Annotated in this window: 198 protein-coding genes, 9 tRNA genes, 3 rRNA genes, 4 pseudogenes and 1 riboswitch (2 of these 215 running past the window's edge); of the genes and pseudogenes, 88 read left to right on the forward strand and 126 right to left on the reverse strand. The window is 45.8% G+C overall.

All coding sequences use genetic code 11. The features are described 5' to 3' along the window. The 3 genes from yncE to gltP form a co-directional block, all read right to left on the reverse strand. On the reverse strand, nucleotides 1–570 hold the 5' portion of the coding sequence (yncE, locus tag QJR74_RS12835) for a 7-bladed beta-propeller protein YncE (protein ID WP_441007613.1). Its footprint begins 474 nt before the window's first position; the window shows 570 of its 1044 coding nt (coding positions 1–570); its start codon is at nucleotides 568–570; the stop codon falls past the left edge of the window. Between the two features lie 109 nt (nucleotides 571–679). Continuing rightward, entirely contained in the window at nucleotides 680–1591 is a 912-nt protein-coding gene (gene murQ / locus QJR74_RS12840) for an N-acetylmuramic acid 6-phosphate etherase (protein ID WP_304372207.1), read from the reverse strand. A 92-nt stretch (nucleotides 1592–1683) separates the two neighbouring features. Then, nucleotides 1684–2988, reverse strand: coding sequence for a glutamate/aspartate:proton symporter GltP (gene gltP / locus QJR74_RS12845; RefSeq protein WP_304372208.1), 1305 nt, complete (start codon nucleotides 2986–2988; stop codon nucleotides 1684–1686). A 491-nt stretch (nucleotides 2989–3479) separates the two neighbouring features. Here gltP and acs point away from each other — a divergent pair, with 491 nt between their 5' ends. Next, nucleotides 3480–5435: an acetate--CoA ligase gene (gene acs / locus QJR74_RS12850; protein ID WP_304372209.1), complete on the forward strand. Its 1956-nt coding sequence runs from the start codon at nucleotides 3480–3482 to the stop codon at nucleotides 5433–5435. A 36-nt stretch (nucleotides 5436–5471) separates the two neighbouring features. On the opposite strand, the gene QJR74_RS12855 is transcribed toward acs, so the two are convergent. The 4 genes from QJR74_RS12855 to soxR all read right to left on the reverse strand — a co-directional run bounded on the left by QJR74_RS12855 (nucleotide 5472) and on the right by soxR (nucleotide 9027). Continuing rightward, complete coding sequence (locus QJR74_RS12855) at nucleotides 5472–6158, reverse strand: LrgB family protein (protein ID WP_304372210.1); 687 nt, start codon at nucleotides 6156–6158, stop codon at nucleotides 5472–5474. Then, nucleotides 6151–6585: a CidA/LrgA family protein gene (locus QJR74_RS12860; protein WP_304372211.1), complete on the reverse strand. Its 435-nt coding sequence runs from the start codon at nucleotides 6583–6585 to the stop codon at nucleotides 6151–6153. Before QJR74_RS12860 ends, QJR74_RS12855 begins: the two co-directional genes overlap by 8 nt. Before the next feature lie 124 nt (nucleotides 6586–6709). Continuing rightward, complete coding sequence (locus QJR74_RS12865) at nucleotides 6710–8359, reverse strand: Na+/H+ antiporter (RefSeq protein ID WP_304372212.1); 1650 nt, start codon at nucleotides 8357–8359, stop codon at nucleotides 6710–6712. Between the two features lie 146 nt (nucleotides 8360–8505). Continuing rightward, nucleotides 8506–9027, reverse strand: a complete 522-nt coding sequence (gene soxR / locus QJR74_RS12870; RefSeq protein WP_304372213.1) for a redox-sensitive transcriptional activator SoxR — start codon at nucleotides 9025–9027, stop codon at nucleotides 8506–8508. Between the two features lie 95 nt (nucleotides 9028–9122). Between soxR and soxS the strand changes: the two genes are divergently transcribed. Further along, nucleotides 9123–9488, forward strand: coding sequence for a superoxide response transcriptional regulator SoxS (gene soxS / locus QJR74_RS12875; RefSeq protein ID WP_304372214.1), 366 nt, complete (start codon nucleotides 9123–9125; stop codon nucleotides 9486–9488). A 198-nt stretch (nucleotides 9489–9686) separates the two neighbouring features. After that, complete coding sequence (locus tag QJR74_RS12880) at nucleotides 9687–9974, forward strand: YjcB family protein (RefSeq protein WP_304372215.1); 288 nt, start codon at nucleotides 9687–9689, stop codon at nucleotides 9972–9974. A gap of 497 nt (nucleotides 9975–10471) precedes the next feature. On the opposite strand, the gene QJR74_RS12885 is transcribed toward QJR74_RS12880, so the two are convergent. Further along, the gene (locus QJR74_RS12885) at nucleotides 10472–12847 is read right to left on the reverse strand and encodes a glucose/quinate/shikimate family membrane-bound PQQ-dependent dehydrogenase (protein WP_304372216.1); all 2376 of its coding nucleotides are present in this window, start codon (nucleotides 12845–12847) and stop codon (nucleotides 10472–10474) included. A gap of 321 nt (nucleotides 12848–13168) precedes the next feature. Between QJR74_RS12885 and QJR74_RS12890 the strand changes: the two genes are divergently transcribed. After that, nucleotides 13169–14191 (forward strand): alpha/beta hydrolase, encoded by a 1023-nt coding sequence (locus QJR74_RS12890; protein WP_304372217.1) that lies wholly within the window; start codon nucleotides 13169–13171, stop codon nucleotides 14189–14191. A 14-nt stretch (nucleotides 14192–14205) separates the two neighbouring features. Here the strand turns inward: QJR74_RS12890 and QJR74_RS12895 are convergent, their stop codons facing one another. Next, on the reverse strand, nucleotides 14206–14631 hold the full coding sequence (locus QJR74_RS12895; RefSeq protein ID WP_304372218.1) for a GFA family protein: 426 nt from the start codon (nucleotides 14629–14631) through the stop codon (nucleotides 14206–14208). A gap of 179 nt (nucleotides 14632–14810) precedes the next feature. Here QJR74_RS12895 and yddG point away from each other — a divergent pair, with 179 nt between their 5' ends. After that, complete coding sequence (yddG, locus tag QJR74_RS12900; RefSeq protein WP_304372219.1) at nucleotides 14811–15695, forward strand: aromatic amino acid DMT transporter YddG; 885 nt, start codon at nucleotides 14811–14813, stop codon at nucleotides 15693–15695. A gap of 89 nt (nucleotides 15696–15784) precedes the next feature. Here yddG and QJR74_RS12905 read toward each other — a convergent pair whose 3' ends face one another. From QJR74_RS12905 to rfbB, 8 genes and pseudogenes are all read right to left on the reverse strand, one after another. Then, entirely contained in the window at nucleotides 15785–16600 is an 816-nt protein-coding gene (locus tag QJR74_RS12905; RefSeq protein WP_304372220.1) for a glycosyltransferase, read from the reverse strand. Nucleotides 16601–16734: 134 nt separating this feature from the next. Next, nucleotides 16735–20334 carry a GT99 family glycosyltransferase N-terminal domain-containing protein gene (locus QJR74_RS12910; protein WP_304372221.1) on the reverse strand — a complete coding sequence of 1200 codons (3600 nt, stop codon included), beginning with the start codon at nucleotides 20332–20334 and terminating at the stop codon, nucleotides 16735–16737. Beyond that, nucleotides 20331–21656, reverse strand: coding sequence for an ABC transporter ATP-binding protein (locus QJR74_RS12915; RefSeq protein ID WP_304372222.1), 1326 nt, complete (start codon nucleotides 21654–21656; stop codon nucleotides 20331–20333). Before QJR74_RS12915 ends, QJR74_RS12910 begins: the two co-directional genes overlap by 4 nt. Beyond that, nucleotides 21646–22479 carry an ABC transporter permease gene (locus QJR74_RS12920; RefSeq protein WP_304372223.1) on the reverse strand — a complete coding sequence of 278 codons (834 nt, stop codon included), beginning with the start codon at nucleotides 22477–22479 and terminating at the stop codon, nucleotides 21646–21648. The genes QJR74_RS12915 and QJR74_RS12920 overlap by 11 nt, the downstream gene beginning before the upstream one ends. Before the next feature lie 110 nt (nucleotides 22480–22589). Beyond that, nucleotides 22590–23105: pseudogene (rfbC, locus tag QJR74_RS15250) on the reverse strand (dTDP-4-dehydrorhamnose 3,5-epimerase). 23 nt (nucleotides 23106–23128) lie between these two features. Continuing rightward, nucleotides 23129–24010 (reverse strand): glucose-1-phosphate thymidylyltransferase RfbA, encoded by an 882-nt coding sequence (rfbA, locus tag QJR74_RS12930; RefSeq protein WP_304374046.1) that lies wholly within the window; start codon nucleotides 24008–24010, stop codon nucleotides 23129–23131. 28 nt (nucleotides 24011–24038) lie between these two features. Further along, nucleotides 24039–24910: pseudogene (gene rfbD, locus QJR74_RS12935) on the reverse strand (dTDP-4-dehydrorhamnose reductase). Between the two features lie 3 nt (nucleotides 24911–24913). Then, nucleotides 24914–25969 (reverse strand): annotated as a pseudogene (rfbB, locus tag QJR74_RS12940) (dTDP-glucose 4,6-dehydratase). A 1438-nt stretch (nucleotides 25970–27407) separates the two neighbouring features. Here rfbB and QJR74_RS12945 point away from each other — a divergent pair. Beyond that, nucleotides 27408–27743: a DUF1294 domain-containing protein gene (locus tag QJR74_RS12945; protein WP_304372224.1), complete on the forward strand. Its 336-nt coding sequence runs from the start codon at nucleotides 27408–27410 to the stop codon at nucleotides 27741–27743. 47 nt (nucleotides 27744–27790) lie between these two features. Here the strand turns inward: QJR74_RS12945 and QJR74_RS12950 are convergent, their stop codons facing one another. Then, complete coding sequence (locus tag QJR74_RS12950; protein WP_304372225.1) at nucleotides 27791–29110, reverse strand: gluconate:H+ symporter; 1320 nt, start codon at nucleotides 29108–29110, stop codon at nucleotides 27791–27793. An 88-nt stretch (nucleotides 29111–29198) separates the two neighbouring features. Next, nucleotides 29199–30227 carry an L-idonate 5-dehydrogenase gene (idnD, locus tag QJR74_RS12955; protein ID WP_304372226.1) on the reverse strand — a complete coding sequence of 343 codons (1029 nt, stop codon included), beginning with the start codon at nucleotides 30225–30227 and terminating at the stop codon, nucleotides 29199–29201. Nucleotides 30228–30492: 265 nt separating this feature from the next. Here idnD and QJR74_RS12960 point away from each other — a divergent pair, with 265 nt between their 5' ends. Next, nucleotides 30493–32016: a BCCT family transporter gene (locus QJR74_RS12960; RefSeq protein ID WP_304374047.1), complete on the forward strand. Its 1524-nt coding sequence runs from the start codon at nucleotides 30493–30495 to the stop codon at nucleotides 32014–32016. A gap of 41 nt (nucleotides 32017–32057) precedes the next feature. Here the strand turns inward: QJR74_RS12960 and QJR74_RS12965 are convergent, their stop codons facing one another. From QJR74_RS12965 to QJR74_RS12975, 3 genes are all read right to left on the reverse strand, one after another. After that, a complete protein-coding gene (locus QJR74_RS12965; protein ID WP_304372227.1) occupies nucleotides 32058–32402 on the reverse strand; it encodes a YnfA family protein in 345 nt (114 codons plus the stop codon). 113 nt (nucleotides 32403–32515) lie between these two features. Then, nucleotides 32516–32980, reverse strand: coding sequence for a nuclear transport factor 2 family protein (locus QJR74_RS12970; RefSeq protein ID WP_304372228.1), 465 nt, complete (start codon nucleotides 32978–32980; stop codon nucleotides 32516–32518). 15 nt (nucleotides 32981–32995) lie between these two features. Continuing rightward, complete coding sequence (locus tag QJR74_RS12975) at nucleotides 32996–33607, reverse strand: NAD(P)-dependent oxidoreductase (protein WP_304372229.1); 612 nt, start codon at nucleotides 33605–33607, stop codon at nucleotides 32996–32998. A gap of 148 nt (nucleotides 33608–33755) precedes the next feature. Between QJR74_RS12975 and QJR74_RS12980 the strand changes: the two genes are divergently transcribed. Next, nucleotides 33756–34133 carry a winged helix-turn-helix transcriptional regulator gene (locus QJR74_RS12980; protein ID WP_304372230.1) on the forward strand — a complete coding sequence of 126 codons (378 nt, stop codon included), beginning with the start codon at nucleotides 33756–33758 and terminating at the stop codon, nucleotides 34131–34133. Here the strand turns inward: QJR74_RS12980 and QJR74_RS12985 are convergent. Then, on the reverse strand, nucleotides 34113–34847 hold the full coding sequence (locus tag QJR74_RS12985) for a GNAT family N-acetyltransferase (RefSeq protein ID WP_304372231.1): 735 nt from the start codon (nucleotides 34845–34847) through the stop codon (nucleotides 34113–34115). The genes QJR74_RS12980 and QJR74_RS12985 overlap by 21 nt on opposite strands. A gap of 730 nt (nucleotides 34848–35577) precedes the next feature. On the opposite strand from QJR74_RS12985, the gene QJR74_RS12990 reads away from it, so the two are divergent. The 6 genes from QJR74_RS12990 (at nucleotide 35578) to QJR74_RS13015 (ending at nucleotide 39770) form a co-directional block, all read left to right on the forward strand. Beyond that, nucleotides 35578–36558, forward strand: coding sequence for a DUF1852 domain-containing protein (locus QJR74_RS12990; protein ID WP_304372232.1), 981 nt, complete (start codon nucleotides 35578–35580; stop codon nucleotides 36556–36558). A gap of 27 nt (nucleotides 36559–36585) precedes the next feature. Next, on the forward strand, nucleotides 36586–37617 hold the full coding sequence (locus QJR74_RS12995) for a methionine synthase (protein WP_048913674.1): 1032 nt from the start codon (nucleotides 36586–36588) through the stop codon (nucleotides 37615–37617). Between the two features lie 183 nt (nucleotides 37618–37800). After that, nucleotides 37801–38232 (forward strand): hypothetical protein, encoded by a 432-nt coding sequence (locus QJR74_RS13000; RefSeq protein WP_304372233.1) that lies wholly within the window; start codon nucleotides 37801–37803, stop codon nucleotides 38230–38232. A gap of 13 nt (nucleotides 38233–38245) precedes the next feature. Next, a complete protein-coding gene (locus QJR74_RS13005; RefSeq protein WP_304372234.1) occupies nucleotides 38246–38797 on the forward strand; it encodes a hypothetical protein in 552 nt (183 codons plus the stop codon). A gap of 176 nt (nucleotides 38798–38973) precedes the next feature. After that, complete coding sequence (locus QJR74_RS13010; protein WP_304372235.1) at nucleotides 38974–39339, forward strand: tlde1 domain-containing protein; 366 nt, start codon at nucleotides 38974–38976, stop codon at nucleotides 39337–39339. Then, nucleotides 39339–39770, forward strand: a complete 432-nt coding sequence (locus tag QJR74_RS13015) for a Shiga toxin A subunit (protein ID WP_304372236.1) — start codon at nucleotides 39339–39341, stop codon at nucleotides 39768–39770. Before QJR74_RS13010 ends, QJR74_RS13015 begins: the two co-directional genes overlap by 1 nt. A gap of 348 nt (nucleotides 39771–40118) precedes the next feature. On the opposite strand, the gene QJR74_RS13020 is transcribed toward QJR74_RS13015, so the two are convergent. Continuing rightward, a complete protein-coding gene (locus QJR74_RS13020) occupies nucleotides 40119–40247 on the reverse strand; it encodes a DUF1493 family protein (RefSeq protein WP_304374048.1) in 129 nt (42 codons plus the stop codon). Between the two features lie 268 nt (nucleotides 40248–40515). Continuing rightward, nucleotides 40516–40601, reverse strand: a tRNA-Leu gene (locus QJR74_RS13025). Nucleotides 40602–40847: 246 nt separating this feature from the next. Between QJR74_RS13025 and QJR74_RS13030 the strand changes: the two genes are divergently transcribed. From QJR74_RS13030 to QJR74_RS13045, 4 genes are all read left to right on the forward strand, one after another. Next, complete coding sequence (locus QJR74_RS13030) at nucleotides 40848–41396, forward strand: DUF2501 domain-containing protein (RefSeq protein ID WP_304372237.1); 549 nt, start codon at nucleotides 40848–40850, stop codon at nucleotides 41394–41396. 130 nt (nucleotides 41397–41526) lie between these two features. Next, on the forward strand, nucleotides 41527–42204 hold the full coding sequence (locus QJR74_RS13035) for a MarC family NAAT transporter (protein WP_304372238.1): 678 nt from the start codon (nucleotides 41527–41529) through the stop codon (nucleotides 42202–42204). Between the two features lie 86 nt (nucleotides 42205–42290). Beyond that, nucleotides 42291–43790 (forward strand): helicase HerA-like C-terminal domain-containing protein, encoded by a 1500-nt coding sequence (locus QJR74_RS13040; protein ID WP_304374049.1) that lies wholly within the window; start codon nucleotides 42291–42293, stop codon nucleotides 43788–43790. Nucleotides 43791–43846: 56 nt separating this feature from the next. After that, nucleotides 43847–45121, forward strand: a complete 1275-nt coding sequence (locus QJR74_RS13045) for a DUF445 domain-containing protein (RefSeq protein ID WP_304372239.1) — start codon at nucleotides 43847–43849, stop codon at nucleotides 45119–45121. 46 nt (nucleotides 45122–45167) lie between these two features. Here the strand turns inward: QJR74_RS13045 and lptG are convergent, their stop codons facing one another. Together lptG and lptF are read right to left on the reverse strand one after the other, a co-directional pair. After that, the gene (gene lptG, locus QJR74_RS13050; protein WP_304372240.1) at nucleotides 45168–46244 is read right to left on the reverse strand and encodes an LPS export ABC transporter permease LptG; all 1077 of its coding nucleotides are present in this window, start codon (nucleotides 46242–46244) and stop codon (nucleotides 45168–45170) included. Next, entirely contained in the window at nucleotides 46244–47344 is a 1101-nt protein-coding gene (gene lptF, locus QJR74_RS13055; protein WP_304372241.1) for an LPS export ABC transporter permease LptF, read from the reverse strand. Before lptF ends, lptG begins: the two co-directional genes overlap by 1 nt. Nucleotides 47345–47607: 263 nt before the next feature. Here lptF and pepA point away from each other — a divergent pair, with 263 nt between their 5' ends. The 9 genes from pepA (at nucleotide 47608) to QJR74_RS13100 (ending at nucleotide 58430) form a co-directional block, all read left to right on the forward strand. After that, entirely contained in the window at nucleotides 47608–49119 is a 1512-nt protein-coding gene (gene pepA, locus QJR74_RS13060; RefSeq protein ID WP_304372242.1) for a leucyl aminopeptidase, read from the forward strand. Nucleotides 49120–49186: 67 nt separating this feature from the next. Continuing rightward, nucleotides 49187–49636 carry a DNA polymerase III subunit chi gene (locus tag QJR74_RS13065; protein WP_304372243.1) on the forward strand — a complete coding sequence of 150 codons (450 nt, stop codon included), beginning with the start codon at nucleotides 49187–49189 and terminating at the stop codon, nucleotides 49634–49636. Between the two features lie 5 nt (nucleotides 49637–49641). Continuing rightward, nucleotides 49642–52497, forward strand: coding sequence for a valine--tRNA ligase (locus tag QJR74_RS13070; protein ID WP_304372244.1), 2856 nt, complete (start codon nucleotides 49642–49644; stop codon nucleotides 52495–52497). A 77-nt stretch (nucleotides 52498–52574) separates the two neighbouring features. Further along, nucleotides 52575–53426: a MurR/RpiR family transcriptional regulator gene (locus QJR74_RS13075; protein ID WP_304372245.1), complete on the forward strand. Its 852-nt coding sequence runs from the start codon at nucleotides 52575–52577 to the stop codon at nucleotides 53424–53426. A gap of 119 nt (nucleotides 53427–53545) precedes the next feature. Continuing rightward, nucleotides 53546–54886: an aspartate aminotransferase family protein gene (locus QJR74_RS13080; RefSeq protein WP_304372246.1), complete on the forward strand. Its 1341-nt coding sequence runs from the start codon at nucleotides 53546–53548 to the stop codon at nucleotides 54884–54886. A gap of 275 nt (nucleotides 54887–55161) precedes the next feature. After that, a complete protein-coding gene (gene glnH, locus QJR74_RS13085) occupies nucleotides 55162–55914 on the forward strand; it encodes a glutamine ABC transporter substrate-binding protein GlnH (RefSeq protein WP_304372247.1) in 753 nt (250 codons plus the stop codon). 57 nt (nucleotides 55915–55971) lie between these two features. Then, nucleotides 55972–56628: a glutamine ABC transporter permease GlnP gene (gene glnP / locus QJR74_RS13090; RefSeq protein ID WP_250332549.1), complete on the forward strand. Its 657-nt coding sequence runs from the start codon at nucleotides 55972–55974 to the stop codon at nucleotides 56626–56628. A 2-nt stretch (nucleotides 56629–56630) separates the two neighbouring features. Then, a complete protein-coding gene (glnQ, locus tag QJR74_RS13095) occupies nucleotides 56631–57356 on the forward strand; it encodes a glutamine ABC transporter ATP-binding protein GlnQ (protein ID WP_304374050.1) in 726 nt (241 codons plus the stop codon). A gap of 12 nt (nucleotides 57357–57368) precedes the next feature. Further along, complete coding sequence (locus QJR74_RS13100) at nucleotides 57369–58430, forward strand: C45 family autoproteolytic acyltransferase/hydolase (RefSeq protein WP_304372248.1); 1062 nt, start codon at nucleotides 57369–57371, stop codon at nucleotides 58428–58430. Here QJR74_RS13100 and miaE read toward each other — a convergent pair. Together miaE and rraB are read right to left on the reverse strand one after the other, a co-directional pair. After that, nucleotides 58378–59139 (reverse strand): tRNA isopentenyl-2-thiomethyl-A-37 hydroxylase MiaE, encoded by a 762-nt coding sequence (gene miaE / locus QJR74_RS13105; protein WP_304372249.1) that lies wholly within the window; start codon nucleotides 59137–59139, stop codon nucleotides 58378–58380. The genes QJR74_RS13100 and miaE overlap by 53 nt on opposite strands. 54 nt (nucleotides 59140–59193) lie before the next feature. Then, nucleotides 59194–59607: a ribonuclease E inhibitor RraB gene (gene rraB, locus QJR74_RS13110; protein WP_304372250.1), complete on the reverse strand. Its 414-nt coding sequence runs from the start codon at nucleotides 59605–59607 to the stop codon at nucleotides 59194–59196. A 155-nt stretch (nucleotides 59608–59762) separates the two neighbouring features. On the opposite strand from rraB, the gene argF reads away from it, so the two are divergent. The 4 genes from argF (at nucleotide 59763) to QJR74_RS13130 (ending at nucleotide 63033) form a co-directional block, all read left to right on the forward strand. Further along, nucleotides 59763–60773, forward strand: a complete 1011-nt coding sequence (argF, locus tag QJR74_RS13115; protein ID WP_304372251.1) for an ornithine carbamoyltransferase — start codon at nucleotides 59763–59765, stop codon at nucleotides 60771–60773. A 410-nt stretch (nucleotides 60774–61183) separates the two neighbouring features. Further along, nucleotides 61184–62128 (forward strand): aspartate carbamoyltransferase, encoded by a 945-nt coding sequence (gene pyrB, locus QJR74_RS13120; protein WP_304372252.1) that lies wholly within the window; start codon nucleotides 61184–61186, stop codon nucleotides 62126–62128. Next, complete coding sequence (gene pyrI, locus QJR74_RS13125) at nucleotides 62125–62586, forward strand: aspartate carbamoyltransferase regulatory subunit (RefSeq protein ID WP_441007614.1); 462 nt, start codon at nucleotides 62125–62127, stop codon at nucleotides 62584–62586. The genes pyrB and pyrI overlap by 4 nt, the downstream gene beginning before the upstream one ends. Before the next feature lie 60 nt (nucleotides 62587–62646). Then, complete coding sequence (locus QJR74_RS13130) at nucleotides 62647–63033, forward strand: RidA family protein (protein WP_304372253.1); 387 nt, start codon at nucleotides 62647–62649, stop codon at nucleotides 63031–63033. A 22-nt stretch (nucleotides 63034–63055) separates the two neighbouring features. Here the strand turns inward: QJR74_RS13130 and QJR74_RS13135 are convergent, their stop codons facing one another. Next, nucleotides 63056–63481, reverse strand: a complete 426-nt coding sequence (locus QJR74_RS13135; protein WP_304372254.1) for a YhbP family protein — start codon at nucleotides 63479–63481, stop codon at nucleotides 63056–63058. Between the two features lie 15 nt (nucleotides 63482–63496). Here QJR74_RS13135 and QJR74_RS13140 point away from each other — a divergent pair, with 15 nt between their 5' ends. Further along, nucleotides 63497–63817 carry a GIY-YIG nuclease family protein gene (locus QJR74_RS13140; RefSeq protein WP_304372255.1) on the forward strand — a complete coding sequence of 107 codons (321 nt, stop codon included), beginning with the start codon at nucleotides 63497–63499 and terminating at the stop codon, nucleotides 63815–63817. On the opposite strand, the gene QJR74_RS13145 is transcribed toward QJR74_RS13140, so the two are convergent. After that, nucleotides 63783–64289 (reverse strand): GNAT family N-acetyltransferase, encoded by a 507-nt coding sequence (locus QJR74_RS13145; RefSeq protein WP_304372256.1) that lies wholly within the window; start codon nucleotides 64287–64289, stop codon nucleotides 63783–63785. The two genes, QJR74_RS13140 and QJR74_RS13145, sit on opposite strands and share 35 nt — an antisense overlap. Nucleotides 64290–64546: 257 nt before the next feature. Here QJR74_RS13145 and QJR74_RS13150 point away from each other — a divergent pair, with 257 nt between their 5' ends. After that, nucleotides 64547–65572, forward strand: coding sequence for a luciferase-like monooxygenase (locus tag QJR74_RS13150; protein ID WP_304372257.1), 1026 nt, complete (start codon nucleotides 64547–64549; stop codon nucleotides 65570–65572). Nucleotides 65573–65617: 45 nt separating this feature from the next. Here the strand turns inward: QJR74_RS13150 and QJR74_RS13155 are convergent, their stop codons facing one another. From QJR74_RS13155 to rlmE, 17 genes are all read right to left on the reverse strand, one after another. Then, a complete protein-coding gene (locus QJR74_RS13155) occupies nucleotides 65618–67456 on the reverse strand; it encodes a DEAD/DEAH family ATP-dependent RNA helicase (protein WP_143596881.1) in 1839 nt (612 codons plus the stop codon). A gap of 16 nt (nucleotides 67457–67472) precedes the next feature. Next, the gene (yrbN, locus tag QJR74_RS15230; protein WP_157725418.1) at nucleotides 67473–67529 is read right to left on the reverse strand and encodes a protein YrbN; all 57 of its coding nucleotides are present in this window, start codon (nucleotides 67527–67529) and stop codon (nucleotides 67473–67475) included. A gap of 102 nt (nucleotides 67530–67631) precedes the next feature. Beyond that, on the reverse strand, nucleotides 67632–68516 hold the full coding sequence (gene nlpI, locus QJR74_RS13160) for a lipoprotein NlpI (RefSeq protein ID WP_304372258.1): 885 nt from the start codon (nucleotides 68514–68516) through the stop codon (nucleotides 67632–67634). A 115-nt stretch (nucleotides 68517–68631) separates the two neighbouring features. Continuing rightward, nucleotides 68632–70770 (reverse strand): polyribonucleotide nucleotidyltransferase, encoded by a 2139-nt coding sequence (gene pnp, locus QJR74_RS13165; RefSeq protein ID WP_304374052.1) that lies wholly within the window; start codon nucleotides 70768–70770, stop codon nucleotides 68632–68634. 301 nt (nucleotides 70771–71071) lie between these two features. Continuing rightward, nucleotides 71072–71341: a 30S ribosomal protein S15 gene (rpsO, locus tag QJR74_RS13170; protein ID WP_048911407.1), complete on the reverse strand. Its 270-nt coding sequence runs from the start codon at nucleotides 71339–71341 to the stop codon at nucleotides 71072–71074. A 106-nt stretch (nucleotides 71342–71447) separates the two neighbouring features. Continuing rightward, nucleotides 71448–72392: a tRNA pseudouridine(55) synthase TruB gene (truB, locus tag QJR74_RS13175; protein WP_304372259.1), complete on the reverse strand. Its 945-nt coding sequence runs from the start codon at nucleotides 72390–72392 to the stop codon at nucleotides 71448–71450. Next, complete coding sequence (rbfA, locus tag QJR74_RS13180) at nucleotides 72392–72796, reverse strand: 30S ribosome-binding factor RbfA (protein ID WP_048911405.1); 405 nt, start codon at nucleotides 72794–72796, stop codon at nucleotides 72392–72394. The genes truB and rbfA overlap by 1 nt, the downstream gene beginning before the upstream one ends. Before the next feature lie 66 nt (nucleotides 72797–72862). Further along, nucleotides 72863–75541 carry a translation initiation factor IF-2 gene (infB, locus tag QJR74_RS13185; protein WP_304372260.1) on the reverse strand — a complete coding sequence of 893 codons (2679 nt, stop codon included), beginning with the start codon at nucleotides 75539–75541 and terminating at the stop codon, nucleotides 72863–72865. Nucleotides 75542–75559: 18 nt separating this feature from the next. Further along, nucleotides 75560–77047, reverse strand: a complete 1488-nt coding sequence (gene nusA / locus QJR74_RS13190) for a transcription termination factor NusA (protein ID WP_304372261.1) — start codon at nucleotides 77045–77047, stop codon at nucleotides 75560–75562. Nucleotides 77048–77071: 24 nt separating this feature from the next. Beyond that, the gene (gene rimP / locus QJR74_RS13195; RefSeq protein WP_304372262.1) at nucleotides 77072–77524 is read right to left on the reverse strand and encodes a ribosome maturation factor RimP; all 453 of its coding nucleotides are present in this window, start codon (nucleotides 77522–77524) and stop codon (nucleotides 77072–77074) included. A gap of 195 nt (nucleotides 77525–77719) precedes the next feature. Beyond that, nucleotides 77720–77796 (reverse strand) — tRNA-Met (locus QJR74_RS13200). 527 nt (nucleotides 77797–78323) lie between these two features. Then, nucleotides 78324–78411: transfer RNA gene (locus QJR74_RS13205), tRNA-Leu, on the reverse strand. A 27-nt stretch (nucleotides 78412–78438) separates the two neighbouring features. Beyond that, entirely contained in the window at nucleotides 78439–78774 is a 336-nt protein-coding gene (gene secG, locus QJR74_RS13210) for a preprotein translocase subunit SecG (RefSeq protein ID WP_304372263.1), read from the reverse strand. A gap of 249 nt (nucleotides 78775–79023) precedes the next feature. Then, nucleotides 79024–80358, reverse strand: coding sequence for a phosphoglucosamine mutase (gene glmM, locus QJR74_RS13215; RefSeq protein ID WP_304372264.1), 1335 nt, complete (start codon nucleotides 80356–80358; stop codon nucleotides 79024–79026). A 3-nt stretch (nucleotides 80359–80361) separates the two neighbouring features. Next, nucleotides 80362–81195: a dihydropteroate synthase gene (gene folP, locus QJR74_RS13220; RefSeq protein WP_304372265.1), complete on the reverse strand. Its 834-nt coding sequence runs from the start codon at nucleotides 81193–81195 to the stop codon at nucleotides 80362–80364. A 106-nt stretch (nucleotides 81196–81301) separates the two neighbouring features. Continuing rightward, nucleotides 81302–83212: an ATP-dependent zinc metalloprotease FtsH gene (gene ftsH / locus QJR74_RS13225; protein ID WP_099822914.1), complete on the reverse strand. Its 1911-nt coding sequence runs from the start codon at nucleotides 83210–83212 to the stop codon at nucleotides 81302–81304. A 56-nt stretch (nucleotides 83213–83268) separates the two neighbouring features. After that, nucleotides 83269–83898, reverse strand: a complete 630-nt coding sequence (gene rlmE / locus QJR74_RS13230) for a 23S rRNA (uridine(2552)-2'-O)-methyltransferase RlmE (RefSeq protein WP_304372266.1) — start codon at nucleotides 83896–83898, stop codon at nucleotides 83269–83271. A gap of 125 nt (nucleotides 83899–84023) precedes the next feature. On the opposite strand from rlmE, the gene yhbY reads away from it, so the two are divergent. Further along, a complete protein-coding gene (yhbY, locus tag QJR74_RS13235) occupies nucleotides 84024–84317 on the forward strand; it encodes a ribosome assembly RNA-binding protein YhbY (protein ID WP_062812063.1) in 294 nt (97 codons plus the stop codon). Nucleotides 84318–84472: 155 nt separating this feature from the next. On the opposite strand, the gene greA is transcribed toward yhbY, so the two are convergent. Continuing rightward, entirely contained in the window at nucleotides 84473–84949 is a 477-nt protein-coding gene (greA, locus tag QJR74_RS13240) for a transcription elongation factor GreA (RefSeq protein WP_048911392.1), read from the reverse strand. Nucleotides 84950–85188: 239 nt separating this feature from the next. Here greA and dacB point away from each other — a divergent pair, with 239 nt between their 5' ends. Continuing rightward, complete coding sequence (gene dacB, locus QJR74_RS13245; protein ID WP_304372267.1) at nucleotides 85189–86622, forward strand: serine-type D-Ala-D-Ala carboxypeptidase; 1434 nt, start codon at nucleotides 85189–85191, stop codon at nucleotides 86620–86622. A gap of 31 nt (nucleotides 86623–86653) precedes the next feature. On the opposite strand, the gene QJR74_RS13250 is transcribed toward dacB, so the two are convergent. Beyond that, on the reverse strand, nucleotides 86654–88987 hold the full coding sequence (locus tag QJR74_RS13250) for a TonB-dependent siderophore receptor (RefSeq protein ID WP_304372268.1): 2334 nt from the start codon (nucleotides 88985–88987) through the stop codon (nucleotides 86654–86656). A gap of 221 nt (nucleotides 88988–89208) precedes the next feature. On the opposite strand from QJR74_RS13250, the gene fes reads away from it, so the two are divergent. Both fes and QJR74_RS13260 read left to right on the forward strand, forming a co-directional pair. Then, entirely contained in the window at nucleotides 89209–90429 is a 1221-nt protein-coding gene (gene fes / locus QJR74_RS13255) for an enterochelin esterase (RefSeq protein ID WP_304372269.1), read from the forward strand. Between the two features lie 4 nt (nucleotides 90430–90433). Then, on the forward strand, nucleotides 90434–94399 hold the full coding sequence (locus tag QJR74_RS13260; RefSeq protein ID WP_441007659.1) for an amino acid adenylation domain-containing protein: 3966 nt from the start codon (nucleotides 90434–90436) through the stop codon (nucleotides 94397–94399). A 22-nt stretch (nucleotides 94400–94421) separates the two neighbouring features. On the opposite strand, the gene QJR74_RS13265 is transcribed toward QJR74_RS13260, so the two are convergent. The 4 genes from QJR74_RS13265 to fepB form a co-directional block, all read right to left on the reverse strand. After that, nucleotides 94422–95213 carry an ABC transporter ATP-binding protein gene (locus tag QJR74_RS13265; protein WP_304372271.1) on the reverse strand — a complete coding sequence of 264 codons (792 nt, stop codon included), beginning with the start codon at nucleotides 95211–95213 and terminating at the stop codon, nucleotides 94422–94424. Beyond that, nucleotides 95210–96193: a FecCD family ABC transporter permease gene (locus QJR74_RS13270; protein ID WP_304372272.1), complete on the reverse strand. Its 984-nt coding sequence runs from the start codon at nucleotides 96191–96193 to the stop codon at nucleotides 95210–95212. The genes QJR74_RS13265 and QJR74_RS13270 overlap by 4 nt, the downstream gene beginning before the upstream one ends. Beyond that, nucleotides 96193–97131, reverse strand: a complete 939-nt coding sequence (locus QJR74_RS13275; RefSeq protein WP_304372273.1) for an iron chelate uptake ABC transporter family permease subunit — start codon at nucleotides 97129–97131, stop codon at nucleotides 96193–96195. The genes QJR74_RS13270 and QJR74_RS13275 overlap by 1 nt, the downstream gene beginning before the upstream one ends. An 82-nt stretch (nucleotides 97132–97213) precedes the next feature. Continuing rightward, nucleotides 97214–98176, reverse strand: coding sequence for a Fe2+-enterobactin ABC transporter substrate-binding protein (gene fepB / locus QJR74_RS13280; protein WP_441007615.1), 963 nt, complete (start codon nucleotides 98174–98176; stop codon nucleotides 97214–97216). 162 nt (nucleotides 98177–98338) lie between these two features. Between fepB and QJR74_RS13285 the strand changes: the two genes are divergently transcribed. Genes QJR74_RS13285 through QJR74_RS13305 form a run of 5 tightly spaced genes read left to right on the forward strand, consistent with a single transcriptional unit; the run spans nucleotide 98339 to nucleotide 103232 of the window. Then, on the forward strand, nucleotides 98339–99529 hold the full coding sequence (locus tag QJR74_RS13285) for an isochorismate synthase (RefSeq protein WP_304372274.1): 1191 nt from the start codon (nucleotides 98339–98341) through the stop codon (nucleotides 99527–99529). A gap of 16 nt (nucleotides 99530–99545) precedes the next feature. After that, nucleotides 99546–101165 (forward strand): (2,3-dihydroxybenzoyl)adenylate synthase, encoded by a 1620-nt coding sequence (locus QJR74_RS13290; RefSeq protein WP_304372275.1) that lies wholly within the window; start codon nucleotides 99546–99548, stop codon nucleotides 101163–101165. Between the two features lie 36 nt (nucleotides 101166–101201). Beyond that, nucleotides 101202–102050, forward strand: coding sequence for an isochorismatase family protein (locus QJR74_RS13295; RefSeq protein WP_304372276.1), 849 nt, complete (start codon nucleotides 101202–101204; stop codon nucleotides 102048–102050). Nucleotides 102051–102056: 6 nt separating this feature from the next. Beyond that, nucleotides 102057–102809: a 2,3-dihydro-2,3-dihydroxybenzoate dehydrogenase gene (gene dhbA, locus QJR74_RS13300; protein WP_441007616.1), complete on the forward strand. Its 753-nt coding sequence runs from the start codon at nucleotides 102057–102059 to the stop codon at nucleotides 102807–102809. Nucleotides 102810–102812: 3 nt separating this feature from the next. Further along, nucleotides 102813–103232: a hotdog fold thioesterase gene (locus QJR74_RS13305; RefSeq protein WP_304372277.1), complete on the forward strand. Its 420-nt coding sequence runs from the start codon at nucleotides 102813–102815 to the stop codon at nucleotides 103230–103232. Between the two features lie 35 nt (nucleotides 103233–103267). Here the strand turns inward: QJR74_RS13305 and cgtA are convergent, their stop codons facing one another. From cgtA to rplU, 3 genes are all read right to left on the reverse strand, one after another. Next, nucleotides 103268–104443 carry an Obg family GTPase CgtA gene (cgtA, locus tag QJR74_RS13310; protein ID WP_304372278.1) on the reverse strand — a complete coding sequence of 392 codons (1176 nt, stop codon included), beginning with the start codon at nucleotides 104441–104443 and terminating at the stop codon, nucleotides 103268–103270. 240 nt (nucleotides 104444–104683) lie between these two features. Then, the gene (rpmA, locus tag QJR74_RS13315; protein WP_048911377.1) at nucleotides 104684–104941 is read right to left on the reverse strand and encodes a 50S ribosomal protein L27; all 258 of its coding nucleotides are present in this window, start codon (nucleotides 104939–104941) and stop codon (nucleotides 104684–104686) included. A 15-nt stretch (nucleotides 104942–104956) separates the two neighbouring features. Beyond that, entirely contained in the window at nucleotides 104957–105268 is a 312-nt protein-coding gene (gene rplU / locus QJR74_RS13320; protein ID WP_029686306.1) for a 50S ribosomal protein L21, read from the reverse strand. Between the two features lie 330 nt (nucleotides 105269–105598). Between rplU and ispB the strand changes: the two genes are divergently transcribed. Beyond that, on the forward strand, nucleotides 105599–106570 hold the full coding sequence (gene ispB, locus QJR74_RS13325) for an octaprenyl diphosphate synthase (protein ID WP_304372279.1): 972 nt from the start codon (nucleotides 105599–105601) through the stop codon (nucleotides 106568–106570). A 19-nt stretch (nucleotides 106571–106589) separates the two neighbouring features. On the opposite strand, the gene QJR74_RS13330 is transcribed toward ispB, so the two are convergent. Beyond that, nucleotides 106590–107198: a fumarylacetoacetate hydrolase family protein gene (locus QJR74_RS13330; RefSeq protein ID WP_304372280.1), complete on the reverse strand. Its 609-nt coding sequence runs from the start codon at nucleotides 107196–107198 to the stop codon at nucleotides 106590–106592. Nucleotides 107199–107496: 298 nt separating this feature from the next. Between QJR74_RS13330 and QJR74_RS13335 the strand changes: the two genes are divergently transcribed. Beyond that, the gene (locus QJR74_RS13335) at nucleotides 107497–107808 is read left to right on the forward strand and encodes a helix-turn-helix domain-containing protein (protein WP_304372281.1); all 312 of its coding nucleotides are present in this window, start codon (nucleotides 107497–107499) and stop codon (nucleotides 107806–107808) included. A 70-nt stretch (nucleotides 107809–107878) separates the two neighbouring features. Here QJR74_RS13335 and murA read toward each other — a convergent pair whose 3' ends face one another. From murA to mlaF, 7 genes are all read right to left on the reverse strand, one after another. Continuing rightward, the gene (murA, locus tag QJR74_RS13340; RefSeq protein WP_304372282.1) at nucleotides 107879–109147 is read right to left on the reverse strand and encodes a UDP-N-acetylglucosamine 1-carboxyvinyltransferase; all 1269 of its coding nucleotides are present in this window, start codon (nucleotides 109145–109147) and stop codon (nucleotides 107879–107881) included. A 68-nt stretch (nucleotides 109148–109215) separates the two neighbouring features. Next, a complete protein-coding gene (gene ibaG, locus QJR74_RS13345; RefSeq protein WP_304372283.1) occupies nucleotides 109216–109470 on the reverse strand; it encodes a BolA family iron metabolism protein IbaG in 255 nt (84 codons plus the stop codon). A gap of 100 nt (nucleotides 109471–109570) precedes the next feature. Then, nucleotides 109571–109870 carry a lipid asymmetry maintenance protein MlaB gene (gene mlaB, locus QJR74_RS13350; RefSeq protein WP_304372284.1) on the reverse strand — a complete coding sequence of 100 codons (300 nt, stop codon included), beginning with the start codon at nucleotides 109868–109870 and terminating at the stop codon, nucleotides 109571–109573. After that, nucleotides 109867–110532: a phospholipid-binding protein MlaC gene (gene mlaC, locus QJR74_RS13355; RefSeq protein ID WP_304372285.1), complete on the reverse strand. Its 666-nt coding sequence runs from the start codon at nucleotides 110530–110532 to the stop codon at nucleotides 109867–109869. The genes mlaB and mlaC overlap by 4 nt, the downstream gene beginning before the upstream one ends. Before the next feature lie 11 nt (nucleotides 110533–110543). Then, entirely contained in the window at nucleotides 110544–111080 is a 537-nt protein-coding gene (mlaD, locus tag QJR74_RS13360) for an outer membrane lipid asymmetry maintenance protein MlaD (protein ID WP_304372286.1), read from the reverse strand. A 4-nt stretch (nucleotides 111081–111084) separates the two neighbouring features. Beyond that, on the reverse strand, nucleotides 111085–111867 hold the full coding sequence (gene mlaE / locus QJR74_RS13365; protein WP_304372287.1) for a lipid asymmetry maintenance ABC transporter permease subunit MlaE: 783 nt from the start codon (nucleotides 111865–111867) through the stop codon (nucleotides 111085–111087). A 3-nt stretch (nucleotides 111868–111870) separates the two neighbouring features. After that, nucleotides 111871–112686, reverse strand: a complete 816-nt coding sequence (gene mlaF / locus QJR74_RS13370; protein WP_304372288.1) for a phospholipid ABC transporter ATP-binding protein MlaF — start codon at nucleotides 112684–112686, stop codon at nucleotides 111871–111873. A gap of 204 nt (nucleotides 112687–112890) precedes the next feature. Between mlaF and QJR74_RS13375 the strand changes: the two genes are divergently transcribed. From QJR74_RS13375 to npr, 10 genes are all read left to right on the forward strand, one after another. Then, complete coding sequence (locus tag QJR74_RS13375; RefSeq protein ID WP_304372289.1) at nucleotides 112891–113874, forward strand: calcium/sodium antiporter; 984 nt, start codon at nucleotides 112891–112893, stop codon at nucleotides 113872–113874. A 10-nt stretch (nucleotides 113875–113884) separates the two neighbouring features. Beyond that, nucleotides 113885–114871, forward strand: a complete 987-nt coding sequence (gene kdsD / locus QJR74_RS13380) for an arabinose-5-phosphate isomerase KdsD (RefSeq protein ID WP_304372290.1) — start codon at nucleotides 113885–113887, stop codon at nucleotides 114869–114871. A 17-nt stretch (nucleotides 114872–114888) separates the two neighbouring features. Then, a complete protein-coding gene (kdsC, locus tag QJR74_RS13385) occupies nucleotides 114889–115452 on the forward strand; it encodes a 3-deoxy-manno-octulosonate-8-phosphatase KdsC (protein WP_304372291.1) in 564 nt (187 codons plus the stop codon). After that, nucleotides 115449–116012, forward strand: coding sequence for an LPS export ABC transporter periplasmic protein LptC (gene lptC / locus QJR74_RS13390; RefSeq protein WP_304372292.1), 564 nt, complete (start codon nucleotides 115449–115451; stop codon nucleotides 116010–116012). Before kdsC ends, lptC begins: the two co-directional genes overlap by 4 nt. After that, nucleotides 115996–116547: a lipopolysaccharide ABC transporter substrate-binding protein LptA gene (gene lptA, locus QJR74_RS13395; RefSeq protein ID WP_062812235.1), complete on the forward strand. Its 552-nt coding sequence runs from the start codon at nucleotides 115996–115998 to the stop codon at nucleotides 116545–116547. The genes lptC and lptA overlap by 17 nt, the downstream gene beginning before the upstream one ends. A gap of 5 nt (nucleotides 116548–116552) precedes the next feature. Then, nucleotides 116553–117278, forward strand: a complete 726-nt coding sequence (gene lptB, locus QJR74_RS13400; protein WP_304372293.1) for an LPS export ABC transporter ATP-binding protein — start codon at nucleotides 116553–116555, stop codon at nucleotides 117276–117278. 43 nt (nucleotides 117279–117321) lie between these two features. Further along, complete coding sequence (rpoN, locus tag QJR74_RS13405; protein WP_304374055.1) at nucleotides 117322–118755, forward strand: RNA polymerase factor sigma-54; 1434 nt, start codon at nucleotides 117322–117324, stop codon at nucleotides 118753–118755. A 161-nt stretch (nucleotides 118756–118916) separates the two neighbouring features. Then, nucleotides 118917–119399: a PTS IIA-like nitrogen regulatory protein PtsN gene (ptsN, locus tag QJR74_RS13410; RefSeq protein WP_304372294.1), complete on the forward strand. Its 483-nt coding sequence runs from the start codon at nucleotides 118917–118919 to the stop codon at nucleotides 119397–119399. 49 nt (nucleotides 119400–119448) lie between these two features. Further along, nucleotides 119449–120309: an RNase adapter RapZ gene (gene rapZ, locus QJR74_RS13415; RefSeq protein WP_304372295.1), complete on the forward strand. Its 861-nt coding sequence runs from the start codon at nucleotides 119449–119451 to the stop codon at nucleotides 120307–120309. Further along, complete coding sequence (npr, locus tag QJR74_RS13420) at nucleotides 120299–120571, forward strand: PTS phosphocarrier protein NPr (protein ID WP_304372296.1); 273 nt, start codon at nucleotides 120299–120301, stop codon at nucleotides 120569–120571. The genes rapZ and npr overlap by 11 nt, the downstream gene beginning before the upstream one ends. Before the next feature lie 4 nt (nucleotides 120572–120575). Here npr and mtgA read toward each other — a convergent pair whose 3' ends face one another. Both mtgA and arcB read right to left on the reverse strand, forming a co-directional pair. Continuing rightward, nucleotides 120576–121298 carry a monofunctional biosynthetic peptidoglycan transglycosylase gene (gene mtgA, locus QJR74_RS13425; protein ID WP_304372297.1) on the reverse strand — a complete coding sequence of 241 codons (723 nt, stop codon included), beginning with the start codon at nucleotides 121296–121298 and terminating at the stop codon, nucleotides 120576–120578. Nucleotides 121299–122021: 723 nt separating this feature from the next. After that, nucleotides 122022–124349, reverse strand: coding sequence for an aerobic respiration two-component sensor histidine kinase ArcB (gene arcB, locus QJR74_RS13430; RefSeq protein ID WP_304372298.1), 2328 nt, complete (start codon nucleotides 124347–124349; stop codon nucleotides 122022–122024). 628 nt (nucleotides 124350–124977) lie between these two features. Here arcB and gltB point away from each other — a divergent pair. Both gltB and QJR74_RS13440 read left to right on the forward strand, forming a co-directional pair. Next, nucleotides 124978–129444 (forward strand): glutamate synthase large subunit, encoded by a 4467-nt coding sequence (gltB, locus tag QJR74_RS13435; protein WP_304372299.1) that lies wholly within the window; start codon nucleotides 124978–124980, stop codon nucleotides 129442–129444. Nucleotides 129445–129453: 9 nt separating this feature from the next. Beyond that, complete coding sequence (locus QJR74_RS13440; protein ID WP_304372300.1) at nucleotides 129454–130872, forward strand: FAD-dependent oxidoreductase; 1419 nt, start codon at nucleotides 129454–129456, stop codon at nucleotides 130870–130872. 45 nt (nucleotides 130873–130917) lie between these two features. Here QJR74_RS13440 and sspB read toward each other — a convergent pair whose 3' ends face one another. From sspB to zapE, 5 genes are all read right to left on the reverse strand, one after another. After that, nucleotides 130918–131400 carry a ClpXP protease specificity-enhancing factor gene (gene sspB / locus QJR74_RS13445; RefSeq protein WP_304372301.1) on the reverse strand — a complete coding sequence of 161 codons (483 nt, stop codon included), beginning with the start codon at nucleotides 131398–131400 and terminating at the stop codon, nucleotides 130918–130920. Between the two features lie 15 nt (nucleotides 131401–131415). Next, nucleotides 131416–132045, reverse strand: coding sequence for a stringent starvation protein SspA (gene sspA, locus QJR74_RS13450; protein ID WP_304372302.1), 630 nt, complete (start codon nucleotides 132043–132045; stop codon nucleotides 131416–131418). Between the two features lie 285 nt (nucleotides 132046–132330). Continuing rightward, the gene (gene rpsI / locus QJR74_RS13455; RefSeq protein WP_048911352.1) at nucleotides 132331–132723 is read right to left on the reverse strand and encodes a 30S ribosomal protein S9; all 393 of its coding nucleotides are present in this window, start codon (nucleotides 132721–132723) and stop codon (nucleotides 132331–132333) included. A gap of 15 nt (nucleotides 132724–132738) precedes the next feature. Beyond that, complete coding sequence (rplM, locus tag QJR74_RS13460; protein WP_048911351.1) at nucleotides 132739–133167, reverse strand: 50S ribosomal protein L13; 429 nt, start codon at nucleotides 133165–133167, stop codon at nucleotides 132739–132741. 238 nt (nucleotides 133168–133405) lie between these two features. Then, nucleotides 133406–134542, reverse strand: a complete 1137-nt coding sequence (gene zapE / locus QJR74_RS13465) for a cell division protein ZapE (protein WP_304372303.1) — start codon at nucleotides 134540–134542, stop codon at nucleotides 133406–133408. A 199-nt stretch (nucleotides 134543–134741) separates the two neighbouring features. Here zapE and zapG point away from each other — a divergent pair, with 199 nt between their 5' ends. From zapG to argR, 4 genes are all read left to right on the forward strand, one after another. Further along, entirely contained in the window at nucleotides 134742–135140 is a 399-nt protein-coding gene (gene zapG / locus QJR74_RS13470; RefSeq protein ID WP_304372304.1) for a Z-ring associated protein ZapG, read from the forward strand. A 16-nt stretch (nucleotides 135141–135156) separates the two neighbouring features. Continuing rightward, nucleotides 135157–136530 carry a Do family serine endopeptidase gene (locus QJR74_RS13475; protein WP_304372305.1) on the forward strand — a complete coding sequence of 458 codons (1374 nt, stop codon included), beginning with the start codon at nucleotides 135157–135159 and terminating at the stop codon, nucleotides 136528–136530. Between the two features lie 84 nt (nucleotides 136531–136614). After that, a complete protein-coding gene (degS, locus tag QJR74_RS13480; protein ID WP_304372306.1) occupies nucleotides 136615–137676 on the forward strand; it encodes an outer membrane-stress sensor serine endopeptidase DegS in 1062 nt (353 codons plus the stop codon). A gap of 268 nt (nucleotides 137677–137944) precedes the next feature. Next, nucleotides 137945–138415 (forward strand): transcriptional regulator ArgR, encoded by a 471-nt coding sequence (argR, locus tag QJR74_RS13485; RefSeq protein WP_250332593.1) that lies wholly within the window; start codon nucleotides 137945–137947, stop codon nucleotides 138413–138415. Between the two features lie 55 nt (nucleotides 138416–138470). On the opposite strand, the gene aaeB is transcribed toward argR, so the two are convergent. From aaeB to aaeX, 3 genes are read right to left on the reverse strand one after another with little or no spacing between them, the layout of a single operon-like run. Beyond that, nucleotides 138471–140426, reverse strand: coding sequence for a p-hydroxybenzoic acid efflux pump subunit AaeB (gene aaeB / locus QJR74_RS13490; protein WP_304372307.1), 1956 nt, complete (start codon nucleotides 140424–140426; stop codon nucleotides 138471–138473). Between the two features lie 12 nt (nucleotides 140427–140438). Continuing rightward, nucleotides 140439–141371: a p-hydroxybenzoic acid efflux pump subunit AaeA gene (aaeA, locus tag QJR74_RS13495; protein ID WP_304372308.1), complete on the reverse strand. Its 933-nt coding sequence runs from the start codon at nucleotides 141369–141371 to the stop codon at nucleotides 140439–140441. Between the two features lie 7 nt (nucleotides 141372–141378). Continuing rightward, entirely contained in the window at nucleotides 141379–141582 is a 204-nt protein-coding gene (aaeX, locus tag QJR74_RS13500; protein ID WP_071433544.1) for a p-hydroxybenzoic acid efflux pump operon protein AaeX, read from the reverse strand. Between the two features lie 265 nt (nucleotides 141583–141847). Between aaeX and aaeR the strand changes: the two genes are divergently transcribed. Continuing rightward, nucleotides 141848–142768 (forward strand): HTH-type transcriptional activator AaeR, encoded by a 921-nt coding sequence (gene aaeR, locus QJR74_RS13505; protein ID WP_304372309.1) that lies wholly within the window; start codon nucleotides 141848–141850, stop codon nucleotides 142766–142768. 22 nt (nucleotides 142769–142790) lie between these two features. Here aaeR and tldD read toward each other — a convergent pair whose 3' ends face one another. The 7 genes from tldD to mreB form a co-directional block, all read right to left on the reverse strand. Beyond that, nucleotides 142791–144236: a metalloprotease TldD gene (gene tldD / locus QJR74_RS13510; RefSeq protein ID WP_304372310.1), complete on the reverse strand. Its 1446-nt coding sequence runs from the start codon at nucleotides 144234–144236 to the stop codon at nucleotides 142791–142793. Nucleotides 144237–144293: 57 nt separating this feature from the next. After that, on the reverse strand, nucleotides 144294–148130 hold the full coding sequence (gene yhdP, locus QJR74_RS13515) for an AsmA2 domain-containing protein YhdP (RefSeq protein WP_304372311.1): 3837 nt from the start codon (nucleotides 148128–148130) through the stop codon (nucleotides 144294–144296). 32 nt (nucleotides 148131–148162) lie between these two features. After that, nucleotides 148163–149632: a ribonuclease G gene (gene rng, locus QJR74_RS13520; RefSeq protein ID WP_304372312.1), complete on the reverse strand. Its 1470-nt coding sequence runs from the start codon at nucleotides 149630–149632 to the stop codon at nucleotides 148163–148165. A 12-nt stretch (nucleotides 149633–149644) separates the two neighbouring features. Beyond that, a complete protein-coding gene (locus QJR74_RS13525; RefSeq protein WP_304372313.1) occupies nucleotides 149645–150211 on the reverse strand; it encodes a Maf family protein in 567 nt (188 codons plus the stop codon). 8 nt (nucleotides 150212–150219) lie between these two features. Next, complete coding sequence (gene mreD, locus QJR74_RS13530; protein ID WP_304372314.1) at nucleotides 150220–150708, reverse strand: rod shape-determining protein MreD; 489 nt, start codon at nucleotides 150706–150708, stop codon at nucleotides 150220–150222. Beyond that, a complete protein-coding gene (mreC, locus tag QJR74_RS13535) occupies nucleotides 150705–151718 on the reverse strand; it encodes a rod shape-determining protein MreC (protein ID WP_304372315.1) in 1014 nt (337 codons plus the stop codon). Before mreC ends, mreD begins: the two co-directional genes overlap by 4 nt. A 120-nt stretch (nucleotides 151719–151838) precedes the next feature. Then, a complete protein-coding gene (mreB, locus tag QJR74_RS13540; RefSeq protein WP_048912818.1) occupies nucleotides 151839–152882 on the reverse strand; it encodes a rod shape-determining protein MreB in 1044 nt (347 codons plus the stop codon). Nucleotides 152883–153519: 637 nt separating this feature from the next. Between mreB and aroQ the strand changes: the two genes are divergently transcribed. From aroQ to fis, 9 genes are all read left to right on the forward strand, one after another. Further along, nucleotides 153520–153972 (forward strand): type II 3-dehydroquinate dehydratase, encoded by a 453-nt coding sequence (aroQ, locus tag QJR74_RS13545; protein WP_304372316.1) that lies wholly within the window; start codon nucleotides 153520–153522, stop codon nucleotides 153970–153972. A 20-nt stretch (nucleotides 153973–153992) separates the two neighbouring features. Next, entirely contained in the window at nucleotides 153993–154466 is a 474-nt protein-coding gene (accB, locus tag QJR74_RS13550; RefSeq protein WP_304372317.1) for an acetyl-CoA carboxylase biotin carboxyl carrier protein, read from the forward strand. A gap of 10 nt (nucleotides 154467–154476) precedes the next feature. Then, nucleotides 154477–155826: an acetyl-CoA carboxylase biotin carboxylase subunit gene (gene accC, locus QJR74_RS13555; RefSeq protein WP_304372318.1), complete on the forward strand. Its 1350-nt coding sequence runs from the start codon at nucleotides 154477–154479 to the stop codon at nucleotides 155824–155826. 68 nt (nucleotides 155827–155894) lie between these two features. Further along, nucleotides 155895–156125, forward strand: coding sequence for a DUF997 family protein (locus QJR74_RS13560; RefSeq protein WP_304372319.1), 231 nt, complete (start codon nucleotides 155895–155897; stop codon nucleotides 156123–156125). Nucleotides 156126–156129: 4 nt separating this feature from the next. Next, nucleotides 156130–157578: a sodium/pantothenate symporter gene (panF, locus tag QJR74_RS13565; RefSeq protein ID WP_304372320.1), complete on the forward strand. Its 1449-nt coding sequence runs from the start codon at nucleotides 156130–156132 to the stop codon at nucleotides 157576–157578. Between the two features lie 10 nt (nucleotides 157579–157588). Next, nucleotides 157589–158476 (forward strand): 50S ribosomal protein L11 methyltransferase, encoded by an 888-nt coding sequence (prmA, locus tag QJR74_RS13570; RefSeq protein WP_304372321.1) that lies wholly within the window; start codon nucleotides 157589–157591, stop codon nucleotides 158474–158476. 107 nt (nucleotides 158477–158583) lie between these two features. Beyond that, nucleotides 158584–159312 carry a carbonic anhydrase gene (locus tag QJR74_RS13575; protein ID WP_304372322.1) on the forward strand — a complete coding sequence of 243 codons (729 nt, stop codon included), beginning with the start codon at nucleotides 158584–158586 and terminating at the stop codon, nucleotides 159310–159312. A 242-nt stretch (nucleotides 159313–159554) separates the two neighbouring features. Next, nucleotides 159555–160520, forward strand: coding sequence for a tRNA dihydrouridine synthase DusB (gene dusB / locus QJR74_RS13580; protein WP_214216890.1), 966 nt, complete (start codon nucleotides 159555–159557; stop codon nucleotides 160518–160520). Between the two features lie 25 nt (nucleotides 160521–160545). After that, on the forward strand, nucleotides 160546–160842 hold the full coding sequence (fis, locus tag QJR74_RS13585) for a DNA-binding transcriptional regulator Fis (protein WP_048912826.1): 297 nt from the start codon (nucleotides 160546–160548) through the stop codon (nucleotides 160840–160842). A gap of 328 nt (nucleotides 160843–161170) precedes the next feature. Here the strand turns inward: fis and QJR74_RS13590 are convergent, their stop codons facing one another. From QJR74_RS13590 to ssuD, 9 genes are all read right to left on the reverse strand, one after another. Continuing rightward, a complete protein-coding gene (locus tag QJR74_RS13590; RefSeq protein ID WP_304372323.1) occupies nucleotides 161171–162376 on the reverse strand; it encodes an acyl-CoA dehydrogenase family protein in 1206 nt (401 codons plus the stop codon). Nucleotide 162377: 1 nt separating this feature from the next. After that, nucleotides 162378–163826, reverse strand: a complete 1449-nt coding sequence (locus QJR74_RS13595; protein ID WP_304372324.1) for an MFS transporter — start codon at nucleotides 163824–163826, stop codon at nucleotides 162378–162380. Nucleotides 163827–163991: 165 nt separating this feature from the next. Next, nucleotides 163992–164870, reverse strand: a complete 879-nt coding sequence (locus QJR74_RS13600) for a MetQ/NlpA family ABC transporter substrate-binding protein (protein ID WP_304372325.1) — start codon at nucleotides 164868–164870, stop codon at nucleotides 163992–163994. 13 nt (nucleotides 164871–164883) lie between these two features. Next, nucleotides 164884–165570: a methionine ABC transporter permease gene (locus tag QJR74_RS13605; protein ID WP_304372326.1), complete on the reverse strand. Its 687-nt coding sequence runs from the start codon at nucleotides 165568–165570 to the stop codon at nucleotides 164884–164886. Next, entirely contained in the window at nucleotides 165567–166577 is a 1011-nt protein-coding gene (locus QJR74_RS13610) for a methionine ABC transporter ATP-binding protein (protein WP_304372327.1), read from the reverse strand. Before QJR74_RS13610 ends, QJR74_RS13605 begins: the two co-directional genes overlap by 4 nt. Next, nucleotides 166574–167983 (reverse strand): LLM class flavin-dependent oxidoreductase, encoded by a 1410-nt coding sequence (locus QJR74_RS13615; RefSeq protein WP_304372328.1) that lies wholly within the window; start codon nucleotides 167981–167983, stop codon nucleotides 166574–166576. Before QJR74_RS13615 ends, QJR74_RS13610 begins: the two co-directional genes overlap by 4 nt. 71 nt (nucleotides 167984–168054) lie before the next feature. Next, nucleotides 168055–169464, reverse strand: a complete 1410-nt coding sequence (locus QJR74_RS13620; protein ID WP_304372329.1) for an FAD/NAD(P)-binding protein — start codon at nucleotides 169462–169464, stop codon at nucleotides 168055–168057. Next, nucleotides 169457–170551 (reverse strand): dimethylsulfone monooxygenase SfnG, encoded by a 1095-nt coding sequence (sfnG, locus tag QJR74_RS13625; protein WP_304372330.1) that lies wholly within the window; start codon nucleotides 170549–170551, stop codon nucleotides 169457–169459. Before sfnG ends, QJR74_RS13620 begins: the two co-directional genes overlap by 8 nt. Beyond that, a complete protein-coding gene (gene ssuD, locus QJR74_RS13630; RefSeq protein WP_304372331.1) occupies nucleotides 170548–171726 on the reverse strand; it encodes an FMNH2-dependent alkanesulfonate monooxygenase in 1179 nt (392 codons plus the stop codon). Before ssuD ends, sfnG begins: the two co-directional genes overlap by 4 nt. Nucleotides 171727–171984: 258 nt before the next feature. Here ssuD and QJR74_RS13635 point away from each other — a divergent pair, with 258 nt between their 5' ends. Next, nucleotides 171985–173880 (forward strand): sigma 54-interacting transcriptional regulator, encoded by a 1896-nt coding sequence (locus tag QJR74_RS13635; protein ID WP_304372332.1) that lies wholly within the window; start codon nucleotides 171985–171987, stop codon nucleotides 173878–173880. A gap of 154 nt (nucleotides 173881–174034) precedes the next feature. Here QJR74_RS13635 and QJR74_RS13640 read toward each other — a convergent pair whose 3' ends face one another. Next, the gene (locus tag QJR74_RS13640) at nucleotides 174035–175435 is read right to left on the reverse strand and encodes an APC family permease (protein ID WP_304374056.1); all 1401 of its coding nucleotides are present in this window, start codon (nucleotides 175433–175435) and stop codon (nucleotides 174035–174037) included. 137 nt (nucleotides 175436–175572) lie between these two features. Further along, nucleotides 175573–176409, reverse strand: coding sequence for a helix-turn-helix domain-containing protein (locus QJR74_RS13645; protein ID WP_304372333.1), 837 nt, complete (start codon nucleotides 176407–176409; stop codon nucleotides 175573–175575). Nucleotides 176410–176602: 193 nt separating this feature from the next. Here QJR74_RS13645 and QJR74_RS13650 point away from each other — a divergent pair, with 193 nt between their 5' ends. From QJR74_RS13650 to QJR74_RS13660, 3 genes are read left to right on the forward strand one after another with little or no spacing between them, the layout of a single operon-like run. After that, complete coding sequence (locus QJR74_RS13650) at nucleotides 176603–177742, forward strand: tyramine oxidase subunit B (RefSeq protein ID WP_304372334.1); 1140 nt, start codon at nucleotides 176603–176605, stop codon at nucleotides 177740–177742. A 22-nt stretch (nucleotides 177743–177764) separates the two neighbouring features. After that, nucleotides 177765–178190 (forward strand): RidA family protein, encoded by a 426-nt coding sequence (locus QJR74_RS13655; RefSeq protein WP_304372335.1) that lies wholly within the window; start codon nucleotides 177765–177767, stop codon nucleotides 178188–178190. A gap of 20 nt (nucleotides 178191–178210) precedes the next feature. Further along, complete coding sequence (locus tag QJR74_RS13660; RefSeq protein ID WP_304374057.1) at nucleotides 178211–179506, forward strand: NAD(P)/FAD-dependent oxidoreductase; 1296 nt, start codon at nucleotides 178211–178213, stop codon at nucleotides 179504–179506. A gap of 318 nt (nucleotides 179507–179824) precedes the next feature. Here QJR74_RS13660 and QJR74_RS13665 read toward each other — a convergent pair whose 3' ends face one another. Further along, the gene (locus QJR74_RS13665; protein ID WP_304372336.1) at nucleotides 179825–180064 is read right to left on the reverse strand and encodes a YdgH/BhsA/McbA-like domain containing protein; all 240 of its coding nucleotides are present in this window, start codon (nucleotides 180062–180064) and stop codon (nucleotides 179825–179827) included. Between the two features lie 816 nt (nucleotides 180065–180880). Between QJR74_RS13665 and QJR74_RS13670 the strand changes: the two genes are divergently transcribed. The 6 genes from QJR74_RS13670 (at nucleotide 180881) to QJR74_RS13695 (ending at nucleotide 189894) form a co-directional block, all read left to right on the forward strand. Continuing rightward, the gene (locus tag QJR74_RS13670; RefSeq protein ID WP_304372337.1) at nucleotides 180881–182023 is read left to right on the forward strand and encodes a porin; all 1143 of its coding nucleotides are present in this window, start codon (nucleotides 180881–180883) and stop codon (nucleotides 182021–182023) included. Nucleotides 182024–182464: 441 nt separating this feature from the next. Continuing rightward, a complete protein-coding gene (proP, locus tag QJR74_RS13675) occupies nucleotides 182465–183946 on the forward strand; it encodes a glycine betaine/L-proline transporter ProP (RefSeq protein WP_304372338.1) in 1482 nt (493 codons plus the stop codon). A gap of 1021 nt (nucleotides 183947–184967) precedes the next feature. Beyond that, nucleotides 184968–185492, forward strand: a complete 525-nt coding sequence (locus tag QJR74_RS13680; protein WP_304372339.1) for a fimbrial protein — start codon at nucleotides 184968–184970, stop codon at nucleotides 185490–185492. A gap of 35 nt (nucleotides 185493–185527) precedes the next feature. After that, complete coding sequence (locus QJR74_RS13685; protein WP_304372340.1) at nucleotides 185528–186193, forward strand: fimbrial biogenesis chaperone; 666 nt, start codon at nucleotides 185528–185530, stop codon at nucleotides 186191–186193. A gap of 18 nt (nucleotides 186194–186211) precedes the next feature. Continuing rightward, on the forward strand, nucleotides 186212–188782 hold the full coding sequence (locus tag QJR74_RS13690) for a fimbria/pilus outer membrane usher protein (protein ID WP_304372341.1): 2571 nt from the start codon (nucleotides 186212–186214) through the stop codon (nucleotides 188780–188782). A gap of 5 nt (nucleotides 188783–188787) precedes the next feature. Next, the gene (locus QJR74_RS13695) at nucleotides 188788–189894 is read left to right on the forward strand and encodes a hypothetical protein (RefSeq protein WP_304372342.1); all 1107 of its coding nucleotides are present in this window, start codon (nucleotides 188788–188790) and stop codon (nucleotides 189892–189894) included. Nucleotides 189895–189992: 98 nt separating this feature from the next. Here the strand turns inward: QJR74_RS13695 and tnpA are convergent. The 3 genes and pseudogenes from tnpA to QJR74_RS13710 form a co-directional block, all read right to left on the reverse strand. After that, a pseudogene (tnpA, locus tag QJR74_RS13700) lies at nucleotides 189993–190401 on the reverse strand (IS200/IS605 family transposase). 473 nt (nucleotides 190402–190874) lie between these two features. After that, nucleotides 190875–192260, reverse strand: a complete 1386-nt coding sequence (locus tag QJR74_RS13705) for a sugar porter family MFS transporter (protein ID WP_304372343.1) — start codon at nucleotides 192258–192260, stop codon at nucleotides 190875–190877. A gap of 26 nt (nucleotides 192261–192286) precedes the next feature. Continuing rightward, nucleotides 192287–192907 (reverse strand): nucleoside/nucleotide kinase family protein, encoded by a 621-nt coding sequence (locus tag QJR74_RS13710; RefSeq protein ID WP_304372345.1) that lies wholly within the window; start codon nucleotides 192905–192907, stop codon nucleotides 192287–192289. Between the two features lie 243 nt (nucleotides 192908–193150). Here QJR74_RS13710 and QJR74_RS13715 point away from each other — a divergent pair, with 243 nt between their 5' ends. Beyond that, nucleotides 193151–193810 (forward strand): HAD family hydrolase, encoded by a 660-nt coding sequence (locus QJR74_RS13715; RefSeq protein ID WP_304372346.1) that lies wholly within the window; start codon nucleotides 193151–193153, stop codon nucleotides 193808–193810. Between the two features lie 80 nt (nucleotides 193811–193890). Here the strand turns inward: QJR74_RS13715 and QJR74_RS13720 are convergent, their stop codons facing one another. Continuing rightward, nucleotides 193891–194808: a polysaccharide deacetylase gene (locus tag QJR74_RS13720; RefSeq protein WP_304372348.1), complete on the reverse strand. Its 918-nt coding sequence runs from the start codon at nucleotides 194806–194808 to the stop codon at nucleotides 193891–193893. A 116-nt stretch (nucleotides 194809–194924) separates the two neighbouring features. Between QJR74_RS13720 and QJR74_RS13725 the strand changes: the two genes are divergently transcribed. Beyond that, nucleotides 194925–195077 (forward strand): hypothetical protein, encoded by a 153-nt coding sequence (locus tag QJR74_RS13725; protein WP_304372349.1) that lies wholly within the window; start codon nucleotides 194925–194927, stop codon nucleotides 195075–195077. Between the two features lie 62 nt (nucleotides 195078–195139). Here the strand turns inward: QJR74_RS13725 and rrf are convergent. The 5 genes from rrf to QJR74_RS13750 form a co-directional block, all read right to left on the reverse strand. Next, nucleotides 195140–195255, reverse strand: a 5S ribosomal RNA gene (gene rrf, locus QJR74_RS13730). 207 nt (nucleotides 195256–195462) lie between these two features. Beyond that, nucleotides 195463–198370 (reverse strand): 23S ribosomal RNA (locus QJR74_RS13735). A gap of 182 nt (nucleotides 198371–198552) precedes the next feature. Beyond that, a tRNA-Ala gene (locus QJR74_RS13740) sits at nucleotides 198553–198628 on the reverse strand. Nucleotides 198629–198742: 114 nt separating this feature from the next. Beyond that, nucleotides 198743–198819 (reverse strand) — tRNA-Ile (locus QJR74_RS13745). 74 nt (nucleotides 198820–198893) lie between these two features. Then, nucleotides 198894–200436 (reverse strand): 16S ribosomal RNA (locus QJR74_RS13750). The 16S, 23S and 5S rRNA genes sit together here with 2 tRNA genes alongside, the layout of an rRNA operon. Nucleotides 200437–200972: 536 nt before the next feature. Between QJR74_RS13750 and purH the strand changes: the two genes are divergently transcribed. After that, nucleotides 200973–202562, forward strand: a complete 1590-nt coding sequence (gene purH, locus QJR74_RS13755; RefSeq protein ID WP_304374058.1) for a bifunctional phosphoribosylaminoimidazolecarboxamide formyltransferase/IMP cyclohydrolase — start codon at nucleotides 200973–200975, stop codon at nucleotides 202560–202562. An 18-nt stretch (nucleotides 202563–202580) separates the two neighbouring features. Then, on the forward strand, nucleotides 202581–203861 hold the full coding sequence (purD, locus tag QJR74_RS13760; protein ID WP_304372350.1) for a phosphoribosylamine--glycine ligase: 1281 nt from the start codon (nucleotides 202581–202583) through the stop codon (nucleotides 203859–203861). Between the two features lie 28 nt (nucleotides 203862–203889). Here purD and QJR74_RS13765 read toward each other — a convergent pair whose 3' ends face one another. The 7 genes from QJR74_RS13765 to nudC all read right to left on the reverse strand — a co-directional run bounded on the left by QJR74_RS13765 (nucleotide 203890) and on the right by nudC (nucleotide 209109). Next, on the reverse strand, nucleotides 203890–204552 hold the full coding sequence (locus QJR74_RS13765; protein ID WP_304372352.1) for a DUF1481 domain-containing protein: 663 nt from the start codon (nucleotides 204550–204552) through the stop codon (nucleotides 203890–203892). 92 nt (nucleotides 204553–204644) lie between these two features. Then, nucleotides 204645–204917: a nucleoid-associated protein HU-alpha gene (hupA, locus tag QJR74_RS13770; protein WP_048911275.1), complete on the reverse strand. Its 273-nt coding sequence runs from the start codon at nucleotides 204915–204917 to the stop codon at nucleotides 204645–204647. Between the two features lie 175 nt (nucleotides 204918–205092). Beyond that, nucleotides 205093–205689 (reverse strand): YjaG family protein, encoded by a 597-nt coding sequence (locus QJR74_RS13775; protein ID WP_304372353.1) that lies wholly within the window; start codon nucleotides 205687–205689, stop codon nucleotides 205093–205095. Nucleotides 205690–205753: 64 nt separating this feature from the next. Then, nucleotides 205754–206425 (reverse strand): deoxyribonuclease V, encoded by a 672-nt coding sequence (gene nfi, locus QJR74_RS13780; RefSeq protein WP_304372354.1) that lies wholly within the window; start codon nucleotides 206423–206425, stop codon nucleotides 205754–205756. A gap of 2 nt (nucleotides 206426–206427) precedes the next feature. Then, nucleotides 206428–207492, reverse strand: coding sequence for a uroporphyrinogen decarboxylase (gene hemE / locus QJR74_RS13785; protein WP_304372356.1), 1065 nt, complete (start codon nucleotides 207490–207492; stop codon nucleotides 206428–206430). A 107-nt stretch (nucleotides 207493–207599) separates the two neighbouring features. After that, a complete protein-coding gene (locus tag QJR74_RS13790; RefSeq protein WP_304372357.1) occupies nucleotides 207600–208121 on the reverse strand; it encodes a bactofilin family protein in 522 nt (173 codons plus the stop codon). 235 nt (nucleotides 208122–208356) lie between these two features. Next, entirely contained in the window at nucleotides 208357–209109 is a 753-nt protein-coding gene (gene nudC, locus QJR74_RS13795) for an NAD(+) diphosphatase (protein WP_304374059.1), read from the reverse strand. A 96-nt stretch (nucleotides 209110–209205) separates the two neighbouring features. Between nudC and rsd the strand changes: the two genes are divergently transcribed. From rsd to thiE, 3 genes are all read left to right on the forward strand, one after another. Continuing rightward, the gene (gene rsd, locus QJR74_RS13800; protein ID WP_304372358.1) at nucleotides 209206–209757 is read left to right on the forward strand and encodes a sigma D regulator; all 552 of its coding nucleotides are present in this window, start codon (nucleotides 209206–209208) and stop codon (nucleotides 209755–209757) included. An 83-nt stretch (nucleotides 209758–209840) separates the two neighbouring features. Continuing rightward, nucleotides 209841–209941: riboswitch (TPP riboswitch) on the forward strand. Between the two features lie 86 nt (nucleotides 209942–210027). Next, nucleotides 210028–211950, forward strand: a complete 1923-nt coding sequence (gene thiC, locus QJR74_RS13805; RefSeq protein WP_304372360.1) for a phosphomethylpyrimidine synthase ThiC — start codon at nucleotides 210028–210030, stop codon at nucleotides 211948–211950. Nucleotide 211951: 1 nt separating this feature from the next. Further along, on the forward strand, nucleotides 211952–212575 hold the full coding sequence (thiE, locus tag QJR74_RS13810) for a thiamine phosphate synthase (RefSeq protein WP_304372361.1): 624 nt from the start codon (nucleotides 211952–211954) through the stop codon (nucleotides 212573–212575). 23 nt (nucleotides 212576–212598) lie between these two features. On the opposite strand, the gene QJR74_RS13815 is transcribed toward thiE, so the two are convergent. The 14 genes from QJR74_RS13815 to QJR74_RS13880 form a co-directional block, all read right to left on the reverse strand. Further along, nucleotides 212599–213669 (reverse strand): DUF1176 domain-containing protein, encoded by a 1071-nt coding sequence (locus QJR74_RS13815; protein WP_304372363.1) that lies wholly within the window; start codon nucleotides 213667–213669, stop codon nucleotides 212599–212601. Nucleotides 213670–213756: 87 nt separating this feature from the next. Then, on the reverse strand, nucleotides 213757–217977 hold the full coding sequence (gene rpoC, locus QJR74_RS13820; RefSeq protein WP_304372364.1) for a DNA-directed RNA polymerase subunit beta': 4221 nt from the start codon (nucleotides 217975–217977) through the stop codon (nucleotides 213757–213759). Nucleotides 217978–218058: 81 nt separating this feature from the next. Continuing rightward, a complete protein-coding gene (gene rpoB / locus QJR74_RS13825; RefSeq protein WP_241613619.1) occupies nucleotides 218059–222087 on the reverse strand; it encodes a DNA-directed RNA polymerase subunit beta in 4029 nt (1342 codons plus the stop codon). A gap of 331 nt (nucleotides 222088–222418) precedes the next feature. Continuing rightward, nucleotides 222419–222784 carry a 50S ribosomal protein L7/L12 gene (gene rplL / locus QJR74_RS13830; protein WP_099823305.1) on the reverse strand — a complete coding sequence of 122 codons (366 nt, stop codon included), beginning with the start codon at nucleotides 222782–222784 and terminating at the stop codon, nucleotides 222419–222421. Nucleotides 222785–222850: 66 nt separating this feature from the next. Beyond that, nucleotides 222851–223348, reverse strand: a complete 498-nt coding sequence (gene rplJ, locus QJR74_RS13835; protein WP_048911264.1) for a 50S ribosomal protein L10 — start codon at nucleotides 223346–223348, stop codon at nucleotides 222851–222853. Nucleotides 223349–223650: 302 nt separating this feature from the next. Further along, nucleotides 223651–224355 (reverse strand): 50S ribosomal protein L1, encoded by a 705-nt coding sequence (gene rplA / locus QJR74_RS13840; RefSeq protein WP_241647767.1) that lies wholly within the window; start codon nucleotides 224353–224355, stop codon nucleotides 223651–223653. A 3-nt stretch (nucleotides 224356–224358) separates the two neighbouring features. Continuing rightward, on the reverse strand, nucleotides 224359–224787 hold the full coding sequence (rplK, locus tag QJR74_RS13845; RefSeq protein WP_048912867.1) for a 50S ribosomal protein L11: 429 nt from the start codon (nucleotides 224785–224787) through the stop codon (nucleotides 224359–224361). Nucleotides 224788–224926: 139 nt separating this feature from the next. Beyond that, nucleotides 224927–225472, reverse strand: coding sequence for a transcription termination/antitermination protein NusG (gene nusG, locus QJR74_RS13850; protein ID WP_048912868.1), 546 nt, complete (start codon nucleotides 225470–225472; stop codon nucleotides 224927–224929). A gap of 1 nt (nucleotide 225473) precedes the next feature. Next, nucleotides 225474–225860, reverse strand: a complete 387-nt coding sequence (secE, locus tag QJR74_RS13855; RefSeq protein WP_048912869.1) for a preprotein translocase subunit SecE — start codon at nucleotides 225858–225860, stop codon at nucleotides 225474–225476. A gap of 222 nt (nucleotides 225861–226082) precedes the next feature. Continuing rightward, nucleotides 226083–227267 carry an elongation factor Tu gene (tuf, locus tag QJR74_RS13860; protein WP_048912870.1) on the reverse strand — a complete coding sequence of 395 codons (1185 nt, stop codon included), beginning with the start codon at nucleotides 227265–227267 and terminating at the stop codon, nucleotides 226083–226085. A gap of 120 nt (nucleotides 227268–227387) precedes the next feature. Next, nucleotides 227388–227463, reverse strand: a tRNA-Thr gene (locus tag QJR74_RS13865). 5 nt (nucleotides 227464–227468) lie between these two features. After that, nucleotides 227469–227543, reverse strand: a tRNA-Gly gene (locus QJR74_RS13870). Nucleotides 227544–227720: 177 nt separating this feature from the next. Beyond that, nucleotides 227721–227805, reverse strand: a tRNA-Tyr gene (locus tag QJR74_RS13875). Nucleotides 227806–227815: 10 nt separating this feature from the next. Then, nucleotides 227816–227891 (reverse strand) — tRNA-Thr (locus QJR74_RS13880). Nucleotides 227892–228318: 427 nt separating this feature from the next. On the opposite strand from QJR74_RS13880, the gene coaA reads away from it, so the two are divergent. Continuing rightward, nucleotides 228319–229272 carry a type I pantothenate kinase gene (coaA, locus tag QJR74_RS13885; protein ID WP_304372366.1) on the forward strand — a complete coding sequence of 318 codons (954 nt, stop codon included), beginning with the start codon at nucleotides 228319–228321 and terminating at the stop codon, nucleotides 229270–229272. 11 nt (nucleotides 229273–229283) lie between these two features. Here coaA and birA read toward each other — a convergent pair whose 3' ends face one another. Both birA and murB read right to left on the reverse strand, forming a co-directional pair. Then, nucleotides 229284–230246, reverse strand: coding sequence for a bifunctional biotin--[acetyl-CoA-carboxylase] ligase/biotin operon repressor BirA (gene birA / locus QJR74_RS13890; RefSeq protein ID WP_304372367.1), 963 nt, complete (start codon nucleotides 230244–230246; stop codon nucleotides 229284–229286). Continuing rightward, nucleotides 230243–230686: the final stretch of a UDP-N-acetylmuramate dehydrogenase gene (gene murB / locus QJR74_RS13895; protein ID WP_304372368.1), read on the reverse strand. The gene runs 588 nt beyond the window's last position; only the last 444 of its 1032 coding nucleotides appear in the window; its start codon lies off the right edge, out of view — the gene reads right to left on this strand; the stop codon is at nucleotides 230243–230245. The genes birA and murB overlap by 4 nt, the downstream gene beginning before the upstream one ends.

Below are 230686 nucleotides of genomic sequence, written 5' to 3' on the forward strand. Positions count from 1 at the left end.
TGAGGCATCTAAAGCCAAGCCCGTCGCCATTTTACCCACACCGGTAATGGTTTTAATCACTTTTAGTGATTTACCGTCGAGTACCCACACCACGCTATCAGCCCCGACACCCGTCGCATAGACTTGATGTGTGGTCGGATCGACCGCAATCTCACGAATTTGTGGTGGTCTGAACGACTCAGTACGTTGACGGGTTTCTACCACTTGTTGAGCGATGATTTTCTTAGTTTGTAAGTCAATCGCGGTGATCGAACCATCGCGGGTGTTGCCGGTATAAAGAATATGCTGAGTATTGTCTATGGCAACGCCGAATGGCTTAAGCGGTTCTTTAATTATCTGCTCAGTCTTCAGATTTTGTGGATTGAGCACATAGACCGCACCGCCGGTCTCTTGTCGGCTACCTGCGCTGGCGACATAAAGTTGCTGTGAGGATTGTCCATAAGCCAGCTCGTAAAGGCCTTTCGAAACAGGCTGAGTGAGAACCTGTCCTTCCTCGGCAAGAGCCCCTGCTGAAAAGAGTGCTGTCACCAATAATAGGGGACGAAAAAGAGAATTGCGTTGCATAATCATTACCTCTGTTATTGCGCAGTGGACCGCCAAACAGCGCCCTTAGCGCTTATCATGTTGAGAAACGCTAAGAGTGTAATAGATTTTTCAAATGATAAATATAATCATTTCGTTATTTATTTCCCGAGGCTAACAGTGCGGATCGAATAAAGCCCTTATGCTCGATTAATAGGGCTTGCGCCTGCTGAGCGGTTAAGTCAGCCAACAGCATCAGTATGGCGGTTTTACACTGCCCATGACAGGCTACGAGTGCCGCTTTAGCCTCTTCTACTCCACAGCCAGTCGCCTCAATTACGATATTTTTCTGCCGTTCAACCAGCTTCTGGTTAGTTGCTTCAACGTCTACCATTAAATTCCCAAACACTTTTCCGCTGCGGATCATTGATCCTGTCGTTAACATATTTAGGATCATTTTTTGCGCACTACCAGCCTTCAATCGAGATGACCCGGTCACTACTTCAGGCCCGACTACGGCGCTAAGCGCAATATCGGCAGACGCGGCCATGGGGCTCTGTGCATTACAACTGACGGCAATGGTAACCGCCCCACACTCTTTTGCCCAGGCTAGCGCCCCCATCACGTAAGGAGTACGACCACTAGCGGCGATGCCAACTAAAATATCTTGTGCAGTAAAGTTAATGGCCTGTAAGTCTTTAGCCCCTTGCTCTGCGTTATCTTCGGCATTCTCGACCGCTTGTAAAATCGCCTTATGCCCGCCAGCAATTAGTCCAATGACTTGTTCAGGGGAAGTCCCAAACGTTGGTGGGCATTCACTAGCATCTAGGATACCGAGTCGACCTGAAGTTCCCGCGCCGCTATAAATTAACCGTCCACCTTGTGCAAAAGCCGTGGTAATCGCCTCTACTGCTTGAGTGATTTCAGGCAAAATCGCCTCTACCGCAAGGGCTACTTTTTTATCTTCGTCGTTAATAACCTTGAGCATCTCGGCTGTCGATAGCTGGTCGATATTCTCACTCGCGGTATTGCGACCTTCGGTGACAAGATGATGGAGATTGAGGGACATAATCAAGCCTTATTGTGGACAAAAAAAACGGGAGTGATGACCGGGGTTCTCCCCTATCATGCACTCCCGATTGTTCAGTAATCAATAGTCAGTTATTTAGCGCGGGAGGTCCCCAGCATTTGCTGTTCGTAAGCCCGTGCTTTATTCACATCAAACTGTTTTTCCCAGCAAGAGATCACCAATACTGCTAGGGCATTACCGACCACATTCAATGCGGTACGCGCCATATCCATAATACGGTCAACTCCAGCAATAAAGGCTAAGCCTTCTAATGGGATCCCTACGCTACCCAGTGTTGCTAACAACACCACGAAGGAAACGCCCGGTACACCCGCAATCCCTTTAGAGGTCACCATCAAAGTAAGGACTAGAATGATCTGATGCGTCAAAGAGAGCTCGATACCGTAGAGTTGAGCGATAAAGATTGCCGCAATACTTTGATAAAGCGTCGAACCGTCTAAGTTAAAAGAGTAACCCGTCGGTACCACGAAGCTTGTGATCGATTTTGGCGCACCATAGGCTTCCATCTTCTCCATGATCCGTGGAAGAACGGTCTCAGAACTCGAGGTAGAGTAAGACAGAATGAGCTCATCTTTCAGTAGCCGCATCAGTGTCCAAATATTCAAACTACACATCTTCGCGACGCCACCCAAGATAACAAAGGCAAACAGCAAGATGGCGGCATAAACTAGTCCAACCAGCTTCGCCAGTGGATAGAGGGAAGCAAAACCAAAGTTAGCCACAGTCACGGTCAATAGCGCGAAAACACCGACCGGTGCATAACGCATGATCATGTTGGTAACTTTAAACATGGTTTCTGAGATCGAACGGAATACAGAGACCAGCGGATCGCGGTGTTCTGCAGGCAGTGATGATAAGCCCAAACCAAATAATACCGAGAAGAAGATAATCGCCAGCATGTCGCCATTCGCAAATGAGACAAAAATGTTTTGCGGAATAATCGACAGGATAGTGGTCACTAAGCTATGAGGCCCGTTCTGCACTTGTTGCGTCGTGGCTTCGTATTTTGAGATATCAGTCGTGGTTAACGCAGACATATCAATGCCGGTTCCTGGGTGGAACACATTGGCTAGTGTTAAACCGACCACGATAGCAATGGTGGTGATTACCTCAAAATAGATAATCGTTTTAAGGCCAATGCGCCCTAATTTTTTTGCATCACCGACTCCCGCAATACCAACGATGAGCGATGAAACAACGATCGGGATAACAATCATTTTGATCAAATGAATGAAGATGTCACCCGCAGGTTTTAACACATTGACCACCAGCCAATCGCGGCTGTCTGGTGCATTGTGGAGAATGCTTCCGGCAACAATACCTAAAATCAGTGCAATTAGGATTTGCCAAGCAAGAGTGATTTTGAAGCCTTTCATAGAATAGTGGTTTCCTCAGTCAAACTGCCTTTCACTCTTCAGTGACAAGAGAAGTACGCAGAAATAAAAATGCCAAAAATAAAACGGGCAAGTCTTTGATGTTTGTGTGCTAAAACCGCCTCCTGCGATTTTGTGTGCTATGTATTACCATTTTCTCTCTGCTGAGCGCAAGTTTTGATAAACATCGGATAATTCTCTTTTGATAACACATTATCGTATAAAGACATCAGCTTTTTATAACCCTATCTTCTAAAAGAAAAAATTTGGCTCGATAAAATGCGCACGTTTTGAAAAAAAATTTCCCAGACCTTGTAGGTTGCTAGGCATTTTCAATTGATTTTGCAAGAATGGTTGAGAATACCGATAAAATTGACGCCTCGGTAAATAATGATGCAATCCCGTGATCTCTGGCACATATCCCAAACAAATCACCGGCTTGGTCTTTTATCATGCATCTTTTCACATAAAATTAACAAAAAAGGAGACCTGTCATGAGCCAACCCATTACCCACCCTATTATGGATGCCATTGCTGCCAATACTCTGATAAACGAAGCACAGTATGCTGACCTCTATCAACAATCGGTGGACGACCCTTCTGCATTCTGGCAGGAGCAAGCACAGATCATTGATTGGATGACACCTTTTACACGTGTGAAAAATACAAGTTTTACACCGGGTAATATTGATATCCGCTGGTTCGAAGATGGGCAACTCAACTTAGCCGCTAACTGTTTGGATCGCCATTTGGCTGAACATGCTGATAAGAAAGCCATTATTTGGGAAAGTGATGACGGTACCGAAAGTCGCACCTTGACCTATCGCGAATTACATCAACAAGTTTGCCAATTTGCTAATGTCCTAACGTCTATGGGCATAAAACGTCAGGACGTGGTTGCGCTCTATATGCCAATGGTCCCTGAAGCCGCAGTCGCTATGCTCGCCTGCGCACGTATTGGCGCCATCCATTCTGTTATTTTTGGTGGTTTCTCACCGGATGCAGTCGCGGGGCGAATCATCGATAGCCAAGCAAAACTAGTGGTCACTGCTGACCAAGGGTTGCGTGCAGGACGCCCCATCCCATTGAAAAAGAACGTCGACGATGCCTTGGCAAATCCAGGCGTGACTAGCGTAAAAAACGTGATTGTCTATTCGCGTACCGGCCAATCGCCGAGTTGGCATGCGCCTCGTGATTGTTGGTGGCATGAACTGATGGCCGATGCGCCGATTGAACACAAACCGGTGGCGATGAATGCTGAAGATCCTTTATTTATTCTTTATACCTCCGGATCGACCGGTCAGCCAAAAGGGGTTCTGCATACCACTGGGGGCTACTTGGTTTATGCCGCGACCACCTTTAAATATGTCTTTGATTACCAGCCAGAGGATATCTATTGGTGTACCGCGGATGTCGGTTGGATCACAGGGCATAGCTACTTACTCTATGGACCATTAGCTTGTGGCGCGACAACCGTTATGTTCGAAGGCGTCCCAAACTGGCCAACCGCTTCGCGTATGGCAGAAGTAGTCGACAAATATCAAGTTACCATTCTCTATACCGCACCTACCGCGATACGTGCTCTGATGGCTGAAGGGGACAAAGCAATTCAAGGTACCGATCGCCGTTCACTGCGGGTTCTGGGATCGGTCGGTGAGCCGATTAACCCTGAAGCTTGGGAGTGGTTTTTCACCAAAATGGGTAACAGCCGCTGTCCTATCGTCGATACTTGGTGGCAAACCGAGACAGGCGGTTTTATGATTGCCCCATTCCCCGGCGCGACACCGTTGAAACCAGGCTCTGCCACCCGTCCTTTCTTTGGGGTAAAACCGGCTTTAGTCGATAATGAAGGTAATATTCAGGAAGGGGTTTGTGAAGGTAATTTAGTGATTACTGACTCATGGCCGGGTCAAGCTCGTACTCTGTTTGGCGATCACCAACGTTTTGAGCAGACATACTTTTCAACCTTCGTTAATACCTACTTTAGTGGTGATGGCGCTCGCCGTGACGAAGAGGGTTACTACTGGATCACCGGTCGTGTTGACGATGTATTGAACGTTTCAGGTCACCGTTTGGGGACTGCAGAAATAGAATCGGCATTAGTCTCTCATCCCAAAATCGCTGAAGCAGCCGTCGTCGGTATACCGCACTCAATAAAAGGCCAGGCGATTTATGCCTATGTGACCCTTAATAGTGGTGAAGAACCGAGCAGCGACCTCTACAGTGAGGTTCGTCAGTGGGTGCGTAAAGAAATTGGGCCTATCGCCACCCCGGACGTCCTCCACTGGGCCGAAATGCTACCTAAGACTCGTTCTGGTAAAATTATGCGCCGTATTTTACGCAAAATTGCCGCCGGTGATACCACTAACTTTGGTGATACATCGACCTTGGCCGATCCGGGAGTTGTCGAGAAGCTATTAGAAGAAAAGCAGAGTATTCAGCAACCCTAATACTTGAGGGTCACTGTTTGACAGTGACCCTTATTCTCAAAAAAGTAATCGAATAAAGGGGGCCAGTAGCACGGTCATTATCCCCGCTAACATCATGACTAAGCTTGATACAACCCCTTCCTCTGGACCCAGCTGATAGGCTTTTGCAGTACCGGCTCCGTGAGATGCAGCGCCTAAACTGGCTCCTTTTGCAATACTTTGTTTAATCATCAATCGCAGAAACAGAAAATCGCCGATTGCCATCCCGAACACCCCAGTAATTACTACAAATAAGGCAACGAGATCGGGTTGTCCGCCAACTTGTTTAGCCGCAGCGAGCGCAAAAGGGGTAGTGATAGAGCGAACCGCTAAACTGCGTTCGACCATTTCCGGTAACGAGAAAAGACGAGCTAACCAGACAGAGCTAAAAACCGCGACCGTTACCGCTGTCAATACACCAGCTCCGAGTGACATCCAATGCCGTCGAATCATCCCCAAGTTTTCATAGACGGGAACGGCAAAGGCTAGCGTCGCCGGACCTAATAACCAGATTAACCAATGGTTGTCACCGATATAATCTTCCCACGAGATAGGCGTCGTGAGTAGTAAAATAATTAATACTAACGGCGTGAATACTAAGGGCATTAACAGTAGTAAGCGCCAACGTCGGTAAAGACGTTTATTAAGGTAGTAGATGATGACAGTCAAGACTAAGCAGCCGATATTTACGAGCATACTACTCATCATTCGCCCCTAACTTACGTTGTGCACGGTTCATCTCAAAACGAAATACCCGCTCGACCACAAAGCCGGTCGCAGCTAAAACCATAATAGTGCTCAAACCGATCACCGCGACAATTTTCCACCCTTCGCTCCGTAGCAAAGGACCATAATTGACCACTGCCACGACCGCCGGAATAAAGAAAAGTAGCATCTCAGCTAATAGCCAATTCCCCCCCGCACGAACCCACTTTACTGGGACAATACGTAGCATAATAAGCAGCAGCAAAATACCTAAGCCGATAACATTCGCGGGAAGAGGGAGATGGAAAAGATTAACCAGCAAGCCGGCTAAGAGGTATAGACCGATATAGATACAGAGTTGCAGCGGAATTTGCCACAACGAATCGGTTACCAACTTTTGGCGTAAGCGGCGCCATAAAGTGGACATTCGGGTGCCTCGTTATCTTTAAGTAAAAAAATCAGTATATAGAGAGGGGCGGTAACAGTGAAATGAATAAAAATTATCGTCCATCATTAAACATCCCCCATCTCGAGAGGTGGGGGACAGAGGATCACTCTTCTTTTTCGATAAGGAGTGCTTCTAGCAGGTCTAAATCGCGTAGGAGTTTACGCATAGATTCATCGGATATCTGCTTGGTCGCCCGAAGGTGGTAAACTTCTGCACGCTCAGCACGCAGAGCATTAAGTCGCAAACGCCTCTCCAGATTTTCCATAAACATAGCCTGTTCGACATCGTCTTTATCATCTAATCGCCGACGTAAATGGCCAATCACTCGAGAGCTGACTTCTTTTAAAACCTCCGGATCGATATTCTCATTAGTATCTTTCGCTAAACGCTCTTCCATCTTATACAGGCTATCAATCCCTGATTTAGCCATGATGGAGCGGGCTTTACGTAATTCTCTTCCCGTTTCACCTTTATCGATACCCGAGACGCCCTTAAGCAATACCGGTAAAGTAACGACCCCCGCTAATAGTGAAAAGAGTATCACTCCCGTAGCAAGGAAGACTAATTCGTAGCGCGCTGGAAAGTTTTCACCGTTCGGTAAGAATAGTGGAATGGATAAAACACCCGCCAGGGTAACTGCCCCTCGAACACCCGCGAAAGTTGCCACGAGTAACTCCCTTACTGAGTAGTTACTAAACTCCATTGGACGTTTCTTAAGTAAGCGTTTACTAATCCTCTGCATAAGGAATAACCAGCCGAAACGTACCACGATCAAGGCTAAATAGATCATAGCGACCGCAAATAACAGAATCCAAATATTTACGTTGTTATCGACTTCAGCCTCGGTAAGTGTGGTTTGTAAAATTCCGGGGAGCTGTAAACCCAGCATCAAAAACACCATGCCGTTAAAGACGAACTCAAGCATTTGCCAAACACTATTTGCCCGTAAGCGCATCGCTAACGGGGCTTGGCGGATTATCCCAGAACGGCTGATGGTCATCCCTGCGGCCACGGCCGCAAGAATCCCCGATGTACCAAGGTGTTCAGCGATGAGATATGAAGCGAAAGGGAGTAGCATTAGCAATACCGTTTGCGTCGCCGGGTCATCGCCACTCCAACGGCTAAACAGACGAAGCGATTTACCATAAAGCCAACACACCACGACCCCGGCCAGTAATCCACCGAGTGAGACTTTTAAGAATTCGAGCGAGGCTCCCGACCAGGTAAATACCATGGATCCCATAGCCACCGCGATGGCAAAGTTTAGGGAGACCAGACCCGAGGCATCGTTCATTAAAGCTTCGCCTTGAACGATCGACATAATTTTTTTAGGAATCCGCCCTTCGCCCACTATACCTGATAATGCCACGGCATCGGTTGGGGAGAGTACTGCGGCCAGAGCAAAAGCAGGAATTAAGGGAACTCCTGGTATCGTCCAGTGAATAAGATAGCCAATTCCCACGACAGTAATCAGGACTAATACTAAGGCTAATCCAATGATTTCCCGCCCATGGTGTAGGAATTCATTAATCGGGGTTTTCCAACCATCGGAAAAAAGTAAAGGCGGGATAAACAGAACTAAAAAGAGTTCAGGGTCAAAATTGACGTGTAAACCAAAACTTGGCCATCCCAGCAACGCACCGGCAATAATTTGCACTAACGGCAAGGGGATTTGAAAGGGAATGATACGAGCCGCAACACCAGAGAGCGATACCACCAGCGTCATAATCAATATGGTGAAGAAAATTTCCATGTTTTCCTTGTAACCTTTCCAGAAGACAAAAAACCTATTAGCAACAACAGGCTCACTCATTTATTTACAATACACCCTACACCTTTAACGTGGCGTAAAAAACGTGCTTAACCAAAAAGAATCTATCGACTTCTTCTGATTATAGATTACGACTTTGTTGAGCCTACCAGCTCTTTAGCCTTCCCCTCAGAAGAAAGCTCTGAATCAATCGTCTCCTGCTCTAAGAGAACCGCTCCCTTACCTTGTGTAGCTAAATGGTCGTCGGCATTACGTAAAGGGCAATCGCGCATAGAAAGGCAACCACAGCCAATGCACCCATTAAGGTCATCTCGTAGTCTAATCAACGTTTCGATACGCTTATCCAACTCATCACGCCACTGCGCAGTAAGCTGTTCCCACTCCTTAGCAGAGATACGTTTATCTGGAGGGTAACTTGCTAAATTTTCGCTAAGGGTGGCCAAAGGTAGGCCGATGCGCTGAGCGATTTTGATAATCGCCACTCGCCGTAACACGTCACGACTATAACGTCGTTGGTTAGCGGCATTACGTGTACTCGCAATGAGCCCTTTTGTCTCGTAAAAGTGCAGCGCAGAGACGGCAACCCCGCTCCGCTTCGCGACCTCCCCTGGGGAAAGTCTTGATTTTAATTGAGATCGTTCTTTTTTCATTTTTAAGCTTTACCTCAAGTTAACTTGAGGAATTATACTTTAAAAACTTGTTCGAGATCACATTATGTGATGACTAACCAGAGGAATAACGTCAGATGCAAAAAGAAATCATCATTTCACTCACCGAGTGGATCGATCAAAATCTCGGGAATAATCTTTCGATTGATGAAGTTGCCGCCAAATCTGGATATTCCAAATGGCACTTACAAAGAATGTTCCGTGCAATGACGCGTCAGACACTTGGCGACTACATCCGTGACCGACGCTTAGCAAAAGCCGCAGAAGCTTTATGCGTTAGCCAACGCCCAGTCTTTGATATCGCGCTACAATATGGCTACGAATCACAGCAGACGTTCTCTCGAGTGTTCCGCCGTAAATTCGATCTTACCCCCACGGCCTATCGTCATTCTCAACGCTGCCGTACCTTACCTAATTTTAGTAGTGTCGGATCGTTATCCTAGTGTTAATGTTCTCAATCTTTACCCTTTTGTGCTAAGGCTCGTTAACAACGGCGAGCCAATATTACTAATTATTTAACTTACCCTTCAAATCTGGCACTTCTTTGTCTATAATGTGAGCTAAATCACACTTTATCTCACTCTCTCGTTGTCTGTTAAATCAACAACGGGTGCTCCTTTAGTTAACAATGAGGAACGACAATGAGCGCTCTCGCGACAAGCTTGATTGTTATGCGTTGGGGCTTGCTAAGTGCAGGACTAATGTACATGGCTAGCATCATGAAAATTAAATGCCAGCAAAACAGCCTTAAGACAGCCAGTGCTGTGTTTACAGGGGTAGGCCTCTTCACTTCTTGCTGGTTTGTGACGGGACTTCTTGGAATCGATTTCAGTTTGCAACATTGGCAATCTATGGCGAATATCGCAACAGATGCCTTCAACTATGCATTACAACAATCTCCAGATATCTTTATCCCAAACAACTTCTAATCGTTGTTATGAGCATGGGAAGCAACACCTTAATAAGCTCAGGTAACGCTTCCCCTCGCTTCTCTCTCTCATCATCCTCTCCCCTTTATCCCAGAATAAGCCGAATAAATTTTTATCCAAGCTCTGGAAAGGGTATTGGTAAATCGCCGTACCTTGATCATTGGCAGTCGGTGATTCAGCGTAAGTATGCTTAACGACTACACTATGACCAACCCTGATTATTCCTAACTAAATGCGGTCTATCGTATCGACATTCATGGTCTTATCCGCTATTTCATAAGCTATAGGCGATGTTTATCTAGTAGTAGGCGAAAAACTTTGGCATAGCCTTTGACATGTTATGCTTCGAGAATAAACATGGGCGTAAGATGATTTTTCTTCAATGGTTTCTTCACACCGATGGCGGTACTCAGCCCATAAAAAAACCCCGAATAAATCACTTTATTCGAGGCTTTTAGCGTCAATAGACATCACCCTAGCTGGGCGATACCAATCTATTACTTCGCGTCAGGAAGTTTATACGCAATGATGTAATCGCCCATGGTTGATCCGAATGAACCATGACCACCAGCATTAATCACGACATATTGCTTGCCATCCACTTCATACGTCATCGGCGTTGCTTGTCCACCCGCTGGTAGACGTGCTTGCCATAACAATTTACCGTCATGCACACTGTAGGCACGCAGGTAGTTATCTAATGTTGCAGCAATAAAGAAGACGTTACCTGCTGTAGTAATTGGTGCACCCAGCATTGGGGTACCCACTTTCAGCGGTAGAGGAATCGGCGAGCTATCACGGATGGTGCCGATACGTTTCTTCCAGATGATTTCGTGGTTTTGCAGGTTAACCGCAGAAACGAAGCCCCATGAAGGTTCCATACATGGCAGACCGAATGGTGACAGGAACGGATTTAGCTCTACGCCAAACTTCGCACCGTATTGGTGTTGCAGACCCGCTTCGCTACCTGACCCTTTAGCCCCTTTCTCATCCGGTTCCATTGGGTTGTTTGGACCACGAGGAATCAGTTTAGAAACAAACGGCAGTTGCATTGGGTTAGTAATTGCAAACTGTTTATCGGTGTTCACGGAGATACCGCCCCACTCGAACATCCCTAAGTTACCCGGGAACACTAGGGTCCCTTGAACAGAAGGAGGAGTAAACGGACCTTCATAACGTAGACGGTGGAACATGATTCGACAGATCATCTGGTCGAACATGGTCGCGCCCCACATTTTCTTATCTGTCAGGTGCGCCGTTGGGCGGTAGCTGAATTCAGAATAAGGTTGGGTCGGCGACAAGTGGTCACCTTCTGCTGCACCTTGTGGTACTGGATGTTCGTTTGCAGGGACAACAGGTTTTCCTGTAACACGGTTCAGAACAAAAATGTCACCGGTTTTTGCTGGAGCATAGATAACCGGTACAGTATTACCTTGTTGATCTTTAATATCAGCTAAGGTTGGCTGTGCCGGAACATCCATATCCCACAAATCGTGGTGCACTGTTTGGTAGAACCAAGCCAGTTTACCGGTTGAAGCATGTAACGCTAAGATACCAGTCGCAAACTTCTCTTGGTCTGGAGTACGGTTACCGCCCCAGATATCAGGAGTACTGACACCCATTGGGATGTAAACGATATCTAGTTTTGCATCATAAGCTGAAGGCGCCCATGAGTTTGGTGAGTTTGGCGTGTAGCTTTCACCATCTGCAGGGATAGCATTCGGATCTTTAGCACCTGGATCGAAGGCCCAAAGCAGTTGTCCGGTATTGACATCAAATCCACGAATCACACCTGAAGGCTCTTTCGTCGATAAGTTATCGGTGACCGCACCCGCAATAATAATCACTTTATCAGTGATAATTGGCGGAGAGGTTGGCTCATAGCCACCCGGGTATGCATGAGGTTGCTTGTGCTGTAAGTCGATTTCGCCGTTATTCGCGAAGTCTTTACAAACCTGACCGTTTTCCGCATCCACCGCAAACAGACGACCATCGTTTACAGGTAATAGGATACGACGTGAACACGCAGCAGGTTGGCTACCGTTAGCAGGTGTGGCAGAAACTTCGTGGTAAGAAACGCCACGACAAGTCATATGCTGGAAAGTTGAATCGTATTTAATCTTCGGATCAAAACGCCACTTTTCTTTCCCCGTCGCGGCATCCAGAGCAATAAGAATCTGGTGTGCAGTACAGGTATAAAGCATGTTACCGACTTTAATCGGAGTAGATTCGTTGGTGATCTCACCTGGGTCATCAGCACGCTTCAAATCACCGGTACGGAATGTCCAAGCAACTTGGAGATCTTTGACATTTTGCTCATTGATTTGCGTTAATGGCGAGTAACGTACGCCGTCTTGAGTACGCGCATACGCTGGCCAATCTTGCGCAGCCACGCTTGGCGTAGCAATAGCGTCGTTATTAACGTGTAAGGTGCCATCGATTTCTTGTGGGTCTTTTACCACAAAACTCGCACCGACCATCAGCAGGTTAACAATAACACCGACTGCCATTGCAGTACGTGGCGTATTCCCCGCGTTAGGACGAGAAATTTGACGATAGACGGGTGGTAGTAACATCCAGATACCGAACAGGGTCCAGATACCTAAACGTGGAGCCAGCGCCCAAAAGTCAATACCACACTCAACGTATGACCAAATCGCAGTAGCGATAAGGATCAAGGCATAGACGAAAAACGCGCCACCTTTACGTTTAGCCAGCTGCGCAGTGAAAAGCGCCATGACGAGACCGGTAATCAGATAGTAGCTACTACCACCGATTGCCAATAAGTACCCACCACCAATGATTAACCATAAGCAGCAGAAGAGAGAGAATAATAACGTAATGAGACGTAAGCCTCTGCGTTCCCTAGACATCGAAATCTACCTTAAATAAACCGCTATTTTAAAATGTAAAAATCGGAGCAATAAGACCGCCCTAAAGCAGGAAATTTATATTTTTAATTACTCACGTCGAATGAAGCTTGCCGCACCAATCTCCGATTTTTCACATTCACCTGCGATGAAAAATTCGCCAACTTGTAACCAATGTTTACGAGATCTTCATAACGACGGTTAGTATGGCTTATTAATAAAAAATTTCTATACAAAATATGATTAATCGCACAGTTCATTGACATTTTTTATGAGGCAACAGCTAAAAATTTAACATTCACTCTACAAAAAGGAGGTAAAAGCATGAAAAAAACACTCTTTATAGCGCTAGGTTCTAAAGGACTTAAAACGATCGCTGTGAGTTTACTGCTAACAGGCTGCCAGTCTTCGGCCATTTCTTTATTACATGGCGCAATGGAAAATCAGACGACCAAAAAAAATGTTCAAGCGTTGCGTGACTATGCAGACAAGAATGTTCAACATGATTTAAGAATTACCAGCAATTTACGCTATGGCGACTTGCCTAGTTCAAAAATGGATATTGTCACGCCCACAACTCAAACTGGATATCCCTTACCCGTCATCGTATTAGTGCACGGCGGAGGCTGGGTCGCAGGGAGTAAAGAAAGCATGTTGGCCTACGCTAGGCTTCTGGCTGATCGCGGATTTGCAGTAGTGAATGTCGAGTACGATTTGGTACCTTCCGCAGCTTTCCCTACTCAACTTGAACAACTTAATCAAGCCTTGCAAGCACTCAAGTCTACTCATCATCAAAAACTAGACCTTAATCGCCTTTTTCTTAGTGGTGACTCTGCCGGTGCGAATATTGTCAGTAACTATGCGGCTCTGCTTAACTCTCCCACGTTACAACAGCAGCTGGCGATCCCCCCTGCTATCCAATCTCACCAGCTTAAAGGCTTAGTCTTACACAGTGGAGTCTATGATATCGCGAGTTTATATCAAAGTGGCCAGAAGCTCCCTTGGACTATCCGCTGGATTATGCAAGAAGTATTAGGCGCTTATAGTGGCGAGAAGCCCCCTAGCCTAAGAAAACTTTATGCGATGTCGGCGACGCCTTGGTTGACGACCCACTATCCTCCAATTTGGATTAGCGCAAGTGATAATGATTTACTGACCCAAGGGCAATCACGTCCCTTTATCCAGCGCTTAGAAGCACTCAAGGTTCCAGTTGAGGCTCATATTTATCCAAAGCAATGGCCTGAGCCACTTAACCATGACTTTGAGTTCAGCATGCAATATCGCGCGAGCCAGCAGGTGTTGGATAGCTCAGCTGACTTTGTTCGTCGCTACTCTGAAAAACAGTAAATGCTTACTAACATTTAAGTCAGCTGGAGCACACTGAGTAGCTGCTCCAACGATTGAACAGGCTCTTTGTAAGATAGGATTTCAGATGAAGATGAGTGTAAAGGTGAACCCTGTAGGCAGAAATCCGCGACACAGCGATAGCGCTCAAGTCCGTCCAATAAACCTAAGGGTACCCAGTGATAGGGTATTTTTGAGAGGGGGTTAGGAACCGTGCTCCCGCATTGCTGACAAAAGTCGTTACGATAACCGGTCTCTTTCTTCCAAGAGTGAATACTCGCTTCGCCTGTAAGCCATTCAAAATCGGTAGTATGCACCAAGGTTGCATAATTTGATTCGGTACCCGTTTGTCGGCGACATAAAGAACAATGGCAACGATAGAAAAGTGTTGGACTATAGGATAAGGTAAATTTTATTGAACCGCATAAACAAGAGCCTTGCATGGGTGCCTCATCATGTAATGGTGGAAGTCATCAAGAAACTCAAAATTAAATGACGGTGCAGTGTAAGGCTCTGAAGGCCTCACTATCAACTTCTATTTAGTGATAGCGAGCACTAACAAACTTAGTCTCAGGGGGAGTTCTATCCTATCGCGGGGCGGTCAAATTGCTAAGGAAATAAAATGACATCACTACGTGCCACCTTACTGGGAGTCTTAGCGATTTTGCTGTGGAGTACCATTGTGGGACTTATGCGGGAAGTGACGTTTAATTTTGGCCCCTTAGGAGGTTCAGCCCTTGTCTATACTGGGGCAAGTATATTGTTAGTACTTACTATCGGATTTCCTAAGTTGAACACTTTCCCAAAAACGTATCTCTACATAGGTACCCTACTTTTCGTCGCTTATGAGATATGTTTATCACTTTCCTTAGGCTTTGCCACTTCCAATATACAGGCAATACAAATTGGCCTGATTAATTATCTTTGGCCAAGCATGACGCTACTTCTTGCCGTGGTACTCAATGGACAACGTCCGAGATTGTTAATGCTAGTAGGTATTGCGATTAGCATGTTTGGTATTAGCCAAGTCCTCGGACAAGGACAAGGTAACTTGTGGCAATCAATGTTAATTAATCTCAGTGAGAATCCATTGAGCTTCGCTCTCGCCCTCTCCGGTGCAATAATATGGAGCCTATATTGCGTTTTAACGAAGCGAATCGCTAACGGCTGTAATGGTATTACCCTTTACTTTATCCTGACTGCCCTCGCCTTATGGTGCGGCTTTATGTTCACGCCGCAACCTAGTTTACATTTTACCACGACAGGAGTCGGCGCATTATGCTTACTCGCCTGTGCGATGGGCCTAGGTTATGCGGCGTGGAACACCGGTATTTTACACGGTAACATCAAGCTTCTGGCCACGCTCAGCTACTTTATCCCTGTAATTTCAAGCCTATTTTCAAGTGTTTGGTTAAGCCAACCGTTGAATGGAATATTCTGGATCGGAGCTCTTTTAGTGTGTGGAGGATCGTTGGTGTGTTGGGTAGGGGGAACCCTGACCAAATAAATCGACCTTGAACATATGATAAAGACGAATACGGTTTTATATTGAGTAGTACCCGATTAATACAATGACCTGTAGCGTTGAGAAATCATCTACTTTTTCAAATTAAGTAGTGATGACAAACACAGTGAATTCAACTTGATTCGTTTACTATCGGTTAACCACCCCCATTTATTAAAATATCTGATCGCCGAAAACACATGGTAAATTAGAAATTTTAGACTCTTTTGGGACTTAGCTTGAGCAACGTGAATTATTGTAGAACCTGGATAATATCTTACCGGTAACCCCGTATCACAGACGCGTCTACTCAAGTCAACATCTTCCATATACATAAAAAAACGTTCATCGAACCCCTTAACTTCATTTAACGCATGTTTGCTAATCAGTAAAAAACACCCTGATAAGGATGGAGCAAAGAATACCTTGTTATAATCAGCATCATGTAATTCGTACTCTTTGTTAACATTAGACGATAGGACTGAAAAAAAACGTCGAATAAACAGTTGATAAGGGCTAGGGAGTAATTTGCAACCGTATTGATTATTGCCGTTTGGATAAATGATTTTGGGTATTGCAAGACCTATTTTCTCTGCACAACTGAAATCGTACAGTTCATCTAGTTCACCTTTTTGAAAATAAATATCTGGATTACAAATCAATATGAAGTCAGCCTTGTCTCTGAATTTATTAAAAACTATATTATGCCCCGCCCCGAACCCATGATTGACTGGCACTCTTATTACTTTGACTTTTTCATGTTCGAAATAATCCAACCATTTGCAATGTCCGCCATTATCAACAATCACGATAGTTGATATACTATCTTCCTGCACAAGAGCGGATATTGTTTTCTCAATATCATTAAGACTATGTTTAAATAAAACAAGAGATGCTAAAATTTTCACAAGGTATATTACCGTTCTTGAAATAATCCGGATAACGTTTTTTCATTTCGAAAATGGGAAAATTAAAAAATAGAGATGAGTTTAGTTATTAATTCTAAATTTAAACTATTTACCAGAGAGTTTTATCAAGTAATTTAGCTAATAACCTCATGAATAGCTCTTCTTGATAGGCGTCTTTTTATAAATCTTTTGATAGGGTAAGGAATGATTTTATTCATATAAGATAAATATTTTACCTGACTAATCATCCAAATCGCTTTTAGTATTTTTTCCTTCCTGCCTAAAGGTCCAGCACCACCTTTAGGAATAAAAATCAAATCCTTTGAATAAAGTAAATCTTTAATATCAATATCAGAATACTCATTCACTCTATACCACTCTTTTTTCAGATAACTATTCCGGTAAAAATCCTTAGAAATTTCAACTCCACTAATATCCATAATAGGTTTTGCATTTTTAGTGATGAAAAATGATGCAGGATCTTTCATCAAGGTGAGAAATAATTCACTCATTTCCTTAGCTTCGATATTCCATTCTACGATGCGCGTAAACGCTCTACCGTACACTCGCTCACTAAACGCGCCAATATTGGGAGCAATGATAGGAACACCACGCTCCAATGCTGCACTGAACGTATAGCTGTAAGTTTCAGGGCAAAGAGCTGGATACCACATCATATGCGGCGCGATCGCATTTAACTTACGATGAAGTTCACCATTTAAGTAAGGTCCATGCGTGATGACTGAATTAAGGGGCCGGAATGCATAGCCTAGCAAATGAAACTCGATCTCTTTACCCTTCAATAGAGTCGCCACTTCCTCTAACAATAGAGCGCCTTTTTCTCGACTGATGGCTCCCAATACTAATATCTTTAGTTTTTTACCTGCCACATAGTTGAATGATGCTTTAGGATAAGGTGCCGCAACTTCAGAGTCTGGATGCCATGCGACAATAGTTGGTGTGGTGAGATGAGGGTAACTATTCATAAAACGTTTCTTAGTATCAGCTGAAGGAAAAATCACTCTATCTGCGCCATTCAACCATGATATAAATTTATTACGCCATTGCCGTGCAGTGAATCCCGCTGGTAAATGACTGTTTGCAGCACAACGTTTATCTCGAACTCTAGGTGTATCACCCGCAAAGGAACCATTCTTATCTGTCAAACTGGCATTAGCGTTGATGAGGTAGTAATCATGTATAGTGATATCATAACCACAAGAAAGATCATTTTTAATATTTAAAATTTTCTCATTAACACCCATCAGATGATGAAAATGAACATGCCCAACACCTATAAATCGTAATAATTCAATAAGCGTACTATAACCATAGTCCACATCAATAATAAATTTCTCAGGTGAAATATCTTCTGAGATATTTAGCGTTAATGTAATACTTTTCCCATCTTCTTCGGGCGATAGAAGAAAGAAAATGACTTCATTATTATAAAATCTCGCTAACTCCTGTATATGGGTATTAACTCCCCCTCCCATTTTATGAGAAACGAGTAAAATCTTAGTAATTTCTCTACTAGCAAGAATGCGGATCAGAATTTCAGACCTAGCTTTTTTAGCGGGATCATTAGCAACAAAGTCCATCACATCTTTAGTATAATTAGGATGGAGTTTAGTTAAGTGTTCCAATGCGCGGTTTTTACGAGGATTTTGTTCATCGGCAAAACTTACCCCGCCTTTATGATAAACAAAAACATTGAGTTGATGGAAATTTGGCCAACCTGCTTTAGCAGCTCTTTGGCACCAATCGTTTTCTTCACCATAACCCTTTCCAAATGTTTCAACGTCAAAATAGCCAACTTCGTCAAGACAGTCTCTGCGGATGTACATGCAAAAACCAACACCTGTAGGGATCTCAATGAGATTATTTTCTTTTCCTAGTAACGAAAAATGTTCATCCAATTGCCGAACATTCAACCCCATGAAAAGCGCATTATCTTCGCAAAATTTTGGAAAACTGCATATCGTTGCATTATTAGAAAATGGCGTGATACTACCTACTTTATCTAGAGAATAAGCGGCATCATGAATTCTTTGCAGCCAATCATTGGCGACTTCAACATCACTGTTTAATAGTAATATATCTCGATCAGGATGTAATTTCATTCCAAGATTGACTGAAGCAACGAAGCCGCAATTTTCTTCGTTTTCAATTAATAGGAATTCTTTACTTACCGCTTGTTCTCGGAGCCATTCGGTGAGTTCCGGCTCAGGTGATACGTCATTAATGACGACTAATTGCGCCCAACTCGGTAACGTTGATACTACGGACTCAATACACTCTATAGTTTCTTGTTTGCCACCATAGACTGGTACAACAACATCTACAATCACATCAAGACATTTTTCTGCTGGAAGCGTATTAACAACTTTAACTTTATCCCCTGAATTATAATGTTCAGCTTTCTTTTCTTTAAGATAATCTTTCATTTTTTCTATCACATTCTTTGAGTTAAGCACTATTTCTTCAACGCTACTATCACCGTTTATTAATTGATTGCTTTCAATTCCTTTAATCTCATTACTGGTTTTTCTCGATGCAATATAATAATCGACATGTCTATTAGCGATTACATAATCGTCCCTTGCACCGAGACGAAATCGAATATAATTTTTATCGAATAGCAGATCAAAAGGAACAAGATACGATAGTAAGTAAAAAGCCAACCTGCGCGTTCTTTCATCACTATCTTCGACATTACAAAAAGAATATGAACATTCCCCTAAAATTGTCACCGGGACATCTAACAAAAGCGCCTCAAGGCCTATACTAGAATTTATGGTGATTATTCTTTTACATTTTTTTATGAAAGCAATGGGACTGGTTGAATTATCTACTTCATTAATATCTTTGAGTGTGAATTGACTTCCTGGATGAACTCTAATCAGTTTACTACCCATAAAGTTACATTCTACGTAGTCGAGTAAAGATTGATTATTGAATGAATTACTAAAAGCAATGATATTTGAATCATTTTCAACCTGTAAAACAATACCAATATCGTATACTTTCTCTATCTCATTAGAAATTAATGACCCTTGACTCTGGGATGACCCCGAATGAGCTGCCTCATCATTAGTTAAGTTTAGATTGCTCTCGAAGAAGAATTCATAAATTTCAGAGAGAGTGATATCATCTTGTAGATAAAAATCACTCTCTAAAAACCTTTTTTCAGCTTCAGTGTTTCCATTCACACCACAAAAATCTAAATAAGCGGTAGACAGATAATATGGTGACCTCAAAGGCCCCAACTCCATATTGATCACCCTAATTCCAAAATGCTTTGCTGCGGAATTCAAGGATGGACAGTTGCACCAAGTCAACACACATTCAAGAGAGTTATTTTCTTTAAAAACCCTATAAAACTCCAATTCCAGCTCAGGAATTATTTCAGTAATAAACCTTCTAAAAAGATTATTAGGGTTATTATTCTCTTTTTTTAAATAATTTGAAAAACAACTCTCATCGATAATATTAATATGATGTAAGTTATATATTTCTTGTATGTCTGGTAATTCATAGCCGAGTCGAACCTGTGAATCATTTTCCATCTCCCATCTATTCTTCAACATCCAGTGCCCAACTGGCAGTAAGTATTGCTTACCTACTAGAAATGATACAGGTTCGGAAAAGGATTTTAAGATACGGTAGAAAAACCATAAATAGGGTGCTTCAACCCCTCTGAATGGGTATGCTGGTAAATAAACACTAATCATGCCTCACCCGCACGCACAATTTTAAGAGGTGAATAAATTACCCCCCCCATATCTCTTGATGACCAAAATTTTATTTTTTCAAGTGGTCTGCGTTGGTCCAATTCTTCTCTCGCCCCATTCTCAAAGCAAGACAACCCGCAATGAATAAGATAATCACCAGAATTGATAGGTAATTTTACTTTATAAACTAATACCGACTCGCCCGGTACTAAAGAAATTTGATGGCCCGCATTTAGGTTATTGTCACCCCAAATATCTGCCCCTTGAGTTCGTGAAATAGAAATTCCCAATACAACATCATTTATATTTTCTGAGGAAATTATTTTAAAATTAAACGTTAATTCTTCACCTGGAAAGACTAAAGGTTTTTCTTTTAATAGTGTACCGTCCGATTTACTAATGACAATAGCTTTAATAATTGCCCTGCCTGTCCCAAATCTTTTTTCCCCAATCTCTACATTTATTGTATCCTCTCTAATTGAAATCAACTCTTGAACTTGATAATTAATACTATTGTCTACAACCTCCAAGTTTTGGTTTTCTTGTTTTTCTTCTGTAAGAATCATCCCTTTTTCATAGGCTAAAACGGCTGATAAAACATCCTCTGTATTACCAATCAATTTTCCCTTTTGCATGACTAAACATCGATCAGCATACTCTAAAATACTTCCCGTAGAATGGGTGACCATAATTATGGTCGTTCCTCGTTTTTTTAGTGCTTCCATTCTCTTGAAACACTTATATTGAAATCCTATATCTCCAACGGCAAGAGCTTCGTCTATGATTAATATCTCTGGATCAATGCAAGCTTGAACCGCAAAGGCTAATCGAACATACATACCACTTGAGTAGGTTTTGACCGGTTGGTCAATAAATCTCCCAATATCGGCAAATTCTATAATACTATTATATTTTTCATCGATTTCAGCTTTAGTTAGCCCAAGCACACTTCCATTGAGGTAAACATTTTCATAGCCAGTAAATTCTGGATTGAATCCAGCACCTAGTTCCAAAAGAGCAGCTATTCTTCCATTTACCTCTACTTCTCCTCGACTTGGTGTCAAGGTCCCGCAAATCAATTGTAGTAAGGTAGATTTGCCTGCACCATTTCTTCCAATTATTCCGATGGTTTCTCCTTTATTAATAGTGAAAGAAACGCTATCCAGCGCCCAGAATTCTCGAAAATAATTTTTATTTTCTTTTCTAAGTAATTTATTAATCCCAGGCATAATAAATTGTTTTAATCTATCTCTAGGAAGAGAATAAATTTGATAGCACTTACTCAAATTATTAACCTTAATGGCTATTTCTTTAGAGCACATCAGCAAAACCTTTTCTTGTCTTTTGGAAAAAAGCGTAGCCAATCCAAGTAACGAGTATCGCAGCGAGTGTGTATATGATTAAGCCTTTCCAATCAGGTAAACGTCCCCAAATGAAAACATCCCTTGCCTGTTCGATAATAAAGGTTAAGGGATTAAGCATAATCCAACCTTGAAATTTTAAGGGCAGCGCTGTAACTGGAAAAAATACCGGTGATAGAAACATCATTATTGTAGTGACAATCATCGTTGTTTGTCCCACATCACGCATAAAGACACCTAGGGATGACAATATCCATCCAAGCCCAAGACAAAAAATAACAAGAGGTAAGAAAACTAAAGGAAAAAATATTATAGTCCAATGCAAAAAACCATTGAAAATAAAAAAACAACAAGTCAGTACTAATAGGCTTATTAACGAATGAAATAAAACCCCGCACAAGCTAATAACAGGTAAAATCTCTAATGGAAAAACTACTTTCTTTACGTAATTGGTACTCCCTAAAATAATTTGTGGCGCTTTATTAACAATTTCAGAAAAAAAACCGTGTATAATCATTCCGACGAAAAGTATTAATGCAAACTGAGTACGACTTTCATCAACAGCGCCAGACCAACGCGATTTGAATACAACTGAAAAAACAAAGGTATATACTATAAGCATCAATAATGGATTTAAAAATGACCATGACAATCCCATTACCGACCCTCTATACCTACCAATAACCTCTCTCTTCGTCATTTGTAGAATAAGATATCTATAAGACCAAATATTACAAAAAATAGATTGTGGGGATATTTTATGTTCTCTACTTATAATACTCATTTTTCTTTAAACCTTTTAATACATAGTAGAAGCATTTCAAGCAGCTTATGATATGACTATTTATTGATTAATCTCTACTCAAAGAGTGTTCACTCCTCTCTCTTCATTCTTTAATTTATATAAAGTATTGAAAAATAGATTGTAGAGTTGAAGAATAACCCTAGTTTATTTTTAGGGGATGATATTGGAGCTTCATGACTGCGGATCGACCAGTTTATATTTAAACTATTGTCATTCCATAATAAAGTTTATTCAGCGTCTTGGTTATAGTAATCACTACACTTATAGACCAACTCAGCCATTTCTGACAATACATAAAACCCGTGAGGAAATCTCTCAGGTACCTATAATTGTCGCTTATTTTGTGCAGAAAATGTCGCCAAGGGTCGAAGTTGACTTACGCATATCGACAGCAACATCATACATCTCTTCTACTACGGATCTGACTAACTTACCTTGAGTATTCTCTATTTGATAATGTAATCTGTACAAAATCACGCGTGTTAATTTTGAATGATTATCTTGGGGGAAAACGAATGTTCAAACTTATCTTGCTGCCAGGTTTCCATAAAAAAACCGCGTTCACCTTCATAAATATCTGACTCAATAACTTTAACATCTTCAATGTTTGTTTTCGATAATTTTCACATTAAAACTTCCCATCAGCTAACATTATTAAATAACGTCCATAATCATTTTTAGCCAGAGGTAATGCTAATTCCCTTAACTGTATTGTATCGATAAGCCCTTTACGAAAGGCGATTTCTTCTGGACAACATACTTTTAATCCTTGTCTTGTTTCTATCGTTTGTATGAAATTATTGGCCTCATTCATACTCTGATGAGTACCTGTATCTAACCATGTGTGGCCGCGCCCCATAATTAATACCGATAATTTATTTTGCTCAAGATATAATTTATTTATATCCGTGATTTCCAATTCACCACGGTGTGAAGGTTTTATTGATTTAGCCAAACTCACTACGCTGTTATCATAAAAGTAAAGGCCAGTAACAGCATAATGACTTATAGGATTATCTGGCTTTTCTACTAACGATATTGCACGGCCTTCACTATCGAACTCTACAACGCCATAACGTTCAGGATCATTTACATGGTATGCAAAAACCGTTGCACCTTCTGTTTTATTCACTGCACGTTCTAAGAGTTTAGCAAGGTCATGACCATAAAAAATGTTATCACCTAAAATAAGAGCACAATGATCATCACCAATAAAGTCTTCGCCGAGAATAAAAGCTTGGGCTAGCCCTTCAGGATTTTCCTGAATTTTATATTTGATTGAAATACCCCATTGAGATCCATCACCCAATAAAATTTCAAAACGTGGTAAATCTGTTGGAGTACTGATGATAAGAATTTCTTCTATCCCAGCCATCATCAATGTACTAAGTGGGTAGTAAATCATGGGTTTATCGTAGATAGGTAGAAGTTGCTTACTTACCACCGTAGTGACGGGATAAAGTCTTGTACCAGAACCACCAGCTAAAATAATTCCCTTGTACTTTGGCATGTTATATCCATTGAATATTTTTAATTGATCAACGTATTTCATTAAGCATACGAATTAAACCTAAACGCCAATATGGTAAAGTTAAGTTAAAAGCATGCTGAAATTTTTGATTATTTAGTCGTGAATTTTTTGGCCTTAATGCCGTCGTTTCAATTACTTCTGTGGGAATGGGGGTAATTTCTTTTACCTTGAATTTAAGCCCTTTAACTTTCCTCTCATTTAAAATGAATTTTACGTAGTCATACCAAGTTGTTGAACCGCTAGCCACTAGATGATAAATCCCAAATAATCTTTCTTTAAGTAAGGTATGGGCCGTACTATCGGCTAAAAGCTCTCCATCTGTCGGCGCACCAAATTGGTCATCGATTATCGTTAACTGTTCATGATGGTTTGCTTGGTCTAACAGGGTTTTAACAAATTTTTTCCTTGCAGAGCATAGAACCAAATGGTACAGAAAATAAGATACCGGCTACATTTCTCTGTAATGAACTCTTCACCCTGACGTTTTGTCTTCCCAAAAGTATTTAGTGGTTGAGTAGGATCTGACTCAGTCCAAAGTCTTCTACCTGTTCCATTGAAAACGTAGTCTGTTGAAAAATGGACTAGAATAGCGCCTAATTTTTCAGCACTGTCTGCTATCGCTGATATGACTTTTGCATTGATTTGCTCTGCGACGAATGGCTCAGACTCGGCTTTATCTACCGCTGTATAAGCTGCAGCATTGGTAATAATATTTGGTCGTATTTTTTCGCTGGTATCGATAATACCTGTCGTATTATTCGATTCCCCACAATAGGTGATTGCATTACGTTCAGGGGCAATGACCAAACCTAAAGGTTCTAAGGAGCGTCGAAGTTTCCACCCTACTTGACCATTTTTACCGAAGAGGAGAATTTTCATTACTTACCCTCCGTAATGCATTTCTACCCAGTTTTTATCAGCGCCGCTTTTAATATCGTTGATCCATTGATGATTATTCAAATACCACTGAACCGTTTTACGCAGACCCGTCTCAGAAGTTTCTTGTGGTGTCCAACCGAGCTCTAAGAAAATCTTGCTAGCGTCGATGGCATAGCGTAAATCGTGCCCTGGGCGGTCTTTGATATGAGTAATTAAGTTGGAATAACTTTCTTCAGCAGACTGTAATTCATCAAGTACTCTACAAATTGCTTCAACCACCACAATATTCTTCTTCTCGTTATGCCCGCCTAAATTATAGGTTTAGCCAGTTTTTACTTTAGTGGCAACGAGATAAAGCGCTCTAGCATGGTCCTCTACATATAACCAATCACGAATTTGTTGCCCATCCCCATAAACCGGTAACGCTTTTCCTGCTAAGGCATTGAGAATGACCAGTGGAATTAATTTTTCAGGGAAATGGTAGGGGCCATAGTTATTTGAGCAGTTCGTAATAACCACGGGCAGATGGTAAGTGCGATGCCAAGCTCGGACTAAGTGGTCGCTACACGCTTTTGAAGCAGAATAAGGGCTACTCGGTGCATAAGCTGTCTTTTCCGTAAAAAGATCCTCGCTCCCTGACAGGTCACCGAATACTTCATCGGTAGATACGTGATGAAAACGGAATTGAGATTGCTTGATCGCAGAAAGATTGTTGTAAAAATTTCGTGTCACCTCTAAAAGTGTGAAGGTACCGATGATATTGGTATGAATAAAATCTGTTGGTCCATCAATTGAACGATCTACATGACTTTCTGCTGCGAGATGTATAATTAGCTCGGGCTGGAAAGTGTTAATCTGTTCACTCACGGCGGCTTTATCGGTGATATCCGTTTTCGAAAAACTAAAACGTTGGTTGTCCTTAACAGTTGCCAAAGAGGCAAGATTACCAGCGTAAGTTAAGCTATCAAGGACGAGAACATGGTCACATGTGTTGTTAATGATATATCTCACTAATGCTGAGCCTATAAAGCCAGCACCGCCAGTCACTATGATTTTGATTAAAATTGACTCTTGAATTAAAACATCCCTATGTATATTTTTTGACAAAGCTACCGCACTTAGCCGTTATGACTAGATAACGGCTTTCCGAATTTTCGATAATCCAATACGTGTAGAATAATAAAATATAACTCCACTAAGCATTAGTGGATTGTTCCAACCTAGTAGGGTGAGGATATTTTTATAGCTCTACGGCACTGAATTAAAATTATTAATATTTGTAAACTATCTCGCTGGATGAAAATCTAATAAATATCATATAACTGTTCTTTTATTTTTATCCAATCAATTTTTTTTAACATTCAGCAACGGATATTCATTAAAAAACACCATCATTCATTTAGGAATGAGTTAGTTTAGAAAACTTATAATTTAATTATCACAACAACTTTATTGAACAATATTCAGTTAATAACTCGATTATCATCACTAAAATAAAGACATTTAATTCAATAACTTACCTTCAATAAAAGCAAGCTCCCTGACTGGTCGTTAAGAGAGATAATCATATGAGTCAACGAATTAAACACTCTATCAATAGAGCTCATCTACTTATTTTGATATTAATTTTATTAATTACTTATATTTTACTAATATATCTCTCAGCGATTAAATGTAATGATTATATAATACTTAGAGTGACTGGGATTCAGTCACCTGTAAGAACTGCAAAGGGTTCACGGAATCCCACCTCATTGGAAAACCATTCGCAAAGATTAAATAGAAATAAAATTTAACATTACCCCTAATCGTCTCTAAGATAACTTCCCTACTATAACGCTATCAAAATCAATATAACTAGAATCTACCTAATCCTCAAACTGTTACTATCCTATAGCATGATCTCTATCATAATGTTCTTAATAAACTAAAAAATCATTAACTCCTCTTATAGAAAAAGTCATGTTATTATTCGACTAAAGCGATACTATTTCCTCATACTATCACCTCAAGACCATGACATAAGTAAATATCCGATAAGAAATACCCAATGGGTGCTAAGAAAACCGTTATATATCGCCTTATGGCCTTAATTTTATTGTGAGTTCCAACGAAATAAAAATATTATAATTACACATGTATCATTAATTTATATTTATTATTAGTGAGTAACTGATTATTATCAAGAGATTAAGCACTGTTAAAGACTGCATAATATTAATAAGCTCGTTACCGCATATCACCATGGTATTTTAGCTTATTTAATACAATTGAAGAGGGAAGTAGTTATTACTAATTTTAGATAAGATAGTGATAATTATCTGAATTATCCATCTACAATCTAAAAAATACTGATTACGCCCATAGCATTTACTCATTAATCGATTAATTTTATAAATCTATTTAGGTCATCAATGATAAAGTGTTAGCCTGTGACTTGGTTGAAGAAATTGCTCCTTTACTTCATCTAGTATTGATTAAAGAGAATCATGATCTAATGAAAAATCAAAAGATATACTTATTTGTTCTTTTACTGCTGGTTCTAGTAGGAATTTACACAACAGGTTGGATTGGCCTTATCTTGCTCAACCTAGTCACTTTTGGACTATTCGGTTTAGATAAATGCGCAGCGATTAAGCACACTTTTCGTATCCCTGAAAAGTGGCTGCTACTCTATTGTTTACTGGGAGGATGGATAGGAGGTCTTTTTGCTCAACAACTCTTTCGTCACAAAACGTATAAACAGCCTTTCAAGAGTCTTTTTTTTCTCACCATCGCTCTGGACTGTTTAGCGGTAATACTCTATTTGTCCCGTGGCGCACTACTGCATTAGCCGTAAACCATCGCGAGAAGCCATTTACTTCTCGCGATTAGCTACTTCTAAGCCACAATCACTTCAAGAATCAACACCCCTGCTAACCCAACCACTGAAATAATGGTTTCCATCACTGTCCAGGTTTTCAAAGTTTCTACAACACTTAAGTTAAAGTAACCTTTAAACAGCCAAAAGCCGGGGTCATTAACATGCGATGCAATGACACTACCCGCACCGACTGCGAGGACCATTAATGCTGGGTCAGTATGGGTTACTGCAATAATCGGGGTAACAATCCCCGCCGTCGTAATCGCCGCAACGGTGGCAGATCCTAAGGCAATACGTAACATCGCTGCGACGGTCCAGCACATTAACAGTGGTGAAAGTGAGGAGTTGCGCATCATCTGCGCGATATACTCGCCCACCCCACTATCGACTAAGACTTGTTTAAATGCTCCCCCTCCGGCGATGATAAACACAATCATGGCGATAGCCGCAATTGACGAGCCGCACATTTCCATTACTTCGTCAATTTTCCGTCCGTTACGCAGGCCGAGTGTGACTACGGCAATAATCACCGAGATGAATAACGCCACGGCGGGATTACCAATAAACTCAAAAAATTGACGAATAGGATTTTCTTTAGCAACCGTCAATTCGAAGACGGCCGCTAAAGCCATTAATACCACCGGGATTACCGCAGCAAGAATACTGGTCCAGAAGCCTGGCATCTCAGCATCGGTGAATATCTTGGTATTATAAAGTCCCTCTGGTGGCGACTTTTCAAATTTCTTAAGAAATTTAGAGAAAATCGGCCCAGCAATAATGACGGTAGGCAGTGTCAGAATCATCCCATAAAGCAACGTTGTACCGAGGTTAGCGCCGAAAATCGTGGCTATCGCAGTTGGACCGGGATGCGGGGGGAGAAAACAGTGGGTAACAGATAATGCGGCAACCATGGGAACGCCAACATACAAAAGGGGAATACCTGCTGCCACGACAACGGTATAAACCAGCGGCAATAGTAATACAAAACCTATCTCATAAAACATGGCTAGACCGACGATAAGCCCTGTCACCATCATCGCCCATTGTACGCGTTGCTTACCAAAGGCATCAATTAAGGTCATGGCAACGCGTTGTGCCGCGCCGGTGTCGGATACTAGTTTTCCCAGCATGGCACCAAAACCTAAAATCATCGCTAATCCACCTAGCGTACTCCCCACTCCTTTCTGAATTGAGGCAATCACTTGGAGTGGCGTCATTCCTTCAGCGATACCTACGACGGCGGAAACAAAGATTAATGCAAGAAAACCATTCACTTTAAAGACGATCATTAAGACGAGTAACAGTACAACACCCAGAGCAATGATGGTAATAGGCATATAACCTACCTTATTAAATTATTATTTTGGTGGAGTGCGGGGATATGATGGCTTTCAATAGCCTTTATCGCCCAACATAATAGTAAGCTTAAAAAACCAATTGAACCTTCGATGCTTGTTGTTTATCCCCAGCAAACTGCAGGGCTTCGTCGACCTCCCTATAGCTATATTCACCGCTAAACAGTGGTAAAGGATTAATTTTCCCACTTGCCAGCCATTCCACAGCGGAAGTGAATTCCTCAGTGAAACGAAAAGTTCCAACAATTCGTAATTCTTTGGCGATAACTGTCATCATCGGAAATTGTGGAATATCACCGCCCATACCGACTTGGACGATACACCCTCTTGCGCGAGTCACATCGATGCAACGTGTTAACGCACTGGGGTGGCCAGAAGCCTCAAAACTGACGTCAAAGACTCCCTTGTCAGCACGATAAGCTGTCATCTCATCGTCAGCCGATAGGGTCACTGATGCCCCCAATGTATCGGCTAATGCCAGCGCACGAGCACTTATATCGCTACAGACAATCTCTTTAGCACCGCTCGCCTTCGCCGCCGCAACCAACAAGCAGCCAATCGGTCCAACTCCGGAAACAAAAACACGTTTATCTGCTACGCCACCGGCCTGGTTCAATGCATGGAGGCACACTGCTAGAGGCTCAGCGAACACCATGACTCGATCGTCCAGCGACGCCTCGAAGGGGATACACTGTGCGCTATCGACAATTTTGTATTGCGTAAAGCCACCGTCAACATGCGGAGTCATCATTGCACTCCCAAAAAAACGCATGGCTAAGCACTGATTCGTGTCACCTGCTAAACAATACTTACATGCTCCACAGGCCTTAGACGGGTTGATCGCGACTTTTTGTCCTGGCTTGAGCTGTGAGTTATCCGATTTCTCTACCGTACCGATCACTTCATGACCAAGGATCATTGGCATCTTAATAGCAAAGTTACCGACCTTCCCGTGTTGATAATAGTGCAGGTCTGAGCCACAAATTCCGCCCCGGGAAATTTTTACTAAGGTTCCTTCTCCATGATAAGTCACGATGTGATTAGTGACTTCGACTTCATGTTTACCTTTCACTACGCAAGAGTGAGTAGATAACGTCATGCTTGCCACCTTGATGGAATGAATAAAGGGGACATCAAATAGGGAAATTCCATTTTAATCTGTCGATTAGCGCACTAAACCGGAATATCGATGATGAGGATTTTTCACACTGTGACTGAGTCAGAATTTTACGACCCGATAAAATCTTACTACTTAGCTCTTAAAAACGAATTAATTTAATTGAATGGTTAATCAAAAAAAATCATAATCGCCAAAGGTGAAATTTATGTTTATTTTTTGTTTAAAAATTAATTCAGGGAAATATATGGCGCAACTCAACTATCATGTGAAATCGGCCTCTAAGGTAAGCGTAAATCTCCCTGTATTCTTATCTTCGTCCTTATTGATCTTGCTGATGGGGGTGATCACCGTCCTCTATCCAGCCGCCAGTCAACTCTGGTTAATCCAAGCGCAATCCTGGGTTACTGCGGTTTTTGGGTGGTATTACATGTTACTGATGGTGCTATCGATGGGGTTTGTCTTTTGGCTAGCCTGCTCGCGTCATGGCTCCCAATTACTGGGGCCTGAAAACGAAGCTCCAGAATTTAGCTATATCTCTTGGGTTGCGATGCTATTTTCTGCAGGCATAGGTATTGCCTTAGTCTATTACGGCGCCTATGAACCTTTAGCTCACTTTTTACAACCACCTGAAGGACGAGGCGGTACCGTGCGTGCGGCGCGAGAAGCTATGGCGATTACGTTTCTTCATTGGGGGCTACATGGCTGGGCACTATATGCCCTCATTGCAACCGCTCTGGCTTGGTTTGCTTATCGAAGGGACCAGCCCTTAGCCCTGCGTTCAGCGCTCTACGGTCTCTTTCGTCATAAGATCCACGGCTGGATCGGCCATACTGTCGACACCTGTGGAATTTTAGTCACTGTGGTCTCGATGGTGACAAACTTAGGTATTGGCGCGTTACTCGTTAAAGCTGGATTACATTATCTCTTCAATTTACCGCAAACTCCGCAGTTACTTTTCACCCTCATTATCATCATGATGGTGGTGGCAACAGTGGCTACTGTCATTGGTATAGAGAAAGGTATCGCGCTCCTCTCTAACCTCAACGTTGGTTTTCTCTGCTTATTACTCCTCTTTCTTTTTATTACTGGTCCTACCCTTACCATGCTAAATGGGTTACTGCAAAATACCGGGGATTATCTGTCGAGCGTGGTGACAAAAAGCTTTGAGGTTTATCTTTATAGTAAGGCAGAGAAATGGCAGGGAGCGTGGACGCTATTTTACTGGGCATGGTGGGTCGCTTGGGCACCATTCGTTGGGCTATTTATTGCTCGCATCTCCCGTGGCAGAACCATTCGTCAATTAATTTTAGGGGTGATGCTCATACCGCTCGGTTTTACCTTAGCCTGGCTATCTCTTTTCGGTAATACTGCTATTTCACTCGTGCTCGAGCAAGGGCATGCGATCCTAGGACAAGTTGCGTTAGCGGATCCCCCGATGGCGGTCTATAAACTACTAGAGTACCTACCTTGGCCGACTGTGACTGCGGTGTTCACTGTCATCATCAGCTTTGTATTATTCCTCACTCCTGTCGATTCTGGCACATTGATGATTGCCAATCTAGCCAGTAAAGGAGGTACCTCTGAGGATGATGCACCTATCTGGCTTCGTCTGTTCTGGGCATTAGTCACCACAGTACTGTGCGCAGGGCTGCTTTATGCCGGCAGCTTTAGTGCCATGCAAACGGCTGTAGTCATAGCTGGCCTTCCCTTTTCCGTGGTGATTTTACTTTACATAATGAGTCTGTATCGTGATCTTCATCGTGACTAATTTCATCTCCCCCCTCAATCATAAGGAGTGAGGGGCACTATTTATTTGAGTAACCATTTAGATAAAGGCTGTCCCATGATCACCAAAACGCCCAGAAAAATGATTAAGGCACCTAGATAATCATCCCGTCCTAGGCTGACACCTTCAACCCAGCGTAACCAAGCAAGTGCCACCAAGATATATACCCCACCGTACGCCGCATAGGTGCGACCCGCTGCCGCGGGATGCAGTGTTAACAATCCACAAAAGATGAGTAAAGAGCATGCTGCTGGAATAAGGAGGAGTGGTGATTTACCCTGTTTGGCGACCAACCATGGCAAGTAACAGCCGATGATCTCCGCAATCGCTGTGATCACAAACAGAAAGAAATAGTAAACATAAAGCAAGAGGCGTTCCCTCAACAGTATTCAATCATGAGGGAACGTATCTGACTTGGCCGGGAGAAACAAGCCAATATTTTAAATTTAGCCTGGTTCAACAGCTGACCGCTGGCTTTAGCTTAGAACATGGTATTAGTGTTAGCAGCCGTTTTGGGAATCTCTTGAACAACGTCCCAATGCTCAACGATTTTACCGTCACGTACCCGGAAAATATCCACGATAGCCTGCCCACGATCTTTAGCACTTTCCGTCGAATGGATATGTAACCAGACTAAATCGCCATCCACCGCACTACGAATAATCTTCGCACGTGATTGAGGGTGTTGCTTAAAATAATCAGTAAAGTAGCTGACAAAAGGTTTCTTGCCATCGGGCACCTGGGGATTGTGCTGACGATAGTCTTCAGCAACCACCTTCGCAGCCTCATCAACATTGTGTTGGTTAAAAAACTGGTTATAAAAGTCTACTACCAGCTGGCGATTCGCCTCTGACGAGGGTGACGTAGCCTGTGGGGCCGTCGCCGCCATTGAGGCCGAACTCACCAGTAATCCTGCGGTAAGGAGTAACGTTTTAACGCTATGCATGGAGAGGCTCCTCGATCAATAACCGACAGTAAAACGTTGGCGCGGGTGAGCGGGTTTTTCGATTTCGTCGACCAGTGCTATCGCATAATCTTCATACGAGATCCGGCTACCTTGTTCATTACTTAATAAGGTGTCGTGGCCCAAACGGAAATTCCCCGTTCTCTCACCCGCCTCAAACAGGGCCGAAGGGGAGATAAAGGTCCAATCCAATGATTTTTCTTCCCGTAAACGATTCAGAAAATCGAGGCCCGCACGGGCTTCAGGAAGATAGGCCTCAGGAAAATTAGGTTGATTGATCAGTAATTGCCCTGGAGCCACTTCTAGACTCCCTGCGCCACCGACGACTAAGTAACGTGCAACACCTGAATCTTTCACGGCCTCAATTAAAGTTGCAGGAGCCACTTGCGCAAACTTTACTGCACTGACCACAACATCATGACCCGCTAAGGTGTCAACGAAAGCTTGGGTATCATTGATATCCCCTTTCACTACCGAAACATTGGGTAAGTTTGGAATGGACGCCGTTTGACGAGCTATCGCCGTTACCTTATGGCCGCGCTGCGATAATTCTTTCACAATACGTGAACCGACCTGACCCGACGCACCAACAACTGCTACAGAAACCATGATAACCTCCTTGATAGAATAAAGACCTGGTCTTAATTGTAGACCAGATAAATTGATGCTACTGTGTCGCTGAAATCTTTGCAAGAGGTTGGCCTCATGACCCTAAGTCAGGGTAAAATGACTGCCTTATCAGAAGGAAAGTGGTGCTATGGCAAATAAATATGCAGAATTTGGTCATCCTTGCCCGATACGCGATGTATTAGATCGTATTGGTGACCAATGGAGTTTATTGATCTTGGAATCCTTGGCGAACGAAACTTATCGTTTTAATGCGCTACATCGCGAGATTGGCGATATTTCTCGCCAAATGCTGACAGTGACCTTAAAAAGATTAGAGTTTGACGGTTACATTTCCCGCACCGTTTATGCAGAGGTGCCGACACGCGTTGAGTATCGGCTCACAACGTTAGGTGAATCTTTCCTTCAGCCTTTACGACAACTGGTGGAGTGGGCAGATACCCATCACGAAGCGATTTGTTACGCCCGTAAAACAAATAAAGACAGCTCACTCACGGGTGATGAGTAGTTTTCGCTGGTTTTCGATTAACTTGCCCAGCTTTTGTCGCTGCTGTCCTGTCTGGTCGAAATTCTCTGCTGCCAGCCACTGCTGGTAAGCCACCTGTAAGGCGGGAAAATCGCTATCGATAATAGAATACCAAGTAGTATCACGGTTATGGCCCCGTGCCACCATGGCTTGTCGAAAAAGCCCTTCGTAAGTAAAGCCTAACCGTAATGCTGCAGCGCGCGACGGATGGTTATGCGCATTACATTTCCACTCTACTCGACGATAACCCAGTTCCCTCAAGGTGTAGTGTAACAATAGACTGATAGCCTCTGTCGCTAATCGCGTACGTTTAAGTTGCGGCGAATAAGTCACGCTACCAATTTCAATGACACCTTGCTGAGGATCACTACGCATCAGTGCAATACTGCCTACTGCTAGTTGCGTACTTAAATCGATAATCGCATAATGCAAAGGGTCATTGAGTGTTTCTAATCGCGACAAGTAGATCTGATACTCCGCTAGCTCATGAAAAGGCCCAGAGAGTAAGTAGGTCCAATCACGCTCATCTTCCGCTTGTGAAAATGCATCGAACAATGCTTGACTGTGTGCCGCCATGCTAATCGGCTCAAGCCGACAATACTGACCATTAATCATGGTCTTAGTTGGGCATTGTGCCCCCTGCCAGTTTATAACCGGTTCGCCAATAGGTTGCTGGAATTCGTTAACTCGCGTCATGCTAGCCCTTATCATTAATGAATGTGATGATAAATAAGCTCATCATTAACACATTAGACTTACTTAGTAACCCTCCTATCAATAGTTTTAGGCCATATTTTCTCATTCATCCAAGGAGTTAACTAATCCATTATTGATAGCACAATAAAAGTTACCGATGTACCCTAATCATTCTCAGAGAGAGTTAATATTAGGCTACTTGACGGTTCGACGGCTTTGTAGCCGGACGTCGTTCAGTTTATAAAGACCGAAGCCATTTTCTTGCAGAATCTGCTAGGCGTGTGCTCGCTAACCATCTAATAAAAACTAATAACCACCGCGATACTCAATAGTCGGCAAGATATATCCTGAGGCTTAGCCAACATGACGTTTTATCATAGTACTTTTACAGGCAAAGATATTACGACAAACCTAGCCGTCAGACCGCCCATGACTGGCGACACCTATATGAAACCTTCTCATAGACTTGAAAATAGATTATTGAATTATAAATCAATAATTTACCTTGAAACCCCCTCCCCATTACTGACTTATTCCTCAGTGAACCGACTACAACATGAAGATGACTCATACAGAAGTGAAATTAAGTCACTTCCCCTGCCGCGCTGACTCTGGCATAAATAAGTCATTGGCGGCAGACAGTATGTTTCACTGAACTCGACGCGTTTCGAAAAAAATTATAGTCAGCGTGCGGATCAGGCATCACAACAGAATTAGGATACCAATAATAATGAATAACGCATTTTCCTTTAGTATCAGTAGCCTTCGCTTAGATGAGCATTACAATCCTTCAGAAAGTACACGTATCACTACTAACTTTGCTAACCTTGCGCGTGGCGAAAAACGTCAGCAAAATCTGCGCAATGCATTAACGATGATTAATAACCGTTTTAATTCTTTGGTCACTTGGGATAATCCAAATTCTGACCGTTATACGGTTGAGCTAGAGATTGTTTCAGTTGGCATGACTATTAATGCGAGTAGCCAAGATAGTTTCCCAGTGATCGAAGTTTTAAAAACTACCGTGGTGGATACCGAAACTGGACAGCGCATTGAAGGCATTGTGGGGAATAACTTCTCTTCTTATGTTCGCGACTACGATTTCAGTGTCGTACTCCCCGAATTTAACCAAGGTAAAACCCAGTTTTCCATTCCTGAAAACTATGGTGTATTACACGGTAATATTTTCAAGGCGTTTGTTAACTCTGAAACCTATTCGCAGCATTTCAGCAAACAACCGGTTATTTGTTTAAGTGTCTCCAGCAAAAACGTTTATAAGCGTACCGGTCACATTCACCCTGTTCTAGGGATTGAGTACCAACAAGATAACCCATCATTAACCGATGATTACTTCGGCAAGATGGGTCTAAGGGTACGCTACTTCATGCCGGCTAACAGCGTTGCACCCTTGGCCTTCTATTTCCACGGTGATTTACTGAGCGATTACAGTAACTTTGAACTTATCAGTACTATAAGTACTATGGAAACGTTCCAAAAAATTTATCGCCCTGAAATATATAACGCGAATTCTCCAGCGGGCTTATATTACCGCCCAGCATTGAATCATCAAGATCACTCACTAACGGTGATTGAGTATGACCGTGAAGAGCGTACCCGTTTAGCGACTGAACAGGGTAAATTTACCGAAGAACACTTTATTAAGCCAAATCAAACACAACTTGAACAATGGTCAGCTCAGCAAGCTTTCTAATAAATTGAAACGATAAGGTCACCTGTTATGAAAATTTTATTACCAACCTCCACAGCGGGCAGCTTACCAAAACCTTCTTGGATTGCTGAGCCAGAAAAATTATGGTCTCCGTGGAAGTTAGAAGGCCAAGAGCTAATCGATGGTAAAAATGATGCGTTACGCCTTTGCTTAGATGACCAAGTACGTGCGGGAATCGACATTGTCAGTGATGGTGAGCAAACCCGCCAACATTTCGTCACGACCTTTATTGAACACTTAGATGGCGTCGATTTTGAAAAACGCGAAATCGTCAAAATCCGTAATCGCTATGAAGCGAGCGTCCCATCCGTCGTCGGCCCGGTTTCTCGTCCTAAATCAGTCTTTGTTGAAGACGCGAAGCGCTTACGTCAGCTGACTGATAAACCGATTAAATGGGCACTTCCTGGCCCAATGACCATGATCGATACGCTTTATGATGGACATTACAAGAGCCGCGAAAAACTAGCCTGGGAATTCGCGAAGATTCTGAATCAAGAAGCGAAAGAACTTGAAGCCGCAGGCATTGATATCATCCAGTTCGACGAACCCGCATTTAACGTGTTCTTCGATGAAGTTAACGAGTGGGGCATCGCCGCGTTGGAGAAAGCGATCGAAGGCTTACAATGCGAGACAGCGGTGCATATTTGCTATGGCTACGGAATCAAGGCCAATACCGATTGGAAAAAGACCCTCGGCGAGGAGTGGCGTCAATACGAAGAGATTTTTCCAAAGTTACAAAAATCCAATATCGATATCGTCTCTCTGGAATGTCAAAACTCCCGCGTACCGATGGACTTAATCGAATTGATACGCGGTAAGAAAGTGATGGTCGGTGCCATTGATGTCGCCACCAATACGATCGAAACCCCAGAAGAAGTGGCCGAGACACTGCGCAAAGCCCTGCAATTTGTGGACGCTGATAAGCTTTATCCAAGCACTAACTGTGGAATGACGCCGCTTTCCCGTGATGTCGCTAATGCAAAATTACGCGCATTAAGTGCCGGTGCCGCGATTGTACGTAATGAATTATTGAATAAATAAGTTACCTATTTATTGCCCAGTAGAGTTAGCTATCATGGCTGATATTTACTGGGCGATATTTCTCCCATAGTCCTCCTCCCTTCCCTGAGCTTTATATCAAAAAAATTTATCTTATCGGTAATCGTCCTATCAATAAATTTTTCACGGTTCTCTATAGTGGTAGAAAAACTAGGAGGGTTTTTGATGAGGCAATTCTCTTTTTTTCAGCCAGCAATGTTGCCCGTTGAAGGAGCAGGATATTTGCACGGTGGATATTCAGTTACCATCAACATTGAAGAAAAAAATGTAGATACTGGGAAGAATATATATTTGTCAGCAGTAGGTAAAAATATTTCCAATATTACTATCGGTTCAGGAAACATCTCATTCTGGTGCAAGGTATTTTTGGATAGTGATAAAAAGCCCCTTCCACTTAGCAATAAGCATAAAAACATGATGTATCTAAATAAAATGGAACATTACATTGGTGATATTAATTTTTTCTTGGAAAAGAAAGGGCTTACTACACCAATCATTACATTAGAAGCTGGTTATATCTATAGTTCATATATAGGAAGCGCTTTACCCATACCAAATAGCATGAAAAGAAAGATAATACTAACACCGTTCAAATAATGAGGTTTTATCGTTGAAAAAACATGCTTGCCTAACTATTATAATTTTTTCTTTTTCCTTGGCTCTCTATTTTCATAGCGAGTATCACGATAAAAAAACTATCTTCTATGCGAATGGGTTACTAGATCGTTATATAAAAGATCCCGCGAGCGAAAGGTTTTATGTCTTAACAGAATTAAAATCATTAACGAATAAAAACCCTAGAAACTTTAAGGTTCGTTCTATTTACCTTAATATTCTCCTACTTGAAAAACATTACACACAGGGCCTAGAACAAATAAAAATAATAAATAAAACTAGCCACACAGCATTGTTCAAGCTCAACGAATGTCTATTAATCGAGAGAGTGGGTAAAGATCCGAGGAGTTGCTATCAGCAGGCTGTTAAGCTGTTTAGAGCAAAGCGTAACCATGATACTAACTATATCTTAGCCCTGAAATTTGCCCAAGATCCCAATTTCCGCAGTGAAAGGTACCGCCTAGTTAACGCAGGTAAAATAACTAAAGAAGCTGAAAATATCATCGACATGGATAAACAGACTTTCTTAGCAATTTTTTATCCTTAATTAAAATTGGATTTACTCAACTAAATTTGGTGAGTTTAAACTTTATCAAAAAATTATAATCAATAAATTAAGATTAATACTTATAAATAATTAAATTTATAAAATAATCAACTATACAGTTTTGTACTTGAGCGATATAACAGCATGATATTAACCAAGACGACAAGGATAGCGTTATGGCATGGTTATATCGCGTCAACACTAAGCAGTTTTTTCTTAATGGACATTATCGGTTTTCAGCGAAATACTCAGGCCGCCCCGGCTATCAAGATAATAGTGACCACCAGTGTGTTAAATCAAAAGGCCCCATTCCTAAAGGTACTTATACCATTGGTAGGCCTTTCCATCACCCCAAAACAGGTCGTTGGACATTAAGACTGACGCCTTCGCCCTCCAATCAGATGTGTGGTCGAAGCGGTTTTATGATTCAAGGTGACAGTGGAAAACACCCTGGCGAAGCTTCTGAGGGGTGTATTATTTTGGATTTTTCTTTTAGAGAGATAATAACCAGAAGCGGTATTACATTACTTGAGGTTGAATAATGAGAATATTTATTATTATTTCAATTATTTTATCAACTCAGTCTTTCGCTAGTAATAATTTAGGCTGTGCTAAAGTCGGAGCCTCGATGTATATAGATTTAACTGACGCCATCGTTGAGGATCTAAAAATCCCTAGAAATCAGATCAGTCGGAACAATGTTAGTGTGGAAATTATTTCTTTATCACCTATTTCCAAGGTCTATGCTGAGCAACTGGCTGAGATGGAATTTAAACACCAAACCACAAACTTTCTTAGAAAAAATGATTACGCCAGAATTTTTTATGACGACGATGTGAAGATAATTGTAGCGAAATACACCTACCGCAATGCAAAGAATCAAAAGAATGTTTTTATAGCGTCTAGCCTAAAAAATAAATATGAGTGCTCAATTCGATTTAATGGGTACTTGATTGTAGAGAGGGAATTTTGATTTGAGGAGTTATTTAAATAAATACTATCGTTAGTATTACTCAGAAAACTATCCTATGCGTCGCTTACTGCCGAAGAAAGGATCACTCACTGCTATTCATCAACGACTATTTCTTCTGCTATCAATAACTGCCTTTATGATAATAAAATAAGAAAATAATTTTATTTAACATTAAAACTGGCGGAGTTCTGTCAGTGTTGATTGTTTGATGGAAGCCTATGGTTACGAAAAAGAAAGCTATGCTTTTTCCTCGAAAAATTATAGTTACCTGATCGATCGTTATGCACAGTGAATTGACTATTATCTCAACTTCAAATTTATGTAGTATCGATTGTCGCTAAAATTAACTCAATTAAAAAGCCAGCGTCCAGCTTTCGCTGATTCCACCAACATCCGAAGCGTTAGAGGCTTAGGTGGAACATCAGGGACCTTTTGAGATAAAGGTCTTAAAAAGTAAATATGAATATAAGATAGCACTACTATTTTGGTAGTCCTGTACTGACAAATTCTCTTTAGATTGTGCAAACGTTCTGATTTCAACTAATGCATCCATTTGGATAGATTCACCAAGGTTGTCGTATTTTTGTTCTAGCCAAGCGGTTGTTCTAACTCAGGCAATTCAACGCGTCAATTTGTGTGAGATAAATACTTGGAATTTTTAGAAAGGTATAAAACGAAAGATAGGAAATGACCAAACTCCAGACACAAAAAAAGCCGCTTTTAAGCGGCTTAATTTCATCTTACTTGGTGCCGAAGGCCGGACTTGAACCGGCACACCCAAAGGGCGGTTGATTTTGAATCAACTGCGTCTACCGATTTCGCCACTTCGGCACTGAAGGGGATGTGTAAACGTGGCCGATTATACCTGCCTGACCGGTACGCGCAAGTGGATTAACACCGACTCATGTTCGATTGCTGAAAAAAACGACGAATCTTCCTCTCTCCTACGTTGATGGGCGGCTAGTTAGACAGATAATTCCGATAGGACTAGGCTTAGGTTAGAAATTCTGAACTTAATTTGCTGCAAGATCCCTAACAAGTATTGGACTTCCTATCTACTGCAATGAGGCAACATTTATGCGTTCTCCATCGAAAACTCTTCTCGCACTGGGCTTTGCAGCCGCAGCTTTCACCTCTTTCGCCCACGCGGCAAGCTGGCAGGACAAGCTGAGTAGCACCGCATCTGATTTAATGAATAATTCAGGGAACAGCCAAACGAGCACATCCGGGACTGCAGCAAACGGTGGCCTGTCGCTTGGCTCAATCACTCAGTTGCTAGGCGGTGGGAATAGCGCGGTCAGTGCTAACAGCATGTCCAACGTGACTGGGATTCTGCAATATTGTGCGAAAAACAATATTGTTGATAACAACGTTAGCTCAGTGGCGGATCAGTTAAAAAGTAAATTAGGGTTAACAGACACTGCCAGTCAATCCACCCAGTCGACGCAATCTACAAGTACCCAACAAGAAAATGGTTACCTGCAAGGGCTGCAAGGTCTTCTGACGACAGGGAATAACCAAAAAATCGATCTGAAATCATTGAGTGATACTCAGATGGGTAAAAAACTAAAAACTAAAGCCTGTAACGTTGTGCTAGACCAAGGTAAAAAATACCTCGGAATGTAGGCACTCGGTGGCGAGCGCTCGCTCGCCACGCTAAACCGCCGTTTTGTGCCTAATCCTATTCCCCTCTTATTGTAACTTCCTTCCTTGCGCTCTAGGCTTATTCAATCTGTTCTCTTGTTAAGGATTGACTATGATGACACTGCTTAACGCGATTGGCTGGGGTCTTCTGATCCTATTGCCCCTCGCTAACCCATTAACTGCGGTAGCGATGTTCCTCAGCCTCGCCGATGACATGAATTTCCAACAACGTAATCGTCAGGCCTTACAGTCTGCCATTTACGTTTTCCTGATTATGCTGATCACTTGGTTTGCCGGAAGTGCGGTGTTGAATACCTTCGGGATCTCGATTCCTGGATTACGCATTGCGGGCGGGATGATTGTGGCTTTTATCGGTTTTCGTATGTTGTTTCCCGTACAGCAGGTGCATGAAGCCCCTGAGGTCCAGCATAAACAAGACGAGTTGGATGCCACCCCGCATAGCCCGCAGACCGTTAACATCGCCTTTGTGCCGATCGCCATGCCAGGAACTGCCGGCCCCGGAACCATTGCGGTTATTATCAGTACTGCGGCGTCGGTAAAATCGGGGATCGATTACCCTGCTTGGATCCTGATGGTGGCGCCCGTTATCTGTTTCGTACTGGTGGCTATCATGCTCTGGCTAGCGCTGCGCTGTTCCGGTTCGATAATGCGACTTATCGGTAAAGGTGGGATTGAAGCACTCTCCCGCTTAATGGGATTTTTATTAGTCTGTATGGGGATTCAATTTGTGATCAACGGCATCGTCGACGTTGCCACTCATTTACATTGATAAGTCTGGATTACAGATCCGACCGATTGACACCTCGCAGGGGATCATTGCATTCTTAGGATTTTTCCATGGATGAGACCCTGATTATGACAAAACCGCTACGTATTGCATGCACCAAGGTATTATCACTCGATTTACTGCCCGCCCTTGCTAACCGTCATGGACTCATTACTGGCGCGACGGGGACGGGTAAAACCGTTACCCTGCAAAAATTAGCTGAGTCCTTTTCATCAATTGGTGTTCCCGTCTTTATGGCTGATGTGAAGGGTGATTTAAGTGGTGTCGCCACAGCCGGTGAAGCATCAGAAAAACTCACCAAACGGTTAGAAGCAATTGGCGTGACGGACTGGCAGCCAGTCACTAATCCGGCTGTCTTTTGGGATATCTTTGGTGAGAAGGGACATCCCGTTCGCGCGACGGTGACCGACTTAGGACCACTACTCCTCGCTCGTTTATTAAACCTTAACGAGATCCAAACCGGTGTTCTCAACATTATTTTTCGTATTGCCGATGAACAAGGACTTTTACTGCTCGATTTTAAAGATCTCCGTGCACTGACACAGTACGTTGGAGATAACGCAAAATCGTTCACGACCGAATACGGCAATATCAATAGTGCCTCAGTAGGGGCTATCCAGCGCGGGTTATTAAGTCTCGAGCAACAAGGCGCAGAATACTTTTTCGGCGAACCTATGCTAGACATCAAAGATTGGATGCGTACTGACGATCAGGGCAAAGGCATCATTAATATTCTTGCGTCAGAAAAGCTTTATCAAATGCCAAAACTTTACGCCACCAGCTTACTGTGGATGCTCTCTGAGCTTTATGAGCAACTGCCAGAAGTGGGAGATGTCGAGAAACCGAAACTAGTGTTCTTTTTTGATGAGGCCCACCTACTCTTTAACGGCGCTCCAGATGTGCTGCTTGAGAAGATAGAGCAAGTGATGCGTTTAATCCGATCGAAAGGCGTCGGCGTCTACTTTGTCAGCCAAAGCCCTTCCGATATTCCCGATAATATCCTGGGACAACTTGGTAATCGGGTACAGCATGTCTTGCGTGCCTTCACCCCACGCGATCAGAAAGCAGTCAAAGCTGCAGCTGACACTATGCGCGCTAATCCTGAGTTCAATACCGAAGAAGCAATTCAGTCTCTGGCCACTGGGGAAGCGCTTATCTCTTTCCTTGATGAGAAAGGAAGCCCAAGCGTGGTACAGCGTGCCATGGTGATCGCGCCAGGTTCGCGTATGGGACCACTGACCAGTGATGAGCGTAATAACCTGATTAATCATTCACCGCTGTACGGTAAATATGATGAAGCGGTCGACCGAGAGTCTGCCTTTGAAATGCTACAAAAAGGGGTCGAGAAGAGTGAGTCCCAGCAGTCTGGCTCATCAGCATCTCGTACTGAAGCCAAAGAAGACGGCGGTATTATGGATGAAGTCAAAAAAGTCTTGTTCGGTTATACCGGACCGCGTGGAGGACGTCATGATGGTGTTGTCCAAGGAATGGCTAAAAGCGCTGGCCGACAAGTCGCCAACCAGATCCTTCGTGGCGTTTTAGGGAGTTTGTTCGGGGGCCGGAAGTAATTTAATTTCAGGTGGTAATCGGCCGGTTACCACCTTACATCGACTAAGCAGGTACTATGCAAAAATCTCATGCACTCCGTCGTACCAAGCGAATCGCCCTATCCCTTCTGCTTTGTGCAACCGGACTCTTTATCCTCAGCTTATTCCTGCCCCCCACCTTAGGTTCGCAGGCGCTCAAGTCTGTTGCTGAGGCAGCCATGGTGGGTGGCTTAGCCGACTGGTTTGCGGTCAGTGCGCTTTTTCGCCGTATCCCTATTCCCTTAATTAGTCGACACACTGCGATTGTGCCACGTAATAAACAGCGTATTGCCGACAATTTAGGCGTATTTGTTGAGGAGCGTTTCCTCAATGCTGAAGCGCTCTCACGCTTAGTGAAACAACAGGACTTATCACAAAAGATGGCTGATTGGCTAACGTTGCCTGCAAACCAGCAACGCTTCGCTCAGGGATTGAAAACGGTACTGCGCGGATTGCTGACTGCCAGTAATGACGAGGCCATTAACGGATTTATTCGTCACGCAGTAAACCGCGCTATTGACCAGGTTGATTTTCGCCATAGCGCAATAATCTTACTAGAGAGCCTAACCCGCGAGAATCGTCACCAAGCCGTCCTCGATACTGTCATTAAACAGGTGGTTAAGCTGCTCGAAAAACCAAAGACCCGCCAATTCGTTGCCAGCCAGATAGCAGCTTGGTTTCAACGAGAATATCCGACCATTTCACGAGTTGTCTCCAGTGAATGGCTGGGTGAAAAAGGGGCAGTCAAGGTAGCAAAGCTCACTGACCAGATTTTAATTGAGGTAGCCCGTGATCCAGACCACCAGCTACGCAGAACCTTTAACCGGGCGGTAAAGCTGTTCATTCATAGCCTACAGCATGATCCGAAGATGACCGAACGCATGGCACGGATGAAGACATGGCTGAAAGAAGATGAGCACTTCGCCCGTTATATTGGCCAAATTTGGCAAGATCTTCGCGGCTGGCTGACTAACGATCTACACCAAGAAGATTCACGTATCGGCATACAGCTACAGCGTGCTGCAGGCTGGATGGGGGAAACGCTCAGCCGCGATCCGCAGCTTCGTGAGGCCTTTAATCAACATATCGAACAGACGGTACGAACCGTCGGCCCCGAAAGTGCCCGTTTCTTAACTCGCCATATTAGTGACACCATTAAGAGCTGGGACGATAAATTATTAGTGGAACAGATCGAAATGAACATTGGTAAGGATCTACAGTTTATTCGTATTAATGGGACGGTAGTGGGTGGATTGATTGGATTGGTGCTTTTTGTTATCTCGCAATTACCTTGGTTATTTCAGCAACTTTGATTATTAACCCTTAATGTAAAAAGCCCCGTTATCACGGGGCTTTTTATTATTTTCGTTTAATCAGTAACACTAGACTTAAGGCGAGAAATACTGCACTCGGCACAATAGCGCCTAGCACCGGCGGTAAACCTTTCACTAAGCTTAACTGGCCAAAGATTTTATCCAATACATAGAAGACAAAACCAAAGCTTATGCCGGTAACCACTCGCTGGCCCATCGAAACACTGCGTAACGGCCCGAAGATAAAGGACAGCGCCATCAGCATCATCACAGCAACCGATAGAGGTTGGACAATCTTACTCCACATATTCAGACGATAGATATCTGACTTCTGTCCGGTCTGGTCGAGATATTGAATGTAGTCGTGTAATCCACGAATGGAGAGCGAGTCCGGATCGAGCGCGACAACCTGTAACTTATCTGGGGTGAGCGCAGTTTTCCAAACGCTGCCAACTTGCTGACTGCCCGTAATTTGTTCTGGGTTGGAGAGATTCGATTCATCAATTTGCGATAAATTCCACTCTTTACGATGCTTATCCCACTGAGCACTGGCCGCATAGCGTACGCTCTCAAGTCGACGTTGATCGTTAAAATGGTAGACTGTTACGCCGTTTAAATGGCGCTCGTCTTGTAATTTTTGAATAAAGATAAAGTCATTACCATCCTTCGCCCATAGACCACCTTGCGCCGCTAGCAGTGAGCTACCATCGATTTGCTCTGAACGGTAGTTATGCGCCAGTTGGTCACCTGCCGGGGCGAGAAACTCACCGACCGCCATTGAAAGCAGGACTAACGGAATAGCGGTTTTCATCACTGATGCCGCGACTTGTAATCGCGTAAAGCCTGCGGCTTGCATCACGACAAGTTCACTGCGTTGGGCTAAATTACCGAGTCCTAATAACGCACCTAGTAATGCCGCCATCGGAAAAAAGAGTTCTAAGTCAGTAGGGACACTAAGAATCGTAAAGTACCCCGCATCCCAGACGCTGTAGGCCCCTTTCCCCGTTTTTCTTAGCTGTTCAACGAATTTGATAATCCCAGATAACGACACTAATAAAAACAGTGTCGTCATGATGGTATTAAAGATGGTTTTACCAATATAACGGTCTAATACGCCAAACATTACGCGACTCCTTTGCGGCTAATTTTCGCGCGTAGCCGACGGATAGGTAAGGTATCCCATGCGTTTAAGACTATCGCTAGGCCCAAATAGAGAATATTCACGCTCCACATGCACACTGCAGGATCTAGCCTTCCTTTACTTGCATTCGTTCTGAACGAACTCTGAATCAAGAAGAAAATAAGGTAGAGGAAAATGGCTGGAAGCATCGACAGAACCCGACCTTGACGAGGATTTACCTCGCTTAACGGTACAACCATCAGCGCCATGGCTAATACTGAGAAGATTAACGTTAAACGCCAATGTAACTCAGCTCTAAACTGTGGAGTATTACTGTGCCATAGTGTAGTGAACGTGGCTTCATCTGCATCATTGGGATCAAGAACAGACTCTTTGTAGCCGACATAAGCTCGGTACTGAGTAAAATCAGTAATTCTAAAGTCACGCAACATGGCGGTCCCTTCGAAGCGAGTCCCGTTATCTAGGGTGATCACTTGACTCCCATCTTTTTGCTGCGACATATGACCACGGTCCGCGACCACGACTGAAGGACGAGTGTTGTTACGTGGATGAAGTTGCGCTAGGAAGACGTCACTAAACTGGTTACCTCGTGCATTATCGATAAACAGCACAAAACTACCATCACTAGAGGTACGGAATTGGCCTGCGGCGAGCGCAGCGCTGCCTGGATTGGCTTGTGCATTCTGCATAATTTGATCTTGATAGCGTGCGGACCATGGCCCCGCCCAAATCACATTTATGGCGGCAACCGCAGAGGTAATAAGCATCAATACTAATGCAGCTTTAACCAATACGCTCTTTCCTAATCCGCAGGCATGCATTACCGCGATTTCGCTGTCAGTATATAGTTTGCCTAACGTCATTAAAATGGCGAGAAAGAGGCTCAAGGGAAGAATGAGCTGTGCCATTTCTGGTACACCTAACCCTAAAAGCGTTAGAATCAGGTTTGCAGGGGTATCGCCGTCGACGGCAGCCCCTAAAATACGTACTAACTTCTGACAAAAGAAGATTAGTAACAGGATAAAGAGAATCGCTAGTTGACTCTTAAGCGTCTCACGAACCAAATATCTGATTATTATCACGCTAAATACGCCTGTGAAAACTTGTCTTTTTGCAGGAAAGTCGATAATTTCAACGCTTATTTGCTGGTTTTCTTCATCAACACATTTTTGCTGTTACAGTGTATCATACACCTTATGCGTTAGTGGCGAGGGCTTCTGCATACTCGCCCTTCAATATAAACGACAATAGCATAAAGTTGAGTATTGACGGTCATTATACACTTAAGCCGTTATGTATGTTAATTAAGTGTCAAGGTCGTTGTCTTTAAGATTCAGGAGAATACATGGAGTTCAGTGTAAAAAGCGGTAGCCCAGAGAAACAACGAAGTGCCTGCATCGTCGTTGGGGTATTCGAACCTCGTCGGTTATCCCCGATCGCGGAACAACTAGATAAAATCAGCGACGGATACATTAGCGCTCTACTGCGTCGTGGTGAGCTTGAAGGTAAAGTCGGTCAAACGCTACTGCTTCATCACGTACCTAATGTACTTTCCGAGCGAATCTTATTGATTGGTTGCGGTAAAGAACGTGAACTCGACGAGCGTCAATATAAACAAATTATCCAAAAAACAATCAGCACGTTAAATGAAACCGGCTCAATGGAGGCTGTGTGCTTTTTAACTGAGCTGCATGTTAAGGGTCGAAATAATTATTGGAAAGTGCGCCAAGCGGTTGAGACCGCAAAAGAGTCGCTCTACTCCTTTGACCAGTTGAAAAGTAATCGTGTCGAACCTCGCCGTCCACTGCGTAAACTGGTCTTTAATGTCCCCACTCGCCGTGAATTAACCAGTGGTGAGCGCGCCATCCAGCATGGATTAGCCATTGCCGCCGGTGTACAAGCCGCGAAAGATCTCGGCAATATGCCACCCAATATCTGTAACCCGGCCTATCTTGCCTCGCAAGCCCGTCAATTAGCGGATGCCAACAGCACCCACATCACTACTCGGGTGATTGGCGAACAGCAAATGAAAGAGTTAGGAATGAACGCCTACCTCGCTGTTGGGGCAGGATCGCATTTTGAATCTTTGATGTCGGTGATTGAGTATAAAGGCCATCCCGATCCGGAAAGTCGTCCCATTGTTTTAGTCGGTAAAGGGCTAACCTTTGACTCCGGCGGAATTTCTATTAAGCCTGGCGAAGCCATGGATGAAATGAAATATGATATGTGCGGGGCGGCAACCGTTTATGGCGTAATGCGTATGGTCGCTGAACTCAAGCTTCCGCTGAATGTTGTCGGGATCCTTGCAGGCTGTGAAAACATGCCTGACGGACGTTCACTCCGCCCGGGTGATATCTTGACCACCATGTCAGGCCAAACTGTCGAAGTATTAAATACCGATGCCGAAGGCCGTTTGGTACTGTGTGATGCGCTGACCTATGTTGAGCGTTTTGATCCAGAACTGGTCATTGATGTCGCGACACTAACCGGGGCTTGTGTGGTGGCACTCGGCCATCATATCAGTGGTTTACTCTCTAACCACAACCCGCTAGCGCATGAACTAGTTAGCGCATCGGAACAAGCGGGTGACCGCGCGTGGCGCTTACCGCTGGCTGATGAGTACCAAGAGCAACTTGATTCTAATTTCGCCGATATTGCTAACATTGGTGGGCGTGCTGGCGGCGCGATTACAGCGGGTTGTTATCTGTCTCGTTTCACACGTAAATATAATTGGGCGCACCTAGATATCGCGGGTACCGCTTGGCGTTCAGGCAAAGCAAAAGGCGCAACCGGTCGACCGGTTCCTCTTCTTTCTCAGTTCTTACTGAATCGCGCAGGTTTAACCCCAGAAGAGTAATTCGCCCCACACCTTAAGGAACCCTTTACTGGGTTCCTTTCCTTATTTTTAGGGTTCACAGACTGACATGAAAAATGCGACGTTTTACCTGCTTCCTGCAGATGCAGCTGATCAGCCGCTTAGCGCGGCTGAGATGACGGCCTGCGATCTGGCTGCGCACTTTTGGCGTGAAGGTAAACGGATCCTTATTGCTTGTCATGATGAAGCGCAAGCATTAAGGCTAGACGAAGCACTGTGGCAACGCCCTGCTGAAGCTTTTGTTCCGCATAATCTTGCGGGTGAAGGACCTCGTCAGGGGGCACCGGTTGAACTCGCTTGGCCACAAAAGCGAGGAAGCAGCGCACGTGACTTACTGATTAGTTTACTTCCCCACTTCGCAGACTTTGCTACGGGATTCTATGAAGTGGTAGACTTTGTCCCTGAAGATAACAACTTAAAACAACTGGCCCGTGATCGTTATAAAGCGTATCGCAGTGCTGGATTTCAATTGAATACTGTAACGGCAGCATCGGCATAATTCCTATGGAAAAAACATATAACCCGCAAGAGATCGAACAGCCGCTTTATGAGCACTGGGAAAAGCAAGGCTACTTCAAACCACATGGCGATCTGAGTAAAGATAGCTATTGCATCATGATCCCTCCGCCGAATGTGACCGGCAGCTTACATATGGGACATGCTTTCCAACAAACCATCATGGATACCCTGGTGCGTTATCAGCGCATGCAAGGTAAAAATACTCTGTGGCAAGCAGGTACCGACCATGCCGGTATCGCAACCCAGATGGTTGTTGAGCGTAAGATCGCTGCAGAAGAGGGTAAAACTCGCCAAGATTATGGCCGTGATGCGTTCATTGATAAAATTTGGCAATGGAAAGCGGAATCAGGAGGCAACATTACCAATCAGATGCGCCGTCTCGGTAACTCTGTCGATTGGGAACGTGAACGCTTCACCATGGATGATGGGCTTTCCAATGCAGTAAAAGAAGTCTTTGTTCGCTTATACAACGAGAATCTGATCTATCGCGGTAAGCGCCTTGTTAACTGGGATCCTAAACTGCGTACCGCGATTTCCGATCTGGAAGTCGAAAACCGTGAATCGAAAGGATCGATGTGGCACATCCGCTATCCGCTTGCTGATGGCGTTAAGACGGCTGACGGTAAAGATTACATCATCGTCGCTACGACCCGCCCTGAAACCCTGCTAGGGGATACTGGTGTTGCGGTTAACCCTGAAGATCCTCGTTATGCTGACCTCATTGGCAAAGAACTGATCCTGCCTCTGATCAACCGTCGCATCCCTATTCTTGGGGATGAGCACGCAGACATGACCAAAGGCACCGGTTGCGTAAAAATCACGCCGGCGCATGACTTCAATGACTATGAAGTGGGACGCCGCCATAAACTGCCAATGATCAATATTTTGACCTTTGATGGCGATATTCGCCAACAGGCACAAGTGTTCGATACTAACGGTGAAGAGTCTGATGCCTACTCAAGTGAAATGCCTGCCGCCTTTGCGGGACTAGAGCGTTTCGCTGCGCGTAAAGCCATCGTTGCGGCGGTAGAAGAGTTAGGGTTATTAGAAGAAATTAAGCCACACGACTTAACCGTTCCTTACGGTGACCGTGGTGGCGTCGTCATTGAACCGATGCTGACTGACCAATGGTATGTCCGTACAGCACCGCTGGCTAAAGTTGCGGTAGAAGCGGTTGAAAATGGCGATATCCAGTTCGTCCCTAAACAGTACGAAAATATGTACTACTCATGGATGCGCGATATTCAAGACTGGTGTATTTCTCGTCAACTATGGTGGGGACACCGTATCCCTGCATGGTACGACGAAAATGGCCAAGTCTACGTCGGACGCACTGAAGAAGAAGTTCGCCGCGAGCATAACCTTGCCGACACTGTTGTCCTAAACCAAGACGAAGACGTTCTCGATACCTGGTTCTCTTCTGGGCTGTGGACCTTCTCAACATTAGGCTGGCCAGAAAATACAGACGCCCTGCGTACCTTCCACCCGACCAACGTCATCGTCAGTGGTTTTGATATTATCTTCTTCTGGATTGCTCGCATGATCATGCTGACGATGCATTTCATGAAAGATGAGCAAGGTAAGCCACAAGTTCCCTTCAAAACGGTCTACATGACTGGCCTTATCCGTGATGAAGAAGGACAGAAAATGTCGAAGTCTAAAGGGAATGTTATCGATCCTTTAGATATGGTGGACGGGATTTCCTTAGAAGCTCTACTTGAAAAGCGTACCGGCAATATGATGCAGCCACAACTGGCTGAGAAAATCCGTAAACGTACTGAAAAGCAATTCCCGAATGGTATTGAACCGTCAGGAACGGATGCTCTGCGCTTTACCTTAGCGGCGCTCGCTTCAACCGGTCGCGACATCAACTGGGATATGAAACGACTCGAAGGCTACCGTAACTTCTGTAATAAGTTATGGAATGCTAGCCGCTTTGTACTGATGAACACAGAAGGGCAAGATTGTGGTTTCCAAGGCGGCGAGCAGATGCTCTCTCTTGCCGATCGCTGGATCCGCAGTGAGTTTAACCGTACGGTGAAAGCTTACCGCGAAGCCTTAGATACTTACCGTTTCGATATCGCCGCTAACTTGCTGTACGATTTCACTTGGAACCAATTCTGCGACTGGTATTTGGAATTAACCAAACCTGTTATGAACAATGGCAGTGAAGCGGAACTGCGCGGTACTCGCAACACCTTAGTCACCGTACTGGAGGCCTTATTACGCTTGGCTCACCCGATCATTCCATTTATCACGGAAACCATCTGGCAACGTGTCAAAGTGCTGAAAGGGATTACAGACGATACGCTGATGCTGCAAGCCTTCCCAGAATGGTCTGCTGAGAAAGAAGATGCCCAGGCGCAGAGCGACATTGAGTGGATCAAACAAGCTATTATTGCGGTACGTAATATCCGTGCTGAAATGAATATCTCGCCAAGTAAGCCGCTGGAGTTATTGCTACGTGGTGCAACCTCTGAAGTGGAACGTCGCGTTTCGGCGAACTTAACCTTCCTGAAGCGTCTAGCGAAGCTGGAAACCATCACCCTGCTTACTGCGGAAGAGAAAGCACCTGTCTCGGTCACGAAACTGGTAGAAGGCGCTGAGCTCCTTATTCCAATGGCGGGCTTAATCAACAAAGAGGTTGAATTAGAGCGTCTGGCGAAAGAGTTAGGTAAAGTTGATGTCGAGATCGAAAAAATCGCGACTAAGCTTGGCAACGAAGGGTTTGTCGCCCGAGCGCCTGAGGCTGTTGTAGCGAAAGAGCGTGAACGTCTTACCGACTTGGAACACTCCAAAGCAAAAATTATCGAGCAACAGGGCGTGATCGCCGCGCTTTAATCAATAATTGATAAATAGATAGCCGGGCACCGTCCCGGCTTTTCTTTGCTCGCCAGCGATGTTACAGAGGCTAATGTATGGACCTTCGCAAACTCATCATCGATCACTACCCTGCCCTCACCCCTGAACTCCAGCGAGCTGCAGCTTTCGTGCTGGAGAATATCAATGATGTCGCGTTGATCTCAATGCGGACCATTGCCCACAATGCTGATCTTAAGCCCGCAACCCTTTCGCGATTAGCTAAAAAATTGGGCTATGAGGGTTGGGAAGCGTTAAAGGCCGAATTTATCTATTCGTTAAAATTAACGCGTAGCAGTTATGCAAGCCGAGCAGTACGCTTACAGCAGAACTTGCAACAAGAGTCAGCCTATGATGCCGTATTCTCGACCTTAAGCCATTCGCTAGAAGATACGCAATCGTTGAATCAAGACTCTTTGCAGCGGGCGGTAACGTTATTGGACGACGCCCAACAAGTTTATGTCTGCGGCTTTCGTGCAAGTTTCTCGATCGCTTGGTCAATATATTACGTTTATCGGCTCTTTCAGCAGCGGGTAACCTTGATCGACAATCTCGCAAACAGCCAGCAAATCTTCACTCGTGAATTAACCGACCAAGATAGTGTGTTACTGGTAAGTTTCTCACCTTACTCACGAGAAACGCTACAAATCTTAGAGACGGCCCAGCAGGTAGGGGCTAAAATTGTCGCCATCACAGACTCCCCCTCCTCACCTTTGGCGCAAGTGGCCGACTGTACCCTACTCTTTTCGATCGACAGTGCTTCATTCTTTCCTTCTGTGGTCTCTGGTATGGCGATTGCCGAGGCGCTGCTCGCAAGCTTAGTCGCCAAACATGGTGAACCCGCTGTGCAGAGTATTGAGAAGTCTGAAAAATATCTGTTTGATTCGGGGAGCTATATCGCTAACCGTTAGCGCTAATTCATCCTATAGGACGAGAGAGATGATACAACCGTTTCATTTCTCTTGTATCCTATTTTATCTTCTGACAGGATGATTGCTCTCCTACTTCTCTTGGTAAATTAACGAAGCCCATGAGTCATATTATCCATCGTCAGCTAGCGGTTACGCCTCCTATTGCAACACATTCAGAAGGGGTTTACTTTTTTGACCAATCCGGTAAACGCTATCTTGATGCCTGCGGGGGAGCCGCCGTCTCAAGTCTTGGTCATCGCCACCCCAAAGTGATACAAGCGTTACATCATCAAATCGATACTTTGGCCTATGCTCATACGGGATTTTTTACCAACGAAGCCGTTGAGCAGTTAGCCGACCAATTGATCGCTACCGCACCTGGTGATCTCAACCACGTTTATTTTGTTTCTGGGGGTTCTGAAGCGATTGAAACCGCCTTAAAACTCGCACGTCAATATTGGGTTGAACGTGGGCAAACTCAGCGAACACAATTTATCGCTCGAAAGCAAAGTTACCATGGGAATACCTTAGGGGCTTTGGCCGTCGGCGGTAACGAATGGCGACGAGCACCTTTTTCCCCTTTATTGATGGATGTTATCCGTGTTTCTTCCTGCAATGCCTATCGAGATAAACAGCAAGATGAAACAGTAGAAGAGTATACCTCGCGGCTGATCGATGAGCTCGAAGCAGCGATTATCGCGGCAGGACCCGAGACGATTATTGGTTTCTGTGCCGAAACGGTCAGTGGAGCCACAACAGGTGCGGTACCACCGACACCAGGTTATTTCTCTGCAGTAAGAGCGCTCTGTGATAAATATGACATCCTCTATATCGCCGATGAAGTTATGTGCGGTATGGGTCGTACGGGAACCTTGCATGCATTTGAGCAGGAGTCAGTGGTTCCTGACATTGTCACGGTCGCAAAAGGTCTTGGTGGCGGTTATCAGCCTATTGGCGCAGTACTGGTTCGTGAGCCTATTATCGATGCTATTCGATCAGGTAGTGGTAACTTTCAACATGGACATACCTATATTTGCCATCCCACTGCAGCAGCGGCGGCACTCGCTGTGCAGCAGGTTATTCAACAAGATGGCTTATTAGCTCGAGTGCAACAACAGGGACGCTATTTACTGACGCAATTAGAACAGAAAATCGGCGTATTAGAGTTCGTTGGGAATACACGCGGTCGAGGCCTGTTCGCAGGTATTGAGCTTGTGAAGGATAAACGAACGAAACAGCCTTTTGAGGCTGGGCTTTCTCTTCATGCACAAATAAAACGCGCCAGTTTTGCTGAAGGGTTAATGGTTTACCCAATGGGAGGCACCATCGATGGGCGTGAGGGTGATCATATCCTGCTCGCTCCCCCATTTATTGTCTCGACGCAGCAGATTGATTTTATCGTTGAAACCCTTAAGAACGTGATTGTTAAGGTTACCGAGAAAGCCTCTTGCCGGCGTTAAAAATTACTCTGTAGCATTGTTATGGTGCAGCCTAATTAGGATGCACCATTCAATGGCAAAGACATAGGTACTTTTACCGGCAAACTTATTAGTAGCGTTTTCATGTTTATCTAATATGAATTTTTCCTGAACGCTAGGCTTCCCCCTCTTCCTCTTGGGCCTTAAGAATAATCAGCTTCAATAAATGTGTGAGATTGATCACGTTATGAGATCAATCTGGCACAGCTTTTGCTTCTTTAATATTAAGAAAAATCTCATCTTTAAGGAAAGCACTCATGTTTAAAACCGTAAGAAAAGCCAGCCTTGGACTTGCTCTACTCTCGACGCTCTTTAGCGCAACAGTGCTCGCCAAAGAGACATTGTCAGTAGGTGTCGATACCGCATTTGTGCCTTTTGAGTTTAAGCAGGGTAATAAATATGTCGGTTTTGATGTCGACCTTTGGGATGCTATCGCAAAAAAAATGGGCGTCGATTACCGCTTACAACCGATGGACTTTTCTGGATTAATTCCAGGCTTACAGTCACGTAACCTTGATGTGGCGATGGCAGGGATCACGATTACGCCAGTGCGTGCACAAGCGGTTGATTTTAGTGCGCCGTACTACGACGCCGATTTATTAATGGCGGTGAAAAGCAGTACAACCGGCATTACGAAATTCAGTGACTTAGCAGGTAAAAAAGTCGGCCTTAAACAAGGTACCGCTGCAGCGACTTACATGAAAGCCAATGTTAAAGCCGACTATGTTGAATTCCCTAACATTGATAACGCTTATCTTGATCTGCAAGCAGGTAATATTGATGCTGTAGTACATGACTCTCCTAATGTCATGTACTACATCAAAGTCTCCGGTAATGGCAAAATCAAAGCAGCCGGTGAAAGCGACAGTGTATTACCACAACAATATGGCTTCGCCTTACAGAAAAACAGTCCTTATACCCAACAAGTCAACAAAGCGCTCGCCGCGTTAAAAGCTGACGGTACTTACGCCAAAATTTATAAAAAATGGTTTGATAAAGCGCCGAAGTAGTTTTGTTGGCCAGCTTGGCTGGCCAACCTTTTTCGTTTTTCTCGACGGATAACCTCTATGAATTTCGATTTCACCTATGTGTGGCAAGCAATCCCGATTCTTTTACAGGGTCTGAAGCTAACACTTTTCATTTCGCTCGTTGGATTATTCGGCGGTTTTATTATTGGATTAATCGCTGGGGTTGCCCGGGCATTGGGGGGGCGTTTAAGCAAAACGCTCTCGCTAATATTTGTCGAACTTATTCGCGGTACCCCAATTATGGTGCAAGTCATGTTTATCTACTTTGCACTGCCACTATTAATTCCCGTCAGAATCGAACCTATTACCGCTGCTGTCGTCACCATTATGATTAATTCTGGTGCTTATATCGCAGAAATTACTCGTGGGGCTATTCTTTCAATTAATAAGGGCTTTAAAGAAGCCGGTCTAGCGATGGGACTCTCCTCGAGAGCTACCCTTTGGCACATTATTATGCCTCTAGCTCTTCGTCGAATGATCCCGGCACTCGGTAACCAATGGATTATTAGTATCAAAGATACTTCGCTTTTCATTGTTATTGGTGTGGCTGAGCTCACACGTGAAGGCCAAGAAATTATTGCTGGAAACTTCCGAGCCTTAGAGGTTTGGACAGCCGTTGCCGCTCTCTATCTTGTGGTCACCCTCTGTTTAAGCTTTTTATTAAAAATCCTAGAGAAAAGGATGCATATTTTATGAATATGGTGGAATTTCAAAATGTCTCTAAACACTTTGGTAAAACCGAAGTCCTCCATGACATTAATTTACGCATCGACAGTGGAGAAGTTGTCGTCATCATTGGTCCCTCTGGGTCAGGAAAATCAACATTATTACGCTGTATAAATAAACTTGAAAATATCAGTTCGGGTAACCTGATCGTCGCCGGTATGCATATGACCGATCCGCATCTGAACGAAAGTGATATTCGTCGTGAAGCGGGGATGGTTTTTCAGCAATTTCATCTTTTTCCGCATCTTACGGCATTGGAAAATGTAATGTTTGGTCCATGCCGCGTTAGAAAGAGCAGTAAAGCGGATGCAAGAAAATTAGGCCTAGAACTCCTCGAACGTGTTGGACTCGCGAGCCGAGCGAATCATTACCCCTCCGAACTATCGGGAGGTCAGCAGCAACGTGTTGCTATTGCCCGAGCCTTAGCGATCAAACCCAAAATGATGTTATTTGACGAGCCCACCTCAGCCTTGGACCCTGAATTGCGCCATGAGGTGCTCCAAGTGATGCAATCGCTGGCTGAAGAAGGCATGACAATGGTCATTGTGACGCACGAGATTGGTTTTGCGCGTGAAGTGGCTTCAAGACTTATTTTTATTGATGCAGGTACCATTGCAGAAGACGGTACCCCCCAACAATTGCTGACTGAAGGTCAAGGTTGTGAACGATTACAAACTTTTTTACGCCATGTGTCCTAAGGTTAGACGATAATGAATTTCTTAACTATTACAGGATCGCCTCAGGAAATCGGTACACAACTCGGTCGAGCAGGACAGCAAGCTTGGCATCAAGTTTTAGTGCACACGCCTTTATGGCAAAGGGTGATGGAACAACAGAATAGCGCTGAGCTCAACGAGTTAGCAAGATGCGTAGAACTGACGTTCCCAGATATTTGGCAAGAGTTACAAGGCTTGGCCGTCGGGCTCAACGCTCCCTTTAAACAAGTCTTTGCGTGGAATTGCCGAGGAGATTTGTTCAGTTCTACCTCTGACGGCTGTACTTCTCTCGCAGGTTGGACTGAAACAGGTGAATTGATACTTGCTCATAATGAAGATGGCCTACCTGAACTTTACGACAGTAGTTTTCTGGTTAATGTCATCCCAACCCATGGCGTAGAATTTGTCAGTTTTGCTTATCCTGGTTCGCTTTGTGGTCACACCTTTTCGGTGAATCGTTACGGCATCGTCAATATCGTCAATAATATTCGAGCTCACGAAAGACCACAGGGTTTACCACGCCAGATTCTCGCGAGGGCGGCCCTCAACGTAACATCTCTTGATAACGCTATTGCTGTATTACGCGAATCACCACGCTCTGGAGCCTTCCACCATACGTTAGCGCAAGCCGGTGACCCGCGGATCATTAGTCTGGAGGCAACAGGGACTAATTGTAGTGTTGAAGAAGTGGAACGCGTGTTGGGTCATGCTAACCATCTTATTCATCCTGCCCTTAGCAAGATTGCTCAGAAGATAACGGATAGCTCCGCCGCTCGACAATCTCGCATTGACCAACAGCTCTCGGAGCAGGACTTCCTCTCTAAGAAGCTGATGCTGACCTTCCTTTCTGATCAATATGACAAAACGTTGCCTATCTACCGGCAATCGCCGCAGGATCCAGACCAAGAAAATACCCTTGCGACGGCTATTTTCATTCTCTCCGCTGTGCAGGTGCACTGTGAGGTGTACCGAAAAGACCGTATAAATACGGAGAATCGTTACACTATAAACACGGACATCCACTGTGAAAACGTAGCTCAGGATCAGGCGAGCTAATCAGCTGTGCTTCGGCGCGTCCAATAGCCTGTACTCGAGCGGAGATATCAAACTCAGCAATTTGTTGGGCTAAGTGAAGGTAGTCTTGATAATGACGTGCTTCAGAGCGCAGTAACGAGGTATAAAACTTCGCTAATTCCGGGTCTAAATGGGGAGCCAATGCAGCGAAACGCTCACAAGATCTCGCTTCAATATAGGCACCACAAATGAGTTTATCCACCAGCGTCATTGGCTCATGAGTGGTCACCTCACGCATTAGTGATTTTGCATAGCGACTGGCCGTCATCTTTTTATAGGCGATTCCACGCTGCTGCATTATTTCCCAGACCTGATAAAAGTGATGTAACTCTTCTTTAATCAATAACATCATTTTTTCCACCAGTTCTCCTGCCCAGGCAAAATCAGTCGTGGTGGTGACAGGGCGACTTAATCCCTTATGCGCACGTATAAAATCAGGATCAGGTATTTCACGGTATACAAACGCTTCATAAGGCTTAAGCCACTCGAGGATCGCTTCACCACTGGGTTTATCGGCAACATATTTACGAATAAGCCAGGTAGCAGTCAGCGCCGCTTTCAATTCACAAACCAAATGATCCGTTAGCAGCAGCGGGAGATTCTCCGGCTTTCGCGCTTCATTAATCCAAGCATCGGGGGTCTGGCAGTGGAGGAAGTGTTGGATAGGTTGCAGTAGAGTTTGGGTGTTCATAGCATCATGTTAAGAGAGAAAAACACAGCAGACTTGGCTGCTGTGTATGAGATATTAATGACGAACACCGTTATCGTCTTCATCGATATCGTCATCTTCGTCGTCTTGCGCATCCGGATCTTCGAAGTAAGTGCCCCACCCGTCATAATCAACATTATGCTTACCAGCGATAGCGACCAATTGTACGACTTGCGCATCGATCAGTTCAGGATTGAGGGCGGATTCGCTAATAATGTCTACGCACATCACGGTGGTACCGTCTTCAAGTTCTAACTCTTCCGGCTCAGTCACTTCATAACCCGCTTTGAAGGCATCGACGGCCGCTTTTTCAAGTGCATCAAAGCTATCGCAAGAAAAATGATGTTCAATGGTGTAAAGCGCATCTGGATCGCTGCCGTCTTCCAGTAACTCTTCGATAATTGCTAACGTCTCTTCACGTTGCTCGGCTAATAATTCTTCACTGGACATACAAAACCTCTTTCGCTTCACACTGGAATAATACGGCTATTTTCCCACACACCGCGCGTCGGCACTACTCCCTAAACCAATAATCATCGAAATAAGTTGAAAGTGAATTCTTAGTCATATAAATTGAATATCAATTCAATATTAGGGAGTTCGTCATGTCTTCACTGTACCAGCGGTCGATTCTACGATTACTCGATTGTTCCCAGCAAGAGTTAACCCATCTTCTCACCCTTGCCGCCGACTTAAAACGTGCAAAAAAACTGGGAACCGAGCAGCGTTATCTTGAAGGTAAAAATATCGCGCTGATATTCGAAAAAGACTCGACGCGTACTCGCTGCTCTTTTGAAGTCGCTGCCTATGATCAAGGTGCTGGCGTAACCTATTTAGGGGCAAGCGGCAGCCAAATTGGACATAAAGAATCTATTAAAGATTCGGCACGAGTGCTGGGCAGAATGTATGACGGTATTCAGTATCGTGGCTATGGTCAATCTATCGTGGAAACCTTGGCGAACTATGCACAAGTCCCAGTCTGGAACGGCTTAACCACCGAGTTTCACCCAACACAGTTGTTAGCAGATTTACTTACCATGCAGGAACATCTGCCTGATACACCGTGGACTAAGATTAAACTGGCTTATCTCGGCGATGCGCAAAACAACATGGGTAATACCTTATTGGAAGCCGCAGCCCTGACAGGGTTACAATTAGTGATGGTTGCCCCGCAAGCCTGCTGGCCGGCAGCCGAATTAGTTGCGGAGTGTCAAACTCTGGCTGCACAACACGGCGGCTCAATCACCTTAACGGAGAATGTGCAGGAAGGGGTTCACGGGGCTGACTTCCTCTATACCGATGTCTGGGTGTCGATGGGCGAACCGAAAGAAGTGTGGGAAGAGCGTATTGCGTTATTACGCGATTACCAAGTTAATCAACAGGTGGTCACCGCAACAGGAAATCCGCAGGTCAAGTTCCTACACTGCCTCCCCGCCTTCCATGATACCGAGACCGTTGTAGGCAAACACATTGCAGAACAGTACGATCTACCACAAGGTATCGAAGTCACGGATGAGGTTTTTGAATCAGCACACAGTATCGTTTTCGATCAAGCGGAAAACCGTATGCACAGTATCAAAGCATTAATGGTGGCAACCTTAAGCGATCAAGTCTAATGGCCTACCCTGAGTGAGAATGGCCGATTTACGCTGCTGTTCTTACTCACCTTCTCCTCTACGCTATTCACGGGTGAACACGTTTACAACGATTACTTTTTCTCGATCTCGTTAACGGTAGGGGCGGCAGCGACTTAATGATGGTTAGCGGTATGGGACCGGTCTTAAGAAGACAATATGAAAGAAAAATTGAAGATAAGCTATTTTCCAAGCTTAGCTCCCTGCGTATAATACCGAGTATTCCGCTTAGAGAACTTTGTTATGCTAACGACGATTCGAACCCATCACATGCTAAACCTGCCAGTTGGCGGGAAGACATGTCATGGTTTTCTAAGCCCCATTATTCAGAAGAAAAGCTCCTTTAATAGGGGCTTTTTTTTTGCCATTAATATCAGTTGAGGATCTCTTCCGTGGCAAATCCCTTATATGGAAAACATATCGTTTCAATCAATGACTTCAGCCGTAACGAATTGGAGCTAGTTTTAGACACAGCAGCCGATTTAAAAGCCAATCCTCAGCCTGAGCAATTGAAGCATAAAGTGATTGGAAGCTGTTTTTTTGAAGCCTCAACCCGTACACGGCTCTCTTTTGAGACAGCCATCCAGCGGTTAGGCGCTTCAGCTGTAGGCTTTGCCGATGGCGGGAATACCTCTTTAGGTAAGAAAGGTGAGACACTTGCCGACACCATCTCGGTAATAAGTCAGTATGTGGATGCTATCGTTATGCGTCATCCACAGGAGGGCGCTGCACGGCTTGCGACCGAGTTTTCAGGCAATATCCCCATCTTAAATGCCGGTGATGGCGCTAACCAGCACCCGACACAGACACTATTAGATCTTTTTACCATTCAAGAGACCCAGCAGAGCCTTGATAATCTGCATATTGCAATGGTAGGCGATTTAAAATATGGCCGAACCGTCCACTCTTTGGCGCAAGCCTTATCGAAGTTTTCAGGTAATCACTTTTACTTTATCTCCCCTAGTGCCCTCGCTATGCCGACGTATATCACTGATATGTTGGAAGAAAGTGGTTGCCCCTGGTCACAGCATGACAGCATCGAAGAAATTATTCCTAAAGTGGATATTCTTTACATGACACGAGTTCAGAAAGAACGTTTAGATCCTTCGGAATACGCTAATGTGAAAGCACAATTCATTTTACGAGCTTCACATCTCACCGCCGCAAAACCGAATATGAAAGTACTTCACCCGCTTCCCCGTGTGGATGAAATCGCGACAGATGTCGATGAAACCCCCCATGCATGGTACTTCCAACAAGCAGGAAATGGGATTTATGCTCGGCAAGCACTATTGTCTTTGGTCTTAAATAAAACGCTGACAGGAGAGGTATCATGAATCAGGATAAATTACAGGTTGAAGCAATTAATAACGGGTGTGTGATCGACCATATTCCTGCTCGGCTTGGCTTTCGCCTGCTAACCTTATTTCGGCTTACTGAAACCGATCAGCGAGTCACCATTGGTCTAAATCTACCTTCTGGCGAAGGCCGTATTAAAGATCTGATCAAGATTGAAAACACCTTCCTCACCGCAGATCAAATTAACCAATTAGCGATCTACGCCCCTAATGCCACGATCAACAATATTGAGAATTTTAAAGTCGTAGCTAAGTTACGTCCCTCTTTGCCGGATGAAATTCGCACCGTGTTGGTCTGTCCTAATGCTAACTGTATTAGCCATAATGAACCGGTGAATTCACGTTTTGCTGTTAAGACGCGACGCAATGACCTGTATCTACGCTGTCATTATTGCGAAAAAGAATTTTCCCGTCAGGCGGTCATTGGACACTGGTAATCAACAGCCTGCTCCCTATAATGAGACTTCCGCTATCCGTTATCGTCATGAGGAAAAAGTATGTCACGTGAAATTAATACCCAAGATGCACCTGCTGCAATTGGCCCTTATGTGCAAGCAGTGGATCTAGGTCAGCTTGTTCTGACATCAGGTCAAATTCCAGTTGATCCTAAAACGGGTGAGGTTCCTGCTGAAATTGCAGCACAGACTCGCCAATCGTTGGATAACGTTAAAGCGATTATCGAACAAGCAGGATTGAGCGTAAAAAATATCGTTAAGACAACTGTATTCGTTAAAGACCTCAACGACTTTGCGACCATTAATGCAGCTTACGAGCAATTTTTCACTGAACACGAGGCACCTTTCCCTGCCCGTTCTTGTGTAGAAGTTGCCCGTTTACCTAAAGATGTCGGTATCGAAATCGAAGCTATCGCATTACGTAATTAATGAAATCTGGGCGGAGGTAATGTTAAGGCCTCTGCCACAGCAGTTTTGTGCCAAACCCTAACTGGTTATCTGTCATTTTTAACCGATTAATCCGTAACTGCCATAGCGGCGCCGATTTCGTTTTGGCAATGGGAAAACGTTGTTGATACGCCTCGAGTCCCCGTTGGCCCAGTTCCCCTTCAGCAAGAGTGATAACACCTTGGAACTGAACGCCTTGTAGCTGGGAGACCGACTCGGTTTGTGCGCTTACTGTACCGACTACCGACGGGGAAGCGACCATTAAACGGCCATGCTGGGTACTCGGTTCAGTCATTAGCCAAAAACTGACCGTTTCGTTATCTAATGCATAGAAGCAGTTAGCCGCCCAACACTCATCGCCATGTTGCGTGCATAGCGTCAGCACATGCTGGCCAGCTAAGTAATTTAGGCAGTGAGCTAATTCATCCACAAGGATCTCCTGACAATGCATGCAGACAGGGCCGTAAAACAGGCCAACTGCCAGTGGTATTTGTATCTGATTCAAACCGCGAAAGGGACACTCTATACCGGTATTACTACCGATGTGACTCGCCGCTTGACCGAGCACAGCAGTGGTCACGGTGCAAAAGCGTTACGCGGCCGGGGCCCGCTAACGGTTGTCTATCAAAGCCCGGCTGGCGATCGTGCAAGCGCACTACGTCTTGAATACCGAGTGAAGCAACTCAGTCGCTTAAAAAAATTGGTGATTGTAAGGCAGCAGCCGTCCGATATTAATGATTGGTTGATTCAGTCAGCTCAACACTAGGTAAGGTCAAGACTGCTTGGTATTGAGCTGCATCTTGCTCTTCAAGCGGATAAATTACGATCTCTTGTTCACTCAAGCTATCCAAAACTAGTCCTGAGGCAGAGGTAAAGCCTTGATTACGTAACCAAGGGAGTGCTTGATAGCCTACCACCGCGCGGTAGCTAAACTCATTTAAGCTATCTAGCCCTTCAAATAGTAAGTCCTTTGCGAGTGAAGTCGAACTGTACTGGGGGTCTATAACCGCTGCACTTATAACGACCCAATGGAGGTCTTCACCGTTCACTTGGATAGGACTGAAAGCTTGGTAGCCTAGTACTTTCCCTTCATCGTCCGTCGCCACTACACCCAGTGTAATAAAGCCTGCCTCACGGAGTGCCTGAATACGCTCCGCCAAGCGTGGGTCTTTTGCACCATGTCGAACAAGCGTATCGATCCCTGCTGCGTCGAGACCAATTTCAGTACGAAGAAGCATAGTTTTTCCTCTGCAAAGCGTGAAAATATTGGCAAGCGGTAAAAAGAAGGGGTCGGACAGACTTCGATTTACCTTGAAGAAAGTCAGCATAGCACACTCCATCTCATCTCGGTAACTAGGCAGAATAGAGTTGTACCGATGAAAAAAAGCTGCGTCACATCAATATTCCTTAGCCTCAGTTCGCACAAACTGCGAGTCATTTTCATTGGTAATGCGTAAAGTGTAAGCATGTAAGCCCCTTTATACGAAGGTATCCTATGTCTGAAAACCGCCCATTCAAGCTATCGGTGTTAGATCTCGCACCCATTCCGCAATCCTGTATTGCAAGAGATGCTTTCAAACGATCCTTAGCCCTAGCGCGCTTCGCAGAGCAAGCGGGATATCATCGTTATTGGTTAGCCGAACATCACAACATGCCAGGGATTGCTAGCGCAGCGACAAGTGTTCTCATCGGTTATTTGGCCGCTAACACCCGTCATTTACGCTTAGGTTCAGGTGGGGTAATGCTGCCCAACCACGCCCCTTTAGTGATTGCTGAACAGTTCGGGACCTTGGAATCACTCTACCCAGGAAGAATCGATTTAGGGATTGGTCGCGCCCCTGGTAGCGATCCCACCACTATGCAGGCTTTGCGTCGTCATAGTACGCCACAGATGGAGGAGCGTTTTCCAGCTGACGTTCAGCAATTAATTACCTGGTTCGATGCACAACAAGACGATACTTTCACTGTCCAACCCGTACCAGGGGTTGGATTGAATATCCCTATCTGGCTGTTGGGCTCCAGTATGTACAGTGCGCAACTCGCGGCAAGGTTGGGGCTTCCCTTCGCATTCGCCTCGCACTTCGCCCCGGACGTCATCAGTCAAGCAATCGAGCTTTACCGTAACGAGTTCGTTCCGTCAGCCCGATTATCGCAACCTTATGTCATGATAGGGGTAAATATTATCGCGGCAGAAAGTCGGGCGCGGGCACGCTTTCTCTTTACCTCACAACAGCAGCAATTTATTAACTTACGGCGTGGTGTGCCGGGAAAACTTCCTGAACCGGTAGAGACTATGGATAAAATTTGGACTCCTGCCGAGAAGTTTGGTGTGGAACGAGCATTGAGTCTATCCTTAGTCGGTGATCTTGCAGGAGTGACTCATGGATTACGCGCTATTCAGCAGCAGTATCAAGTCGATGAGGTAATGGTTAACGGTCAGATCTACGATAATGATGCGCGGATCTATTCTTACCAACTAGCAATGGAAGCTCACCAAGCTATTCATTCTCTTTCAGCATAAAAAAAGGGAGCCAATTGGCTCCCTTACTCATTCTAACCGCATTAATTAACGGCGTGATTCTTCACGGCGTCCACGATGACCTTCACCGCGGTTACCTTCGTTACGGTTACCGCCGCCAAAACGACGTCCGCCTTCACGACCACCACGACCAGCACCATCACGGCTACCGCCGTCACGACCGCCACGCCCACGGCGAGGTTCGCCTGGTTGCGCATCACCCATCAACTGCATGTTCATCGGTTTGTTCAGGATACGGGTTTTAGTGAAGTGTTGTAATACTTCGCCCGGCATACCTTTTGGTAACTCGATCGTTGAGTGACCATCAAACAATTTGATGTTACCGATATAACGGCTGCTGATATCACCTTCGTTAGCGATGGCACCAACGATATGACGAACTTCAACGCCATCATTGCGGCCAACTTCGATACGGTACAGCTGCATATCACCCACATCACGACGCTCACGACGTGGACGATCTTCACGGTTACCACGACGGTCATCACCGCGACGCTCGTCACGACGATCATCACGCTCGCGGAATTCACGACGTGGAGGACGTGGTGCTTCAGCAGGAACGATTAATGAACGCTCACCTTGAGCCATTTTCAGCAGGGCTGCAGCCAGTGTTTCCATATCAAGATCTTCTTGAGGAGACAGCTTAGTCAACAGACCACGGTAGAGGTCAAGATCACTACTTTCCAGCTGCTGTTGAACACGCGCAGCAAATTTCTCTTGGCGACGAGTGCTTAACAATTCTGCATTGGGAAGTTCAACTTCAGGAATCGTTAGCTTCATTGTACGTTCGATGTTACGCAGCAGACGGCGCTCACGGTTTTCAACAAATAGTAAAGCACGACCTGCGCGCCCCGCACGACCAGTACGGCCAATACGGTGAACGTAAGATTCTGCATCTAATGGGATGTCGTAGTTAACAACTAAGCTAATACGCTCAACGTCTAATCCACGCGCCGCAACATCAGTCGCGATCAGGATATCAAGACGACCATCTTTTAAACGCTCAAGTGTTTGCTCGCGTAATGCTTGGTTCATGTCACCGTTTAACGCTGCGCTGTTATAACCGTTACGCTCTAAGGTTTCAGCCACTTCTAAGGTTGCATTTTTCGTCCGGACGAAAATAATCGCCGCGTCAAAATCTTCCGCTTCTAAGAAACGAACTAATGCATCACTTTTACGACCATAGGCAGTCCAATAAGATTGGCTGATGTCTGGACGTGTAGTTAAGCTCGATTGAATACGAACTTCTTGTGGGTTGTTCATAAAACGACGGGTAATACGACGGATCGCTTCTGGCATCGTGGCCGAGAATAGTGCCGTCTGATGACCTTCTGGGATTTGCGCCATGATGGTTTCAACGTCTTCGATGAAGCCCATACGAAGCATTTCATCCGCTTCGTCCAGCACTAAGCCACGCAGATTTGAGAGATCAAGCGTACCGCGTTTTAAGTGATCAAGTAAACGTCCTGGGGTACCAACAACAATTTGTGGACCTTGACGTAATGCGCGCAGTTGAACGTCATAACGTTGGCCACCGTAAAGAGCCAGAACATTAACGCCACGCATATGTTTTGAGAATTCGTTACATGCTTCACCTACTTGAACTGCCAGCTCACGAGTTGGCGCGAGCACCAGAATTTGTGGCGCTTTTAAAGTAGGATCGATGTTGTTTAGTAATGGCAGTGAAAATGCTGCCGTTTTACCACTTCCGGTTTGGGCCATACCCAATACATCACGGCCAGCTAGCAGGTGTGGAATACACTCGGCTTGAATAGGTGATGGTTTTACGTAACCCAGATCATTCAGTGCAGAAAGAATGGATTCGTTAAGGCCTAGATCGGAAAAAGTGGTTTGAATATCAGTCATGTAGTACAAGTGCCTCTTAGATTGCGGCGGCCAGTCTACATAACTCGTCATGAAAACTTTCAGGTCTTTTCATTGATAAGTGTGAACCGGCTCAAATTAGAAGTTTTTGACAAAAAAACACCCTCATCCCATAAGGATGATGGAAAATTAATTCCTAGATGAAGAGTTTTGTCAGCTATTGCTGGTCAGATTCTGATAAGTCGTCTTGTGCTTGGCCAAGTAGCGCCAGCTCCAACAATGCATATCGGTGCTCAACAAAGTTATTCACATTGTTAGCGACCGTCAGTTTGAATAACGCTTCTGCGTTATCCTTCTCCCCCAGACTTAGGTAATGTTCACCTAAATAGAAGTTGGTTTCACTGAGATGTTCAGCGAGCGAGGTGTTATCCGTAGCATCTTCCTGAAGACTCTGCATCAGCTGCTTTTCGCTGATTTTTCCCAGGTAGAATTCGACTATTTTCCATCCCCATTGATCTCTTTTCGCCGCATTATAACGTTGTTGCAATGCAGACGTTGCTTTGTTGGCATCTAATTTTTCTTCCGCCAAGTAAAGCCATAAACTCCGAAAAGGGTCATTGGGATCGTCGTGATAAAACGCCAGCAGATCATCTTGCGCTAGCTTGTACCGTCCACCATAGTAAAACGCGATGCCACGGTTAAGATGCGCATAATTGTAAGTTGGATCAAGCTCCAGTACAGAATCAAACGCTTCATAGGCAGCATCATAGTTGCCTGCCTGCGTAAGATAAATACCTAAATAATTGAAGACTTCAGGTATATCAGGTCTTATGGACAATGCTTGGGAAAAGTCATTCCGCGCTAATGCCCGCAAACCTAGACTATCATACAACACTCCGCGCTCATATAACAACTGTGCGCGTTCATCTTCTGTCAGTGAACGACTGGCAAGTATTTGTTCCATACGTGCCAGCATCACTTCTTGTTGCAAGGTAGGCTGCAAAGGAACGGCTAATACCTCGTCCTTACGCCAATTTGCGTTGCTACATCCAGCCAGCAACAAAGCTGTCGCAATAAAACCCCAGCGTAAATAAGGCTTCATTCTTCCACTCCCAGGTACCAGCATGCGGATGCAGTCAACAATAAGGTGTCTCAATACTGTGACACCTTAAAAAATAAATCCTGCTTCTATAATGAAGCAGGAAGGTAGACGACGATTATTCTGCGTCAGTCGCTGGCGCGTCGGTCGCTTCAGATGCTTCAGCTTGTGGCTTTTCCATAGCTTCTTTCATACTCAAGCGTACGCGGCCTTGACGATCGATCTCTAAGACCTTAACCGGCACTTCTTGCGCCATTTGTAGGTAATCAGAGACTTTCTCTACGCGCTTATCGGCGATTTGAGAAATGTGTACCAGACCTTCTTTACCGCCGCCGATCGAGACGAATGCACCGAAGTCAACGATACGAGTAACTTTACCATTATAGATACGGCCAACTTCGATATCAGCGGTGATCTCTTCGATGCGACGAATCGCTTCTTTCGCTTTATCACCATCTGTCGCAGCAATTTTGACAGTACCATCATCTTCGATTTCGATCGTTGTACCCGTTTCTTCTGTCAGCGCACGGATAACTGAACCACCTTTACCGATCACGTCCTTGATCTTGTCAGGACTGATACGGATAGTGTGGATACGAGGAGCGAACTCAGAGATATCACCACGGTGAGTACCGATCGCTTCTTCCATCACACTCAGGATATGTAAACGAGCACCTTTCGCTTGGCTTAGGGCTGCTTGCATGATTTCGCGAGTGATACCTTCAATTTTGATATCCATTTGTAGCGCAGTAATACCTTCACGGCTTCCTGCAACTTTAAAGTCCATATCTCCAAGGTGGTCTTCATCACCTAAGATGTCAGACAGGACAACAAAACGCTCATCTTCTTTTACTAAGCCCATTGCGATACCGGCTACCGCTGCTTTAATCGGTACACCTGCATCCATCAGTGCTAGTGATGCGCCACATACAGAGGCCATTGATGAAGAACCGTTTGATTCAGTAATCTCTGATACCACACGAACGGTATACGGGAATTCATCTTGCTTAGGCATCACGGCTAATACGCCACGTTTCGCTAAACGACCGTGACCAATTTCACGACGCTTAGGTGACCCGACCATTCCCGTCTCACCGACAGAATACGGAGGGAAGTTGTAGTGGAACAAGAAGGAGTCTGATTTTTCGCCCATCAGCTCATCCAAGCTCTGCGCATCGCGCGCTGTACCTAAGGTTGCAGTCACTAATGCCTGAGTTTCACCACGGGTAAACAGCGATGAACCGTGAGTACGCGGCAGTACACCGGTACGAACATCAAGTCCACGAACCATATCTTTCTCACGACCATCAATACGTGGTTCACCGTTCAAGACACGGCTACGTACCACGTTTTTCTCGATCGCATGCAGGATATCGCTGATTTCACCTTCGTCTAGGCTTTCATCTTCTGCTAATAAAGCTGCGGTTGTTTCGCTCTTAATGACATCAACTTGAGCATAACGCTCTTGTTTTTCGGTAATACGGTAAGCTTCGCTTAAACGGCTCTCTGCCAATGCCGCGATACGGCTGTTAAGGCTTTCGTTAGCGGCTTCTGGCTGCCAATCCCAACGTGGTTTGCCCGCTTTCTCGACCAGTTGTTTAATGTTCTCAATAACAACTTGTTGTTGGTCGTGACCGAAAACTACCGCACCCAGCATTTGATCTTCTGACAAGATTTCAGCTTCAGATTCAACCATCAATACTGCGTTTTCAGTTCCCGCGACGACTAAATCTAAGCGGCTGGTCGCCAGCTCTTCAGCCGTTGGGTTTAAAACATATTGATCATTGATGTAACCAACACGTGCAGCACCAATAGGACCGTTGAATGGGATGCCTGACAGCGATAGCGCTGCAGAGGCACCGATCATCGCAACGATATCAGGGTGAACTTGTGGGTTTACCGAAACAACAGTTGCAATAACCTGTACTTCGTTAACGAACCCTTCTGGGAATAATGGGCGCACTGGACGGTCGATCAGGCGAGCAATTAATGTTTCGCCTTCGCTTGGGCGACCTTCACGGCGGAAGAAGCTTCCCGGAATACGGCCCGCTGCGTAGGTACGCTCTTGATAGTTCACCGTGAGTGGGAAAAAGTCTTGACCAGCTTTCGCTTTTTTCTGGCCTACAACAGTAACGAATACACAAGTATCGTCCATGCTTACCATCACCGCTGCGGTCGCTTGGCGAGCCATCATGCCGGTTTCGATGGTAACGGTATGTTGACCGTATTGGAATTTTTGAATTGTCGGATTAAGCAAAATCGTTTCCTTTATCGAGGAGAGTAACGCAAATAAGTCATCGTCAATGTGAATAGTTTGCATCCTCGCGACTAATGGTAAGACTCAATAACGCGTTAAGTCCTGTCATTAGCCGCGCGAATCGTGCAACTTTCTTTCACTGAATAACAGTATAACACCCTAGTGCCTGTTACAAAATGGACAACTAATATTCAAAAAAAGGGGCCATGTAGGCCCCTTACACACATAGTGCATTGTAATCTTAACATTGATTCTGCAATTTGTATAAATACAAGGCAGTTTCGCGTAAAGATTTTTTAACTTAGCGACGCAGACCTAGGCTTGCGATCAGGTCAGTGTAACGCTTAACATCTTTACGCTTCAGGTAATCCAGTAGCTTACGACGTTGTGAAACCATACGCAGCAGACCACGACGGCTGTGGTGATCTTTCTTGTGCTCAGAGAAGTGACCTTGCAGGTGAGTGATTTGAGCAGTTAATAGTGCAACTTGTACTTCAGTTGAACCACTGTCGTTAGCATCACGACCATATTTAGCAACGATCTCAGCTTTAGCTTCTACGCTTAGAGACATAATATACTCCAATAAATTTAAATGAATTCGAACCGCCGATCTCTAATTCAGCGACTCACTTTTAGCGCAGACATTCTACTCTGCGCTACGTCAGAGTGCAAACGCCTCAGAGAGGAAATTCCACCACTAAACGTTTCGGGGCAACACGACCTTGGTCGTCGATCTGCGCCATACCGAGAAACTTATCCGTTTCCATTTCAAATACTCGTACCAGCCCATCACTCGGAGCGCCAGAAGCCTGCACGGCTTGCCCCAATTTAAACCAGTGACTACTGACTTGCGGTAGGCTAACCATTGGGTACGCCGCAGCGGGAGTATCCATAGGTAAAAGTAATGGATCGAGTTGCTCGGCGGCAGAGGTGCCTGCAGTATCAGCATCGGCTACCCATTGTTGCAATTGTGCCAGCGTGACCATTTTCTCCGCCGGATAACGATCGACTTGTAGGCGACGTAACATACTAACATGCGCTCCACAGCCTAATCGCTCACCTAAATCGTCAATGATGGTACGAATATAGGTGCCTTTTGAGCAGTGGATTTCCAGCTCCAACTCTTCACCTTCCCAGCGAATAAACAAAAGTTCATACACTGTGATCGGACGAGCTTCACGAGGTACAGTCATTCCTTGCCGTGCATACTCGTAGAGAGGGCGACCTTGATATTTTAACGCAGAGAACATCGTCGGCACTTGCTGAGTATCACCACGGAAATGTTCCAAGGCTTGCGCGAGCTGCTGCGACGTAAACTGAATCGGCCGTTCTTCGACAATATTGCCGTCAGCATCAGAGGTATCCGTACGTTGCCCTAACCGAGCAATCACACGATATCGCTTATCCGCGTCGAGTAGATATTGCGAGAATTTTGTCGCTTCACCCAAGCAAATCGGCAGCATTCCTGTTGCCAAAGGATCTAAAGCGCCAGTATGACCCGCTTTGTTTGCGTTATAGAGTCTTTTAACTTTCTGAAGGACATCATTCGATGACATGCCTTGCGGTTTATCCAGCAACAGCACGCCATGAATATCGCGTCCGCGACGACGTGGACGACCCATTAGTCCTCCTTATCCTCGCTCTTCTCATCCACATGACGTTCGTTATCTTTGTTCACAACGCTAGTCACTAGATTCGACATACGCATCCCTTCTACTAAAGAGTTGTCGTAGAAGAATGTCAGTTCAGGAACGATACGCAGGCGCATCGCTTTACCCAGTAAAGTACGAATAAAGCCAGAAGCATCTTGTAGTGCTTTGACGCCTTGCTTCACGGCATCTTCATCTTTGTCGTTTAAGAATGTCACGAATACTTTTGCATAAGCGAGATCACGAGAGACCTCAACACCTGATACGGTGACCATCATGCCCACGCGCGGGTCTTTAATTTCACGTTGGATGATAACTGCCAGCTCTTTTTGTAATTCTTGAGCGACGCGCTGAGAGCGTCCAAATTCTTTTGCCATTTTTTCTTCCTTTCAAACAATTCGGGAGGCCAAAGGCCTCCCAAATACTGCTAGCTTCGCTAACAATTAATCGATAGTACGTTTGATTTCAATAATTTCAAACACTTCGATTTGGTCGCCTGCACGGACATCGTTGTAGTTCTTCACGCCAACACCACACTCCATGCCGTTACGCACTTCATTGACGTCATCTTTGAAGCGACGTAATGATTCGAGTTCGCCTTCATAGATAACGATGTTATCACGTAGAACACGGATAGGGTTGTGACGCTTGATGATCCCTTCAGTTACCATACAACCGGCAATCGCACCGAATTTCGGTGATTTGAAGACATCACGAACTTGTGCCAGACCGATGATCTGTTGCTTGTACTCTGGCGCCAACATACCGCTCATTGCCGCTTTCACTTCGTCGATCAGGTTATAGATGACCGAGTAGTAACGGAGGTCTAAGCTTTCGGTATCGATCACGCGACGCGCTGAAGCGTCTGCACGAACGTTAAATCCGACCAGAATCGCATTAGAAGCAGCTGCTAAGGTCGCATCTGTTTCGGTGATTCCACCTACGCCTGAACCGACGATTTTCACTTTAACTTCGTCAGTAGACAGTTTCAGTAGTGAATCGCTGATCGCTTCAACAGAACCTTGAACGTCTGCTTTAAGAACGATATTCAGTTCAGAGACATCGCCTTCAGTCATGTTAGCAAACATATTTTCCAGCTTAGATTTCTGCTGGCGAGCTAACTTAACTTCACGGAATTTACCCTGGCGATATAACGCAACTTCACGTGCTTTTTTCTCATCACGGACAACAGTCGCTTCGTCACCTGCAGCTGGAACCCCTGACATACCGAGGATTTCTACAGGAATAGATGGACCTGCAGTCATCACTTCGCGGCCGAGTTCATCACGCATCGCACGGACGCGTCCATATTCGAAGCCACACAGTACAATATCCCCTTTATTCAAGGTTCCCGCACGAACCAGTACGGTTGCAACTGGGCCACGACCTTTATCTAGGAAAGATTCGATAACAACACCGCTTGCCATACCGTTACGGTTAGCCGTCAGCTCAAGGACTTCGGCTTGTAACAGGATTGCTTGCAGTAAATCGTCGATCCCAGTACCGGCTTTCGCAGAGACGTTAACAAACATATTTTCGCCGCCCCACTCTTCCGGCACGATACCGAATTGGGTCAGTTCGTTCTTCACACGGTCCGGATCAGCTTCTGGCTTATCACACTTGTTGACCGCAACGATAACCGGAACGTTCGCCGCTTTCGCATGCTGAACCGCTTCAATCGTTTGCGGCATCACGCCATCGTCAGCCGCCACAACGAGGATAACAATATCAGTCGCTTGAGCACCCCGTGCACGCATTGCGGTAAACGCGGCGTGTCCCGGAGTATCTAAGAAGGTGACCATACCGTTATCGGTTTCAACGTGGTAAGCACCGATATGCTGGGTGATCCCGCCGGCTTCGCCAGAGGCAACACGCGTTGAACGGATGTAGTCCAGTAACGAGGTTTTACCGTGGTCAACGTGGCCCATGATGGTGACAACCGGTGCACGTGGCTCTAATTCAGCCATTGTACCGGTATCACGGTCGCTCATTACTGCTTCTTCTAACTCGTTCTCACGACGTAGAATAACTTTGTGGCCCATCTCTTCCGCCACAAGCTGTGCAGTCTCTTGGTCGATAACTTGGTTAATGGTCGCCATTGCGCCCATTTTCATCATCACTTTGATAACTTGCGAGCCTTTAACGGCCATTTTATTCGCCAGTTCTGCAACAGTGATAGTTTCACCAATTTGTACATCACGGTTTACAACTTGTGCTGGCTTGTTGAAGCCTTGTTGCAGCGAACTCTTACCGCGCTGTTTACCTTTACCACCGCGTCCCGCAGCACGGGCTTCTTCACGATCGGTTTTCGCTTCAGAGTGCTTGTTACCTTTCTTTGCACGAGGAGCTTTTGCCGTACGACCACGACCACGACCACCTTCAACTTCACGATCGTTTTCGTCTTCAGCTTGGCGAGCATGTTGTGAAGTCGTTACGTGATAGTCAGTTTCCTCTTCGGTCTTCTGACTCGCTTTTTCCCACTCTTCGCCTTTCTCTTCAGCAAGACGACGTGCTTCTTCTGCTACACGCTGTGCTTCCGCTTCAATTTTACGGCGCGCTTCTTCTTCAGCTTTACGCTTCAGCTCAGCATTTTCAGCTTCGCGGCGTGCTTTTTCGGACTGTGCGTCTTTATTCATAGTTTGATTCTGTTGGGTCACTTTATTTGATTCCACCGCCTGACGCTTAGCGGCTTCTTCCGCCTCACGTTTAGCTTTTTCTTCCGCTTTACGCTTCGCTTCTTCAGCCGCTTGCTTAGCTTCTTCTGCTGCCTGCTTAGCTTTTTCTTCCGCTTCACGCTGTGCTTGCGCTTCAGCCTCAGCTTGCGCTTTACGCTCAGCTTCAGCATCTTCTTTCACATAAGTGCGTTTTTTGCGGACTTCAATCTGCACCGACTTACTTTTTCCACCGGTACTTGGCACGTTAAGCGTACTACGAGTTTTACGTTGAAGCGTCAATTTACTCGACGCTGTATTTTTCTGATGAGCACGCAAGGTGTCTTGTTCTTCTTGCGTCACAGAATCGTTATCGGATTTACGAATACCCGCATCAGCCAATTGCTGAACTAAGCGATCGACCGGAGTATTCAGTTGTGTTGCCAGCGCTTTTACTGTTACATCAGTCATGCTTTTCCTTCCTGTTTGTTATGCGTCGTCGCCAAACCAGCAGATATTACGAGCCGCCATAATCAGCGTACCGGCTTTTTCTTCGTCCAGTTGTTCGATATCTGCTAGATCGTCAACACCTTGCTCCGCAAGATCTTCCAGGGTGGAAACACCAATAGCCGCTAAACGATTTGCTAAATCTGGAGTGATGCCTTCTAAGCCCAGCAGGTCTTCTGCAGGGGGTTTGATGGCTCCGCCAGTAGCAGAATCTTGGGCTAAGGTGGTCAACGCATTCTTAGCGCGTTCACGCAAAGCTTCTACCATCTCTTCGTCAAGGCCATCAATTTCCAGTAATTCGTCTACTGGAACGTAAGCCAATTCCTCGAGAGAAGAGAACCCTTCTTCAACAAGCACAGTGGCGAACTCTTCATCAATATCAAGATATTTGGTAAAGGTCGCAATCGCGGCATGTGCCTCTGCCTGGTGCTTAGCTTGTAAATCTTCTACCGTCATGACGTTCAGATCCCAACCACTCAGTTGAGAAGCTAAACGAACGTTTTGGCCATTACGGCCGATAGCTTGTGCTAAGGTACTCGCTTCAACGGCGATATCCATAGTGTGGTTATCTTCATCAACAACGATTGAAGAGACATCCGCTGGAGCCATAGCATTGATCACGAACTGCGCAGGGTTATCGTCCCACAGCACGATATCAATACGCTCACCGCCTAATTCGCTTGAAACAGCCTGAACACGTGCACCACGCATTCCTACACAAGCGCCGACTGGGTCGATACGTTTATCGTTAGTTTTCACCGCAATCTTCGCACGTGACCCAGGATCACGGGCTGCACCTTTAATTTCGATGACTTCTTCACCGATTTCTGGTACTTCGATACGGAACAGTTCGACCAACATTTCTGGTTTAGAACGGGTCACGAACAGTTGAGCACCGCGCGCTTCAGGACGAACGGCATATAGCACTCCGCGCACTCTATCACCCGCACGGAAGTTTTCACGTGGTAGCATATCTTCACGTAAAATCACGGCTTCAGCATTGTTACCGAGGTCAAGAATGATGTTATCGCGATTCACTTTCTTGACAATAGCGGTAATGATTTCACCCTGCTGCTCACGGAATTGATCAACCACTAACGCGCGTTCTGCTTCACGGACTTTTTGAACAATAACTTGTTTTGCGGTTTGCGTCGTGATGCGGTCAAAGGTCACTGATTCGATTTGATCTTCAACATATTCACCAAGCTGCAGACTTTCATCTTCGAAACGGGCCGCATCAAGCGTAATTTCGCGGGTCGGCATTGTCACTTCGTCGACGATCACCCAACGGCGAAACGTATCGAAATCGCCACTTCTACGATCGATTTCAACGCGAACTTCGATTTCTTGTTCGTATTTTTTCTTAGTTGCTGTCGCCAGCGCGCTTTCTAATGCTTCAAAAATTTTCTCACGCGGCAGGGCTTTTTCATTCGAAACGGCTTCAACAACCGCTAAAATTTCTTTATTCATCCTGGTTAGCCTCAATCAGAACGTTTAAAAACGAGGGATAATATTTGCTTTCTGAATATTACTCAGTGCAAACACTTCGTCTTTGCCGTCAACCGACAATGTGACCATCTCACCTTCTATGGATTTGATAGTCCCCTGCCATTTGCGACGATTTTGTACAGCGATACGTAGTACCACACTGACATCTTGGCCAGCGAAACGTTCATAATGCGCTGCGGTAAATAATGGTCGATCCAGTCCCGGGGAGGATACTTCAAGGTGATACGCCACCGTAATTGGATCTTCTACGTCCATGACAGCACTGACTTGATGGCTGACATCGGCACAGTCGTCAACATTGATACCATTTTCGCTATCAATATAAATACGAAGTGTAGAAGTGCGAGCCCGCACGAACTCTATGCCCACTAATTCATACCCCAGTGCTTCAACTGGCGCGGTAATCAACTCTGTTAACTTTTGTTCTAACGTGGACAAAGCCACCCCCAAGACATAAAAAAAGGGCTAACGCCCAGTATAACAACGCTTTTCTGATAATAAAAAACCCCGAAAAATCGGGGTTTTAATCAGAATCCTGTATGGGCCTGTCGAAGGACAGGAGCCATTTTCGATAGACATTTTTCTAAAACCCGTCGTTTTAACGACGTCGATTTGGAAAAAGAACTAGGAAAATGGTTGCGGGGGCCGGATTTGAACCGACGACCTTCGGGTTATGAGCCCGACGAGCTACCAGGCTGCTCCACCCCGCGTCCGAAAAACAGCTCAATATTACGCCTAGACGAGCACAAAAGCAAATTTAACTGCGGGCGCCATGCACTGAAAGCTGAATTCGAAGATACCTTCAACGCGCTTAATCTACTTTTCGACAAAAGGTGGCTAAACAAACGACCCATGCAAATCACAAGAAAGAGTAAGTACCGATGTATTCCACCTTAATCTTGCCACAGCACGCTTTAGGGTAAGCGATTCATCATTAATGTTAAGTCCCCTGTCCATAACGTACTATCGAACCGTTTTCCCACTGACTTTATCGCCAAGGACCTTGACGCATTGATCATCTAAGAACGGATTAATGAGTATCTGTTGCGTTTTACTTCGTTGACGGCCTAAGTAAAAAATAGGATCAAGGGACTAAAGAGGGTTGAGAAAGCAAATAGAAAGGAGGAGTGGCCATATTGTGATTCGTAGCAGTCACTGAATAATGCAGGGTCATGACTTATTCATAAATACTACCCAAACAAAAAAAGACGCTATTAAGCGTCTTTTTTCTCAATATTGGTACCGAGGACGGGACTTGAACCCGTAAGCCCTATTTGGGCACTACCACCTCAAGGTAGCGTGTCTACCAATTCCACCACCACGGCACTGCTGATACTTGCAATCAGTTGGCGTTACTGCGGGATATCACTCGCTGGCGAAGAGGTTTTCGCTGGCTGTTGAGTTTGCTCAGTCTTAGCTGGAGCACTCAAATTATCCCACTCACTGCCTTTATGTGTTTTATTACTGTTTAGATTACCAAGCACCAGGCTAATAATGAAAAACAGCGCAGCAAGAATACCGGTCATACGTGTCAGGAAATTACCTGAACCGCTTGAACCAAATAATGTTCCAGAGGCACCTGCACCGAAAGATGCTCCCATATCAGCGCCTTTACCTTGCTGTAACATCACCATAGCGATTAACGCAATAGCGACTAGCAGGAAAATAACTAAAAGAGCTTCGTACATAATTAACCTGTTTCCTTGTACGTAATCGTACATTTAAAACGCATCTACCTTCACAAGGAAAGAACTCCCCTGAAGAGGATGTGAATACTAACCAAAGGCAACGCACTCTGCAAGTGCAATTTACGTTGCCGGTTTTGATCGCGGAAAAAAGCAGCAAACCGCTCGTAAGGGTTTACGAATACAGTGGGGTTACTGCACTTCATAACGAAATATTGGGGCCAAAACAGTTTTTTGCGGTAAAAAGAAGCGCTACAAGCGCTTCACTATTTCCGCGATTGATTGGGCTAATTCTGTCACTTCTTCTTTATTCTCGCCCTCTACCATTACGCGAATTAACGGTTCAGTACCTGATTTACGCAACAATACCCGCCCACGGCCAGCCAGTTGCTGCTCCGCTTGGTGCAATGCAGCCAGTACATCATCATGTTGAAGCGGATCGCTACCCGCGGAGAAACGTACATTGACCAAAACTTGTGGCAACAGTTTCATACCGCTACATAAATCATGTAGGGATAACTTATTCCCGACAACTGCCGTTAAGACTTGTAAACCCGCGATGATGCCATCTCCGGTCGTCGTTTTATCGAGTAAAATAACATGCCCAGAATTTTCTGCTCCAACCAGCCATCCGCGTTCTTTCAGCTTCTCCAATACATAACGGTCACCGACTTTCGCTCGCTCAAAAGGAATACCTAATTGCTTCAGGGCGAGCTCTAGCCCCATATTACTCATTAATGTACCGACGACACCGCCGCGTAGATTACCTTGTCGTAAACGTTCGCGGGCGGTGATATAAAGGATCTGGTCGCCATCAACCGTCTGCCCCAAATGGTCAACCATCATAATACGGTCACCGTCACCATCGAGCGCAATACCGAGATCGGCCTTTTCCGCTAATACTCTCTTTTGGAGTTGACCTAAATCTGTCGCACCACACTCTTTATTGATATTCATTCCATTTGGTGAGGCACCAATGGTAATCACCTCAGCACCAAGCTCACGCAACACATTCGGCGCAATATGGTATGTCGCACCATTGGCGCAGTCGACGACAATTTTTAGACGATTCAAACTAAGATCGCTGGGAAAGGTCCCTTTACAAAATTCAATATATCGTCCTGCTGCATCCACAATACGACTCGCACGTCCTAGCTCCGCTGAGGGCACACAAGTAATCTCTTTCTCAATTTCGGCTTCGATCGCGGCTTCGACTTCATCAGGGAGTTTCGTCCCCTCGGTCGAAAAGAATTTAATCCCATTGTCATCGAATGGGTTATGAGAGGCAGATATTACTACCCCGGCTTCCGCGCGGAACGTCCGTGTTAAATAGGCAATTGCTGGCGTCGGCATCGGCCCAGTGAAAGCAGCAGATAATCCAGCTGCCGCCAGGCCTGCTTCCAAAGCAGACTCCAACATATATCCAGATATTCGGGTATCTTTGCCAATAATGACTTTTTTGGAACCTTGTCCGGCAAGTACTTTACCGGCGGCCCAGCCTAATTTTAAGACGAAATCAGGCGTTATTGGCGATTCGCCAACCTTGCCGCGAATACCATCGGTACCAAAATATTTACGTTCGCTCATGAATTATCCTTTTGCTCTGAGAGTCGCTTCAACCACGCGTATCGCTTCAACGCTTTCTTTCACATCATGTACTCGAATAATTTGTGCGCCCTGCATCGCCGCAATGACTGCACAGGCCAGGCTACCACTCAATCGCTGAGTTGGCCCGACATTTAGAAGTTGACCAATCATGGACTTTCGAGACATTCCAACTAATAACGGCAAATCAAAATGATGGAAATGGTCCAAATTAGCCAATAACTCATAATTATGTTGGAGGTTTTTACCAAATCCAAAACCGGGATCGAGCAACAGATTTTCCCGTTTTATTCCTGCAGCCGTGCAACGCACTATTTCGGAGGCTAAGAAACTATCAACTTCGGTAATAATTTGCTGATAGCTAGGGCTATGCTGCATCGATTTCGGCTCGCCTTGCATATGCATCAGGCAGACTGGCAAATCAACGTCGGCTGCAGCCTCACGCGCACCGGGTTCATTCAATGAGCGAATATCGTTAATTAAGTGGGCACCTGCGGCAGCGGCGGCACGAATCACTTCGGGTTTGGAGGTATCAACCGAGATCCAAACTTCGAATCTTTGAGATAATGCTTCAACGACTGGGATAACACGCGCCAATTCATCTTCTACTGAAACTTCATCAGCACCAGGGCGAGTAGATTCGCCGCCAATATCAAGAATGGTCGCCCCAGCTATTACCATTTCATTCGCATGTGTAATCGCATCGATCAACGTTTTATGGCGGCCACCGTCAGAGAAAGAATCTGGGGTCATATTTAAAATCCCCATGATATGGGGAAAAGAGAGATCTAACTCACTCCCTCGCGCACGCAATTTCATTCAGTATCCTCTTTAACGCTCTATCGATGTGATGCAAAAAAAAACCCCGCATAAGCGGGGCTTTATTGTAGCGCGAACTGCCACTATTTATCGAATGATTCAGACATTACATTGGGTTGCCTGGATCATTATTCTCTGGTGCATCGACAGGACGAGCTGCTTGCGGTGGCGCAACAGATTCTTCTTCTTTCACTGCCGGCTCAGTCCAACCTGCTGGAGCACGAACTTCTCGACGCGCCATCAAATCATCAATTTGAGGAGCATCGATAGTTTCATACTTCATCAGCGCATCTTTCATCGTATGCAAGATGTCGATGTTCTCATTGAGCAGCTGACGAGCACGTTGATAGTTGCTGTCGATCAAGTGTTTGATTTCTTGGTCGATGATACGCGCGGTTTCGTCGGACATATGTTTCGCTTTAGCCACAGAGCGGCCTAGGAAAACTTCACCTTCTTCTTCTGCGTACAGTAGAGGACCTAATTTCTCAGAGAAGCCCCACTGGGTAACCATATTACGTGCGAGGTTAGTCGCCACTTTAATATCATTAGATGCCCCGGTAGATACTTTTTCTGGACCGTAGATGATCTCTTCCGCTAAACGTCCGCCATAAAGGGTCGAAATTTGGCTCTCTAATTTCTGACGGCTTGCACTGATTGCATCGCCTTCAGGTAAGAAGAAAGTTACCCCTAACGCACGTCCACGTGGAATAATTGTCACTTTATGTACTGGATCATGCTCCGGTACTAAGCGACCAATAATCGCGTGTCCTGCTTCGTGGTAAGCCGTTGACTCTTTTTGCGCTTCCGTCATAACCATTGAACGGCGCTCTGCACCCATCATGATCTTGTCTTTAGCTTTTTCAAACTCGACCATCGAGACAACACGTTGGTTGCTACGCGCAGCAAAGAGTGCTGCTTCGTTTACGAGGTTTGCTAAATCAGCACCAGAAAAACCTGGTGTACCACGCGCGATGATCGCGGCATCAATATCAGTCGCCAAAGGAACGCGACGCATATGCACTTTTAAGATTTGCTCACGGCCACGAACATCAGGTAATCCAACAACGACTTGACGGTCAAAACGACCTGGACGAAGGAGCGCAGGGTCAAGCACGTCAGGGCGGTTAGTCGCCGCAATAACGATGATCCCTTCATTACCTTCAAAGCCATCCATCTCAACGAGCATTTGGTTCAGCGTTTGTTCACGTTCATCGTGACCACCACCTAGCCCAGCGCCACGTTGACGTCCTACTGCATCAATCTCATCGATAAAGATGATGCAAGGTGCGGATTTCTTTGCCTGTTCGAACATATCACGAACACGTGATGCGCCCACACCAACAAACATTTCAACGAAATCTGAACCGGAAATGGTGAAGAACGGAACTTTCGCTTCCCCTGCAATCGCCTTGGCCAGCAGCGTTTTACCGGTCCCTGGAGGGCCGACCATCAACACGCCTTTAGGAATTTTTCCGCCGAGCTTTTGGAAACGCGAAGGTTCACGAAGATATTCCACCAGCTCACTGACTTCTTCTTTCGCTTCGTCACAACCTGCGACATCGGCAAAAGTGGTTTTAATCTGATCTTCCGTCAACATGCGGGCTTTGCTTTTACCGAAAGACATGGCACCTTTGCCACCGCCTCCCTGCATTTGACGCATAAAGAAGATCCATACGCCAATTAGCAACAACATTGGGAACCAAGAAATAAAGATAGAGGTCAGCAGACTTTGACCTTCTGGCGGTTCACCAACAACTTTTACCTTCTTAGATAAAAGATTTTGCAGTAATTGCGGGTCATTGACAGGAATATACGTAGTATATTTATTGCTATCGTTAGTGGTTACGTTAATCTCACGCCCATTAATACGTGCCTCGCGAATCTGGTTTTGATTCACTTCTGTCACGAAAGTTGAATAATCGACTTTCTTGCCATTTGACTCGCTGGGCCCAAAGCTTTGGAATACAGTCATTAGCACTACCGCGATGACTAACCAAAGAATTAGGTTTTTCGCCATGTCACTCAAGGGATTAACCTCTTATTTACAACGATGTTAACAGAAAGCGTAGGGAGCTATGGTTTGCGCCCAGTCGCTACAATGTACACTTCACGAGAACGTGAACGCGAAGCGTCTGGCTTACGAACTTTAACCTTCGTAAATAAGGAGCGGATTTCGCGTAGGTAATCATCAAAACCATCTCCCTGGAACACCTTTACTACAAAACTGCCACCTGGTGCCAACACATCGCGACACATTTCAAGTGCAAGTTCTACAAGATACATCGCACGAGGAATATCTACCGCGGGAGTGCCGCTCATATTTGGTGCCATATCTGACATTACTACCTGCACCTTACCGTCACCGACACGATCGAGCAACGCTTTTAGTACAGCTTCTTCTCGGAAATCACCTTGAAGAAAGTCTACACCAACAATTGGATCCATTGGCAAGATATCACATGCGATAATTCGACCGCTTGCACCTATCTGATCGACCACATATTGTGACCAACCACCGGGCGCGGCCCCTAAATCTACAACCGTCATACCTGGTTTAAAGAGACGATCACCTTGTTGGATCTCATCCAGTTTAAACCATGCTCGCGAACGTAGACCTTTCTTTTGTGCTTGTTGCACATATTTATCGCTAAAGTGTTCCTGTAACCAGCGACTTGAGCTGGCTGAACGCTTCTTTCCCGTCATACTTTTTCCAACATTTTTGTATCGCAGCGATAAATCATTACGCAAAATGCTGCGTTGATTTGGCGATATACTAGAGATGGCGGTACAATGACCTGTTTTCAATCCCTGAGTAAGTAAATAATACGATGAATCTAAGTACTAAACAAAAACAGCACCTGAAAGGTCTCGCTCATCCATTGAAGCCCGTCGTGATGTTAGGCAACAATGGTTTAACCGAAGGCGTTCTCGCTGAACTTGACCAAGCTCTAGAACACCATGAGCTAATCAAAGTGAAAATCGCGACTGAAGACCGTGAAACCAAAGCGTTGATCGTGGCAGCAATTGTTCGTGAAACCTCAGCGGCGGAAGTTCAGGTTATCGGTAAGACGCTGGTGCTTTACCGTCCTTCTAAAGAAAAGAAAATTTCTTTGCCGCGTTAATTCTGGAAGAAAATATCATTATTTCACCTCCAGTTAAAAGGCTGTTTTACAGCCTTTTTCTTACCTAAAGATATATTAGCACGGTTAATCCGGTTTGCGGGACCGAAATGCTGAAAAGCCTCGTCGCAACGCGATATATCTTCGCCGTCTAGGGGTTAAAGGTACTCAACCTTAATAACTTCATATTCCACATCACCCCCTGGCGTTTTTACGACAGTCACATCATCCACTTCTTTACCGATCAATCCTCGTGCCATCGGCGAATTAACCGAAATCAGATTTTGCTTAAAGTCAGCTTCGTCATCGCCCACTATCCGATAAGTCGCTTCTTCTTCCGAATGGGTATTATATACGGTTACTGTCGCACCAAAAATAACGCGGCCTGTTGCAGCCATTTTCGTCACGTCAATAATTTGTGCATTCGATAATTTTGCTTCAATTTCTTGAATACGGCCTTCACAAAAACCTTGCTCTTCACGCGCAGCATGGTATTCCGCATTTTCCTTTAAGTCCCCGTGCTCTCTCGCTTCGGCGATAGAGGCAATAATACGAGGGCGCTTAACATTTTTAAGCTCATTAAGCTCTTCACGCAGTTGCTCTGCACCGCGAAGGGTCATAGGAATCTGGCTCATCTTATACTCCTCATTAATCTGTTATTCAGTCAATCATCCTGATTCGATGCCAGCTTAACCGATTAAGCTGCACCTAAATTTGAAACAAAACAATCCCGCCTCAGATAGTTTGCTATCCAAGACGAGTGAATTTTCAGTTTGATACATATTTTACCCGAGAGTTCCTCCCGGATCATCGTTTACTTTGCCCCTCAAGGGGACGTAGTATTGCGGGCTCCACTGTTAACGACGCCGAGATTATGCGACTTTCAAGATTGATTACAGCACTTACCCTTGGGGTAACGCTACAAGCCTCTGCAACGCCTGTCGAGGATTATACCCAATACCTTCCTGATGGTACCAATCTCGCGTTCATGGCGCAAAGGGTAGGCGATACAACACCGATTGTCGATTATCACGGAAAACAAATGGCACTGCCTGCGAGTACAATGAAAGTGTTCACTGCACTGGCTGCCTTACTTGAACTTGGCAAAGATTTTCGTTTCCAGACCACCTTTGAAAGTAAGCAAAAAATAGCCGGTAATACTTTGCAAGGGGACCTCGTTGCTCGTTTTGGTGGTGACCCGACATTTACGCGGCAAGACTTACGAAATATGGTCGCGCAACTCAAACAAAAGGGCGTTACGCATATCCAGGGTAACTTAGTCATCGATACCTCGGTTTTCGCGAGCCACGATATGGCTCCCGGCTGGCCATGGAATGATTTAACGCAATGCTTTAGCGCGCCTCCCGCAGCCGCGATTATCGATAAAAACTGTTTCTCTATTTCGCTTTATAGCGCGAAAACACCGGGAGAAAATGCTTTTATCCGTATCGCCTCTTACTATCCAGCCCATATGTATAGTGAGGTAAAAACCTTAGGCCCTAATTCAGGTGAAGCGCAATATTGCGAACTTGATGTCAATCCAGGGGAACTAAATCGCTATACCCTAACGGGATGTCTGCGTCAGCGTAATGATCCACTGCCCCTAGCTTTCGCCGTACAGGATGGCGCTGCTTGGGCGGGGGAAATTTTACGCGATGAGTTACGCAAGGCGGATATCGACTATAGTGGCCATTTGGTCCGACAAACGCAACCTGGTGAACCCGGTACCGTACTCGCCATTGAACAATCGGCCCCGCTTCATAGCCTGTTACATACCATGCTGAAAAAATCAGACAATATGATTGCCGACACGGTTTTCCGAACAATCGGCCATCACTACTTTAACGTACCTGGTACCTTTCGAGCAGGCTCGGATGCGGTGCGCCGTATCCTTCGTGAGAAAGCCGGCGTAGATATGGGAAACACTATCCAAGTCGATGGTTCAGGGTTATCGCGACACGATTTAGTGGCGCCGGATACCATGATGCAAGCTCTACAATTTATTGCGAAGAATGACAGTAGCCTCGACTTTATTAGCATGCTTCCTTTAGCCGGTTACGATGGCACCTTGCAATATCGAGGCGGGTTGCATGAAGCTGGAGTCGATGGAAAACTTTCAGCGAAGACCGGTTCACTACAGGGAGTCTATAACTTGGCGGGCTTCTTGACGACGTCGCGCGGAACACGTATTGCCTTCGTACAATACCTTTCAGGCTATGCAGTACCCCCTGAAGATCAGCGCACGCGCCGCGTTCCCCTCGTTCGGTTTGAAAGCCGGCTATACAGTGATTTGTATCGAAATTATTAGCCATAAAAAACCCGCTTACGCGGGTTTTTTATTAGAAGTGAGTATTAAGACTCATGTAGAAAGTTCGGCCTGACTCGTTGTAAGTGTTAGCACCGGCTCCATATAAGGCACTATATTCACCCTTAGGATTAATCGTCTGAGTGGTTTGTGCATTACCCTCGCGGAAGTGACGTTTATCAAAGAGGTTATCGATCCCTGCCGTCACACTGACATTCTTGGTAGCATCCCATGTCGCGCTTGCACCAAAGATGCTGTATGGACTGACTTCACGGGTATCAGGATAACTGACTTTATCCCCTTGGTAGTTACGGCTCTTCGGTTTCTGTTTGCCGTACCAAGTCCATGTTGCTTGTACCGACAGGTCCTGACGAATCTGCCACTCGACATTGGAATTCAAGGTAAATTGTGGAATTACAGAAAGACGATCATGGTTCGTCTTATCCTTACTTTGCAGCATCCACGTCATATTGTTATTCCAAGTAACGGTATCGGTGACTGGGACATTAAAGGTTCCCTCTAGTCCTTCAACAACCGCACGCGGTACATTTTCCCATTGGAAAACACGGGTACCACTGCTGTTGGTTGAGGTAACATCGTTACCCGATTCAATTTTATTATGGTAGTCATTACGGAAATAAGTCAGGCCAGCTTGGAGTCCAGCAAGATCTTTATACTCTAGGCCGATCTCTTTGTTGACACTGGTCTCTGCTTTCAGGTCGCGATTCCCCTGCAAATAGCAGCCCGAGCTCGAGCTGCCGTAACACCCTTGTCCTTTGCTATAGAGAATATAGTTGGGGTTGGTTTGATACAGATTAGGCGCTTTGTAGGCACGGGCGATCCCCATCTTCAACGTCCACTCATTGGTGAGCTGCTGAGTTAAGTTAAGTGATGGGCTCCAGTTAGTGCCGACAATAGAGTGGTGATCAAAGCGGATGGCCGGCGTTAAAACCGTTGAATCCGTAATATCCATATTGTCTTCAGCAAACATTGAGAAGATCTGCGCTTGCGAATACGGTGAGCGCGTACTCGTTCCGACACCACTAATCGCTCCGCCAGTGTTGCTCCCAGTAAGCGCTTGGCCGGTCGAGGTACCATCTTTCATCTTCTGCTGGTTCCACTCAGTCCCCAAAGTGAGGTTCTGATCTACCCAAGCAGTAAAGGGAATACTGACTTCGCTATGCAGCAGCACATCACTTAAATCGATATCAGAAAATCCAGCATTATCATTAAACCTTCCTTCTCCCCCGCCTGCCAACCCCTCGGTAATCCTTGAGTTACGGGTTCTTTCATATTGCGCATAGGTATTGGTGCTAACACCGTTGTCCCAAACACCAGTCCAGGTTAAGGCATAATCTTGGCGATAAATACGGTTAGTTTCGTCACCATATTTACTTTTTACATAATCTGTCGTATTGGTGTTCTGCGTATCACCCGCATAAATATTTCCTTGGCGGCTGGTCCCGGCTTCGAATTCTAGGTGCTGATTAGGCGCAAATTCCCAGTTCAGTTTACCATGAAGGTCTTTATCTCGTACCCCTTCTCTTCCAGCAGGAAAACTTCCTTTGTAAAGTGGGCCTACACGCGGTGCTGAATGGCTTTGGTTGATATCATAAGCATCTGCCTGAGTCTTATCGATATTTCCCCAAATACTTAAGGTTAGACTATCGGTTGCTGGGCCCATCAAGCTGAAGTTTGTTCGTTTGGTCGAGCCTTCAGATTTGTGTTGCGGAACGTTGTAATACGCGTTCCAAGAGCCATGCCACTCCTTATTCGCTTGCTTGGTGATGATGTTGACCACCCCACCCATTGCCCCGCTACCGTAGCGCGCCGCAGCAGGTCCACGGATGACTTCAATATGATCAATCATTTCTGGTGGTACCCAGTTGGTATCACCCCGTGAATCTCGCTCGCCCCGCCATCCATAACGCACGGAGTTTTTACTACTAACTGGACGGCCATCGATCAAGATCAAGGTATTTTCTGGTCCCATGCCCCGAATATCAATTTGACGGTTATTCCCCCGCTGCCCGCTGGTCGAGTTACCTGTCAAATTCACCCCAGGCTGCGTACGAATAATTTCCGATACATCGCGAGCAGGGGGGTGTTTTCGTATTGCCTCGGATGAGATCGTCGAAACACCAGGCGCTTGAAGCGTTTGCTGACGTGCCGTTACGACGATGGAGTTATGCGAGGCTTCTTTGGTAGATAATGCTTCGTCACCAGAGGTTTGTGTTGGGGTTTCATCCGTCGCTGAGGTATTGACAGTAGTATCCGTTGAAGCCGCTGAAACCGGCGTGCAATAAAGAAAAAGCGAGCTACCTAGCTCAAGACAAATTGCAGCAGAAAGAAATGATAATTTTTTCATTTGTTATAATCCCAGTTCCCTAGGTCTGTGCTGTGTGTGTGTTTAGTAAGGAGCCTTTACGTAACCGGTCATATTCTGTCATTAAAAGCGCAATAAATGACAAACAACGTAAAGAGAGATTGCAATCTATTGCAGATGAAAATAATTATCAATACTATTATCAATAAATCTCGCTTCTCAACGCTATTCGCAGGTAGCGGCTATAAAAGATAATTTTGCACATGCTTATTCCTGAATGGTTTACCTCTGATACCGGTACCGAGCTGTGGTGGCAAGCACAGCAACAACAAGGTTTACCGCGCCTTGAACCCATTGATGCGCAACAGTGCCGGGTGACCTTTCTTTGGCGTCAACCAGTGACAACAACTAACGAGCAGCCCATACAAGCGGTGTGGCTTAATATTACCGGAATCACTGACCACCATCAGCCGAATCCACCGGTATCCCTAGTCCGATATCTCGATACCGATGTCTGGCATCTTAGCCTCACCTTGCCCTCTCGCTGGCGAGGAAGCTACTGCTTAATTCCTGATTCAAATAACGATGTAGGGTTACAAAACCAAGATATTTTCCAGCGTCGTGAATGGTGGCGGGAACAATTCCAGCATGCCCAGCACGATAGACTCAACAGGTTACGCTCTTGGTCCGCCGGCCGAGGCATGTCTGTCTCTCCCCTACACCTTCCGGATGCACCCTTGCAAGCCGAGTGGCAAGCATGGGATCGAGGAGAAGACAGCTCTATCCCCCTTAAGGTCATTACTTGGAAGAGTCATCGATTGGGGAATGAACGTCGGGTCTGGTGCTACGGTACGGCGAAGGACGAAACAGTAAATTACCAGCATTTAGCCTTATTACTTGATGGCCAATTCTGGGCAAACACTCTCCCCATTGCCAGCCCACTGCAACAATTAACGGATAAGGGCAAGCTCCCCGTAGCCCTCTACATCATGCCTGAAATCATTGATCGTGAGCATCGCGGGCGTGAATATCCCTGTAATGCCGAGTTTTGGCAGGCTATTAATGAGGAGTTACTCCCGTTAATTAAACAGGTGTTTAACTGGCAACAGGCCCCTGACCGAACCTTAGTAACAGGGCAAAGCTTTGGTGGGCTTGCCTCAGTCTATGCTTGCCTCAATTGGCCAGAACTTTACGGTAAAGCGCTCAGCCTTTCTGGTTCATTCTGGTGGCCAAATCGGGGCCAAGCTGCGGGTTACTTGATTCAACAATTACAGCAACAAACTCCCTCTATTGCCCCTCGTCACATTTTGCTAGAAGCCGGTTGTCGCGAAACCTTAATTTGCGAGGCCAATCGTGAAATGGATAAGTGGTTAAGTCATTACCACATCCCACATTCATTACGTTATGTCGAAGGTGGACACGATGCTCTCTGGTGGCGGGGAAGCTTATTAGATGGATTACAAGCGTTATGGCAGGAAGAATAATATGATGAATATCGAAGATAGTGTCGCACAACAGCCTCATACCACTGAGTGTAATAAAGCCCCATCTCCAGTGAAGACGCGCCGTTTACCACTCGTTGCGGCGCAGCCTGGTATATGGATCGCCGACCAGCTTTCCCCTTTTAATAATGCTTTTGCCGTTGCACATGCCATCTCGCTCCCGGGCAGGCTCAACCTTGAAATGATGCAGCAAGCTATTCAGCAAGGTTTAGCTGAAGCCGATACCGTCAATTTCCACTTTGATGAGCACGAAGGCGAAGCTTTCCAATATTTGGATGCCAATAATACCATTGAGGTGGAGTCGATTGACCTACGAGAAGATCCTCAAGCCTTAGCTGCGGCACAGGCTTTGATGGAAGCCGATCTTCAGAGTCCCTTACGCATCACCGATAAAAGCGCCAAGGTTAGACAAGTTCTCATGCGTGTCAGCCACGAGGAATGGATATGGTATCAACGTTATCATCATCTGATGGTAGACGGATTTAGCTTTGTTGCACTGACTAAGCGAATTAGCGAAATCTATGCCCATTTACGCTACCAGCAACCCTTAGTAGACTCGCCATTTACTGCTTTCGATGAAGTCGTAGAAGAATATCTTACTTATCAACATAGCGCGACTTACCAGAAAGATAAGCATTATTGGCTGGAAAAAGTGACGCAACTGCCTGACCCGCTAAGCCTTGCACAAGCACCTTTGAACGGCGAGACGGCTAGCCCGCAGGTCATACGTCACGCGATACATTTTTCTGCTCAGCAGCTTACTTCCCTACACCAGCACCTCGCCGAAGCTGGCCTAACGCCTGTTGATACGGCGGTAACCATAGTCAACACGTGGCTCGCACATCTGACGGGCCAGCAACCGTTCAGTGCAGGTTTTATTTTTATGCGTCGGATGGGATCGGCAGCGCTCAGCGCCGTGGGTCCGGTTATCAATGTATTACCCATGAGTGTTGACTACCAGCCTAGCGATACCTTCGCCGAGTTTGCGGAGCGACTAAGCAAAGAAGTGAAGAAAAACCGACGTCATCAACGTTACGATGCGGAGCAAATTAGCCGTGACTTAGGCTTGGCGGGAGATAATGCCCCCCTATTCGGGCCTGTACTGAACGTTAAACTTTTTGATTATCAATTAGTCTTTGAAGGCCAAAATACTCCTACTACACATCTCGCCTCAGGGCCGGTTCGTGACATTGAAATAGCCCTAATCCTCGATAACCAAGGTGCTCTAACCTTAGAGTTCTTAGCCAACAGCAACCGCTATGATCAACAAGCGCTATTAACCCATATTCAACGCCTGCCACTGATTATTGAGCAGCTCACCGCACAGCCAGCGTTAGCGCTATCAGAATTAACGCTTCTTAGTGAGCAAGAGCGTCAGCAACTTTCAGCAGTTAATGCGACAGAAATTGTCCTGCAAGACGACACACTATGGTCAATGATTGCGACACAATGCCAACGCACGCCAAATAATGTCGCACTTGCTGACACACAGACTGCGTTATCCTACGCAGAGATGGAACAACAAGTTATCGCTTTGGCGGCCGCACTGCAGGAGCACGGGGTAGAATCTGGCGACATAGTCGCGGTTGCGTTACCTCGTTCTATTTATCTATCACTCGCTCTTCAAGCCATCGTTAGACTTGGTGCGATTTGGCTACCGCTAGACACTGGCTATCCCGATGATCGTTTAGCCATCATGCTGGAAGATTCGACCCCGCGTCTCGTGATCACTGAGCAGGTCTTAAGTCATCGCTTTGCCCAAATTAGTGACACACCACACTATTACTATCACTCTTTGTTCGATGATATTCCCTTATTCTCGGCCCCCCTTCCTGTCTCCACACAAGGGGCGTACTTAATTTATACCTCGGGCTCAACAGGTAAACCGAAAGGTGTTTTAGTTAGCCATCAAGCCATTGCAAATCGCTTAAAATGGATGCAAAACCACTATCCGCTGAACTATCAAGATGTTGTGATTCAGAAAACCCCAAGTAGTTTTGATGTGTCAGTATGGGAGTTTTTCTGGCCATTAATGACTGGGGCGAAATTGTTTATGTCTCCCCCCGACTGCCACCGCGATCCTGAATGGCTACAACAAATCATGGTTGAACAGCAGGTAAGCGTGACCCACTTCGTGCCGTCAATGTTAGCTGCATTCTTAGATAGCCTCACTGAAACCACATCCGCTTCGTTACGCCAGCGATTACGCCTAGTATTCTGTAGTGGTGAAGCCCTGCCCACCGCACTGGCACGACAATGGGAACAGAACGTCGCAATTCCTTGCCATAATTTATATGGCCCCACTGAAGCGGCCGTTGACGTGAGCTGGTTCCCAGCATTTGGCCCGGATCTCGCCGCAGTGGAAGGTCATAGTGTCCCAATCGGCTGGCCGGTGTGGAATACTCAGCTTCATATTCTCGACAGCCAGCTTAAGCCTGTTCCCTATGGGGTCGCAGGTGAGTTGTGGCTGGGAGGGGTACAATTGGCAGAGGGCTATTTAGGCCGACCAGAACTGACCGCTGAGCGTTTTATTGCCGCACCATGGGATGCGACGCAACGTTTATATCGCAGTGGTGATGTGGCACGCCGTCTCGCTAACGGTGAAATTGAGTATTTGGGGCGCAACGATGACCAACTCAAAATCCGTGGTCAGCGCATTGAACTGTCGGAGATTGATGCCGTTCTACTTTCGTTATCCGGAATTAAGCAAGCCGCTTCCGTTGCCGTGAGTTTACATCAACAATCGTCTAGCCTCGCTGATGACCGACAACTGGTGAGCTATGTTGTCACTGAAACACCTCAAGCCACCGACCTCATTCGTCAGCAATTGGCTGAACGGCTGCCGGCACATATGGTGCCCGTGATCATCGTTCCCGTAGAAGCATTCCCGCTCAGTAGCAACGGTAAATTAGACCGTAAAGCCTTACCTGTTCCAAAACTTGACGATCACCACTCCGCACGTGAACCCCAAGGCGTAGTAGAAGTTCAGTTAGCCACATTATTTGCCAATCTACTACAGTTACCGCGGGTCGGCGCCAATCAGGACTTTTTTGCATTAGGTGGTCACTCGCTCTTAGCGATGCGCCTAGCGGCGCAAATCCGTAAGCAAATGGCTTATCCGCTCACCGTGGGTCACATCATGGTTAATTCAACGGTTGAAAAACTCGCACAGATTATCCAACAGAGCCCTGAACACGCTGACAGTGGATTACAGACGTTATTACCTTTACGCCAAACACAGGGACCTCGACTCTATTGCTTCCACCCAGCGTCCGGATTCGCTTGGCAATTTAGCGTATTACAACGGTATCTTGATCCGACATGGTCGATTATTGGTATCCAATCCCCAGATGAGCAAGGTGCTTTAGCCGAGGCACAACATATTGATGATGTCTGCGAACGACATCTTGCGACGCTTTTGGCCGATCAGCCCACTGGACCCTATTATTTTATCGGCTATTCGCTAGGTGGGACTTTAGCTCAGGGCATCGCCTCGCGGCTGGAAGCTCGGGGAGAAGAGGTGGCATTTTTAGGCTTACTCGATACCTGGCCACCCGAAACCCAGAATTGGGATGAGAAGCAGGGAAAAAATGTCTTGGATGACCAAGTTATTGAAGAAGTGAATCGTGAACGTGAGCAGTTTGTTCAAAGCCAACGGCAGCAAGCGGGCGAAGAACTTTCTCATCTCTTTGATCAAGTTGAAGCCAATTACGGCCATTCCGTACGGCTATTGACGACGGCTCGCAGTAGTAAAACACAAGGACGAGCGACCCTCTTTTCCGCCTTGAAAACACAGCAGCCTACTTTGAACGCGCAACAGGCTTGGGCGCCTTTTATCCAAAACCTGGATATTGTCCCCATCAACTGCGCCCATGTGGAGATCATCTCACCCGCGATGTTTGAAATTATCGGTCCCGAGATTAATCACCGCTTAACGCGATTACGCTCTTAATGGTTGAGGGGGCAATGCCCCCTCACTTTCCGACTGGCACGATCATTGGCGTACCGGCAATCGGATCGGGAATGATCACCGCCTTTAATCCATAGACCTGTTCAATCAACTCTGCGGTGATAATCTCACTTGGCCTGCCTTCTGCAATAATCGCCCCTGCACGCATCGCAATCAGATGGCTGGCATAGCGACAAGCCTGGTTTAACTCATGCAGTACTACCACTAATGTTCGGCCATGGCGCTGATTAAGTTCGCGCAAAAGCTCCATTAGCTCAATTTGATGCGTGATATCTAGCCAGGTCGTCGGTTCATCAAGGAGTAAGAGCGGGGTTTGTTGCGCTAATACCATGGCTATCCAGACACGCTGCCTCTGTCCACCAGAAAGCTGCTCAACCGGACGATCCGACAAGTGTTCGATATTGGTCGCCGCCATGGCTTCCGCCACGGCTTGGCTATCTTCGGTGCGCCATCCGCCGAACAGTGACTGATGGGGATAACGTCCACGCCCCACTAAGTCAGCAACGGTAATCCCTGTCGGAGTGAGACTATTTTGGGGAAGCAAACCGAGTTGCCGGGCAACCTCTTTTGCTGGGGACTGGTGGATGACTTTTCCATCGAGAATCACTTGGCCTACTACCGGTTTTATCACTCGACTAAGTGCTTTCAATAACGTCGATTTACCACAGGCATTAGGTCCGATAATGACGGTGAATTCGCCATCGGGAATAGTCACCGATAATTGCTCTGCGACCGTTTTGTTATCATAAGCCAATGTCAGGTCACTGGCTGCAAGACGGGAAGAAGATACACTCATGTACGTCTGGCCTCTCTAACCAAAAGTGACAATAGATAAATACCACCCACACTGACGGTAATCACGCCTACCGGGAGTTGATAGGGCAAGAAAGCATGTTGAGCCAGATAATCGGCGGCGAGTAATAACAGACTGCCACATAATGCTGTATTCCATAACACGCCCGAAGGACTCTTAGCCAAGCGCCGTGCAATTTGTGGGGCTACTAGCGCGACAAAGGATACCGGACCAATAACAGCGGTAGGCACAGCCGTCAGTAATGTGGCGAGAAATAGAAGTCCTAACCGAGTTCGCTCAGTGCGTATACCTAGTGCACAGGCTAACTCATCACCCATTTCCATCAGTCGCATCCGTTTCGCTAGCATCGCGACACCAAGTAGGGCAACCACTACCGCCGGAAAAACCATGGAGACACTTTGCCAATTGACACCATTTAACGACCCGGCACTCCATAATCCGGCACTCATTGCGGTACTTAAGGAGGTTGACGTCATTACCCAACCGTTAAATGACATCAGTAATGCACGGATTCCAATACCTATCAAAATCAATCGGTAAGGGGTAATACCTTGCCGCCAAGCCAGTAGATAGATAGCGGCCCCGGTTAAGGCGGCACTCACTAGCGAGGCCAGTGTCATGGCAAAGAGGTTACTGGGCCACAGCAGCATAACGACAAGAACCCCCGAAAAGGCTCCTGCATTGAGGCCTAATACATCGGGACTACCCAGTGGATTGCGTAAAATGGATTGGAAAATTACACCACTTATGCCAAGCGCTGCACCACAGACTAACGCAATCAGTACACGCGGTAGCCGCCATTCGACGACGACTAACCGTAAGCCTGCAGGGCCGTTACCGATTAGGATTTGCCATAGTTCGTGGAGCGATAGCGGAAGTGCCCCGCGACACAATGCGCATAGCATCACTAATCCGACAGCGATCAATAACAAGCAGAATATCAATAGTGGCCGCTTTTTCATTACATACCACGCCCTATCCGATGACGAACAAGAATAATTAAGGCTGGGGCGCCAATCAGCGCGGTAATAATTGATACTCGGATTTCTCCTGGGGCAATACTACGACCAATAATGTCAGCGAGGAGTAAAACGGCCGGAGTAATCAGAACCGTGCCGGGTAAAAAATAACGATGGTCGCTACCCAATACGCCACGTGCAAGATGTGGCGCAACCAGCCCAATAAAAGCAATTGGCCCGGTCAGAGCCGTTGCGCAGGCGGATAACAAGGCGATAAGCAATAACCCAATCAACTGTACTAGCCCGACACGCGTCCCTAAGGTCCTAGCGAGATCCTCTCCCATACTGAGGGCGTTTAATGAACGACTGAGTGCCAAAGTACAGAGCACCGCAATCGCTACCACAGGGCCCAGTAACGTAAAAATAGTGAGTTGTCGCACATCTAATGAGCCGGTTTGCCAGAAGCGCAGATGGTCATAGATATCGGGATTTAATAGGGACACTCCACTGGTTAACCCTTCTAAAATAGCCGCTAACGATACGCCGGCTAACGTCAGTCGAATCGGGTTCAATCGGCCACCTCGCCCTGCACCCGTTATCGCCACGATAATGGCTGCCAGAAGAGCCCCTAAGAAGGCGAACGAAAAGCTTTGCCAGAAAGAGAGTGTTCCCCAGAAGCTCAATCCCACCACAGTAACAAAACTAGCGCCGGAGTTAACGCCCAATAGACCAGGATCAGCCAGTGGATTACGTGTGAGAGATTGCATTAAAGCACCAGCTAGCCCTAACGCACCTCCTGCCACTAAGCCAGCAAGGGTTCGGGGTAACCGTGAATACCGAATGATATCGCAATTCTCACTGTGGCACGTATGCCACAGTGAGAGGCTTGACCAACTTTCTGAGGGGGAAATTGTTTTGGCTCCAGTCAGTAAACTCGCCATCACTAAACCCACTAAGACAATAAGTAATCCGAAGAATAATCCAAAGGGTTTGCACCTCGGAAAAAATTGAACGTTTTTCACCTTAATGCGCAAAAAGTTTTTCTAATATCGCTAGAGTATGTGTCGCACTGTAATAATCTAAACGGAAATTGTCGTTACCCAGAGGGTAGACATGACCTTGCTGAACAGCAGGCGCTTGTTGTAAAAAACGATCACTATTAACCTGTTTAACCGTCTCACCATCTGCCACGAACATTAACCAGCTCTTACCACTCAGTCCTTCACTCATTTTTTCACCTGAAAGCTGAATAATATCTTTACGCTGTCCCATACTATGGCTCGTCGCTAACTGGCTTGGGGTTGGCGCTAGCGTAAACCCTAATTGTTGCAGGAGTTTTCCTTGAGCGGAGTCAGCTGTCCAGAGATTCACTTCTTTGCCTCCCCCATTCCAAACAAAAGCGGAGACAGGCTGAGGAGGTAGTTTTAAGGTAGGTTTTAATGCAGCGACACGCTGGTCAAAGTGTTGAATTAAGGTTTTCGCTTGGGCTTCATGGCCGGTCGCTTGGCCCAAGACGTTAACTATTTGCTGCCAGCTTTTATTGTCGTAATTCACGACAATTACCGGTGCAATACTTGAAAGTTGATTCACTAGCCGCAATGCACTGTCGTGCCCTGTTGCGCTGACCACAATGAGATCGGGAGCCTGTGCAGCCACCATTTCGGCATTTGCCTCACCAATATATAAGCGCTGTACATGCTTTTGCTTCGCCACGGCACCCCATTGGCTAAAAAATCCTTGGCTATCGGTGAAGCGGCTATTGGGTACCCCGGCACCGCTAGCAATCACTGGCGCATCAATGGCGAGTAACGATCCGGTCAACGTAACACTGGTCGAAACGATTCTTTTGGGCGCGCTTTTCAATGTCACCGTACCATTATCCGTCACAATTTGCCTTGGCCAACCCGCAGCTTGACTTAGCCCTGCTAAAGGTAATAACACACTGATTAAGAAAATATTTAGCAGTCTTGAGCGTCGGATCATCATGGCTTTCCTTTATGAGCATCTAGTGCGTAATCCTAAGGTCTTACTAAGAAGTTAACCTTAAGCTGGCTTCATCAGTTGACAGGTAAGGGAGTTAAGCGTAGCTTACCGCCAAAATTCAAATGATAATCATTATTAATTATCTTATCATTTAATGGTGCTATTATGGTCGAAATCACTACCGTTGAAAATATTTTACACCGTAAAATTCAACAACAGAGCGCATTAAACGAACGTTTTCTGTTTACCTCTCCAGAAACTAGCCTACTCACAGATGGTTGCTTTAAACGTATCACTCAACCTCTCATTGATAGTGAGGGAAGCCAAGAAATCTTCCAACACAGGCTTAAGGAACAATTTCGTCTAGCACGCGCTGCAGGGATTAACGATCCATTAGTCGTGGGGGCTATACCCTTCGATGCTCATCAACCTACGGCACTCTTTATTCCCCAGGAGATTACCCGCACTACTCGCCGTCAATTGGCGGAAGAACTGAAGCCTTACCAACAGCAGCCTTTAGCATCAATCACGCAACAACAAGCCTATCCTGATCAGCCACACTTTATGAAGATGGTGAGCGATGCCGTTGCGGCGATGAACCGTGGTGAGCTAGATAAAGTCGTCCTTTCTCGGCTGCTAAAATTAGCGACTGACAATAGTATTGATAGTACGACATTGATGAGTCGTATTATGGCGCAAAACCCTGATAACTATCATTTCCATGTTCCGCTTGAAAATAATGAAGTGCTACTCGGCGCTAGCCCTGAGCTCCTTCTACGTAAGCTAAAGAGTCAATTTAGCTCACGCCCCTTGGCGGGATCAGCAAAACGTCAGGCTGACAGTAATGAAGATCACCGCGTAGGACAGACTCTGCTCGCGTCGGAGAAAGACCGCCATGAGCACCAGTTAGTGGTGGATGCGATGGCGAAAGTTTTAGCCCCAGTTGCCGAACAATTACAGGTACCGCAAGTTCCAGAATTAGTCACCACTTCGCAACTGTGGCACCTCGCCACGACAGTACAAGGCGTTACGCCCAACGCTGAAGAAAATTCATTAGCGCTGGCGGGCTTATTGCACCCGACTCCTGCCTTAAGCGGTTACCCACATCAGTTAGCTTGCCGTCTTATCCAACAGTTAGAACCATTCCCAAGAGAACTTTTTGGTGGCATGGTAGGCTGGTGCGATGACGAAGGAAATGGCGAGTGGGTAGTGACTATTCGTTGTGCCCAGTTAAGCCCACAGCAGGTGACCCTCTTTGCTGGCGCTGGTATCGTTCCCGCTTCCGATCCGCTTTCCGAGTGGCAAGAGACCGGTACCAAGCTCAGCACCATGCTAAAAGCCTTTGGTTTACATTAATTTTAGGTAATGACTCATGAGTATTTCTTTTACGCCTTGGCCCGCAGAGCTGGCAGCACGCTATCGTGAAAAAGGCTATTGGCTTGACATGCCGCTGACTGATATCAGCGATCGCCACCGTAACAGTGACCGTCCAGCAATTATCGATCCGCATCAAACCCTCAGCTATCGTCAGCTGACACAATACAGTGACCAGCTCGCGGCACAGTTACAACATCGCGGTATTCGTACTGGTGATACGGCCCTAGTTCAACTAGGAAATTGCTGTGAATTCTATATTGTCTTTTTTGCCCTGTTAAAGTTGGGTGTCGCTCCCGTCAATGCACTTTTCAGCCACCAGCGCAGTGAATTAAGCGCTTATGCAAAACAGATCAAGCCACGCTTATTAATCGCCGATAGGCAACATTCAGTATTTACCGACAACCGCTTCGTTGATGAGCTCAGTGCGGAGCATCCAGAGCTACAACATCAAATTTGGTACAACGCTTTTGACGCGGAAAGTAACTTAGTATCGCTCTACTCGCAGGAAACGGAATCTTTCACGTCGACACCGACTGCCGCGGATGAGGTTGCCTTTTTCCAATTGTCAGGGGGAAGTACAGGAACGCCAAAACTGATCCCTCGTACTCATAACGATTATTATTACAGCATTATAGGTAGCGTCGATATTTGCCAATTTACTGAGCAAACGCGTTATTTATGTGCGCTCCCTATCGCCCATAATTACCCCATGAGCTCACCGGGTATTCTTGGCGTACTATATAGTGGCGGGCTTAGCGTGTTGGCACCCGATCCAAGTCCTACTACCTGCTTTAGTTTAATCGCCGAGCACCTTATCAATGTCACGGCATTAGTACCGCCTGCAGTGAGTCTCTGGTTACAATCAATACAAGAGTGGAACTGCGCGCATCAGCTCGCTTCACTGCGCTTACTGCAAGTTGGCGGCGCCAAGCTGAGCGAGAGTTTAGCCGCACGAATTCCTACTGAAATCGGCTGCCAATTACAGCAAGTCTTTGGGATGGCTGAAGGATTAGTAAACTATACGCGCCTTGATGACACCCTACAGACTATCCTTACCACTCAAGGCTGTCCTATCTCACCCGACGATGAAGTCTGGGTGGCAGATGAAACAGGCCAACCTCTTCCGGTGAATACCACCGGCCGCTTAATGACGCGTGGCCCTTATACCTTCCGTGGGTATTACAATAGTCCTGAACATAATGCAGCATGCTTCGATCAACAGGGTTTTTATTGCTCCGGCGATCTGATTTCGATTGATGAAAGTGGCTATATTACCGTTCAAGGCCGTGAAAAAGATCAGATCAACCGTGGTGGCGAAAAAATTGCCGCTGAAGAGATTGAGAACCTTTTACAACGCCATCCAGACATTATCCACGCTGCACTCGTATCGATGAGCGATGAGTTACTAGGCGAGAAAAGTTGCGCCTATGTGGTGGCAAAACAAGCGGTAAAAGCCGTGCAGTTACGTCGTCATCTCCGTGACCAAGGAATAGCGGAATTTAAGTTGCCCGATCGATTTGTTTTCAGCGATGCACTACCGCTTACTCCGGTCGGTAAAGTAGATAAAAAGTTATTGCGTCAGCAACTCATCGAAGAAAGTAAGAAAGACGCTTAATCCCCCTATTTATAATGTAGTGATTTTGGAGTTGTAATGAGTATCCCTAAATTAACGGCCTATGCATTACCTACCGCCGATGAGTTACCGAATAACAAAGTAAACTGGACCTTCGAACCACAACGTGCCGCGTTATTGATTCACGATATGCAAAACTACTTCCTTAACTTTTGGGGAGAAAATAGTGAATTTGTCGAGACTGTCGTCGGTCATATTGCAGCATTACGTCAACAATGTAAGGCGTTGGGAATTCCAGTGTTTTATACCGCTCAACCGAACGAGCAAAGTGATGAAGACCGCGCGCTACTGAACGATATGTGGGGCCCCGGATTAAACCGTCATCCTGAACAACAAAAAGTCACTCCAGCCTTAGCACCGGATGAACAAGATATCGTACTCACTAAGTGGCGTTATAGTGCTTTTCAGCGCTCAGATTTTGAACAGCAACTTAAGGCAATGGGGCGCGACCAGTTGATCATTACTGGGGTATATGCCCATATTGGCTGCTTAACCACCGCAACCGATGCGTTTATGCGGGATATCAAACCCTTTATGGTTGCAGATGCTTTAGCCGATTTCAGTCGAGAAGAACATCTCATGGCGCTCACCTACACTGCGGGTCGCAGTGGCAAAGTGGTTATGACAGATGATCTATTATTACTCCCTGCTTCGAAGCAAGCGTTACGCGATGCCATCTTACCGTTACTTGAAGATGATGACATTCCTGAGGATGACGAAAACCTAATTGATTATGGATTGGACTCGGTACGGATGATGGCACTGGCCTCACGCTGGCGTCAGGCTATTCCTAGCATGGACTTTGTTACCCTGGCGAAAACCCCAACCTTCGATGCTTGGTGGACACTACTTTCTGGGGATAAGTAACTGATTATGACTATGGATTTTCGCGATAAATATGTCTGGGTAACCGGCGCAGGTCAAGGGATAGGTTACGACACAGCCTGCGCCTTCCATCAAGCTGGGGCCGTGGTGATCGGCTTTGATCAACAGTTTGCTGGCGATCATTATCCTTTCCGCTGTGTTGTCATGGATGTGGCCGATCCACAACAGGTCGCTGAAGTCTGCCAAGCGGAATTAGCGCAGCAACCCCGTCTTGATGTGTTAGTCAATGCTGCCGGTATCTTGCGTATCGGAACAACCGACGCATTACGTTTTGAGGATTGGCAAGCATGCTTAAACGTCAATGCTGGTGGAGCATTTAACCTCTTTTCGCAGACTCTTCCGCGATTTCGTGAACAAGGTTTTGGGTCGATTGTCACCGTCGCCTCAAATTCCGCTCATGCCCCACGCCTTGGTATGTCTGCATATGGAGCATCGAAGGCGGCATTACGTAGTCTCTGCCAAACAGTTGGCTTAGAAATGGCACCCTATGGCGTGCGTTGTAATATCGTTTCACCAGGTTCAACAGATACCGCCATGCAACGGAGCTTATGGCACACTCCTGAGGCTGAGCAGGAAATGATTAATGGCTTCCCTGATCAGTTTAAGCTTGGTATCCCTTTGAAAAAGATCGCTAAACCGCGTGAGATCACTAATGCGATCCTATTTCTTGCCTCAGATCTGGCGAGTCATATCGTATTACAGGATATCGTCATCGACGGCGGTGCAACGTTAGGCGCCTAGCGAATGCAGACAATTTGGAAAAAAAATATCGATCTTAGCGCCCTCAATGCTATGGGGGAAAACAGTCTGATCGAGCACCTCGGGATAGTCTTTACTGCTATACATCCCACTCATCTCGAAGCGGAAATGCCCGTTGATAGTCGTACTTGTCAACCTTTCGGCTTACTGCATGGTGGTGCGAGTGTGGTATTAGCTGAGTCGATGGGATCGATGGCTGGTTGGCTGACCTGCCGCGAGGAGCAAAATGTGGTTGGTATTGAGGTGAATGCTAGCCATCATCGTGCTGTCGCAAGTGGTAACGTTACAGCGGTATGCCAGCCCCTACATCTGGGTGGTCAGATACAAGTCTGGCAAATCGAGATTAAAAATCCGCGGGGCAAGCTCTGTTGTAGCGCTCGACTAACCGTAACGATATTGGGATAAAGAAAAAAGGGGCAACACTTGGTTGCCCCTTATTGCTAGCGTTGATAAATAATTTCAACGCCTTCCTCGTCTTCATCGTCCCAGTCATCCCAATCTTCGTCATCTTCCTCTTCGACGGCATGCTGTTCGATCGTTTCACGGTGATAGTCGTCCCACATAAACTCGACTTTCTCTGCCGCTTTCTCTGCCTTAGCTTCTTCTTTCGGCTGAGAATTAATAAACTTCATAACATCCCAACAGAGATCTTTCACCCCCTGTTGGCTCGCTGCAGAGATCAGGTAGTAATCACCTTCCCATCCTAGATCGTCGGCGATCTGTTTTGCACGTGCAGCGGCTTCTTCCGGATCGAGTAAATCGGCTTTATTAAAGACTAACCAACGCGGTTTCTGGTAGAGCTTGTCGCTGTATTTTTCTAACTCACCAAGGATAATGCGAGCATTGTCCACTGGGTTACTTTCATCTATCGGTGCTAAGTCGATGAGGTGAAGTAATACACGACAACGCTCAAGGTGTTTCAGGAAGCGAATACCGAGTCCTGCACCATCCGCAGCGCCTTCGATCAAACCAGGAATATCCGCGACAACAAAGCTCTGCTCATTGTCCATACGCACGACACCCAAGCTTGGTACTAAGGTGGTAAAAGGATAATCGGCGACTTTAGGTTTAGCGGCAGATACCGCACGGATAAAGGTCGATTTACCGGCATTAGGAAGTCCTAACATCCCTACATCAGCAAGTAGCATTAACTCTAACTGAAGATCACGCTCTTCACCCGGCGTACCATTAGTTTTTTGGCGTGGCGTACGGTTAACGGAAGATTTAAAACGAGTATTTCCCAATCCATGCCAGCCGCCTTTAGCGACCATCAGGGTTTGCCCATGCTCAGTCATATCCCCAAGCGTTTCGCCAGTACCTTGATCGATAACACGGGTTCCCATTGGCACCTTCACCGTAACATCTTTACCACGCTTACCAGTACAGTCACGGCTTTGGCCATTCTGACCCCGTTCCGCGCGGAACGCTTTTTCAAAGCGATAATCAATTAAGGTATTAAGGTTTTCATCAGCAACTAACCAAACATCGCCGCCATCGCCGCCATCGCCGCCATCTGGACCACCTTTAGGAATATATTTTTCGCGACGAAAGCTAATACAGCCATTTCCACCGTCGCCAGCAACGACAAGGATCGTTGCTTCATCAACAAATTTCATTTCTTCTCTCCGTCATGCATACGCCGTCCAGAGCCAGGTCGGCGGGTCCGCCATGGTCATATCAGCTGACCGGCAGCGGATCTTAATGTTTGATCTCAATTATAGTGAGCAGGAATAGGCGATCAAACAAGGGATTCGTTCGTGTACTCAAGGATCTATTACAACAGAATGTAAAAAGCCCCGCAAAGCTGCGGGGCTTTAATTCTTCAGTCCTACAGGAAAACCTGCAGAGAGAACCGGTTACTCAGCAACGATGCTGACGTATTTACGGTTTTCTGGACCTTTGACTTCGAATTTGATTTGACCTGTTGCAGTAGCGAACAGAGTGTGGTCACGACCACAACCTACATTGTTACCCGCATGGAATTTAGTTCCACGTTGACGAACAATGATGCTACCTGCTAGTACAGTTTCTCCGCCAAAGCGTTTTACGCCTAGACGTTTAGCGTTTGAGTCACGACCGTTACGAGTCGAACCACCAGCTTTCTTGTGTGCCATTTGTTAAATCTCCTCTTAAGCGCTGATGCCAGTAATTTTCACATCAGTGAACCACTGACGGTGGCCTTGCTGCTTACGATGGTGTTTACGACGACGAAACTTAACAATTTTAATTTTCTCGCCACGACCATGAGCTACGACTTCAGCTTTGATAACACCACCAGAAACTAACGGTGCACCAATAGTCACTTCTTCGCCATTAGCAATCATCAGAACCTGGTCAAACTCAACAGTTTCACCGGTTGCAATGTCTAATTTTTCCAAGCGAACGGTCTGACCTTCGCTTACTCGGTGTTGTTTACCACCACTTTGGAAAACCGCGTACATATAAACTCCGCTTCTGCGCTAGCCTTTTAGGTTAAATAGGCGGCGCGATAAAATATTCACATAGGGCGCGAATTCTACGCAACAATCCTGCAGAAGACAAGTGAACTTTTCAGGTATTGCAGAAAAAAAAGCCAAGTCACGCTCCAAGGTTTCGCAATATGAAATTTCTAGTACAATAAGTTTATTCTTAGTGATCGTTATTGATAAATTAACGCTCGATGGAAGTGTTAGACTTACTCTTTGGCGTGGTTCTGGACACCAGCAGAATTTCCGCGACTTTTACCCGAAATGCCGTTGAAGATGGCTCACAGAGATAAACTGACTAATTGTATGAATTTAGAGCAGATAACAGAACTTACCGCCTTGGATATGGCTGCGGTAAATAAAAATATTCTCAAGCAACTTGATTCAGATGTCGTACTCATCAGTCAGCTAGGCCATTATATCGTTAGCGGTGGCGGTAAACGAATTCGACCCATGATTGCGGTACTTGCGGCGCGCGCGCTGAACTATGAGGGAGAGAAACATATCCTCAATGCCGCTTTAATCGAATTTATCCATACCGCAACGCTACTACACGATGATGTCGTCGATGAATCTGACATGCGTCGGGGTAAAGCCACCGCTAACGCCGCTTTTGGTAATGCAGCAAGTGTATTGGTTGGCGACTTTATTTATACACGCGCTTTTCAGATGATGACCCAATTAGGATCCTTGAAGATCCTCGAGTTAATGTCGGAAGCCGTTAACGTGATCTCTGAAGGCGAGGTATTGCAGTTGATGAACTGCAACGATCCAGACATCACAGAAGAAAGTTACCTACGTGTTATCTACAGTAAGACGGCACGTTTATTTGAAGCTGCTGCGCAAACCTCGGCCATTCTCGCCGATGCCACGCCCGCACAAGAGCAAGCATTGAAAGATTACGGCCGTTACATTGGAACTGCTTTCCAGTTAATTGACGATTTGCTTGACTATAGCGCGGACAATGAAGCACTCGGTAAAAATGTCGGTGATGATCTAAGTGAAGGTAAGCCAACCCTGCCATTGCTGCATGCAATGCGTAATGGCACTCCAGAACAAGCTGCAATGATCCGCCGTGCAATTGAGGAAGGTAATGGACGTCACTTACTCGAAGAGGTCCTCGCAACCATGCAGCAGTGTGGTTCCTTAGATTGGACACAACAGAGAGCCGAAGAGGAAGCGAACAAAGCAATACAGGCGTTAGCAATACTTCCAGCCACTCCTTGGCGTGAAGCACTCGAAGCTCTTGCACGAATGTCAGTACAGCGCGATCGCTAAGCCACTGTGAGCTACAAGCTTAATCCACTTGTAGCTCAGCCATCACCTCACCTTCCAACGTCAACCTCAGTTTATCCCCCGTGAGCAGCTTTCCCACGCCCTTAGGCGTTCCGGTAAAAATAATATCACCCGGTTGCAACGCGATATAACGACTGATAAACGAAATAATGTGTTGAATAGTAAAGACCATTTCGCTGCTAACGCCTTGCTGAACGGTCTGTTCATTAATATCTAACGTAAAATGGATAGGTTCTGGAAGAGAGTCTTTCTCAACAAAATCACTCACATAGCAGGATCCATTGAACCCCTTAGCCAGTAACCAAGGTAATTTTTTACTTTTTAAATCAGCTTGCAGATCACGCGCGGTAAGATCTAACCCGACGGCAATAGCATCGTAGTAGGCTTCAGCTTGATCGCATTCGATCTGAAAAGCGGGCGCGGAGATCCTCACTACGAGCTCAGTTTCGTAATGCACATCTTGGGAGAAAGTGGGTAATACAATAGTACTACCCATAATCAGTGAGCTATTCGGTTTACTGAAAACGACGGGGTCTTCTTCTACACGATTACCTAGCTCTTGGGCATGTTCAATATAATTACGGCCTATACAGTAGATGTTATTAATCATTATCAACTCCAGTTGAGGTTAACCAACAAGTTACCGTTAATTTCATTCTCTCGACGTTGGAACATATCAGGAGAGTGCACTTTTTTCCTCATAAATAGTTCTTCCAGAACGAGATAACCACCTAATTTTTGGAATTAATAGGATTATTAATGCTTTGCATTAGTTACAATAATTATGCGATGAGCCCTGCATATAAAGGAATCTAATCATATTTATATGGAAACTTTAGGTAATTTTCTGCTATATATTTCTATAGCATAAGAATTAAATGGATAATGTAAACCGTATGGAGAATGACATGGAAAAGTTAAAGAATGATTGGCATAGCGCAGATATTATTGCAGCTTTACGTAAAAAAGGAACTTCATTGGCGGCGGTTTCAAGGAATGCTGGCCTAAGCTCTTCAACTCTAGCCAATGCACTTTCACGCCCTTGGCCCAAAGGTGAGTTATTGATCGCGCAAGCGGTAAATGTCCATCCATCAGAAATCTGGCCAAGCAGATACTTTGATCCCGTAACAGAAGAGTTAATGGACAGATCTCAATTAATTAGAACTAAAAGAAAGAAAAAGAATAACGATCCAAATATGAGTTCATCCTCCGCATCGTAATAAAAGATAAAAAAATAGCCCCGATACGACACCGTATTCGGGGCTGATTGTTAGATAAGTGGGCGATTCACTATTCGTCGTCGCCAGGGACTCGGTCAATGGTTGCCCCCAATCCACGAAGCTTATCTTCAATATGTTCGTAACCGCGATCGATATGATAGATACGTTCTACGTAGGTAGTGCCTTCCGCAATGCAGCCCGCTAGAACTAAACTTGCCGAAGCGCGTAAATCTGTCGCCATGACTTGAGCGGCTGACAGTTTTTCTACTCCATAGCAAATCGCTGTGTTGCTCTCAATCTCGGCGTGAGCACCCATACGAATTAACTCTGGAATATGCATGAAACGATTTTCGAAAATCGTTTCAGTAATAATTCCGGTTCCTTCTGCAACGAGATTCAACAGTGTGAACTGCGCTTGCATATCGGTTGGAAAGCCTGGGTGAGGAGCGGTACGTATATTCACCGCCTTTGGTCTACGCCCATGCATATCCAATTTGATCCAATCTTCGCCTGTCTCTACCGTTGCGCCTGCATCACGAAGTTTTGCTAGAACAGCATCCATCGTATCGGGACGTGCTTTTTTACAAAGGATATTTCCACCAGAAATCGCCGCCGCAATCAGGAAAGTTCCCGCCTCAATACGGTCAGGCACGACGGTGTAGGTACCTCCACCTAGGCGCTCAACACCTTCGATGGTAATTTTATCTGTACCCGCTCCATTAATTTTTGCACCTAGTGTTTTCAAAAATTCGGCCGTATCGACAATTTCTGGTTCACGCGCAGCATTTTCGATAATCGTTGTACCTTCGGCCACGGTTGCCGCACTCATGATCGTAACGGTTGCACCGACACTCACCTTATCCATGACGATATGTGCACCCTTCAAGCGCCCATCGACCGTTGCTTTGACGTAGCCTTCTTCAAGCTTGATTTTTGCACCCAGCTGTTCAAGACCCGTAATATGTAAGTCAACAGGACGAGCACCAATCGCACAACCGCCGGGAAGTGAAACTTGTCCGTGACCAAAACGTGCGACTAAGGGGCCGAGCGCCCAAATCGATGCACGCATAGTTTTGACTAATTCGTATGGCGCACAAAAGATATTCACTTCGCTCGCATCAACCAGAACCGCACCGTTTTTACGCTCAACTTTAGCCCCTAATTGGGTCAACAACTTCATCGTTGTATCGATATCACGCAGTTCAGGAACATTTTGGAGTGTTACAGGTTCCTCAGCGAGCAAAGCGGAAAATAAAATAGGTAGCGCCGCATTTTTTGCGCCAGAAATGGTGACTTCACCGCTTAAACGGGAAGGCCCCTGTACTCGAAATTTATCCATTGATACGGTTCTCAATTAACACTCAATATGCAGGATAGTGACCGCAGATAATCCGCTGTCACTATGATTTAGAAGCCATTTAATTTGCGATCACGCGCCCACTCATCGGGAGTGTAGGCTTTGATGGAAACAGCGTGAATACGATTATCCGCAATAAATGGCATTAGGGGTGCATAGACAGCCTGCTGCTTCTTAACACGGCTAAGGTCAGTAAACATCTCGCCTACCGCTATCACTTGGAAGTGACTGCCGTCACCAGTGACATGAACTTCATCTAGCGTCAGTGCTTCTTCTAGCACTGATTGGATTTCATTGGTTTCCATTGCGCTTTCCTACTCCTCAATTTAGGGCCATTATTTTAGTCCAATTTGGCCTCATCATAAACAAGGAAAGCTCTTGAATCCATCAGCCAAATTTATTTGTTCAGGCACTGTCCTCATAAGGCAACACGCTCTGAAGATTATATAGCACAATCAATGAGCGCAATGCGGGCTGCACACCTTGTAACAATAATGGGCTTTCCGCTTGAGCGTACGCCGAGAAATGCACCAATAAGGCGAGTCCTGCGGAATCAACATGTGAAAGCTGTGAAAGATCGATAGTGCAAATCCCGGTCAAAATATTATGTCGTTGCTGCCATAGGTCTGCTAATGAGTTATGCACTAATTCGCCCTGTAAGGAGAGTTTACTCTCCTTACATTGCCAACGAAGCGTCTGGCTCATTTAGCACCTTGCCCTAGAGTAATGGGCTGATTAGCATAAACTTTTAAGTTTTGAGTTAGCCCATCAATACCCTTGGTACGCAGTAGATCCGCCCACTCATTTTGCTTAGTGGTGATCATACTGATCCCTTCCGCAACCATATCGTAGGCTTGCCATTTACCGCTTTGGGTATTCTTACGCCATTGGAAATCTAAACGAACTGGCGGACGTCCATCTGGGTCAATAATGGAGACACGGATCGCTAGCATTTTCGCATCACCCAAAGGTTGAGCCGGTGCAATCTGATAAGTTTGCCCATGGTATAGCGCTAACGCTTGACCATAGGCTTGTGCTAGGTAGTCGCCAAAGGCGTTAAAGTAAGCTTCTTTTTGCGCAGGCGTCGCTTGACTGTAATAGCGACCAAGTACCAATGCACCCGCATATTTTATTTGAACGTAAGGCAGTAACTCTTGGCGCACAATATCGCGTAGATAATTTGGGTTTTGCTTAATTTTAGGTTGTTCGTTTTTTAAACGGTCAAATGTTTTTGCCGCAGCTTGGTTCATCAAGGTATAAGGGTTAGTTTGATCAACTTGCCCTTCTGTGGGCGCCGCGGCATAGACCGAACCAATAGTCATTGGCATTACAGCCAGTACGCCTGCAAGAAGTAGTGATTTAGACATCTTATTTCCTCTTAGTGAGCGACTGAAGTCGCTTGCGAAGCAGCGTTATCTGACGAGTTATTGTCAGAAGATTTACTATCTTTACTGTTATACAAAAATTGGCCGATCAGATCTTCCAGCACCATTGCCGATTTAGTATCGGTAATCTTCCCGCCATTTTGTAGCATGCTGGTTCCTAATTCGGGATCGCTGAAACCTAAGTTTAGCGCAAGATATTGCTCCCCTAATAACCCTTGGGTGCGAATAGCCAAACTACTGCTATCAGGGATCTTGTTCAGATAGTGATCGTCGATAGCGAGGGAAACGGTAGGGGTCAAGGTATCTTTAGCAAGAGAAATATGGGTAACTCGGCCAATGACCACACCACCAATTTTTACTGGTGAGCCAGCTTTTAAACCGCCAATATTGTCAAACTGCGCACTCAGTGACCATGTCGGGGCACTGCGCCAAGCCGTGACATTCGCGACGCGTAAGCAAAGAAATAATCCGGCAAGAATCGCCAATAATAGAAATAACCCTACCCAGATTTCACTTTTTTTGTTTTGCATAACCTTAATTCCCAAACATTAGTGCAGTCAGCACAAAATCTAATCCAAGGATCGCTAATGAAGCATGGACTACCGTACGCGTTGTGGCACGGCTAATCCCTTCAGACGTTGGTGTCGCATCGTAGCCATTAAATAGGGCTATCCAAGTCACCGTAATGGCGAAAACGATACTTTTAATTACACAGTTAACGAGGTCAGTCTGGAAATCGACACTACTCTGCATCGCACTCCAGAAGAAACCTGCATCAATGCCTTTCCAAAGAACCCCGACCAGCGCTCCTCCGAGAATCCCTACCGCAGTAAACATAATAGAGAGAAGAGGCATACTGATCACGCCTGCCCAAAAGCGGGGGGCTACGACTCTACGCAGCGGGTCCACTGCCATCATTTCCATACTGGATAGTTGTTCGGTAGCTTTCATTAAGCCTACCTCAGCAGTTAATGCGGACCCAGCCCGGCCAGCAAAGAGTAACGCGGTAACCACAGGCCCTAGTTCTCTAAGCAGCGAGAGGGCGACAACCATCCCTAGGCTGGTTTCAGCGCCATACGTTTTTAGTACCATATAACCTTGCAGGCCAAGTACCATGCCAATAAACACGCCGGAAACTAAAACTATCAATAAGGATAAAACGCCAAGGCTGTAGAGCTGACTCAAGAGTAGACGGCCTTGTTGTAAAGGTTCTGGTTTTCCTATAAGGGCATGAAATAACATTAACCCGGCGCGTCCTAACGCTTGGCAACGAGCAATTCCCCAGCGCCCAAGCTTCGCAAATACCGTTAATACCATGTTTTAGACACTCCTCGTCCCAACTAAATCGGCCAGATAATCGCCGGCAGGATAACGAAAAGGTACTGGCCCATCTGCTTCGCCATCAATAAATTGCCGAACTTGTGGATTATCATTCACTCGCAAATCACTAGGCGTTCCTTGGGCTACAATCCGTTCCCCCGCCACAATGTAAGCATAATCGGCAATACTTAACACTTCAGGGACATCGTGCGAAACCACGATACAAGTTACCCCTAAAGCTTGGTTGAGTTCGTCAATTAACTTCACTAACACACTCATAGTAATGGGATCCTGCCCAACGAAAGGTTCATCAAACATGATTAAATCAGGCTCTAAAGCAATAGCCCGTGCAAGTGCGACACGCCTAGCCATCCCACCAGATAATTCGGCAGGCATCAGTTTTTCTGCTCCCCGTAAGCCGACAGCCTCTAGTTTCATCATGACCGTGGTATGCAATAAGGCTGGGGGTAATTGTGTATGTTCCCGTAAAGGCCATGCCACATTGTCGTAAACGTTTAAGTCCGTAAATAGCGCCCCCGATTGAAAAAGCATGCTCATTTTCTTGCGAGCTTGATAAAGCTTACTTCTCGATAAAGTCGGGATATTTTGGTTTTGAAACAATATTTCCCCTGAATTGGGAGTCAATTGTCCACCTATTAAGCGCAGCAATGTGGTTTTACCTATGCCGGACGGTCCCATGATTGCTGTGACTTTGCCTTTGGGAACCGTTAACGAAATATTGTCGAAAATAGTCCGGTTTCCCCGTTTAAACGACATATTGCGAATATCCACAATAGGAGTTTGTGACTGCACCATAACGACCTCAGTTCATGGATAGAGTTAATTAAGGCTAGCGTAAGTTTAGCTAGGTAAACGGATTCTACCGAAAGGAGAAAAATTTTTTTTAATTAATTACGGCTTAAAATTTACTTTTAGACAAAGTGCATTCAAAATTCCCAAAATTTAGCGACTCATCGCCCCTTAACCCTCTTATTCGTTTGCACTTACCAAGGAAAATTGATGTTAATCTCAGCCATGCTATTCATTGTAGGCTTATTTTTACTCGCCTATGGCAGTGATCGGCTGGTCTTTAGTGCAGCGGTATTGAGTCGTATGTTGGGAATTTCGCCACTGATTATTGGCGGGGTCATTGTCGGGCTAGGCACTTCACTTCCGGAAATTATTCTCTCATTTTCAGCTTCCCAACATGGGTTAAGGGAACTTGCTGTCGGCCTCGCCCTAGGCTCGAATATCACCAATGTATTACTTATTCTTGGTATTGCGCTAGTTCTGCGACCTATATCCTTACATTCAGCATTACTTCGCCATGAACTCCCGCTAATGTTGCTGGTTACCCTACTTGCAGGTTTAGTACTCGTAAATCAGCAGTTAACCCATTGGGATGGCGTTGCGCTCTTATTTGTCGCGCTAGTATACCTTTATGGCATGCTGCGCCTGATTAGGCGTACTTCCAGCGCCATACCCGATAAGCTCACTCAAGAACAGTTATCGGTTTTACCCGATCAGCAAATCTCTTTTACGGTGGCACTGTTATGGCTAGGTGTGGCACTCATACTATTACCGATTGCTACCCGTATGATCCTTGATAATACTTTAGTTGTCGCCGAATTTTTAGGGTTGAGTCAACGTGTTGTCGGCCTTCTATTCTTATCCGTGGGTACCAGCCTTCCCGAATTAGCCACCGTTATTGCAGGGATAACACGTGGGCAACAACACTTAGCCATTGGGAATTTAGTGGGCGCACATATTTATAACCTTGCTATCGCGCTAGGAATACCTGCACTCATTGACCCTGGAAAAATCTCCGAAAAAACCGTTAATCATGATTTTTGGCTAGTATTTGTCGCCAGTTCACTATTAACTTTACTTTGTCTTAAACAAAATAAAGTTAATGGGCGTATTATAGGAATACTATTGCTCATTGGATTTGTAATTTGGGCATTTTGGCTATGCTGCCCTTTCAGGTCAGTGACGACATCCTAAGGATAATACTATGGGTTTTCAGCCTGAACCAAAAAACATCAATTTTATTGATGCGGGCAAGAAAGTACTACGTATTGAACGCGAGTGCTTGGAACAACTAGAAGAATTTATTAATCAAGAGTTCGCCATCGCTTGTGAAATGATGCTCCACTGCTCTGGAAAAATCGTTGTGATGGGAATGGGGAAGTCAGGTCATATTGGCCGTAAAATTGCGGCAACACTTGCCAGTACTGGTACACCGGCTTTTTTTGTGCACCCTGGCGAGGCGAGTCATGGTGATTTAGGGATGATCAGCCCAAATGATATCGTCTTAGCGATTTCGAACAGTGGAGAGTCTCAAGAAATTCTTTCTTTGATCCCAGTGATAAAGCGATTAGCCATCCCCTTACTCTGTATGACCGGAAGGCCTGAAAGTACCATGGCTCGGGCTGCACAAGTCCATCTTTGTATTAAGGTTCCCATTGAAGCTTGCCCTCTTGGGCTAGCGCCAACCAGTAGTACGACAGCTACCCTAGTTATGGGGGATGCCCTTGCAGTCGCGCTATTAGAAGCGAAAGGATTTACACAAGAAGATTTTGCTTTGTCACATCCTGGTGGCGCATTAGGTAGGAAACTACTGATTCATGTCAGTGATATCATGCATTCCGGTGAGGAAATTCCTACCGTATCGGAGCAAGCCACTTTACGCGATGCGCTGTTTGAGATTACGCGTAAAAAAATGGGGATGACCGTCATTACCCAATCCGAAGGTAAAATAGCCGGCATTTTTACAGATGGCGATCTACGCAGGGTGATCGATATGAATATCGACCTACAATCGACGCCTATCGCCGAGGTTATGACTCATGGCGGGATTCGTGTTGCCCCACAAATTTTGGCCGTTGATGCGCTAAATATCATGCAACAAAAAAATATAACCTCTCTCCTCGTTGAGGAGCAGGGAAAACTGATAGGTGTTGTACACTTGCACGATATGTTACGTGCGGGCGTCGTATAAACAGGACAGATTATTTAATGAATGCAGAAAGCCACGTTGACACATGCTATGGCCCTATTCCACGCGAAATCATGGAACGCGCAGCACAAATAACACTCCTTATTTGCGATGTAGATGGTGTGATGTCCGATGGTAATGTTTATCAGGGGAATTCTGGTGAAGAGCTCAAGGCTTTTAATGTCAGAGATGGTTATGGAATCCGCTGTCTGTTAACCAGTGATATTGATGTGGCGATAATTACTGGGCGAAAAGCAAAATTACTGGAAGACCGTTGCGCAACTCTTGGTATCCAACATTTATATCAAGGGCAATCTCATAAAGTTATTGCATACCAACAGCTTCTAGAAAATCTTCAATGCGCCCCACACCAGGTTGCCTATATTGGCGATGATCTGATTGATTGGCCAGTCATGAAGCAAATTGGGCTGAGTGTTGCGGTCGCAGATGCCCATCCCTTAATTCAGCAAAGAGCACACTATAAAACAGGTATTGCTGGCGGACGGGGGGCAGTGAGGGAACTTTGTGATATCATCCTTATGGCACAAGACAAATTTGAACAAGCCGAAGGGTTATCAATATGAGTAACGCGCGTAAATGGATCATTGGGCTTCTCGCGGTAATTGCACTGGTTCTCATTGGCTGGAATATTACCTCATCGAATGATAACAGCGCTTCCTCTGCGGTTAATGACCAGTCCCCTACTTATACCAGTGAAACCTCTAAAACCACTGTTTACAATCCACAGGGATCCTTGGCGTATCGATTAGTCTCTAAACAAGTCGAATATTATGATGTACAACAGCTGACTTGGTTTTCCCAGCCGGTATTAACGACCTACGATGATACAAAGCGTGCGGCTTGGGTACTAACCGCCGATAAAGCAAAACTTACGCAGGACAGAATGCTCTACCTCTACGGGCATGTTGTCGTACAATCCCAACTATCGGACTCGCGTTTACAACGCCTTACCACGGATTCAGCCCAAATTAATTTAGTGACACAAGATGTTACCTCTAATGATAAAGTAAATCTTCGAGGCATTGGATTTGAGTCTAACGGAACGAAATTACGCGGTAATTTACGCGCGAAAACAGCCGAGTTGCTTGAAAAGGTAAATACTTCTTATGAAATTCAAAAATAAATCTTCATTGAATCTGCTGCTAGCAAGTGGATTACTCGCGCTGAGTCTCCCTGCATTAGCCGTTACTGGCGACTCAGATCAACCTGTTCATATCAATTCCATTAATCAATCTTTGGATATGGATGGCAATATTGCGACATTTACAGGCAACGTTGTGATCACGCAAGGAACGATTAAAATCCAAGCGGATAAAGTTGTTGTAACCCGTCCTGGTGGCGATAGTAAGAAAACGTTAGTCGATGCTTACGGTAATCCAGCGACCTTTTACCAAATGCAAGACAATGGTAAACCTGTAAAAGGTAGCGCCAGCAAGCTGCATTATAATTTGGCTGCAGACTCTGTCGAACTGACCGGTAAGGCGCATGTCCAACAACTCGATAGTAATATCAATGGTGATCGCATTACCTACTTGGTGAAAGCACAAAAAATGCAAGCTTACAGCCAAGGCCAGTCAAAGCGTGTTACGACAGTATTGATGCCGTCTCAGCTACAAGACGACAAAAAATCCTCTACCCCCAAAACCAGAGGTCAATAAGCCCTATGGCAACGTTAACGGCAAAAAACTTAGCGAAATCCTATAAAGGCAGACAAGTAGTAGGCGATGTCAGCCTAGAAGTTAACTCCGGTGAGATCGTTGGCTTATTGGGGCCAAACGGCGCAGGAAAAACCACGACCTTCTACATGGTAGTCGGTATCGTTCAGCGCGACGCTGGGCGGATCATTATTGATGACGAAGACATTAGCTTGCTCCCCTTACATGCACGCGCGCGTCGTGGCATAGGCTATCTGCCTCAAGAAGCCTCTATCTTCAGAAGGTTAAGTGTATATGATAACCTGATGGCGGTATTACAGATTCGCGATGATTTAAATAATGAACAACGTAAAGCACGTGCCGATGAGCTTCTTAAAGAGTTTCATATTGAACACTTAAGAAAAAGTTTAGGTCAGTCATTGTCAGGTGGTGAACGCCGACGCGTAGAAATTGCTCGCGCTTTAGCTGCTAACCCTAAATTTATTTTATTGGACGAACCCTTTGCAGGTGTTGACCCGATCTCGGTGATTGATATAAAAAAGATTATCGAACATTTACGCGACAGTGGCCTAGGTGTGTTGATTACCGACCATAATGTGCGGGAAACCCTCGCAGTGTGCGAACGTGCCTACATAGTAAGCCAAGGACAATTGATTGCTCACGGAACTCCAGAAGAGATTCTTGAAGATGAGCAAGTAAAAAGGGTTTATTTAGGAGAGGAATTCCGACTGTAGTCTCAGGCTGTTTTTTTAATTTCTGGCAATTGGGTCTATGATGATGAAACAAAGTCTGCAATTCAGACTCAGCCAGCAGCTGGCAATGACTCCCCAGTTGCAGCAGGCGATTCGCCTACTGCAACTCTCTACTCTCGAGCTGCAGCAAGAACTTCAACTCGCCTTGGAGAGTAATCCACTATTGGAGCAAACCGATACCCTCTCTGAGGTTGATGCGGTGGAAGATACAGAGAGCGCCTCGCTTGATACGCGTGAAGCGTTAGAGCAGCACGACATGCCATCTGAACTCCCTCTTGATACAGAATGGGACTCTATCTATACCGCAGGTACTCCCTCTGGCACCGGTAGCGATTACTACCAAGATGAACTCCCCGTCTATCAAGGTGAAACAACACAATCTCTGCAAGATTACCTGACATGGCAAGCAGAATTAACGCCTTTTTCGGAAACTGATCGGGCAATAGCAACCTCGATCATTGACGCGATTGACCCTACTGGATACCTCACTATCCCCCTTAACGATATATTGGAAAGCGTGGGTATTGATGACTGTGAAATCGCAGAGGTCGAGGCTGTTCTTAAACGTATCCAACATTTTGACCCGATTGGTGTGGGGGCTCGAGATTTACAAGAAACGCTACTAATACAGCTTTCTCAATTTTCCACTGATACCCCATACTTATCCGAAGCAAGGAGTATTCTTCAACAGCATCTCGATCTCCTTGCTAACCACGATTTTAGAAGCTTAATGCGAGTGACTCGTTTAAAAGAAGAGGTATTGAAGGCGGCTATACAGCTGATACAAACACTCGATCCTCGACCTGGTCAGTCCATCAACACGGGTGAGTCTGACTATGTTATTCCTGATGTTTTGGTCAAGAAAATCGGTAAAAAATGGGAAGTCGAACTCAATTCAGATAGTTTACCGCGTTTAGGTATCAACCAACATTACGCTGCCATGAGTGGGGGGGCGGCTAACGAAAGTGATACTCAATTTATCCGTAGTCATCTTCAAGAAGCTCGTTGGTTAATCAAAAGCGTTGAGAGCCGAAATGAGACGCTGCTTAAAGTTTCTCGGTGTATTGTCGAACAGCAACAAGCTTTCTTCGAACTCGGGGAAGAACACATGCGCCCCATGGTATTGGCGGATATTGCCGACGTGATAGAAATGCATGAATCGACAATCTCACGAGTGACCACACAGAAGTTTTTACACAGTCCGCGCGGGATCTTCGAACTTAAGTATTTCTTCTCGAGCCACGTCAACACGGATAATGGTGGCGAGGCCTCATCAACAGCGATCCGAGCGCTGGTCAAACGCTTTATTGCCGACGAAAATCCTGCTAAGCCATTCAGTGATAGTCGATTGACCACGCTGCTGTCTGAACAAGGCATTATTGTTGCCCGTCGGACTGTTGCCAAATATCGCGAGTCCCTAGCGATTCCTCCCTCTAACCAACGTAAACGGCTTGTGTGAGAGGTTATTGCGCGTTAGTCATAAAAAGCGCATAGTGATTTCAGCTATGTAAATTACTTGCCTGCATTAGGTGTTCTGTTACCATGCAGGCCAATCAATGATCGTCATTAACCACGGTGTATGTGTCTGACTCATCGTCAAACCATCAGCAAGTGAATACTATGAATAGCGACCTTCCTTTAGAATTAGGTAATGTACTAACGCTTGATTGCACACGCAATAATGTAAACTGCCAAAGCAAAAAGCGGGCGTTAGAGATAATTAGCGAAATTGCGGCGGGCCAGCTCAATCTGCCTCATCAACTTATATTTGAAACGATACTCAACCGCGAAAAAATGGGGAGTACAGGTATAGGGGGTGGGATAGCTATTCCTCATGGGAAGCTCGAGCAAGATACATTACGCTCCGTGGGTGTTTTTATAAAGCTTGAACATCCTATTGCTTTCGATGCGGTAGACAACCAACCGGTCGATCTTCTTTTTGCACTGTTGGTACCTGCTGGACAATGCAAAACACATCGTCACACACTCGCATTAATCGCCAAACGCTTAGCAAATAAAGCTATCTGCCGGCAACTTCGCCAAGCTGATAGTGATGAAATGCTCTATCAAATATTGATGGGCGATATCGATGACGAAGAGTAATAGCCCTTAACCTAGATTGACTTGTAAGGTTCGCAGGAGAAACAATGTCATGGCACTGATGATCGTCAGCGGTCGTTCTGGCTCCGGTAAATCGGTCGCACTACGTGCGCTTGAGGATATGGGATTTTATTGTGTCGATAACCTCCCCGTTGAACTTTTACCTGAGTTGGCAGCAACGTTAGCAAAAAGAGAAATCTCCGCCGCTGTAAGTATAGATATTAGAAATATTCCAGAATCACCTCTACTTTTTGAAGCCATTTTGGATAGACTCGACGCAGAATTTACTCCGCAACTGCTATTCTTCGATGCTAATACCAATACATTGATTCGCCGCTATAGTGATACCCGCCGGCTCCATCCGCTGACAGTTCGAAATCTTTCGCTTGAAGACGCAATTCTACACGAGTCAGAGTTGCTTGAACCTTTACGCTCACGTGCCGACCTGGTCATTGATACGTCAGAGATGTCGGTACATGAACTTGCAGAAATGTTACGTACCCGCTTATCAGGTAAGCCGGAGCGAGAGCTCACTATTGTCTTCGAATCCTTTGGTTTTAAATATGGTTTACCTGTCGATGCAGATTATGTTTTTGATGTAAGATTCTTACCCAATCCACACTGGGATGTAAAGCTTCGTCCGATGACAGGGTTAGATCACACTGTTTGTCAGTTTTTGGAGCGCCACACCGATGTTCATCAATTTATCTATCAAACGCGTAGCTATCTAGAATTGTGGTTACCCATGCTGGAAAGGAATAATCGTAGCTACCTTACCGTAGCAATCGGATGTACCGGTGGGAAGCATCGTTCAGTCTATATTGCGGAACAGCTAGCGGATTACTTTGCCTCTCGTGGTAAAAATGTTCAACGCAGACATCGTACCTTGGAAAAGAAGAATCATGACCGTTAAGCAAACTGTTTCTATCCAGAATAAATTGGGAATGCATGCCCGCCCTGCAATGAAGTTATTTGAATTAGTACAGAGCTTTGATGCTGAGGTTTTACTGAGAAATGAAGTCGGTACCGAGGCTGAAGCGAACAGTGTTATTGCTTTATTGATGTTAGATTCAGCCCAAGGAGGCAAAATTGAAGTCGAAGCTAACGGCCGGCAAGAGGTTGAAGCCTTGCAAGCCGTTGTTGAGCTTTTTGCCTCGAGGTTTGACGAAGAGTGATCGTCTAATAGAGGTGGTGTTGTATTAAAAAAGGCTGACCACCCAATTGGCGCATTTGACGCATAATCCATTGCTGCCTCATCTGTATATAACGTGAGGGTGCTTGGGCTTTATAGCGAAGTGGCGAGGGTAATACCGCCGCAAGTAAGGCTGCCTGACTTTCTGTTAGTTGTTTAGCCGGCTTGTGAAAATAAGCTTGCGAAGCGGCCTCCACCCCAAAGATCCCTGGTCCAAATTCCGCGACGTTAAGATAGACGGTGAGGATACGCTTTTTACGCCAAATCGCCTCTATTCCAAGGGTCATTCCCGCTTCGATTGCCTTACGCACCCAGCTACGCCCATCCCACAAAAACATATTTTTAGCAGTTTGCTGTGATAATGTTGAAGCACCTCGTAGATGATCTTCACCTCGCTGCGTCAAGGCTGAATTTACCGCACTAAAATCAATTCCCCAATGCTCAGGAAAACGTTGGTCTTCCGAGGCAATCACCGCAAGAGGCATCCAAGGGGAAATCTCATCCATGCTAACCCAATCAGAATGTGCACGGTATGCAAAGTTACCGGACGACCAAGCGCTAATTTGTCGTTCAGCCATAACTGCGGAAAAAGGTACAGGCAGAACAGTCCATAGTAAGACTGAAAGAAACCATAAGCCGATACAAAATAAAAAACCTTTTAAAAGCGTTTTTTTTACCTTTCTCAACCATGATGTATGCTTTGGCTTCATTGTTTACCTTCGTCCAGACAAGATATTGTATTATCTATTATAAATGTTTAGTGATGATAAGCGGTAATCCGCTCAAAAACTTTCATTACAAGAGCAAAAGGAAACGGTTCCAACTCTCATCTTTGAGCGCTGTCTATCGACGATCCCTGACATCAATCATGAATAAATTTTAATCATATTCAATTAGCGTTAGCCAATAGCACCCTCATTTGTTAAACTAATTATTAACATCGCTGCAACTTAAAAGCATGACAGTTGAAGAAAATACTTATAGGAAGGTATTAATTCGTTTTGTTAAAGCAGAAGATTAAGCTGTAGTTTATGCATTCACTATTTTAATCTTTCAAACGATTAGCAAAACCTATCTTTCTATGGCGATCAAAAGGTATAACCTTGTAACTAAAGGCCATTCTTATGGGAAAATAGTTGCCTACTGGATATAACCATTGATAATATAAGGTTATTAGCTATTAGGTTGCCTTGAGTATCAATTTGAGTGGATTATTGCCTTCTTTTTAACCACCCCACTCATAAATGCATTACTTATGTTAATGTTTTATAGAAATCGGTACCATTTGTTTGATACAGTAGTCTCAGTACCCAATACCACTGAATAGCAACACGATTACTCTCAAAAAAGAACAGTTTTTGTGCTATTTGGTTCAATTTCCCTGGTGTTGGCGCAATCTTCGCGCACCCCGGTTTTACCGGGGTAATTTTTCTTTACGTTCTTCTCCCTACCCACTCTTTTAATACCTTAACATCGTTCTGCCATGTGCTATGTAATTCATCGACCCAATCTTGAACATTGTCCCACCAAGCGGGCAGCTCCGGTGATTGTATCTGTTGAGCAACCTTCTGTAGATGCTTAAGACCTACAGCCCCAGCGGCCCCCTTAATTTTATGTCCTTGTTCCGCGATCTCATTCTGATCCCGTGCCAACATATTCGAATCGAGTGCTTCGAGATAGTCTGGCATCATTTTCTCGAATATAATCAGGCCATCAGAAATGAGAGAGGGTCCGACTAGGCTTAAATATTGTTCTAACATTTCGGTATCCAATCTATCCGAAGGCTCAGACGTCTGAGGTTCGACTCGCTCAGTCACCTCTTGAGAATTGTTATCCCAAAACTGTCTGATGGTTGCCGTCAAGGCTGGAACAGAAAGTGGTTTACTTAAGACACCATCTAGTCCCGCGTTGAGATATTCACTCTTATTCTTCAGCACGTTAGCGGTTAAGGCAACCAAAGGAGGGAGCTGTTGTGTGGTAAAACGCTGTTGTAATGCTCTTGCGACATCTAACCCCGTCATATCCGGTAATTGGATATCAAGTAGCACCATATCAAACTCATCGGGTTCAAAAATATCTAATGCTTCTTGCCCCGTCATTGCCACTTCGATGGAACAGCCTAGATTTTCGAGTACAGATCGAGCGACGACAACATTTAACTCAATATCTTCAACCAGTAATATATGCAGAGCCGGTAAAAGCCACTCTTCTTCTTCCTGCGTTTCAGAAGCTTCACTGATCACCTCCGGAGCGCTGACATCGAGCGTGAAACAGGCTCCGTGGTGCGGCTCGCTCTCAACACTGAGATGTCCGCCCATCGCTTCTGCGATACGAGCCGATATCGCCAGCCCTATACCCGTCCCGGTAGCCGGTTTACCACCATGCTCATCTTCAACTTGATAATACATAGCAAAAATCTTGCTCTGTTCAGACTGAGGAATACCTATACCCGAGTCCTGTACCGCAAACGTTAAGTGCTGAGACTGAAAACTAACATGAATAGAGATTTGCCCTTCTTTTGTAAATTTGACGGCATTACTGAGCAAATTCCATAAAATCTGACGCAAACGTGTCCCATCAGTTATGACGGTTTGGGGTAACGGGGCATCAACCTGCATCGTGAAGGTTAAGCCTTTGGGTTGAACCAACAATCCTGCTAAGTTTTCTAAGTCAGCGATAAAATCCGTAAAATTGATGGGCTGACAATCTAATTTAATGTTTTGCCGCTCGATTTTATCCATCTCAATGACGTCGTTAAAAATATTCCCTAACGTAATGGCAGAAACATGGATAGTTTTTAAATAATTCAGCTGCTCTTGATCTAATTGAGTATCTAAAAGTATACGACTCAATCCGACGATACCGTTTAAAGGAGTGCGTAGCTCATGGCTGATGGTAGAAATAAAGGTCGTTTTATCCCGGCTGGCATTTTCTAATGCTTCTTGATAACGCTTACGTTCAGTAATATCCCGGCCAAATCCCATCAAGCCATTTCGCTTTCCTATACGGTCGTAATAAGGAACTTTACGTACTTCAAAGCAGGCTTTCTTACCGTCCGGATACTGTAACCATTGTTCATAGGTCAGGGCGATATTGTGGCGAAAGACTTTCTCATCGGTGGCAAGGATTTTTTCTGCGGCTTCCGGCTCATAGACATCTTGTGGTGTTAACCCAACGAGCTGCTGTTCACTTTTTCCAGTTAACAGCTCTAATGCACGGTTGCACCCTGAAAATTGACGATCAATATTACGATAGAAAACTAAGTCCGGTGACGCATCTAGAAAAGAACGTAAAAAAGAAGATTGCTGTTCCAATTCGGTTTGCGCTTTGATACGCCCTTCCATCTCTTCTTCTAATTTGAGGATCGCTCGTTCACGAGCTTGTTCAGCATTACGACGCTCAGCAATTTCTTGATTAAGCTGCGTGATGGTTTGTTGCATTTGTTGATTGAGCTGCAAGTCACGATCACGCATCTCTTCTAATTTATCGACTAACCTGGCTAAACGCTGACGCGACTCTTCGAGTTGGTCAACCACGACAGAGAGAAAATAAACGGCCCAAGGGGTGATTAACAATCCAAAGAATATGGAGCGCACAACATCGATTGATTCGACATGACCATGCAACAGCAGTGTTACCGCCATTTGCACAATCATCGCTAAGACCACTAACGCTGAAGCGAGAAGAAGGGAAAAGCGAACAAGGCCAAGTTTGACCATTAAATCAACGTAATACTGCGCTAGTAGGCGGATATGTTTCATAATCACTCCATCGTCGAGAAGTGAACATGATAGCGTAAAAATAACGCGGTAAGCAGAAGATTCACAGTAGAATATTAATGCGAATCATTTGCATTAATATTCATTTATTTTTCTGATTTCGCACAATTCGTTCAGGTTCGAAAATAAAAAAAATCCCATCCATTAAAATAGTTAAAAAAATCGGTTAATACCACTATAGCGATATATATCACTAATTTTAATCCTATTAAAAGAATGCAGCATGGGAATTCTGGCTGCACCATAGTGATACAGTTCACATAAAAACACTGCACCATAACAATGCAAACAGTCGAAAAACACTATAAAAACTTTTAAAATCATGATGATACATGAAAATCACTAATGAAACATTTGTTACCTTATCAATTTGACCTTACTCATAATTCCCGATAAGTTGGAATTCAACTGGTAGCTATCTGTGCGGAAAGTAGTACTCCCGCCTAATTTTAAGTAATTAAACGTTCTCTGTGGCATCACCATTTTGGTCGATCAACGCCGTTAGGGTTAACGCGAATTTACTCTCCTAACCATTATCCTAGCCCATGCAGCATTACATGTAGCAAAGTGCTGGAAGAAAAGGGCCGCAGAGCCCGCGGAGGTTGACTCAATGTTGTATGATAAATCCTTTGAAAAGGATAACTGTGGCTTCGGACTTATTGCCCATATAGAAGGCGAACCCAGCCACAAGGTTGTCAGAACAGCGATCCATGGTCTCGCTCGTATGCAACACCGCGGTGCAATTCTTGCGGATGGTAAAACGGGTGATGGTTGTGGGCTACTGCTACAAAAACCAGACCGCTTCTTTAGATATATTGCCGAAACACAAGGGTGGAGCCTGGCGCGCAACTATAGCGTTGGGATGCTATTCCTGAATAACGACCCAGAAAAAGCAGCAATTTCACGTAAAATCATCGAAGAAGAAGTCCTACGTGAAACACTTTCGGTTGTGGGATGGCGTGAAGTCCCTATTAACCGTGATGTACTCGGCGAAGTCGCCCTCTCTTCTCTTCCCGTTATTGAGCAAATATTCATTAATGCTCCTGCAGGATGGCGTCCACGCGATATGGAACGCCGTCTATACATGGCACGCCGTCGTATCGAAAAACGTGTTGAAGCGCTAGAGGATGCTGAATTCTATATTTGTAGCTTCTCTAACCAAGTAAATATTTATAAAGGCTTGTGCATGCCTGCCGATTTACCGAGATTTTATCTCGATTTGGCTGACTTGCGTTTAGAATCGTCTATCTGCCTTTTCCACCAACGCTTCTCGACCAATACGGTTCCACGCTGGCCGCTGGCCCAACCTTTCCGTTATATGGCGCACAACGGTGAAATCAATACCATTGCGGGTAACCGTCAGTGGGCAAGGGCCCGTGCTTACAAATTTAATACGCCGCTGATCCCTGATTTACAGACGATTGCCCCATTTGTGAATGAAACAGGCTCTGATTCAAGCTCGATGGATAACATGCTGGAGCTATTCTTAAACGGCGGGATGGACTTGGTCCGTGCCATGCGTTTACTGGTTCCGCCAGCTTGGCAAAATAATCCTGATATGGATCCCGATTTACGCGCTTTCTTCGATTTCAACTCTATGCATATGGAGCCTTGGGATGGTCCGGCGGGGATTGTCATGTCCGATGGCCGTTATGCTGCCTGTAATCTAGACCGCAATGGATTACGCCCAGCACGCTACGTCATCACTAAAGATAAGTTAATCACCTGTGCCTCTGAAGTGGGAATTTGGGACTATCAACCCGATGAAGTGGTTGAGAAAGGACGTGTAGGCCCCGGTGAGCTAATGGTTATTGATACCCGTAATGGACGTATTCTCCATTCGGCAGAGACCGATAATGACCTAAAAAGTCGCCATCCTTATAAAACATGGATGGAGAAAAACGTGAAACGCTTGGTACCTTTTGAGGAGCTTCCTGAAGACCAAGTGGGGAAACGCCAGCTTGACGATACTCAGCTCGCGACGTGCCACAAACAGTTCGGCTACAGCAGTGAAGAGCTGGATACCATCATTCGTGTACTCGGGGAGAACGGTCAAGAAGCGGTCGGATCAATGGGTGACGATACGCCCTTTGCCGTACTCAGTAGCCGCCCACGTATTATCTATGACTATTTCCGCCAGCAATTCGCTCAGGTGACTAACCCACCTATCGATCCTTTACGTGAAAATCATGTAATGTCGTTAGCGACCTGTATCGGGCAAGAGATGAATGTTTTCTGCGAGGCAGAAGGTCAAGCACACCGTGTGAGTTTTAAATCACCTATTTTGCTTTATTCAGATTTCTCACAGCTGACACATTTGGATACTCAGTACTACCGTGCCGATACAATCGATTGTACTTTTAATCCTGCTGAAGAGACGTTAGAAGCCGCTATCCATCGTTTGAACGACCAAGCAGAGAAGATGGTTCGCGACGGTACCGTATTACTTGTCTTATCAGACAGACACATTACCGCAGAAAGACTTCCCGTCCCGGCCCCCATGATCGTCGGTGCGGTGCAAGCCCGTTTGGTGGAAAAAAGCCTTCGTTGTGATGCCAACATCATTGTGGAAACGGCCTCGGCCCGCGACCCCCACCATTTTGCTGTGCTCTTAGGTTTTGGTGCAACCGCGATCTATCCATGGTTAGCCTATGAAACCTTAGCGAAAATGGCAGACAGTGGCGTCATTGACCACGATTATCGTAAAGCCATGTTGAACTACCGTAATGGTATTAACAAAGGCTTGTACAAAATCATGTCGAAGATGGGGATTTCTACTGTGGCCTCTTACCGTTGTTCGAAACTCTTCGAAGCGGTGGGACTGCATACTGATATTACAACGCTCTGCTTCCAAAACGTGACTAGCCGTATTGGCGGTGCGAATTTTAGCGACTTCGAACAAGACCTCGTAAACCTTTCTAAACGTGCATGGTTAGCCCGTAAGCCTCTCGACCAAGGTGGGTTACTGAAATATGTCCACGGCGGCGAGTACCACGCTTATAACCCGGATATTGTTAATAGCTTGCAGCGTGCGGTAGAAAGTGGTGATTACGCGGATTATCTCAACTATGCCCAGCATGTGAATAACCGCCCTGCTGCGACGCTACGCGATTTACTGGCGCTGAAGCCGAGCGAACAAGTTATCAAGATTGATGAGGTTGAACCGGCAACTGAGCTTTTCAAACGCTTCGATACGGCCGCGATGTCGATTGGTGCCCTAAGTCCAGAGGCCCATGAGGCGCTAGCTGAAGCCATGAACAGTATCGGTGGTTTCTCAAACTCTGGAGAGGGTGGCGAAGACCCTGCTCGCTACGGAACGAATAAAGTATCGCGCATTAAGCAAGTTGCTTCCGGACGCTTCGGTGTGACACCTGCATATCTGGTTAATGCTGATGTCATCCAAATTAAGGTTGCGCAAGGGGCTAAGCCAGGTGAAGGTGGACAACTGCCGGGCGATAAAGTAACGCCTTATATTGCAAGATTACGTTATTCCGTTCCGGGGGTCACCTTAATTTCACCTCCGCCACACCACGATATCTATTCGATTGAGGATTTAGCGCAGCTTATTTTTGACCTTAAACAGGTCAATCCTAAAGCGATGATCTCCGTTAAACTGGTATCCGAACCAGGCGTAGGAACTATCGCGACCGGGGTTGCAAAAGCCTACGCTGATTTGATCACCGTTGCAGGCTACGATGGCGGTACAGGGGCAAGCCCACTTACTTCAGTGAAATATGCCGGTTGCCCTTGGGAACTGGGCTTAGTCGAAACACAACAAGCACTGGTTGCCAACGGTTTGCGTCATAAAATTCGCCTTCAAATTGATGGGGGGCTAAAAACCGGTCTCGATATCATTAAGGCGGCGATTCTCGGTGCGGAGAGCTTTGGATTTGGTACCGGCCCGATGGTGGCCTTAGGCTGTAAATACCTGCGTATTTGCCACCTTAATAACTGTGCGACAGGTGTTGCAACGCAAGACGAGAAATTACGTAAGAATCATTACCACGGCCTTCCTTTTAAAGTAACGAATTACTTTGAATTTATTGCCCGTGAGACACGTGAAATCATGGCTTCTTTAGGGGTAAGTCGCCTCACGGACTTGATAGGGCGAACAGACCTATTGACCGCTTTAGAAGGTTTCACGGCAAAACAGCAAAAACTGAATCTGGGCTCATTACTCGAAACTGCTACTCCAGTTGCCGGAAAAGCTTTGTATTGCACAGAATCTAACCCGCCATTCGATAAAGGGACGCTGAATAAAGCGCTGTTGGAACAAGCGTTACCTTATATTGAAACAAAGCAAAGTAGGCATTTTTACTTCGATGTTAAAAATACTGATCGCTCTGTGGGCGCAACCTTATCCGGTGCAATCGCTCAACGCTACGGCGACCAAGGACTTGCAAGCGACCCTGTTCAGGTTCACTTGTCGGGTACAGCAGGTCAAAGTTTTGGCGTCTGGAATGCCGGTGGACTTGAAATGATCCTGACCGGTGATGCAAACGACTATGTTGGAAAAGGAATGGCGGGTGGTCTCTTGGCAATTCGCCCACCTATTGGTTCAGCCTTCCGTAGCCATGAAGCCACTATTGCGGGTAATACCTGTCTATATGGTGCAACAGGCGGCAAACTCTTCGCAGCGGGTCGTGCAGGAGAACGTTTTGCCGTGCGTAACTCTGGAGCCATTACTGTTGTAGAAGGAATTGGCGATAATGGCTGTGAATATATGACCGGAGGGGTTGTATGCGTGATTGGTCGCACTGGTGTCAATTTTGGTGCGGGAATGACCGGGGGCTTTGCCTACGTCCTGGATGAAGACGGTGAGTTCCGTAAACGTGTTAACAGCGAATTGGTCGAAGTATTAGACGTCGCTAGCCTACCTATTCACGAAGAGCATCTGCGAGGCTTAATTACCGAGCACGTACAATATACCCAATCAAGTCGTGGTGAAGAGATCCTCGCACAATGGTCTAACTGGTCAGAGAAATTCATGCTGATCAAACCTAAGTCGAGCGATGTGAAAGCACTGTTAGGACATCGCAGCCGGTCAGCGGCAGAATTACGAGTACAGGCGCAGTAAGGAGCGACAATGAGCCAAAATGTTTATCAATTTATTGACTTACAGCGCGTCGATCCTCCGAAGAAACCGCTGCAACTCCGTAAAATAGAATTTGTAGAAATCTACGAGCCCTTCTCTGAAGGGCAAGTCAAGGCGCAAGCCGACCGCTGTTTAGATTGCGGTAATCCTTATTGCGAATGGAAATGTCCGGTACACAACTACATTCCTAACTGGCTAAAGTTAGCGAATGAAGGGCGAATTATTGAGGCAGCAGAACTCTCTCATCAGACCAATAGCCTACCAGAGGTCTGCGGTCGTGTTTGTCCTCAGGATCGTCTCTGTGAAGGGTCGTGTACGCTCAATAACGATTTCGGTGCGGTGACCATTGGGAATATCGAACGCTATATTAACGATAAAGCGATGGAAATGGGCTGGCGCCCGGATATGTCGCAGGTTAAGTCGGTGAATAAGCGTGTAGCCGTCATCGGCGCCGGTCCTGCTGGGCTTGCTTGTGCCGACGTACTGACACGAAATGGTGTAAGCGTCACTGTCTTTGATCGCCATCCAGAAATTGGCGGGCTGCTAACCTTTGGGATCCCTTCTTTTAAACTTGAAAAAGACGTAATGATCAAACGTCGGGAACTGTTCGAAGGGATGGGGATTGAGTTTCGCCTAAACGTTGAAGTCGGCCAAGACATTACGATGCAAAGCCTAATTGATGAGTATGACTCGGTTTTCTTAGGGGTTGGGACTTATCAGTCAATGCGGGGTGGACTGAGTAATGAAGATGCCGAAGGTGTGTACGACGCCTTACCCTTCCTCATCGCCAATACTCGTAAAACCATGGGCTTCGAAGCGCTGGCTGAGCAGCCCTATTTAGATATGAGCGGTAAGCGCGTTGTCGTGCTGGGTGGGGGCGATACTGCGATGGACTGTGTCAGAACCTCAATTCGCCAAGGGGCAACCAACGTTATTTGTGCGTACCGCCGTGATGAGGCCAATATGCCAGGTTCACGCCGCGAAGTAAAAAATGCACGAGAAGAAGGCGTTGATTTTCAATTTAACTTACAACCTTTAGGTGTCGAGATTGACGGCAGCGGAAAAGTGATTGGGGTAAAAATGGTGCGTACCGAAATGGGCCCTGCTGATGCTGCTGGCCGCCAACAGGCGCAACCTGTTATAGGCTCAGAACATGTGATTGCAGCCGATGCCGTCATTCTAGCATTTGGATTCCGCCCACACAGCATGCCTTGGCTTGACGAGTTTAACGTTGAGTTCGATGCGACCGGACGAATTGTGGCGCCTGAGACGGCTGAAATTGCGTTCCAAACCAGCCATCCCAAAATTTTTGCGGGAGGCGACGCGGTAAGGGGCTCTGATTTAGTCGTGACCGCCATTGCGGAGGGCAGAAAAGCCGCAGAAGGTATTCTTGATTACCTTGAAGTGTAGAGAAAGAAAAAGAGCGCGAAAAGCGCTCTTTTTTTCTAGTCGATATTATTTAACGACACGTAGTGCGGGACGCCCACCTTTCGGCGGAGGAGTCTCATCATCATCACTATCAGTATGATCAGTCTCACCGTCACCATCAATGACTGACATTTTGGGCTCATGCGTCACATCAAGATCAACGTTAGCCTCAACATCATCATATTGCGGCTCTGGCTCGAACATAGTCCCAGCACCATTTTCCCGAGCATAAAGTGCCATCACTGCTGCCAGCGGAACGAACACTTGACGTGGAACTCCGCCAAAGCGAGCATTGAAACTGACAAATTCATTACCAAGTTCCAAGTTCCCCACTGCACGCGGTGCAATGTTAAGGACAATTTGCCCATCACGAGCAAATTCCAGTGGTACTTCCACACCGGGAAGATTGATATCAACCACTAAATGTGGCGTTAGCTCGTTATCTAACAACCAATCGTAGAATGCCCGCAGTAAATACGGGCGACGTGCCGTTAAATTTGTCATATCCATAGTATTCAGCCTCGATTAGAGACGCATTTCCCGCTCAGCTTCTGTCAAAGAAGCGAGGAACGAATCACGCTCAAAGACTCGATTCATATAGCCTTTAAGATCTTTGGAACCGGCTCCAGATAAATCAACGCCTAACGAAGGTAAACGCCATAACAATGGAGCAAGATAGCAATCGACTAGGCTGAACTCTTCACTTAAGAAATAAGGGGTACGTCCAAACAGAGGAGCGATCGCTAATAACTGCTCGCGTAATTGTTTACGTGCAGCATCTGCCTCTTCAGGGGAGCCTTGTTCAATCTGGAACAGTAAGGTATACCAATCTTGTTCAATACGATGCATCATCAAACGACTTTCACCGCGCGCAACAGGATAAACCGGCATTAATGGCGGGTGTGGAAAGCGCTCGTCCAAATATTCCATAATGATTTGTGATTGATATAACGTCAGCTCACGGTCCACTAAGGTTGGAACAGTGCAATACGGGTTTAGATCGATCAGATCTTGTGGAAGATTTGACTTATCCACCTGTTCAATTTCTACACTCACACCTTTCTCAGCCAGTACAATTCGCACTTGATGACTGTAGATATCAGTGGGTCCAGAAAACAGTGTCATTACCGAACGTTTGTTGGCAGCGACAGCCATGAAAACCTCCACATATACTTATAAGAGCTGCGATTAACCATCTCAATGACCGATGGCAGATGATAGACCATAAACTGCGCGATAGTTTACCAGAAATTGAAGCCTTTGTGGGCAACCTTTCTACTAAGCTGCGAATTTGAGGGATTTGAGCGGGTTTAGGAAAGAAAAAGTAACCATTATCGTCAATCAGGTATAGAGGATATGCTTTCTCGCGGGCAGTAATGCAATAAAAAACCCGCCGAAGCGGGTTTTTTCGTAAACACATCGCTGCAGAGCAGCCATGAATTAACGCTTAGAGAACTGTGGACGACGACGTGCTTTACGCAGACCGACTTTCTTACGTTCAACTTCACGCGCATCACGAGTAACAAAGCCCGCTTTACGTAGTTCAGAACGTAGAGATTCGTCATATTCCATCAGAGCGCGAGTGATACCGTGACGGATCGCTCCTGCTTGACCAGAAATACCACCACCTTTAACAGTGATGTACAGATCTAATTTACCAATCAAATCAACCAGTTCCAGAGGTTGACGCACGACCATGCGCGCAGTCTCACGACCGAAATATTGCTCTAAAGAGCGTTGGTTGATTACGATGTTTCCGCTACCCGGCTTGATAAAGACGCGTGCGGAAGAGCTTTTGCGGCGACCTGTGCCGTAGTTTTGAGTTTCAGCCATTGCCATTGATCCCGATTAAATGTCCAGAACTTGCGGTTGCTGTGCCGCATGGTTGTGCTCGTTGCCCGCGTAAACTTTCAGTTTACGGAACATTGCACGGCCCAGAGGGCCTTTCGGCAGCATGCCTTTTACCGCGGTTTCAATGACACGCTCAGGAGCACGAGCAATCATTTCTTCAAAGGTCGCTTGCTTGATACCACCGATGTGACCAGTGTGGCGATAGTAGATCTTGTCGCTACGTTTGTTACCTGTTACAGCAACTTTGTCAGCGTTAAGAACGATGATGTAATCACCAGTATCTACGTGCGGAGTGTATTCCGCTTTATGTTTACCACGCAGACGACGAGCCAGTTCAGTCGCTAAACGACCTAAGGTTTTGTCAGTTGCGTCAACAACATACCAGTCGCGTTTGACGGTTTCTGGTTTAGCTGTAAAAGTTTTCATCTAAAAGCTTACCCAAATATAAGTTACACGTTGGTGAAATCCCAAACGCTATTAACGGTTGAGGCTCACACGACCATTTTGCCAGTAAGCCTACCCCTTCGGATAGAACTACCGGAACACAAAGGTTTTTGGGAATAAAACCATTTGTTGTAACGTGGGGTCGCAAGATTATAAAGAAGTCGACTTCAAAAATCGACCTCTTTTATCATTAATTCGCAACTCCACGAATATTTCTGCCTTACGGCAAATGAGGAAGACGCAAATACTCTTCGCTTTGCATCTCCTGAAGACGAGATAGGCAACGTTGGTATTCAAATTTCAATTGATTACCTTGATAGATAGCTTCCAACGTCACTTCTGCAGAAACGACAAGTTTAACATGTCTTTCGTAGAATTCATCTACCATTGCAAGAAATCGACGCGCATGATCTTCAGTCTGCTGTGTTAACTGTGGGACATCTAACAATAATACCGTGTGAAATTGCTGAGAAAGCGCGATGTAATCGTGCTGACTACGGTTTTCCCCACATAGCACGCTAAAACGAATCGCAAGCACCCCTTCAGCAACATGTTCACTCTTCATCGCACGATGATTGATCTCGAGTACCGGTGAAGGAGCCTGAGCAAAATCACTTCCTGACAGGTTTTTAAATAATACGCTAATGGCTGTACGCGTTTCATCGTTGAGCGGCGATTTCCAGAGATGGGCGGCTGTCAGAGCGCGTAAACGGTAATCGACGCCAGCATCAACATTCATGGTTTGACAATGTGTTTTGATTTGTTCAATAGCGGGTAAAAATCGCGCTCGCTGCAGGCCATTACGATAGAGTTCATCAGGGGGAATGTTCGAGGTCGCGACTAACGTGATGCCTCGCTGAAATAAGGCTTCCATTAACGTTCCCAGTAACATCGCATCGGTAATATCCGATACAAAAAACTCATCAAAACACAACAGGTCAGTCTGTTCGCGAAAACGTTCGGCAATAATAAGCAGTGGATCACTATGGCCTTGGAGTTGGCTCAGTTCTTCATGGACGCGTAACATAAAGCGGTGGAAATGTAATCGTAACTTACGCTCGCCTGGAACAGACTGATAAAACATATCCATGATCCAGGTTTTACCACGCCCAACTCCTCCCCACATATACAAGCCTTGAACCGGTTGTTCGCTGCTCTCACTGCGCTGAAAAATTTTAGAAACGCGACCTAAAAATCCTTTTTTATCCGTCAATGTTGTGGCGGTTTGCTGGCGGGCAATTAACGCTTTTTGGATCTTATCAAGCTCCGTTACCGCGGCTTTTTGTACCTCATCGGGCTGGTAATCGCCCTGTTCAAGGGCTTGCTGGTAACGTGTCAGTGGAGAAATGGTTTGCATAGTGGGTACCGTTAAGCTAATCGAAGACGACAAACACAACATTGAAAACCGCTATACAGTACGCCAGGTTAACGCAGGATTCCACATCCTGAGCATTAACAGGTATAGTGAGGTAAACTATTTTCGACTAGCATCTCACTCGAAATGGGTAACTGCTTATCGTCATCCCCTTAGCACAACGGATATTATGGGAGTCATTATGACCTGGGAATATGGGCTTATCGGATTAATTGTCGGCGTAATCGTTGGGATTGTTATCACACGGTTTGGTAGCCGTAAACTCCGCGACCAGCACGCGCTACAGTACGAACTAGAAAAAACCAAAGACGAACTTAAAGAGTTAAAACAAGAACTAAATGGTCACTTTGTCCGTAGTGCTGAACTGCTTGAAAATATGTCTCAAAACTACCAAGAACTTTATCAACATATGTCTAGCACGACCAAAGAACTTCTGCCTGAGCAAGCTGCTCAGAGTAACCCGTTCATCTGGCAGCAAAGTGCAAAAAATGCTGAAACTGATAATGGGCTAGCTGAAATGCCGCGGGATTATTCTGAAAAGTCATCGGGCTTGCTAAGAAGTTCAACTACTGAAAAATAATTGTTGAGGGTCAATGATGAAAAAAAATCGTACACCCTTAGCGCTAGCGATAGCGCTAAGCATGAGTTTGGGGATGGCTTACCTCCCCGCTTCGTATGCGACGCTACCTGCACAAGTGGGCGATCAACCCTTACCTTCACTGGCGCCAATGCTTGCGAAAACACTGCCTTCGGTGGTGAGCGTCCAAGTCAGTGGTACCACGACGGAAAGCCAAGATCAGCAACTTCCTGAACCCTTAAAGCGTTTCCTTGGCCAAAATCCGCAGCAACAACAGCCAACACCGTTTCAAGGTTTAGGGTCAGGTGTCATCATTGACGCTAAAAACGGCTACATTCTCACTAATAACCACGTTATTAATGGTGCAGATAAAATTACGGTTCAGTTGGGTGATGGTAACGAATATCCCGCTAAACTGGTCGGTCATGATAGCCAAACTGATATCGCCCTTATTCAAGTTAAGAATGCTAAAAATTTAGTACAAATTAACATTGCTGATTCCGATGCATTACAAGTCGGCGATTTTGCCGTCGCTATCGGTAACCCTTACGGCCTTGGTCAAACAGCGACTTCCGGTATTATCTCCGCACTCGGACGCAGCGGCTTAAATATTGAAGGCTTAGAGAACTTCATTCAAACCGATGCGGCGATTAACCGCGGAAATTCAGGGGGCGCTTTGGTCAACCTGAAAGGTGAATTAGTAGGGATCAACACCGCTATCTTGGCAGCCAGTGGGGGTAATATTGGTATTGGCTTTGCCATCCCTTCCAATATGGCAATGAATCTTGCCCATCAGCTGATTAAGAACGGTAAAATTACCCGCGGCCAACTTGGCCTAAAAGGCACTGAGATGTCGTCGGATATGGCGAAAGCTTTCCACGTCGATGTACAGCGAGGAGCCTTTGTTGCTGAGGTATTACCAAATTCTGCCGCAGCCAAAGCGGGGATCAAAGCTGGAGATATCATTACCGGCTTGAACGGTAAACCTATCACTAGCTTCGCCGAGCTTCGCGTGAAAGTCGGTACCAGCGCACCTGGCGATAAAGTCATGTTGACCTTGCTGCGCGACGGTAAATCGATCAATGCCGAAGTCACTCTAGAGCAAAGCGCTCCCGAAACGACACCAACCACGATCGATTTGCCAGCACTTCAAGGTGCTGAGTTCAGCGATGGCATGACATTGAGTAAGGCGAAAGGCGTCAAGGTTGACAGCGTAACGCCGTCTAGTCCTGCTCAGCAAATCGGGTTACACACTGGCGATGTCATCACCGCGATTAACCGCCAACGGGTCGATTCTGTCGATGCGATGAGTAAAATCTTAGCGACTAAACCGCCAGTCATCGCGATGAGTGTGATGCGCGGTAAAGATAACCTCTTTTTACTTCTTCGTTAGCCCAGATAAGGGTAGGTACAGAGGTGCGTACCTACTCTTCTCATGCTATTCTGCAGCAACCTCTCCCTTGGCAACTAAATTAGCATGTTATTTAAACTACTTCGTTCAGCGCTTATCGGCCTTATTGTCGCCATAATTTTACTGCTTGGTATGCATTTATTGCGTAACGGTGGTGCACTGTTTTCGAATAATGAAGCACCTGCTAATACTCAAGAATCGGTATTTAGTTTCAGCCAAGGAGTGCGCCGCGCCGCGCCAGCGGTGGTAAATGTTTATAATCGTAACTCACAAACTCAAGGTAAAAGAGATTTCACTACCTTAGGGTCGGGTGTGATCATGAACCAACGCGGCTATATTTTGACAAATCGCCACGTTATTAGTAATGCCGACCAGATTATCGTAGCCTTACAAGATGGGCGCTTTTACGAAGCAACCTTGGTCGGTTCTGATGCGATGACCGATCTGGCAGTACTTAAAATCTCTGCACCTAGCCTCCCTATTATTCCCATTAATAACGAACGTAATCCGCATATTGGTGATGTGGTGATGGCGATAGGTAACCCCTATAATCTCGGTCAGACAGTGACTCAAGGTATTATTAGCGCCACCGGCCGTGTTGGTTTGAGTTCTTCTGGACGTCAAAACTTCCTACAAACTGATGCCTCAATCAACCAAGGTAACTCTGGAGGAGCGTTGATAAACTCATTAGGCGAACTAATGGGGATCAATACCCTAACCTTTGATAAGAGTAATGATGGCGAAACACCTGAAGGTATTGGCTTTGCCATTCCAACGCCGTTGGCAATTAAGATTATGAATAAACTTATTCGCGATGGTCGAGTCATCCGCGGCTTTATCGGAATTACTGGCAGAGAAATTCCTCCAATGCATGAACAGGGGAATAACTATGAAAAATTGCAAGGCATCATTGTCACTAAAGTCACTGGCCCCGCTGAACTAGCGGGCATTAAAGCCAACGATCTGCTACTGAGTGTGAATAATAAGCCCGCTGTTTCCGCTCAAGAGACCATGGATCAGGTAGCAGAAATTCGTCCTGGTTCAGTGATTGACGTACAAATTCTCAGACAAGGTCAGAAAAAAAACCTACCCGTTACTATTCAAGAGTTTCCCCAAGATAGTAACTAGTCCCCTTCCTCAGTAATCGCGTTTTTATGAATAATAAATCGGTTTATTGAGGGGGGGTTATTAATTCCTTACCGCATTATCAAGTGTAAAGTAATGTTGGATAGTCATATTCAACTCAATGTTGAACTATAAATAGGATATAATCCGTAAGTATTGCCAGTACTTAAGATAAATTCTCTATAAGTTATTTTTCTCTACACAGAGATTATTGAATAAAAATGCATCAAGATGCATAATAATCTCACTTCTCCTATTTCAAAGGTTTTTTATGCGAACCCCTTCTAAACAAGATGATCTGGTACGGGCCTTTAAGGCACTCCTTAAAGAAGAAAAATTCAGCTCTCAAAGCGAAATTGTTCATGCCCTGCAAGAAGATGGTTTTCAGAATATCAACCAATCGAAAGTATCACGTATGCTGACGAAATTTGGCGCGGTAAGAACCCGTAACGCCAAAATGGAAATGGTCTATTGCTTACCTGCAGAATTAGGCGTTCCTACCACCAGTAGCCCACTGAAAAACTTAGTGACGGATATAGATTACAACGAAGCTTTAGTGGTGATTCGTACCAGCCCTGGAGCCGCTCAATTAATTGCTCGCTTACTGGATTCATTAGGGAAGTCAGAGGGTATATTGGGGACGATTGCTGGGGACGATACAATCTTTATTACCCCATCTCGTGGATTTACAGTAAAAAAACTCCATACGGTCGTTCTTACACTTTTTGAACAAGAACTTTAAGGCGAAGATCGAGAGTCAAACTGGCAGACAACTATCGCCGACTGCCAGTCATGGATCAGATATTAATCATTGTAGATTGGTAACGCGTTAAAATATCCGATAGCCGATGCACCGACTCTTGCATAGGAATTGAAGCCTGATGTTCTTTTAGCAGGTCTTCATAGGCCGTCAATTCTTTAAGCAACCGCGTATAGTAATACTCCTTTTTCTCTACACTATGGGCTGCTATGACCTTATCACCCGTGATGCGTAGCTGTTGGTGAAACTCAGATAGCACCGCATTCGGCGGCAACGCGAAACTTCTTAGCCGCTGCTGGCTAATGATTAGCGTAAGGGCCAACCGATATTTATTGAGATCTCCCGGAAACATGTTTAGCAGCATAAACAGCTGTTGATAAAGTGCCGGTAGATGGTTCTCGCGGCGGCGAGAAGGATTGGTCGTCAACGATGCAACGGCGGCATACATCAGTCGATTAAGTATTTTACGTCCTGTCTTCGCTTTCGATTTATCTCTAATCAGTAATATCACCATCAATGATAGGAAACACCCTATCATTTGACCTAAAGCGTTATCTAAAAAGGATTCTATTGGAAATGTGATGGGATTACTTAACACAATAACATTCAGTGTCCCCACAAATCCTCCCAAGGCTCCTACTTGGCGGCGCTGTATCAGAACTCCCGCAACAAAAGCGAGCGCGCCAATTATCAGGCAAAGCAAGAAGACGCTTTGTTGGGTATTAGGCATCAGATAGGCATAGTACAGAAGGCCGATAGGGAACGCGGCGGTCATCCCATAGAGGAAATCTTTTGCCATCATCAATGGGTTAGGAATTCGCATAGCCAATGCGGTAACCACCGCTAACATGATCATACAACCACTACCAGCATTCCAACCCGAATAGAGCCAGAATAGAACTCCCGAAAATGTCGCGACAAAGGTACGAATACCGTTGATCATCGCATGATGCGTTTCCGCTGATTTAGGCGTAACAAGCACTTCTCGGCGGAGAATAGCTTCTTCTGTACCATTAATTTTAACGTTACTCCGAATACCTTTCGATAATAGAAGGTATTCTGATGCTGCACTCACCCATGTTGACAGGGCTAAGGGAACGGATTCTGCAGGGTATTCGCTGAATAATTTACGCAATTCACGAACTTTGGCTCGTAGGCCGCCAATAGTCTCAACTTTTTGTTCAATAACCTCGACAAAGGCGCTTGAGAGATATTCAGGGTGTGCTTGAAGATTAAGATAGGTCTCCGTCGAATGAGTAATCATCGTTAAGGAGAGCGTGTTAAGCATTTTTAACCGACGGCTACTGTTCTGCCAATGCGAGGATTCCATTTTTAACTGGCTACGCATCCCACTAAAAGCGCTACTCCGAGCGACTAAACTACTCCACGCTTTATCAACGTCTTCTTTCTCAGCTCGACCCACACATAACTGCAGCAATTGATATTGTGCTAAGAGCAGTTGGTCAACCTCTTGGTCAATCACCCGCTTAATTGATCGAGGAGAGAAAAAAGTGTCGGCTAAGATCGCACAAAGTATACCGATAAAAATCTCACTACACCGTTCAACGGCTAAGCGTGGCATTAGCTCCATGGAACCTGATGCATTAGATGAAATAATAATGATTAGTGCTGTATAGCCGGCCAAGCCGAAAGCGTAGGAGTTATCGACTTTAACCAGTGATGAGATCCAGACACAGAACCCCGCCCAAAGGCAGCTTAGAAACAGCATAATCATCGGCGCTCTAATGGTCGTCATTACGATCGCTAGCGCCGCAATACAGCCTAAAAAGGTACCAATGATACGAAGCAATCCACGGTAACGTAATGCCCCAGAATAAGGATCCCCCCCTGCCGCAAAGGCTTGTCCGCCTGCGACAATACCGGCAGTCATCACTGCCCAACGTGGGGTTTCTAAATTAAAATAGAAACCAAGTAACATCGCTAACAGTACAGCAAAGGTGAGTTTAACTGGGAAGCGTAAGAACTGAATCATACCGCCTCCAAATTATCCAAATTCGCGTAGTCGATTAGTCAACTTTTCTAAGGGAGAGGGCTCACGGTCTTTACGATCTTTCTCGCCTGTAATGATGACCGTCGCCGTTGTTCCCGCTGGGAAGCGATTAGCCACTTGCTCGTCCAAGTGGATGCGAACAGGTACACGTTGGGCTAAACGAACCCACTCTAAGTTAGAATCGACACTCGCCATTCCTTTACTATCGTTACTACTGCTACTGTTAGTGACCCCTGCGGCAACGCTTTCAACGGTCCCACGCAGTTTTAAATTACTGCCAAGGGGAGTAATTTCAGCCCGTAAACCCGGACGTACTGCATGCAATTTAGTCTCTTCAAGATAAGCCGTAACATAGAAGGTGTGATCTTTGACTAACGCAACGGCAACTGAACCTCGACTAATAAATTCACCACCATAGACATTTAAGTTGGTGATCCAGCCATCGGCGGGAGCCTTAACCGTTGCTCTAACTAAATCAATTTGTGCCAGATCACGTGCCGCGGCCGCTTTGGCCAGCTGATGTTCACTTGTTTGTAGATCATTGTTCGCTTGCTCTACCGCTTCTCGGGATAATGCTACGGTACTCAACTGGTTACGTCTTGCCGCTTCGCGCCGTTTCTCAGCAACGACGGCTTGATAATAATCCACATCAGCTTGAGCTTCATCTAATGCTTCTTTAAAACGCGGACGGTCAATTTCAAAGAGAACATCACCTTGCTTAACATACTGATTATCGTGGATATTTACATGTGTAATCAACCCCGTAACGTCAGGCGCGATAGCAACGACATCAGCGGAAAATTTTGCGTCGCGTGTCCAAGGGGATTCGGTGTAGTACACCCATGTACGAAAAACAATCACAATGGCGATGATGACTAACACAACAGTTATCGCGTAGCGGGCCACTTTTTTTATTAACGTTTTCACTGAAACCTCAAACTATTAGACTCGAAACGAGATAAAACACACAGCAGTAAAGTGCAGTATTCACCAGCGAAGGGTGCCAAACTAAATCGTAGATACCTGTTGGGGTTAGCACTTTTTTCACTAGCCAAAACACAATGAGAGATAAGATAAGCTCAACAAAAATAGGTGGAAATGAGAGCCCAAATATCACCAAAACTGGATGCACACTCATGTAAAATCCTTTAACACATTAGCCAGCGAGCCACTAGGCATGGGTTACTGGAAAGCTATAAGATCCATAATGGTGACTTACTTGGTTAAAAGGTAACGAAAGTTGTACCATTGTCCCTCAGGGACCGAACCAAAAAATCACTAAAGATAGAGACGACGATGCGAGAATAGAGAAATAAACTTCTATTTATAGCGCTATAGTAACTTGTCTTAGCGTGCATTTTCTATATTTTGTGAACTAAATCACTTTTAACTCAGAGTTAATAATGGAACGATTAAAACGAATGGCTGTGTTTGCTAAAGTTGTCGAACAAGGCTCATTCACTGCCGTTGCGCAGCAGATGCAGGTTAGCGTTTCTTCAATCTCACAAACTATCTCTCGCTTAGAGGATGAGCTCAATATTAAGCTCCTCAATCGTAGTACTCGACGTATCGGTATGACTGAAGCGGGAAAAATTTATTACTTGGGTTGCCAACGAATGCTTAACGAGGCGACTCGAGTTCATGAGCAGTTATTCGAATTCAATAATACGCCAGTGGGGACCTTACGTATCGGTTGTAGTACGACCATGGCGCAGAACGTTCTTGCTCCTATCGCGATGAAGCTATTGTCAGATTATCCAGGATTAGAGATTGACCTCATTACCGATAATCCCACCCCAGATTTGATTACACATGGATTAGATTTGGTACTCAGAACGGGTCATTTGGAAAATTCTACGCTTTTCTCTCGTCAGATAGGCGCCATGCCAATGGTGATTTGCGCCAGTAAAGAGTATCTCAGCCAAATCTCTCTTCCCACCCATCACAGCGAACTGGCGTCACTCTGTTGGCTAGAGTATACCTTGTCCCCTTATAACGAAATGGAACTCACCACTCCAGATGGTGAACTCATTCACTTATCCCTAAGCGGACGTTTCGCCACCAATGACCCACAGACTTTGGTACATTGGCTTAAATCTGGCGCAGGCATCGCTTATATGCCGATGATGTGGATAATGGATGAGGTTAAGCAGGGGAATATTCGTATACTCCTGCCCGACTATAGTTCGAAGCCGCGCCCCGTCCATGCGCTGTATACCGAAAAAGATAAATTGCCGCTGAAAGTCCAAATTTGTTTATCTTTACTCGCTGACTATTTCAAGGAAATGGCCACGCGTTACGAGCTATTTTTGAGCAAAAGGTAGCATTACGCTACCTTTTACTAACTTAGGCCGTACCGCCCACCGTCAAGCGGTCGAGTTTTAAGGTAGGCTGACCAACACCGACCGGCACACTTTGCCCCTCTTTACCACATACACCAACGCCTTTGTCAAGCGCAAGGTCGTTACCAACCATTGAGATTTGCTGCATGGCTTCAATCCCTGAACCAATCAAGGTTGCCCCTTTAACCGGAGAGGTGATCTTACCTTTCTCAATTAAATAGGCTTCTGAGGTCGAGAAAACAAATTTTCCTGAGGTAATGTCTACTTGACCGCCACCAAAATTAGGCGCGTAAATCCCATAGTCGACACTTTCAATAATTTCTTGCGGGGTAGATTGACCCGCTAACATATAAGTATTGGTCATCCTTGGCATGGGAAGATGCGCATAGGATTCTCGACGACCATTTCCTGTTGGCGGGAGCCCCATCAAGCGCGCATTCAGTTTGTCTTGGATGAAGCCTTTCAATATGCCCTTTTCTATTAGCACATTGTATTGTCCGGGGACACCTTCATCATCAATCGCGATCGAGCCCCGTAGACCACTCAGGGTACCATCATCAACCACGGTACACAGTTCCGAGGCGACTGGCTGTCCCATTTGACCACTGAACATAGAGGTCCCACGACGGTTGAAGTCACCTTCCAAACCATGACCTACTGCCTCGTGCAGTAACACTCCAGGCCACCCTGCACCTAAGACAACAGGTAATGCCCCGGCTGGGGCGGCGATAGCAGAAAGATTCACTAAGGCCATTCTTACCGCTTCTTTTGCCCAGCCGTCACAGCGCGTCTCACCCTGCTCATCAAGTAAGAAGAATTCGTAGCTGGTCCGTCCACCGCCGCCGCACGAACCATGTTCGCGTTTCCCTTGGTCTTCTACCTGAACACTAATCGATAAGCGTACCAAAGGTCGAATATCCGTAGCAAAGGTACCGTCTGTCGCGGCAATCAGGACTTCTTCATAAACACCAGATAAGTGAGCACTTACCTCTTGAACGCGAGGATCGGCATCGCGCGCGACGCGGTTCACCCGATGTAATAACGCAATTTTGTCTTCGCGGGTCAGACTGTCTAATGGGTTAATCGCGGGATACAAGGTTTTATGGTCAACCGCCGCTAAGGTTCTGACTTTACCATCCCCTTGCTCTTGTACAATACTACGTGCAGCCCCAGCACTTTGTTCCAAGGCCTTTAACGTTAATTGGTCTGCATAAGCAAACCCCGTTTTCTCGCCACTTATCGCACGAATACCGACTCCTTGGTCTATATGCCAAGAGCCTTCTTTAATAATATTATCTTCGAGTCCCCATGATTCATGCATGCTGGACTGAAAATAGAGATCACCGTAATCTAAATGGCGCTCTGAAAGCTGGCTGAGCACGCGGGAAAGGTCATCGTGCGTAATAGTATTTTTAGTTAGTAAATGCTCGCTAACCAGGTTCAGTTTCATAGGTTCTCACTTTTTATTTGCGCCATGATGAGATGACTCACCATGGCTTTTCATTCTTTACTTACGCAATACTTCTTTGACGTCCGGTTTATCCATTGGTCCAGTGATACTGTAACGTAATAAGGATATTTTACTCCAGATGGGGGACAATACTTTACTTGCCACAACAACAGAGGCCCCCACAATCGGATTGATGGCAAAAGCTGCTGCAACACCAACTGGAACTGAAATTTCTGGTGCGACAGTGGCGAGAAGGTCGAACTGACGAGTAGTGAAATTCACTGTTCCTCGCATGCCGATATCAGCTTCTAAACCATCTATACTGAGGTTCTCCGTATGTAACATCCCTTTATCCATCCATGCTGTACCGGTAATGCTATCGTAGTAAAAACCACTATCAAGAGTGCCCCTGAAATCTAAGCTCACTTTACGTAATAGCGCGTCGATACTTAATAAACGCAATACCTGCCCTGCAGTACCAGTTTCAACATGTCGAAATGTTCCCTTTCCTGCTTTTAGGGTCAATAATCCACTTAACGTTGGGATTGAAGGGCGCCAAGGAACATCTTTCCAATGCAGGTCATAGCCAAGATGCAGAGGCGTATCACTGACAGGCACCTCAACACCAAACCAATGGGCAGCATCGGCTAAATTATCAGTATGCAGATGTCCTTTTAGTGCTGTGCGTTCTTGCCCAGCAACATTATTCCACTCACCCATCACAGACAATCGACTATGCCCTGTATCGACAATACCATCTCGTAACGTCAACGTTTGCTGGTTAACACTAAATTTCCCTTTGATTTGACCGAAGTTCTGGCCGGCAAACCAACAGGAAGAGCACGTCGCGTCCAGCTTTGGCCATTGGCTAAAATCGAAATGATTATCTTGCATGGAATTTACGACTCTATTCCCCGTGGGATTCGAGGCAAACTGCGGATTATAATAAAGATAATCCATATTTAGCAGCCAAGGCTGTCCCGGTCTGATCTGGAGGCTACCTTTTGCCTCATCGCTGTTCACCGTTAAATAAGGGTCTGACAGTAGCTGATGTATTTGCAGGCTAAGGTTACGCCATTGCTGCCCATAAAGTGCTAACACCGGAGTTGTTGCTTGAAGTGTTGCAGGCAGCTCAAAGGGGATCGCTGAACGCCAATTCTGCGCGGTCGTAGAGTGTTTTACCGCCTTTTTCGCTGAGTTTGGGGTGGAGGCGCTAGAAGAGAGCTTTTGTAAGGTCGCAATCAGCTTGTCACCATCGAGGGCCGGTAATTGAATATCCATAATGGACTGTAGAGGTAATGAGGGATGCTCATCACCCTGACTGGTCCACTGACCTTTTTCTAAAGCTAACTTAGGCGTGAGCTTCCACTGGGTGCTAAACCGTTGATGACGATCGATCACACCCGCGACGTGTAGCGTCGACAAGTTACCTTTGGCGTCGATCGCGAGAGGGAAAGCACTATTTGGGATACCTAATGCTTGCGGTAACTTACCGCTAACTCGTGTTGCATTACTGGTGACGTTAACTTGATAAGATGCCCCTCCCTGATGGGGAAGCGCTATAGAAACCTCACTCTGCCAAGGTAGTCGGCCCGTTAACTGCTGAGCAAGGTTTTTGGGAAATGCATTAATTTTTTCCAGAGCCCAATTTCCTTCAGCCTGAATAGCAATGGCGAACTGTTTTGCTTGTTCTTCGGTCGAGAAAACGACCTTGACCGGCTGACCAAACCATTGAGCCGAGATTGGGGTACTCTGTAAAAGGCCATTATTATAGGTAAAACGACCCGAAACGCCTTTCATTTGAGTTTGTAACGGTACAATGGTCAATTGATTATTATTGAGATTGACATCTCCCTTCGCGGTGACTTCTTTACCGTTCAACGGAATCGTTAACCCCAAATGCCCGTATACTTCACCTTTTACCTTGAGCTGGTCTAATGCACTGCCAACATTCTTCGCTAATGGGGTCTGTTTCATATAGCGATGGATATCTTCCCCTTGTCCCCGGATATCACCTTCTATCAACAGCTGTTCTTTATGATAGTCAGGAATATCGGCCGTAACATGAGTAACAGGTACATTTCCTAAACGTATTGCGTCAGCTTTCATCCACAATCCGTTATTAACGAAGTTCAAATCGATATCAAGCGGCGATAACGCTGGCCAGCCTGGCTGGAAAGCAAATTTGGCTTGCTTTAGCGGTACAGTGACTTGGAAAGTCCCTTCATTGTGGGTAAACGGAAATTGATGCGGATTACCCGCGAAAACTAAGGTTGCATCTTGTGCCACACCACCTTGAATAGCCGTACTCAAATAGTGTACTAAGCCTTTCGGCATAATCTTGACCGGGAAATAGCGCCACGCATCAGCGCCATCTGTGGCGTTAATTCCGGCTAAAATCTGTAGATCTGGCGGGCGGTTTACCGATTGTTGATATGAAAAGTCTCCCTTAGCGGCAACGGATTTAGCACCAAGATCGATATTTCGCCCAGAGAGGACTAAGTGTTTATCGTCCTTTTCCCACGAAAAATCACCACTAAAGCGGTTAAGTTCGATCGGGGCCTGTAATTGCCCCTGAGAGGCCAACGTTTGTTGGCCTAATGTGAGCGTTGTCTCACCCTCTGCCATCCCGCCAGTCAGGGATCCAGAAAAAGCAGTGACCGCCGGTATCTGTTGAAAAGCTTGCCAACTTAACTGCTGCCACTGTGCAGCAATACGGGTTTGTTCCAAGTCTTGCAGGGGGATATCGGCGGCTAGACGGGTTACGCGCCCTTGGGGATTAGCCTGATGCCAAAGGTTGGCATAAGTAGACTGTAACGGAGAGAGCAGTGGAACTAACGGAGTAAGACGCGCGAGGTCAATATTCGCTGCGCGAACTCGGAGCGCTGAATCCTTTGCCGGTAACCAAGGCTGTTCACTGTCAGCTTGCCAATTTAGGGCTAAGCTTCCTCGCGGCCAGCGCGTATTATCAATGGTGATCCCCGTGTCAGGAAGTGTTAAGACAAATCCCTTACCTACGCGCGATAGTTTAGCCGACAACTGAGTCAAGGTTAATTGATGAGCAACCTGGTTTGCCTCTTGCCACTGTGCATCGCCGCGCTTGATAATCACATCACCCGAGGCTAACGTCCCATCGGCCATATTTAGCCAAACCATTAAGCTAAGATGTGCTTTTTTTAAGTTGGTGTTCTTATTAACCCAATTACCTAACCAGGGCTTGGCATCAATATCATCGACTTGTATCCAAACGGTACCTTTATCGAGTAATTGCTGTTTGTCCTGCAAGTTAATCCGTAATTGAGCGGTACCATGCTGCCCAGTGAAACTACTCAGGTTTACCAAACCTTCCGCACGATGGAGTTTCCCCTCATTGAACCACGTCAAGGTAGGAATATTCAGTGTTACCCGCTGTCCAGAAGGCGTGGGGAAATCAATCGTGCTTTCACGCAGGATGAAATGGTCGAAACGTTGTAGAAAGAGATTTTTGACTTTATTACTGTCGTAACCGCTGTTCGAAGAGGCGTCTTTTTTTGGAAATTGCTGCACAGAGAAATGGAGCTGCCAGAAGGTCAAATCTCTGAACTGTAAGCTAGCATGAAGTAATGATTGCCAGATATCTAACGCTAAGGTGACTTTTTTGATCTGCAACTTTCCGCCATCAGCTAACTCAGCAGAAAAGTTATCCACATTAAGTGTAGGGCCGAAGTTTTTCCACTCACCTTTAAGCACGTCAGCCTTGAAGTGAATCCCCGTTGCGCGAGAAGCCGCGTTGAGAAGCTGTGAGCGATAATGGTCCATATGAGGCATAGCTAGACGTAATGCCGTCACTAATAGTGCAGCTATTACAATCAGCGCTGTAATTATCCTTAATGTCCATTGTGATAACTTGCTCACTGTCCCCTCACTTCACGACCCATCAACTGCGATTACATGAGTACGACATCAAACTGCTCTGGAGTATAGAGGGGTTCGACTTGTACTTTGACCTGTTTACCTACGAAGATTTCGACTTCGGCCAGTGCATGGGCCTCTTCATTCTTTAATGCCTCGGAGACAATGGGCGACGCATAAACTAAATAACTATCGGAATCGTAACTATGATGCACACGGACAATCTCTCGCATGATTTCATAACAGATAGTCTCTGCAGTTTTGACGCTACCTCGCCCTTGGCAAGTCGGGCATTTTCCACACAAGATATGTTCAAGGCTTTCGCGCGTACGTTTACGCGTCATTTCGACCAGCCCTAACGAAGAGAAACCGTTGATACTGCTTTTAACCCTGTCTTTACTCATCGCACTTTCAAGTGTAGTTAATACTCGCCGGCGATGTTCTTCATTATTCATATCAATAAAATCAATAATGATGATACCGCCTAAATTACGCAATCGAAGTTGTCGAGCAATAACCTGTGTCGCTTCAATATTCGTATTAAAAATGGTTTCTTCTAGATTACGATGCCCGACAAAGGCACCGGTATTGATATCAACAGTGGTCATCGCCTCAGTCTGGTCAATAATCAGATAGCCTCCAGACTTCAAGGCAACTTTTCGTTCCATCGCCCGTTGAATTTCATTTTCAACATCAAAGAGATCGAAAATAGGTTGCTTACCACTATAGTGCTCAAGTTTTGCGGTCAGTTCAGGAACATACTCAGCAGTAAACTCGATTAATTTTTCGTAGGTGGCTTTTGAATCGACACGAATATGATCGAGTGGCGCTTCAACAAAATCACGTAGCACGCGTGCCGCCAATGCGATTTCGCCATAAAGTTTGATTCGTGTCTGATTGCGCTTTTTACGCTTGCATACCTTAGCCCACAAGCGTTTTAAGAATGCGGCATCTCGCGCCAGCTCAGTGTCACTAATACCTTCTGCTGCGGTACGGATAATAAACCCGCCCTGTTCATCACAATATTGGTGAACGGCTTGCTTAAGACGTGTACGTTCCGTCTCACTTTCAATACGCTGTGAAACTCCAACATGGGAGGCACCTGGCATAAAAACGAGATAGCGGGACGGTAAGGTAATATCTGTAGTAAGCCTCGCGCCTTTAGTGCCTAAAGGATCCTTAACCACTTGTACCATCAGATCTTGGCCAGGACGAACTAACTCAGAAATATTTTTAACATGAAATTTCTTCTGTTCTTCTCCCGCCACACATTCAGTGTGTGGCACGATATCCGAAGCATGGAGAAACGCAGATTTATCTAAACCAATATCGACAAAGGCCGCTTGCATCCCCGGTAGCACTCGGCTAACACGGCCTTTGTAGATATTGCCGACGATCCCTCTTTTCGCTTCCCGCTCAATATGAATTTCTTGCAAAATTCCCGTATCGAGGTAAGCAACACGTGTTTCAGAAGGCGTAACATTGATGAGCAGTTCAGCAGTCATTAACACTCCTTATCACTCGGGTTGAAATTCAGTCAGTAGCTCATAGGTCTCTACCAATGGTAATCCCACCACCGCCGAATAGCTCCCCTGAATCTTACGGACGAAATTTCCTCCTATCCCTTGAATACCATATGCACCGGCTTTATCCATGGGTTCTTGCGTCTCGATATAGTGGCGAATTCGATCAGGCGCTATTGGACAAAATGTTACTGTTGTTTCTACAAGACGTGTTGCGATGTTGTGTGAATCCGCAAGCGTAACAGCGGTCATCACTTGATGGGAGCGACCTGATAATTGCGTCAACATGTCAAAAGCATGGCTGGCTGATAAGGGTTTCTCTAACACTTGACCATCGATCACAACGATAGTATCAGCACCAAGAACCGGTCGATGTTGTGGCGCTATTCCAACCCCTGCCAAGGCCTTATCACGCGACAGCCTTGCCACATAGTCGAGCGGTAACTCATGAGTTTCTCGCTGTTCGATGACGTCGGTGACTAAACGGGTAAAAGGGACACCTAGTTGTGTTAACAGCTCGGCACGACGCGGGGAGGCAGAAGCTAGGTAAATAGGGAACATATATCGCCTTATTGAATCGAGAATTGATAACGTATTTTACGCATCAATAAAAAGAGCCAAGGCCACAATAATCCATCGACCAGTGCACCCGTAAAAATCTCTGGACGGAAGGTGATATCTGTTACCATAAATTGCACCCAGAAAACCATGACATCACTGACCAGTGAGAACAACACAACTACGCCAGCTTGTTGCCATAGCGCTAAATTACGGAATAGCTGAAAACGGTAAACTAGCAGGTAAGCGATAATGCTAAAGGTTAGCGCCCTAATTCCTAACGTCGAACCTGAGACAAGATCCATCACCATACCGATGAAAAATCCTGTGCCGATGTTTACACGATGGGGTAGCGCCAAAATCCAATATAAGAGAAGCAGCAACATCCACGACGGCCGGAACATGTAATACTGCTCCGGCCACGGCATCACTTGTAAAATTAAAGCAATGACAAATGAAAGCCAGATAACCCAACCACCTTGTCTACGATAGCGACTCAAGGACGCCCTCCAGGCGATTGAGCTTGACTCGCTGCAGGGGGAGTACCACCTGTAACTGGCGTCGTCGTCGAGGGAACCGTTGCCGCAGGAGTCGTCACTGCTGGGGTAGGTATTTGCGGCATCATCTGCTGTAAACGCTCATTAGCCACTTGATTCACCTCTTGAGGAGTTGCCGATACACCGGATTGATTATCATTATTCCACAATAATAATAGATAGCGTAAGCGTTGCAAGTCCGCCGCGGGTCGCACTTCAATCACTGTTGTCGCACGCTGCATATCCGGTGTGACAGACGAGACAACCCCAACGGGATAACCTTCAGGGAAGCGGCCACCTAAGCCAGAAGTAACTAATACATCCCCTACTTTCACATCCGCATTCCCGGTTAAGTGCTCGAGTTGAAGATTCTCGGTACAGCCATTTCCGGTCGCAATAGCGCGTAAATCGTTGCGCAATACTTGCACTGGAAGAGCATGTGAACCATCACAGATCAGTAATACTCGGCTGGAGAATTGCGCAACCGCAATCACCTGCCCCACGACGCCTTTATCGCTAATGACTGGCTGACCTTCGTAGACGCCACTGCGCGAACCTTTATCGATGACCACTTGATGACTGTAAGGATCGGTCGCTTCCGAAATAACTTGGGTCACCATTTTATGTTCGTCTTGGCGTAGCGGAGAACCGAGTAGTTCGCGCAGACGCACGTTCTCTTGACGATATTGACCCAATAGCAGCAGCTGGCTATTTTTTAGTCTCAACTCTCGCTGCAGTACCTGGTTTTCTTGTTCAAGAGTCTGGCGGGAGGTAAGCGCATTGGCAGTACTGTCGAGGAAACGACGAGGGCCATCAGCCATAAAGTAGAATGGGCTGACTGAAGTATCGAGGTAGTCGCGAATTCCCCTAAAGGAGCTCACATGACTATCGGTGATGATCACTGCAATAGCCGCCAATACAGCTAATACTAAGCGTATCTGCAGAGAAGAGCCTCTGCTAAAAATCGGCTTCATAAAATCCTGCGTGGTTTTCACAAAAAACAAGGGAGCGCGTTTCTCTGCACTCCCTAAGGCCGGTAGGTAATTCTGCTGAATTAAGCGTAGTGCAAGATCCTTTATTCAGCGAATGGGCGATTACTCTTCGCTAAAGAGATCGCCACCATGGATATCAATCATCTCAAGGGCCTTACCACCACCACGCGCAACGCATGTCAGGGGGTCTTCAGCGATGACCACAGGAATCCCGGTCTCTTCAATCAATAGACGGTCAAGGTTACGTAATAGCGCACCACCACCCGTCAACACCATACCACGCTCTGAAATATCAGAGGCTAGTTCAGGTGGGCATTGCTCTAACGCTACCATGACTGCACTAACAATACCGGTCAAGGGTTCTTGTAATGCTTCAAGGATTTCGTTTGAATTCAGGGTAAAGCCACGAGGTACACCTTCAGCCAAGTTACGACCACGCACCTCAATTTCTAACACTTCATCCCCGGGATAAGCCGATCCGATTTCGTGTTTAATCCGTTCAGCGGTCGCTTCACCAATCAACGCGCCATAGTTACGGCGAACATAGTTGATGATGGCTTCATCGAAACGATCACCGCCTACGCGAACGGAGGCGGAGTACACCACGCCGTTAAGGGAGATGACAGCAACTTCTGTTGTACCACCACCAATGTCGACAACCATAGAACCTGTTGCTTCGGAAACAGGCAAGCCAGCACCGATCGCAGCAGCCATAGGTTCTTCAATAAGAAAAACTTCACGTGCCCCCGCCCCTAATGCCGATTCACGAATGGCTTTACGCTCAACCTGGGTGGCACCAACCGGTACACAAACCAGTACGCGAGGGCTTGGACGCATGAAACTGTTGCTGTGAACTTGCTTGATGAAGTGCTGAAGCATTTTTTCAGTGACGAAAAAGTCGGCAATAACACCATCTTTCATCGGACGAATCGCCGCAATGTTACTAGGCGTACGGCCAAGCATTTGCTTAGCCCCTTGTCCTACCGCGGCAACGCTTTTTGGCGAGCCCGCGCGGTCTTGACGTATTGCCACAACTGAAGGCTCGTTGAGAACGATGCCTTGCCCTTTTACATAAATCAGGGTATTGGCAGTACCCAAGTCAATGGACAGGTCATTAGAAAACATGCCACGAAATTTTTTAAACATACTAAGGGGTAATCCTGCAAGCTGGGGGCGAAAATAAAATCCGCCTACTCTACCAACCACTCGAAGCAGCGACAAGGCGCAAAATCTGGCACTTCGGTGAAAACTTTAAGTTAATTGACATTCAGTACTCGTTAATCGTGAACAATTGAACAAATACTTTTAAAAACAATTCGTTATCCAATAAACTAGAATCCGCTAAAACTTATCAAGAAACAAAATCTAACATTTATATTTTATTTCTTAGTCCGACTCTTTAACAGAAAAAATGGTCGGCGCTTTGCCATGGATAAACGTTGGGGGATTCTACTCTTATTTGGTGATATTTGCTCAACTTTTAGCGTAATTATTCAACATAATATTGACACTAAACACTAGCGCTTAGTCGATTGAAGCTTTTCTAAGCGGAATCTTTCGGAACATTCTTTACTGATATGGGCGCTTGCGTGACAATTAATCGGAAATCTCGTTCCAGATTATCTCCATTCCTCGACAACTTTGTGGGCTAAAATCGCCAAAACCGCGCGACTCAATCACTAAATGACGTTAAATTCGGCTTTTTTTTAGCGTAACGAGTGACAAATAGATTCGGGCAGAGTATTTTACGCAGTGCTTAACTATTGCAGGAGATACCCGCAAGATGGCTAATAAATTTCACATTTTGCTCTTAAACGGCCCAAACCTTAACTTATTGGGCACGCGTGAGCCAGAAAAATATGGTCATGACACGCTAGACGATATCGTGTCATCACTGCAGATTCAGGCTCAAGATTTGAATGTGCAATTAAGTCATTACCAATCGAATGCGGAATCAGCATTGATCGATCAAATTCACCTTGCACGCGGTAAAGTGGATTATATCATCATCAATCCTGCAGCCTTTACGCACACCAGTATAGCTATACGTGATGCGTTTTTAGCGGTCAGCGTTCCTTTTATCGAAGTGCATCTCTCCAATGTGCACGCGCGTGAACCTTTCCGCCACCATTCATATCTTTCAGATATATCATCCGGCGTGATCTGCGGCCTTGGTGCTGACGGATACCGTTGGGCTTTACATACAGCGGTAAAACGCCTGTTAAATTCAAATTAATATAGAGTACGGAACCCACCATGGATATTCGTAAGATTAAAAAGTTAATCGAACTGGTTGAAGAATCAGGCATTGCTGAGCTAGAAATTTCAGAAGGTGAAGAATCAGTACGTATTAGTCGTTCACCGGCTAATAACGGTTACCCGATGATGCAACAAGCCTATGCCGCGCCAATGCAACAAGCACCAGCATTAGCTGCTGCGGTAGCACCAGCGCCAGTCGAATCCGCTGCGCCAGTTGCTGCAGCACCAGAAGTGACGGGTCACACTGTACGCTCACCGATGGTCGGGACTTTCTACCGTACCCCTAGCCCAGATGCTAAGCCTTATATCGAAGTTGGCCAAAAGGTTAACGTTGGTGACACCCTCTGTATCGTTGAAGCGATGAAGATGATGAACCAAATCGAATCGGATAAAGCAGGTATTGTTAAAGCGATCCTCATCGAGAGCGGTCAACCGGTGGAATTCGACGAGCCAATGGTCATCATCGAATAACGAGGTCTCTATGCTGGAAAAAATTGTTATCGCAAACCGCGGTGAAATTGCACTGCGTATTTTACGTGCCTGTAAAGAGCTCGGTATTAAAACGGTGGCGGTTCACTCCACCGCTGACCGCGAGCTAAAGCACGTACTGATGGCTGATGAGACAGTCTGTATCGGTCCAGCGCCATCTGTTAAAAGCTATCTGAATATTCCTGCGTTGATCTCTGCTGCTGAGATCACAGGGGCAGATGCTATACACCCTGGCTATGGGTTTTTATCTGAGAACGCCGATTTCGCTGAACAAGTCGAACGTTCAGGCTTCGTGTTTATTGGTCCAAAAGCTGAGACCATTCGCCTGATGGGTGATAAAGTTTCTGCGATCAATGCCATGAAGAAAACGGGTGTTCCTTGCGTACCAGGATCCGACGGATCACTGGGCGACGATATGGATAAGAACCGTCAAATTGCTAACCGTATCGGTTACCCGATTATTGTTAAGGCCTCTGGCGGCGGCGGCGGACGCGGTATGCGCGTCGTTCGTAGCGACAAGGATCTTGAGACTTCCATTAAAATGACCCGTGCTGAAGCCAAAGCGGCCTTCAACAACGATATGGTCTACATGGAAAAATATCTCGAAAACCCACGTCATATCGAGATCCAAGTCCTTGCTGATGGCCAAGGACAAGCCATTTATCTAGCAGAACGTGATTGTTCAATGCAACGTCGCCACCAAAAAGTGGTCGAGGAAGCGCCAGCACCAGGTATCACGCCGGAATTACGCAAGTATATTGGCGACCGCTGTGCAAAAGCCTGTATCGATATTAACTATCGCGGTGCGGGGACGTTCGAATTTCTTTTTGAAAACGGCGAGTTCTATTTCATCGAAATGAACACCCGTATTCAGGTAGAACACCCAGTAACTGAAATGATTACTGGCGTCGATCTGATCAAAGAGCAGCTACGTATTGCGGCAGGATTACCATTAAGCATTAAGCAAGAAGACGTCGAAGTCGTGGGCCACGCCATCGAATGTCGTATTAATGCTGAAGACGCTAATACCTTTTTACCAAGCCCTGGTAAAATTACCCGTTTTCACTCACCGGGTGGTTTTGGCGTCCGCTGGGAATCGCACATCTACTCTGGCTATACCGTTCCACCACACTACGACTCCATGATCGGTAAGTTGATCACTTATGGTGAAACACGTGCGGTGGCCATTGCGCGGATGAAAAATGCCTTAGCGGAATTGATCATCGATGGCATTAAAACTAACGTTGATCTGCAGCTTCGCATCATGAACGATGAGAACTTCGAAAAAGGTGGAACAAACATCCACTATTTAGAGAAGAAACTCGGTCTGCAAGAGAAGTAATTGCCTAGCAACCTGTTAATAAGGCCGGTCTGACCGGCCTTTTTCTTTGGTCTACCGAGAGAGCAAAGATGGATCCTCGTTTTACACAAGCACATAAAGAAGCATGTTGGTCTCTGTTACTCAGCATAGGATGGGTTATCGTTTGGACCATCACTGCCTATACTGGAGGTCAAGAGTTAGGCTTCTTTGGCTTTCCTCGCTGGTTTGAATGGTCATGTTTGTTTGCCCCTGTCCTCTTTATTTTCCTCTGCTGGATGATGGTTCGATATCTCTTTGCAGACCTCCCCTTAGAGGATTAATTCAATGAACACACAGGTGCTCATTCCACTTATTATTTATCTCTTATTGGTTGTCATCATCTCAATCGTCGCCATGGTGCAGCAGAAACGCGCAAAAGGCCCCTTCCTCACCGAATATTTTCTGGGTGGGCGGACGATGAGTGGCTTCCTCCTTGCCATGACGCTTACCACGGCCTATATCAGCGCCAGTTCATTTATTGGCGGCCCGGGCGCCGCTTATCAATATGGGTTAGGCTGGGTGATGATTGCGATGGCACAGGTGCCAACAGTGTGGCTTTCACTGGGGGTTTTAGGGAAAAAATTTGCTATCCTCGCCCGCCGTTATCAAGCCATTACATTGAACGATATGTTGTATGCCCATTACCGTAGTCAGTGGGTCGTGTGGATCGCCAGTATCACTTTACTGATCGCCTTTGTGGCAGTGATGACAGTACAGTTTATCGGCGGTGCACGATTACTCGAAACGGTAGTCGGCATCCCCTATACCCAAGGATTATTAATCTTTGGGGCGATTATTGCGTTATATACCTCGCTAGGCGGCTTTAGAGCGAGCGTCCTGAATGATGTCTTGCAAGGTGTGGTGATGTTGGTCGGGACATTTTTACTGCTCTATGCCGTTATTCATGCTGCTGGGGGCACGGCACAAGCGGTTCATCAACTCAAACTGATTAACCCACAACTGATCGAATTACAGGGTGCCGGTAGTATCATTACCCCAAGCCTAATTATTTCGTTTACGGTACTGGTCTGCTTCGGGGTGCTTGGCCTGCCTAATACCGCGATACGTTCTATCTCCTATAAAGATAGCCGCTCACTGCATCGCGGTATCTTGTTAGGCACTGCGCTGTTGACAGTATTAATGCTCGGTATGCACCTCTCCGGTGCCTTGGGACGAGCCATACTGCCTAATCTTAGCGTTCCTGATCAAGTCATCCCAACACTGATGATGAAAGTGTTACCCCCTTTTGCCGCAGGTATTTTTCTTGCCGCGCCGATGGCAGCCATGATGTCGAATATTAACGCTCACCTTCTGCAAGCGTCGGCAACCTTGGTCAAAGATCTCTATTTACGGCTACGTCCGGCTGCGGCAACGCAGGAAAAACATCTGCGTCGCCTCTCCGTTAGCTTTACATTCGTATTGGGCATCGCGGTGATCCTGGCAGCATGGCATCCACCGCAAATGATTATTTGGTTAAATTTACTCGCCTTCGGTGCCTTAGAAGCCGTATTTTTATGGCCTTTAGTGTTAGGACTTTACTGGCGAAATGCCAACGCCTATGGTGCAATAAGTGGCATGTTGGTCGGTGCCGTGCTTTATAGTCTTCTCGCCACGTTTTCAATACGCCTGGTAGGCTTACACCCCATCGTTCCGGCGTTAATCGCGAGTTTCCTCGCCTTTGTTATCGCGAACCGTGTTGGACAGCAGGCCGCCCCTGCCACCCCTAATCAATAATGGAAATGCTATGCCTTGGATTCAAATTAAGATCAATACCACTGGAAGCGATGCGGAACAGCTCGCAGAGGCTTTGGAGGAGACGGGTGCCGTTTCTGTCACCTTTCAAGATACCCATGATAATCCGGTCTACGAACCTCTGCCTGGCGAAACGCGCCTTTGGGGCGATACCGATATCATCGGTCTGTTCGATGCCGAAACCGATATGGCAACCGTAGTCACTATGATGGCTGCCCACCCACTGCTCGGGGAAGGCTTCCACCACAAAATAGAACAGATTGAAGATAAAGATTGGGAACGTGAATGGATGGATAATTTTCATCCTATGCGTTTCGGTGAGCGCTTGTGGATTTGCCCAAGCTGGCGCGATGTCCCCGATGAGAATGCAGTGAATGTGATGCTCGATCCTGGGCTAGCGTTTGGCACGGGTACCCATCCTACCACCTCACTCTGCTTAACCTGGTTAGATGGGTTGGATCTTGAAGGAAAAACCGTGATCGACTTCGGCTGCGGTTCGGGGATCTTGGCGATCGCTGCGCTGAAATTAGGCGCTTCGCGGGCTATCGGTATCGATATTGATCCGCAAGCGATTCAAGCCAGTCGTGATAATGCTGAACGTAACGGCGTTGCAGAGAAACTGGAACTTTATCTCCCTCACGAACAACCAGAGAATCTGCAAGCCGATGTCGTGGTTGCCAATATCCTAGCGGGCCCATTAAGAGAGCTTGCACCGCTGATCCGTGTATTACCGGTAGCTGGCGGTGACCTCGGTTTATCCGGTATCTTGGCAAGCCAAGCAGAAAGTGTGTGCGAGGCCTATGCAGAACACTTCGTCTTAGATCCCGTTGCTGAAAAAGAAGAGTGGTGTCGTATCACGGGTAAGCGCCGTACCGAATAGGTAAAAAGCTTTACACACTCTTTGCTTAGCCTGTTAATAAGCTTACCTGAGGTAAGCTTATCTTATCGCGGCACTAATGATGGTGCAGCGATAATACAGGGAGTCATATGAAAGGATTTCTCTCAGTCTGCTTAACTGCTCTTTTAATCACGCCTTCCGCTTATGCCATACCTTGGTCCTACGAAGGGAATAACCCACCGGAAAACTTGGGTGCTTTAGGCACTCAGCACCAACGGTGTAAAGAGGGGGCTTATCAATTTCCTATCGATATACGCGGTACAATCGAAGCGAAGCTTCCTCCCTTACCTCTACACTTTCAATCCCATGCAACGAACATCATTAATAATGGCCAAACCCTACAACTGAACGTCGATGATAAGGACAATTTCTCGTTAGATGGCATCAACTTTACACTTAAACAATTCCATTTCCATACACCCAGCGAGAATACGATTGAGGGTAAATCTTTCCCACTCGAAGCGCACTTTGTCCACAGTGACGAAAAAGGTAATTTAGCCGTATTAGCCATCATGTTTGAAGTCGGTGATAAAAACGAAGCACTGCAACCTATTATTGATTACGCTCCAACGGATAAGAACCAAACGCTACCCCTCGATAACATTATTGATATCGCCTCATTATTTCCCGCCTCAAAACACTATTATCGATTTAGCGGTTCACTCACCACACCTCCTTGTACTGAAGGAGTGCGTTGGCTAGTGATGAAAGACAGCGTTTCACTATCCCTGCAGCAACTAGACCGTTTCAAGGCGCTACTCGGTATGCACAACAATCGCCCCACCCAACCGCTAAATGGACGAATGGTGGTTCAGTAACAATAGAGTATTGAAGGAGAAGGAGTAAGTTTTCAAAGGTTTTTGCCCCTCTCCTTCCTGATTTTTAAAATATAAATAAGAGATAACATACTGTTTATAAAGGAAATAACCTTTTGCACTTACCGTTATCATTGAACAAAAGGTGGCTTTAACGCAAATTGTTCAAAGTTTGGCCTTTCATCTTCTATAAAAAATGCGTAATATACGCCGCCTTGCGAACATTTAAGGCCACTTTCTACCCTATGCGCATTGGACAATACCAGCTTCGAAATCGCCTGATTGCCGCGCCGATGGCCGGTATCACTGATCGTCCTTTTCGTACGCTTTGCTATGAAAATGGTGCTGGATTGACCGTGTCAGAGATGTTGTCGTCAAACCCACAAGTGTGGGCGAGTGATAAGTCTCGACTGCGTATGGTACATAGTGACGAGCCAGGTATCCGCTCGGTACAGATAGCAGGATGTGATCCCGATGAGATGGCTGCAGCCGCGAGAATTAACGTTGATTCTGGCGCGCAAGTTATTGATATCAATATGGGTTGCCCGGCCAAAAAAGTGAATCGTAAGATGGCGGGTTCAGCCTTACTCCAACATCCCGATATTGTAGAGTCTATTCTACGTGCCGTGGTGAACGGGGTTGACGTACCTGTCACGCTAAAGATTCGTACCGGATGGGATACCGATAATCGCAATTGTGTTGAAATTGCCCAATTGGCTGAGCGCTGTGGTATTCAAGCATTAACCATTCATGGCCGGACTCGTGCCTGCTTGTTTAATGGCGAAGCGGAATACGACAGTATTCGGACAGTTAAGCAGAATGTTTCTATTCCCGTCATTGCGAATGGAGACATCACTGACCCGCATAAAGCCAGAGCGGTACTGGACTACACTGGGGCTGATGCCCTAATGATAGGCCGTGCTGCTCAGGGAAGACCATGGATCTTCCGGGAAATCCAGCATTACCTGGACACAGGGGAGCTACTTGCACCGAAACCACTCGTTGAGGTGAAGTCTATGCTAATCGGACATATACGGGAGTTGCATAGCTTTTATGGCCATGCCAAGGGATACCGTATTGCCCGCAAACATGTCTCTTGGTACTTACAAGAACATGCCCCTGATGACCAGTTTCGGCGCTCATTCAACGCTATAGAGGATGCCAGTGAACAACTGGAAGCGTTGGAAGCATACTTCGAAAACCTGGCGTAAACGAAAAAAAAGAGCTTAAAGAACTATGTTCGAACAACGCGTAAATTCTGACGTACTGACCGTTTCAACTGTTAACTCACAAGACCAAGTCACCCAAAAACCATTGCGTGACAATGTAAAACAAGCTTTGAAAAACTATTTTTCACAGTTAAATGGTCAAGATGTTAATGAACTCTATGAATTGGTCCTGGCTGAAGTAGAACAGCCCCTGTTGGACATGGTAATGCAGTACACCCGTGGTAACCAGACTCGTGCAGCACTGATGATGGGCATCAACCGTGGTACTTTGCGTAAGAAATTGAAAAAATACGGCATGAACTAAGTTTCATTCGTAACTGATTCAAAAGAAAGGCATTATCTGCAAGGATAGTGCCTTTTTTTATAAACCCTATAAGGCTCTAAGATAATGTAGTGCTGATCATTGCCTCAGTTCGTTTAACCTCTATTTCTCACTAATATCCTTCTTTAGTTATCGGGCAAATGCAGTACTACTGCCCCAACTGGCTTCCTAGCAAAAACGCTTTCACGCAGCAAATAGGGGGGTTGGCATAAAAATACCTTAAAGTAGCTCTGTTATCAGGACAGACCCCGCAACGGTATGCCCCCCACCGTTATCTCACTAAGACAGTAGATGACTTACCCACTCCTCCTCAATCTCCCCCTTTACCAATCTGCCAAATAAAAGTCGGGGTGTTCTTATTAACGTGCCAATCACCGATATCTCTCGTCTTATAAATCACCGGATTATGAGAAGAGAGCGTACGCGCATTACGCCAATGACGATCAAGGGCTTTGCTTAAACGCGTATCGGAGGCACCTAATGCATTAAAAAGCTCACTCGTACTGCGCAGCACTAACTCTGTGGCGATGACTTGCGCTTTAGCCACTTCGACCTCTGCGTTGATATTGGCTTGCTGGATAAGTTCCTCATCCATACTATCGTGTACGATAAAGGCATGTTCCAAGGCTTGTGAGGCTCGTTCAACGGTTGCCTCCACCGCATAAGACCAACTGGCAAGCTGGCCGATGACCTGCAGTACTTGGGCATCATGCCTGACTAATTTAGCGTTACCATGGCTATAGACACGTTGGCGAGCCGCCACCGCCTCACTCGCGTCTCGCGTCAGGGCTTTGCTGACTCCCGCTAAGGTTGCGAGCAGCACTTGCTGATAGAACGCGGTTTGATAACGAAAACGCTGGCTAAAGGGATAGACGTGCGGCGTCTCGACTTTCGCTTGCACAAAGCGCGTGGTCCCACTACCCGTTAAGCGTTGACCGAAGCCATCCCAATCATCCTCTCGCTGTACGCCAGCTTGATGAACATTTACTAATGCAATCACATCGCTGCCATCGTCTGACCGTTGCGCATAAACATCGATCCAGTCAGCATATAATGTTCCTGTACTGTAAAACTTCTCCCCATTAAGCCACCAGCCCTCAGTATCTGGCGTAACTTTGGTGAGGACTTCGCCAACTTTGACCTCACCGATTTCTGTCCAGCCACTGCCGACCAACTCGCCCGCAACAAAGCGAGTAAACCAACGTCGACGTAGTTCGGTATCCGGTTGGTTCAGAAGATCTTCGATAAAGGCAAAGTGCGCGCGCAACGCTTGAGGAAGGTTGGAGTCAGCTTCTGCAAGCTCGGTGAGTAAGGTAAAAAGCTGCGGTAAGGTCAGACCATAACCGCCCTGCTCCACAGGGATACGTAGCGTGCCGAACTTGGCTTTTTTTAACCAAGCCAATTGCGTATGAGGTAACTCGCGGTCTCTCTCTCGTTGTACGGTTCCTTCTGCGATGCGCGAAAATAGCGGGCGAAAATGCTCGACCAGTTGTTGGAAGGATTGAGGCTGGCTCATATTAGGCTCCTTGTTCAGAATCGATATCTTGTGCAGTGGGCTCAAAACGAATAATCAATAGAAAAACAATCGGTAATGCGGCGCTTAGTGCAACAAACCAAAACATATTGGTGCCGAATTTGGCCTGCAGTATGGGGAGAATAAATAACGCTAAAGCACTTCCTATACCCGATAATGCGCGGCTGAAACCGACCCCGGTTGCCCGAATATGGGTTGGGTAGGAGAGTGAGGGGTAAACCATAATCTGCGCACCAGGGCCAAACCCTTCGGCAAATAACCATAACCCCAGCATTAAGATAGCCACGACAATCGCGAAGACCGAGGTTGGATGGCCGGTTAGCGCTAAAATAGTCAGCGCAATAAATTGCAAGGCAAATCCCGCTATGGCTACGTGACGACTGGCAAATTTCCACGCTAAACGCATCCCCAATAACCCGCCCGTTAAGGCAAATAAAGCATTGAGGCCTAACGAAGCCGAAATGGTCTCGAAAACCCCCGCCCCTAAAAACTGGCTTAGAATCGAAGGGAGGAAGAAGGCGATCGCCGTGTACTCAAAAGAGACGCATACGTTCATCACTGATGAGACCAGTGTCCGCTGCCGATAAGGGGCTTTGAATAGCTCGATGTAGCTGACCTTAGGTCGTGGTTGAGGCTGCTTATCTTCAGGCTCCGCCGCATTATGGGCCTCAATCCCATAGGATTTTTTCAAAATACGCACGGCGCCATTAAGATCACCCTGGTTAGCGGCCCATAGCGGGGATTCGTTCATAAAGCGGCTACGCACGGCGATGATCAACAGTGCAGGGACCGCGCCAAAGAGCAGTGATGCACGCCAGAGCCAGTCAATGTGCTGCGCCGGTAGAAGAAAATAGAGTCCAAAGATCAGTAAAAAACAGACGGTTGAGGCGGCATACCACATCGGGCACCAAGAGGCGACGCGGGACGCTTTATTCGCTTGCCCGGTGAATTTCGAAAACTCGGCGAGATAGGCCATCGCTACCGGTAAATCTACCCCAACGCCGATTCCCATTAAGAAACGTGCGCCGATAAGTACCCAAACATTGGGTGCTAACCCTGCCGCAATCGCAGAGACGACAAAAAACAGCATATCGGCCATAAAAACGGAGTATCGGCCATACTTATCCGTTAACCATCCTCCAAGTAAATTACCAATAATAGTCCCGACCATAATCGCCGAGGCCACGACTCCCGTCAGGGTGGGCGTTAGATGAAATTCCCGCACAACATCATCAATGCCGTAAGATAAGGTGGTTAAATCATACGCATCTAAAAACACGCCACCCAATGCGAGGAAAACGATCCAGCGAGCATAATGGCTTTTCTGTGTCGATCCATTAATCAACTGCGCCACATCGCTCACTGAGCGAATAGGCGCGGAACTCTCGGGTGGAACGCCCGATGTGCCAACCTCAATATTTAGTGAACTCATAGCACCCTCTCAACCAATAATAGTGAGTTTGTTATAGAGCCTCTTTTGTCTTAGAAGAAATAGAAAAAGATGATATCTATTGCATAAAATTCAATAAGTTAATTTATTACCGACGCACTGATCCCCAGGCCTATTTATGCCCGTATTGCGACGACTTACTGCCCGTTAGTGTTGAGATATCGGGACTAATACATCCTTAACTTTTGGATCATTGGTTGTCGCTAACCACTGTTGAAGTCGCTTATCTGAAAACGCTTTAATTAATTTTTGGATAGCGGGATCAGAGAGGTACTGACTGCCTACCACCAGCTGTGAAGCAAATGTTCTCGGTGCTGGAGGGAAAAGAATGCCTTTCTCGCGCCCCACTTTACCGGCATCAAATTGGGAAACATAACCGATGGCAGCATCGACCGAATTAAGCACCCTAGGCATAGTCAGTAGGCTCAACTCTTTAAACCGGAAATGATGTGGATTCTGGCGAATGTCACTCAACTTAGCACTACGAGGTTCAATCCCCGCGGCCAGTCCAATTAGCCCAAGGCGTTGCAACATCCATAATGCTTGGCCTTGATTCGCCCCATCATCAGGTACCACAATCGTTGCGCCTTGCGGCAGTTGTTGAATTGCTGAATACCGCTCTGAATAAATGCCAAAAGCCCATTGAAATACCGGACCTGTCGCCGTCAGCGCAAAATGGTTTGCATCGACGACTTGCTTTAACCACCATTGGTGCTGGTAAATTGTCGCCGCATATTGACCCGTGGCGACGGCTCTGTCGGCCTGAACGGGATCTTCAAGGCCGACTGACGCTATCGATATTCCATAATCGGGTGCGATATGCTGTGCAACGTAATCAATAATACTTTTCTCGCCCGCCATCGCGGGTTCAAAATGCACGCTTAGCTGTGAGCCAAATGCTACGGGATCCCGGCGCTGAGTAAAGCTATGCAGCACCGTAATACTCACGACAATAATAATGAATAAAATAAGGATCCATAATGGCCAGCGACGCTTTGGCCGTAACTCGAAATCGGGTTGATTCATGTCCTGCCTCTCTTTATTTTGGTTGTAACGCCGCGACCAAACGGTCACCGATAAATTGAACGAGTTGAATAGTGAGCACTAGCGTGACGATCGTAGCGATCATTATGTGATTATCGAAACGTTGGTAACCGTAAACGACCGCGAGATACCCAATGCCTCCCGCACCAATGGTGCCGGCGATCGCCGAGTACTCGATCATGGCGATCACATTAACTACCGCCGCCGCCACGATCGCTGGAAGCGCCTCACTTAGCTGTGCCTGAGTAATAATTTGCCAAGCAGAACCGCCAGAGACGATCCCTACAGCGGTCACCTCCGTAGGCACTTCACGTAATGCGTTTTCAACCAATCGAGCAAAAAAAGGGATACCGGCTACTATCATTGGGATCACTGCTGCAGGAATACCGATAGTGGTCCCGGTTAACCAAAAAGTGAAGGGAATGATAGCGGCCATCAGAACGAGAAAAGGGAGAGAACGTCCTATATTCGTTATCCCACTAAGTAGGTGATAAAAACTAGGTTTTGGAAATAATCCATAGCGTGAAGTGTTGAAAAGAATAATCCCCAAGCCCCCTCCAACACTCAATACGACGACCATGACGAGGCTGACCATCATCCAGGTCTCAAGGTAAGCCGGTATCAGTAACGTATGAATATCTCGCCAGGGTGTATCTTGGCTCATCACATCAAGTGCTTTCATCCGACCTCCCGAAATGTAATGGCTGATGGCGGCGAATCGAGATGTAATCCCCATTCTCCAAGCTGTCGCAGAAAATCGTCCGCATCGAAATTGATCGATGGTGAAACCGCAATACGCATTCTCCCGACGAGACAGCCGGCAATATTTTCTAAGTTTGCTGCCAAAATATCGATGGCGATCCCTTGCTGCCCTAGACGAGAAATCCAATCAAAAGTCACCACCTTATCGGTATAACGTAAGCTCATTTCGATCGGTTTCGAACTCGGTAAGGGGACAAGTGGGAAAAGCTGATTGGTTAAGGTTGAATTAGGGAAATCAAGTAAGCGTTCAATCTGTCCGAATTGTGTAATTTTTCCCTGCTCGATATAGGCGACGCTATCAGCGGCTTGGCGTACCACATCCATTTCATGAGTGATTAGCAATATTGTTAATTGATATTCTTCCCTGAGTCGCTTGAGTAACGTAATAATGGACTGCGTCGCCTCGGGGTCCAGTCCAGAGGTGGCTTCATCAGCTAAAAGCACCTTAGGATTGAGGGCCAAGGCTCGGGCTATCCCCACTCGTTGTTGCTGTCCACCCGAAAGTTGTGTCGGATAGGCTTTAGCCTTATCACTCAATCCCACGCTCTCCAAAAGCTGCTTTACCTGCGACTGGATCTGGTGGGGCACAACGCCCAGCCACTCTAACGGCAGTGCGATATTCTCCCAGACTGTTTTACGTTGTAATAATGCTGCAGATTGGAAAACAGAACCGATCAAACGCCGTTGGCGCCGTAGAGCCTCGCCCGATAGCGTGGTTAAATCGACCCCCTCCACCAATATCCGCCCGAGGCTCGGTTTCTCAAGTAGAGCAATACATTTCGCGAGCGTTGATTTTCCTGCGCCGCTCGCTCCTACGACGGCAGTGATTGAACCTGAAGGAACCGCTAACGAAATATCGTCAAGAATGATATGCCGCTGGCCTTGAGCAGATCGGTACTCTTTTGAAAGATGTTCGAGCGTAATCATGTCACCTCCTGCTTCTGTATAACGGAAGAGGTTTGCGTGTGCTGGCGATAACTGACTGCTGGATGAGGCGACTGAAGGCGGGGACTTTGGGAAAAGAGCTTTTCACGCAGGGTTCCAGATTGATAGTCCTGCTTATAAACGCCTCGCTTCTGTAATTCGGGTACCAACCATTCCACTACATCACTAAAGGTTTCATGAGTGACCGCATAGGCAAGGTTAAAGCCATCAACATCGGTCTCGTCGACCCAGCTTTGTAGTTCATCGGCGACGGTTTGTGGGCTTCCTACCAGTAAAGGACCAAAGCCGCCAATCCCTACCCAATCCGCTAGCCCTTGTACTGTCCATTGACGAGAAGGGTCAGCACTAGAAAATGTCTCGACCGCAGATTGAATCGCGTTGGTATGGATATGTTTCAACACCTGATCGGGCTGGTACTGACCAAAGTCGATACCTGTCCAGCCCGAGAGCAAGGCAAGAGCCCCTTCGTAATTAACGTATTGCTTATACTCTTGCCATTTTGCCTGCGCTTTGGCATCAGTCTCATCAACGATCACTGTTTGAAGATTAAAAATTAAAATACTGTAAGGGTCTCTCCCCACTGCAATCGCACGTTGGCGAATATCCGCCACCGTTTTCTTAAGCAGTGCCTTTGAGGGGGATGCGACGAATACGCACTCCGCATGCTCCGCGGCAAATTGTTTACCTCGACTCGAGGCCCCTGCTTGATAGAGCACCGGGGTGCGTTGCGGGGAAGGTTCGCAGAGATGGATCCCTGGGACTTGGAAAAAACGACCTTGATGGTTAATCGGATGAATTTTACTGGGATCACTGAAAATTTGCCGTTGGCGATCGCGTAATACTGCCCCATCCTCCCAGCTTCCTTCCCACAATTTATAGACAACCTGTAGATACTCATCGGCATAGTCATAGCGGGCATCGTGATCAGTCTGCGTAGATTGGCCAATATTTCGTGCGCCACTCTCTAAATAAGAGGTGACGATGTTCCAACCGATACGACCTTGGGTAAGATGATCCAAGGTTGAAAGACGTCGTGCAAAAGGATACGGATGTTCAAAAGAGAGAGAGGCTGTTAACCCAAATCCTAAGTGCTCTGTCACCATCGACATCGGCGTAATCAGCGCCAGCGGATCATTGACCGGGACCTGGGTGGCCTGCCGTATTGCGGCTTCGTTGCTGTTATCGAGTACATCGTATACGCCAAGCACATCCGCAATAAATAGCCCGTCGAACTTACCTTTCTCCAACAGTTTCGCTAAATCAGTCCAGTAGGCCAGATCTTTATATTGCCAAGATCGGTCTCGTGGGTGAGCCCAAAGCCCTGGCGATTGGTGGCCCACACAGTTCATATCGAAAGCATTAAGACGAATTTCACGTTTTACAGACATAGAAGCTCCTCGACAGCATCAGTAGATGCTGTACATCGGTAATCAATAAGGGTTTTAGTCGGATTATTCGATTAAATCAGTTGGCTGGGACATCGTTCCTTTAACGCATTGAATTGGGTTGTAATAAGCTGTTTAGCGATAAATTCTGCGTGCTCGGCAACCTGAGGTAAGCCCATCAATTCGCCGAAGCGCCCCCGTGCAGCAGGACCCACTACAAATAGATGCGGTTGCGTGATACCGGCAGGAGATAACGTCTGGGATTGAGGATTAACGGCAATGCCTACGCCAAGAGGATCTGCGGTAATCAGGCCCTGCGAGGCGAGGCTAGTGAGCAAAGGTTGACTCGCGATAAGCCGTCGATGATTCGGCCCCGTCGTGAGTATTACTTTATCAACGACTAGTTTTTTTACTCCACCCTGCCGTAGGCTTAAGGTCAACTCAAGCTGTTGGGAAACCCGGCTTACGCTGAGTAACCGCGCGGCGTTTATCTGGAGTTGCCCTGAAATTAACAGCGTTTCAATGACTGCCGCGACTTGTGGCGCGAGGCGATAGCGATGAACATCCCACCATGGACGTAGATGTCGATAAAAACGCCGTTGTTCTACTAAGCTCAGTTGCTGCCAGATAACCTGCCCTTGCCGTCTTACGTCATCCAATACTAGCTGCCAAGGTTTTTGCTGTTCAGCGGCTACATTGACGTTTTCGCGAATATAGCGAAGCCACCCCCTTACTGTTACTGGGCGAGTCTCTTTAGGTCCTAGCGAATAGTCCTTATAGTCACCGCTAAGATTGGAACGCGGTAACTGCCCGCGACGTGATATCGCTTGGATTGTCCCGCGATGCCCTTGTCGCCTTAATGAAGTAACAACATCAGACATCGTCAATCCCGTCCCGATAATGGCCACATTAGCTTGACGATCAACCGTCTGCAGCGCCCCTTCTTGCCAAGGATCACTGATGATGTTCGGGTCTGTCGACAACGCCTGAAACCTAGTCGGGATCAGTGGTGCGGGATGACTGATCGCTAACACCAGTTGATCCACGGGTAACGTTAGCCCTTTCTGTGTCACTAACTGGCCAGACCGATAGGATTGAGCATAATCCTGAATATGGCGAAAGGTGGCCTTGGCGTCTTTTAGGGCATGACTTAATTTTTCTCTAAGATAAGCCGCGAAACAGCGACGTTGTGGATAGACATTCCCATCCTGCCACTGCGCGGCACCATCTTGTCGAAAAGCCGGTTGCTGCCGATACCACTTATCGAAGTCACCTTTTTCAGCCTCAGAGAGTTGCATCCTTGCGGCAGGAACGTTAATTCGATGAACCGGATCCGTCGTACTGTAAGCGATCCCCTCAGCCAGATCCGCACGGGGTTCGATCAAGGTGATAGCGAGGCTCTCATCCCCCCGACGTAATAATTGAATAGCTAACGCCGTACCGGAAAAACCCCCTCCCACGATAACGATTTGCCGTCTAGTCATCCTGCTGCCCCTGTCGCTCAAGCTCCCTGACGCGTGGCAAGACTTCACGGCCAAAGTACTCGACCTCTTCTTGAAAATGTAAAAAACCCAAAAGCAGTAGATCGACACCGATACGCTTTAACTCAACAATACGCTCCGCAATTTGTTGGGGGGTGCCAATCAAATTGGTTTTGAACCCATCGTTATATTGAACCAGATCGTCAAAACTCGACGCCGCCCAGTTACCTTCTTTTTCTGGCGACGCACTCCCTGCATTTTTTACCTCTGCGGCAAATCCTTCGACTGCACGGGGGTTAGCTTTCGCGATAATCTCATTCAATACTTGTTGAGCCTGCTCTTCGGTATCGCGTGCGATAACAAAACCATTTACGCCTATCCGCACGCTATGCTGGTTTGCGAACGCTTTCTGCTTAATATCGTCAACTTGCCGACGGATACCTTCAAGATCATTGCCGTTCGTAAAATACCAATCTGAGATCCGTGCCGCCATATCTCGCGCTGCACGAGAACTCCCTCCTTGGAATATTTCAGGGAGCGGTGATAAAGGCTTGGGTTTCATCACATAATCTCGGTACCGATAGAAATCACCATTAAACGAGAAACGTTCTTCTTGCCAAATCCCCTTTAAGCATCGAATGAACTCCTCTGAGCGTAAATAACGCTCTTCATGATCGAGCCACTGCTCACCAATAGCTTTAAACTCGCCACGAAACCAACCGCTGACAATATTCACGGCAATCCTCCCTGCGGTGAGATGGCTAATGGTTGCAATCTGTTTAGCCGCAAGTGTCGGATTCCAAGGACCCGGTAACAAAGCTGCAATCACCTTTAGTTTCTCAGTCGCGCCGAGCAAACCTTGGGAAAAGCTGACAGACTCATGCTGATTCTCTGCGCCATATCCGGCAGTGAAACGAATTTGTGTTAATGCGTAATCAAACCCTGCGTTTTCAGCAATCTGGGCTAATTTACGGTTATAGTCAAAATCCCAAGAGGTGCGCTGTTCAATCTCACTAATGACTAATCCACCGGAAACATTCGGCACCCAATATGCAAATTTCAGCGCGGAATCGTGCAAAGTCTCTGTCATGGGCTCACCTCTGAATGCGTTTTTTTCTGAGCAGTAGGACGATGATCGCCACCGATCGTTTCACCAAATGGCCCCATATTAATCGCGGTATCTCGATGCTTCGCGCCAGGTAACAACGGCATCACTAATTCGGCAAAGCGGTGCGCCTCTTCAAGGTGCGGGTACCCGGAGAAAATAAAGTTGTCGATACCAAGCGCTTGATATTCTCGTATCCGTGCAGCGACTTGTTCGGGGTCCCCAACCAGCGCCGTGCCCGCCCCGCCTCGAACCAAACCTACCCCAGCCCATAGATTGGGCGAAATTTCTAAATTATCGCGGGAACCTTGATGTAAGGCACTCATTCTGGATTGCCCCGTTGAATCCATGCGAGCGAAAACCTGTTGCGCGGCGGCAATCGTTTCGTCATCAACCTGAGCAATCAATTTATTCGCTGCTGTCCAAGCTTCGGCCTCGGTCTCTCGGACAATAACGTGTAGGCGAATGCCATAAGTGACGGTCCTACCGGCCTGATGCGCTCGCTCCCTTACCACGGCAAGTTTTTCAGCCACCGCAGCCGGAGGCTCTCCCCAGGTTAAATAGGTATCGATATGCTTAGCGGCGACATCGATGGCGGGTTCCGAAGACCCCCCAAAAAAGAGCGGTGGCCCATCTTGCTGGATGGGAGGAAAGAGAATCTCAGCACCTTCGACATGCAAATGCTCCCCTTGGTAGTCGACTTTTTGACCTTTTAAGAGTTGCGAGTAGATGGAGAGAAATTCATCCGTGACTTTGTAACGTTCGGCATGGGACAGAAAAATACCATCCCCTTTATTTTCGACAGGATCCCCGCCGGTCACGACATTTATCAGTAACCGACCTTCCGATAAACGGTCTAGGGTTGCCGCCATCCTTGCAGCCAACGTGGGAGGTTGTAGTCCCGGACGAACCGCCACTAAGTAACGTAATTTTTTGGTGACGGGAGCTAATGCCGAGGCGACTAACCATGCGTCCTCACAACTTTTACCTGTGGGGATCAAAACGCCATAAAAACCTAGATTATCTGCCGCTATCGCCACTTGCTGGAGGTAAGCAAGATCGACGGGACGCCCTCCTTGGGCCGTCCCCAGATAACGCCCATCGCCATGCGTCGGTAGGAACCAAAATAAATTCAGAGAGGTTGATAGATTTTCGCTCATTATCACTTTCCTATATAACGTTATCTAATTTTTTTAGATACATAAATTCCATCGAGTTATAAGGGTTAGAGCAACAACTATGCCATTTTCATAAAATTATTTTTAATTACTTTTCAGTTAGTTATAGATCGACTTTAGTGAGTTAACTGTTGCTATTGCAACAACATCACTCTCCCTATGCTGCAAAAGCAACATTCGCGATATCGATTTGTGTTAACGGAAGGCATAAAGTGAAACAGGCGCTTGGAGGAGAGACGTATGAATAACGACTACATAGAATTAAATGATCCGCTATCCCAACAACTACAGCAGACCATTCTGCGTCTCGCCCCTAGCGATGCGACGGTACTCATTACCGGAGAGACTGGAACAGGAAAAGAGGTGATTGCACGTGCACTGCATGAACTGAGCCCTCGCCACCAGTACCCTTTTCTTGCGGTAAACTGTGGTGCTCTCACACCGAGCTTGGCTGAGTCTGAACTCTTCGGCCACGAAAAAGGGGCATTTACGGGAGCATCACAACGACATTATGGCTGGTTTGAGGCGGCTGAAGGGGGAACCTTATTACTTGATGAGGTAGGCGAACTCAGTCCAAGTCTGCAGGTGAAACTGCTACGCGTATTACAACAGCGTGAAGTGATTCGCGTCGGATCCTATCGTGCGATACCGATTAACGTTCGGGTCATTGCGGCAACACACGTCGACTTACGGCAAGCGATTCACTCTCGGTTATTTCGGGAAGATCTCTATTATCGTCTCAACGTCGCCCCCATACACCTACAACCTCTTCGCCAACGTCCGCAAGATATCACCGTCCTGGCTCAACATTTCTTACAGCGATATACACAGCGCCATGGTAAATCCGGCATAGTGTTTTCCAGTGAAGCGATGAATACGCTGATGGAACATTCATGGCCAGGCAATATTCGTGAACTCGATAATGTAGTGAATAACGCCGTGTTACTGTGCGAGAGTCTAGAGATTGCCTCAACACATTTACCTTTAAAGCCGCCTATCAAAGGCGATACCAGCGATCGACCCAATGCTTTCTCCTCTCTTATCCGAGAGCAGTTACAGCGCGGAGAACCGGAGCTTTATCAACGTACCCTCGAGACATTAATTAGTGAAGCCTTTCAACTTTCTGGACAGAATCAATGCCAAGCCGCAGAGATGCTGGGTATCTCACGCAATACTTTTCGTACACAATTGAGTCATTTAGGCTTAATAAAACCGCGAAACCAATCAGTATTGGCGTTAAAAAATGCCACGACACCACACAGCCCCGTTTTAGAAAGAGAACTCCGTATTGGTTATCAGAAATTTGGGAACCTTGGTGTGCTCAAAGCACAACGCCATTTAGAAGGACTCTTTCAACCGCTGGGCGTAACTGTACTCTGGAGTGAATTCCCTGCGGGGCCTCAACTCCTTCAAGCATTGGCTCACGGCGAGATCGACTTTGGCACAACGGGCGAAGTTCCCCCTTTACTCGCTCAAGCAGAGAATAACCAATTACGCTACATTGCGTGGGAACCTGCCGCACCGAGTAGTGTTGCACTCATGGTACCTAATGCTAGCGCTATCCAGACACTTTCTGACTTACGCGATAAACGTATTGCGGTCAATAAAGGGTCCAATGTTCATTACCTACTTTTGCAATTACTTGATGAGGCTGGCCTGACCCTGTCAGACGTTCGGCTCATTTATACGCCGCCTAAGTACCCCTTGACGCCGAGTGACTATCTGTCTGCGGATGCATGGATGATGTGGGATCCTTTACTGAGCCAAGCGGAATATGAAGGGCATCTTAGACGTCTGGAGAATGGGGAGGGTCGCGTTAATAATCATCAATTTTATCTCTCCCGTCACGACTTTATCAGACACTCCTCCGACCTATTGCCGGTACTTATGGATGCCTTAAAAACGACGGGAAAATACATCGATAGTACTCGGCAACAGGCCGCGAGTCTTTTATCTAATGAGATTGCTATCGATGCCCCTGCACTGGAAATGGCACTCTCCAGGCGGAGCCATCAGGCGCATGTTATGGATAGACGCATTATTCGAGAACAACAAATTATCGCCGACCGTTTTTATGCATTAGGACTATTACCTAGACCGATAAATGTTCGCCAAGCCGTTTGGGTGAATGGGTAATGAGCATCTCTCGATCTGTGCGTGCCATGAATCGGAAACAAGGTGGCGAAATTAACGGCATTAAATGATGATTAAAAAAAGACTTAATCGTTAAGGATCAAGTCTTTCATTACGTATCATCACTCGTTATAGAGAGTAACAGCCCCTTACGGCGTTAATTTCTTTGAGCACTCCCTCGTTTAAGTGCCACCCTCTTCGACCATAAATACCCCAATACCATACAGAGTGCGATAACGCTAGGGATGACCTGGGTCAACATGCTTTCTCCCCTGACCAAAATAGGTAAGTTATTAATGACAAGGAGAATAGTGAACGACATTGCAAAAAACGATAGCAGTGGCGCCCAAAAAGTTACCCAAGCGCCTCGCTGGTGGCGTTGATGCCGGAAAAAATTAATCACTGCCGCGCAAACACCCAACTGTAAAAGTAAGACACAGAGCGTGGAGATTGCTGATCCCAATGCGAAAATATGCATCATAGGATCCACGTTCATTGCCCCCAAACCAATCAGTAATAGCAGCATAATAACGCTATGCAGATGGCTAGCATGATGAGGCGTACCATTCTGCGGATGGGTTTTACAAAGCTCTTGCCAGATTAAGCCATCACGGCTCATGCTAAATAAATAGCGTGAAATATTATTATGAAAAGCCACCGTTGCAGCGAATAAACTACTAATCAGTAGTACTGACATTGCAGTGACCGCCCATTGACCCACATTATCCCGCGTGATTGATAGGATAAGATTCTCTGGATTTTGACGAGCCATACTAATTAATTGATCAGCACCATAGGTTTGTACCAAACACCAGCTCGTAAAACAGAAAAAAGCAGTGATCAATAATAATGCGCCGATCGTCGCTTGTGGGATCGTTTTATGAGGATCTTTACACTCTTCGGCATAAATAGCCGTCGATTCGAAGCCAATAAACGCAGCGATAGTAAAAATAAAACTGATACCAAGATTTCCGTGTAAAAAGACTGAAGGTTGAAAGGGCTGTAAGCTATGAGGGTGACCATGTTTGATAAGTAAAACAACATCCGTTAAGAGTACAATTCCCACTTCAGCGAGCATCAATATTCCGAGTATTTTCCCTCCGACTTCCACTCTCTTAATACTTAAGAACCAAGTTATCGCCAAAAAGGTGATGCTGCATAGCCACCAAGGCACGACAACTGAGAATTGCTCAGCAAGAAGGTGTGCGGAAAAATAACCTAACATTGCAACGATGGCGATTTGAATCGAAATATAAGCAAGCAAGGCGATCATTGAGGCTGATGATCCCCAATTTTCTCCTAATCCTTGCCGAATATAAGTATAAAAAGCGCCAGAACTTTTAACGTATTGGCTCATCGCTAAAAAACCAATCGAAAATAAAATCAAGATGATGCAGGAAAGTATATAAAAGGTCGCGATACCTGCGCTATTTCCACCAGCGATGGCAACTGGTAATCCCCCGACAACGCCAGTAAGAGGGGAAGCCGCTGCGACGACAAAAAATATTAACGAAAATAATCCTAGCGTGTTTTTACGTAAGCCCGACTCTTTTTCCATCATCATTGCCCCTAGATAAGAAAGGCGCGCTAATAAGTCGATGCTCATTAGTTTGCCATGATGAATTCATCATTCTCTAGGCTTTCCGATTCTGATAGAAAAATTACGACATCGCTCAAGTGCAAGTGTGCACTGCTTTAGTGCTGCAGATCGATTAGCCGACGCCCGTAATGCTGCTCAGTAATTTGAGTCAAATAATGTGTGGGGGTTGTACTCGTGAAGCGCTTAAATTCTCGCAAGAAATGCGATTGGTCACTGAACCCCAAATCATAGGAGATATCGCCACAAGAGGAGATCCCTCCTTCATGAATACGATTCAAGGCGGACTGGCACCGTACTATTCGACTAAAGGTTTTCGGTGACAAACCAATCTCCTGTTTGAACTGCCTTTGGATGGTTCGGCAGCTGTACCCCGTCAGGATCGCCAACTGATCGATACGAATATTACCCGCCGCAGTGTGAATACTTTGTATCACTGATTGTGTGACGGCGGAGTTTTTTCGTGTCAAATAACGGCTATAGTATTGCTGGAACAATATTATCTTCGAGGTAAAATCTTTAGCTTCCACTATTCTCGAAAAAAGAGTTTTTCCCTGAGGTGCCGCGTCGAGAAAATTAAACTCATTATTTGGGATCTCATCGGCACAAGCATCCAAAAAATCGGGGATCTTCCCGGCATTAAAACGCACGCCAAAATAAAGTCGCTCTTCGGATAAATAGGCATCACGGGCTTCTAAGGTCGTACCGCAAATTCGGGCTGTCGGAAATTGGGGATGACAATCAAATAAAATATCAACGCAGCCATCGGGAACCGCCATCGTCAGTTTGGCTTCCTTGCTGGTTTTAAAACTATAGAAATGTGAAATATCAGGCAGGGTTGCCTGCGTTTGCCAAAAATAATGTGACGTATTCAAAACAAACCACGGCTGTTCAGGATGAAATTTTTTATCGTTGAGATAAGGGATTATTTTCATTTTATTACCCATAAATTGTCATTCATTACTGATTACCGATGCAACATCTGCACCAGAAATCGAAATCATGTCGCAAATATTCAATACACCCCGAAACGCCTCAGGCTATTTCTATAAAGCGTCGCTGACCTTTTTTGGTCGCAGCGATAAAAGATCTTCTTTATGACGAATTAATACTGGTGAGGTGGTTGCTATGACTGATTCAACAAGAATTGATTTTTTGTATCTCTCTGAACAAGACATGATCCGTGCAGGCGTCACCGATATGCCAGCCTGTATTGCAAGCATGGAAGAGATGTTCGAATTACTCTACCACGGTGACTACCGAATGGCGGGGCCGAATAATGATTCCCATGGTGCAATGGTCACCTTTCCAGAAAACTCCCCCTTTCCGACAATGCCGAAACCCACGGCCGACCGACGTATGATGGCTATGCCTGCCTACCTCGGTGGGAAATTCGGCACAGCAGGGGTTAAATGGTATGGCTCCAATATCGCGAATCGCGAAAAGGGACTCCCCCGTTCGATATTAATGTTTACCTTAAATGATGCCGATACGGGCGCACCCTTGGCTCATATGTCAGCCAATTTACTCTCCGCTTATCGCACGGGGGCGATTCCAGGTGTCGGAGCCAAGTACCTCGCCAAACGTGATGCTCGAGTCGTTGGGCTGTTAGGGCCGGGCGTGATGGGAAAAACAACCGTTGCCGCCTTCCTCTCGGCCTGCCCTAACATCGATACAGTGAAAGTCAAAGGTCGTGGTCCGGCAAGCTTGGAAGCGTTCATAGCATGGTTAAAAAATACCTATCCACAGGTCACCACCATCCGTATTGTCGACACGCTCGAAGAGGTTGTTCGCGATAGCGATCTGGTCGCTTATTGCAGCTCAGGGGAGACCGGCGATGCCTCCACCTATCCCATTGTGAAACGCGAATGGGTAAAAGCAGGGGCCTTTTTAGCAATGCCCGCCCTCTGTGCCTTGGACCAAGGGATGGAGCAACCTGATGTACGAAAAGTACTTGATAATACAGGGCTTTATAATGCTTGGTTTGAAGAAGTTCCGAAACCAGCTCATAACACCATACCTATTATCGGCGTTCGATTTATGGACATGCTGGCGGAGGGGGCTTTGACGGCAGACCAACTCGAAGATATCGGCCAGATTATCGCAGGGGATGCACCGGGTAGAAGAAATGATGATGAAATTATCATTATGTCTGTCGGGGGAATGCCTGTCGAAGATGTGGCATGGGGGACCGTACTGTATCGCAATGCTTTAGAACGTAATATCGGCATTAAATTAAATCTTTGGGAAACGCCTGAACTGGCTTAATTACTTTATGAGGTACACCGCCATGACCACCATTATAAAACTAAAATCCGGTTCTATCTTTGAAGAGAAAGCCAGTTATTCAAGGCTGGTTGCTGTCGATAACTGGATTTATGTTTCAAATACCGCTGGACGCCATCCTGTCACAAAAGAGATTCCTGAAGATGTTATCGAGCAAGCCGCACAAGTCTTTGCCAACATTGAATCAGCTTTACGGGCTGTTGAGGCTGGCTTAGAGGATGTCATCTGTTCAAGGGTATTCATTCAATCGCCGGAAGATGTCCCCGCAGTGATGAACTTTATCGGTGAGAAATTCCGAGGTATCGATCCGGCCTCGACGGTTACCTGCCCTCCTCTCGGCTCGACGGTATACAAAGTGGAGATCGAGGTGACTGCTTATCGTGGAGCAGGACAGACTAAAACGACATCACTCACTTTATCGCAACCATAGCGCGTAAGGAGATCATGACTATGCCCCCACTTATCGATCCAGTGAGTACTTCAGCGACTCTTCCTACTCAAAGCCCTGTTGTAATTATAGGCGGGGGAATCATCGGCTTAGTGGCTGCACTTAACCTCGCTGAAAGAAAAATTCCTGTTGTGGTGATTGAAAAAGGTCGATTAGCCGCCGAGCAGTCTTCACGTAATTTAGGCTGGGTACGTAAAACGAGTCGCCTTCCCGAAGATATCCCTTTAGCAAAAGCGGCTGACCGCTTGTGGGCGGGAATGGCGGAAAGGGTCGGTAGCGATGTCGGTTATCGACAAGCTGGCATCATGTTCGTCGCACGCCACGCTGAGCAAATGGCGATGCATGAGCGTTGGTTCGAACAGGTTAAGCACCTCCACCTTGATTCAACATTATTAAGTTCCGCAGAAATTGCCCGCCGCGTCCCTGGGGGAAAGAGTACTTGGGCCGGTGGGATCTTTACCCCAACAGATGGACGTGCCGAGCCGACTAAAGCCGCTAGTGCCATAGCTAAGGCCGCACAACAGTTAGGAGTAGTGATTGTAGAAAATTGTGCGGTAAGAAGCCTTATTACGAGTGGCGGCCGTATTAGCGGGGTAATGACTGAACGGGGTGAGATCAAATGCGAACAGGTTTTACTTGCTACCGGTGCTTGGTCGCGTCGATTTTTAATGAATCATCAAATAGCCCTCCCCTCACTCCCACTGATCTGTTCAGTATTACAGACAAAGCCCCTTACAGGTCCGACCGAGATCGCCGTAGGGGCACCTGATTTCTCTTTTCGACGCCACCATTCGGGAGGGTTTATCGTCACACAGCGTGGGGCATTGGATGCGCCGCTGACATTAGACCATCTGCTGATTGGCTTACGTTATCGCCAGCAGCTCAAACAGGGCCGAGGGAATTTACGTATCGGCTTCGGACGCTATTTTTTCCAAGATTTACGGCTTGGCCGCCGCTGGAAGGAAAATCAGCGTTCACCTTTTGAACAGGTGCGTACTCTCGATCCACAAGTAAATAGTGAACTTAATCAGGAAGCGTTGAGAAATTTAATTGATGCATGGCCGGCTTTCAAGGACGCACAAATTGCTCAGCAATGGGCAGGCGTCATTGATGTCACCCCCGATTCCAATCCGATAATAGGGCCAGTCGATGCCCTACCAGGATTAGTCCTTGCCACAGGATTTTCCGGACATGGCTTCGGAACCTCACCTGCAGCAGGTCAATTAGCGGCGGATATACTGAGCGGTCACTCACCTTTAGTCGATCCTTCTCCCTATCGATTTGAACGGCTCAGCTAAACCCCTTCAAAAAGCTAATCGACCATTGCGATATCAATAAGGTATTAATGCTGAACCACGGCAAGTAGATAGAAAGATAAGCGAAAACCGTTACCTATCCTGACTGACTGTCTACAGAATAACGATAGAGGGGATAAGTCTTCCTAACAAAATCATTCGGGTAGGGGTATGAAAGGTAACCTATAGGTTGAGTACGCTTCGAGGGAACAGCAGGGTTAGGCCACCATCGAAGCGAGGAGCTTCGGTGGTGGTGATGCGTTATGGCCTAGCGTAAAGATAACGTGAAATCATTGTGGTCGATATGATTCAAAAGCTGAATTAGTTTTTCAAGCCATGTGCGGGAGCACTGTTAATTTCGGCTGTCATACGGACGTAGTTATTTGAACTTGCACCAGTAATTTTATAGTGACCGCCTGCTTGATTCGCCATCGCTGCAATTTGTGATTCTGCGCCATCTAGAGTCGAATCGGTAACAGAGACACTTTGTGCAAAACTACCGAATGAGAGTAATGACAAGGCTGCGGTAGAGGCTAAGACAAGTGTTTTTAACGTTTTCATAATAAAATCCTCAATCTTTTAAAAGGGTAATTTGTTTCACTGAGACAATAATAACTATAGTTACTATAACTTGATTAACTATATGTGCGCTTTGAATAGTTATTGATCGACATGTAGTGGTACCCCCTTTGCTTTCCGCATAAAAAGCCTCCACCCAAGTTCCTTTTACAACATGGGATGCTCGTTACGTTCGGGAAATAGCGCATTAAATGTGATGGGTGATGTACCAAAAGGCTGGGGATATCTTTACTGACAAAGCGTAAGTTGACAGGTGATTTTACTGAAAGACGCAGCGTTAATTTATAAATTGAAATAACGATTTTTTTGGCCGGGGCTTTTAATAAGACTTGAACAAAACAATCAGGTAAACCTATCGCTCGATAGAGCGCTTCCTTATATAGAGATACTTAACCAACCAATCTATTACCCTGATATCTTCTCATCCGTTAGGTGGCTGACTCATACCAAGCGTAAGCAAAAAAATTCTCTCCTAACGACAAAAAAATTTATCCATACAAAATTCTAATAAAAGCGCGTGATGACAATAAATAGTGACGAACATCATATATTTATAATAGCTTTACATTTCTTTAAATTAAATATTATTAATAATCAATACCTTAACTAATAAATGTCACTATATGTCAAAAAATCTTGTTGCATCATTTACCTTTCTGACGTTATGTTCATGAGGTTAGTTATAAATAAATCGGTACAACAACAATAAAACCGAGTCAGTGGCTTATTTTAAGCTCTGATAAGAGTGGTTTGACGTTTAACTCTATGAATATATTATCGCTATGGAGACAGGAAGTGGTGAAAAAACATAAAATTATCGGTTTCAGTGGCAGTTTGATAGCATTGGCAATTGCTGCGCCTTCTCATGCAGAAATTACACTTTTAGATAAAAATCCGCAGAGTAATTCTCTATTAGCCCCGCTTAGCTTACAAGTTGGCGGTAGTATCCGTCCTGAGTGGGTTTTTACTAATGGCCCTGATGCCAATAAATCGAATAAACGCGGACACGATGGCGGTTCTCGTATACGCTTTCGTGCTGACTATAAATTAACCGATCACACTTCTGCTATTGGCTACTATGAGTGGGGAATCAACGTCCCCCACTTCTTAGGAATGAAAGGAAACTACGAATCAGGTACCTTACGCGACCGCCAACGTCAACTTTACGCTGGGTTGAAAGATGACCGCTACGGAACCCTTACCTACGGTCACCAATACGGTATTTATTACTCCGTTGTCGGGATCAAAAGTGACGTATGGGATAACGATGGCCATGCGGGCGCAACGGGTATTGGATTCAACGGTGACTATGATGGTGCGAGCAGACCAAAAAATAGCATCATGTACAAAAATACTTTCGGCCCAGTAACCGTTTCTGCTAACTACTTACTGCCTGAAGATCAAAAAGATGATGGTAGCGGTACTGGCCGTTCTTACCGCCGTAACCATGGCGCAGGCTTTGGTTTCGACTACGCAATTATGCCGACCTTGTCATGGGCCGCAGCGTACAGCAGTACTGAAGCAAATGTAAAAAATAGCACTACCCAGAAGGGTTACAACCAGCAGGTTTCCGGTACAGCGTTAACATGGCAACCGGGTAACTGGTATCTGACCTCGACTGCTAGCTACTATAAGGATTTCGTTCCTTCAACTCGTAACCATACAGTGTCGCATTACTTCGCGGGCAGCGGTTATGGTTTAGAAGAGTTTGTCGGTTACACCTTTAACATTGATAAACCTTTCCTAAAATCTATCCAGCCTTATGTTGCGGTTGACTCCTTACGTCTTAAAAGTAATGAGAACTACCACGCCAACCACGTTTACTTAGGTGCTGGTACAGAAATGGGTCATGGTTTGAGTGTCTATGTTGAAAGAACTATCGCAACGACGACCGACAACGAGCCAGACAGTACTTGGATAACGGTGTTCTACAACTTCTAATCATCCAGCCGGCTTACCTTAGGGTAAGTCGGTTTTTAATTAACTCACCTTAAAAATCAGTTCAAAAAGCTTTTTTTTAAATAAAATAGCCACCCTTAAGTATATTTTTCTAACTGTAAATCAATCAGTTAAGAAAAACGTTATCTTAGTGATTACCTCTCGATTAGGGCCAGTTAAGAAGGCCTAACAGTCGAAAATCAAAAAATACCGTTATTAAACATTGGCTTACATTGCATTGACCCCTCAAGCCTTATCGCCAAAATGGTGGTTAGCTTCCACTTTCCTTGAAATCTCATCAAAAGCATGTTTACAGTATTAATCCTAAATTGACCTAAACTTAAGAATATGGGGAAGCTATCTATATCTTTCTTTTCCCACTATGACGGGATGTCTGGCTAAGAAAGCTATACATTGCTCTATTATTTCATCGTGAGGATCACAATGTCTGTAGAACAAACCAACACGCAGAAACCAAAAAAGCATTTTTGGAATCGCAAAAAAGAAAAAGAACTGACGCTAGACGATATTACTATCGTCGACAATGACATGCTAAAACGTGCCGTGGGTGCGGCAGCGCTGGGTAACGCCATGGAATGGTTTGACTTCGGTGTCTACAGCTACTTAGCCGTGACTATTGGTAAAGTCTTCTTCCCTGCGGCAAGCGGCCCCGCACAACTTATCGCAACTTTCGGCGCATTTGCTGCCGCCTTCTTAATCCGTCCTATTGGTGGATTAGTATTTGGCCCCCTGGGCGATAAAATCGGTCGTCAAAAGATTCTCGCCATTACTATGATTATGATGGCGATTGGTACCTTCTGTATTGGTTTGATTCCGTCATACCAATCAATCGGTATTGCCGCACCACTATTACTGCTGGCAGCTCGACTCCTACAAGGCTTTTCAACCGGCGGCGAATATGGCGGTGCGGCGACCTTTATCGCTGAGTACTCAACCGATAACCGCCGTGGTTTTATGGGCAGTTTCTTAGAGTTCGGGACATTAGGCGGTTACCTTATCGGTGCAACGCTGGTGACCGTGATGACTTCGGTCTTCACTCCACAGCAGATGCTTGATTGGGGATGGCGCATTCCCTTCTTCATCGCCGCGCCGTTAGGGATTTTCGGCTTGTACGTACGACTGAAACTCGAAGAGACTCCTGCGTTCCAGCAACATATGGAGAAGCAGGAAGCCCTAGAGCACAGTAAACCTCGTTTAGGTTTATTCCAGCTACTCAATAAATACCGTGGGCAGATGCTGAAATGTATCGGTCTGGTTTTACTCTTTAACGTCTCCAACTATATGTTGACCTCCTATATGCCGAGCTACTTGACCGGTATCCTAGGATTAAGTGAACTGAGTAGCCTATTACTCATTATGGTAGTGATGTTCGTCATGATGCCATTAACACTGATGTCGGGACACTGGACAGATAAACTTGGTCGTCGTCCCGTTATTGCGGGGGGAGCGATAGGTCTGATCCTGTTCTCCGTACCTTGCTTAATGTTGATCAGCTCAGGAAATATGTGGTTAGTCTTCTTAGGCTTAATTATCTTAGGACTTATTCATACCTGCTTTAGCGGAACAATGCCTGCAACCCTACCAGCGTTATTTGCAACCGATATCCGTTACAGTGCCTTAGCAATTGGCTTTAATATCTCTGTTTCACTCTTTGGTGGGACAACACCGTTAATCACTGCGTGGTTAGTCGATACCTCTCACAACTTATTGATGCCAGCTTATTACTTGATGGGGGCAGGTGTAATTGGCTTGATTACCGTCTATACCTTGCGTGAGACTGCGCGTAGGCCACTTGCGGGATCAGCCCCTGCTGTAGCCAATAAAGCCGAAGCGATGAGCTTATTGAAGAAGTTGAAACAGAAGAGAATGAAAAATACCGCCCCTACACAAAATTCCGGAGAGTAAATTAAATAATTTATACTTAGAGATTACAGGCTCAGTTAGTTGTAATCTCTTTTCTATATATAGTTCAAAATTTTTTTTCGTTTCCCCATGTAACCAACAATCTGCAAATTTCCTCAACAATTACGAAATTAAGAACTCCATAGTATTTTCCTAGATTAAAGTGTTGATAATTTGATCAAGTTAGCCAAACGATATCTTTTTCATCACATTGTCAGCCTTCATTCTATCTTGTCCTCCTAATTGAGTACTTAATTCGAGATACCGTTAGGTCATACATCTACCTAAAAAATACTTATACCAACAGTCTGTTACAGCAGAAGAGTTACTGGCAGGACTAAAAGTAGGATAATTCTTTTATAAAAGACATCATTCAAATTAAATAAACAACTGATTTTTTGACTGTTAATTCATAGATTCAAGTTAAAAATTACAGCATGTCAATAACAGCTTGTGCACTATTACAACACCATTAATACCTATTATGACGCGGATGGATATGACAAAAAATTCGAGAGATAAGATCAATGTATCTTCAAGGCAGGGCCCGCACCATTCAGCTACTAGATAGCTGACAACGAGAAGACACCAGAGATAGCCCTACCTTTTTGTCTGTGTTAGCGCAGAGGGCTGGAGATTAAGCTGATTGATTAGCTTCCTTTTGGGATACATAAAGTGAGGTTAGTTCTCCAAATGTTCAACACGAAACCTACCTGAAATTTCTCTTTCAACCTAAGAACACTCTTTTTAGCATCAAAGATTTAATAAATACAAATTATTATTAACAATTTGGATAATCAAGTTAATAAATCAAAACCCCAAAAATAATCAAGAAAAAATTAACTATCGATGTAAGGTTATCAATAGCCAACTACGATTAATTAAGAATAATCTTAGACATATGATGTTAGCCAGGAAGTCAAGACTGATAGCGACCACAGGTTGGTTAGTCAGTTCGCCTTCTCGGGGATTCCCTCTTGAGTTTTTAGACAATCTCAACTAACCGACTAACATAGGTGCCAAAATGAAAAAAGTAATTCTCCCCCTTTGCATTTTAACTTTAGGTATGGCTTCACAAGTATTCGCTGCTGACGGTAATGTAAATTTTACAGGTAATATCATCGCTTCTGGGTGTACTGTTAATGGCGATAGCGGAACAACTATTAACGTACCGATGGGTACCTATGCATCTTCTTCATTGGCAACTGCAGGAGCAGTGACCGCCCCTCAAAACTTCAATATCAAATTGACAAGCTGCCCATCAAATGCTGTAAAAGTTCGTTTTGACGGGACAGCTGTCACGGGTCAACCTACCCTATTGGCGTTAACTACTGGACAGGCCACGACTGGTTACCTCGGTATTCAAATTACTGACTTGAATAGTAATGTTAATTATAATATTTCTGGGCAAACTGATGCCGTAGCTTTCCAAACCCCTTCTTCTGGTAGCTTAAGCATTCCACTAGCAGCACGTTATTATGCTGTCAAGGCGGGCGTCCCCGCTGGTACAGCAAATGCAACTACTGCGTTCAATTTAGAATACAAATAATACTCAGCCCTAGTGGCTGTTAGGAAATCGTATATATGAAAAAAATAAGTTTACTGATTGCATTAACGTTATGTTCACATAATGCTTCAGCTGCGATTCAACTAATGGCCACTCGCGTGGTATATAACTCGAATAATAGCTCTGCAGCTTTACCCATCCAAAACCAAAGTAACTCAGATTATTTGGTTCAAACATGGTTGGAAGATCCGAATGGGGGAACAGCAAATATACCAGTACAAGTTGTTCCACCTATTTTAAAGTTAGGCGCAGGAAAATCAGCTTCGTTGCGCTTTATTTATTCTGGAAAATCTCTTCCATCTAATCAGGAAAGTCTGTATTGGATTAATATTCAAGAGATTCCACCTGCTAGTAAAGAGGAAAATGTGCTACAGGTTGCAGTCCATAGTAGATTAAAGCTTTTTTTTAGACCTAACTCATTAAAAACGACTTTAGCAGAACAAGCAGAAAAGCTCGAATGGACTAAGTCTGGTAATCAGTTGAATATTAAAAATAATGGACCGATGTATATCTCGCTTGATTCATTACATGCTGGCATTAAAAATATTAACCTTGATATGATCCCTCCCCATGGAGAGAAAACTATTAATTTAGGTAGTAGTAAAATAGATAACACAGTTTCATTTGGTTACATTAATGACTTTGGTGGTGTCACCGAAATAAAAAATCACCCCCTAAATTAAGCCTGGAGAGCTGCAACTATGGATTACAATATTATTAAAAAATCATCTTTAGTTGCTGCTATATTCCCCCTTTCATACTGCAACCTCTCTCATGCTGATGAATTCAATATGAGTTTTGTTCATGGCGCGAATAACGTAAGTTCGGTCTCTTCTGTTGCATCCGGCGATACCATTCAACCCGGTACTTACCCTTTCGATATTTATTTAAATCAGCATAAAATTGATAGCCTGAAAGTTACTTTTGTTAAGACTAAAAAAGAAGTTATTACTCCTTGTTTCGATGCTGAGCAGTTAGCACAGTACGGTATTAAATTACCCGAACCCTCAGTTGGAAACCATTGCATTAGTGTTGATACTGTAATACCTGATAGTAAACTAGATGTTGATGTAAACAATCAAAAAATCGAGTTAACCATTCCTCAAACACAATTAATTAATATCCCTAAAGGAACTGTTCCGAAACGTTTATGGGATAATGGTATTAATGCAGGGTTTGTTAATTATGATTATAATTTCAGCCATAATAAATATAAATATAACGATAATTCATCAACAGAAAACTATAGTTACCTTGCTTTGAATGATGGAATTAATATTGGCTCTATCAGACTCCGTCAAAACGGTAGTTTAACACATAATAGCTATACTGGGACACACTGGACAAATATTGCTAGCTGGGCTGAAACAGATATTATTTCCTTAAGAAGCCGCTTACTCGTCGGGCAAAGTTCGACGAGCAGTAGTGTTTTCGATAGTTTTCAATTTAGAGGAGCACAAATTAGTAGTGTAGAAGATATGTTACCTGACAGTATGCGTAATTATGCCCCTGTAGTGCGTGGTGTGGCTCGTTCGAACGCCCGAGTTTCTATTCGACAAAATGGTTATCTCGTCTATTCAACTAATGTGTCGGCTGGTCCCTTCGCGATTCATGATGTTTATCCAAATAGTAGTGGCACACTTTATGTTACAGTCACAGAAGCTGACGGCACTGAAACACATTTTGAAGTCCCCTATGCTTCCGTTGCAAATATGCTTCGGGAAGGTATTTGGAGTTACCAAGTAACAGCTGGCCGTTATAATGACGGCTTGAATGGCTACTCACCTAATTTTGTTCAAGCCACGGTGTCTAGTGGGACAAGTTATAATTTAACACCCTATGGCGGTGCTATTGTTGCGGATAATTATCGTTCGGCTGTCGCAGGTGTTGGTACGAGCCTAGGTAATTTAGGTGCATTATCCGTTGATGCAACTTATGCGGTGACTAACCTAGCATCCGGGAGTAAACAACAAGGTCAAAGTTATAGAATACTTTACTCAAAATCATTAAATACCTATGGGACTGACTTCCGCCTTGCAGGATATCGTTATTCAACTTCTGGGTATTATGATTTAAACGACGCGGTCAATGAACGACGTGACTGGAAGCAAGGATATTACGAAACAGATTATACCGACCCTAATAAAGAAAATAGTGGTACACCTAGTTGGGCTCAAAAAAATAACTCTACTTATACCTCGTCCACTTATTCCAACAAACGCCAAAGAATGGAGGTATCACTTAGTCAGTCATTAGGTGAATATGGATCAATATATGTTAATGGTAGCCAACAACGTTACTGGAATACTTCAGGTTCAAGTCGTACTGCACAGCTAGGGTATAATGGTCAGTCAAGACGTATTAACTATGGAATTTATTGGCAAACCACAAAAACTCAATATGGTTATTCGGATAAATCAGTCAATATCGTACTCTCTATTCCACTCAACATGGATTCAAACAATACCAATACAACGATGATTAATACACAACTAGCTCACTCCAGACAAAATGGCGACAGTTACAATACCGGTGTATCAGGCACATTATTAGAAGATAGTCGCCTAAGCTACGGTCTAAGCACAGGTAAAAGCCAGGGTAGTGACCAAAACTCTGCAGCTAATATCGCTTATCGCAGCAATATCGGTAATGGTAGTGCATCTTATAGTTATAGCAATAATTACCAACAGGGCTCTTTGTCGGCAAGTGGCGGCATTGTACTCCACTCTGGTGGAGTGCTACTTTCTCAACCTCTATCAGATACGTTTGCGCTGGTTAAAGCCAAAGATGCAGACGGTACAAATGTCATAAACTCGCCTGGCGTGAAGATAAACCATTCTGGCTATGCGGTGGTAAGCAGCGTTACTCCTTACCGTTACAACGCAATTAGTCTAAATACCGAACACCTTGGGCCTGGACTAGACATTCCAGAATCTACTCTGCAGGTAGTCCCTACCCATGGTGCGATCGTGCAAGCTAACTTCCAGACCTATTACGGGCACAGTTTATTAATCCATGCCTCATTGGCCGATGGCAGCAAACCTCAACTTGGGGCGAGTGTATTAAATCAGAAAGGCGTGAACAGTGGTACCGTTGGGACTGATGGTGTTGTGTTCGTATCAGGGATTACTAGTGGTGATAAGCTGCGTCTGAAATGGGGTGATAATGCAGACCAACAATGTTTAATATCAATTCCTGATAACCTACCTCCAATGAAGGATGGGGAGGGTTATCAAGAGCTCACATCACAATGCTACCCGGATAAAGGCTGATAACTATGAATATAGGTTTCTGGACACGCAGACTATGCTGGCTAATTCTCTTTAGTTTGACTAGTGTAATTTTCTGCCAACAAAGTTTCGCACTATCCTGCCGCCAAGGAAGCAATGCTTCGAGCAAAACACCTACCGGTACAACACTGGCACCCTTTCCAATCAACTCGGTAGCCTTTGCCAAGTCTGACTTTGTTCAAGGAAGAGTACTCTGGCGTTCTGAGACCTTCACCTCAACATTTACGTGTTGGGATACAGATAATCACCCGATGGGCGAAGATGCATTTATCTATTGGAATCCATGGGGTGATCTAAGTAACATTGACCCATCACTTTCGATTGGGGTAACTATAAATGGAAAAGATTATGATGCCGTAAATACACAATACAGAGTCCAATCTATTGACCTTGGTGCTGGCACCGGCCCAGGAACGTATACAGTATGTACGAATTATATATTCGGCCTATGTACCGCTAGTAAATATGTTGCGTTACCTAATACAATTTCTTTTTCGTTTTCAATTTATATAAAGGCGACAGGAAAATCCCCCCCTACAAGCTACGCTAATCTCGCCTCAGCGCGTGTTTTTCAGGTCGATGGAGTACTGGGTATCAATACCACGACACAAAATAGTAACTATGTCGCCAACCTGACAAATTTTAGTAATATACGAGTCGTTCAATGTACGCCGACCGTGACCATTACTGGAACCGGTAATAATACTGTTGCTTTTGGTAACATTCCGGCGACTAATGCCTCCGCCGGTAAGATAGAACGCACCGTACCTTTTACAGTTAATGCAAATATTGCTGGCGGTGGATGCTCCGGAGAAAGTCTGGTTATTAGTTTTAGCAGCCCAGATGTGAGTAGTTCAGATAATACTATGCTGATACCGTCAACGAAACCAGGGCTAGGAATTTTTATCACGCCTCAAGATAATACCAGTTCAAAAATTAAGTTCGGAGAAATTTCTGACTTTACAACATCAGCAATAACTAAGGATACAACGGTAATATCTAAAATATATAATGCTAATTTACAGTGGCTGACATCATCCCCGTTAATAGGTAGCTTTAGTAGTACCGCTACAGTGAACGTAACTTTTAAATAATGCAAAAAACCACCTTCTTGGAAGGTGACTTTTGAGAATGCCCCCATAAGGGGGCTATTATCAAATTCCACTTACTACTCTGGCAATTTCATCTGCTGTTAAAATATTTGTTCCGTTTTCTCCTGATGCCTAATATATCGTCTTATAATTTCTTCGTTTACCCCAACAGTATCGCCAAAGTAACCATGTGTTCAAAAGTAATTCCCCTATAGCTTCTTTCTTGTATGCAGGAAGCGATTGTACAGCCTGATTACGCTATGCCTTTTCAAATGTCAATCAGCGTTGATATTGATATTTTCAGTGGAATTATTGCAACAAGATGTACATAATCTGGCTGAACACTTAGCTCAAAAACCCTTAATCTTATATTACACAAAGAATATAGATTGTCCTATAACACTCTTTACCCTATTTATCCTTCAGTATCCTAAAATGGTACTTTGGCGTCCATACTATATGGTATGTACAATGCCAGTAGACAGGTGATGAAATTCTGTAATGCCCCATGTCGGTTTTTCTCCTTCTACTTGTGGTAAGTAAGCAGATATATTCCAACATCGGCACTCTCCAGGCTATAGCCTTACCGGATGAAACACCACCTCTCTAGGAGGTGGTTTAGGGGTGACTATAAAAGAAATATCTTATATGTGACATTTGTTTAAATTCTTGGTCCGCTATATCATTAATATAGATAACATTGAATGACCATTCTTAAACTTTCCTAAATAAATTCCGTGTGGATTTTATTACTATCCCAACTAGCGACCATATTCATCTAATTAAACTCACCTTCATCACCTATATGTCCTAAATTTCGATTCATCCTTATTGATAGGAGTAGAAAACGAAAAAATAGGGTTATGTACAAGAATCAGAGAAAGGAATGTGGGTATGATTTGATAGTAGAATAAGAGGAACAATCAGGATATGACAATCCCTCAACGAGAAGGATTGTCAAACCATCTATCTAAGAGAATGAATTACTTATTCTGAAACGCATAAAATTTATTTTGCTTCAAATCTTGTTCAATTTGCTCCAAGCTTTTTCCTTTGGTCTCTGGCACCAGATAAATAATAAATACCAGCGCACCTATCGAGATCAGCGCATACAGCCAGAAGGTATAAGAGGCACCTAACCAGGTGACCAAGCTTAAGGTGGTGAGTGTCACTAACAGATCGAAAATCCAGTGGCTGAATGCGCCCAAGCTCGCGCCTTTACCCCGTACAAATAATGGATACACTTCCGCATTAATCAACCATATGCAGACACCGAATCCGCCACAGTTCAACATCAAGTAAGCGGCTAAGCAGACAACCACCATAATTTGACTGACTTGGTTCTGAGGGCCATTACCCAAAAAGAGATAACCCATTACCAGTAGTGCAACAATTGAACCAGGGATCGTCCAGAGAAGATAACGACGACGGCCTATTTTATCGACCAAGACACTGCCGATAACCGTCATAATGACGACCAGTAACGTACTGAGTCCAGTCCCCAGAATCGCAGCTTGATTAGAGAAACCGGCATGGGTAAGGATAGTCGGTGCATAATAGATCAGAGCATTATTACCAGTGATTTGTGAGAACATAGCAATGGCGGCACCGACCACGACGGCTGGTCGAATCCATGGTTGCGCCAAATCACGCCACGACCCTTCTGGTTGATTAGCTACCGTATGTATCTCTTCAATTTCCTGTTGCGCTAGAGAAGTCGTCCCCCGAACACGAGTGAGGATACGCAGTGCTTCATCGTCGCGTTTACGCATCACTAACCAGCGTGGACTTTCAGGTAAGAACACCATACCTGATAATAATATCAGCGCTGGAATAACCCCTAAACCAAACATCCAACGCCAATGGTCACCCAATACAAATCCACTGGCGTAAGCAACAGTAATTCCGAATACCACCATAAATTGGAACAACACGACCATCTTGCCACGATGCTTAGGGGGGGCCACTTCAGCGATGTAGACAGGAATAATCTGTGTCGAACTCCCTGCAGAGAGACCTAGAATGAAACGCGAAATAATTAAGACAGTGACATTCGGAGACATGGCTGAAGCAATAGAACCTATCGCAAACAGGATAGCGACAAAAATCACCATCTTACGTCGGCCAAGGCGATCAGAGAAAGGTCCTGTACCTAAACATCCGAATATGGCACCAAAGATAATGGCTCCGGTGACAAGTTGTTTAACCGTATCGTCCATCGCGAATGCTTTGCCTAGGCCGAGCAAGGCAACACCAATCACACCGGTATCATAGCCAAATAATAACCCACCCAATGCCGCTATTACGGCAATCCATACCACGATGGTTGGGCTAGGCTTTTCGAGCGGCCTCTCCATTGTTTTTTCCATAGCGTTCCCCTAAATTTTCATTGTCGTTATTGTTTAATAAAAATCTGTTTATCCGCACGGTGTGCGGTAGCTTGGATAAGCTCTGCATTAGGCTGGTCAGTAGTTGCTATCCACTTTTCAGCCTCATACTCGCTACGACCAAACTCCATATGCCTTCTTTTCAGTTGTTGCAATCGTTGTGTTTCATCCACATGAATGAACCAGGTTTGATCTAAAAAAGAGGGTGTCATTGACCAGCCACTTTCTTCAGATAATAAATAGTTGCCCTCAGTAATAATTAAGCGTGTCTCTGCCGGTATAGCGATTTCACCGGCGATCGATTCTTCAATTTCTCGATGAAAACTTGGTGCATAAACGGTGTTTTGTTGATAAGCCTGTTTAATGCGATGTAGCAAAGCGTGATAACCGCTCACGTCAAAAGTATCTGGTGCCCCTTTTCGCTGGAGGCGACCTAAGCTTTTAAGCTGATTATTCGCGAGGTGAAAACCATCCATGGGAATAACAATTAATGTTTCAGCAAACTGTTTTTTTAACCAATCGGTTAACGTTGATTTACCTGCTCCGGGTAAGCCAACAATGCCGAGAATATAGCGGCTATCACCTTCGCTCCACTGACGAAGTTGTCGTAATGCATTGTCATCAATCATAAGTGGTCTATCCGGACGGAAGTAAGAAGCTGCAAAGTGCTATTAACTTAAATAACATTTACAAAACACTCCAATAACAAGGATGGAATTGTGAGCCAGATCATATTGTTGACGTCAGTTCTGCTGCCTAAGCTGAATCGTTTCAAATAAATTGCCGATCCTTAAATGGGATACTTGATTCACCCTAAGAAGGGGTTCTGCTATGATCACCTCATTAACGGACTTTTTACTGGGATGGTATCTATGGCAGGTAAGATATTGGGGAACGTGCCGACGCTCTCTGTTTTTGATTTCGACGGCACATTAACGCGACATGATAGCTTTATTCCCTTCCTACGTTTCGCTTTTGGCCGTCGACGTTTCACGCGAAAAATGCTGCATTTAGTTTTCCCGACACTTCGTTGCTTACGCCGTAAATTAACCCGCGATGAGCTTAAAGAAGTCCTTATTCATACTTTTATGAAAGATATCGATGAAAAGTGGGTAAAAGAAAAGGCGGATGCCTACTGCCGTAAATATTTTAAAAAACTCATGCGCCCGAAAGGATTACTTGCCGTTGCGGCCGAGTTGAACGCGGGTGCCACAGTTACGCTTTGTTCTGCTTCGCCAGAAATAGTATTACGACCTTTTGCCGATCAGCTCGGGATCAATTTGATCAGTACCCAATTAGAAGTGATCGATGGAAAATTAACGGGTAAAATTTCTGGTAATAATTGTCGCTGTGCTCACAAAGTCTCGCGTTTAGAGCAAGTCTATGGACCATTAGACAACTATCATCTCCGTGCTTGGGGCGATACTCGTGGTGATTATGAGCTACTCTCTGCCGCGCAAGACCCTCATTGGCGTCATTTCCACTCTTCTTCCGCCCCGAAAAAATCGCCATTGGATAAAATCAAAACTTAGCTGCTATGTAGTGGCTGGTTATAGCGTTCTGTAAATTGCTCAAGAGTGATTAGAAGTAAGAACCCTTGAGCTAGCTTAGCCTATACCCTCTGCTCTTCGTCCTTATCATTGAATAATGAGTAATGTTCGGCAATCTTCCCTGGTGTCGTTAACCAATATTCTTGTCGACGTGCTAGCAGTTTGTTCAATGTTTTTTTCAAACGGAAAAAACGAAAGGGTTGTCCCACGATATAAGGGTGTAGTGCGATCCCCATTACTTGTGGGGCATGTTGGCTCCGAGCTAATAACTCTTCAAATTGATATTCTATCATCTGACAGAAAGTATCAATCGATGCCCCATTGGGAATGATAGTTGGAATGTCATTGATTTCTTGTGGATAAGGAATAGAAAGTAATTCGCCATTTTTAGTAGCAAAAGAGGTAGGCATATCATCGTGCGCCCAATTTAATGTGTAGGTAAACTGGTGTTTGGCAAGCAATTCAGGGGTATGAAAACTCTCCGATATCCACGGTGATAGCCAACCTTTCACGCTTTTATTATAGCTGGTGAGGCGCTGGCGACAAGTTGCAATCATTTTATCCTCTTCGTTCAGTACTAATTCTCCCTGACGCTGAGAGTTTGTATGCCCATGACCAATCAATTCACTTTCAGGTATTGCCAGCCATCTTTCAAGGAGTGTCGGGCAATAATCGATAATTGATGTGTTCGCGATCACGGCAGGAGGTATAGTTAATGTTTCGAATAAATCGGCTAAATGCCAGCCTCCGACTCTATTCCCATAATCTCGCCAGCTGTAGTTCAACACATCTGGATAGTTAGCATTAGCCGATAACTTTGCTCCCTCCAAGGAATCGAATGCAAAGTGTTCCAAATTCATTGCGACATATACCGCTAGTCCTTTACCATTTGGCCAGCGTCTATCATCTCTCGACTTCGATGAGCGGTAGGAGTAACGCTGAGGGGTTGCAAGAGTGTCCAATTGAGCTTGTTTTGACATGTCTGAGCGGCCTAAGAATTAAGATAAAAAGCCAGTATAGTCATAACTATCATAATTGGGCGAGATGAACTGTATTGCATGCTAAAATTATGGATGTACTGAAAAGGAATATAATAATGAAGAAGATACTTTTTTTATTTTCTGCCCTGCTACTAGCAAGTTGTGCGGCAAAAAAGGAAAAAACACCTGAGCAACCTACCTTACATAATGGTAAGTGTGCCAATGCGGGCAAAACGATTAACTGTACTTGGAATGACGTATCTATTTAACTATTTTTAGTAGCCAACGCAAAAAGGCCATCCGTTAGGATGGCCTTTTTGACTTATTGGATGCCTGGCAGTTCCCTACTCTCGCATGGGGAGACCCCACACTACCATCGGCGCTACGGCGTTTCACTTCTGAGTTCGGCATGGGGTCAGGTGGGACCACCGCGCTAGTGCCGCCAGGCAAATTCTTGGTGCTAAAAACGTGTCTTTTTAACGTACTCGGCGTTAACTTCCCTCGCGCTATTCAGTCACATACCGGTGTATGCTCCTTCTTATCGCTCGGTTGTCGCCTTGATTACGATAAAAATCCATCGTTTCTACAAATTCGTTTCTTAAAATCTGTCAACGCGCTGATAAATCTCTCAATCCAAAACGCCTCTGGCGTTGTAAGGTTAAGCCTCACGGGTCATTAGTACTGGTTAGCTCAATGCATCGCTGCACTTACACACCCAGCCTATCAACGTCGTAGTCTTCAACGTCCCTTCAGGACTCTCAAGGAGTCAGGGAGAACTCATCTTGGGGCAAGTTTCGTGCTTAGATGCTTTCAGCACTTATCTTTTCCGCACTTAGCTACCGGGCAATGCCATTGGCATGACAACCCGAACACCAGTGGTGCGTTCACTCCGGTCCTCTCGTACTAGGAGCAACCCCCCTCAATTCTCCAACGCCCACGGCAGATAGGGACCGAACTGTCTCACGACGTTCTAAACCCAGCTCGCGTACCACTTTAAACGGCGAACAGCCGTACCCTTGGGACCTACTTCAGCCCCAGGATGTGATGAGCCGACATCGAGGTGCCAAACACCGCCGTCGATATGAACTCTTGGGCGGTATCAGCCTGTTATCCCCGGAGTACCTTTTATCCGTTGAGCGATGGCCCTTCCATTCAGAACCACCGGATCACTAAGACCTGCTTTCGCACCTGCTCGAACTGTCACTCTCGCAGTCAAGCTAGCTTATGCCTTTGCACTAACCTCACGATGTCCGACCGTGATTAGCTAACCTTCGTGCTCCTCCGTTACTCTTTGGGAGGAGACCGCCCCAGTCAAACTACCCACCAGACACTGTCCGCAACCCGGATCACGGGTCTACGTTAGAACATCAAACATTAAAGGGTGGTATTTCAAGGTTGGCTCCATGCAGACTGGCGTCCACACTTCAAAGCCTCCCACCTATCCTACACATCAAGGCTCAATGTTCAGTGTCAAGCTATAGTAAAGGTTCACGGGGTCTTTCCGTCTTGCCGCGGGTACACTGCATCTTCACAGCGATTTCAATTTCACTGAGTCTCGGGTGGAGACAGCCTGGCCATCATTACGCCATTCGTGCAGGTCGGAACTTACCCGACAAGGAATTTCGCTACCTTAGGACCGTTATAGTTACGGCCGCCGTTTACTGGGGCTTCGATCAAGAGCTTCTCCTTACGGATAACCCCATCAATTAACCTTCCAGCACCGGGCAGGCGTCACACCGTATACGTCCACTTTCGTGTTTGCACAGTGCTGTGTTTTTAATAAACAGTTGCAGCCAGCTGGTATCTTCGACTGGCTTCAGCTCCAGGAGCAAGTCCCTTCACCTACGCGCCAGCGTGCCTTCTCCCGAAGTTACGGCACCATTTTGCCTAGTTCCTTCACCCGAGTTCTCTCAAGCGCCTTGGTATTCTCTACCTGATCACCTGTGTCGGTTTGGGGTACGATTCAATGTTACCTAGAGCTTAGAGGCTTTTCCTGGAAGCATGGCATCAATTACTTCAGTTCCGTAGAACCTCGTCATCACGTCTCAGCCTTAAGATAGTCCGGATTTACCAAAACTATCAGCCTACTCGCTTAAACCGGGACAACCGTCGCCCGGATAACCTAGCCTTCTCCGTCCCCCCTTCGCAGTAACACCAAGTACAGGAATATTAACCTGTTTCCCATCGACTACGCTTTTCAGCCTCGCCTTAGGGGTCGACTCACCCTGCCCCGATTAACGTTGGACAGGAACCCTTGATCTTCCGGCGAGCGGGTTTTTCACCCGCTTTATCGTTACTTATGTCAGCATTCGCACTTCTGATACCTCCAGCAAACCTCACAGTTCACCTTCAACGGCTTACAGAACGCTCCCCTACCCAACAACACATAGTGTCGCTGCCGCAGCTTCGGTGCATAGTTTAGCCCCGTTACATCTTCCGCGCAGGCCGACTCGACCAGTGAGCTATTACGCTTTCTTTAAATGATGGCTGCTTCTAAGCCAACATCCTGGCTGTCTGGGCCTTCCCACATCGTTTCCCACTTAACTATGACTTTGGGACCTTAGCTGGCGGTCTGGGTTGTTTCCCTCTTCACGACGGACGTTAGCACCCGCCGTGTGTCTCCCGTGATAACATTCTTCGGTATTCGTAGTTTGCATCGGGTTGGTAAGCCGGGATGGCCCCCTAGCCGAAACAGTGCTCTACCCCCGAAGATGAGTTCACGAGGCGCTACCTAAATAGCTTTCGGGGAGAACCAGCTATCTCCCGGTTTGATTGGCCTTTCACCCCCAGCCACAAGTCATCCGCTAATTTTTCAACATTAGTCGGTTCGGTCCTCCAGTTAGTGTTACCCAACCTTCAACCTGCCCATGGCTAGATCACCGGGTTTCGGGTCTATACCTTGCAACTTAACGCCCAGTTAAGACTCGGTTTCCCTGCGGCTCCCCTATTCGGTTAACCTTGCTACAAAATATAAGTCGCTGACCCATTATACAAAAGGTACGCAGTCACACGCTCAAGGCGTGCTCCCACTGCTTGTACGTACACGGTTTCAGGTTCTATTTCACTCCCCTCGCCGGGGTTCTTTTCGCCTTTCCCTCACGGTACTGGTTCACTATCGGTCAGTCAGGAGTATTTAGCCTTGGAGGATGGTCCCCCCATATTCAGACAGGATACCACGTGTCCCGCCCTACTCTTCGAGCTCACAATCAGTGCATTTTCATGTACGGGGCTATCACCCTGTATCGCCGGACTTTCCAGACCGTTCCATTAACACACTGACTGATGCAGACTCTGGGCTCCTCCCCGTTCGCTCGCCGCTACTAGGGGAATCTCGGTTGATTTCTTTTCCTCGAGGTACTTAGATGTTTCAGTTCCCTCGGTTCGCCTCGTTAACCTATGTATTCAGTTAACGATAGTGTGTCGAAACACACTGGGTTTCCCCATTCGGATATCGTCGGCTATAACGGTTCATATCACCTTACCGACGCTTTTCGCAGATTAGCACGTCCTTCATCGCCTCTGACTGCCAGGGCATCCACCGTGTACGCTTATTCGCTTAACCTCACAACCCACAGACGTCTTAGACGCTGTAGACTGTAAAAGTCTTTGAGAGACTCCGAATAATTTTCATTATTCAGTGTTTTCAATTTATCAGCTTGTTTCCAGATTTTTAAAGAGCAATATCTTAAAGACGACTCGTAAGTCAGCTTTAAGATAATTTTATTTTCAGTGAGATACTGAAGATGGTGGAGCTAAGCGGGATCGAACCGCTGACCTCCTGCGTGCAAGGCAGGCGCTCTCCCAGCTGAGCTATAGCCCCATCGATTTTGCAAACATCAGAGTTACCGAAGCAATTCATTCTCAAGCAAGGCGTAACGTTACGAAGCATACATCAGTATGCGAGTGGCGTTACAACACAGCGTGAGGATGAATTTGGTAGGCCTGAGTGGACTTGAACCACCGACCTCACCCTTATCAGGGGTGCGCTCTAACCACCTGAGCTACAAGCCTGCAGATGTTTACTGCTCTCTTTAATTTTCATCAGACAATCTGTGTGAGCACTTCGCAGCAATGTATCTTACAGGTAAGGAGGTGATCCAACCGCAGGTTCCCCTACGGTTACCTTGTTACGACTTCACCCCAGTCATGAATCACAAAGTGGTAAACGCCCTCCCGAAGGTTAAGCTATCTACTTCTTTTGCAACCCACTCCCATGGTGTGACGGGCGGTGTGTACAAGGCCCGGGAACGTATTCACCGTAACATTCTGATTTACGATTACTAGCGATTCCGACTTCATGGAGTCGAGTTGCAGACTCCAATCCGGACTACGACGCACTTTATGAGGTCCGCTTGCTCTCGCGAGGTCGCTTCTCTTTGTATGCGCCATTGTAGCACGTGTGTAGCCCTACTCGTAAGGGCCATGATGACTTGACGTCATCCCCACCTTCCTCCGGTTTATCACCGGCAGTCTCCTTTGAGTTCCCACCATTACGTGCTGGCAACAAAGGATAAGGGTTGCGCTCGTTGCGGGACTTAACCCAACATTTCACAACACGAGCTGACGACAGCCATGCAGCACCTGTCTCAGAGTTCCCGAAGGCACTAAAGCATCTCTGCTAAATTCTCTGGATGTCAAGAGTAGGTAAGGTTCTTCGCGTTGCATCGAATTAAACCACATGCTCCACCGCTTGTGCGGGCCCCCGTCAATTCATTTGAGTTTTAACCTTGCGGCCGTACTCCCCAGGCGGTCGACTTAACGCGTTAGCTCCGGAAGCCACTCCTCAAGGGAACAGCCTCCAAGTCGACATCGTTTACGGCGTGGACTACCAGGGTATCTAATCCTGTTTGCTCCCCACGCTTTCGCACCTGAGCGTCAGTCTTTGTCCAGGGGGCCGCCTTCGCCACCGGTATTCCTCCAGATCTCTACGCATTTCACCGCTACACCTGGAATTCTACCCCCCTCTACAAGACTCAAGCTTGCCAGTTTCAAATGCAGTTCCCAGGTTGAGCCCGGGGATTTCACATCTGACTTAACAAACCGCCTGCGTGCGCTTTACGCCCAGTAATTCCGATTAACGCTTGCACCCTCCGTATTACCGCGGCTGCTGGCACGGAGTTAGCCGGTGCTTCTTCTGTCAGTAACGTCAATGCATGAAAGTATTAGTTTCACACCCTTCCTCCTGACTGAAAGTACTTTACAACCCGAAGGCCTTCTTCATACACGCGGCATGGCTGCATCAGGCTTGCGCCCATTGTGCAATATTCCCCACTGCTGCCTCCCGTAGGAGTCTGGACCGTGTCTCAGTTCCAGTGTGGCTGGTCATCCTCTCAGACCAGCTAGGGATCGTCGCCTAGGTAAGCCATTACCCTACCTACTAGCTAATCCCATCTGGGTTCATCCGATGGTGCGAGGCCCGAAAGTCCCCCGCTTTGGTCTTGCGACATTATGCGGTATTAGCTACCGTTTCCAGTAGTTATCCCCCTCCATCAGGCAGATCCCCAGACATTACTCACCCGTCCGCCACTCGTCAGCAAAGTAGCAAGCTACTCTCTGTTACCGTTCGACTTGCATGTGTTAGGCCTGCCGCCAGCGTTCAATCTGAGCCATGATCAAACTCTTCAATTTAAAGTTTGATGCTCAAAGAAATTGTTCTGTTATTCGTAAATGAATTTTCAGTGTCACTCTTCAAGACTTGATACTACAAAGTTTTTTGTGATATCAATCCTGCGAGTGCCCACACAGATTGTCTGATAAATTGTTAAAGAGCATTGCGAATCAACGTTTTAACTCGTTGTCGCGAGGTGGCGTATATTACTCGCTTCACCTCAGGAGTCAATCATTATTTTGATTTTTTCTCCTGGACCGAATCGCTTCAGTCCCTGTCACCGCGCTACGCATCTCGCTTTGCCGTGTCAGTGGATGCGCATTATAGGGAGTTCAGAAAAAGGCGCAATACCTTTTTTAATAAAATCTGACTGACTGCTGCATTCCACAGCAAAACACCTGTTTATACTGTGTTATCCACAGATTTACTCACAAAGGGTTAAAAAAATCATTTAACGCGAGATCCACGCAAACGTTTTCGCTACAATATACCCCTGTTAATTATAAAGGCGCCGATGCTTTTATCTTTCAAACTGCAACTCCAGAGGTTTACTTCTATTATGCAACATCGTCCTGTACGCCGTGCTTTACTTAGTGTCTCTGATAAAACAGGGATTGTTGACTTTGCACGAGGCCTTTCTGAATACGGTATTGAACTTCTCTCAACTGGCGGTACTGCGCGTTTATTGGCAGAAGCAGGCTTAGCTGTGACAGAAGTGTCTGACTATACCGGCTTCCCAGAAATGATGGATGGGCGCGTTAAAACCCTACACCCCAAAATCCATGGCGGCATTCTCGGACGCCGTGATAAAGACGATGCGGTGATGGCAGAACACCACATTCAACCTATCGATATGGTTGTAGTAAATCTCTATCCCTTTGCCAAAACGGTCGCTAAGGAAGATTGCAGTCTGGAAGACGCTGTTGAAAATATCGATATCGGTGGCCCTACTATGGTTCGCTCAGCAGCGAAGAACCATAAAGACGTCGCAATAGTGGTTAATAGTGCTGACTATACTCCTCTATTAAAAGAGTTAGCTGACAACGACCATGGTTTGAGCTTAACGACTCGCTTCGACCTAGCCATTAAAGCCTTCGAGCATACCGCGGCTTACGATGGGATGATCGCGAATTACTTTGGGCGCTTGGTACCGGCTTATCATAGCGAAGAGAAAACGCCGTCTGGCCAATTCCCTCGAACGTTAAATCTTAGCCTTATTAAGAAACAAGATATGCGTTATGGGGAGAATAGCCATCAACAAGCGGCTTTCTATATAGAAGACACGCTGTCAGAAGCATCCGTTGCGACCGCTGTCCAACGCCAAGGCAAAGCGCTTTCCTATAATAATATCGCTGATACCGATGCCGCGCTTGAGTGTGTTAAAGAGTTTGATCAGCCAGCCTGCGTGATTGTGAAACACGCTAACCCTTGTGGAGTTGCCACGGCCAGCGATTTACTGCAAGCCTATGACTTAGCTTATGCGACCGACCCGACTTCTGCTTTCGGTGGCATTATTGCCTTCAACCGAGAACTGGATGCTGCAACGGCGCAAGCCATCATCAGTCGCCAATTTGTCGAAGTCATCATCGCCCCAAGTGCCAGCGAAGAAGCTTTAGCTATTACCGCTGCAAAACAAAATGTACGGGTCCTTACTTGTGGTGAATGGCAGCAGCGCCAGAATGGGTATGATTTTAAGCGTGTTAATGGTGGCTTGTTAGTACAAGACCGCGACTTAGGAATGGTAAGCGAGAGTGAATTAACGATTGTCACTAAGCGTCAACCGACTCAAGAAGAATTACGTGACGCGTTATTCTGCTGGAAAGTCGCAAAATTCGTTAAATCCAATGCCATTGTCTACGCGAAGCATAATCGTACTATCGGCATCGGTGCTGGCCAAATGAGCCGTGTCTATTCAGCAAAAATTGCGGGTATTAAAGCAGCTGACGAAGGTTTAGAGGTTAGCGGCTCGGCAATGGCGTCAGATGCTTTCTTCCCTTTCCGTGATGGGATTGATGCAGCCGCAGCAGTCGGCATACGTTGTGTGATCCAACCTGGCGGCTCAATTCGCGATGAAGAAGTTATCGCGGCCGCAGACGAGCATGATATTGCAATGATTTTCACTGGCATGCGTCATTTCCGCCACTAAAGAAGAGGTCAGTACAGAATGAATATTCTAATTATTGGTAACGGCGGCCGGGAACATGCATTGGCATGGAAAGCAGCACAATCGCCCTTAGCGACTAAAGTTTTTGTGGCACCGGGTAATGCTGGTACGGCACTCGAACCCACGCTAGAAAATGTCGCGATTGAGGTAACAGATATCCCTGGATTATTGGCTTTTGCACAACGCGAAAATATTGGCTTAACTATTGTGGGTCCTGAGGCTCCCTTAGTTCGCGGTGTTGTCGATGCTTTCCAACGCGAAGGTTTAACGATTTTTGGACCCACGCAAGCTGCAGCACAGCTTGAGGGCTCTAAATCGTTTACTAAGGACTTTCTAGAGCGCCATCAAATTCCGACCGCGGATTACCAAAACTTCACTGAAATCGAGCCCGCGTTAGCTTATCTTCGTGAGAAATGTGCACCGATCGTTATCAAGGCTGATGGCCTAGCTGCAGGTAAAGGCGTCATTGTTGCCATGACCTTGGAAGAAGCTGAAGCCGCAGTAAAAGATATGTTAGCAGGTAATGCTTTCGGTGATGCTGGGCATCGTATCGTGATTGAAGAGTTCCTTGAAGGTGAGGAAGCCAGTTTTATCGTAATGGTCGATGGTGAGCATGTCCTCCCTATGGCAACAAGCCAAGACCACAAACGCGTCGGTGATGGTGACACTGGACCAAATACTGGTGGTATGGGTGCCTACTCCCCTGCTCCAGTGGTGACTGACGACATCCACCAGCGGGTCATGGAACAAGTTATATGGCCGACCGTAAAAGGGATGGCTCAAGAGGGCAACCGCTATACGGGATTCCTGTATGCAGGATTGATGATTGATGCGGCCGGGCAGCCGAAGGTGATTGAGTTCAATTGCCGTTTTGGTGACCCCGAGACACAACCTATCATGATGCGCCTACAGTCTGACCTAGTTGAATTATGTTTAGCGGGCAGCACAGGACGTTTGGACCACGTTGACTCTCTCTGGGATGAGCGTGCAGCACTTGGTGTCGTTATTGCCGCAGGCGGTTATCCTGATACTTACCGCAAAGGTGATGTCATCAAAGGGCTTCCTCAATCTGACAACACGGACGCTAAAGTCTTTCATGCAGGGACGGTGTTAGCCGGTGAGGATGTGACAACAGCTGGCGGACGAGTGCTTTGTGCTACAGCGTTAGGTGATACTATTGCACAAGCGCAGCAGCAGGCCTATCAACTGACTCGCCAAATTAGTTGGGAAGGTAGTTTCTATCGTCATGATATTGGCCACAGAGCGATAAATCGGAAGTAACCTGGATAGAGGCTAGTCATACTAGCCTCTATTTTTTAGAATAATTAGGCTGTTGCTGACAGAGATTACGAGTCGTCATCAGTAATACTTGCTGCCCTTCTGGGGCTTCGATCCACGCAACATAAGCTGGCGATTGTTGTGACAAACTCCTCAACCGCTGGTTTTCTCTATCGTTAGAGTGAAATGGGGCTATTGTCCTATCACAGGTCTCGACTTGTTGGTCTGATAACCAACGTCCCTGATGTAACGCCACCCTACCATTGATAAGGTCTCGGCTGACCTCCAGCACACGTTGTGCCTCGAATTTTGCGAGTTCTAACTCGTTCACGGTCAAAGGCTGACGAGATTTTGCATATTTCTGCTGCATAAAGGTGGTTGTTCCGTCTTTACGGCTGAATCGCGCTGAAAAGCGATTCTCTGGTCCTTGTAGAGACTGTTTGGAAATACTCACCAATGACTCTTCGTCCCAATGATAAATCGCTTCTGATTCGTCTGAGCCATCGAAGGGAGTAAAGACTGTTTGTAGCGTCGTATAATTTGACGACGTAGTATGTTGCCAAATACGTACCACCCCACGATCTGCCAGATAACCCGTTGCATGGGTTTCAGGTTTCTTTTGAAAAAGGGCGCAACTACTGAGGGAGCAGAAAAAAGGAAGTAGGAGTAAAGTGCGATAAGAGAACAAGCGCATAGCTATCTCTTTATTGAGTAGGTGTGATTACGGTACCGATCAAGAAGGGGAAAGCTCCCCTTCCGATCAAACTTATCACTGTTAAGATGCGATTATTTCACAGCATCTTTCAGAGCTTTACCGGAAACAAATGCAGGAACATTTGCTGCAGCAATTTTGATCTCTTTACCGGTTTGTGGGTTACGACCGGTACGCTCTGCACGGTGATTAACCTTGAAAGTACCGAAACCTACTAGCTGAACCGCATCACCTTCTTTCAGAGACTCAGTGATCGCAGAAAGAGTCGATTCCAGAGCAGTTTTAGCCTGGGCTTTAGACAGATCGGCTTTTTCGGCGATCGCATCAATCAGTTGAGTCTTGTTCATAAGTTATCCTTAAAGTGTATTTATCGCTTGCCAGTCACGAGAGCAAAAAGAATCGATAAACCCTTTTCTACCTTCGCGTTCTGATAGCCTCAAGATTAGCCCCTCAAATGTAGACTAGACAGGGGGCGATTGTGAAGCCTTGAGTACAGGTTATTTGGCTTTGATATCAAATTTCTTAGCTTTTATGCTCAAAAAACACACCGATATTACTTATTGCGTCTTCGCGTAAGTCTTGACGAAGCCCTTTGATTAGCTCCAGGTCTCGTTCTTCGCATTCAGCCAGTAAGCGGAAAATCTCCCATTGTGCATCCCACTCATCGATAACCGCGACGTTATCTTTCAGTTCCTCATCTGTCAGCTCACGACCGTTCTGGGTCATTTCTAACATAGCAACAGTAGTCACTGAGGTTTCACTTACCGCAATCGCATGTTCCAACGTTTCGCCACTTAAACGAGAGTGAACCAGTTCGCTCAATGCAACACATGCGTCAATCGCAGGATAAACGCCATAAATCTCAAAATCTTCACCGGAAGGTATAGCTTCTTCAAACTTCTCTAACTGACTATCAAAGTTAACCTTTGCATCTTTGACTAATAGGGTCTCCCAAACAAGGTCGAGGATGCGGCGATAAAGCTGTGCATTAGCAAAACCAGTATCATGGCAAAACATTTGATAGTTAGGGTACATACGCTCACACAGACATGCCATAAAGGTCACGTGCTGCCAGCTCTCGAGCTTGGCCAGGCGTAAATGAATTGGGTTACGTAACATGCAGGATACTCATTATAAAATCGCTAACACAGTGTATCGTAATTCACCGTGCTTATCAGTGTTATTATCGACCCAGCCAGCGTTGGAAACTTGGTCTATTCGACGCAACGGCATCTGCCCAACGCGTAGGTTCAGGCAAACGATAGCCCCTCAAACACTGTTGAGTCCATGCCAACGCTGATTCAGTACTGATCTGATGCCCAACTGAAATAAAAAGCGGATTACAGCGTACTTTGCTGCGTAGAACCGAACCAATGGTCTGCCCTTGATATCGTAAGTCGGAGACCGAGCCAGGCTCGAGCGATAACTCGGCATATTCGCCACAGAGCCGACTTTTAGCGACACCAATTGTCGGGATATCGACCATCAAGCCAAAGTGACTCGCAACACCGAGTCCACGAGGATGCGCAATCCCCTGACCGTCGATAAACAACAAGTCAGGCTTAATGGTGAGCATTTGCCATACTGCTTCCAACGCCGGACACTCTCTGAATGAGAGATATCCAGGTATATAAGGCAACGTGACAGGTACCCGTGCAACCCGATACTCCACCAGCTCAAGCTCAGGCCACGTCAAGATAACCATCGCAGCACGAGCCACAGTCCCCTGAGCTTCGAAGCCAACATCTCCCCCAGCGATATACCGCGGGCAAAACACGACATCCTTGTCATGTCGAATAACCTGAGTCGCATACTGCTGCTGTAAGGCTTTCAACTCGGCTAAATTAACACTCATCGTTAACGGTGGAACGGCGCAGATAAACGATGAACTGACTCGACAAAAACGCCTGCATTTTCTGGGGGAACATCGAGATGGATACCGTGACCAAGGTTGAATACATGTCCACTACCTTGACCATATTGCTCAAGGATAGTTTGGACTTCAGCTTCGATACGCGCTGGCTGTGCATAAAGGATAGAAGGATCCATGTTGCCTTGTAATGCAACACGATGGCCAACACGTTGTCTGGCTTCATCGATACGTGTCGTCCAATCTAATCCTATCGCATCACAACCTGTATCAGCGATTTGCTCTAACCATTGACCGCCACCTTTAGTAAATAATGTCACGGGAACACGGCGTCCTTCATTTTCATGAATTAAGCCATCAACAATTTTATGCATATAATGCAGGGAGAATTCTAAATAATCTCTACCTGTTAATACACCGCCCCAAGTATCGAATATCATGACTGATTGCGCACCCGCTTTAATTTGCGCATTCAAATAACTTGTGACGCTCTCAGCGACTTTATCTAACATTAAATGCAAAGCTGCTGGCTCGGCATACATCATTTTTTTTACTTTTGTGAAAGCTTTACTTCCGCCGCCTTCAACCATGTAAGTGGCTAATGTCCAAGGACTGCCTGAAAAACCAATTAACGGAACTTCACCCTGAAGATTTTTTCGGATAGTCCGGACGGCATTCATGACATAACCCAATTCTTGTTCCGGATCGGGTACAGGCAGTTTTTTAACGTCTGCTAGGGTTTGAATGGGTGAACTGAATCGCGGTCCTTCACCGGCTTCAAAATAGAGGCCAAGCCCCATTGCATCGGGGATCGTTAAAATATCAGAGAAGAGAATCGCAGCATCTAGCGGAAAACGGCGTAGTGGCTGTAGCGTCACTTCACAAGCTAGCTCAGCATTCTTACATAGCGACATAAAATCGCCTGCGACAGCTCGAGTGGCTTTATATTCTGGTAAATAACGTCCCGCTTGGCGCATCATCCAAACAGGTGTTACATCTGTAGGTTGGCGCAACAATGCGCGCAAATAGCGATCGTTTTTTAATTCATTCATTTTCTAGGCTCTCTTTTGTCTACGCCTAGTGTAACAGCTATTTAAAAATTTCGTGGGCACTACAGACGAAATTATTTCGTTGCAAGCTACCTCTTTCCTCCAGAATTCTACAGCTTAGTACTCTTTTCTTTTATTGCCGAAACTTCATTATCCGTGACCAGTTTAGAAATGACGGTTACATTTTCTTGAAGGGTTTTCTCGTTATCATTAACGGTTTGATCAGTAGAATAGTGTGAATTACCGTTAAAAATACCCCCGCGTTCAATCGATAACTCCCCCGCTTGAATATCACCATCAAGCCTACCTTGCGATAAAATGGTTACAGCCGCTGCTTGACAACGTCCTTGTAAAAACCCATTGATCGTAATTTTTTCTGCTATCAATGTTCCTTGAACCTTGCCTTCCCTACCTATTCGAATTGAGCGATTACTACGAATATCACCTACGACGCTACCCTCTATCAACACATCCGACTCGTTACTGATTTCCCCAGTGAGTATTGCCCCTCTGGCAATCAACGTTTCTTTTAAAGAGCGCTCTTCTTTTACCTGAGAAACTTCAGGGATCTGTGTTTTGATGTCATTTTGCATTGAGTCGATAACATCAATTTTCTTTTTAGCTTTAAACATCAATACCTCTTTTGTTCGCTGATGAAAATAGAATGCCACCGTGCAGCATATTGCTATCCATAACGTGGCAATAAGTACACAGTTGGCGAGTGGAAAATGAGGGGAAAGATAGGCGATTAGTAGAATCCCCCATATTACCCATAGACCCCACAATAGGGTAAATTGGTCATTGCGCATGGGGTATAGGTAATACCGCAATTTTTCAGCGGGGATATTGTGTGAGATCAGCTTTGGATCAATTTTGACGGCAAAGGGCAATGGTATCTTCGATCAAACGTCGAGCGATCGTGCCAATCTCTGGAATTTTCGGTAATTGTGAGACATCAAACCAAGCAGCACTTTTCAGCTCATTGGGATCTATTTCGATCTCACCGCTGCCATACTCTGCAGTAAAAGCACACATTAAGGAATGCGGAAATGGCCAAGGTTGCGAAGCAACATAACGAAGGTTTTTAATGGTAATCCCACTTTCTTCCATCACTTCACGGTGTGCACACTCTTCCAGCGTTTCCCCTGCCTCAACGAAACCAGCCAATACGGTAAAAATAGGCTGTTTATGGCGTTGATGCTGCGCCAATAAAATTTGTTTCCCTTTACGAATAGCGATAATGATGCATGGGGCGATCTGCGGATAATAGCGTTCGCCGCAATGCTCACATAAGCAGGCGAACTCTCTCTTTGAACGATTCATTTTAGATCCGCAATAGCCACACCAACGGTGCGAGCGATAAAATTCTGCGAGTTGAACGCCACGTCCTGCGAGCTGAAATAGCAATTTATCATCCCCCAAAAGGCGACGAACACTTTCCATATCGGTAGACTGATGTTGGCAAATCAGATAGCAGGGTTTCCCTTGATATTCACCTATTTGTCGCGCACCCTCTGGGTTAAGGCCGAGTTCGCTGGCCTTTCCAAAAGGAAGTTGGCCTTGGGGTAGCCAAAGATCCCGACCTTCGCTACACACCCACCATCCCTCTTGTTCTGTCATCTGATTAGATTTAACCACGCTATGCCTCCTAAAAGTCAGGTGAATTCATTAATATAGTCTACGCTTAGTTAACTAACCTTATTCGGAGCAGCCATCATGCTGACTAAACTAGCTAACTTAAGCGAAAAAATGACGGTAAGCCACCCAATGATTGACCAGTGGCTGGCTAGCCGCCGTGAATTATTGGTTGCTTACTACCAATTAATTGGACTCATTCCACAGAAAAATGAAAGTGAACGTTGTGATGAAGTAACACTTGATGCTTTCTGTCAGCGCCTTGTTGATTACCTTTCATCTGGACACTTTAAACACTATCAGCAAATTGAGTTATTGCTGGCCTCACCAGCCCAGCAAAATTTGCTGAGCGCCCTGTATCCACAATTAGAAGACAGTACTCAAACTTTACTTGCGCTGTACGATACCTATTTAGAACCCGCTATCGCTAACGGTGAAATCCCTAAATTACGTACTGTAATTTCGGAAGTGGGTATGCAGCTTGATGCGTTGTTTGATCTTGAAGATCAAATGTTACTTTCAACACAGCTAGTCGGTTCGCGTGAAGATTTATCTGAATTAACGAGTACGCCACCTTCAACGAGCCTGTTAAAACCCTCTCCTTCCCTCACATCAGGAACGTTAGACAGTTAATGACTACTGTTGTGAATTATTCTGAATAAGGTTATGGTGCAGTAAGGAGATCGTGAATCTCCTCTTAAAGCGAAGTTAGCTTATTTATCTTGTCGGAGTGCCCTACTGGGCTGAGACCGTTAATTCGGGATCCGCGGAACCTGATCAGGTTAGTACCTGCGAAGGGAACAAGAGTCAATCCTCTACCTTGATCCGTTTTAACACCTTCAAGGTATATTGCTCCTTCCGAACTCCGGACAAGCATTTTTCTTTCAATGTCGAGAAACTGCTATGTCTGAAACGCTATCACGCCGTGAAAAACGCCAACAAGCGCAACAATTCCTGCAATCCTTAACAGGTGCAACCTTTCCCAACTCCACGCGAGAATGGTTGTCCGGTCCACGAGATGATATCCGTGTACCAGTGAGAATGATCCATCTCTCGCCCACATTGAACAGTGATGCTTCTGTTTACGAAGAAAATCCTTCGATTCCTATATACGATACCTCCGGTCCTTTTGGCGATCCTGACTCCACCCCCAATGTTCACGATGGGATTGCACCACTGCGTGCCACATGGATTGCTGAGCGAATGGACTCTGAAGCGATCAAGCATACCGCCTCGGACTACACGCAACAGCGGTTATCCGATGCCACACTCGAAACCATTCGCTTTCAGAAACCCTTTCAATTTCGTAAGGCGGCTGCCGGCGCTTGTGTCACACAGCTACACTATGCCCGTCGCGGTATTATTACCCCTGAGATGGAGTTTATCGCCGTTAGGGAAAACTTGGGGCGAGCGACACTTCCCGTCGGTGACTTATTACGACAACACCCCGGAGCACCTTTCTGCTCGCAGACTCCACAAGAAATTACTGCAGAATTTGTGCGCCAAGAAGTCGCTGCTGGACGAGCGATCATACCGGCCAATATCAACCATCCTGAATCAGAACCCATGATTATTGGCCGTAATTTCTTAGTTAAAGTGAATGCAAATATCGGGAACTCAGCCGTTACCTCTTCGATCGAGGAAGAGGTCGAAAAATTGGTTTGGGCTACCCGCTGGGGAGCTGACACCATTATGGATCTCTCGACAGGACGTAACATTCACGAGACTCGAGAATGGTTATTACGCAATAGCCCAGTGCCTATCGGGACTGTCCCAATATACCAAGCATTAGAGAAAGCTAACGGTATCGCCGAAGATCTGGACTGGCCGCTATTCCGCGATACGCTTATCGAACAAGCTGAACAAGGCGTCGATTATTTTACTATTCACGCTGGGGTGCTATTGCGATATGTGCCAATGACAGCGAAGCGGCTCACCGGTATTGTCTCCCGAGGTGGCTCAATTATGGCCAAATGGTGCCTCTCTCATCATCAAGAAAACTTTCTTTATCAACATTTTCGCGAAATTTGTGAGATTTGTGCGGCCTATGATGTTTCGCTCTCATTAGGTGATGGGCTACGACCCGGCTCAATTCAAGATGCTAACGACGAAGCCCAATTCGCTGAGCTGAGAACACTAGGTGAGTTAACAAAAATCGCATGGGAATATGATGTACAAGTCATGATTGAAGGTCCAGGCCATGTACCCATGCATATGATCCAGCGGAATATGACCGAGCAACTCACACACTGCGAAGAAGCCCCCTTCTATACCCTAGGCCCTCTGACTACAGATATCGCTCCAGGCTACGATCATTTTACCTCAGGGATTGGTGCAGCCTTTATTAGCTGGTTAGGCTGCGCCATGCTCTGCTACGTTACTCCTAAAGAGCATCTTGGCTTACCCGATAAAGAAGACGTTAAACAAGGACTAATTGCTTATAAAATTGCGGCCCATGCTGCCGATTTAGCGAAAGGCCACCCTGGCGCACAAATCAGGGATAACGCCATGTCTAAGGCTCGCTTTGAATTTCGCTGGGAAGACCAATTCAATCTAGCCCTCGACCCCGAAACAGCACGTAAATTTCATGACGAGACGTTACCGCAGGCATCGGGTAAAGTCGCACACTTTTGTTCAATGTGCGGCCCCAAATTTTGTTCAATGAAAATCAGTCAAGAGGTGCGTCAGTTCGCTAAAGATAATCCTCGAGAGGAGCACCTTCCCCAAAATATCGAAGCTGAAATGCGGGGGATGGCTGAGCAATTTAAAAATGTTGGGGGAGAAATTTACACCCCAATTCTCCCCGAAAACGAACGGAGTCATTAATATGCGCTTTCCTGAAGTCCCCTTTGCACTCGGACTCTACCCTGTAGTCGATAGCGTTCAATGGATAGAACGCCTCCTTAATGCAGGCGTAAAAACGTTACAGCTACGTATCAAACACAATAATAGGGATGTAATAAGAGAAGAAATTCGTCAGGCGATTGTATTAGCTAAAGAATTTGATGCGCGGTTATTTATCAATGACGAGTGGCAATTGGCAATCGACTACCAAGCTTATGGCGTACATCTCGGGCAAGAGGATCTCTTGAAGGCCGATTTATCGGCCATTGAGCAAGCCGGGTTACGGCTCGGTGTTTCAACGCATAGCGATGAAGAAATTGAACGAGTATTACCAATAAATCCCTCTTATATCGCTCTGGGCCCAGTCTACACGACGCAAACCAAAGAAATGGCGATGCCACCCCAAGGTATTGCTCAGGTAACGAAGCATGTTGCCAAACTCAAAACAATTCCTACCGTCGCTATCGGCGGTATTTCTCTAGAGAGAGCAAAGGATGTTCTAGAAACAGGTGTAGGCAGTATTGCGGTGGTGAGTGCCATTACCCAAGCCACTGACTGGCGTGCCGCAGTGGCCGGTTTTCAGCAACTGATTAACGCACAGCAGTAATTATTTATAGAATGAGCCTCGGCTCATTCTATTTCTTTGAAGCCAGGCATTAGCCATACTGATGGCCAGTTTCCAGGTTCTCCGCCATCACAGGTTGGCTGATTATGGTAACTCATTAATTCGAAGCTTCTTCCATTAAAACGCCATACCGCACTCTCACCGCAATCTGCCAATCCGCGTCCGCGGGCAGTATGGTAAAGAAGACCTCGTTGTGAGTCATAGTGAGGATCAGTGAACCAGCTGACGGTTTGTAAATCACCTTGGTTATCCCTAAGCGGAATAGGTAAATCGAGCATTTTAGCCTTTTCGGGGTGATTCTTTGGCACAATGAATAAGATTGATGAGGATTGATAGGCCCCTGAAACACAGTTAATCATCACTAAAGCGTGCTGATTATCGAGAGGCTTGGCGTGACTTTTTTGTAGCGTTTCGTCCTCAGGCGTACACTCTTGATCGGTAAGGAGCTGAGCCTGCGTAGTAAGTACCGTTTCAATTAAATGAGTAGGATCTTTGAGAGGCAAAGGTTTGGTTTGTAGGGCGAAATGGGGTTCTATCGCATAGCGATGTGGGACGTCATTTGCACTCTCTTCACCCGGTGCAATAAGAGCTGTACGATTATGAATTCGGCCTTGGCGTTCATCGATAAAGTTTAATGCTCCCATTAGTCCGGCTAAAGAAGTCCCTTCATCGGGATCCTGCGACAAAGAAAGTGTCGAGGCATTGGTCAGTAGCTGGAGAAACGCTTGGATCTGTACCAAAGAATTTGATGAATAGCCTGCAGCATCATGCTCGCTGTCTGCTTGATGCGACGCTAAAGTTGTTTGCCAACGCTTACCATCTACCCAGATACCTTCTGGCAAATCACTATCATAGCCCGCCATATCCAAGGCTATAGCGCCTCTAGGCCCGGCTTGGTAAGTTAAAATTATCCGAATATCTTCATCGGGATTAGCATTCCGCACATCACAGTCGTTTAAGTTATTACAGGTAACTTGCCATTGCTGAAATAAACGCTGCACCGGCTCAGAAGCGCCAGCGAACGTAGTGAAAAACATCCCCGCGAGCAGTGGTAATACTTTCCAGCGCATCTTCATATCGGGATCCTTAACAAGGCATAAAATAGGGGAGACTCTACATAAAAAAAACCCTGCCTAAGCAGGGTTTTCACTTAACACATCTAATTATTCGTCTGAACCGCCAAGACCTGCATTAAGCAGCTCAGCTAAGCTCGCGGAAGCTTCGTCTGCAGTCACTTGTGGTGCTGCAGGTACTTCACCTTGCTGGCGACGGCGCATACGATCTTGGTGGTATGCATAACCGGTACCGGCTGGGATTAAGCGTCCAACGATAACGTTCTCTTTCAGGCCACGTAATTCATCACGCTTACCTGCCACTGCTGCTTCAGTTAACACGCGCGTCGTTTCTTGGAACGATGCTGCCGAGATAAATGACTCAGTTGCCAGTGAGGCTTTGGTAATCCCTAACAGGTCGCGATGGAAAGTTGCGGCAACTTTACCATTTGCTTCCAGTTCGCGGTTAGCGATCAGGATGCGCGATACTTCTGCTTGTTCACCTTCTAAGAACTCGGTGCTACCGGCAGAGGCAATCGTTGCCTTACGTAACATCTGACGAACGATAACTTCGATATGCTTATCGTTAATCTTAACGCCTTGTAAGCGGTAAACTTCTTGTACTTCGTTAGTGATGTAACGCGTTACTGCGTGTACGCCACGTAGACGTAAGATGTCGTGTGGTGACTCTGGGCCATCGGACACTACATCACCGCGTTCAACACGCTCACCTTCGAAGACGTTCAGCTGACGCCACTTAGGAATCATCTCTTCGTACGGATCGCTACCATCAACTGGTGTAATCACTAAACGACGCTTACCTTTGGTTTCTTTACCGAAGGAGATGATACCGCTGATTTCTGCAAGAATCGCCGGCTCTTTCGGACGACGTGCTTCAAACAGGTCAGCAACACGTGGCAGACCACCGGTAATATCTTTAGTACCGCCAGATTCTTGAGGAACACGGGCTAAAGTATCACCTGAACTGATTTGGACACCATCTTCAAGCTGGACAATTGCATTGCCTGGCAAGAAGTATTGTGCTGGCATATCAGTACCTGGCAGCATAACATCGTCGCCTTTCGCATCAACGACTTTGACCGCTGGACGAAGATCTTTACCACCAGAGGTACGATCTGCTGTGTCCATGACCACCAGCGAAGAAAGACCTGTTAGTTCGTCAGTTTGACGAGTAATGGTTTGACCATCATTCATGTCAACAAAACGTACAAAACCGTTTACTTCGGTGATAACTGGCATTGTATGCGGATCCCAGTTTGCAACGGTATCACCCGCCTCAACTTGCTCACCATCACCTTTCGCCATGACCGCACCGTAAGGAACTTTATAGCTCTCTTTAGTACGACCAAATTCGTCGATCATCTTCAGTTCGGTGTTACGTGAAGTCACAACCAGTTTACCGGCTGAGTTGGTTACCGACTTCGCATTGCTTAGACGGATGGTCCCTTTGTTCTTCACTTGGATGCTTGATTCAGCCGCCGCACGTGATGCCGCACCACCGATGTGGAACGTACGCATCGTCAGCTGTGTACCAGGCTCACCGATTGATTGTGCTGCGATAACCCCGATGGCTTCACCTTTATTGATGATATGCCCGCGTGCAAGGTCACGACCGTAACAGTTTGCACACACACCGAAGTCAGTTTCACAACTCACCACTGAACGTACTTTGATGCTGTCTACAGAGTTCTCTTCCAATACGTCACAGATGTGCTCATCCATTAGAGTATTACGTGGAACAAGAATATCAGCAGTACCCGGCTTCAATACGTCTTCTGCCGTTACACGACCCAATACGCGCTCACGTAGCGGCTCTTTAACGTCGCCACCCTCGATGACCGGAGTCATCAGGATACCTTCGTGTGTGCCACAATCGTCTTCCGTTACAACCAAGTCTTGAGCAACGTCTACTAAACGACGCGTCAAGTAACCGGAGTTAGCGGTTTTCAGTGCGGTATCGGCAAGACCTTTACGAGCACCGTGGGTTGAGATGAAGTACTGTAGTACGTTCAAACCTTCACGGAAGTTTGCAGTAATTGGTGTCTCGATGATTGAACCATCTGGTTTCGCCATCAGACCACGCATACCTGCTAGCTGACGAATCTGCGCAGCAGAACCACGAGCACCGGAGTCGGCCATCATATAGATGCTGTTGAAGGAAACTTGTTGCTCTTCTTCACCATGACGGTTAATCACAGTTTCAGTTTGCAGGTTTTCCATCATCGCTTTCGAAACACGTTCGTTAGCGGCCGCCCAGATATCGATAACTTTGTTATAGCGCTCACCCGCAGTGACCAGACCAGATTGGAACTGTTCTTGGATTTCTGCAACTTCAGCTTCCGCTTCAGCGATGATTTCAGTTTTCGCTGCTGGGATCACCATATCATCGATACCTACTGAAGCACCTGAACGTGCAGCGTAAGCAAAACCGGTATACATGGTTTGGTCAGCAAAGATAACCGTAGGTTTTAAGCCTAAGATACGGTAACAAGTGTTCAGCATCTTAGAGATTGCTTTCTTACCTAACGCTTGGTTAACGATTGAGTAAGGAAGACCTTTTGGAACGATCATCCACAGAATCGCACGACCAACAGTCGTATCGACCAGGCTAGTGCTTGGCACTAACTCGCCATCATCAGTTTTGGTGAACTCAGTGATACGCACTTTTACGCGAGCATGAAGTTCAGCAAGACCTGCACGGTAAACGCGCTCGGCTTCTTTAGGTCCAGTCAGAACCATGCCTTCGCCTTTGGCGTTAACACGGTCACGAGTCATGTAATACAGACCCAATACAACGTCTTGAGAAGGAACAATGATTGGCTCACCGTTCGCTGGGGACAAGATGTTGTTCGTTGACATCATTAATGCACGTGCTTCTAACTGCGCTTCAAGCGTCAGTGGCACGTGGACAGCCATTTGGTCACCATCGAAGTCGGCGTTATAAGCCGCACAGACCAGCGGGTGAAGCTGAATCGCTTTACCTTCGATCAGGACAGGTTCAAAGGCTTGAATACCTAAACGGTGAAGTGTTGGTGCACGGTTAAGTAACACTGGGTGCTCACGGATAACTTCATCCAAGATATCCCAAACAACTGCTTCTTCGCGTTCAACCATTTTCTTCGCAGCTTTGATGGTTGTCGCAAGACCGCGTAATTCTAATTTTCCGTAGATAAATGGTTTGAATAATTCCAACGCCATTTTCTTCGGTAGACCACATTGGTGCAGGTGCAGGTATGGACCAACAGTGATTACTGAACGTCCAGAGTAGTCAACACGCTTACCTAACAGGTTCTGACGGAAACGACCTTGCTTACCTTTGATCATGTCAGCAAGTGATTTCAGTGGGCGTTTGTTCGACCCAGTGATAGCACGTCCGCGACGACCGTTATCCAGTAATGCATCAACCGCTTCTTGTAACATACGTTTTTCGTTACGAACGATGATATCTGGCGCAGCCAGATCCAACAGACGCTTCAAACGGTTATTACGGTTAATCACACGACGGTAAAGATCGTTCAGATCTGAGGTCGCAAAGCGTCCACCGTCCAGCGGTACCAATGGACGTAAATCCGGTGGTAAAACTGGCAGTACTGTTAGGATCATCCACTCTGGCTTGTTACCAGATTGAACGAAAGCTTCAAGCAGTTTGATACGCTTAGTCAGCTTCTTACGCTTGGTTTCTGAATTAGTTTCATTCAGTTCTTCGCGTAATTGCTCGCACTCTTGCTCAAGGTCCATGTTTTTCAACAGGGCCTGAACCGCTTCTGCACCCATCTTCGCGTCGAACTCGTCACCGAATTCTTCTAAAGCGTCAAGATACTGCTCTTCAGTCAGGATCTGGCGCTTCTCAAGATTGGTCATGCCGCCTTCGATCACAACATATGATTCGAAGTACAGAACACGTTCGATATCACGCAGAGGCATATCCAGTAATAAACCGATACGCGATGGCAGTGATTTCAGGAACCAGATGTGTGCAGTAGGTGTTGCTAACTCGATGTGACCCATACGCTCACGACGTACTTTAGTCTGAGTAACTTCAACACCACATTTTTCACAGATCACACCACGGTGTTTAAGGCGCTTATACTTACCGCATAAGCACTCATAATCTTTTACCGGTCCAAAGATACGTGCACAGAAAAGACCGTCACGTTCTGGTTTAAAGGTACGATAGTTAATCGTTTCTGGCTTTTTAACTTCACCGAAAGACCAGGAACGGATCATATCTGGCGAAGCCAGGGCGATCTTGATCGCATCAAACTCTTCGGTTTTAGTTTGCGCTTTTAAAAACTTAAGTAAGTCTTTCACGGATTAGCTCCCGTCGGAGTGAGACTTCTCAGGAGAGCGGCCCGCAGCCAGCTCTCCTGTAACCAGTAGAAAATCGAGTGCTTACTCGTCTTCCAGCTCGATGTTAATACCCAGCGAGCGGATTTCTTTCAACAATACGTTGAAGGATTCCGGCATGCCTGGTTCCATCTGATGATTACCATCGACGATGTTTTTATACATCTTCGTACGGCCATTAACGTCATCCGACTTCACTGTAAGCATTTCTTGCAGAGTATAAGCAGCACCATATGCTTCAAGTGCCCACACTTCCATCTCACCGAAACGCTGACCACCGAACTGCGCTTTACCACCCAGCGGCTGCTGAGTAACCAAGCTGTAAGAGCCGGTAGAACGTGCGTGCATTTTATCGTCAACCAAGTGGTTCAGTTTCAGCATATACATGTAACCTACGGTTACTTGACGCTCAAACTGCTCACCGGTACGACCATCAAATAGCGTGATCTGACCAGAGGTCGGGATATCACCTAGCGTCAACAGCTCTTTGATTTCGCTTTCTTTCGCGCCATCAAACACTGGTGTTGCAATCGGCATACCCTTTTTCAGGTTCTCAGCAAGACGTAACACTTCTTCATCAGAGAAAGTGCTTAAATCGACTTTTTGACGGACATCTGTCCCCAAGTCGTAAGCGCGTTGAATAAACTCGCGCAATTTAGCCACTTCCTGCTGCTGTTTCAGCATGGCATTGATCTTGTCACCAATACCTTTCGCAGCCATACCCAAGTGAGTTTCAAGGATCTGACCGATGTTCATACGTGATGGAACGCCCAGTGGGTTCAATACGATGTCAACAGGGGTACCATTTTCATCGTAAGGCATATCTTCGATCGGGTTGATCTTAGAGATAACACCTTTGTTCCCGTGACGGCCCGCCATTTTATCACCAGGTTGGATTTGACGTTTAACGGCCAGATACACCTTAGCAATTTTCAGAACACCTGGTGCTAAATCGTCACCTTGGGTGATCTTACGGCGCTTAGCTTCGAGTTTCTTCTCAAACTCGTGCTTCAGCTCGTCATACTGTTCAGCCAGTTGCTCTAACTGATTTTGTTTTTCTTCGTCAGTCAGGCCAAGTTCCAGCCAACGCTCACGTGGCAGCTTATCCAGTTTTTCAGCTTCAACACCGCCTGCGATCAGGACAGTTTGAATACGGCTGAATAAACCAGCTTCTAAAATCTGCAGTTCTTCAGACAGGTCTTTTTTCGCCTGCTTCAGCTGCATCTCTTCGATTTCAAGCGCACGCTTATCTTTCTCAACGCCATCACGTGTAAAGACTTGAACGTCGATAACTGTTCCAGAAACACCGTTTGGTACACGTAAAGATGAGTCTTTAACATCTGAGGCTTTTTCACCAAAGATTGCACGTAACAGTTTTTCTTCTGGTGTCAGCTGAGTTTCACCTTTAGGTGTCACTTTACCAACAAGGATATCGCCGCCTTTAACTTCAGCACCAATGTAGACGATACCTGACTCATCGAGTTTAGAGAGTGCAGCTTCGCCGACATTAGGGATATCAGCTGTAATTTCTTCAGAACCCAGCTTAGTGTCACGAGACACACAAGCTAACTCTTGAATATGAATGGTCGTAAAGCGGTCTTCTTGTACCACACGCTCAGAAACGAGGATGGAGTCTTCGAAGTTATAACCATTCCATGGCATGAATGCCACACGCATGTTTTGACCAAGTGCTAGCTCACCGAGATCAGTCGATGGACCATCAGCCAAGACATCACCACGTTCAACCGGCTCGCCAAGTGATACACACGGCATTTGGTTGATACAGGTGTTCTGGTTAGAACGTGTATATTTAGTCAAGTTATAGATATCGATGCCCGCTTCACCCGCGTACATTTCATCTTCGTTAACTTTGATTACGATACGTGACGCATCAACGTATTGAACCGTACCACCACGTTTAGCAACCGCCGTTACACCGGAATCGACCGCAACAGCACGTTCCATACCTGTACCGACTAACGGCTTATCAGCGCGTAGGGTTGGTACTGCTTGACGTTGCATGTTTGCACCCATCAATGCACGGTTCGCATCATCGTGTTCCAAGAATGGGATCAGAGACGCACCAACAGAAACAACCTGTTGTGTAGAAACGTCCATGTAGTCAACTTGGTCGCGGCTGAATAAGCTCGATTCGCCTTTATTACGGCAAGTTACGAGGTCATCGATAAAGGCAAAGTTGTCGTCCAGGTTGGTGTTCGCCTGAGCAATAACGAAGTTACCTTCTTCAATCGCAGAAAGATAATGAATCTCATCGGTCACAATGCCATCGACTACGCGACGATATGGGGTTTCAAGGAAACCGTATTCATTCGTCTGTGCGTAAACAGAAAGTGAGTTAATCAGACCGATGTTCGGACCTTCTGGCGTTTCGATTGGACATACACGTCCATAGTGCGTTGGGTGTACGTCACGCACTTCGAAGCCTGCACGCTCACGCGTTAGACCGCCTGGACCCAGGGCAGAAATACGACGCTTATGCGTGATTTCTGATAATGGGTTGTTTTGGTCCATAAATTGTGAAAGCTGGCTTGAACCGAAGAACTCTTTGACCGCTGCAGAAATAGGTTTCGCATTGATCATATCTTGAGGCATCAGTGTTTCTAAATCGCCTAAAGATAAACGCTCTTTCACTGCACGTTCAACGCGGACTAAACCTACGCGGAACTGGTTTTCTGCCATTTCGCCAACAGAACGAATACGACGGTTGCCTAAGTGGTCGATATCATCCACTTCACCGATACCGTTACGGATATCAATGAGCTTTTTCATTACTTGGATGATGTCGTCGTGGCTCAGAATACCCGCGCCTTCGATTTCATCACGTCCTAATGAACGGTTGAATTTCATACGACCTACCGCTGAGAGATCGTAACGGTCTTCAGAGAAGAACAGATTCTCAAATAGGTTTTCTGCTGCTTCACGCGTTGGTGGCTCACCAGGACGCATCATGCGATAGATTTCTACCAGCGCACTCAGACGATCGTTGGTTGGGTCAACACGTAAGGTTTCAGAAATGTAAGGGCCGTGGTCTAGGTCATTAGTAAACAGCGTTTCGATACGCTTGTGACCAGATTGGCTCAGCTTAGCTAACAGATCTAAAGACAGTTCCATGTTAGCGGCAACGATAAGTTCGCCAGTCGCTTGATCAATGTAATCTTTCGCTGCAACTTTACCAGCAATGTATTCAACTGGAACTTCAATATGTTGGATCTTGTCTTTTTCTAACTGACGAATATGACGAGCGGTGATACGACGACCTTTCTCAACATACACAGTACCGTTAGATTCGATATCGAAAGACGCTGTTTCACCGCGCAGACGCTCTGGAACAAGTTCCATTTGCAGGCGGTTATCACGGATTTCGTAAACAACTTTATCGAAGAACAGATCAATGATTTGCTCAGTCGTATACTCCAGCGCACGCAGAATGATCGTAGCAGGTAGTTTACGACGACGGTCGATACGGACAAATAAGTTGTCTTTCGGGTCGAATTCAAAGTCTAACCATGAACCACGGTAAGGAATGATCCGTGCGTTATACAGGACCTTACCGGATGAGTGCGTTTTACCTTTGTCACTATCAAAGAACACACCTGGGCTACGGTGAAGCTGAGAAACGATAACACGTTCAGTACCGTTGATAACAAAGGTACCATTGTCTGTCATGAGTGGAATTTCACCCATGTAGACTTCTTGTTCTTTAATATCTTTGACGGTGCCTTCTGGCGCTTCACGCTCATAAATGACGAGGCGTAGCTTAACGCGCAGCGGTGCTGAGTAAGTCACCCCACGGATTTGGCATTCCTGTACATCAAAGACGGGTTCACCCAAACGGAAGCTGACATATTGCAGCTCTGAACTACCGCTGTAGCTCTGGATTGGGAATACGGAACGGAAAGCAGCTTCCAAACCGTGTTGACCTTCGGGATCTTGCTCGATGAACTTCTGAAACGAGTCAAGCTGGATAGAAAGGAGATAAGGTATATCCAAAACTTGTGGACGTTTACCAAAATCCTTACGAATACGTTTTTTCTCGGTATAGGAGTAAACCATAGGTTCCTCAGCTAGCTGACAAGTCGGCCTACGTTGTCCGTTTTAGTGGACAGTTATGCAACACTGTTATTATTTTTCATCACCGACAGAAAAAGTCTGTGATGCAATACGTCTTTCTATCACTCTTAAATCATTTCATTGCTATTGCGAGACAGGGAACCCCACGGGGATAACAGTATATTAAGTCGTCGATAGAAAAAGATATTGGCAAGTTAGCTTGGAAGACACAGTGCGAAACACCAAGATAACTCTTTAGCGCAAAAAGGCTGGTAACCATTATAGTCACCAGCCATCAGTCTGCAACTACTCAGACTGTAACCCGAAGGTTATCTTATTTGATTTCAACTTCAGCGCCAGCTTCTTTCAGAGCAGCTTCAAGTGCAGCTGCGTCGTCTTTGCTGATGCCTTCTTTGATTGCAGCTGGAGCAGCTTCAACCAGATCTTTAGCTTCTTTCAGGCCTAGACCAGTTGCGCCACGTACTGCTTTGATGACAGCAACTTTGTTAGCGCCAGCAGCTTTCAGAATTACGTCGAATTCAGTTTTCTCTTCAGCAGCTTCAGCAGGACCTGCAGCAACCGCTACTGCCGCAGCAGCAGAAACACCGAATTTTTCTTCCATTGCAGAAACTAGCTCAACAACTTCCATTACGGACATTGCTGCAACAGCTTCCAGGATTTGGTCTTTAGTGATAGACATAACAATTGTTCCTAAAAATCAGAATTAGTTTAAACGTAAGCGAACACGTTGCGTAAAAAAGTCGGCTTATGCCGCTTCTTTTGCATCGCGAACAGCTGCCAGAGTACGAACCAGTTTGCCTGCAGCGGCTTCTTTCATGGTCGACATCAGACGTGCCAGTGCTTCTTCGTAAGTTGGTAAAGTTGCCAGACGGTCAATTTGTTCCGCCGGGATCAGCTCACCTTCAAAGGCTGCAGCTTTAACCTCAAAGTTTGCATTCGCTTTCGCGAAATCTTTGAACATACGAGCAGCAGCGCCCGGGTGTTCTAAAGAATATGCAATCAGGGTTGGACCGACAAACGTGTCTTTCAGGCACTCGAAAGGAGTACCTTCAACGATGCGACGTAGCAGGGTGTTACGAACAACACGCATGTAAACGCCAGCTTCACGACCTGCTTTACGCAGTTCAGTCATTTTATCTACAGTAACGCCACGGGAATCCGCAACTACCGCAGACAGCGCGCCTTTGGCTACTTCGCTGACTTCAGCAACAATCGCTTGTTTGTCTTGAAGATTTAATGCCATTAGCTTGTGCTCCTGGATTATTTAGCTAGATAGAAACTATCTAGAACTCACTTCACCCAGACTGCGAACAGCCTGAGCGCGAAATACGGTGAGCAGAATCCAGAAAAAAATTTTAAGGTTCTGTCACCGTCTACGCAGGAAATTAAGTTTTTATGCAAAACACCTGCGGTCTTGGACGGAGGCCTGGATAAGGCCAGGCTCCAACCGAAAATCTTGCAATAACACTGAATAAATTACGTTATCGCGCTCTCCAGAGGAGAGAATGGGCGCAAATTTTAGTTCAAATTTCCACCCATGTCAACTTAGTTAGTTGATGCGTTCAGACCAGCTTGGTCGATAGCAACACCTGCACCCATAGTGGTAGACAGGCTAACTTTCTTGATGTAAACACCTTTAGCTGAAGTTGGTTTTGCTTTTTTCAGCGCAACCAGCAGAGATTCTAAGTTCTCTTTCAGTTTATCAGCGTCGAAGTCAACCTTACCGATAGTGGTGTGGATGATACCATTTTTGTCGTTACGGTAACGAACCTGACCTGCTTTAGCATTTTTAACTGCTTCAGCAACGTTAGGTGTTACAGTACCAACTTTCGGGTTTGGCATTAGACCGCGTGGGCCTAGAACTTGACCTAATTGGCCAACAACGCGCATTGCATCTGGAGAAGCAATAACAACGTCAAAGTTCATTTCGCCTTTCTTGATTTGGTCAGCCAAATCTTCCATACCGACTAATTCTGCACCGGCAGCTTTAGCAGCTTCAGCATTTGCACCTTGTGCAAAGACTGCAACGCGAACGCTACGGCCAGTACCGTTTGGCAGTACAGTTGCACCACGAACGTTTTGGTCAGATTTACGAGCATCGATACCGAGGTTTACGGCAACGTCTACGCTTTCAACGAATTTAGCAGTCGCTAATTCTTTCAGTAACGCTACAGCTTCAGTGATGTCGTATTGTTTAGTTGCGTCAACTTTCTCACGGATGTTGCGCATGCGCTTGGTCAGTTTAGCCATTTCTTAGTCCTCCACTACCAGGCCCATGGAACGAGCAGTACCTTCGATAGAGCGAGTCATCGCTTCTACGTCTGCACCAGTCATATCCGCTGCTTTAGTCTGTGCGATTTCTTGCAGTTGAGCGCGAGAAATTTTGCCGACTTTGTCTTTGTTTGGTTTACCAGAACCAGATTTGATACCTGCTGCTTTCTTCAGAAGAACGGCTGCAGGAGGAGTTTTGGTAATAAAGGTGAAAGAACGGTCGCTGTATACAGTAATAACTACTGGAGTTGGCAGGCCTTTCTCTAGGCTTTCTGTTTTTGCGTTAAACGCTTTACAGAATTCCATGATGTTAACACCTTGTTGACCTAAAGCTGGACCAACTGGTGGACTTGGGTTTGCCATGCCTGCTGCAACTTGCAGTTTGACATAGGCTTGTACTTTCTTAGCCATGATAATTCCTCTGTTGGGTATAGCGCCTAAAAAGGCTTCCCGTGGTTATTCAATCTATCGGGCATAGGCCCCATAAATATAAAAGGCGCGAAATTATAATTAAATTTCGCGCCTTATGCAATCAACTATCGCTGATATATTAAGCTTTTTCTACCTGACTGAAGTCTAGCTCAACCGGGGTCGCACGACCAAAGATGGAGACAGAAACCTTCAAGCGGCTCTTCTCGTAGTCCACTTCTTCAACAACACCGTTGAAGTCTGCGAATGGACCATCACTCACACGAACCATCTCACCCGGTTCAAACAGAGTTTTAGGACGTGGCTTATCGCCTGCTTGTTGTAGGCGATTCATGATGGCATCAACTTCTTTATCGCTAATTGGTGCAGGGCGATCTGATGTACCACCAATAAAGCCCATGACGCGCGGGACGCTACGCACTAAGTGCCAGCTTGCATCGTTCATGACCATTTGGACTAATACATAGCCTGGGAAAAATTTACGTTCGCTTTTACGGCGTTGGCCTGCACGGATTTCGACGACTTCTTCAGTCGGTACCATTACCTCACCAAAGAGCTCTTCCATATTGTGCAGTTTAATGTGTTCACGCAGAGAAACTGCTACGCGAGCCTCGAAACCAGAAAACGCCTGAACGACGTACCAGCGTTGTTTAGGTGCTTCAGACATTTCAGAACCTCAGACCAGTGATAAAGGATACTAGGCGAACTAGAATACTATCTAATCCCCATAAAATGAGCGACATAATTGCCGTGACGATCGCGACAATAACTGTTGTCTGCAATGTCTCTTGACGGGTCGGCCAAACCACTTTACGAACTTCGGTTCTTGCTTCACGCGCGAAAGATACTGCTGCTTTACCTTTTGCTGTCGTAAGGAAAGCAATACCGCCGGCTATCGCGATAATGATAACCACGCCTAGCGCACGAAGTGGAAGATTAACTTCACGATAGAAGTAGTTACCCGCGATTGCGATAATCAATAGCGCAAAGACAACTACCCATTTGATTATTTCTAGGCCACGTCCACTCGCCTGAGCTTCAGTACTTGCACTCATAACAACCTACCACCATAAATCAAAAACTATTAAACCTCGCGATTTGCGAGGTAACCAACCCAGTCGGCATTCACCATCTGGAGTTTAACGTCACCCAGAGCCTGTCTCAACAATGATTTGGCTTCTAAAAAATCACTGATGAGCCAGGTTCTGTATCATCGCGAATAAAAAGGGCATCAAATGATGCCCTTTTCACATGCATGACGTCAAATATTATCGTGATTAAGCGATAACTTTAGCAACAACACCCGCACCTACAGTACGGCCACCTTCACGGATTGCGAAACGTAAGCCGTCATCCATTGCGATTGGGTGGATTAAGGTAACAACCATTTTGATGTTGTCGCCTGGCATTACCATTTCAACGCCTTCTGGCAGTTCGATGGTTCCAGTCACGTCAGTTGTACGGAAGTAGAACTGTGGACGGTAGCCTTTGAAGAACGGAGTATGACGGCCGCCTTCGTCTTTAGACAGAATATAAACTTCTGACTCGAACTGGGTGTGTGGCTTGATTGAACCTGGTTTTGCAAGAACTTGACCACGTTCGATTTCTTCACGCTTGATACCACGCAGAAGAACACCAACGTTCTCACCTGCTTGACCTTGGTCAAGAAGCTTACGGAACATCTCAACACCAGTACAAGTAGATTTCGCAGTATCTTTGATACCAACGATTTCAACTTCTTCACCTACTTTAACGATACCGCGCTCTACACGACCGGTTACAACAGTACCACGGCCTGAGATTGAGAATACGTCTTCGATTGGCAGAAGGAACGGCAGGTCGATTGCACGTTGTGGTTCTGGGATGTAAGCGTCTAAGTGACCAGCCAGTTCTACAACTTTAGCTTCCCACTCTGCGTCGCCTTCCAGTGCTTTAAGCGCTGAACCACGAACGATTGGAGTGTCGTCGCCTGGGAAGTCGTATTGTGACAGCAGGTCACGAACTTCCATTTCAACTAGCTCTAACAGCTCTTCATCATCAACCATGTCACATTTGTTCAGGAACACGATGATGTAAGGAACACCTACTTGGCGGCCTAACAGGATGTGCTCACGAGTTTGTGGCATAGGACCATCAGTTGCCGCAACAACCAGGATCGCTCCGTCCATTTGCGCAGCACCGGTGATCATGTTTTTAACGTAATCGGCGTGTCCTGGGCAGTCAACGTGCGCGTAGTGACGAGTTGGAGTTTCGTACTCTACGTGTGAAGTGTTGATGGTGATACCACGTGCTTTTTCTTCTGGCGCGTTATCGATTTGATCGAATGCACGCGCAGCACCGCCGTAAGTTTTTGCTAAAACGGTAGTGATTGCAGCAGTTAAAGTGGTTTTACCGTGGTCAACGTGACCGATGGTGCCCACGTTTACGTGTGGTTTATTACGTTGAAATTGCTCTTTAGCCATCGCTTGTTCCTCTAAGACACAGATAGAATCGGTGAAGTTATCACGTCAACCAGGTCATTATTGCCTGATAAATATGGATTTAATCAAGAACAGAAGGAATCAGGGAGGAAGTTAGGAATGTGGTGCTGATACCCAGAGTCGAACTGGGGACCTCACCCTTACCAAGGGTGCGCTCTACCAACTGAGCCATATCAGCACATCTGGAGCGGGCAGCGGGAATCGAACCCGCATCATCAGCTTGGAAGGCTGAGGTAATAGCCATTATACGATGCCCGCATCCTGGAACTCTGCTACCTGGATCTTTCTGTAGCTTATGAATAATAAAATGGCTCTTATTATTCGAGTCTGCCAGATAAACTGACCGACTTTCGACTGTTTCCAGTCTAAACCGGTGTGAGAAAACTGCTTACTTAAACATTTTTCTTCACTATGCCTCAACCTTAGTAGTTGAGATGGTGGTGGGAGAAGGATTCGAACCTTCGAAGTCTGTGACGGCAGATTTACAGTCTGCTCCCTTTGGCCGCTCGGGAACCCCACCTTAACTTGATTGGTGCCGACTACCGGAATCGAACTGGTGACCTACTGATTACAAGTCAGTTGCTCTACCTACTGAGCTAAGTCGGCATCAAGTTGAGGCGCATTCTATGGGGACTTAGGAAATCATGCAACTAAAAAATTAAGTTTTTTTTCTGTTCGCTCACTCTTTATTCAAATTAAGTGTTTTTAGCGGTTTTTAGTCCAAAATTTAATCGAATATCGTGTATTTGTGACAAGAAATAGGCTTGCTTTACATCATTTCCAGTAAGAATAGTGAATGAAAAATTTCGCTATTTTTTCCATAACAAGACTAAATAATTCGAGCGTTTTTACTTTCCGCCTAGATTTTAACATCTGCTAAATAGCTATATATCATTACATTAACATCTTTTTCCTTTGTACTGCTTACGACAGGTGATAACCTCCAGATATATAATTCCTTTAACTCCTTTAGGTAACTCACTTTCTGGTCTTTTTACTGCCACACTGAGTTACGGATGTCAGACGTATAATTATGAGTACAATCGATTCGTCACCTTTGACTTCAGCTTATTTGCATTTCGATCGTCAGCATTGGGCGGCATTACGTGAGTCAACACCTTTGGTTCTTGATCAACAAGATATAGAACAATTGAAGGGGATTAATGAAGATCTATCCCTAAGTGAAGTCGCTGAGATATACCTTCCCCTCTCGCGTTTACTGAACTTTTATATCAGCTCTAACCTTAACCATCAGAATGTGGTTAAAAAGTTTCTCGGTACTGAACGCAAAAAAGTTCCTTATATCATTAGTATTGCGGGTAGCGTTGCCGTAGGGAAAAGTACGACTGCAAGGGTACTACAAGCGTTACTTAGCCGCTGGCCGGAGCACCGTAGAGTAGAATTAATTACTACAGATGGTTTTCTCCACCCTAATGCCGTATTAAAAGAGCGCGGACTGATGAAAAAGAAAGGTTTTCCTCAGTCATATGATATGCACCGCTTAGTAAATTTCGTTGCAGATATTAAGGCAGGCAAGGAGAAACTTACTGTTCCCGTTTACTCCCATCTAACGTATGACATCATTCCTGAAGAACAGAAGGTTGTGGAAGCCCCAGATATCGTTATTCTCGAGGGTCTGAATGTCCTTCAAAGCGGAATGGATTATTCTCATGATCCTCATCGCGTATTTGTCAGCGATTTCGTCGACTTTTCGATTTATGTTGATGCTTCTGAAGAGTTGCTCAAGCAATGGTATATAAATCGTTTTCTACGCTTTAGAGAAGGTGCTTTTAGTGATCCTAATTCCTATTTCCACCATTATTCACAACTGACAATTGAAGAAGCGAAAGGGATTGCTACAACGCTTTGGGATGAAATCAATGGGCAAAATCTTCGTGAAAATATCTTACCCACTAGAGAAAGGGCTAATCTGATCTTATCGAAAAGCCTCAAACATGCTGTCAGTACCGTCAGCTTACGGAAATAATACTATTCCATTCAATTGGCGGCTCTTAGAGATATTTCGCCGCCAACCCACGCTTTTACTTCGCCTTCACTTTCCAACATTAATGCACCAAATTCATTTATTCCGCGCTCGATTCCGTAAATTTCCCTGTCGCCTATAATGAGTTTAACCTGTCTATCAAGGAAGTTGTCTAGGGCATGCCAACGAGGGAGAAAAGGGGCCATCCCCTGTGTTTCAAAAGTCTGTAAGGCGGCGCGTAGATTGGTGATAATCGCAGCGGATAGCGCATTTCTATCGGTTATAACACCCTCTTGGTAGAGGCTGGTCCAACTTTGATCTATAGATGAAGTAGCCTCTGACTTCATGGCGATATTTATTCCCGCACCGATAACGATATGGGCAATATCGCCGGTCTTACCCGTCATTTCAACTAATATCCCAGCAAGTTTTCGACTATTGATATAAAGATCGTTTGGCCACTTCACTTTCACATCATGGCAGCCAAACTCTATTAATGTTTCAGCTATCACTATACCTACCACTAAGCTTAAACCCATCGCTGCTGCCGGTCCCTGCTCCAACCGCCAGTACATTGATAAGTAAAGGTTGGCGCCAAAGGGAGAAAACCATTTCCCCCCACGCCTCCCCCTGCCAGCTTCCTGATATTCAGCAAGGCAAACATCACCAGTCGTCAGTCTATCAATATTATCGAGTAGATATTGGTTGGTAGAATCAATGACGGGGATTACCTCCACATTATCTGTGTGATACTGCTGAGAGATAACATTTTGGTCAAGTAAGTTGATTGGCGCCGATAAACAATAACCTTTCCCCGTCACCCGATAAGTACTCACACCCCATGTTTCAAGAATTTTTAGGTGCTGATTGATTGCCGCACGGCTCATACCAAGTGATTGTCCTAAGTGCTCACCGGAATGAAATTCGCCATCTGCTAAAATGGCCATGATCTTCAATGTTATGCTGTAATCTTTCATGATAATGTTTCCACTGCATCAACTTCACCTTGAGGGCCAATAAACCTTACTTCTGGTTCCAACCAGATAGCAAACTTCTCATGGACAGTATCTCTGACATACTTCGCCATACCCACTACATCTTCAGGCTTTGCAGCACCTAAATTAACCAAGACCAGAGCTTGCTGTGGATGTACCCCTGCTTGATTAGCAATAAATCCCTTGAGGCCCGCTTGGTCGATTAACCACCCTGCTGCAACCTTTACTAGGTCATTAGATTGCGGATATAAAGGGACATTAGGGTAATGTTCTTTGATTTTCTCAGCATAATGAATAGAGATGACAGGATTTTTAAAAAAGCTACCAGCATTACCTATTTTGCCGGGATCAGGCAGTTTACTACGACGTATCTCGCACACTTTATCAAATATAGATTGTGGTGTAAGAAGGGATGCTTCTAC

This window comes from Tatumella ptyseos (assembly GCF_030552895.1).
GTDB lineage: Bacteria > Pseudomonadota > Gammaproteobacteria > Enterobacterales > Enterobacteriaceae > Rosenbergiella > Rosenbergiella ptyseos_A.

What these genes read in the sequence shown, in the direction of transcription:
- QJR74_RS13000 (WP_304372233.1), top strand. Translation starts at nt 37,801, where the DNA reads ATGAGGCAATTCTCTTTTTTTCAGCCAGCAATGTTGCCCGTTGAAGGA.
- QJR74_RS12980 (WP_304372230.1), top strand. Translation starts at nt 33,756, where the DNA reads ATGGCAAATAAATATGCAGAATTTGGTCATCCTTGCCCGATACGCGAT.
- QJR74_RS12950 (WP_304372225.1), bottom strand. Translation starts at nt 29,110, where the DNA reads ATGCCTATTACCATCATTGCTCTGGGTGTTGTACTGTTACTCGTCTTA.
- gltP (WP_304372208.1), bottom strand. Translation starts at nt 2,988, where the DNA reads ATGAAAGGCTTCAAAATCACTCTTGCTTGGCAAATCCTAATTGCACTG.
- fes (WP_304372269.1), top strand. Translation starts at nt 89,209, where the DNA reads ATGCTTATTCCTGAATGGTTTACCTCTGATACCGGTACCGAGCTGTGG.
- rplK (WP_048912867.1), bottom strand. Translation starts at nt 224,787, where the DNA reads ATGGCTAAGAAAGTACAAGCCTATGTCAAACTGCAAGTTGCAGCAGGC.
- sfnG (WP_304372330.1), bottom strand. Translation starts at nt 170,551, where the DNA reads ATGACAGAGACTTTGCACGATTCCGCGCTGAAATTTGCATATTGGGTG.
- rbfA (WP_048911405.1), bottom strand. Translation starts at nt 72,796, where the DNA reads ATGGCAAAAGAATTTGGACGCTCTCAGCGCGTCGCTCAAGAATTACAA.
- QJR74_RS12960 (WP_304374047.1), top strand. Translation starts at nt 30,493, where the DNA reads ATGGCGCAACTCAACTATCATGTGAAATCGGCCTCTAAGGTAAGCGTA.
- soxS (WP_304372214.1), top strand. Translation starts at nt 9,123, where the DNA reads ATGCAAAAAGAAATCATCATTTCACTCACCGAGTGGATCGATCAAAAT.
- QJR74_RS13715 (WP_304372346.1), top strand. Translation starts at nt 193,151, where the DNA reads ATGGCAGGTAAGATATTGGGGAACGTGCCGACGCTCTCTGTTTTTGAT.
- QJR74_RS13690 (WP_304372341.1), top strand. Translation starts at nt 186,212, where the DNA reads ATGGATTACAATATTATTAAAAAATCATCTTTAGTTGCTGCTATATTC.
- QJR74_RS13250 (WP_304372268.1), bottom strand. Translation starts at nt 88,987, where the DNA reads ATGAAAAAATTATCATTTCTTTCTGCTGCAATTTGTCTTGAGCTAGGT.
- QJR74_RS13765 (WP_304372352.1), bottom strand. Translation starts at nt 204,552, where the DNA reads ATGCGCTTGTTCTCTTATCGCACTTTACTCCTACTTCCTTTTTTCTGC.
- rplM (WP_048911351.1), bottom strand. Translation starts at nt 133,167, where the DNA reads ATGAAAACTTTTACAGCTAAACCAGAAACCGTCAAACGCGACTGGTAT.
- QJR74_RS13635 (WP_304372332.1), top strand. Translation starts at nt 171,985, where the DNA reads ATGAATAACGACTACATAGAATTAAATGATCCGCTATCCCAACAACTA.
- rfbA (WP_304374046.1), bottom strand. Translation starts at nt 24,010, where the DNA reads ATGCCAAAGTACAAGGGAATTATTTTAGCTGGTGGTTCTGGTACAAGA.
- rpsO (WP_048911407.1), bottom strand. Translation starts at nt 71,341, where the DNA reads ATGTCTCTAAGCGTAGAAGCTAAAGCTGAGATCGTTGCTAAATATGGT.
- argF (WP_304372251.1), top strand. Translation starts at nt 59,763, where the DNA reads ATGTCTTCACTGTACCAGCGGTCGATTCTACGATTACTCGATTGTTCC.
- ibaG (WP_304372283.1), bottom strand. Translation starts at nt 109,470, where the DNA reads ATGGAAACCAATGAAATCCAATCAGTGCTAGAAGAAGCACTGACGCTA.
- panF (WP_304372320.1), top strand. Translation starts at nt 156,130, where the DNA reads ATGAACACACAGGTGCTCATTCCACTTATTATTTATCTCTTATTGGTT.
- QJR74_RS13610 (WP_304372327.1), bottom strand. Translation starts at nt 166,577, where the DNA reads ATGATTACGCTCGAACATCTTTCAAAAGAGTACCGATCTGCTCAAGGC.
- ftsH (WP_099822914.1), bottom strand. Translation starts at nt 83,212, where the DNA reads ATGGCGAAAAACCTAATTCTTTGGTTAGTCATCGCGGTAGTGCTAATG.
- rpmA (WP_048911377.1), bottom strand. Translation starts at nt 104,941, where the DNA reads ATGGCACACAAGAAAGCTGGTGGTTCGACTCGTAACGGTCGTGACTCA.
- rpoN (WP_304374055.1), top strand. Translation starts at nt 117,322, where the DNA reads ATGAAACAAAGTCTGCAATTCAGACTCAGCCAGCAGCTGGCAATGACT.
- tldD (WP_304372310.1), bottom strand. Translation starts at nt 144,236, where the DNA reads ATGAAACTGAACCTGGTTAGCGAGCATTTACTAACTAAAAATACTATT.
- QJR74_RS13650 (WP_304372334.1), top strand. Translation starts at nt 176,603, where the DNA reads ATGACTGATTCAACAAGAATTGATTTTTTGTATCTCTCTGAACAAGAC.
- QJR74_RS13150 (WP_304372257.1), top strand. Translation starts at nt 64,547, where the DNA reads ATGTCTGAAAACCGCCCATTCAAGCTATCGGTGTTAGATCTCGCACCC.
- QJR74_RS12890 (WP_304372217.1), top strand. Translation starts at nt 13,169, where the DNA reads ATGAAAAAAACACTCTTTATAGCGCTAGGTTCTAAAGGACTTAAAACG.
- QJR74_RS13720 (WP_304372348.1), bottom strand. Translation starts at nt 194,808, where the DNA reads ATGTCAAAACAAGCTCAATTGGACACTCTTGCAACCCCTCAGCGTTAC.
- mlaB (WP_304372284.1), bottom strand. Translation starts at nt 109,870, where the DNA reads ATGAGCCAGACGCTTCGTTGGCAATGTAAGGAGAGTAAACTCTCCTTA.
- gltB (WP_304372299.1), top strand. Translation starts at nt 124,978, where the DNA reads ATGTTGTATGATAAATCCTTTGAAAAGGATAACTGTGGCTTCGGACTT.
- QJR74_RS13710 (WP_304372345.1), bottom strand. Translation starts at nt 192,907, where the DNA reads ATGATTGATGACAATGCATTACGACAACTTCGTCAGTGGAGCGAAGGT.
- glmM (WP_304372264.1), bottom strand. Translation starts at nt 80,358, where the DNA reads ATGAGCGAACGTAAATATTTTGGTACCGATGGTATTCGCGGCAAGGTT.
- QJR74_RS13045 (WP_304372239.1), top strand. Translation starts at nt 43,847, where the DNA reads ATGCAAAAATCTCATGCACTCCGTCGTACCAAGCGAATCGCCCTATCC.
- QJR74_RS13295 (WP_304372276.1), top strand. Translation starts at nt 101,202, where the DNA reads ATGAGTATCCCTAAATTAACGGCCTATGCATTACCTACCGCCGATGAG.
- lptA (WP_062812235.1), top strand. Translation starts at nt 115,996, where the DNA reads ATGAAATTCAAAAATAAATCTTCATTGAATCTGCTGCTAGCAAGTGGA.
- QJR74_RS12855 (WP_304372210.1), bottom strand. Translation starts at nt 6,158, where the DNA reads ATGAGTAGTATGCTCGTAAATATCGGCTGCTTAGTCTTGACTGTCATC.
- rpsI (WP_048911352.1), bottom strand. Translation starts at nt 132,723, where the DNA reads ATGGCTGAAACTCAAAACTACGGCACAGGTCGCCGCAAAAGCTCTTCC.
- QJR74_RS13685 (WP_304372340.1), top strand. Translation starts at nt 185,528, where the DNA reads ATGAAAAAAATAAGTTTACTGATTGCATTAACGTTATGTTCACATAAT.
- QJR74_RS13620 (WP_304372329.1), bottom strand. Translation starts at nt 169,464, where the DNA reads ATGACTAGACGGCAAATCGTTATCGTGGGAGGGGGTTTTTCCGGTACG.
- cgtA (WP_304372278.1), bottom strand. Translation starts at nt 104,443, where the DNA reads ATGAAATTTGTTGATGAAGCAACGATCCTTGTCGTTGCTGGCGACGGT.
- nudC (WP_304374059.1), bottom strand. Translation starts at nt 209,109, where the DNA reads ATGACAGAACAAGAGGGATGGTGGGTGTGTAGCGAAGGTCGGGATCTT.
- thiE (WP_304372361.1), top strand. Translation starts at nt 211,952, where the DNA reads ATGCGCTTTCCTGAAGTCCCCTTTGCACTCGGACTCTACCCTGTAGTC.
- mtgA (WP_304372297.1), bottom strand. Translation starts at nt 121,298, where the DNA reads ATGAAGCCAAAGCATACATCATGGTTGAGAAAGGTAAAAAAAACGCTT.
- idnD (WP_304372226.1), bottom strand. Translation starts at nt 30,227, where the DNA reads ATGACGTTATCTACTCACTCTTGCGTAGTGAAAGGTAAACATGAAGTC.
- QJR74_RS13285 (WP_304372274.1), top strand. Translation starts at nt 98,339, where the DNA reads ATGGTCGAAATCACTACCGTTGAAAATATTTTACACCGTAAAATTCAA.
- QJR74_RS12970 (WP_304372228.1), bottom strand. Translation starts at nt 32,980, where the DNA reads ATGCATAGCGTTAAAACGTTACTCCTTACCGCAGGATTACTGGTGAGT.
- mreC (WP_304372315.1), bottom strand. Translation starts at nt 151,718, where the DNA reads ATGAAGCCGATTTTTAGCAGAGGCTCTTCTCTGCAGATACGCTTAGTA.
- QJR74_RS13790 (WP_304372357.1), bottom strand. Translation starts at nt 208,121, where the DNA reads ATGTTTAAAGCTAAAAAGAAAATTGATGTTATCGACTCAATGCAAAAT.
- tuf (WP_048912870.1), bottom strand. Translation starts at nt 227,267, where the DNA reads ATGGCTAAAGAGCAATTTCAACGTAATAAACCACACGTAAACGTGGGC.
- aaeX (WP_071433544.1), bottom strand. Translation starts at nt 141,582, where the DNA reads ATGAGTGTGCATCCAGTTTTGGTGATATTTGGGCTCTCATTTCCACCT.
- accB (WP_304372317.1), top strand. Translation starts at nt 153,993, where the DNA reads ATGGATATTCGTAAGATTAAAAAGTTAATCGAACTGGTTGAAGAATCA.
- hemE (WP_304372356.1), bottom strand. Translation starts at nt 207,492, where the DNA reads ATGAATGAATTAAAAAACGATCGCTATTTGCGCGCATTGTTGCGCCAA.
- QJR74_RS13775 (WP_304372353.1), bottom strand. Translation starts at nt 205,689, where the DNA reads ATGTTACGTAACCCAATTCATTTACGCCTGGCCAAGCTCGAGAGCTGG.
- secE (WP_048912869.1), bottom strand. Translation starts at nt 225,860, where the DNA reads ATGAGTGCAAGTACTGAAGCTCAGGCGAGTGGACGTGGCCTAGAAATA.
- aaeR (WP_304372309.1), top strand. Translation starts at nt 141,848, where the DNA reads ATGGAACGATTAAAACGAATGGCTGTGTTTGCTAAAGTTGTCGAACAA.
- QJR74_RS13660 (WP_304374057.1), top strand. Translation starts at nt 178,211, where the DNA reads ATGCCCCCACTTATCGATCCAGTGAGTACTTCAGCGACTCTTCCTACT.
- QJR74_RS13560 (WP_304372319.1), top strand. Translation starts at nt 155,895, where the DNA reads ATGGATCCTCGTTTTACACAAGCACATAAAGAAGCATGTTGGTCTCTG.
- QJR74_RS12985 (WP_304372231.1), bottom strand. Translation starts at nt 34,847, where the DNA reads ATGACGCGAGTTAACGAATTCCAGCAACCTATTGGCGAACCGGTTATA.
- ispB (WP_304372279.1), top strand. Translation starts at nt 105,599, where the DNA reads ATGAATTTAGAGCAGATAACAGAACTTACCGCCTTGGATATGGCTGCG.
- nfi (WP_304372354.1), bottom strand. Translation starts at nt 206,425, where the DNA reads ATGAGTGTTAATTTAGCCGAGTTGAAAGCCTTACAGCAGCAGTATGCG.
- QJR74_RS13695 (WP_304372342.1), top strand. Translation starts at nt 188,788, where the DNA reads ATGAATATAGGTTTCTGGACACGCAGACTATGCTGGCTAATTCTCTTT.
- QJR74_RS12910 (WP_304372221.1), bottom strand. Translation starts at nt 20,334, where the DNA reads ATGATTAGTGTTTATTTACCAGCATACCCATTCAGAGGGGTTGAAGCA.
- QJR74_RS13605 (WP_304372326.1), bottom strand. Translation starts at nt 165,570, where the DNA reads ATGAAAGCACTTGATGTGATGAGCCAAGATACACCCTGGCGAGATATT.
- rpoB (WP_241613619.1), bottom strand. Translation starts at nt 222,087, where the DNA reads ATGGTTTACTCCTATACCGAGAAAAAACGTATTCGTAAGGATTTTGGT.
- thiC (WP_304372360.1), top strand. Translation starts at nt 210,028, where the DNA reads ATGTCTGAAACGCTATCACGCCGTGAAAAACGCCAACAAGCGCAACAA.
- QJR74_RS13145 (WP_304372256.1), bottom strand. Translation starts at nt 64,289, where the DNA reads ATGCTTCTTCGTACTGAAATTGGTCTCGACGCAGCAGGGATCGATACG.
- miaE (WP_304372249.1), bottom strand. Translation starts at nt 59,139, where the DNA reads ATGAACACCCAAACTCTACTGCAACCTATCCAACACTTCCTCCACTGC.
- purD (WP_304372350.1), top strand. Translation starts at nt 202,581, where the DNA reads ATGAATATTCTAATTATTGGTAACGGCGGCCGGGAACATGCATTGGCA.
- QJR74_RS13270 (WP_304372272.1), bottom strand. Translation starts at nt 96,193, where the DNA reads ATGAAAAAGCGGCCACTATTGATATTCTGCTTGTTATTGATCGCTGTC.
- mlaC (WP_304372285.1), bottom strand. Translation starts at nt 110,532, where the DNA reads ATGTCTAAATCACTACTTCTTGCAGGCGTACTGGCTGTAATGCCAATG.
- glnP (WP_250332549.1), top strand. Translation starts at nt 55,972, where the DNA reads ATGAATTTCGATTTCACCTATGTGTGGCAAGCAATCCCGATTCTTTTA.
- QJR74_RS13725 (WP_304372349.1), top strand. Translation starts at nt 194,925, where the DNA reads ATGAAGAAGATACTTTTTTTATTTTCTGCCCTGCTACTAGCAAGTTGT.
- greA (WP_048911392.1), bottom strand. Translation starts at nt 84,949, where the DNA reads ATGAGCCAGATTCCTATGACCCTTCGCGGTGCAGAGCAACTGCGTGAA.
- QJR74_RS13015 (WP_304372236.1), top strand. Translation starts at nt 39,339, where the DNA reads ATGAGAATATTTATTATTATTTCAATTATTTTATCAACTCAGTCTTTC.
- QJR74_RS13335 (WP_304372281.1), top strand. Translation starts at nt 107,497, where the DNA reads ATGGAAAAGTTAAAGAATGATTGGCATAGCGCAGATATTATTGCAGCT.
- QJR74_RS13290 (WP_304372275.1), top strand. Translation starts at nt 99,546, where the DNA reads ATGAGTATTTCTTTTACGCCTTGGCCCGCAGAGCTGGCAGCACGCTAT.
- QJR74_RS13265 (WP_304372271.1), bottom strand. Translation starts at nt 95,213, where the DNA reads ATGAGTGTATCTTCTTCCCGTCTTGCAGCCAGTGACCTGACATTGGCT.
- murA (WP_304372282.1), bottom strand. Translation starts at nt 109,147, where the DNA reads ATGGATAAATTTCGAGTACAGGGGCCTTCCCGTTTAAGCGGTGAAGTC.
- npr (WP_304372296.1), top strand. Translation starts at nt 120,299, where the DNA reads ATGACCGTTAAGCAAACTGTTTCTATCCAGAATAAATTGGGAATGCAT.
- QJR74_RS12865 (WP_304372212.1), bottom strand. Translation starts at nt 8,359, where the DNA reads ATGGAAATTTTCTTCACCATATTGATTATGACGCTGGTGGTATCGCTC.
- QJR74_RS13075 (WP_304372245.1), top strand. Translation starts at nt 52,575, where the DNA reads ATGGACCTTCGCAAACTCATCATCGATCACTACCCTGCCCTCACCCCT.
- rapZ (WP_304372295.1), top strand. Translation starts at nt 119,449, where the DNA reads ATGGCACTGATGATCGTCAGCGGTCGTTCTGGCTCCGGTAAATCGGTC.
- degS (WP_304372306.1), top strand. Translation starts at nt 136,615, where the DNA reads ATGTTATTTAAACTACTTCGTTCAGCGCTTATCGGCCTTATTGTCGCC.
- accC (WP_304372318.1), top strand. Translation starts at nt 154,477, where the DNA reads ATGCTGGAAAAAATTGTTATCGCAAACCGCGGTGAAATTGCACTGCGT.
- QJR74_RS12880 (WP_304372215.1), top strand. Translation starts at nt 9,687, where the DNA reads ATGAGCGCTCTCGCGACAAGCTTGATTGTTATGCGTTGGGGCTTGCTA.
- QJR74_RS13130 (WP_304372253.1), top strand. Translation starts at nt 62,647, where the DNA reads ATGTCACGTGAAATTAATACCCAAGATGCACCTGCTGCAATTGGCCCT.
- rplA (WP_241647767.1), bottom strand. Translation starts at nt 224,355, where the DNA reads ATGGCTAAACTGACCAAGCGCATGCGCAACATCCGTGAGAAAGTTGAC.
- QJR74_RS13100 (WP_304372248.1), top strand. Translation starts at nt 57,369, where the DNA reads ATGAATTTCTTAACTATTACAGGATCGCCTCAGGAAATCGGTACACAA.
- QJR74_RS12945 (WP_304372224.1), top strand. Translation starts at nt 27,408, where the DNA reads ATGAAAAATCAAAAGATATACTTATTTGTTCTTTTACTGCTGGTTCTA.
- yddG (WP_304372219.1), top strand. Translation starts at nt 14,811, where the DNA reads ATGACATCACTACGTGCCACCTTACTGGGAGTCTTAGCGATTTTGCTG.
- QJR74_RS13065 (WP_304372243.1), top strand. Translation starts at nt 49,187, where the DNA reads ATGAAAAATGCGACGTTTTACCTGCTTCCTGCAGATGCAGCTGATCAG.
- rng (WP_304372312.1), bottom strand. Translation starts at nt 149,632, where the DNA reads ATGACTGCTGAACTGCTCATCAATGTTACGCCTTCTGAAACACGTGTT.
- sspB (WP_304372301.1), bottom strand. Translation starts at nt 131,400, where the DNA reads ATGGATATGACAAATTTAACGGCACGTCGCCCGTATTTACTGCGGGCA.
- QJR74_RS13645 (WP_304372333.1), bottom strand. Translation starts at nt 176,409, where the DNA reads ATGAAAATAATCCCTTATCTCAACGATAAAAAATTTCATCCTGAACAG.
- acs (WP_304372209.1), top strand. Translation starts at nt 3,480, where the DNA reads ATGAGCCAACCCATTACCCACCCTATTATGGATGCCATTGCTGCCAAT.
- QJR74_RS13155 (WP_143596881.1), bottom strand. Translation starts at nt 67,456, where the DNA reads ATGACTGATATTCAAACCACTTTTTCCGATCTAGGCCTTAACGAATCC.
- QJR74_RS13260 (WP_441007659.1), top strand. Translation starts at nt 90,434, where the DNA reads ATGAATATCGAAGATAGTGTCGCACAACAGCCTCATACCACTGAGTGT.
- QJR74_RS13030 (WP_304372237.1), top strand. Translation starts at nt 40,848, where the DNA reads ATGCGTTCTCCATCGAAAACTCTTCTCGCACTGGGCTTTGCAGCCGCA.
- QJR74_RS12885 (WP_304372216.1), bottom strand. Translation starts at nt 12,847, where the DNA reads ATGTCTAGGGAACGCAGAGGCTTACGTCTCATTACGTTATTATTCTCT.
- yhbY (WP_062812063.1), top strand. Translation starts at nt 84,024, where the DNA reads ATGAATCTAAGTACTAAACAAAAACAGCACCTGAAAGGTCTCGCTCAT.
- QJR74_RS13595 (WP_304372324.1), bottom strand. Translation starts at nt 163,826, where the DNA reads ATGAGTTCACTAAATATTGAGGTTGGCACATCGGGCGTTCCACCCGAG.
- QJR74_RS13010 (WP_304372235.1), top strand. Translation starts at nt 38,974, where the DNA reads ATGGCATGGTTATATCGCGTCAACACTAAGCAGTTTTTTCTTAATGGA.
- secG (WP_304372263.1), bottom strand. Translation starts at nt 78,774, where the DNA reads ATGTACGAAGCTCTTTTAGTTATTTTCCTGCTAGTCGCTATTGCGTTA.
- QJR74_RS13305 (WP_304372277.1), top strand. Translation starts at nt 102,813, where the DNA reads ATGCAGACAATTTGGAAAAAAAATATCGATCTTAGCGCCCTCAATGCT.
- QJR74_RS13575 (WP_304372322.1), top strand. Translation starts at nt 158,584, where the DNA reads ATGAAAGGATTTCTCTCAGTCTGCTTAACTGCTCTTTTAATCACGCCT.
- rplJ (WP_048911264.1), bottom strand. Translation starts at nt 223,348, where the DNA reads ATGGCATTAAATCTTCAAGACAAACAAGCGATTGTTGCTGAAGTCAGC.
- QJR74_RS13525 (WP_304372313.1), bottom strand. Translation starts at nt 150,211, where the DNA reads ATGTTCCCTATTTACCTAGCTTCTGCCTCCCCGCGTCGTGCCGAGCTG.
- QJR74_RS13680 (WP_304372339.1), top strand. Translation starts at nt 184,968, where the DNA reads ATGAAAAAAGTAATTCTCCCCCTTTGCATTTTAACTTTAGGTATGGCT.
- birA (WP_304372367.1), bottom strand. Translation starts at nt 230,246, where the DNA reads ATGAAAGATTACAGCATAACATTGAAGATCATGGCCATTTTAGCAGAT.
- rraB (WP_304372250.1), bottom strand. Translation starts at nt 59,607, where the DNA reads ATGTCCAGTGAAGAATTATTAGCCGAGCAACGTGAAGAGACGTTAGCA.
- rplU (WP_029686306.1), bottom strand. Translation starts at nt 105,268, where the DNA reads ATGTACGCGGTTTTCCAAAGTGGTGGTAAACAACACCGAGTAAGCGAA.
- zapG (WP_304372304.1), top strand. Translation starts at nt 134,742, where the DNA reads ATGACCTGGGAATATGGGCTTATCGGATTAATTGTCGGCGTAATCGTT.
- coaA (WP_304372366.1), top strand. Translation starts at nt 228,319, where the DNA reads ATGAGTACAATCGATTCGTCACCTTTGACTTCAGCTTATTTGCATTTC.
- QJR74_RS13330 (WP_304372280.1), bottom strand. Translation starts at nt 107,198, where the DNA reads ATGATTAATAACATCTACTGTATAGGCCGTAATTATATTGAACATGCC.
- QJR74_RS13035 (WP_304372238.1), top strand. Translation starts at nt 41,527, where the DNA reads ATGATGACACTGCTTAACGCGATTGGCTGGGGTCTTCTGATCCTATTG.
- QJR74_RS13600 (WP_304372325.1), bottom strand. Translation starts at nt 164,870, where the DNA reads ATGAATCAACCCGATTTCGAGTTACGGCCAAAGCGTCGCTGGCCATTA.
- lptB (WP_304372293.1), top strand. Translation starts at nt 116,553, where the DNA reads ATGGCAACGTTAACGGCAAAAAACTTAGCGAAATCCTATAAAGGCAGA.
- zapE (WP_304372303.1), bottom strand. Translation starts at nt 134,542, where the DNA reads ATGCAAACCATTTCTCCACTGACACGTTACCAGCAAGCCCTTGAACAG.
- argR (WP_250332593.1), top strand. Translation starts at nt 137,945, where the DNA reads ATGCGAACCCCTTCTAAACAAGATGATCTGGTACGGGCCTTTAAGGCA.
- mlaE (WP_304372287.1), bottom strand. Translation starts at nt 111,867, where the DNA reads ATGGTATTAACGGTATTTGCGAAGCTTGGGCGCTGGGGAATTGCTCGT.
- QJR74_RS13705 (WP_304372343.1), bottom strand. Translation starts at nt 192,260, where the DNA reads ATGGAAAAAACAATGGAGAGGCCGCTCGAAAAGCCTAGCCCAACCATC.
- murQ (WP_304372207.1), bottom strand. Translation starts at nt 1,591, where the DNA reads ATGTCCCTCAATCTCCATCATCTTGTCACCGAAGGTCGCAATACCGCG.
- sspA (WP_304372302.1), bottom strand. Translation starts at nt 132,045, where the DNA reads ATGGCTGTCGCTGCCAACAAACGTTCGGTAATGACACTGTTTTCTGGA.
- QJR74_RS12920 (WP_304372223.1), bottom strand. Translation starts at nt 22,479, where the DNA reads ATGAGTATTATAAGTAGAGAACATAAAATATCCCCACAATCTATTTTT.
- mreB (WP_048912818.1), bottom strand. Translation starts at nt 152,882, where the DNA reads ATGTTTAAAAAATTTCGTGGCATGTTTTCTAATGACCTGTCCATTGAC.
- kdsC (WP_304372291.1), top strand. Translation starts at nt 114,889, where the DNA reads ATGAATGCAGAAAGCCACGTTGACACATGCTATGGCCCTATTCCACGC.
- QJR74_RS12975 (WP_304372229.1), bottom strand. Translation starts at nt 33,607, where the DNA reads ATGGTTTCTGTAGCAGTTGTTGGTGCGTCGGGTCAGGTCGGTTCACGT.
- QJR74_RS13440 (WP_304372300.1), top strand. Translation starts at nt 129,454, where the DNA reads ATGAGCCAAAATGTTTATCAATTTATTGACTTACAGCGCGTCGATCCT.
- aaeB (WP_304372307.1), bottom strand. Translation starts at nt 140,426, where the DNA reads ATGATTCAGTTCTTACGCTTCCCAGTTAAACTCACCTTTGCTGTACTG.
- folP (WP_304372265.1), bottom strand. Translation starts at nt 81,195, where the DNA reads ATGAAATTGCGTGCGCGAGGGAGTGAGTTAGATCTCTCTTTTCCCCAT.
- fis (WP_048912826.1), top strand. Translation starts at nt 160,546, where the DNA reads ATGTTCGAACAACGCGTAAATTCTGACGTACTGACCGTTTCAACTGTT.
- dacB (WP_304372267.1), top strand. Translation starts at nt 85,189, where the DNA reads ATGCGACTTTCAAGATTGATTACAGCACTTACCCTTGGGGTAACGCTA.
- QJR74_RS12895 (WP_304372218.1), bottom strand. Translation starts at nt 14,631, where the DNA reads ATGCAAGGCTCTTGTTTATGCGGTTCAATAAAATTTACCTTATCCTAT.
- QJR74_RS12990 (WP_304372232.1), top strand. Translation starts at nt 35,578, where the DNA reads ATGAATAACGCATTTTCCTTTAGTATCAGTAGCCTTCGCTTAGATGAG.
- rplL (WP_099823305.1), bottom strand. Translation starts at nt 222,784, where the DNA reads ATGTCTATCACTAAAGACCAAATCCTGGAAGCTGTTGCAGCAATGTCC.
- pyrI (WP_441007614.1), top strand. Translation starts at nt 62,125, where the DNA reads ATGAATCAGGATAAATTACAGGTTGAAGCAATTAATAACGGGTGTGTG.
- rlmE (WP_304372266.1), bottom strand. Translation starts at nt 83,898, where the DNA reads ATGACGGGAAAGAAGCGTTCAGCCAGCTCAAGTCGCTGGTTACAGGAA.
- QJR74_RS13475 (WP_304372305.1), top strand. Translation starts at nt 135,157, where the DNA reads ATGAAAAAAAATCGTACACCCTTAGCGCTAGCGATAGCGCTAAGCATG.
- lptG (WP_304372240.1), bottom strand. Translation starts at nt 46,244, where the DNA reads ATGTTTGGCGTATTAGACCGTTATATTGGTAAAACCATCTTTAATACC.
- ssuD (WP_304372331.1), bottom strand. Translation starts at nt 171,726, where the DNA reads ATGAGCGAAAATCTATCAACCTCTCTGAATTTATTTTGGTTCCTACCG.
- QJR74_RS13070 (WP_304372244.1), top strand. Translation starts at nt 49,642, where the DNA reads ATGGAAAAAACATATAACCCGCAAGAGATCGAACAGCCGCTTTATGAG.
- nlpI (WP_304372258.1), bottom strand. Translation starts at nt 68,516, where the DNA reads ATGAAGCCTTATTTACGCTGGGGTTTTATTGCGACAGCTTTGTTGCTG.
- infB (WP_304372260.1), bottom strand. Translation starts at nt 75,541, where the DNA reads ATGACTGATGTAACAGTAAAAGCGCTGGCAACACAACTGAATACTCCG.
- QJR74_RS13040 (WP_304374049.1), top strand. Translation starts at nt 42,291, where the DNA reads ATGACAAAACCGCTACGTATTGCATGCACCAAGGTATTATCACTCGAT.
- fepB (WP_441007615.1), bottom strand. Translation starts at nt 98,176, where the DNA reads ATGATGATCCGACGCTCAAGACTGCTAAATATTTTCTTAATCAGTGTG.
- QJR74_RS13655 (WP_304372335.1), top strand. Translation starts at nt 177,765, where the DNA reads ATGACCACCATTATAAAACTAAAATCCGGTTCTATCTTTGAAGAGAAA.
- dusB (WP_214216890.1), top strand. Translation starts at nt 159,555, where the DNA reads ATGCGCATTGGACAATACCAGCTTCGAAATCGCCTGATTGCCGCGCCG.
- QJR74_RS13815 (WP_304372363.1), bottom strand. Translation starts at nt 213,669, where the DNA reads ATGAAGATGCGCTGGAAAGTATTACCACTGCTCGCGGGGATGTTTTTC.
- glnH (WP_304372247.1), top strand. Translation starts at nt 55,162, where the DNA reads ATGTTTAAAACCGTAAGAAAAGCCAGCCTTGGACTTGCTCTACTCTCG.
- QJR74_RS13080 (WP_304372246.1), top strand. Translation starts at nt 53,546, where the DNA reads ATGAGTCATATTATCCATCGTCAGCTAGCGGTTACGCCTCCTATTGCA.
- QJR74_RS13615 (WP_304372328.1), bottom strand. Translation starts at nt 167,983, where the DNA reads ATGTCTGTAAAACGTGAAATTCGTCTTAATGCTTTCGATATGAACTGT.
- mlaF (WP_304372288.1), bottom strand. Translation starts at nt 112,686, where the DNA reads ATGGTGCAGTCACAAACTCCTATTGTGGATATTCGCAATATGTCGTTT.
- kdsD (WP_304372290.1), top strand. Translation starts at nt 113,885, where the DNA reads ATGGGTTTTCAGCCTGAACCAAAAAACATCAATTTTATTGATGCGGGC.
- QJR74_RS12995 (WP_048913674.1), top strand. Translation starts at nt 36,586, where the DNA reads ATGAAAATTTTATTACCAACCTCCACAGCGGGCAGCTTACCAAAACCT.
- dhbA (WP_441007616.1), top strand. Translation starts at nt 102,057, where the DNA reads ATGACTATGGATTTTCGCGATAAATATGTCTGGGTAACCGGCGCAGGT.
- ptsN (WP_304372294.1), top strand. Translation starts at nt 118,917, where the DNA reads ATGAATAGCGACCTTCCTTTAGAATTAGGTAATGTACTAACGCTTGAT.
- pepA (WP_304372242.1), top strand. Translation starts at nt 47,608, where the DNA reads ATGGAGTTCAGTGTAAAAAGCGGTAGCCCAGAGAAACAACGAAGTGCC.
- prmA (WP_304372321.1), top strand. Translation starts at nt 157,589, where the DNA reads ATGCCTTGGATTCAAATTAAGATCAATACCACTGGAAGCGATGCGGAA.
- lptC (WP_304372292.1), top strand. Translation starts at nt 115,449, where the DNA reads ATGAGTAACGCGCGTAAATGGATCATTGGGCTTCTCGCGGTAATTGCA.
- rsd (WP_304372358.1), top strand. Translation starts at nt 209,206, where the DNA reads ATGCTGACTAAACTAGCTAACTTAAGCGAAAAAATGACGGTAAGCCAC.
- soxR (WP_304372213.1), bottom strand. Translation starts at nt 9,027, where the DNA reads ATGAAAAAAGAACGATCTCAATTAAAATCAAGACTTTCCCCAGGGGAG.
- arcB (WP_304372298.1), bottom strand. Translation starts at nt 124,349, where the DNA reads ATGAAACATATCCGCCTACTAGCGCAGTATTACGTTGATTTAATGGTC.
- QJR74_RS13590 (WP_304372323.1), bottom strand. Translation starts at nt 162,376, where the DNA reads ATGAGCCAGCCTCAATCCTTCCAACAACTGGTCGAGCATTTTCGCCCG.
- QJR74_RS13665 (WP_304372336.1), bottom strand. Translation starts at nt 180,064, where the DNA reads ATGAAAACGTTAAAAACACTTGTCTTAGCCTCTACCGCAGCCTTGTCA.
- truB (WP_304372259.1), bottom strand. Translation starts at nt 72,392, where the DNA reads ATGGGTCGTCCACGTCGTCGCGGACGCGATATTCATGGCGTGCTGTTG.
- QJR74_RS13275 (WP_304372273.1), bottom strand. Translation starts at nt 97,131, where the DNA reads ATGGCGAGTTTACTGACTGGAGCCAAAACAATTTCCCCCTCAGAAAGT.
- nusA (WP_304372261.1), bottom strand. Translation starts at nt 77,047, where the DNA reads ATGAATAAAGAAATTTTAGCGGTTGTTGAAGCCGTTTCGAATGAAAAA.
- QJR74_RS13640 (WP_304374056.1), bottom strand. Translation starts at nt 175,435, where the DNA reads ATGGAAAAAGAGTCGGGCTTACGTAAAAACACGCTAGGATTATTTTCG.
- QJR74_RS12915 (WP_304372222.1), bottom strand. Translation starts at nt 21,656, where the DNA reads ATGTGCTCTAAAGAAATAGCCATTAAGGTTAATAATTTGAGTAAGTGC.
- aroQ (WP_304372316.1), top strand. Translation starts at nt 153,520, where the DNA reads ATGGCTAATAAATTTCACATTTTGCTCTTAAACGGCCCAAACCTTAAC.
- QJR74_RS13375 (WP_304372289.1), top strand. Translation starts at nt 112,891, where the DNA reads ATGTTAATCTCAGCCATGCTATTCATTGTAGGCTTATTTTTACTCGCC.
- nusG (WP_048912868.1), bottom strand. Translation starts at nt 225,472, where the DNA reads ATGTCTGAAGCACCTAAACAACGCTGGTACGTCGTTCAGGCGTTTTCT.
- glnQ (WP_304374050.1), top strand. Translation starts at nt 56,631, where the DNA reads ATGGTGGAATTTCAAAATGTCTCTAAACACTTTGGTAAAACCGAAGTC.
- proP (WP_304372338.1), top strand. Translation starts at nt 182,465, where the DNA reads ATGTCTGTAGAACAAACCAACACGCAGAAACCAAAAAAGCATTTTTGG.
- mlaD (WP_304372286.1), bottom strand. Translation starts at nt 111,080, where the DNA reads ATGCAAAACAAAAAAAGTGAAATCTGGGTAGGGTTATTTCTATTATTG.
- QJR74_RS13140 (WP_304372255.1), top strand. Translation starts at nt 63,497, where the DNA reads ATGCATGCAGACAGGGCCGTAAAACAGGCCAACTGCCAGTGGTATTTG.
- hupA (WP_048911275.1), bottom strand. Translation starts at nt 204,917, where the DNA reads ATGAACAAGACTCAACTGATTGATGCGATCGCCGAAAAAGCCGATCTG.
- QJR74_RS12860 (WP_304372211.1), bottom strand. Translation starts at nt 6,585, where the DNA reads ATGTCCACTTTATGGCGCCGCTTACGCCAAAAGTTGGTAACCGATTCG.